This window comes from Corynebacterium kroppenstedtii DSM 44385, from assembly GCF_000023145.1.
In the GTDB taxonomy this organism is placed as follows: Bacteria; Actinomycetota; Actinomycetes; order Mycobacteriales; family Mycobacteriaceae; genus Corynebacterium; species Corynebacterium kroppenstedtii.
Map to the genome: position 1 here is coordinate 2,074,203 of NC_012704.1, position 230,686 is coordinate 2,304,888.

Below are 230,686 nucleotides of genomic sequence, written 5' to 3' on the forward strand. Positions count from 1 at the left end.
GATGCTTCATAAAGCAGCACTGATGGGACTCGACGATGAATCTTGGTGCCCGAACTCATATTCTCTATTCCTTCACATCTGCTGACCCAGTGAGTAATGATAAAACTATGAATTTCCCCTCGTTGCTCCCCGAATCACAGCCCCCTGCTCGTAAACCGTTCGGCGCGCGCAAACAGATCGCCACGCTCTGTTTGGGTGCTGCCCTGGGCACAGTACTCGTCGGCTGTAACTCGAACGATGACGACAACAGCTCATCAACAACGACGTCGACAAGCACGTCGACAAAGACAACTTCTGCTCCATCGAGTACCCGCAGCAGTACTGCTAGTAAGTCGGTGAACCCGACTCTCGACGGTTCGGAGAACAACCAATCCAACCCCGACGTTGAAAGCTCAGACGCTGACTCGGAGGCAGAAGAAAACAACGCGGACACTGAGAATCAAGCTGCCGTTGATGTCCCCTCATGGGTGGTTGGTCGTTGGGAGGGACACCGACGACTCCTCGAAATAAATCCGGATGGCTCTGGAAAGTTAGTAGCCGATCCCCCCACAGGTGTGGGAGCTACTAAGGAAACTCTCCAACTCATAAATTCCTCCGGAGACGGTGGAAAAGGGACCATAACTGCGAAGGTGGTTAGTAGCCAGAATGCCAGCGGGGATACTACCGGAACTATTTACACTTTCGAAGTAGAAAACGGTATAGCGAGTGACCGAGGATCTGAACCCTTCTGCAACTCGAAACTGCCTGAATATAAGGCCGAGTACGGGACAATGCCCATGTGTGGTGCTTAACGACTGAAGACGGCACGGCATTTACTCATCCGCCCACGTACCGATAAGGCCCCGAGGCCGTTCGATCAAGCGCCCCTCCCCCTGCTCCCCATTTATGATCGGATTGTGACCTCGAAGAAGCCCCCGCGATGCAATAATTAACACAACATAGTATTCAACGTGCCATGGACATCACCCAGGCTAAACCGATAGCCGTGGCTATGTGGCTGTGTGGTGTCTTGTCCCATCTCCGCTAGGTCTTCCAAGGAGGACACAGATCCATGCCCACCGCCCATCGCCACGTATCAGGGTTCAAACGTTTTGCTGTCATCGGCGTCGTCGCTGCCGCTGGTTTCAGCCTGGCAGCATGTTCAGATGACAGGTCTTCGTCCACTGACTCCAGTTCTGTCTCATCGTCGAGTAGCTCGTCGTCATCATCGACGGCGACGTCGACAAGTGCCGAGCCAACGCCCGACGACCGGGCCGACAATCCGCAAAGACAGGAACCTCCTGTTGCGAATGAGGCGGGAGGCGACGCGGGCGGAGCAGCTGCTGCTACCGGCCAAGGGATCGGATGGGCTGTTGGCAGTTGGGTTGGGCATGGTCGAACCCTAAAGATTCAGCCGGATGGCACTGGCCAATTTATCGGTCGCGACGGGGCTGTCGCGAAGGATTTCGACGCAACAGTGACCGTGAATTCGGCGACAGGTGATCCGTCAAACGGCACCATCACTGCCACAGTGGAGCGCAGTGAACCTCAAGGAACCCGATACGACGACATGCTCAAGCCGGGGACGCCGATAACGTTCACCGTGAAGGACGGCGTTGCGACAGACTCAGTCATCCAGACGACAGTCTGCAACTACGGCTCGCCCGCGTACACGTCCACACACAGTGATCAAAGTGAATGCGGAGCGTAGGCGAACGTACTTCTGACGGCTGATGTGCGCGTTCAGTCGTGCGCTCAGCCCTCGTCCCGATCTCATTCTGCCCGACCTCATTGCACCCGGTCTCATTGTGATCGGATTGTGACCCTGGAACCCCCTCCACGATGTCATAATTGACGCGGGGCAGTACTGAACTCCAATGGCATCGCCGAAAAGCGGGCCAGATAACCCTGGCTATCACGCCTATGTGGTGCCCTATCCCATCACTGCTATTCCTACCAAGGGGGACACTTTTTCATGCACAATACTCATCGCCGTCGTTCAGGCTTCACGCGTTGTGCCACCATCGGCGTCATCGCTGCCGCGGGCTTTAGCCTGGCAGCATGTTCGAGCAACGGGTCTTCATCCGCTGACTCCAGCTCAGCAACATCGACGACGTCAACCAGCGCCGATCCCACTTCCGACGACAAAGCCGCAACTCCGAGCGAACAGGATTCCCAGGCCGCGGATAAGGCGGCCGCCGGACCCGCCGGATGGGCTGCCGGCGATTGGTCTGGACATGGCCGTAGCCTGAAGATTCAGCCTGATGGGACGGGGAAGTTCGTCGGTTACTACGGGGCGATGGGTAAGGATTACGACGCAACGGTCACGGTGGACTCGGTAAACGGCGACGCGTCCAACGGGACGATCATGACGACGGTGAAGAGCATCGAGCCCCAAGGCAATAAATACGATGACATGTTGAAGCCAGGGACGCCGATAACGTTCACCGTCGAGGACGGCGTGGCAACCGATTCAGTGATCAAGACGGCGGTCTGTGACTATGACTCGCCCGCATATAAGGCAACACACAGTGATCGGACTGAATGTGGAGCGTAGCCGCAGGTAAGTGTAGCGAACGTAAATAACGCGGGCCCAATCTTCCGTAATACTAGACCGTCAGTAAAGAATATAAAGAATAGGAGAATAATAATTCGCCGTTAATACTCGACGACTGATGTGTGGATATCCGGCGCTGTCCGGAGTGAGGAGACTGCACAATGCCCCGGTATGTCCCGACAGACTCGATGTCCCGCACGTCAACTCATGCTAGGCATGCGTCCCACACAGCAGACGTTGATAACGGGGCGAACCACCGGCACTCCGTGCAACAACCCCGTCGCAAATACCAGTCCAACTATGACTGGAAGAGTAAACCTCGGCCCCACGCCCATAGTCCACTTCAGAATATCCATGGCCCGACGGTCGCGGCCTGGGCGTTTTGCCTGGTAACAGTACTGTGGCGGAGTTTTATCAAGCCATTCAATACGCCGGACCGAGTGGACGACTTCTCTAACCTCCATAGAGCGTTAGTTAACTTCGTCCACGGGCAGCCGGTGTACATCGAAGATTTATCGACACGGGACCCTCATTACTTGTATTCTCCTGGCGCCACGGTTCTTCTTTCGCCCGTGGGGTTGATATCGAGTGATGTAGAAACATCCCGCTGGTGGTTTATTCTGGCAAACTCCGCCGCCATCATCGTCGGAATAGCTCTTCTTTTCCGTGTTGCGGAACACACATTAGGTGATTTTCTGTTTCCAGCAGCGGTGACGGCGGCATACTTCACTGAAAACGTTACGAATACTCTGACATTTTCCAACGTTAACGGGATCTGTTTTCTTCTTCTTACTGTCACCCTAAGTGGCCTTATTAAAGAAAAACAGTTCGCACAGGTCTTGCTATCGGATTCCTCGGTTTGATCAAACCATTTTTCTTTGTCCTACTCCTCCTTGTGGTCGTGCAACGAATGTGGAAGTCGCTCGGAATCGCAGCGGCGGTGCCCATAGTCTTTAATATTCTCGGCTATATCCTTGTTAAAGACGCTGACGTTTACCGCACGACATTGATGCCGTATATAGGAACGCCCCGGGAGTATGCAAACTTATCTATCGTGGGCGTAGGTTTAGCTCAGCACTGGTCAGGGATCGCGGTGTTTCTCCTTCGCGCGATAGTTGTCATTGCGGCGCTTCTCGCCGTTTATCTAGCTCGGAAGTATTACGCATCTAAGCCCCAGGTGTTTGTGCCGATAGCATCAACCGCGCTACTCCTCGCTACTATCTTGGCCGGAAGTTTAGGACAGCAGTATTACACCCTATTCTTTGTTCCTGTTTTAGCGACGATCAAGTATTGGGGTTGGGTTGATGGCGCAGTTCTTGGCGCAGGTTTTGCATCAATTCTTCCCATGAATCCCTTTATTTCTTCACCTAGTCATGTGGTGGAAGTGATTCTCTTTTCGTGGACTATGCTCTCGTGGCTCGTCTTGCTTATCGGCACCGTATTAATTGGTGGCAAGAATTATTGGTCGACGGCCGACGACAAAGATAGGTCGGCAGGGAGCAATGGAAACGGAAAATCCAGAACACCACGCCACAATGGACGCCGCAGATCGAAAGCAACCGGCACGGCACCATCCGCAACAATAGGCTGAGTTCGACCCGCCACAGTAGTCCACGAACCAAGACACCCTAGATATAGCAAAATGACCTGCGTGGAATCGTATCCATGCAGGTCACTGCTGTGTAAAGCGCTGTATTAGACTCACCGCAAACACGTCGCGGCGAGCTCTTTGCGCGTTTTACTCCGCCTCGGAAGCTGCTTCTTCTTCAGCTTTCTTGGAAGCTGCAGCGCGGGTTGCGCGGCTGGCTTCGCTGGAGGCGAGTTCCTCGGTCACCAGGGAGATCTGCGACATGGGGGCGTTGTCACCCTTGCGGTTCTCCAGCTTGATGATGCGGGTGTAGCCACCGCTGCGGTCGGCAACCTTCGGCGCGATGTCGTCGAAAAGTACGGAGATGATCTCTTTATTCGGGATCAACTTCGCGACGTTGCGACGATCAGCGAGAGTGCCGGACTTCGCCTTCGTGATGAGCTTCTCGGCGTAGGGTCGCAGCAACTTAGCTTTGGCGTCTGTTGTGCGGATAGCGCCGTGTTCGAAAAGTTGGGCTGCCAGGTTGGAGAGGATCTTCCGCTGGTGGGATGGGGATCCTCCGAGCCGGGCTCCCTTCTTAGGGGTAGGCATGGAATATTCTCCTCGTGACGATAAATTGTGAGCGACTTTTCTACTCGTCCGCCTCAGGCAAAAGTCCTTCCGGGACTAACCCGGGATCAGGCGACTTTGCCAATGCTGCGGAGGTCAGAGTAGGCGATACCGCTAGTTACTCGGCGATGTCTTCGCCTTCGGTGTCTATCCACTCGCCTGTTTCGGCGTCATAGCCTTCGATTTCCGACACATCGTAGCCTTCGGGCGCATCCTTCAGCGCGAGGCCCAGGCCAGCAAGTTTGACCTTGACTTCGTTGATGGATTTCTGTCCGAAGTTGCGGATGTCCAGAAGATCGGACTCGGTGCGCGATGCCAGTTCACCGACCGTGTGGATCTCTTCGCGCTTCAAGCAGTTGTAGCTGCGCACGGAGAAGTTCAGGTCCTCAATGGGCATGCCGTAGGCCTGGATGTGCTCGCTCTCCTGCGGGGAGGGGCCAATCTCGATGCCTTCAGCAGCGGTGTTCAGTTCGCGGGCGAGTCCGAAGAGCTCAACCAGGGTTCCGCCAGCGGATGCCATCGCATCACGGGCGGTGATGGAATTCTTGGTCTCGACGTCGATAACCAGGCGGTCGAAGTCGGTGCGCTGTTCAACACGCGTTGCTTCAACCTTGTAGCTCACCTTGAGAACAGGTGAGTAAATCTGGTCGACGGGAATACGCCCGATCTCGCCGGTCGCCTGGGCAGCGGGAACGTATCCGCGCCCACGCTCAACAACGAGCTCGATGTCGAGTTTGCCCTGCTCATTCAGCGTGGCGATGTGCATGTCCGGGTTGTGGATCTCCACACCGGCCGGAGGCATGATGTCACCCGCGGTGACCTCGCCCGGTCCTTCTTTGCGAATGTACATGGTTACGGGGTCGTCGGAATCCGACGAGAGAACCAAACCTTTGATGTTCAGGATGATGTCGGAGACATCTTCGGTCACGCCGGGAACCGTCGTGAATTCGTGAAGGACGCCCTCGATGCGGACGCTTGTGACCGCTGCACCCGGGATGGATGACAGCAGCGTACGACGCAGCGAGTTGCCAAGGGTGTAACCAAAACCTGGCTCGAGCGGCTCGATGACGAACCGTGAGCGCGAGGAGTCAATGTATTCCTCGGTCAACTGTGGACGCTGTGAAATGAGCATGGATGTAATTCCTCCTGGTGGCGACCGCTATATGACGCCTGGAAGGGACAAGTGGAATAAACCGTGGCGACGATGAACGCTGTAACCAATACAGGCCACAGCGACATAGCCGACAGCGGCGATGCTGTTACTTCGAGTAGAACTCGACGATCAGCTGTTCCTGGATCGGAACCTCGATCTGAGCGCGCTCGGGCAGCTGGTGCACGAGGATGCGCAGGGTTGACGGAACAACCTGAAGCCATGCGGGCACAACGGCGTCGGCAAGAGCTTCTTGTGCTTCGTCGAACCAGACCATCTTCCGGGACTTCTCACGCACGTCGATGATGTCGTACTGGGAAACCTGGAAGGACGGAACGTTGACCTTCTTGCCGTTAACGGTGAAGTGACCGTGGGAAACCAACTGGCGTGCCTGGCGACGCGTGCGGGCAAGACCAGCACGGTAGACGACGTTGTCCAAGCGGGACTCCAGGAGGACCATCAGGTTGTCACCGGTTTTGCCGGGGCGACGGTGCGCTTCGGCGTAGTAACGGCGGAACTGCTTTTCCATGATGCCGTAGGTGAAGCGTGCTTTCTGCTTCTCCTGCAGCTGGAGCAGGTATTCGGATTCTTTGATCCGGGCGCGGCCAGCCTGTCCCGGAGGGTAGGGGCGGCGCTCGAAGTTGGCGTCTCCACCGACGAGGTCGACGCGGAGACGGCGGGATTTACGTGTTGCGGGACCGGTATAACGGGCCATTGTTTATCTCTCCTCTTCCCTTAAACGCGGCGACGCTTCGGCGGACGGCAGCCGTTGTGCGGCTGAGGCGTGACGTCGGAGATGGAATTGACTTCCAAGCCGGCTGCTTGCAGGGAACGGATGGCGGTCTCGCGACCTGACCCCGGGCCCTTGACGAAAACTTCAACCTTCTTCAGGCCGTGCTCCTGAGCCTTGCGAGCTGCGGATTCTGCGGCCATCTGTGCGGCGAAGGGGGTGGACTTACGGGATCCTTTGAACCCGACGTGTCCGGAGGAAGCCCAAGAGATAACAGCACCGTTGGGGTCCGTGATGGACACGATGGTGTTGTTGAAAGTGGACTTGATGTAGGCGTGGCCGTTGGCCACATTCTTCTTGACGACGCGACGGCCAGAACGGCGTGCGCCGGAACGAGTCTTCGGAGGCATAAATTACTTCTTCTTTCCTGCGATCGTCTTCTTCGGGCCTTTACGGGTACGAGCGTTCGTCTTGGTGCGCTGACCGCGAACGGGCAGGCCACGACGGTGGCGGAGACCCTGGTAGCTGCCGATTTCGATCTTCCGACGGATGTCAGCTTGAACCTGGCGGCGGAGGTCACCTTCGACGGTGTACTCGGCCTCGATAGCGTCACGAAGCTTCGCGACCTGATCGTCGGTCAGAGCGTCGGTGCGCAGGTCAGGAGAGATTTCTGTCTTCTCAAGAAGCTGCTTAGCACTGGTTGGTCCAATGCCATAGATATAAGTAAGAGCGACTTCCATGCGCTTGTTGCGCGGGAGGTCAACTCCTGCAAGGCGTGCCATATGGCAAAATCCTTCCGGTTGTCACGGTGGTTTTCTCCCCATTCGTCCTTGACGATTGGTCAATGGTGCTCGGTCGGCGCCGAGTAGCGCATTGAAGCTTGTGACAAGGCTCCGGCCACCGTGGCCAGAGGCTGTTTCGTGGGGCGGAAACAAGCTGGTTAAACACGCTGTTAACCAGGCAATTGTCTTTCGAACTGTGCGGTGGCCGCTGAATTGCGGGCCGCGGAAGCTCTACCGCCCTACGGAGATGAGGAGGCTGATAGGTCTAAATCTGCTTACTTGTAGCGGTAGACGATACGTCCACGGGACAGGTCATAGGGAGACAGCTCCACCACGACGCGGTCCTCGGGAAGAATACGGATGTAGTGTTGCCGCATTTTGCCGGAAATGTGAGCGAGCACCTTGTGCCCGTTGTCCAGCTCTACACGGAACATCGCGTTGGGCAAAGGCTCGACAATGCGGCCTTCGACCTCGATGGCGCCTTCCTTCTTGGCCATATCCTCCACGTTTCCCGATGCTTCGGCAAGCATCTGGTTGACTACGTTTATGCAGGTAAAACCGCCTTGTCAGGCCTTTTTAAACCGACTGACGAGGCAGATTTCAGCGTCTCTCATGTCGTTGAAAGACACCGTTCAGAAATAATACACATCACCTGCGAAAACGTCTAGTTCAGGGGACGTTCGTCATGATCTCTCCCCCAAGTCCCGCCGAGGAGCCCGCCATCAAACGGAGATACTGCTCAAGCAAAACAAAGAGGGTAATTTTTGTGTTCTACAACACAATGCTTGTGACAATGTGAGGCGTGTGGCACTCTAGAGGCATAGATCCACAGGATTGTTACCCCAGGGGATATTGGGGGCAAGACCTGAGACGTATGCAACGTCGACGCGTTGTAGCCCGTCTCGGGTCTTTTTTCATGCGCGAAAGAAGAAGCACCTTACAGAAGGAAACACCATGCGGAAGGACAATCATGGTCACAAAAACTGATTTTGTGCCTCTAGCCGAGCACGTTATTCCAGCACTCGGCGGACCCGGCAACATCCGAAGCGTCACCCACTGTGCGACACGGCTCCGCTTCAAGATCCGCGATGCCGAGAAAGTAGACAAGCGCGCCGTCGAAGCCGCACCTGGTGTCGTGACATTGGTTGTTGCCGGCGGTCAGCATCAGGTCGTCGTCGGCAATGAAGTTCCACTTGCGTACCAAGCAGTAATTGCACAACCCAACATGCAGGCAAAAGGCGTCAAGGGAGATACTGACCCGAGTGACACCGACGGCTCCGCCGCAGAGATCGATGACGATGACTCCGGAAAGAAAAACCCGGTCAACGCCTTCATGGATCTCATCTCTGCGTTGTTTAGCCCCATCGTCTGGTGCCTAGCAGGGTTGGGTCTTGGCAAGGCCTTTTTGACCTTGTTTACAACCTTGGATGTGCTCTCGGAGAGCTCCGACACGTATCGCGTGTTCAACGCTGCATTCGACGGCTTCTTCTACTTCCTCCCCTTATTCCTGGCTGTCACCGCAGCCCGAAAGTTCAAGGCCGACATATTCATCGCGATGGCTACGGTTGCCCCGTTGGTGTATCCGGCCATTGTCGAAATCGGGACCCGGGACGACGTGCACTTCTTGGGCATTCCACTAAAAACGGCGACGTACACGTCGTCTGTTTTGGCCCCCATCGTTGCGGTATGGATAGCGGCCTATCTTCAGCACTGGTTGGAGAGGACTCTCCCCGGCGCGATCCGCAACTTCTTTACCCCACTCCTTGTTGTGGCTGTCATGGTGCCATTGACGCTGCTCACCATCGGTCCCGCGATGGCGTGGTTGTCGGAAATCATCGCCCAGGGCGTGAATGGTGTTTTCCAGACCGTTCCATGGGTTGGCGGGGCCATTATGGGCGCATTTTGGCAGGTCCTGGTTATTTTCGGGTTGCATTGGGCTTTCCAGCCGATTTTCCTCAATGAGCTTGCGGTCGATGGTCGGATAATAATGGGTGCACCACTCATGGCAGCAGTACTCGCCCAAGCAGCTGCAGCGGCCGCAGTCTGGATTCGCTCTAAAAACTCCGCGCGTAAAAAAGTAGCAGGGGCCGGAACAATTTCGGGTTTCCTTGCGGGGGTCACTGAGCCAATCATCTACGGCGTGAACTTGCCGTTGAAATACCCCTTCTATGCAGGTTGTGTCGGTGGCGCAATCGGTGGAGCCATCATCGCGCAGGGAAAGAATGCATTGAGCACCTATGTGTTCCCCTCCTTGTTGGCTTTACCCGCTACTACGAGCATCGGTTCATTTACGGCGCAGTTCATCGGTTCCGGAACAGCAATCACGATTGCTTTCATCACGAGCTGGCTCCTTATTCCGTACGCTGAGAAAAAATTCGAGCAGACCAGCGCTGTCCCCGGAAATGAACCACAGCCGGTCGCGCAGGGATCTACTGCACAACCAACTCACTCGGATAAGCACGAAACAGATCCGACGGAGCACCCGGGCTCCACAGTTTCTCCTACAGCTTCCGCAGAGTCCTCCACTACCGACGTTGGAGCGTCGGCAGCAGTGGTCTCCCCCATAGAAGGAACTGTCATTGACCTCAAAGATGTTCCGGACAAAGTGTTCGCCTCGGGCGCGATGGGAACAGGCGTTGGCATCAAGCCGTCGTCCGGCGTCATTACTTCTCCGATGGAGGGGACCGTGATTGCTGCTCCGCGTTCAGGTCACGCATACGGGATCCGGTCGGCCTCGGGCGTCGAGGTTCTTATTCACGTCGGCGTCGATACGGTAAAAATGAACGGTGAAGGTTTCACGACATCCGTGTCGAGGGGGGACCATGTGACAACCGGGCAGCCTTTGGGAACGGCAGATCTCGGGGCCATCACCGAATCCGGCTACGACGACACGACGGTGGTTGTGGTCACTAATTCACGAAAGCTTGCCGACGTTTCACTCGACGTTTCCGCTGGTCGTTCCGTGAGCCACGATGTGTTGTTTACCGTCACGCCGTAGGCCGACGGCGGAATGACCGCAGCAGTAAAAACAAAACACGCACACCTTTGAGACCCAGCATCGAAAGGAAAACACATGTCTCTATCCCACGAAAACCAATCCGCTTTTCCCAAAGATTTCCTATGGGGAGGGGCCACGGCTGCTAACCAAATTGAAGGCGCATATAACGAAGGTGGCAAAGGACTATCCATTCAAGATGTCCTGCCGCAGGGCTTGCTGGCGCCTCCTACCAAGGAACCTACCGACGATAATCTCAAACTCAATGCGATTGATTTTTATCATCGTTATGTCGACGATATTGCTCTGTTCGCCGAAATGGGGTTTAAAGTCTTTCGTTTCTCTATCGCATGGTCTCGCATTTTTCCTAACGGCGATGACGATACGCCAAACGAAGAAGGGCTCGCTTTCTACGACAAGGTCCTCGACGAATTAGAAAAGCACGGCATCGAGCCTTTAATCACTCTTTCCCATTACGAAACGCCCCTCAACCTGGCGCGCTCCTATGGTGGATGGAAGAACCGCCAGCTCATTGACTTCTATGAAAAGTATGCGCGGACTGTTTTCAACCGATACAAGGGCCGCGTAAAGTACTGGCTCACTTTCAATGAGGTCAATTCCATCCTGCACCAGCCATTCATCGGTGGAGCCATCGAAGCCTCCCGCGAGGATGTCCCCGATACCGATATCTACCAGGCCGTTCACAACATTTTGGTGGCCTCCGCGCGGGCCACGAAGGCCGGGCATGAGATCGATCCGAATAACCAGATCGGCTGCATGGTGCTCAGCATTCCCCGCTACCCGCTGACCCCCAAGCCTGCCGACGCCTTAAAAGCCCAGTACGAGACGCAACTCGACGCGTGCTTCGGCGATATCCACGTCTTCGGCGAATACCCGCACACACTTAAGCGCCTGTTTAGGGAAAACAACATCACGCTGAACACCACCGACGACGATTTCGACGTCATGAAGAACAACACGGTCGATTTCGTGTCCTTCTCTTATTACATGTCAGTGGCGGAAAGCGCTGACCCCAACGCTGAACGCGGCGAAGGCAACATCATGGGTGGCGTCGTCAATCCTGAGCTGGAAGTCAGCGAATGGGGCTGGGCTATCGACCCCGAAGGCCTGCGTTACGCGCTGAACTCAATGTGGGACCGCTGGCACAAACCGCTGTTCATTGTGGAAAACGGCCTCGGTGCCGTCGATAAACTAGTCGATGATCCTTCCGCTCCTGATGGAAAAACGGTTCATGATCAGTACCGCATCGACTACATGAACGACCACCTCGTCCAGGTCGAGGAAGCGATTAAAGATGACATTCCCGTCATGGGATATACGTCTTGGGGTTGTATTGATCTGATTTCTGCGTCCACTGCCGAGATTCGCAAACGGTATGGATTTATTTATGTCGATCTCAATTCCGACGGTTCGGGCTCATTACAGCGGTACCGCAAAGATTCCTTTGATTGGTATAAGAACGTCATTGCAACCAATGGTGAGAGCCTCAAACAATAAAACGACAGCACCGCTAAGGAGACAGGTCCACTGAGGAAATAAAGCACGCCAGGTGCAGGAGCTACCGTGAAAATCGTAAGGGTACTGAACAACAACGTCGTGCTGGCCACGCGCGACGACGGCGGGGAGGTTGTTCTCACCGGGTGGGGTCTGGGGTTCGGGAAGAAAGCCGGGCAGCCCGTCGATAAGTCGAATGTGAAGCAAGTTTTTGTCCCCGAACACGGCCGCAACGTCGATAACATGGGTAGTCTGCTGGCGTCGCTGAACCTGGACTACGTGGACCTCGCCACCAATCTGGTCGATGGGGTGGCGGGTTCCCTCGTTCCGCATCCGGAATCAGCCACGGTCATTGCCCTGGCGGATCACATTCAGATGTCGGTCACAAGGCAGGGGCTAGCCGACGCACACGCGAATGACGGCCACCCGTTGGAAGCCGAAGTTCGGCATTTATACCCCGACGAATACCGCGTCGCCGAGCGAATGCTCGCTGAAACTAACGCGTGGTTAGCTCGTCGGCGCCAACCTCCACTCCCCCATGCCGAGGCCACCGCAATCACCCTGCATCTGGTTAACGCAGCTTTCCATACCGATGACCTCAGCGATACCTACACCATGACCGGGCTGTTCTCTCAGCTTTTCGACATCGTGGACTCTTCGCTGGGGATAACGATGGATCGAAAGTCCGTCAACGCAGCCCGGTTCATCACCCACATGCGTTATTTCTTCGTCCGCGTCCGCAATGGCAATCAGCTCAACGAGGGAATGTCAGTTCTTCGCGACAGCCTTGGACAGTCACACCCCGACGCGGTGTTATGCGCGGACCGGCTGGCCAGCGTCCTGGAATTGCGGCTGGACACAGAGCTTACCGACGATGAACGAGCGTACCTCGCACTCCATGTCGCTCGGCTCAGCGTGGAAATTGGCCACGCTCATCCCTGAATTCCCCATGCCCCCATGACCGAGTGGCAATGCTGAGCGATATACCCGGCTACACTGGCCTCCACTAGTGCGGAAACAGCCACACGAAAACCCGCGCTCACAAAACATATCCACGCACAACGACGAGGTGAGAGCCCATGACAACCAACCGCGAAAAGATGATCGCCGGGCAGGATTATGACGCCAGCGACCCTGAACTCGTCCAGGCCCACTTCGACTGTTTGCGCAAACTCGCCGAAATAAATGACCAAAGTCTGCTCGACATCAAGCAGCGCCACGGCCTCTACAGCAACCTGTTCAAAAGCTTCGGGAAGTCATTTATCCAGCACCCGTTTTGGTGCGATTACGGCTTCAACATCACCATCGGCGATGGGTGCTTCATCAACTTTGACGCCGTGTTCCTGGACCCCGCCCCCATCACGCTGGGTGATCACGTTCAAATCGGCCCGCGTTGTCAATTGCTCACTCCGCTTCACCCCATGGAGGATCACGACGCGCGCAAAGCCGGCGTCGAAAGTGCTGGTCCGATCACCATCGGCGACAACGTGTGGCTCGGTGGCGGCGTCATCGTCTGTCCCAATGTCACCATCGGCGACAATGTCGTCATCGGCGCGGGTTCCGTCGTCACACGAGATATCCCCTCGCACACGTTCGCTGCAGGGAACCCAGCTCGCGTCAAACGCGAAATATAACCGTCTAGTACTCCACGGGGTCACGCAGAATTGGGCAGGTCATGCAATGTCCTCCGCCTCGCCCTCTGCCGAGCTCCGCGGAATTGATCGTCAGCACTTCGACGCCGGCTTCGCGCAGGAGGGCGTTGGTGTGCACGTTCCTGTCGTATCCCATTACAACCCCCGGCTCCAGGGCCACCACGTTATTGCCGTCGTCCCACTGCTCGCGCTCGGCGGCGAAAGCCTCGCCACCCGTCGGCACGATGCGAAGCTCATCCAGCCCCAAAGCGCTGGTCACGGTGTCAATAAATGACCGCTCCTCGCGGTAAATCTGGAAACCCCGTGGCTTATCCGACGGCAGCAGGGTGAATGGCCGAATCGCCTCCACCACATTCATAAACGCCGTCGCGACATCCCGGTCACAGAAAGTAAAGACCGTATCCAAGTGCATACTGGCGCGGGCTGGGGCCATCTCCGCCACGATGATCCGCTCCGCCGCACCCTGGAGGAACAAACTCCGCGCGAGCTGCGAAATCGCCTGCCACGACGACCGCTCCCCCATGCCGATGAGCACAATGCCCGACCCCAACGGCATAATGTCGCCGCCCTCAAGAGTGGCCAGCGCGTTCTTCTCGTCGGGATTGCCGTACCACACAGTGAAATCCCGCGACACAAAGCGCGGATGGAAACGATAAATCGCGGTCAGGAGGATCGTCTCGCGCTCGCGGACCGCCCAATGCATCGGGTTGATCGACACGCCACCATAAATCCAGGCCGTCGTATCCCGCGTGAACTGGGTATTCGGCAGCGGTGGCAGAATAAACTCCAGCTCGCCACGGTGCCCAAACAGCGCGCTGGTCACCGACCTGTTAAATTCCTTCGGCAGGTCCGTAAACGCAAGACCACCGATTAACAGGGTGGCCAGTCTCTCCGAGGGTAACGACGAAAACCACCCGCGGAGTTCCTCGGCCAGCCCCAGGCCCACCGAGTTCGGCGTCAACCAGCGCTCCAGAATCCACTCCCTGGCCTCATCGATCTCCACGGTTTCCCGCAGCAGATCGTGGAGTTCCAAAACAGTGACGCCGCGGTCTTGCATCTGTTGGACAAAGTCGTGGTGGTCGTGGCGGGCACGATCGACCCACAGCATCTCGTCGAAAAGGAGGTCGTGGCAGTTCCTCGGTGTCAGCCGCTGATGGGCAAGGCCCGGCGCGCATACCAGGACCTCACGAAGCGTACCGACTTCCGACCATGCGCCGATTGTTGGTTTTCCGTCCGTAGGTGATGAAAAAAGCGAGGACATAGGGGGTTTCCTCCTCCGCGGGCACAGACTCTGCTCGGCCAAAGGCTGATTCAGACACCAGGTCTGTCAGGGGCTCTCAGCCTTCGGTCCTCTTTCAGTGTGCCCACTTGTATGGGTGCGCCACGGTCAATCACGGGCGCTCTATTCCGCCGGGGGTTATCCCGACGAATCTACTCCGGCCGTGGCGTCAAAATGCGTGGTCCGTCGGCCGTCGCCGCCACTGTGTGTTCCCAGTGCGAAGACCACGTTCCGTCGGTAGTGATCACTGTCCAGTCGTCGTCGAGAACGGCAGTGTCGTAGGTGCCTAAGATCAGCATCGGCTCGATCGCCAGCACGGATCCCTCTTGGATCAGCGGCCCGCGGCCTGCCGGCCCCTCATTCGCCAAGTAGGGGTCCTCGTGCATTTCGTGGCCAATTCCGTGCCCGCCATAGCCGTCGACAATTCCCAATTGCACGCCGTATTTCTTTTCAGCGTCGCGCGTGGCTATTTCCAGAGCATGGGATACGTCGGTCAGCCGGGCTCCCGGGACCATGGCGCGAATACCCGCGGCAAGCACGTCCTGGGTCGCTTTATCCAGGGAACGGAGCGAGCCGCCCGCGGGGGATTCGGGGTCGTCGGGCAACTCGTCGCCTTGCAACGCACCGTCTTTACCAATGCCGAATGACCAGGCGCTGTCGCCGACCCAGCCGTTCAACGTCGCACCGCAGTCGATAGAGATGTAGTCCCCTTCTTCCAGTACCTCGTCGGAAGTGGGGATTCCGTGGACAACGACATCGTTGCGCGACGCACAGATGGACGCGGGGAATCCCCCATAACCCAAGAAGGTGGGGATGGCACCTGCGTCACGGATAACGCTTTCGGCGACCGCGTTGAGCTCAAGCAAACTCACTCCCGGTTTGGCCGCGTTCTTCACGGCGACGAGAGCATTGCCGACGATTGCGCCGGCGCGTTCCATCTGGTCGAGCTCATCCGGTGTTTTGGCTGGGATTTTCTTCTTCCGACGGCGGAATGACATGAGCTCCACTGTAATACTCGAGTGAATACGTGCGTCACACCGCGGCGGATAAGCGCCACGGGGGCAACACCGGGACAACACCGGGACGGCACGATGAGCGCCTAATTGTCGACGAATCCCTCTGCGTCGGCCCCGTCGGCGGCGTCGTCCCCGTCGGCAAGCATCGTCGGGTCCACCCACGGGGAAACCACAGGACAACCGGCGTGGTCAAGCACCGTTGCACCCACTCCATACACGTCGGTAATCATCCCGCGGGTAATGACTCGTGGCGGTTCACCCTGGCTGTGCGGCAAGCCGTCCTTGAGGGCGACAATGTGGTCGCAGTAGCGGGCCGCCAAGTTGAGATCGTGGATGGCAACGAGCACGAGGCAGTCCGTACTTGCCGCATAATCCCGCACCACTTTGAGCAGCGAAATCTGGTGGCGAAGATCCAGAGCACTCGTCGGCTCATCCAAGAGAAGAACACGCGGGCGACGCACCAAAGCCTGAGCGACCGCGACCAGCTGCCGCTGACCACCAGAAAGCTCAGCCAAGTTCTGGTGCGCAAGGTGATCAACACCCAACCGGCGCATGGCCTCCACGGCCGATTCCATCACATCGTGGCCAGAGAGAAGCGTCTTCGACCCTCGCGCCGAGACCACGACAGATTCGAAAGCCGACAGAGTAGCACTCGTCGGCAAGTCCTGCGGAACATAGCCGACGGAACCTCTCTTGACCTCATCACCATCAACTTTGACGGAGATATTGGCCACCTTGCGCATGATCGATTTAATCAGCGTGGATTTACCACAACCATTGGGCCCGAGGAGCCCCACCACATAGGTTTCGGGGGCCGTCTGAAGTTCCAGGTGCATGCCGTCGATAACAACATGTTTGCCATAGGCGACGTGGAGGTCGTCGATCTGGAGCTGTACTGCCATTAGAGAGCTCGCCTCCGTCCCAGGATGATGGCCAGGAAGAAGGGCACGCCGATCAGCGAGGTCACAATGCCGATCGGGATTGCTATGCCGGGATTGACGATCTGCGAGCCGACGTGGGCGGCGACCATCACCAGGCCACCGACCGCCATTGACGCCGGCAGGAAGTAGCGCTGATCTTCCCCGACAATCAGGCGAGCAATGTGGGGGCCGACCAGGCCGACGAACCCGATGATGCCGCTGAATGCAACGGCGGTGGCAGCCAGAACCGAGACCACGAGCATGGTGGTGATCCTCAGGCGGGGGACATTAATCCCCATCGCCTCGGCCCGCGCTTCACCCAGCCGGAGAGCTGTCAGCTTCCACCCGTTGATGACGAAGAACGGGATGCACAGCACAACGACGGCAGCCAGAATGCCGTTACCGATCCACGTCGCGCGCGTCATCGAGCCCATGGTCCAGAACACAATCTGTTGGAGGGCCTCCACCGTGGCCATGTACTGCATCAACGCGAGCATGGCCTGAAATAGGAAAACCAGAGCAATGCCCAGCAGAATCATCGTCTGGTTACTACCGCCGCGGACGGTAGCCACACCAGCAATAATTAACGACGCCAGAACCGCGCAGATCCAGGCGATGAACGCCAAGTTGAACTGAGCCTGAGGAATGACGGTCCACCCCAACACAATGCTGGCAGCACCACCAAAGGCCGCCGCGGCGGAAATGCCCAGGGTGAAAGGCTCGGCCAGCGGGTTATCCAAGATGGTCTGCATTTGCGCGCCGGCCATCGCCAGAGCAACACCGACCAGAAGCGCCATCACCGACATGGGGAGGCGCAAACGCCAGATCACGGTGTGGATCTGGTTATCGACAGCGTCGGGAGTGAAGATGGCCTTCACCACAGTTTCGGCACTGTAGTTAAAGGAACCAACCATGTTGGCCCACACGAAGCAGCAGGCTGTCAGTACGACAAGGGCTCCGATAATGATCCAGTTTCGGAGCGCCCGCCGCTTATAGTCTTTGATGATGTCCATAATTTACGAGGTGAAGAACGTTCCAGAGTAGGAGTAGGGCAGCCAGTCTTCGTGGAACTTCTTGAAGTCGGCCGTCGGGTCAATATCCTTCATCTCATCGGGGTGCATCCACTTGGCAAACTGCTCGATCGCGAAAATGTTCCACGGGCTTGTGTAGAACTGGTGCCAAATGGTGTAGAGGTGACCGTCCTGGCCAGCCTTGAGAGCGTCGAAGCCCGGGGTCTTGAGCAGGCCGTCGCGGGTAGCCTTCGCGGTGTCCTCGTCGGTGCCATATCCAACTTCGGCATTAGGGACCTGGTAGGTCTTACCGGGTTCCTTCGCCCACTCACCACCGGTCGCGATGACAACGTTCGGGTTCAGCTCCAGGACCTTTTCGGGGGCGAGGTCACCACTCTCTTTATCCCCAAGGACTTGCTGGCCCAGGTTCTTTCCACCAGCGGTGGGGATGAACTCACCGAGGTTCCAATTGCCGACGGTTGCGCAGCAGTCCTTCAGACCTGCGGCACGCCAGAGGAACGACGGGGTCTTGTCCTTGCCGCTGACGGCGTCGGTGACCTTCTTTTCCATGCTGTCGTAGAAGTCGTTGTACTCCTTGGCTTTGTCTTCGTAGCCGAAGATCTGGCCGAGGGTGGTCATGGAGGCCTTGGTGTTCTTGGCCGGATCCGAGCGGAAGTCAATGAACGCGTACTTCACGCCGGCTTGGTCGAGTTTGTCGGTGTAGCCGGCGACTTTAGCCCTGGTCTTGACGTCGATCGGCATGATCAAGATGTCGGGGTTGTAAGAGACGATCTTCTCGACGGTGGTATCGCCGGAGAGGATTGAGCCCATGTCAGGGATCTTGTTGATGTCGGGCTTGGCCTCCGTGATCTTCTTCCAGAAGCTCGGGGACTGCTTCTTGGCGTCGCTGGCGATAGCCACGACATTCTCGGTCGGGTTGTCCTTGTTCAAGGTGGCCAGAGCCATCAGCGCGCGGCCTTCACCGAGGACGACGCGCTCGGGCTTGTGGTCGAGCTTCACGGTGCGGCCGTCAACATCTTGAATGGTGACCGCGTCGTTACTTGAGCTGCTGCTGTTGTCGGATGTCGAGCTGCATCCGGTCGCGAGAAGCGCAACGGCAGCGAGAGCTGCGAGTATTTTTCGCATAAATCAAACCTCAAATGAGTCAATGGGATTAGCGCACCCTAAATTAGCATATGAGGTTTTATAAGTAAAAGGAGTAAAGATAAAAGTGAATACCATAGGCAAATTTATGTATGGGGTTCACTTTTTGCCCACGTTTTTGATGAAACCCACGTTCTTAAAGGGTTATACGACGAAATATGTCCGCATGGTGGAAAGGCGGTGCGGACAGAATCCTGGAGGATTTGACCCCGTGGCTAACCGCTAATACACCCCGGAGGAGAAAAAGGCATGAAAAAAGCCCCCTGTGCCGGGGGCGGTAGCGTCGGAAAGGAAACAACGCTAAATAATGTGCACGCCAACGGGCGAGCTTTAGATTTTATGAATCCAACGCCTTGAGCGCTTCCATAGTCCGCTCGTTGATGTCTTCAACGGATCCTTCAGCCACGATGCGGATAATGGAGTCCTTGTAGTACTCCAGCAGCGGCGCGGTTTCGTCGCGGTACACCTTGAGTCGGGTACGGATCACTTCTTCGGTGTCATCCGCACGACCACGGGCCAACATGCGTTCCACAACGACGTCTTCGGACACGTCGAACTGAAGAACCGCGTCGAGCTTGGTCCCCAAGCCGTCAAGGATGTTCTTGAGTTCATCGCCCTGTTCCACGGTCCGGGGGAATCCGTCGAGGAGGAATCCGTCGGCAGCATCGTCCTGGCTGAGCCGATCCTTCACCATGTTGACGGTGACGGACGTCGGCACGAGCTTTCCGGCGTCGATGTAGCTTTTTGCTTCCTGGCCTAATTCGGTGTTGTTACCGATGTTTTCCCGGAACAAGTCGCCGGTGGACACGTGGGGGACGCCGAGTTTGTCGGAAAGAATGGCTGCCTGGGTGCCTTTACCAGCACCGGGAGGGCCAAGTAGAACGAGGCGCATATTACTTCAAGAACCCTTCGTAGTTGCTCTGCATCAATTGTGATTCGATCTGCTGAACTGTTGTCAGGCCGACGCTCACGAGAATCAGGATCGCGGTACCACCGAACGGAAGCGAACCGTGGGTTCCTCCGGACGAGGAAATACCCATGTCGATCAAGATGTTCGGCAACACGGCGATAACACCGAGATAGAGCGAACCGACGAACAGCAGACGATTCATTACATACCCAAGATACTCCGCTGTCGGCCGGCCCGGGCGAACACCAGGAATGAAGCCGCCGTATTTCTTCATGTTGTCCGCCTGCTCGTACGGGTCGTACTGGATGGACACGTAGAAGAAGCTGAAGAAAATGATGAGCGCGAAGTACAGGATGATGTACTGCCAGCTGGCTGGGTTCTGCAGGTACTGGATCACGTCCCGCTGCCACCAGTTGTTCTTCACGTTCGTCTGCGACGAGTTCACGATCTGCGTAATCAGAACCGGCACATAAATCAGTGACGACGCAAAGATGACCGGGATAACACCTGCCTGGTTCACCTTCAACGGCAGGTACGTGGATGTTTCACCATATTGCCGACGCCCGACCATGCGCTTGGCGTACTGCACGGGGATGCGTCGCTGCCCTTGCTCGATGAAGATCACGCCGATGACCAGGATGAGGACACCCACGACGACGAGGGCGAAAGCCAGCCCGCCGGAGCCACGGAGGATGGCGGCACCGTCGGCAGGAAGCCTTGTGGCGATACCGGCGAAAATGAGCAGTGACATGCCGTTGCCGATGCCCTTATCCGTGATGAGTTCACCGAGCCACATAACGAGCACCGCACCGGCCGTCATGACGAGAACCATCATGGTGACGCCGAAGGTGCCGACGTTGGAGTCCAGGACCTGGACGCCTTCACCCAACAGTTGCTGGCGGTCGGCCAGGGCAACGATGCCGGCGGACTGGAGGAGGGCCAACCCTACTGTCAGATAGCGGGTGTATTCGGTCATTTTGGCCTGACCGGACTGGCCTTCCTTCTTCAACTGCTCGAACTTCGGAATCACCACGGTGAGCAACTGAACAATAATCGACGCCGTAATGTACGGCATGATGCCGATGGCGAAGATCGATAGTTGAAGGAGCGCCCCGCCCGAGAACAGGTTGATCATCGAGTATACGGAGCTTTGATCTTGGTTCAGATCATGTAAGCGATCACTAATACTCGAGTAATCGACTCCTGGTGTGGGAATTTGGGAACCGATCCTGTACAAGATGATCATTGTTATGGTGAACAAGATCTTCTTGCGAAGGTCAGGGTCCCGGAATACCGAGAGGAAAGCGGACACATATCCTCCTGAGACAGTAAGGCATAAATTTTTAGGCGCAGGCCAACGACTAACACACTCTAGCAGCACCGGCAGGTGAAGGCCTATCCGTTCGGACTAGGAAAAGGCCTGTTCGAGCGAAAAGGGGCGACCCTTTCACCTACTCAGGTGAAGGCCGCCCTGTTTTTCTATCGGTTCAGGCCTGTCCGGCTGCGTTGACTGTGATTTCCGTTACGACGCCACATGTGGTTTGTCACGAACAGCCACGGGCCGGGGCCCAGCGATGATGGTCGCGTTATTACTTGGTTTCGGTGACGGATCCACCGGCAGCCTCGATCTTCTGCTTGGCAGAAGCCGAGAACTTTGTTGCGGTGATGTTCACCGACGCGGTGATCTCGCCGTCGCCAAGAACCTTGACCGGCTGCTTTGCGCGGACCAGGCCGGCAGAGACGAGGTCGGCGATGGTGACGTTGCCACCGTTTTCGAAATGCTTCTGCAGGTCCGCAACGTTAACCACCTGGTAGGTGACCTTGTTGGGGTTCTTGAAGCCCTTCAACTTAGGCAGACGCATGTGGATTGGCATCTGGCCACCTTCGAACGCAGCAGAGACCTGCTTGCGTGCCTTGGTGCCCTTCGTACCGCGACCAGCGGTCTTACCTTTCGATGCCTCACCGCGGCCGACGCGGGTCTTGGGCTTGTTCGCGCCCTTCGCTGGGCGCAGGTCATGAAGTTTGATGGGTTCGCTCATACTTTCCTACTCCCCCGCCACTTCTTCGACCGTGACCAAGTGGCGAACCACGTTGATCATCCCGCGCACCTGAGGGGTGTCGGGCTGGACGACTGAGTGACGAATGCGCTTGAGGCCGAGGGACCGAAGATTGTCCTTCTGCTTCTTTCTGGTACCGACGGTGCCTTTAACCTGTGTGATTTTCAGTGCCATGAGTTACGCCCCCTGCCCTGCGCGAGCGCGCAGCATACGAGTCGGGGTGACCTCTTCGACAGACTTGCCACGACGGGCGGCGACCTCTTCGGGGCGCACGAGCTGCTTGAGGGCATCCACGGTTGCATGGACAACGTTGATGGCGTTGTCGGAGCCGAGGGACTTCGACAGAACGTCCTGGATTCCCGCGCATTCGAGAACCGGACGGGTGGCGCCACCAGCGATCACACCGGTACCGGGGGCGGCCGGGCGGAGCATCACGATGCCCGCGGCAGCCTCGCCCTGGACCGGGTGGGTGATGGTTCCGGCAATCATGGGCACGCGGAAGAAGTTCTTGCGAGCCTCTTCGGCACCCTTCTGGATTGCGGCGGGAACTTCTTTGGCTTTGCCGTAGCCGACGCCAACCATGCCCTGTCCGTCACCGACGATGACGAGGGCGGTGAAGCTGAAGCGACGACCACCTTTCACAACCTTGGAGACGCGGTTGATGGTGACGACGCGCTCGATGTACTGGTTGCGGTCGTCGTCGCGGCCGCGTCCGCGGCGGTTGTTGCGATCATTGCGGCCGCGGTCGTTGCGGCCCTTGTTGTTGTCGTTCTTGTCGGCGGAGCGTCCGCCGTCACGCCGTTCACGTCCCGGCATTACGCGATCCTTCCGTTGTTGAGTGCGGTGCTATGCGTGGCCATTAGAATTTCAGACCACCTTCACGTGCGGCGTCGGCCAGTGCGGCGACGCGACCGTGGTACTTGTAGCCACCGCGGTCAAACTTGACAGTCTCAATGCCCTTCGCCTTGGCGCGCTCAGCGATCAACTCGCCGACCTTGGCGCCGCGGGCTTTCTTGTCGCCCTCCATGGCGCGGACTTCAGGCTCGATGGACGACGCAGCAGCCAGGGTGTGGCCGATGGTGTCGTCGATAACCTGGACGTGCATGTGCCGTGAGGTCCGGTGCACGACGAGGCGCGGGATCTCAGCGGTGCCACGAAGGTTCTTGCGAATACGGAAGTGGCGAGCCTTACGAGCCACGCGACGGCGAGTGGCAATGTCTTTACCGATAGGGAGACGCTTGTTGTCGTTGCTCATTACTTACCCGTCTTTCCGACCTTGCGGCGGATCTGCTCACCTTCGTAGCGGATACCCTTGCCCTTGTAGGGGTCGTCCTTGCGCAGACGACGGATATTCGCGGCGAGCTGTCCCACCTGCTGTTTGTCGATACCACTGATAGAGAACTTGGTCTGTCCGTCCACGGCGAAGGTGATGCCCTCCGGTGCCTTGATCAGGATCGGGTGGCTGTAGCCGAGGGAGAATTCCAAGTCGCTGCCTTTGGCCAGCACACGGTAGCCAACACCGAAGATTTCCATCTTGATGGTGTAGCCCTCGGTCACGCCGACGACCATGTTGTTGATCAGTGAGCGTGACAGGCCGTGCAAAGAGCGGCTCTTGCGGTGATCGTCCGGACGGGAGACGACGATCTCGTCGCCTTCCTGAGCGATGGTGATGGGCTCCGGAACGTCGATGGCCAGGGTTCCCTTAGGGCCCTTGACCTCAACGTTTTGCCCGTTGATGGTGACGGTGACGTTGGATGGGACCGCCACTGGTGAGTTACCAATACGCGACATGTGTGTTCACTCCTCCCCTACCAGACGTAGGCGAGAACTTCTCCGCCTACGCCCTTCTCAGAAGCCTGACGGTCAGTGAGCAGACCCTGGGACGTGGAAATGATAGCCACGCCCAGGCCACCCAGGACCTGAGGCAGGTTGGTGGACTTTGCATAGACGCGCAGACCAGGGCTGGACACGCGGCGCACACCGGACAGCGAACGCTGGCGGGTGGAGCCGTACTTCAGCTCGATGGTCAGGGTCTTACCGACTTTGGCGTCCTCAACGGTGAAGTCAGCAATGTAGCCTTCTTGCTTCAAGATCTCTGCGATGTGGACCTTGAGGTTCGACGAAGGCATCGAGACAGTGTCGTGGTACGCATTACTTGCGTTGCGCACGCGCGACAGCATGTCGGCGATAGGATCTGTCATGGTCATGGATGTGACCTAGTGCCTTTCTCGCTGCGGTTCCCTTCCACCACGCGTTATCCCCGTTTCGGGCAAGCGACTGATGGGTTACCGCAGAAAATCCCCCGGCAATGTCACTATCTCCTCCCGCGAGCTAGTTGCTCCGCACTGTCGCGCACGTAACTAGCCCATCTAGCTGGGGTTTTGACAGGATTATTGCCGAGGGTTCAGGTGAACCACTCAGGGGCGCCGAACCAGCTCAGTAACTGATCGGCTCGCTGCTTGTCTTCGAGGGACGCTGTGAGGCGGGTGGGCCTACAACAAAGTAGATGTACAAAGACTCAAGCAGTCTAACAACCAGGGTATTTCTTTCAAAATCGCTTGCCGACGGCGGTCAACGCGGTGTTTTCGTCTGCGCGTTGCGCTGTTTTTACGCACCCCAGAAGGGGCTACCTCCCGCGCACGCTCAGAGTTACGATGAGGTCACCAGATCATCAACCGGATAGAAGGAAGAGCCAGGTCATGCCCTTCACACCACATGCTCCATTTGTTCTCAATATTAACGACGAGGCTCCGGCCGCGAAGGAGGGCGATTTCCCCGCCGCACAGCGCTTAGCCACCGCCGACGGGGCGACGATCGTGGCATTCCGCTTCGCACCAGGGCAACGCCTGGATTCGCATCATGCACCGCACCCGATCTCCGTCCAGGTGATCGAAGGGGAGGTCGAGTTCGCCGTCGCCAGGAAGGCGTCTGATCCGTCGGAAGTCGATGACAATGAGTTCACGGCGACCACATTGACGCCGGGGATGGTGCAATATGTTCCGGCGTTCGTGGTCCACCATGTGACGTCGAAGGATGGTGCGATCATGCAGCTCACGCTGCATACCGGCGACCATGAGGGATATCAGGGGCACTCCGGGAAGCCCGAGAAGCTCCCGTTCGAAAAATAGCGCTGGGCCACGCCGGGGAGCGCCACGCGAGGAGCGGCCCCTTATGCGACCTTTCTCCTAGATAGCCTTGTCGAACTGCTCAATCGCCCACGGAATGGTCAGCGGGTTGGGCAAGCTCATCGCCGTTGCGGTGTCCTGAGAAATCTCCCGCATGTTTCCTTCTTTCACAGCTTTAATGTTCTGGAACAGCGGGTTTTTCTTTGCTTCCTCATTACTGCCGGCGTAATCAAGCAGGAAGACGTAGTCGAGTTCGTCGAGCTGAGAGAGGTTCTCAGACGAGAGATACTTATAGAACTGGCCGTTATCTCCCTTATTGAGGTCGTCCGGAATGACGAATCCCAGGTCCTTAATAAACTGTCCGCGGCCATCGCCACTGGTATAGACGGCGAATTGGCCTTGCATGGCAATAACTGTGGCGGCTTTCTTACCTTTTAGATCCGGGTGCGATGACGAAAAATCATCAAATTTCTTCTTAGTGTCGCTGACGAGTTTATCGCCGTCGGATTCCTTGCCTACCGCCTTGGCAATTTCTTTGACCTGAGCGTCCCACGGCACCTGGTAGTCCGCGTACTTATCCGAGTGAACTGTGGTCGGCGCAATATCGTTGAGCCGCTTCTTTTCATCATCTTTCAGGCCGGAGTTCACTGCAATAATTTTCGACGGCTTAGCAGCGGCAATTTTTTCCAGAACGTCGTTGCCGATTTCCTGGGAGGTTGCCGCCATGACGGTGATGTCTTTGCCCTGGACTTTGTAGCTCGCCCAGGGGCCGACGCCGTTGTCTTTCTTCTCATCCATCCCCATCGGGGTCAAGATGAAGGTCGGCGTGATGTTCATCGCCAGGAGCGTGCAGTAGTCACCCCATCCGATAGCGGCGATGCGGTCGTTCTTGCTTGAGTTATCGCTGCTCTTGTCATCATCGTCGTTGCTACATGCGCTGACGACGCCGGCCGTGGTGGCCAATGCAGCAATAGCGAGGGAAGATTTCAAGAAGTTACGACGACTGGTTGGCACGGATACCCCTTTCACTGCGGGATGAGGCGGTCGAAATCCCACGTGGGCCTCATTCACGCATTGTGTTGACCGCATACGTAGGTCTCGTTCAAAGAACACGTATCACTTTAGCTAAGCCTTACAGTGGGAGTCTAGGGATATCCGTCTGTGGTTACACACACTCGTTATTTCATAACCTAGGCATCAGTATGTACGCCGGGCTTATCTTTATATGCCGTACACTTCCGAGCAGACCTAAACGGCGTGTTCGGGGAAAGAACATTATCGACGTGCAACCACTCGCACGACACAGCGTCGGAAGAGACACTCACTGCCATATATCCGTGGTGAATGAAATCTATCCACTTAAACCACGCATTAGTCTTCTGAAGAACGTCGGCAGCGGTGGTAGAAACTTGCCGTGCTGCCTGGTCTAATGCCCGCGATTTCGCGACGGTATCGAAAAGCCCGTTAGCCGTAATAGACGGCGTCACAAACTCCGTGGCAACAACATCTTTCGATGCCCCGGTCCGATACTTTTGAATATCTCGCGGAATATCATTGGCCCACGACGAGTGAATATCTCCCGTCAGGAACACCACGTTTTTCTTAGTGTCAGCGATTAGGTCAATAATCTTTTGCCGTTCGGCCATATAACCATCCCACTGATCCGTATTCAGAGGGATCCCCTGGTCCGGCAGTCCGATTTGGGTGACCAACCAATCGTGTGTGCGCTGGTCAAGACCGTCGGGAAGAGTCATGGGTGCGAACATCACTTCATTGGCAACCATCTGCCACGTGGTCGGTGAGCTGGAGAGCACATTCCCAAACCATTCGAACTGGGTTTGCCCCATCATGGAGCGGCCATCTTTGCCGGCGGCCCGAATAAAATCCGGATCCGTCTTGAGGAACATCTTTTTATTGGTATAAACCAGTTCATAATCGCGGTACGTGCGCAAATCCGGAATGATGAATTCCATCAGGTTTCCGTATTGCAGCTTGCGGTAGAGGTGTGAACCTTGGTTCCCCGCACTCACGCGCACCGGTAGCCATTCAAAATACGCCTGCATCGCGGCAGCTTTGATGGCCTGATAATTGTCATCCGGTTCGGCCGAGCTTCCGGCCGCCCCGTCACGCCAATTGTTGTCGGCAAATTCGTGATCATCCCAAATACAAATGAACGGCTTGGCTGCGTGGCAATCGGCCAGGTCAGGATCTTCGTGGTAGCAGCCCTGGCGGATGCGATAGTCCTGCAAAGTCGTGGTGCGCTCCGCCGGCTGCACCACACGAACTTGCGAATCGTAGGCCCCGTTGTACCCGCCCGTCTCGTATTCGTAGGTGTAATCGCCCAGGTGGAGGACAAATTCGAGGTCGTCCCGCCCAGCAATATCCCGGTAGGAACGGAAGTATCCGGCCTCGTAATTACTGCATGAGACCACACCGAAATTGACCGTCCGCTCGCCGCCGCTACCCAGCGCAGTTCGGGTCCGGCCGACGCGCGAATAGTGCGGTTTCCCGTCGCGCTCGACAGCGAACCGATAGAAGTATTGAGTGTCGGGCTGCAGATCTTTCACATCAACTTTGATCGTGTGATCTTTGCTTGCCGACGAGGTTTCGTAGCCACTCCGAACGATTTTCGTGAAATCCGGCGACGTGGATACCTCCCAGTTGACCCGCGTATCCGCGCCCTTTTCCGACCCCGGGGTGGCCTCAGGCGAGGGCGTCACGCGTGTCCAGATGATCACGCTGTCAGGTTGAGGATCGCCCGACGCGACGGAGTGGCGGAAGAGGTCAGTGTCGACGGAGTCGTTCTGCGGGGCCGCGTTTGATCCCGGCGCGTCACCTGCGTAGGCCCGAGGATACCGCCCGACGAGCGCGCTACCAGCAGCGATGGTTCCGCCAGCCGCTAACGATGAGCGCAAGAAACTGCGACGCGTGTACGAAGGACGTCCGGTCGGCCGCGCGGCTTCGCGGCGAATACCCTCCGCGCTTGTCGATTCGGACGACGTTGCCGCTGGCCGCTGGTTGTTGTTGCGTTCCTTGTTCCTCATAACGATCCTCTCCTCTACCGTGCTTCTGTTTTCGTGCCGTTTTGCCTTCGCGCGGCCATGTCATGAGGTGGTCATCCTCGTCAGCCGCTATCACGCAGATCCTCGCGCGCCCGGTGTCACCCGCGCCTAATTCACATGCACGCTGCCGTCGTCGTTAACGGTCACGTCGGCGTTCATGGCGGCTGCAAGATTGATTCGCTCCCAGGATCCGCGTGACGATTGGTCATCAAGCGGCATCCCGGCGGGACCCGCGGTTTGCTCAATAACTTGGGCGCGCTGCTCATACCTGAGGTTGGGGAAGGCGTTGACCAGGAGATCGGGAGCAGCCTGGGGCACGATCATCGCGGCATTGGGGTCGCTAACCGGCGCGAAGTCGTAGTTCATTCGGTAGGCGTAGTTGCCGAGCGCGTTGTCGTCGTATTCACGGTCCGTGGCAACACAGTTGGCCAGAGTGTCGCCGCACCTCCACTCCAGCTCAGCGCGGATTTCCTGCGCTGCCGCCATGAGGTTGTTCCTCATGCGCGGGTCGTTCCACCGGTCCGCCGCCGCGGCCAGCCCGGTCATCCGGCCACCCATCACGTCGAGCGGATAGTGAACGCCGAGGACCACGCGGTTGTACCCGGCCTCGGATCCGCGGGCGAGCAGCTGATCCGAGAGTTCGGGCAGCATGGCCGCGAGCAGCGTCGTCGTCCATGTTGCTTGGTTCGTGTGCCCAGACGGGAATGCTTTGGAATGCCCGTACAGATCCTCGCCGGGCACCTCGTACTTGTTGATCTGGTCGGGGTGATCGTCATAGGGGCGGGTCTCATTGAAACCAATCTTTTCGACGATGGTACTGCTCGCGAGGCCCCCCGCCCGCGCGGTGATCCCACCGAAGAGCATCACCGTCTTGGGGAGGCGATTCTCGTTGAGGGCCTGCCGGAATTCGTCGCCCAAACGGCCACCGAATGCGTCAGAGAAGAGCTGGAGGACGCCCTCTTTGTCGGCGCGCGCGTCGCTTTGTGCTCGGGAAATCGCGGTCGGGTTCGTCGCGGCGTCGTGATTAATGCGGGTGAGCGTCGCAAGGTTCGTGTCTTGGACCTCGGGGTGGTGGGCTTTGAGGTCCGGGTACGAGCCGACGACATCCGCGTAGATGCCGAACGGGTGTGAGCTGAGGTCAGAGAGGTACCAGTTGTATTCCTCGGGCGGGAACGCCTGGGGCGTGGGAGCCCCCTCGTGCTGAACAGGCGGGTGCAGGTACGGAATGTTGGCGGTGATGTCCGTGGCGGCTGCGGCCCGCGGGGTTGTGGCGGACGGCGCAATTCCGCCGGTGGCGACGGTGGCCCCGAGGACAAGCGAGGCGACGGCGACTCGCGAGAATCGTCGCGAAGTTATTGCGCGTCCGCGTGACGGTTTCTGTCGTGACACTTTCTGCAGCGACGGTTTCTGCAGTGCAGGACGCGATTTCGGGCGGGAGGGGAACAGTTCAGACTGGGGCATCCAGGCGTACCTTTCAAAACGTGTGGTAAGCGCTCGGTGGGCCAATGACGCAGGTCGGGGTCACTGGTAACTGCATCTATGGTGCGGGACCATAGCGACATAGTGTCGACGCTAAGGTGTCGCCCACACGAACACTGTGTGAACTTTGAGTGAACGGGCCCGCCGCCGGGGCCAATTCGTGACCCATTCGTTGCCCAGTCGTGACCCATTCGTGGACACATCACAAGTGCGCAACCAGCACGTAATACGATGGAGTGCGTTGTTGTCGCACAGAAAGGTCACCCTGTAGGTACATCGAGTGAGCACTGATCCGAACTCATCATCCTCGAATCCTTCGCCATCATCGTCCCCTGACCGGGGGCGTTCGTCGTCAGTAGGCAAGGTCGAACGTGTCGACGTCCACTCCGCGGACGCGAACTCCAACGTCCCGAAGAAGAACCAGCTCACCGCTGCCGTTCTGACGTCGCTCGCACTGCTGTCCGCGGCGGGCCCGCTGGGCACGGACATGTACCTGCCCACGTTCATCGACATTGCGAAAGATCTGTCGACGACGGCCTCGTCGGTGCAGCTCACGCTCTCTGCGTTCATGATCGGCCTAGCCGTCGGCCAGTTGTTCGCAGGGCCGATCTCTGACGGCGTGGGGCGGCGTCGGCCTCTGGCGATCGGCTCGTTACTGTTCTTCCTCTTCTCCGCCGGGTGCGCACTCACCCCGTCGATCGGTTTACTGATCGCCTTCCGACTGCTCCAAGGCATCGCGGGCGGGACCACCGTCGTCGTCGCTCGTTCCGTCATTCCCGACGTCGCGCACGGCAGAGCTGCGGCCTCTGCTTTCTCCGCACTGATGGCGATTCAGGGCCTCGCGCCGGCGATTGCCCCGCTGCTGGGTGGTTTTCTCTCTCCGATCATCGGGTGGCGCGGCATTTTCTGGGTGATCGCCGTGTTCAACGTGATCATGGTCGTGGTCTCCCGCTTCGTGGTGCCCGAAAGCCTGCCGGCTGATCGTCGCACTCCGGGCGCCATCCGCAACCTTTTGCCCACGATTTTCCGCTGTTTCGGCCGCCCGGCGTTCATCGGTTACTGCTTCGCCTTCGCGGTCGGGTTCGGCACCTTCTTCTCCTACATCTCGGCCTCACCGTTCGTTCTCCAGGACCAACTGGGCCTACCGACGCACGTCTACTCGATTACCTTCGCTATCAACTCGCTGGCGATCGCGGGGATGTCCGCCCTCAACGGCAAACTCGTGAACCGCTTCGAGGTCCGATCTGTGCTGGTCTTCGGGCTTATTCTCTACGTCGCGACCTCGGTAATTTTGCTTGTCGACGCTCTGCTGGGACCGCGGCTCTGGCCGACGCTGATTTGTCTCTTCGTGATGACGTCGGCGACGGGGTTGCTGCTGGGTAATGCGACTGCGCTGGGTGTTGAAGCTGTGCGTGATATCGGCGCGGGTGCAGGCTCTGGCGCGATGGGCGCTCTGCAGTTCCTCGCAGCCGGGATCGTGTCGCCGCTGGTGGGGATCGGCTCGGACCCGTCGCTGTCCATGGCGTTGTGCATGTTGGTGTGCTCGATCATCGCCATCGTGGGATGTGTCACGCTCACGAGCTCGTCGGATAGGGCATAGCTGGGCAAGGCGGTAGCTGGGCCTACCGTCGCCAAAAATGCTCACGGCACGGTTAGCTTTCCGTGGTTATACTTTTCAATATGCACGTGGGTGGCAGTCGTCTACAAAGTTCGGTCGGCCGAAAAGCCCACGACCTAAAGGTCAACCCGAGAAACCCTCGCGGCCCGAAACCTGCAGGTCAGCCCACACGGTTCACGACACACAAGGCCACAAGCCTTCAGCTGAGCGAGTATTGGAGTACGACACGAGTGCTTTCTTCGACGCGCACACCCCATCGCGCTACCACCGCCGCCACCACAGCTACCACCTCACAAGGAACAGAGCCCACACCGAGCACCACCAGAACCAAACATCCTCGTATGCGTCGGCTCAGCACGTGGGTGGCAGTCACTATGTCCGGCGTCGTTTTCCTGCAGAGTTGCACGATTTCGCATCATGAGGACAAGCAGTCGGAGTCGGAGAAGCAAATAAAAGAGTTCGACAAGCGCAATGCCAAGTATTCCGCGAATGACAATGACGGCTCCGGGCCGAATGATTCCATTCGCTGGGTCGATCACACGAAGACATCTCCCCTCGTCCTCGTAGCTCCGCACGCGACAAACCACCACCGCAAAAGCCGCCCTAAGGTTGCCGATTTATACACCGGCGGCATCACCGAGATGGTGGCCGATAAGCTCAACGCATCCGCGCTCACCACGACGGGCAAAGTGTCGGATTGGCACGACAACTGGAAAACGCGCGAGGACAAGTTCACTCGCGTCCTCAAAGGCCTGCCGGACAACGCCATCGTCGTCGAGCTGCATGGCATGGACGATTCCTCGTCCGAAGAGCCTGTTTCCGTCGGCACGGGTGATCGTCCGTCGCCTATGACAGACGATATTGTCCGTCGTTTATCTGAGACTCTGCACGGGCAGGTGGATATTGATGCCGGGTTTAACGCGCAGGCGTCGTACACGGTGACCGACTTTATGCAGAAGCGGGGGCATTCCGCGATGCAGATTGAGATGAACCACGCGATTCGGGACCCTAAACAGGGCCAAACTCCGTCGACAATTGCCCGATTGTCGACGGCTTTCCGCGAGGCATTAACTGATTTGCCGACGTTGGACACGAAGCCGACGCGTGAACAGGAGGCGCCGGCACCGAATATCGACAAGGTCCGCGAGTCTGAGAAGAAGAAGCCGTCGAGTAAGAAGAATTCGACGAACCTGGAGCCTGAGCCATCGAGCTCGTCGTCGAAGCGGTCGAAATCAAAATCGAAGTCAAAGTCGAAGTCGTCACGACGGTCGTCAACGTCGACGAAGAAGAAGTCGAAGAGTTCGCGCACGTCGGAGCGTGCGAACTCTGATCGGGAGCCTAAGCGACGCTCATCCGACGACAACTAGGGCGGGGCGCTAACGGCTCCTTTACAGGGCCGACGCCCTACGAAGCCGCCCCTCTACAGGAACGCGACGAGGGGCGCGGCCACCAAACTGGTGCCGACCAGCGAAATCCCAATGCCTCCGCCGGTCCGTTTGAACCCGTACTGGATGAGGTCATTGGCAATAATCGCGGGCAGAACGCACAGAACGATGTTCTGCGGCCCGGCAAGCTTCGCACCTTCGATCAGCGAGAATACGTATTCAATCGTGATCGTGACCGCGAAGGACGTGAAGATCAACACCACGAACCGGTCTTTACCGAAGGGCGGCACACGCGCCTCGTACGCGTGGTAGATCAGGTACACGACCGCCACGGACAGGCCGAGGATGAGCAAGTACCAGGTGTTCGCCACGGCCGCCGCCCACAGGAAACCGACGGTCACGTACCCGCCGGTACGCAGTTTAAACGTACGAACGGTTTGTTCCTGAATGATCAGCGCCATCAGCACCGAGGTAGCCGATAGAGCGAACACGAGGGGGAGACGCTCGACGGACGCGTCGAAAAGCTGGTCTGAAATCGAGATGTTCAGCCACTTGACGGTCACGTACGTCAACGTCCACCCGACGGCACCTGCCAGCGGCACCATCCACAGCATGGGCAGGAGGGTCTTCTTGAGCCCTTGCTTGTTCAGGGAGTTCGTGATCATACCGGGGACGATCACGCCGACGAGTGCCAGGCCGTATTGTTCCTTTGTCCTGTAGAACAGGAATTCAGAGAGCCCCAGCCATGCCAGCCCGCAGATCACACCGATGGCCAGGCCGATAGCGAAAATCTGCCGCGGGCGGGGAAGGAAGAGCTTGAGGACGACGAACCTGATGAGCACGAAGGCAAATATGGACACCAGGACCGTGACCAGAGAATTCAATGGCGCATACAAGGATGCGGCCAAATATCCAACGGCCAGCGTTCCACCTATTGATACGCGATACTTGCGGAAGTAAAGATAGCTGACTATCACCCCAATGAGGAAGGTGAGGTGAATGTAGTCGCAGAGGAAACTATATCCCTGAGATTCCAGCAGGTTCACTACGCCATGACCTCTACATGCTCGTCTTCACGTGATACTGCGCCGATTTCGATGTCGATATCAGCGTCTTTGTCGTCAGCCACATCTTTGCCGCGCGCAGCCACGTCCGTGTTGGTCGTCGTCGCAGTCTGTTCAGGTGCGGTCACCTCCACCGAACCTGTCAGCTCTTCCACGGGTGCAAGCGCGTTCTCCGACTTCAGCGTGGAGATGTACTTCTCCATCGACTGAACGTGCTGCGTGTGGATGTTGACCATACCGTACACAGCGACTTCGGTGTCATCGTCGAAGGACTCACGGGCACGCGCCACCAGCGCTTTGCCGTCGGTTTCTTCGATATCGGTGGTGGTCAGGATGTTGCTCGCGGGCACTCCGCCGGCAATCAGCTTTTGATGCATGACGTCTTGGATGTCTCCGTAGAGCACGATCTTGTCGAACTGCCCTTTGAGGGACGTCGACAAACATGGACGCGCGGTCGGTGCGGTCTGCACGATTGTTCATCGCGATGACATGCTTGGTGTCCTCCGGCAGGCGACCGTCGTGAACAGAGCTGTAGACCTTGGTGGTGGATTCCCAGTCGTTGACGGCGAACATGGGTACCCAGTAAAGGGAGTTGTTTTCTTCCTCGAACTTGATGACTTTGGTCGTGCCCGGGTCGGGTTCTGCCTTGAGCATGCCGCGCACAGCAATATCGGTGTCGATATGGAGCTCCTCGGCCAGTGTCAACACAACAGCGACATTCTCCTCGAACTGCTGGTACGCGAACTTGTCGACGAGGCTGCGGGAAAGCTCGCTCTCTTCGGCGACGATCAACCGGGAGCTGCGTGCCTCACAATTCTTCTGGATGACTTTGAGCACACTTTCGTTGCGCTCACCGGTGATCACCAGGCCGTGTTCGGGGACGGTGTTGCACAGCGAGTCTGCGATTTCCTCGACCGTATCGCCCATTTCTTCCTGGTGGTCCAGGCGGACGTTCGTGATCACGGAGATAGGGGAACGCAGAATAACGTTCTGGCACAGGTTCTGGTACTTGGGCTTGACCGCCATGCACTCGACGACGAGGCCGTTGACGGAACCGTCGAGCCACTCTTTCAAGAAGTCGTACTGCTCGTTGATGTTCGCGGGGCCGGTGCGCTGAATGGGGTGTTCGCCCGCTTCCGGGTCGATGACGCACGCGTAGGTACCCGTGGTTTTTGACACGGTGGATACCCCGGCTTCGCGGAGGACACTACCCAACATGCGTGTGATGGTGGATTTACCGCGGATCCCGTTGACGTGGATGTTGTAGTCAAGTTTGGACATGCGCGAGCGGTGCGCATTTTCTTTGCGACGGAACGCGTACATTCCGGCGATCCCAGCCGTTCCTGCAAGCGCGGCAAAGGTAATCATGAAAAAATCACTCCTGGCAGAGCGTGATGAGAGATGAGGGGCATGAATCAGACATAGAAAAAAGGCCCCAGCATGAGAACACCCTGCTGTCTTAGTGGTCTGACAGCACTGACAACTCCCCCACCGCGTACAAAATGGGCACACGTACGCGACGGAATCACGTTGACTTCCCCCGAAAAACTAGAGCCAATCGAGGGGATGTACTCGTTGCTAGAACTCGCAATTCCATTGTCGAAATAACCAATCGTGAAGCTTACAGAGAACTCCAAGGTCTGGCTAGTGGAACTCACACGAAAACAACCCCATAGGGGCTTCATTCTTGCTTTTAGCGGTTGCACCCTATTTCCATCTGCACCCATGTCCGTTTAGCTCCCCCGATCTGCGCCGCGAGCGACGAAGGCGACAACCTTCATCTATGCAGCACAGGTGCCGTTAAGACAATACACACCATATTGTCAGACAACGCTACAATTACCCACTCAATACGCAATCTCGACAGGTTCGTAATATTCAATGTGGTATTTGTCACATCGTCGGCTAATGCGACAGAAGTCGGTGTGGACAGAACCCTGGGGCGCGAAGAACCGACGCACCGAAGAAGGAGCCGGTAGACGGAAAACTGCGGAAAAGCTACACCTGGAGCCCAAAAGTGCGGGCGGATATGCGACCCGAATAAAACTGCGGACACATTTTGTCGTATAACCCTGAATTTCGGGCCATTAACTTCAGGCCATTAAGAAGGCGCGGATGGTTTTAACACCCGCGCCTTCATCTCTCATCACGCCGCTCAAAGTGACCAAGAAAGCTGTGCCCTAGCTTGTGAAGCCCACTTTTCGCGTTGTGACACTTAATTAATCGCAGGATCGCGACAGAGCGTTACACCCTCACTGCTTTTATACCCTATATATCCGAAAAAATTAATAGAGAGGGCGAAATAGGTGACGAGGATTACGCCAGATAATCCGGGAATGACCGCGTTGTACCAATAACCGTCTTGTCATTGTCCCCCTGCAGAGCAGCTTGAACATCCGTCTGCTGAGGCACCTGCGGCTGCTGCTGATCAGAAATCGCGTGCATCAAATCCCCCGGACAGCTGTGCTTTAACCCCAGCAAATGGCCAAACTCATGCGCCATCGTCCCCTGCCGAGCACTCTGCGACATCCCATCGAGGTACGCCGCATTCAGAAGCACCCGGTAGGGCTCATGCCGCGTCCACCCCACCCACTTGGCATCGTCGCGGTGAACATCAAACACCCGCACGGAATTAGTTGTTTTCTTATCAACGACGTCAAACGCGATCTCGCCGCCAGTCGCCTGGGTCCACGAGTCAGCCGCGGCCTGAATCTCGTCGGAGTACCGCTTGCTGTCGTTAAAAATGACGACTTTGCCGTCATGCACAGCCCCGTGGCCTTTTCGGAAGAGCTCCAACTGTGGGAGCGGCTTTCCATTGGCGACGGCATCATGCGCTTCGACGCACTGCGCGGGCGTGTTATCTTGACCGTTCTTGTCGTGTGCCTGCGCGTCTGGTGTTACCCCTAGTGAGAGAATAATCGCTCCAGACGCGATGGCAGACGCGACGACTGCGCCGAGCCGATGCCATTGTCGACGTGGGGGTCGGCGTGGTTGCGTGGTGGGTTGGGATGGTCTTGTCTGAGAGGAAAACTGCATGCGGGCTACTTTCTGTCTCGGTAGTTCACGTGAAGTTCGCTTATTCAGCGGAGTTTTTCTTCCTACACACGTCTGAGTACAAAAATCGCCCCGGTGGGCAGTGTACATGACACAACGCCACCCGAGGTGACTATAAGAAAGCACGCGCGATAACAACGGCTAGTGCGCCACCGTTACCTACGAGTCAGAAACGACGACTTCCACGGCACAGAACCATGGCTTAGATCAACACCAAATTAGGAGAGGTAGACCCTTGTTATCTCGTCGTTATTAAACCTGTTTAGCGATCGACGCAATTGTGCCACTCTTAATGACAAGAATGACGCCCCTGCTGAAGTCGCTGGACTGGTCCTTAAGGCTTTGGGACGTCAGGACTTTCTTATCCCTAATGCCCTTGACTACCGGGTCAGCAAACTGCTTAATGTCAGGGATGCCTTCCACAACCTGTTTCTTGACGTCATCGCCCTTTTCCAAGGTACCGATGAGCTTCGCAAGCTTTTCCGCGTCGCAGCTGCTGAGGTAGACAAACTGCTGAACATTGCGCTTGTTCTCGATGGTGATGGTTTTACCGTCAGGGGTAATGAGGTGATGGAGGGGAGCAGCCATACTCGTTAACGCAGTCTGGCCTTCACAGGTTGGCTTTGCGTTCGCTACAGGCGCAATAGCACCCGAAACAGTCGTTAACCCGCAGGCCAACGCGCCGCTGAGCACAACGGCTCCCATTTTTGTGGTCACTCGCAATGAGTTATCTCCTGTTCATATCGGCCGCAAAGCGACGGATTTCGCGCAACCTCATGACGCATCAATGTTGTGCCACCAGGTTTGCATGAAATTCGCAGCCCGCGGTCAAACTCTGGACTATGCCGTCACCCAATGAGTGGAGCCGGCAATTAAGCTCAACCCCTTAATCAGAACTAAACCAGTTCCCCGCCCCCCTTTACGTCACCGTGACGTCGTAGAGCGGGGCTGTTCTGTCATAGGTCGAGGATGGCTATTGAGTAGCCAATGGGTAGAACCCCGGTGATAGCTCTCCTGAGATTCACCGTGGGTTACCGCAATCTACTTATCCCTCGTGGGAACGGCGGCGGTTCCAGAGGACAACCCCTGCACCTGCACCGATCAGGATCATGGCCAGCAGTGCCAACCAGATCACGTTCGCACCGGTGGAAGCCAAGGCTCCACCGACTCCGTGACTGGAGCTGCTGCCGGATCCGCTACCGTTGCCCGAGCTGGCGGAGCCGTTATCGGATCCACCATTGCTCGATCCGCTAGTTCCGTTGTCGGAACCGTTGGAGTCACCGTGGTTTTCGTCATTGTTAGACGGAGCGGGTGTCTCAGAGGACGAAGTATCAGCCTTGCCTGACTTTCCGGGAACCTCGGACTCGTGCTCATCGGCGGAGTTCGAAGGCTTTTCCGGAGTGGTTTCCTTCGGGGAACTCGGTTTTTCCGGAGCTTCGCTCGGGTGGCCTGGAACAGGCTTACCCGGAGTCTTGCTGCTCTCCGGCTTAGCTGGCTTATCAGCGTCCGGCGTCGTGGACTCGTCACCAGGCGTTGCTGGCTTGGAGGTGCTCGGAGCCGGAGACTCGCTACCAGGCGTCGTTGTACCACTTGTCGGCGGTACGGTCTCGCCTTCAGGTGAGGTCACAAACGTCTGAGCGCTGTCATTGGGGTTCTCGTGCGTGACGGTCTTCCGATCGTCCTTGCTCGGGTTCTTCGGGGTGCCCTCGTTATTGACGGTGGGTTGGTTGTTGTCATCAACAGGGACAGCCTTTTCGAACACAACGTACTGCGTATCCGGCTTCAGATCCGTAATCTTGCCGAAGTCGACGGTTGCGGTGCCCTTGCCACTGTCACCAATGGTTTCGGTCACAGACGCAGGCTTGACACCGGAAACCGGGGTGGCCTTACCGTTTTCAACCTTCATCAACGTACCGGTGAAGGTGTACTTCGTGTCCGGAGCAAAGCCCTCGTAGTCGATGTGATCCTTAACGTTAATGCTCTCATGGAGCTTGGAAGCATCAACCTTAACCGAGTTACCCCCATTGGGAGAAGTCAGACACCCCGAAATACGCACATGCGCTGCAAATCGAGTTTGTAGCTTACGCTAGCATTGCTTCAAAGGTGATTTTTCATATACAGAAGCCCCCCCGTTTAGGAGTCACTGTTAACGAATTGTTATACAAATAATCTTTATAGGTCACACAAAAAGGGGGCGAGGGATGGTTATCAACCACCACTCGCCCCTATATAGAGCCAGTAAAAGGCACTACTTATAGCTCTTTACTTCTTGAAGGGGAAGCCCAGCTCGCGCAGCAGAGCACGGCCCTCTTCGTTATTCGTTGCGGACGTCACGACCGTGATGTTCATGCCGCGGGGACGGTCGATCTTGTCCACATCCAGCTCGTAGAACATGGACTGCTCGGACAGACCGAAGGTGTAGTTACCGTGTCCGTCGAACTGCTTATCCGACAGACCGCGGAAGTCACGAATGCGTGGGAGAGCAACCGTCAGAAGGCGGTCGAGGAATTCCCACATACGGTCGCCACGGAGAGTGACGCGAGCACCGATCGGCATGCCTTCACGCAGCTTGAAGTTAGCGATAGCCTTCTTCGCGCGGCGGATCTGGGGCTTCTGACCGGTGATCAGGGTGAGGTCGTTCAGTGCGCCGTTGATCAACTTGGAGTCACGAGCAGCGTCGCCAACACCCATGTTGACAACGACCTTGGTGACACCCGGAATCTGCATGACATTCGCGTACTCGAACTCTTTATTCAGGGTCTCACGAATCTCGCTGCGGTACCGAGTCTTCAAACGGGGGGTGTAGTTCTCGCTCATGGTTAAATGTCCTTCCCGGTACGTCGGGAGATACGGACCTTCTTGCCGTTCTCGTCGAAACGGTAACCAACACGTGTCGGGTTACCGTCAGCATCGATGATCATCACGTTAGAGACGTGGATGGGAGCTTCCTGGGTGACAATTCCACCCGACTCCGCACCGCGCTCCGGTGCTGAATTAGCGACATGCTTCTTGATACGGTTAACACCCTCAACCAGGACCTTGTCGCGCTTCGGGTAGGCCTCAATAACCTTCCCTTTTGCGCCTTTGTCCGGGCCAGAGATGACGATGACGGTATCGCCCTTATGGATCTTCATTTAGAGCACCTCCGGGGCGAGCGAGACAATCTTCATGAACTTCTTGTCGCGCAACTCGCGGGCAACTGGCCCGAAAATACGCGTACCACGTGGCTCATTGTCGTTACGGATAAGAACGGCAGCGTTCTCGTCGAAACGAATGTAAGAGCCGTCCGGGCGGCGGGTTTCTTTCTTCGCGCGGACAATAACGGCTTTGACGATGTCGCCGGCCTTGACGTTTCCGCCGGGGGTTGCTTCCTTCACGGTGGCAACGATGACATCACCAATACCAGCGAAGCGGCGTGTGGAACCACCGAGCACACGGATGCACAAGATTTCCCGTGCACCCGTGTTATCGGCGACTCGCAAACGCGATTCCTGCTGAATCACTAGAGTCTCCTAGACCTGGGGTTGTTGCTTCGTGCGCCGGATTTCCGACCCGAACGCACCTGGTCTTGTCTGTTTTGAGATGGTTAGCCCGATTCTTCAGCCTCACCATCGCCCACACCGGGGCGACATGAGCACTGAACAGCTGGTGGTAACTGCACCCTGTCACACACAAATTGTGTGCTGACCAGGTGAGAATCACGCCTTCCGCTTGCTATATCGCTAAAAGGGATGGCGACGTTACCACATTCGGGCAGGTTAACCACCTGCCTCAGACAACCCGAACAGTATTGCATACATCGGGGCAATCATCCAACCCTGCGGGCAACAAACCGAATCGGCCCCCATCCGACCGGCTGACGGCTCTCTACTTCGAAGCCGGCGCCGTGTAATGCGCCTCGGACTTCCCGCTCCGTGGGAATCGATGCGCCCGATACCAACATGCGTTGGATGTCCGCCTCATAGTCTTCTTCATCGCCTGAGCCGTCGTCGGCAAGAACTTGGGTTACCACAACGATTAACGACACAGTGTCTTTAAGATTGGCTATAACACCAGGGCCATTTATCGGCCCATTGGAGCCCCACGGATCATGAACAACGGCAACATCGGCTTGGGGGATGTCGAGTTGATCCGGCGTGGCGGACGCGGCGGATGCTGTGTGCGACGCGGTCGTGTGGGAGACCCGGGAGCGTCGGGAATCATTGATCTCCGCCATATTGAGGTCCTCGTGCTCGGGTCGATCCACAATCGTAACCGTGAGGGACGGGTTAGTGCGTGTGAGCTCATCGGCAAGCACGGCCGCACCAGGGCCGAGCGTCAGCGCCGAGGACGCGTCGCCCAGGTCCAAGCCCGCCACCACGGCGGGGGCCACCCACCCCATGCGGAGATTCGCGCCCACTGCTAAGCGGGTTCCCAGCTCCGGCTTGGCGTCTTGCCACTCGGACATCGTGCGGCCGGAGGTGCCCAGCTGGACGGGGTTCCCGGTGCGCAAACCTTGGCCCACGTGGATGAAGGACATCGCGGGCATAGAGCCGAAGCCCGATAGGTAGCCGCCTGCGGGCGAGGTCGGGTCGGCCAACTCCATGCCCACGGGAGTAAGGCCGTATGTCACCGTGGCGTTAGCGGACTGGTCTGCGGAGGATTGATCTGCGCACGCGCTTTCTTCGTGCTCGATGGTGACCAGCTCCAGGGCGGCAAGGTACCGCATGAACCTCACCAAGCGGTCAGACGTAATGCCGGTTTTCTCGGCCAGAGGCTCGGGGGTGGTCAAGCCCGCGTCGATTGCGGTGAAAATGCCAGTCTCGGCGGCGGCGCGGACGGCGAAGGCCGGGGCGATATCGGCCATCTCGGAGAGACGGTTGTAGGCAGCGATGGTGCTGGTAGCCTTGCTGGCGGAGGCGTTGCCGTCCCGCCAATAGCCCACGATCTGGGTGTTCTCGGGCTTGATGCCGCGTTCTTTGACGAGCTTGCGGATCCTGCGGAGTTGGCCGGCCTCGCCGGCGCACCAGACGTACGGGGTGCCCTCGGGCCAGTCCAAGGATTCGAGCGCTTCGCCAAGGTTCTGACCCTGGGACCTCACGACCCAGTGCAGGTCCACGTCGGGGGATGGAATGTTCAACTTCTGAATGCGGTCCGGCGTAGTGACCTCGATAACCGCGACCGCCTTTAACGAGGGGTAGGTCTCTACGCAACGGCCGATGGCGGGCAGCGCGGTCTCGTCCCCGGCCAGGAGCATCCAATCCACCCCCTCGGGGAGGGCCCCGCAATTCTTCGGGCCCGCCATATAGATACTGTCGCCCGGCGCGACGGACTCCGACCATGCCTCAGCCAGGCCGGACCCGTGGCGGGCGAAATCGATATCCACCTCGCAGGCGTCGGCATCCCATCGGCGCACGGTGTACGTGCGGAATAGCTCGTTGATCTCCGCGATCCATTCCAGGCGGCCATCGCCCAACGCCCTGGGGGCTGGCCGCTCCCCTGTCTCCGGGTGGGGGAAAATCAAACGCACATCATCGTCGAAACCTGTGCTGATCATCTCGGGGACGTGCACGTCGCCCTGCTGGTGGGCGTCGAACTGGTCACTGGTGAACGTGATACGCCGCATCCCCGGGGTGATGTCTTCCACGCGGCTCACCGTGATCTCGCGTAAAGAAATCGGGTAAATGTCGTGGTGACGGCTATTGCGTTTCATATGCTCATTCCTTTTAATACGTCGTAAATTTCGGCTGTATAAATTGGCTTTAACGTTCTGCGGGCACCGGCACCCTTCATGTCCCGGTCACGCACGTACGGTACAAGAAAACCCGGGTATGCCACATGACACACCCGGGAAACCCTCATCCGATACGCCACCCCACAGCCACAGGGAAGCGTCGACAATGAAGTAGATAAACAGTCTTACTTATTGGAGTCATCCTTGGAATCGGACTTGTTCTCCGAGACCTTCTTCAGCTCCGGCTTGATTTCCTTCAACGCCCACTCGCGGGACAGGGAGGACGGAACATACAGCGCGGAGGACACAGCCTTATTGTCCTCAACCGTGGCACCGCTCTTGACCTGCTTCAGGTCGTCGTAGCCCGAAACAGCGCGCACCGCGTCCATCCCGTCGGCAGCGAACAGAACCATGAAGTCCGCAGTCAACTTGTCAATGTTCTCCGGGGAAATCATGGCGCGGCCCTGCTGAGTCGGGATCGAACCGTCCGTGTACCCGGCCGGCAGCTTCATTCCCAGGTCACTGAAGAACTGGTTGGCTGGGTTGGCCTCGTCGGTAATCACACCGAAGTTCCCATTGCGGTGCTGAACCACCAGGGCCGACTTACCTTCCAGACCCTTCAAGTCCTTCTTCGCGTTCTCGAAGGCCTCGGTGTCCTTCTTCTCGACGTCCTTGACCTTGTCCTCATCCTGGTAGATCTTGCCCAGGGCCTCCAGCTGCGGCTTCCAACCGATCAGTTGCGGATCCTGGCCCATACCCGGAAGAGTGGGGGCAACTTCCTTGAGCTTGTTGTAGGCGTCCTCGTTGATGCGGTAGAAATCGCCGACAATGAAATCGGGCTTCTCGGCGGCAATCTTCTCTACCGGCAGCTCGCGGGGATCGGCGTCGATCTTCTTGACGTCCTTGAGCTTATCGTTCTTCCACTTAGCGTTCTGAGCATCATCCGGGCTCTGAACAACAACGTCGGGGGTAATGCCCAGGGCGAGGAGGTTATCAACCGAGGTACCCATCGCGACAACCTTCTTCGGCTTCACCGGGTAGGTGTCTTCACCCCAGGCGTGCTTAATCGTGACTTCCTTGGCATCCGACGAATCCTTTGCACCCTCGGACGCGCTCTGGCTGGTTGAATCTGCGGCAGTGGAATCGCTGGAACTATCGTCATCATTCGAGCACGCACCCAGAACCAACGAACCGGCTAACGTCAGAGCGATCAAGGGCATAGGGCGAACAAGTGAACGCTTCACGGAAACTCCAATACAAAAGTATGAACAATGCAGGCCACAGGTCTATGGCAGAGGCTGACTGTCATCTGGTCGGGGGGCAAGATGACCACCAACCCGCGACGCATCTACCATTCAGTATGGCTAGCCTAATTTACTGACACGATAGCGTGCGGAACTTCCCTAGACAACACTTATGAGGGAACGTCCCCCACAATTCACCCCCAAGGAGAACTTACTAGTGGCAATCCCACCCATCGCGCCGTACACCATCCCCGCTCTCACGACAACGCCCACTGTCAGCTGGGCACTTCACGCCGATCGTGCGGCCCTTCTGGTCCATGACATGCAGAACTACTTCATCTCCGCATACACCCCCGACGACGAACCAGCGTCGACAATGGTGGCCAACATTCGGGAACTCATCGCTCTTGCCGACGAGGTGGGCGTCCCCGTGTTCTACACGGCCCAGCCACCGGAGCAAAAGGAGTACCGACGAGGGCTGCTCCGCGAATTGTGGGGGCAAGGTATTCAGACCGACGCGGAGGCGGACATTATCCCGGAGTTGACGCCGCGGAAGCACCACCATGTGATTACGAAATGGAGGTACTCGGCGTTCGCCCGAACAGACCTTCGCGAATCGTTGGCATTTGCGAAGCGCGACCAACTGATTATTACCGGTGTGTACGGCCATATGGGGTGCGGGGTGAGCGCGGTCGACGCGTTTATGAACGACATCCAGCCGTTCCTTGTGCGCGATGCCATTGCCGACTTCACCCGTGACGACCACGCCGCGACCATTAATTGGGTTGCCCGGCGGTGCGGGCGGGTGGTTGATGCTGAGGAGGTGTTGGGGGTGCTGGGGAGCTAGAGAGCGCTTGAGTCAAGCACCCCCCTCTTTGGCTTCCGCAATCAAGATGTGAGGGGAGCGGCTTGCCCTATCAGTCGTTACATTTGTGGTGCTTCGGTGAGCGGAGGAACCAAGCTATCGACAGTAGGCAAGCCCTCTGGAGCAGGAATAGAACACTCCATTTTCAGAGGGCCTCCCTCAAGAGCGGAAGCGACCAGGCTCTGAACCGAGGGCAGCAGCGTCATTCCCAGGTGGGGTACAACGTCATTGGGACACAAGTCTTGGGTGATGACGTTCTGATAATCACCAGGTCCATCCATGAGGTTGATCTGGTACGGCGCTGCATCATATTCCTGCCGCGTTGTGATGTTGACATAGCGGATACCCGGCAAAGCCTCAGTTGGCGTATTCAAGCGGGTAACTTCTTCCCCACCCTCAGCCATTTCGAGGCAAGCGTCGGTGGGGTTCTTTTTAAACCCAGGTGGTACTAGCACATCTGCACTAGCTGGCGGACATTGCTCCTTTTCCAAAGCCTGCGTCTGATACGGCGATCCCTTTATCAATCCGGACAAGGACACGACAGTGCGCACGTCTTTTGCACCGTCAAAGTCCTTCAGCCAATACCGGGTGACGAGGCCACCCTGCGAGTAGGTGACTACGTCGACCTTGTCTGAACCGGTCTCTTTCTTCACCTTTTCGATAAATTCGGGAATTCGTGCTGAATTTCCCTTCACCGTGACATAGGGGCTCGTTTCGGAACGAGTTGGCTCCCACACCATGAAGGGATGGACATCAAATCCTCGTTTGCTCATCATCGAGGCAAACAGGTCAGCAGTCGGCCGGAGTTCATTCGATCCCGAAATATAGACGACCGGTAGTTTTTCTTTGGGGTTGTTATCCTGCGGAGCCTGCACTGGAGCATCTGACACTACTGAAGGTTGAGCATCACCGGCAAAGGCTTGGCCCCCGAGCGGAGAAAGAAGTGTGGCCACGGTAACGCCACAAGCTAAGGCCACGCGGGCAGATAAACGGGAACCCTTTTTCTGAGAAATATCTGAGAGAAGCATAGACAAACCTTAATATAATTAAGGTAGCCACAGGTTTACGATATGTATAAATTCTATTTAACTACCCAAATTAATGGGGTGGGTGGGTTCGGCGTCACCAAAATAGATAAGCGGTTTAGGGGTCGCATGCTCTACCCGTTACTGAAGCATCGTCTCAATCGCGGAATCCCCTCTTGAACACCCCATCCGAAGGCAATTCCCCAGGTGAAATAGGGTGACACCAGGGTAGTGTCATTGGTCTTTCTTGCTCACCTTGCCGACTCCCGTCAATGGAAATTCATCAACGAATTCCACGACATCAGGCACGGCAAAACGCGATAATCCTGACTCGCGGACGAACTTCTTGATCTGCGTAGCCGTCGGTGGTTGGTGGGACGCTTCTGCCGATTGGGAATCCTGTCCGCTCTGGTCTTTCGGTGCATCCGCGCCAGAAGACTTGTAATCATCGCGGAGGATAATGAGCGTACGGATCTTCTCGCCCATCACATCGTCGGGAATACCCACCACTGATACGTCGTGAATAGCGGGGTGCTTCAGTAAGCAATTCTCCACCGCCTCGGGAGCAATCTTCTCCCCGCCACGATTGATCTGGTCTTTAGCGCGGCCGGTCACCGTGATCGCACCGTCGGCAGAGACCGTAACAATATCGCCCGTGATGTAGAACCCGTCGTCGGTGAATGATGACGCGTTCGCCGTTGGATTCCGGTGATACCGGCGGATAGTGTACGGGCCGCGAGTATGCAGGTGGCCGGGCGTGCCGCGATCGACCGGAGTGCCGTGGTCGTCGACGACCCGAACCTCGTCGGCCGGGCTCATAGGAACGCCCTGGGTATTCACGATCTCATCAATGTTGCCACCCAGCTCGGTGTAATTCACGAGGCCCTCGGCCATGCCGAAGACCTGCTGGAGGTTGATGCCCAGTTCGGGGGCGACGCGCTCCGCGGCGGAGGCGCTGAGCTTCGCGCCGCCAACCCACACCGTTTTCATGGTCTCCATTGTGGGGTCGGTGGTCTGGGCCTCGTCGCGACTGTTGAGCAGGCTAATCAGCAGCGGCGGGACCAGTGCCATGTGCGTGCCGCGGTGCGCGTGAATGTAGCGGCGGATGGTCGTGGGCGACGGATCGGGAACGTAGACCACGGTGGCGCCAATGTGGAGGGCCCCCAAGATGCCGGGCGAACTCATCGTGAAATTGTGCGACGCCGGCATGACCACGAGCAACACATCGCCGCGCTGCATATCGCACACCTCGTCGGAGCGACGCACCGAATACAGGTAGTCATCGTGGCTGCGTGGGATCAGCTTCGGTGTGCCCGTCGTTCCCCCGGAGAGTTGGAGGAAGGCGAGGGCTTGCGGGTCGGTTTCGGGTACGGGCCAGGGGGTGGGGTCTGCGTCGGCGTCTGAGTTGGCGTTGACTTCGGTACCATTGACGACGGGGGTGCCCCACGGGTCGTCGGCGCGAGGATCGATCTGAATAGTGGTGAGCTCTGGGCACTCCTCGTGAAGGCCTTTCTCTACCCGCTTGGCGTGTTTATCGCGCGGAGTTGCGGCGATCCGGAGTCCAGTAGGAGCTGTCCGAGCGAAATGGGCGACGTCGTTGGCACCGTGGGCGGGGAGGGCGAAGACGGGAACGGCACCGATGCTCCACACTCCGAAAATCGCTTCCATGTGGACAGCGGCGTTCGGCAGTTGGACGATGACAGCATCGCCCTTTCCGATGCCAAGGTTGCGCAACAGGTTGGCTACCTTGTGGGCCGAGTGGCGGACATCGCTCCAGGTCAGTGAGCGGTAGCGGTCCACCGCGACGGGTGCATCGCCGTAGAGGTCCCGGGCGCGCTCAAATAGCGCCCAGTGCGTGTCGCCGGTGTAGATCCCCAAGTCCCGGTAGCGCTGCACGTCCTCACACCGGCACCCGTTGGCCGCACCCCCCTCACGCTGAGCGTATTCCTTCGCATTCGGCGATGGAATTGTTGCTTGTGTCATAACCCTCATCCTTCGTGCTGCGTTGTTGCTTGGTGTGTTGTTGTGTGGTGTTCGTACTGGTGTGGTGTGGTCCTGCCGTTCACGGTTATTCCAGTTCCTCCCCGATGGCGGGAGCACTCTGCTGCCACCCCACCAAGGAAGCCAGCCCGCCATGATCGAGGGGCAACGAGTACGTACGTAACTCCACCCCGGTGTTTTCCCAGGCCTCTGCCGGATTCCACTGGGCTTGCTGGTTAGGCCTCGGCCGCTCAACTACTCCCGACGTGTTACGCACAATCGGCGCCTTCTCCGCGGTGATAAGAACAACTTTCTTCACGACGCCATGCACAGGGGTGTCGCTGACGTCCCCCATCCATCGCGCGCAGGCACAGACTGAGCACTCTGACCGCTCGCGGAGGGTGTCGTCGGCACGCAGGTCGTGAGCACTGAAACCCGTGATATCGGAGAGAAGGTCCACGTTGAGATCGTCTGGGATCGGAGGCGGAGTCAGCCCGGCGCGAGCTGGATAGGCGTCCAGGACAACCAGGAGATCAACGATGGGGCTGGTGGCGATGTCGCGTTGGTGGTGTAAGCGTGTGCTGACGGCATGGGCGATCGTCGCCCCGAAGGAAAAGCCGACGAAGGTGTACGGCCCCTCCGGCTGGTAATCGCGGATGGCGGACGCGTAGAGATCGACTGCCTTGTTCCAGCTGAGCGGATCAGAGATGTTCGCCGGGAATTGAATGCCGATGATGGGGCGGTCAGTGGTGAGGTATTCGGCGAGGCCCTGGTAGGAGAACACCGAACCGTCAATCGCGTGGAAGCAGAAGAGGGGACGGCCTTCGCCTTCTTTGAGCGTGACCATCCACGGAGGACGGGGACTATTGCCGTGTGTGTCCGTGGGGCTGGTCGGCTGGGACTGAGTGGGCTGGGGTGCCGGTGGCTGAGGTGTTGGGGTCTGGGGTGAATCGCCCTCGATCGCGCGGACAATGCCCCGGGGAGAACCAGCCTCGACGATCGTCTGAATATCCAGCTTGTGGCCACGTTTCCGGAGCTTGCCCATGAGTCGAACAGCCATGAGCGAGTGAACTCCCAAATCCTCAAAGGCAACATCGGGGTCCACCTCCGGGCGGTTGAGCAAACCGGCGATGTCTTCGCAGATATCGCGCAGCAACTGGCTGTCCTGATCGGGGCGTTCATTTTCCGCGTTGGGCTGGTTCGACGTGGTGGGTTCCGACGTTGGAAGGTCCGACGTAGGCTGGTCCTCACGGTCTTGCGCGGAGTGATCGTCCGCGTTCTGCTCTGGCCGGCGTCGGATGTTGTCAAGCACCGGGGCAATCTCGTCACGGACCGCACGCAACGAGTCGGGAGAGTCGACGTCGGCAATAGAGGCACACCGTGACAAAGTGGCACGTAGAGCGTCGGCAAGAGTATTCGCCACGTGCTGCGGAACCACTCCAGGCTGGTAGGCCAGGGCCAGATCAAAGGGGCCTCCCGGCGGGTGGATGACCGTCAACGGGTACTGGGTTTCGCCGCGAGTGGTCAGGCCCGTGATGTGGATACTGCGAGACGCGGGGGCGCGACCGTCGGAATCAGGCAGAGGGCTGGGCTGGGTGTCTGTCTCCGAGAACTCATCGGGGAAGTTGTCGTACACCACCAATGAGTCGAAGAGCGGGCCCGACAGCGGAGCCCCACCGCCAGAATCGCCCACTCGGCGCTCGATGTCGGCCAGGGACGCGGACGTGTGGTCCGCCAGCTCGGCCTGGGCGCGCGCGTGGGAACGCAGGATCGAGGTCAGCGAATCCCCGCGCAGGTCGACGCGCACCGGAAGCGTGTTGATGAAGAGGCCGATCGTGTTGTCGATGCCGTCGAGCTCGCTCGGCCGGCCCGAGGTGACCACACCGAAGACGGCATCGTCATGGCCGGTCAGGGCTGCGACGACACACGCCCACGCGGTCTGAATGAGCGTGTTGGGGGTGACGCCGACAGTCCGAGCGCAGCGGGAGAGATTAGATTTCTGCCGGTCAGAGAGCTGTACGATGCAATGCTCCTCGCCGGATTCGTTGTCGGTGGTCACGGAGTCGTCCGCCGGGGGATCAGGCTCGGCGGTGGGAGCGAGAGCATCCATGACTCGGCTTGCGTGGTCAAGGCCTGCCACGTGATCAATCCAAAGCTCGGTGTCAACCTTCACTCGGGGCTGCATGTCCTCAACAAATTGGCCGTACGGGTATCGCGGGGGCAACTCGGCGATGGCAGATGCGATGGCAGGTGAGAGCGCGGACTCCCCATCACCGTCATTTCCGCTGGCCAGAAGCTCGGCAGCGCGGTTGTACACATGCATCAACTCACGCAAAAGGATCGTCGTGGACCACCCGTCGGTAAGAATATGGTGATTCCCCAACACCAGCTGGCTGCGCCGATCGCCCAACCTCACCAGGGTCGCCGCGACCATATTCCCGCGCGTCACATCGAGCTGCCGGGAAGCCATCCGGTCCAGAACGTCGTCGATAAGCGACGATTGCACGCACGACGGGAGCCCGCGAGCATCGATTACCGACCGCTGCCACCGCGGGGTGCGTGGGATGACGTGCACCGGGCGGTCGAGTGTTTCGTAATCGAACGCCGCCTTGAGCACGTCCTGGCGGTTCATCACGGCCTCGAAGCTGGCGCGCAGGAGCGCCGAGTCCGCCGGGCCCTCGACGGCCATGGACGCGGCGATCACATAATGGTCGCGTTCGCGGGAATCCAGTGCCTGGTACAGCAGACCCTCTTGCAGCGGCGAGAGCCCGTACACGTTCTGGAGCGGGCCGAACCGGCGCTGCCAGCGCTCAATATCCGCGCTGGTCACGGGTGCTAAACAATCCGACGGCGACGCGCTCCCCTCCGCGCTCAGCCCGACAACGGCGAGATCTGTCAGAGCCTTGACGACGCCTTCCGCGAGCTGTTCCGCCTGGCCATCCGTTTCTGCATCGACTGTGATGCTGAGCGATGGTTTATCGGGTTCATTGCCGACGGGTGCTCGGTGGTGGTCGGGTGTGTTCGTGCCCATCCCCGCGCCCGTGATCCACGCCGTGATGTGCGGGACCTCTGGGAAGCCGGGGCGGAGGGTGTGGTGGGTTGGAATGAGTGTGGGGTGCTGTGAGGGGCGGTCCGAGGTGGCGGAATCCGCAACGGTGGAGCCAGGTATGTGGCCTAGCTCGAGTGTGACTGCTGGAGTACTCGCTGATGTATCGGTGGAATTGGTAGTCCGGAAGTTGGCGCGTTGTTCTTTCACGCTGAGCAGGAGCGCCTCAATCTCGGCCCGCGACTCCGACGGCGAAACAGTGACATATCCCGGCGCGGCGAACCGGCCAACAACATCACACGCACCTGTGTTTCCAGAATTCACGGGCTGGGCCGCGGCGGGAACGGAAGGTTGACGTAGCGCGCGGCTCAACACCATCGCGGTGAGAGTTTCGTCGTGATCATCCGCCGGCGCTATCAGAGCAGCTGCGGTCAAAATGTCCTGGTCAGAAAGGCCAAATTTCGTTCCAAGGTTACTGAGTAGCGCCTTCGCGAGTGACGGCTCGATCATTGCGGTGGCCCGGGCACGACTGTGCGCCCACGGGAGCGCCGAAGCGGAGTGTCCACGCCACGAGGCATAGCGATGCTGGCGACCGTCACTATGTCCGTCACCGTGACCCGACCGCTGCACGAGCGCCTCGACAATGCCGATGAGCTGCGCAAACCCGTCGGCATCCACAACCGCATTATGCACGCTCAGGCGCACACCACCGTCGACAGGTTCAAGAGCGAATGGTCGTCCCGCAGCAAGATCGACGGGCGCGCGGAAATCGTCGTCCTCGGCGGGGTTGCGTCGGATAATGAGCTGCTCAGAGCCTGGATTATCTGCGTCCCACGTCGCAATGCTACGAAGAGCCGCGACATCCTCAGCCAGCTTCGTCGCACACGCGCGGCACGCGTCGGCGTCCATGCCCGGGGCACCCGGAATCACGACCGACATAACCGGCTGATTGTCACCAGTGAAAGCTGATCGATCCATTCCCGACGGGGCGTCCACCACACCAAAGTCCGTCAGAATATTCTGTTGTGGCTCTGGATTAATGTGGCCATCTGTGCTGGTCTCGGGGGTCTGGGAGATAGCCGACGACGCACTGGTCGGCTCACCTGACGACGAACGACGCAAGGACGCGGCGATCTCGCCCAGGGAACGCCCGGACAAAATATCTGCCGGGCGGATCTCAACGCCTTGCTGCTGCAACCGACCGGCCACCACCAGCGCGGTAATGGAATCTCCACCCTGATTGATGAAATCCACGTCAAGGTCGGCGGGCTGCCCCATGACGTCCTGGATCACTCGAGAAACAGCAAGCTCACGCGGTGTTTCGGGAGCTCGGAGGTCCGCGTCCGAACCCTGGTGGTCCCCGCTCCCCTGGTGTTCGGGCGCGCGATCATTCAACAGAGACGACTGCTCAATGAGTTCGCGGAGTACCCGTCGGTCAATCTTTTCGGTTGACGTTCGCGGTATCTGGGGAACCGCAACAAGAGTGGACGGGACCATGTAGTCCGGAAGTATTCGCGAGAGGTGCTGACGTAACTCGGAAAGTCGCTGCCTGACGTCATCAGTATTCGGTTGGGGATCACCGGAATCGGCATTGTGCGCGGGAGTATTCCCGGCAACTCCCTCGAGAACAATTCCTGCTCGTATATTCACCGTCGCCGCACTCACATGAGCGTGGCCGGCTCCGGTTGACGCCGAGTTATCCTCTTCCGGACGAGATGCATCGCCGGCGTTACGCACAACCGCAACCGTGCCAGCTGCACGAACGCCCGGAAGGGCAGCGAGCGCGCCGTCGATTTCCTCGAGTTCTACGCGATGCCCCCGCACCTCGATCTGGTTATCCGCGCGACCGATAAACGCCACCCCACGGCCAGGCACCCACCGCACCCGGTCGCCCGTCCGATACGCGGGAACGAGCGCGTCGGCGTCGGAATCGTCGGTTGTTACGTCGGCACGAGGATGGCTGGCGGTCGCGTCGGCACGGAAAAATGCCTGGGCCGTCGCGTCCGGATTATTCCGGTACCCCTGCGCGATCTGCTCCCCCATCAACCACAATTCGCCTTCTTCGCCCGGGGGAACGACCTCGCCCGACGCGTCGCAAATTCGAATTGACATGCCGGGCACCGGCCAGCCCACCGTCACCGTGCCTGGTGTGATTCGTGCGCACAACGCGTCGACGGTCGCTTCCGACGGGCCGTACATGTTCCATCCGATGACGTGCGACGCTGCGGCCACCTGGTCCCACAGCTGCTGCGGCATGGGTTCTCCGCCGAGCAACACGGCCCTTATCTGCGACTTTTGGGCGTCGAGCAGGGGGACTCCCGAGGCGAGGAGCGCGCCGAAGAGCGAGGGGGTGGCGTCGATCATCGTGATGTTGTCACGGCGGAGGCAGCGGTGAAAAACCTCCCCATCGGCCACGGTGGATCGGTTGTAGATCACGACGTGCACGCCGGCGAAGATCCACGAGAGCTGGTCGATGGCGGCATCGAACGCGAACGATGCTGTGTGGGCGAGTGCGGCGGACGCCGGGGGCTGGGTATTCGCGACATGGTCCAGCGTCTCTGGGAATAGCTGCGCACGGTGGCCCGCGATCAAGTGTTCCAGGGCGCGCCTGCTGACGTTCACACCCTTCGGCCGTCCCGTCGTGCCGGAGGTGTAGACGATGTAGGCCAAGTCGTCGGAAGGTGCATCCTCGTCGGGTTCGTGTGGCGGGGTTTGCTCATCGTCCCCGTGCTCTACAGGCTGAACGTCATCGAGCCCCCTCACCACGACTGACGCGGCACTATCTTTCATGATGAACGAACGCCGATCCTGCGGAGCGTCGTCGTCGATGACGACAAACGGGCGATGCGCGCGCAACGAAGCCAGAACCGCAATTGCCTGGGCTGCGCTCTTCGGCATATCGATGGCAACGACGCCACCTGCGGGACAGACCGACGCGATAGAATCCGCCAGCTGATCACACTTTTTTACCAGTTCAGAGCCGGTGTACGTGGTTTCCGTGGAACTGGTGGAAGTTTCCGAGTACTCCGGCGAACCATCGGCCAGCACAACATGATCACCCCACCGCAGTGCGAGCGAATCGATCAGACTATCTAGTGACTCAATCGAACCGCGAGACGGATCGTCGGAGGAGCCCTCGGACGAAGCACCGGCCAACGCTTCCCCATCCCACTCTTCGCGAAGAGCTGCCGGGATCTGTTCAGGACGGATACGTATATCGGACGAAGCGGGCAGAGAACTCTCGACCTCCGACCGCCGATCCAACCCCAGCCCCACATTCACCACAGCCCGAATATCGGATAAGCGCTGGTGAACAACCTGCGGCGGAACGTCGGCAACCGTCTCAAAACTCAGATCCACGCCACCAGACCGGCCCGGCGCGGCAACCAGCACGAGGTTTTCCGGCGGACCACCCGCCACATTCCGGAGGTACCCTCGCGTTTTCCCAAACTTGAGGGCGGCGTCGAAAACCTTCAAGTTGACGCCGATCCCGCGCAGGATCGAGGAATCCCCGTACACCTTCGCCACCTCGGACCCCGGGAACCGCTGGTGCTCGCGCACGGTCCGCATTGTTTCCTCGACGGCGTGCGCGTTTTCGGGGAGCGTCGCGTTGAGGTCGATGGGCAACCGCACGGGCAGCATGTTGACCATCATCGCCGGAGTACGCCGCTGAGCTGCAGTTTCTCGCGCCGCAAACGGCATGGCCACCACAAGTTCGTCGGCCTCGACCCCCTGCACGCGCCGCAAGTACACGCCGTATGCCGTCAACAGGGAGTCTACCCACGTCGTCCCGTGGCGCTGAGACGCCGCTTTCCACGCGTCCAGCTCGTCGGCGTCCACCGTGAGCACCGTTGTTCGGCTGGAACTCTCGGACCCACCGATGAGCTCATCTCGCCACTGCGTGCTGCCCACCCCAGCCAGCGAGTCCTGCCACCACTGCGCATCGCGGTCCCGGTTGTCCGACTCGTGGTACTCGCAATCTTCCTTAACGACGCTGGTCAGGGCGCTAAATTTCGCCGGACGTGCTTTTTTAACGCCCGTGAGCTCGGTGTAATGGGCAGCGGTGCGTCGGGCCAGGATCATGGACGCGTAGCCGTCGACAATGAGGTGGTGATACAGCTGGATGATCCACACGCGACGGTGATCCAAGCGAAGGACCTCGAAATGGCAGAGTGGGCGATCGACGAGGCCCGCCCACGCCTCCGCGCACCGTGCTTTCGCGGCGTCAACATAGGCGTTCGCGGCGGCCTCGGGTGCAGGGTGAGCGCGCAGGTCGTGAATGGGGATCGTGATGTACTCTCCCGCCGCGACGTCGATAACCCTTTGACGTGGGGAACCGTCGGCACGAACAGCGCCAGTGTCCTCCCCCGCGGAGTCATCGGCACGAATATCCGTCGCACCCTTCCCCTGCCGGAACTGAAGACGCAGTGTTTCAGCCTCCGCGATCGTCTGATGCAGCGCCTGAACAACGTCGGCAACCGAAATATCCGGCTGAGAGTCCCTCGGGTCGAGCTCCAGCACCTCGCCCACGACGTAATAGGGCGAACTCGGATCCAGTGACTGCGCGTTCCAAATACCCATCTGCGCTGCGGTGAGAGGGAACCAGTCCGGGGAGGTCGGATTATCAGGGTCACTCGCACGCGCCGAATCAAAGGTCATAACGTTAGGCTACACTGCTCAAAAGACACACAAACGAGCAGCTAGAGAGAAAAAATGAGGAGCCAACCATGAGTGCAGCTAACCCACCGCTGAGTCCCCAAATCTTTGCCGACGAACTTCACACCCGCGTTGCCACGGCGATCGGCATTCCCGCCGACACGCTGGAAACCGACGCGGACCTCACCGACCTGGGGCTAGATTCGGTGCGCATTATCGACATCGTCGAGTGGGCGCGGCGCCAAGGGTGGGATGCCGAGTTTGCCGACCTGATCGAGGACCCCACTCTCGACGCGTGGGTGGACGCTTTCGAAGAGAGCGACGAGTGATGGTGACTATGTCTGAGACTTTCCCTCGCCATTGTGTGGTTACCGGGGCGCTCGGCGGTATCGGCGCTGCCGTCGTCACCGCTGCCAAGAACGCGGGGTATCGCGTGACCGCCGTGGACCAGGCGCCTCACGGAGAGACCGCCGTGGACCAGGCGCCTCACGGAGAGACCGCGGGTGCAGATGGTGACGTGGCCGGCGTCGGCAATAAAACCGCTGACCTGCCCGTCGATTATGCCCTCGACGTTACCGATGCCGAGGCCGCGCGAACCACGAGCGACCGCATCGAGGCCGACCGGGGACCCATCGATGTACTGATTCACACGGCCGGGATCTTGCGTGCCGACGCCGCGCTCGACGGCGACACCGACGCCATGCGCGCGAGTTTCGAGGTCAACATGTTCGGCGCTGCCCACGTGTGCGCTCCCGTTGCCCAGCGCATGTGCGAGAGAAAACGCGGCGCCATTGTTATTGTCTCCTCCAACGCAGGGACGACCCCGCGTGCAGGCATGGGATCCTACGGGGCGTCGAAAGCGGCGATCACCGCGTGGGCCCGCAACCTCGGCCTGGAGTGCGCACCACACGGCGTGCGCGTGAATATCGTCTCCCCCGGTTCCACAGACACACCCATGCTGCGCGGAATGTGGCCAGCCGGGGAGGACCGCTCGGCTGACGTTATCGCTGGCACACCCGACCAGTATCGACTTGGGATCCCCCTGCAGCGACTGGCGCAACCGGAGGACATCGCCGGGGCCTGCCTGTATCTCGTCTCCGACAACGCTCGCCACATTGTCATGCATGACCTTCGTGTCGACGGCGGGGCGACGCTGGATAGTTAGGCGTTTTCTACGCCCCACTGCTATAATGCGCCCCGTCGTGGATGGCCTGCTCTAGCCCGAGTTCGCGCTGTTCACGTGGGCAATGAGCGCCCGCCTATCGATCTTCCCGTGATCATTGTGCGGGAGCTCCGCCATGACGACGAGGACGCTGGGCACCATGTACTCAGGTACCAGCGCGGCCAATTCGGCTTTCACCTGTTGCGGAATAGTTGCGTGACCAGCGTCGTCACGTCCGTCACCGGCGGTTGCGCTCTCTGAAACAACGATCCCACCGACAAGCGTCGCTTCTCCCCCGGCGCGATCCACAGCCACCGCGGCGTCACTCACCACGTCGAGGCGTCGCAAATGAGTTTCGACACCTCCCAGCTCAACGCGGTTGCCGCGAATTTTCACCTGGTCGCCGATGCGGCCCTCAAAACGGAGCATCCCGCGCGCATCGCGCGACATGACGTCGCCCGTGCGGTACATGGTCCCGCCGTCGCGGTCCGGATGCAGGCTGGGCACGAACGCCTCCGCCGTGACCTCCGGATTGTTGAAATACCCCGCGCCCACCTGGGCACCAGCAATGCAGAGCTCACCGGACTGGCCATCGGGGACCTCGTTCAAGTTCTCATCGACGACGTAAAACACGACGTTATCCTCCGGCCAGCCGACCAGAGTTCCGCCCGTGGAGGATTCTTCATTCGTCGGGTTATGCGGCGCGGACTGGTTTGGCCCGGCAAGGGAATTATCGTCGTGTGCGCTTGGGTCCGCCCATGCTTCGGCGGCCGAAAGGACTCGGTTATCGCTGTTGCTTTCGGAGGTAGGCGCCCTGTTAGCGGTCAGCTCGCTGTCGGGAGTGCCCGCACTGTCGGCAGCAGCCCCCGAATACGGACGGGAGAAGTCCACCCACGCCACGTCCATTGCGGTTTCCGAAGGACCGTAGAGCCCTAACAGTCGACTCGGGAGCACCGCCTGCGCACGCTCGACCAAGTCATTCGGAACAGCCTCGCCACCTAACAACACGTGCCGCAGGCTAGCGAACTGGTCGTAGCCCAGGCCGACGTCGTCAAGGACATCGAACACGACTCTGAGCATGCTCGGAACCATCGACAGCGTCGTCACGGAATACGTTTCGATCATGTCCCCCAGGGCGAAGGGATCGCCGGGGAACCAGTCCGGGCCGGGAATGACTATCCGGCCGGCACAGGCCAGCGGACACAGCAGCTCTGCGACGCCGACGTCGAAACCGATCGGCGCTTTGTGCAACATCCGCAATTCGCCAGCGCTTGCCGACGAATCTGCGTCTTGTCCGAGCGTGCGGACCACCCACTGCAAGTGCGAGGCCACCGCGCGGTGAGGATTCACAGCGCCCTTCGGATTACCCGTCGTACCCGACGTATAAATCAAGTAGCACGGATCGTCCGGCAGGAGTTCGCGTGTGCGATCACTCGCGTGAAATTCTTCCCTGTGGCGGGTGCCGTCGGACGAAAAATACTCTTCTGGCCGCTGAAGTTCCCAGGTCTGGGTGTTATTCGTCGGCGCATTATTTGTTGGTGCGTTATTCGTGGGCACGGATACGTCACCGAGCCCGATCACGACGTCGGGCTGGCAATCATTCACGATGTAGCTAATGCGCTCCGCGGGGTAGCTCGCATCAACCGGCACATAAGCGGCCCCTGCGCGGAGAATCCCCACCATAACGCTGGGGAGCCAGGGGCTTCGGCCAGAGAGCACCACAACGCGTTCGCCAGGGCCCACACCGCGATGACGAAGTTCCCACGCCACCGCATCCGCGTGGCGATCGACGTCGTCGTATGTGAAAGTCAGCTCGCTACCGTCGTCGCGGAAACCGTGAACGGCGGGCTGCTCGCGGTGGTGACGAATGGCCTGGTCAATCATCACATCGACCGTCAAGGGGTCGATCTCTACCGACGGACCGAACGCCCAAGGTGAACTAGCCGACATGAATCTCATCCCTCACTTCTCCCCCGGCCTGCTGTGTGCTTCCAGGCTCGCTATCCGCAGGGCCGTTATCGATGTAACACGCGAGAATCCGGTCCGATACCTCACCCAAGCAGCTGAGATTCGCGAACCCCGGCCCTTGAGCCAGGGCGGACAGCGTCGGCAAGAATAGCCACGGACCCTTGTCGACCGCCAATGGCCACTCTGCGGGGATCGTCGCCGGCCGGTCAGGCGTCGGCAAATGGGGTTTGAGCTGCAAGAAAATACCAATGTTGTGCGCGATATCCGCCTCAGGACACGTCGTCACGATCTTTTCTGCATAAAAATCAGAATCCGTATTCGGGAATAGATCCTTGAACCACAACGGGTTACCACCACGAGCATCAATCACCACATCGGCTGTGGACACCGCATTCGAGACACCCTCGTGCGACACGTAAAGATCCAGCGCACCGTCGCAAGGAACGATGTCGACCACGCGGCCCCGCTCATGGGTGATGTGCCCATAATTCTTCACGGTCTGCTGCACACGCTGGGAAAACACGCCGCGGTCGGTCCGGCGGATAAAGTCCTGCCGCTCCTCCATGCTGAGCATGAACCATTTTTCCGGGTCGGTGTAGAGGCTGTTTTCAAACACACTCTCCCCGCGCGAATACACCGTCGGGGAAGGCGAGAAGATCGCGATGGACTCGCAGGGCATGTGCGCCAACTGATCAACGACGCTGGCTGCGGACTCCCCGCCGCCGATGACCGCCACCCGTTTGTGCAGGGGGAACGTACCGTTTTCCACCTGATCCCACAGCTCGGCGATGGAGAGCACACCGGGGACGTCGGCAAGTCGGCGCGTCGACGGCCCCGGGCCGGTGATCATGACCCCGTCGGAACTCAGGACCGTGGATCCGCCGTCGTTGAATTCGACGTCGCATTGCCATTCCCAGTTGTAGTCGTCGTCGGTGGGCCCGTCGTTCTTATCAGCGTCGTTCCTATCGACGGCGCGAATCGCCGTGATCCGGCCAGCCATCACCCGCATATCCACCGCGCGAGCAACCCAGCGCAAATACTCGGCCCACTCCTCATGCGTCGGACACGGGTGCCCGCGGTCGATCCACTGGGCGTACTTGTCCCTGGAGACCAGGTAACTCATCCAGCTAAATTCCATCAGCGCGGCGTCGACACGCGTGTTGTCCTGCGCCGATTCGTTGGCGATCCGCGTCCGATACGGGAATCCGACATCCTTATCCGGCGGAGTTCCCAGCAGATGATGGCCATTCGTCCAGCCGCCGCCGGACACCCAGTTTCCCCCCACCCCCAATGGGTCCACCGTGACAATCTGGGGCACCTCGTACCCCAACGATTTCAGCACGTATGCCTTCGCCGCCACGGCCACAGCTTTCGGCCCTGCACCCAGGATAACCAGCGTTTTCACTGTCGATGATGTTCTTCCTGCTCGAGTACGTTGTGTTACGGTTAGCCTACCTTTTAGTAACGATCGCGCGAAACACTGGAGAACTACCCGACGATGACCAACACTCCCGAAAGCCAACCCAACAGCCCCAGTAACCACACCTCCACTCACACTATCGACGACGTACGCGGAGATTCCGCCGGCCGCGGCCCGTTCAACCTCTCCGAGCAGGAGATTTACGAGCGTCTACATCGGCTGCGTCGCGACGTACCGTCGTCGGCAATTCTCGACGAACCCCCCCGTATCCCTGAACTAACTGGACGGCTAACCCTGCGGCCGGCGGATCCCACGACCGAGGATCCAGAGACGGTGTCGCGGTGGATGAATCGGCCACACCTCGTCGAAACGTGGGAACAACCGTGGCCCGCTGACCGGTGGAAACGGGATTGGGAAGCCAAGCTTTCCGGCACGTATTCGGTGCCGCTGATCATGCTTCTCGACGGGGAGGAGTGCGGCTATATGGAGATTTACCGGCCGCACCGGGATGAGATTGGGCGTGTGTACGATTCACGACCTCATGACCTGGGGTTTCACGTTGCGGTAGGAGACGCGGCGAAGACCGGGCATGGGGTGTTCCCACCGCTCCTGATGAATTTGTGCGATGAGCTGATTGCCGCGAACCCGCCGAGTGACCTTATTGTCGTGGAGCCCGATTATCGCAACGAGCGGCTGCCGCGGATCGCGCTCATGAATGACTGGGTTGATGGTGGCGAGCGGCAACAGCGCGCTGACCGGCGTGTTCATTTGCTGGGGTATGCGAAAACGGATGAGGCTCGAGAGCGGGTGCTGACGGACAAGGAGTAGGGGCGCCGGTAAAGAGCTGGGGAGCCCGCGCCGAGCTCAGAGGCTGGCGCAACCACCACCCGACGGGGCACTATCCCCCGTTTTTGCTCAATTTCTTAAGGGGTTTAATTATTGGGTCGCGTGAACTAGCATTGGCTTAACAGGTGTTACTTCACTAGACAGGCCAACCTATGTCACCATCGCGTTCTCTCCACCCCAGAACAGCCGCACCTGAGGGCACCCAGTCACAGGGCGACTCCTCCGCACATCCCCGCGGCAACGACCTCGCTTTAGACGTGCAGGATCTCCACTGTCACCTCGGCAGCGGGAAAAACAAGAAAGAGATCCTCAAAGGCATCACGCTCTCGATTCCGCGCGGGAAGGTTCTCGCCGTACTGGGAGCCAATGGCACAGGTAAAACCACACTTATCAACGCGCTATCTACCCTCATCCCCATCAGCGGCGGCAGCGCCACGATCAACGGCCACGACGTCACCTCAGACCCCGCCGGGGTGCGGTCCTCCATCTCGCTGACCGGCCAATACGCCGCCGTCGACAATATGCTCACCGGGCACGAAAACCTCACGTTCTTCGGAACGCTCGCCGGGCTTTCCACGCGCGAAGCCAAAGACAGGGCCACCGAGCTTCTCACCCGGTTCGGCCTCGAGCGAGCCGCCGACAGCCGCGTCGCCGACTACTCCGGCGGTATGCGTCGTCGATTAGATATTGCGTCGTCACTGACCGTGCAACCACCGCTGCTCTTCCTCGACGAACCCACCACCGGGCTCGACCCCGCCAGCCGCAACGACGTCTGGGACATGGTCCACCACCTGCAAGCCGACGGAACCTCCATCCTGCTGACAACCCAATATCTCGACGAAGCCGACCATCTGGCCGACCGGATTGTCGTGCTTGGGGGCGGGCGCGTCCTGGACGAAGGCACCTCTGCCGAGCTCAAGTCGCGCTACGGGTCGTCGGCTGTGACCGTGACATTCCGCGATCCCGCGCTGGCCGAACACTTTGCCGGCATTGCCACCGACCACGGATTCACCGCTGCTCAGGAGAACACCATCGTCCGGCTCGACGCACCCGACGGGCACCGGTCGCTCGTGCGCGCGCTATCCCTCTGGGACGGTTCCGAGGACGACATCACCGACGCCGCGTTGATCCCGCCGACGCTCGAGGACGTGTACATGGCCGTCGCGGACTCGGGCGATGTGGCGCGGACGGATGCGCGGGAGGACAAAGCGTCGGTGGACGCCCGGTCGGACGCCCACACTCCGGGAGGTGACCACCAATGAGCAGCGGAAACACGACCCCGTCGATGAGCAGCTCAGCGGCGATCACGTCGGTATGGTCACGCGACTTCAAACGCGTGATCCGAAATAAATCGGTACTCCCCTCAATTTTTGTGATCCCCGCGATCTTCATCGCCATCTTCTACGGCGCATTCTCGCGAGCCACCGACGGCTTCGGCATCAGCTACGCCACATTCCTCCTGCCCACGGGTATCCTCCAAGGGCTCATCTTCACTGCCGGGGGTTCGTCGCTAGCCGTCGCCCAAGACGCGGAAGACGGAATACACGCGCGAATCCGCACCATGCCCGCGCCCAACTGGTCACTTGTCGCCGGCCGGTTGCTTGCCGACCTCACCCGCGGCGCGATCTCCATCCGTCCCCGTCATCGTGCTCACCGTCCTGATCGGCGCACGATTCCACGGAAGTGCCGTCGACCTGCTGCTTCTTATCCTCCTAACGATCGGTGCAGCGGTGTCCATCAGTGCGATTGCCGACGGCCTCTGCCTTCTGGCACACCAACCGGTCAGCACCTCGCTGATGTTCCAGGGGCTAACAATTCCCATCGTGATGCTATCCACCGCGTTTGTGCCGGCAGTGGCCCTGCCGAGCGGGGTCCGCCCGGTCATCGAACATCTACCGCTCTCCACCATGGTCGACACGTCGCGGTTGCTCATCAACGGTGACTCCCCCGGATCCACCGGTATCGAAGCTCTTTGCTGGATCATCGTCTTCTTAGTCGCGGGAATTTACGGTTTTCTCGCAGCAATATCGAGGAAGCCCCATGTCTAACACACCCGCCACCTACTCGCCGGCAACGTCTACCGCACGGCCTACCCCGCGGGCCACGAAGCCGTCCCCGCGACGAGCACACGCCAGCTGGGCCCACACCACGCGCCTATTCCGACGCTTCGTCCGCACCCGCGCATCCCTGCTGAGCACGATCTTCACCCCGATGCTTATGATCGTGTTACAGTGGGCGCTGTTCGGCGACCTCATCGCCAAAGTCCAGGGGCTCGAGAAAATCGACCTGCTGCCCCTGTGCCTCATGCTCATCCTGGGGTCACAGTGGCTCTACATCCCCGCCAATAGCGCAGAGATCGTGCGCGAACGCCAATCCGGAATCGTCGCACGAGTCTCCACCAGCGCCAGCGGGATCCGGCCACTCATCGCCGGCCAGTGGTTATTCAGTTTCTTGCGCACCATCCTCGCCAGCATCCCCGCACTCGTGGCCTCCTTCGTGTTCGGAATGCGGATCCACACCTGGTCAGCGGCCCTCTGGCTCGTCATCGCCGTGATCGGCGGGGCAATATTCACAGCGACGCTTGTCCTCGCCCTCGGATTCTGAGCAGCCAGTCCCGACGCCACCATGATCGTCACCCCACTCTTCATGGTCGCGCTGTTCCTCTCCGCGGGGTTCGTCCCCGCGACCGCGTTCATCTCAGGCCTTCAGTGGTTCGCGCGAAACAACCCGGTGACCCACGTCATCGAGGCCGAAATAGCGCTCAACGGAGGTGCACTGGCCAACAATCTCTCGCTTACCGACGCTACCTCCGCGATGACGATGTCCGGAATATGGTTCATCGGCGTGATGGTGATGGCAGGACTACTCGCCGTATTCGCGACAACCAGGCACTCCCGAAATACCGCGTAACGAGGGGGAATTGCTCACTTAGCGGTGGCGGGTTTGACTCATGAGCGACCGGGCAGCGGCGTTATAGTTCGCGGCCCTAGGTCAACGCAACGCTCCAATTCGGCGCTCTAGTTCGACGCGACGCTAGCAACCGCTTGGTACGCGTCGGCCGCCGCCGCTTCCGGATCTTCATGGTCGAGCGAATCGTTGAAGATCTCCAACGACACCGGCCCGCTATACCCCACGTTGAGAGCCTTAGCCAGACATTCCTTCACGAGCAGATCGCCATGCCCTGGCCACAGGCGATGGTGGCGTGACAGTTCCTTGACCGGCATGTCCAGGCGTGGGGCGTCGGCAAGCTGAACAAAGAAAAGCTTGGAGGGATCCACAGAATCGATCACCGACGAATCCTCGCCCAGAGCCAGCATGTGGAAACTGTCCAGGCAGACGCCAACATTGGGCAAATCCACGTGGCGAACGATGTCGTAGGCGTGGGCGAACGTGGAGACGAACCGGCCCCATGCCAGGGCCTCGAAGGCAACGCGCATACCCTGGCCTGCCGCGAGCTTCCCGATCTGGCGGAGCTGGTCCACGCGGACCTCGTCGCTATCAACCGACGCGGAGTCCGTGTTGGAACAGACCAGGATCGTGTTCGCGCCGAGCTGTTTAGCGTGGGCGAGCGCAGTTTCGCACCGTCGGAGCCCGTGCTGGAACTCCTTGTCTTTGACGCTCAGGAGGTTCTTGACCGGCTGATAAAGGTCACACGAAAGGCCGAATTCCTTCATCAACGACGTGATGTCGTTCGAGTTCATCGGGCTTTCTTCAATATCCGGGACGAAGAGTTCGACGCCGTCGAAGCCGGCTTTGGCGGCGGCGCGAAGTTTGGCGTCGAGGGTTCCGGGAAGGCTAACGGTTGCGATGCTGAAATGCATGAGTTGTTGACTGCTTCTCCTTGTTGATGTGACAGCGTGGTTGAACGAACAGCTTGTCTACGAGTCCATGCTAGGCCGGAAACCGCAGCGGGGTCGCCGTGGAATTGGGCGGCGCGCACGGGGCCGCAGCGGGGTCGCCGTCGAAACCCCAACTGTGCCCAAAACACGAAAAACCGCGCCTGCATAACGCAGACACGGTGATACCCAGGGCAATGTGCCCTTGTGGGAAGACTACTTGGCCTTCTCCAGGATTTCGACGAGACGGAAGTGCTTGTTCGCCGACAGCGGGCGGCACTCTTCGATGCGGACGCGGTCACCCACGCCAGCGGTCTCGTTTTCGTCGTGCACCTTCACCTTGGAGGTGGTGCGGATGGTCTTGCCGTAAAGGGCGTGCTGGTTACGGTCTTCGAGCTCAACCACGATGGTCTTCTGCATTTTGTCAGAGACGACGTAGCCGATGCGGACCTTCTGGATGCCCTTTTTCTTCTTGTCGTTCACGGTTGCCTCACTCATTACGCCTCATCTCCCGGAGCGCTGGACAGGCCCAGTTCGCGTTCGCGGATGACGGTGTGGATGCGCGCGATGTCGCGCTTCACCGTTCCGAGGCGGCGGTTGTTGGTCAGCTGGCCAGTTGCGTTCTGGAAGCGAAGGTTGAACAGTTCTTCCTTCGCCTCGTGGAGGCGCGTGGTGAGTTCTTCAGCAGAAAGCTCACGGAGCTCATGGGCCGGTGTTCCGGTAGCCATTAGAACTGGTCCTCCTTCTTGACGATACGTACCTTGCACGGGAGCTTCGCACCTGCGCGACGGAGCGCCTCAAGGGCAACCTCTTCGCTGGGGTAGCTCATTTCAAACAAGATGCGGCCTGGCTTGACGTTGGCAATCCACTTTTCGACGGGGCCTTTACCGGAACCCATGCGCACACCGAGTGGCTTCTGGGTCAGGGGGCGGTCCGGGAAAATGTTGATCCATACCTTGCCACCACGCTTGACGTGGCGGTTGATAGCGATACGGGCTGCCTCGATCTGGCGGTTGGTGATGTAGGCGGGCTCGAGGGCCTGAACACCGTAATCACCGAAGGTCACGCGGTTGCCACCTTTCGACACACCACGTCGAGTGGGGCGGTGCTGGCGGCGGTACTTAACGCGCTTAGGGATAAGCATGTTTAGCCCTCCTGCTTCTGCTCTGCGGCGCGGCGACGACGTCCGCCACCACGACGCGGGCGGTCGTTGCGGCCACGGCGGCTGCCACGATCGTCGCGAGCGTTGATCAAGCTTTCACGGCGTCCACCGACAACGTCACCCTTGTAGATCCACACCTTGACGCCGATGCGTCCGAAGGTGGTGTGGGCTTCGAAGGTTCCGTAGTCGATCTCGGCGCGCAGGGTGTGCAGCGGAACGCGTCCCTCGTGGTAGCGCTCGGTGCGGCCCATTTCGGCACCACCCAGGCGGCCGGAGCACACAACCTTGATGCCCTTGACCTGCGGCTGGCGCATTGCGCCCTGGATGGCTTTACGCATGGCGCGACGGAACGCGACACGGTTGGACAGCTGCTCAGCGATGGACTGCGCAACCAACTGTGCGGAGGCGTCCACATTCTTGACTTCAAGAATGTTCAGCTGAACCTGCTTGCCGGTGAGCTTTTCCAGCTTCCCGCGGATGCGGTCTGCTTCGGCTCCACGGCGGCCGATCACGATACCGGGGCGCGCTGTATGGATGTCTACACGGACGCGGTCACGGGTGCGCTCGATGACAACATCGGCGATGCCGGCGCGCTCGAGTCCCTTGGACAGGAAATCGCGGATCTTGATGTCTTCAGCGAGGTAATCGGCGTACTGCTTGTCGGCGTACCAGCGTGAGCGCCACTCAGAGGTGATTCCCAGCCGGAGGCCGTAGGGGTGAATTTTCTGTCCCACTACTGAGCACTTCCCTTCTGGCTTTCGACGACCACGGTGATGTGGCTGGTGCGCTTGCGGACATGGAATGCGCGTCCTTGTGCGCGTGGGCGGAAACGCCGCATGGTCGGTCCTTCGTCTGCCCAAGCCTGCGCTATGACGAGGCTGTTCCGGTCCAGGCCGAAGTTGTTTTCCGCGTTCGCTGCGGCGGAGGCCACAACTTTGTACACCGGTTCGGAGGCCGACTGGGGAGCGTACTTGAGGATGTCAAGTGCTTCCTCGACGGACTTTCCGCGTACGGTGTCGATAACGCGGCGAGCCTTCATCGGGGTGACGCGGACGTAGCGGGCGGTGGCGCGTGCTGACGTTACGGTATCAGCCATTGCTTATCGACGTCCCTTCTTATCGTCCTTGACGTGACCCTTGAAGGTCTTGGTTGGGGCGAACTCGCCGAGCTTGTGGCCCACCATGGAGTCGTCGATGAACACCGGCACGTGCTTGCGTCCGTCGTGGACGGCGAAGGTGTGGCCGATGAAATCGGGAAGGATGGTGGAACGGCGAGACCAGGTCTTGATGACTTGCTTGGTGCCCTTGTCGTTCTGTGCGTCCACCTTCGAAAGGAGGTGTTCGTCGACGAAGGGGCCTTTCTTGAGGCTACGTGGCATTCTCAACTACCTCCTTTTAGCGCTTCTTGTTCTTGTTGCTACGGCGGCGGCGCACGATCAGGCCATCGCTCGGGCGGTTTGGCTTGCGGGTACGTCCCTCTGGCTGGCCCCACGGGGAAACCGGGTGGCGTCCACCGGAGGACTTGCCCTCGCCACCACCGTGCGGGTGGTCGACGGGGTTCATGACGACACCGCGGACGGTCGGGCGGACGCCCTTCCAGCGCATACGGCCGGCTTTGCCCCAGCGGATGTTGATCTGGTCAGCGTTTCCGACCTCACCGACGGTGGCACGGCAGCGCGCGTCGACACGACGGATTTCGGTGGACGGCATACGCAGGATGGCGTACTTGCCTTCCTTACCCAGCAGCTGAATGGAGGAACCAGCGGAGCGGGCGAGCTTGGCGCCGCCACCCGGCTTGAGCTCCACAGCGTGGATGGTTGTACCGGTCGGGATGTTGCGCAGCGGCAGGTTGTTACCCACCTTGATGTCAGCGTTGGCGCCGGACTCAACAACGGTGCCCTGCTTCAGGTTGCGAGGCGCGATGATGTAGCGCTTCTCGCCATCGAAGTAGTGCAGCAGCGCGATGTTGGCCGTGCGGTTCGGGTCGTACTCGATGTGAGCGACCTTGGCTGGCACACCGTCTTTGTCGTTACGACGGAAGTCGATCAGACGGTACTGGCGTTTGTGTCCACCGCCCTTGTGGCGTGTGGTGATGTGGCCGTGTACGTTGCGGCCACCGGTCTTGTGCAGCGGGCGCAGCAGAGACTTCTCAGGGGTAGAGCGAGTGAGCTCATCGAACCCGGAGACAGAGCTCTGGCGGCGACCCGGCGTAGTCGGCTTGTATTTACGAATAGCCATGACTTAGTCCTAACTGTCCGCCTTAGGAGGCAGAACCGCCGAAGATGTCGATGGGATCACTACCGGCTGCCAGCGTCACCATTGCGCGCTTGGTTGACTTGCGACGGCCGTAGCCGAAGCGGGTGCGCTTGGTCTTGCCCTCACGGTTGAGGGTGTTGACGCTGGAAACCTTCACGCCGAAGATCTTTTCCACGGCGATCTTGATTTGTGTCTTGTTGGAGTCCGGGCGGACGAGGAAGGTGTAAGTGCCTTGCTCCATCAGGCCGTAGGACTTCTCGGAGACAACCGGTGCGATGATGATGTCGCGGGGGTTATTTAAGTCGCTCACTTGCTCTCCTCCTTCGTCTCGGCGCCGGTAGCGCGCTCAATGAAGGCGTTGAGGGCCTCGACAGAGAACACGAGGTCGTCCGAGTTGAGGACGTCGTAGGTGTTCAGCTGGTCGCTCGGCAGGATGTGAACGTTCGGGAGGTTACGTGCACTCTTGATGGAGTTGACGTCCTCGCGACCGAGCACAACGAGTACCGACTTGCGGTCTGTGAGGCGCCCGATGAAAGTACGAGCGGCTTTCGTTGAGGGGGTCTGTCCTGGGACGAGGTCCTCGACCACGTGAATGCGGTCGTGACGAGCCCGGTCGGACAGAGCGCCGCGCAGTGCGGCTGCCTTCATTTTCTTAGGCGTGCGCTGATCGTAGTCACGCGGCTGCGGACCGTGAACAGTGCCACCGCCGGTGAACTGGGGCGCACGGATGGACCCTTGGCGGGCACGACCCGTTCCCTTCTGACGGTAAGGCTTGCGGCCACCACCGCGGACCTGGCCGCGGGTCTTGGTGGCGTGGGTGCCCTGCCGACGTGCTGCCAACTGTGCGGTGACAACTTGGTGCAGCAGCGGGGTGCTGACCTCGACGTCGAACACGGACGACGGCAGATCAACGGTGCCGTTGGTCGATCCGTCAGCGGTGTGGACATCTAGCGTTAGATTGCTCATGCGTGTGCACCGCCCTTCACTGCGGTCTTGACGGTAACGAGGCCACCACGGATGCCGGGAACTGCACCCTTGATGAGCAGCAGGTTCGAGTCAGCATCCACCTTGAACAGCTTGAGGTTCTGTGTGGTGACGCGGTTATTACCCATGCGGCCAGCCATGCGGGTGCCCTTGAAGACGCGGCCCGGGGTGGCGCAGGCGCCGATGCCGCCGACGCGGCGGTGGGCAGCCTGGTTACCGTGGGCAGCGCCCTGGCCGGCGAAGCCGTGGCGCTTCATTGCGCCGGCGAAGCCGTGGCCACGGGTGGTGCCGGTGACGTCGACAAACTTGACATCGCCGAAAAGCTCGACGGTGACGTCCTGTCCGACTTCGTAGTCGGACAGGACGTCATCCATGCGGATTTCGGTGACGTAGCGACGTGGTGTCACTCCGGCTTTTGCGAAGTGGCCGCTTTGTGGCTTGTTTACTTTACGGGGGTCAATATCGCCATAGGCGATCTGGATGGCACTGTAGCCATCCTTTTCTTCGGTGCGAATCTGGGTCACGACGCACGGCCCTGCTTCGACGACGGTGACCGGCACAACGCGGTTGTCTTCGTCGAAGACCTGGGTCATGCCGAGCTTGGTGCCCAGAATGCCCTTGATCTGATTTTCACTCATTGATTCTTCTCCGCTACGGTCCAGGCTCACTGAATGTTCACGTCGACGCTTGCCGGAAGGTCGATGCGCATAAGTGCGTCAACGGTCTTCGGGGTGGGGTCGATGATGTCGATCAGGCGCTTGTGCGTGCGCATCTCGAAGTGCTCACGCGAGTCCTTATATTTGTGCGGAGAACGAATAACACAGTAAACGTTCTTTTCTGTCGGCAGCGGTATCGGGCCAACTACAGTTGCGCCGGTACGAGTGACCGTCTCCACGATCTTGCGCGCCGAGGCATCAATTGCCTCGTGGTCGTAGGCCTTGAGCCTAATGCGGATTTTTTGTCCCGCCACGCTTGTCCTCATTCCTAGCATCAATCCTTCCTGGTGCAGCATATACTGCGTCATTCCGGATCTGCTTGTCTTTACTTACATTGTCCGTCAGCGCTGACGCCCGCTTGGAAGCCGGCACAGTGCCAGTATGTGCATGTGATGACGATCCCCCCACTGAGCGGTGCGAACGCACGGCTACACGTGGCTCGCTCCGTCGCTTTTCACGCTGACCGACATGTCTCTATGCCGTGACCGCGTGAGGATCAGGATCGGATCAATGCAGGGAAAGAGGCTCCGCTACCCGCTTTTCATCAATATTGTCGACGAATGGGCTGCGGTCTTTTTCCTACTGCCGCTGTGTATTTGCCATGCTCCCGGCTCGGTTCTGTGGAGGGCGTGTCGCCTTCTCATCTAGTCAGCACCGCGGTCTTATCCCGCCGGTTACGCTTCCTCAGATTCTCTGCGACATCACATGTTGTCGTAGTAGCGGGCCATGAGACCCAAGCGAATCCGAGCGCACTACGGAGGAGTTTGACCACCGTGGATCATGCTCACTTCACCAGCGATGCCTTACCGGTCATCGGTAGTTTCCTTCGCTCTGCGCCATGACACACGCTGGCTGACACACGTCGATAGTGAGTATGAACAGGTTATTGCGTGATTATCACTGCAGACGATGGACTTTCCGGTGTTGCGGGGTGCATCGTGTTAAAGCAACCCGAGTATTAAAACACGTTTACGGACCATGCGCAAACTCTCTTTTCCCAGGCGGGGAAAACATAATCACAGGTAGAGCTCTGTGCGGTTAACTGACAATCGACGTCAGAAAAACCGGGCGTGGCGACGCTTTTCACGAGGGCCGCCGTCAGCGGGTTATACGACAAACGGGTTTTACGACAAAAGTGTGTCCGCGTGCCGGAAAACTGTGGGGGTGAATCGGGGTCTCTTGCAGCCATAAGCAATTAGAATTAAACCAGTCCAGCTTTCAGGGGCCAGTTCAAACTGTGGGGGTATATGAGCGAAAAATGGCCGAAAATTGACCATATTCCCCCGCACTTTTATTTTGGGGCGCATATTCCCCCGCACTTTTCGGCTCCAGGTGTTGATTGCCCGCAGTTTTCCGTCTACCGGCTCTTTCTTCCGTGCGTCGGTGCTTCGCGCCAAAATTCCGACCACATCGGCTTCTGTCATATCACCCATGCCACCGCCACCACGCTCCCCTCACGGACGTGAAGCGTCGGCAATAAGAACGCGGCTCAACGTCGGCCATATTCGTCGGCAACCACCCGGCCAACGCCGACCATGTTCGTCGGCTAAAACCACCCAGACCAACGTCGGCAATAGTCCCGCTCCTCCCAGGGAGGGCATTATCAATAAGGGGATCAGCACGGGATCAGCATGGGTACTGCAAAAGTTGGGAAAGAAATTAAATAACGTTCCGATTACAACTGCAGGTTCGAAGCTATTTTGTCGTTCCGCGGGGCCGAACTTCGCTAGAAAATCTACGTTTTGGCTGGACACGGCCCAAAAACATACTTATACTAACAACGTTGAGATGATCTCAATAGGCAAACTAAGGCTTAGTACTTTGTCGGTACTTTTCGGCCGATCATCCCATCTTGTTAGAAGCTAACCATCCTTTAAGGAGATTTTCGTGAGCGACTCGTCCAACAAACAGAACAACGGCAGCAAGGGCTCCAAGGATCTCGCTAAGTCACAGTCCTCATCCGTGGCTCAGAGCGACAACTCCTCCGCCCTCCAGACCGAACACGGTCAGACCGTCGTTGCAGACACTGTTGTCTCCAAGATCGCCGGCATGGCAGCCCGCGAAGTTTCCGGCGTTCACGACCTCGGTGGTGGCACCGCTCGCATGGTCGGCGCACTGCGTGAGCGCATCCCGGGTGGCCGCGTCAACGTCCAGCAGGGTATTTCGGTAGAGGTAGGCGACCGCCAGGCAGCCGTCGACATCTCCATCGTCGCTGAGTACGGTGTTGCCATCCACGAGCTCGCAGAGGCCATCCGCAAGAACATCATCGTTTCCGTCGAAGCCATGACCGGCCTCGAGGTCACCGAAGTCAACGTCACCGTTCACGACGTTCACCTGGACATCGATGACGACGACGAGGACGACGACGAGCAAGAACAGCCCCGCGTCCAGTAGGAATCGCTACTGACCTTTTATGGATGCTCCGGCATAAGTAGCCTTATCCGGCAGCAGCCGTACACGCGCAGGTAAAATAGTGCAGACATAGCAGTGCAGACATAGCAATGGAAAGGATCCTGTGAGCACTTCCCGCTCCTCACAACAAGGCCACCGCACGTCCGCTGGCTCACGCGAGGGCAAGGATTACACGCAGGATCCCGCCTACATATCGCAACGTCGCACACTGATCCGTCGCTATCACCCCGATCGCGGCGGAGATGCACAAGTGTTCATCCGCAAACTCGACGAACTCGACCGCGAATGGGCGGATCGGTACGCTCCCACTCCTCGTCCAACGACGTCGATGGGGGAGAACTGGGATCGAGCACAAGATATCGCCCGTCGACACACCGATGCCGACGGCCATCTTGATGCTGGAGCTGCAGCCGCAGCGGCTGTGGCGGTCTCCGCACCCACCGCTCGACGCGTGGTCAAGCGCATTCGTCGAGTGACTCGACGGACAACACGCGCGGTACGGACTCACTTGCCGAAAGGTATGCCGGGCGCGGTGAGGTACGCCTCCACTAGTACGCGACCCCGGTAACGGCGCGCCGGTAACCCCGGCTGTTCGGTTGCACTGGCCCGGTAGCACTCCACAGAAGGCGCAGATTGCGAGTCCACCCAACCCTCCTATCCTTCATGGAAGGATCTTCACCAGGAAGGTGAAATCATGAAATACGCAACTCCCATTGGTGTCGTCGTCGGCTTCATGCTGGCGCTCGCCATCATGCTCCAGGGATTTTCCGGCTTCCTCCTTGTGCTCGTATTCTGCGCTATCGGAGGCCTAGCCGGAGCACAATATGACGGTCTCATAGACCTGCGTTCGCTGCTTCGTAGTGGCGGACGAGGCAGGGGCTAAATATGCCTCAACCCTCCACAGTTATCTCCGAGAAAGCCGTGGGCCGGATTGTTGAGCAAGCACTAGCATCCGTTCCCGGGTGCATCCATCACGCAAGTGGACTGGACAAAGTCACGGGGCGCGAACTCCCCCGCTGGGAGATCGACCTCGACTCCGAGAACCGCGCCATGTCCATCGTGGCGCAGATCGCCGTTCGGTGGCCGTCGCCGGTCACGGAAGTTGCCGCCTCCGCGCGGCAAGCGCTGCACTCCTGGGTCGAGCGATACACGGACATTCCCGTTATCAAAGCCGACGTGGCCGTCGCAGCGGTTGTTCCGGGTGACGTCGATAACTCCCAGTCGACGCGCGTGACCTCTGAGGACATTGCGGCACGCCAACACGAGCCCAGCATTGAGGCCGTGACGGCGTCGCCACTAGAGACGCGGGAAGTCACGACGAACAGGCAGGTGACGTCGCTTCTCCATCCAAAGCCGTTTGGAGATGTCACTCTCACGCCCGTGCACGTCAATCGGACTGCTACCGAGCTCATCCATCCGCAGCACACGCGGATCGAACCGTTCAAGGACGTCGTTGCGCATCGCACGCCGGTTATGCCGGTGCCGCCGGTGCACACGCGGAAGGAACTGACTCCGATCTCGGTGAACAGCACCGATGTTCAGTCTCCGGTGACACCTGAGCCGATTAGGCCCACTATCTATCCGTCGGTTGATCGCACGCCCGTTGTGCATGTGAATACCTCCGCTAAACCACGGAAGACCGAGCGCATTGTTACGCATTCGCGTCCGGTGGAGCCTCCGCTGACGCCGACGCCGATCACGCCGAGCATCACGCCGACCGCGAAGCGCATTCCGGTCACGCACTTGGTGGGAGAGATCGGGCCTCGACGCACCGACCCCATCGTGGTGGAGTCCATGCCCATCGAGTCGGTTCGCGCGTACCCGCTGAAGCCGTCTCCGGTCACCGTCGATAAGACCGAGGTCACCCACCCGAAGGCCCCCGAAACGCCTGTTGACCAGAACAAGGTTATGCAGGCGTTGGAGGACGACGAGAAGCAGGCTGTTGCCCATGCTCGAGCAGGTTGGCCACAGCCATTCGCGGAGTCCGATGCGACGAAGAAGCGGAAGGCTAAGGAAGCCGAGCGTGCCGCCCGGGCGCAGCGCCGTCGTGAGCGCAACGCGCGGAAGATCCGGACGGTTGTGTCTCCCGGGACGGTGTATCCGTCGACAATCGGTACCCCAGGGGGCAAAACCCCGAGCTCAGACCGCAGCATTCCTGTGTTACGACGCGACGCTGACGGTGGTTCGAGGAAGGGACAGAAGTAATGGCTAAACACCAACTGAAACCCGAACACGAACCGACACCTGGCAACGCTCAGGCCGGAATTGGCCAATCTCGGGCCGACAACCCTGCCGGAAAAGCGGCGAAGGCCGCGAACGGGAAGGGCGCCACGCCCGGTAAGACCGAAACGAAGGGTGACGCGAACAAGGCTGAGGCAACGTCGGCTGGCACGAAGAAGGCAGATACGAACAAGGCCGCTACGACGCCTGACAGCCGCGCACAGAGCGCAACTCCTAGCTGGAAGAAGCTGAGCTTCCGCCCGGCTAAGGAACCTCGGAAGTCGCCGAGGGCGCGTGGCTGGATGTTCATCCTTGGGCTGGTCTTCCTCGCCGGTGGCGCCGTCGGAATCCGCGAACTCCTTCTGGAAACCGACACGATTAGTGGACCGTCGTGGCTACAACCGATCATCGATTGGCTCAGCCATGCTCACTGGGTTCAGATGTTCCTGATCATCGCCGTTATTGCCCTGATCCTGGGCCTCATTATTCTCATTGCTAGCCTTCGTCCGCGGACCAAGACGCACATCTTGATCGACAACGAAGCCTCCTTGTGGATGCGCCCGGTGGACATCGCCCGTGCCTGCAGCGCTCGTGCAAAAGGCCAGCGTGGCGTGCTCAATGCCACCACCGTGGCAACTGCGAAGCGCGTCACCGTCACTGTCACCGGCGACCCGGACGACCCCGGCCTGTCCGACCGCGTGCACAAGGCATGTCGCCCCGTCGTTCAAGCGGTGTCTTCACAGCCGGATCTCAAGGTTCGGCTTGCCCGACCAAGGAGTGATCAATGAGCCACGGAAAGTCAATATTCCTCCGGATCATTATGATCCTGGTCGCCGCCATCCTCATCGCAGGCGGTCTATGGGGCATCGGCCTAGCCTTGCACCTCACACCAGCCGAAAAGCTCGGTGAGTACGCAGACACCAGCTTCTGGGGCACGTTGACCGATAAGTCCTGGTACCCGACGGTCCTCGGTGTGGCGTCGGCAATCCTGATTCTTCTTGGCCTCTGGTTCTGGTGGTTAATCATCGATCGCCGCCGCGTCACCAAGGTGGAAGCAAAAGAATCTGCCGACAACGGACGAGTCACCGTTCGGCTGGACGACATCGCGTCCGCTGTGTCGCAGGATCTCACCCGGTATGACGGTATTGCGGACTGCAAATACCGCTCTGAGGTGGACCGTGGCCAGAAGGTGCTGACGATGACGTTGCGGTGCGACCCGCATGCCGATCTGGATCATGTGCGGGGCGAGTGCCGCCAAGCAGCGTCGGATATCGTTTCTGCGCTCCCCCAGGAAGACGTGGATACGCGATTCCTCATCCACCTGGATAAAGCGAGCTAGCGTCGCCTGAGGTGCTGTGAGAGCTTCTTCGGCCCCGGGCACACGGGTTTTCGACGTAACGCCGGCTGAACCACTTACTTGGTAGGTGGTCAGCCGTTTTTCATGTGTGCGAGTGGATCGACGACGACCACGCGGTACCAGCGTCGGCAATAAATGCGCATTTAATATGTGAGTTATTTCTCTCCCCGCTACCACGGGTTTTCCTCACCACCGTGGAACAATAAAGTCAAGGTCGCCTTCCTTAGCGTGGCCTGAAGCGTGACCTGAGCGTACACAGACAAAACTACGGCCAGCACAAGGAGAAGAAATGCCACGGCTTCCAATGAGTGATCGTCCCGTCGAAAATCAGTCTGGACACTGGCTCCTGGCGCAAGTGGGTAAGAAGGTCCTTCGCCCCGGCGGGCGCGAGTTGACCGAAAAGATGCTCAGCGCGTTGCCCATTCACAACCATGACGTCGTGGAGCTGGCCCCTGGGCTTGGGAAAACTGCGGAAAAGATCGTGGTGGAAGAGCCGTCCTCCTACACGGGAGTCGACGAAGACCCGGATGCGGCTCACCTGGCTGCGGCGGCTGCGCACCAGGCGGCGTCGGGACATATGCCCGCCAACGCTATTCGGATTCTCCAGGGTCGGGCGAACAACACCACCTTGGACGACGAGTCCGTCGACGTGGCCGTTGGCGAAGCGATGCTGACCATGCAGGGGGATAAGGGCAAAGCGGCCATCATTGAGGAGGTCCACCGGATTCTTCGGCCCGGCGGACGGTACGCCATCCACGAACTCGGCCTCCAGCCCAATGACCTCTCGGATGGCACGAAAACCGAAGTGCGGAAGGCGCTGGCCCGGTCGATCAAAGTCAACGCCCGCCCCCTCACCGAGCATGAGTGGCAGGATCTCCTGACCTCGCACGGCTTCGAGGTTGAGACGACGCACTTCGCCCCGATGGCCTTGTTGGAGCCCAAGCGGATCATTAGCGACGAGGGCATCCTGCGCACCCTCAAGATCGCGTTTAACATTGCGACGAAGCCGAACGTGCGCAAGCGCGTGATGGGGATGCGGCAGACGTTCCAGAAATACGAGAACGAGTTGACCGCTATCGCCATCGTCGCCAAGAAGAAGTAGGGGGATTAGCCGGGTGCCGGGTCTGCCCGGCTTTGCTTGGGTGTACCCGGCTTACTCGGGTTTACTGAGCGGCCGGGGCCGGAGGGAGGAACGGCACGACCGCGCTCGGGACCGGAACACTCTCCGGTACGGCGTTGACGATCGGCTGGCCGATGTTTGCTAGAGCCTCGTCGCGCATGGCATTAACCGTCGGCCAGAAGGGCGAAGAATTGCCTATAGGACCAAAGGTGTTCGGAGCATAGCGATCCTGGAAGTCCTTAAAAGCGGCGTTCCTATACGTGTCGAACGCCGATTGGGCAACCGCGCGGGCGGGATATGACGTCAACGCGGCGGGTGCAGATTCGTTGGCTGCAGGGGCGGGGGCTCCGGACGCGGGGATGCCCACACCGTCCAGTGCTAAGGGATTCCACGGCTGGTTGGTGAACGCACCCTGCACATCGTCGGTCAACTGCTGCGACGGCCCGTATGTGCTTGCGGAGACGGAGAAGAACGGGCCGAACGACGCCGACGCGTTCACGGAGCTGCGATCATCGGACCATCCCCACTTGGTGCCCACGCCGGGCAGCGGTGCAGTGCCGTAGTCCTGCGTGTAGCCGTCGGCAGCCACGGGAGATGCCGTCGCTAAAGCAGAGAGGACAGGGCCGAACGGATTCTCGCGCTTCTTTGCCTCCAGATAAGCGACCGAATCCGCCGTTGACGTCGTGCTGTTGCCCCAATGAGGAGCCCCGTGGGTATCCGCCAGGTGGTACTTTCCCGCGCGGTCGTTGATGCTATTCGGGTATTTGGCGTAGAGCTCACTCGCTATATTGTCGTCAGAGAAGCGGAACATCTGAGTGGCCTTGGCCTGGTCTTCGGGCGTGCCGTGCTCGAACACATAATCCGCGATGTACATCTTCACCAGCGACAAACCTGGGCGCGACTCGTGCTCGTTCGCAGTTCCCACGTGGTGACCGGTCAACGTGCTCTGGAAGGAAATCTGAGTACGCCCCGGAGCGGCGATATTTCCATTCTGGTCAACGTTGGACATCGGGGCTGCTGAGGCATTACTTGGCAACGCAAGCGTCGGCGCGAACAACGCCGCAGCTGCAATGACGGCGCCTGAGAGCACACGGATCCGGCGTCTTGGGGATGTGGGGGCACGGTGGCGGCCAGTGTGCAGATATTGCGAAAGGATGGACATGGGGATCCTTCGGGAAATGAGGGAACTATCTAGGTCTACTTTATATATCCCCTGTGCCCTACAAATGCGTTTCTGTCTTGTTGCTGCACAAACGCGAATAGGGTTGAGAGGCTGCTCGCCGGCCAGGCCCCGCGATTTAGGGTTATTCGACAAAAGTGTGTCCGCATGCCGGAAAACTGCGGGGGAATATCAGGGTCGGTGGTGAAAACTGCAGGGGAATATGGTCAAAAATGGCCGAAAAGTGACCAAATGCCCCCGCACTTTTATTCGAGGCACATATCCCCCGCACTTTTCGGCTCCAGAATTCTGTCCGCACCGCCTTTTGCTACTTACCCCTGTTTCCACGACCACTAGAATCCGCCCCGCCCCGTCTGCACATAAAGAAAACCCCGCCGCACGGAGCAGCGGGGGACCTCTCAGCCCTCGGTTAGAAACCGGGGAGAGTTGTCAGAGGTTCTTACTTGTTGATCTTGGTCACACGACCGGCGCCAACGGTGCGGCCACCTTCGCGGATAGCGAAGCGGAGGCCTTCGTCCATAGCGACCGGCTGGATCAAGGTGACGGACATGTCGACGTTGTCGCCAGGCATAACCATCTCGGTGCCCTCCGGGAGCTTCACAACACCGGTAACGTCGGTGGTGCGGAAGTAGAACTGCGGGCGGTAGTTGTCGAAGAACGGGGTGTGACGGCCGCCCTCGTCCTTGGACAGGACGTAGACGGAACCCTCGAACTCGGTGTGAGGGGTGTATGCGCCGGGCTTAGCCACGATCTGGCCACGCTCAACGTCCTCACGCTTGGTACCACGGAGAAGCAGACCACAGTTGTCGCCAGCCTCTGCGTAGTCGAGCTGCTTGCGGAACATCTCGATACCGGTGACGGTGGTGTTCTGGCTCTTCTCCTTGATGCCCAGAATTTCAACATCATCGTTGATGTTCAGCTTGCCGCGCTCCACACGACCGGTGACAACGGTGCCGCGGCCGGTAATGGTGAAGATGTCCTCAATCGGCATGAGGAAGGGCTTGTCGGTTTCACGAACCGGATCCGGGATGGACTCGTCGCAGGCATCCATGAGGTCGAGAATGGACTGCTCCCACTTCTCGTCGCCCTCAAGAGCCTTCAGAGCGGAGATGTGAACGATAGGTGCATCTTCGTCGAAGTCCTGCTCAGCGAGGAGTTCACGAACTTCCATTTCGACGAGCTCGATGAGGTCCTCATCATCAACCATGTCGCACTTGTTCAGAGCAACGAGGATGTAAGGAACGCCAACCTGGCGAGCAAGAAGAACGTGCTCGCGGGTCTGAGGCATCGGGCCGTCGGTAGCAGCGACGACGAGGATCGCGCCGTCCATCTGGGCAGCACCGGTGATCATGTTCTTGATGTAGTCGGCGTGGCCCGGAGCATCCACGTGAGCGTAGTGACGCTTCGGGGTGGAGTACTCGACGTGAGCGATGTTAATGGTAATACCGCGCTCTTTCTCCTCCGGCGCCTTATCGATGGCGTCGAAAGCGAAAGCCTGGTTCTCTTCGGGGTACTTCTCCGACAGAACCTTGGTGATAGCAGCGGTAGTGGTGGTCTTACCGTGGTCAACGTGACCGATGGTACCGATGTTTACGTGCGGCTTGCTCCGATCGAACTTAGCCTTCGCCACTGTTTGTCCTCCTGGACTTCTCGGTGGCTACGACGTTCGCAGCCACGGGTGGTGTTACCTTTCGCAGAAACACTTTCACCTTGTTAACCCTGGTCATCGTCGATCATAAAGTGGTGTCGACACTGGTCAGGGTCAATAGAAGGTGACTCTACGAGAGGTGATTTAAATATTGCCAGTTACAGCATAATAAAGGGGTAAGGCAACGTATTTCAAGCTGCCTCCGACCTTGATTCTATGGTAACGGCCACCACACACTATTCACATCACACACTCCTGTGATGTGCTGCTGTGATTCACTGCGCATTAACAGCAACTTTTCACAGCATTTTGTGGATAGTGCCTGGCTAGCCCTTACCATGCGTTGCCCTTCGTCGACCCTGTAACCCGATCGACGAGGGGCTGTAATGGTGAGGGTGCGCGGATTACTTGTTACCCGTGCGCTCCGCGATGATCTCCTGCGCGACGTTCGTCGGAACTTCCGCGTAGGAATCGAAGATCATGGTGTAGTTTGCACGACCCTGCGTCTTCGAGCGGAGGTCACCAACGTAGCCGAACATGGACGACAGCGGAACCGTGGCCTTGACGACCTTGGCGCCGGAGCGGTCCTCCATGGAGTGGACCTGGCCACGACGTGCGTTGACGTCGCCGATGACCTCGCCCATGTACTCCTCAGGAGTGATGACGTCCACAGCCATCATCGGCTCGAGCAGAACCGGCTTCGCCTTCTGAACGGCTTCCTTGAGCGCCTGAGCACCGGCGATCTTGAAGGCCATTTCAGAGGAGTCGACCTCGTGGTACTGACCGTCGACCAGCGTGGCCTTGATGTTGACCAGCGGGAATCCGGCCAGCGTACCGTACTGCATGGCGTCCTGGATACCGGCGTCGACAGAAGGAATGTATTCCTTCGGCACGCGGCCACCGGTAACGGCGTTCTCGAACTTGTAGGTCGCGGACTCGCCCTCTTCGAGCTCGTCCGGGTTGGGCGCGTAGGGCTCCAGCGAGATGATGACCTTCGCGAACTGACCCGAACCACCGGTCTGCTTCTTGTGGGTGTATTCGTACTTCTCGACGGGCTTGCGGATGGTCTCGCGGTACGCAACCTGCGGGGCACCCACGTTAGCCTCGACCTTGAATTCGCGCTTCATGCGGTCCACAAGGACGTCGAGGTGGAGCTCACCCATACCGCCGATGACGGTCTGGCCGGTCTCTTCGTCGAGCTTGACGGTGAATGTCGGGTCTTCTTCAGCGAGGCGCTGAATAGCGATACCGAGCTTCTCCTGGTCAGCCTTCGACTTCGGCTCGATGGCCACCTCAATAACCGGATCCGGGAAGTCCATGGACTCCAGAATGATCTGGTCATTGGCATCACACAGGGTGTCACCGGTGGTAGTGTCTTTCAGGCCGATGAAAGCGTAGATGTTTCCGGCCTTGGCGACGTCCATCGGGTTCTCTTTGTTGGCGTGCATCTGGAACAGCTTGCCGATGCGCTCCTTGTGGCCCTTGGTCGAGTTCATGACCTGCTGGCCAGGCTCGACGGAACCGGAGTACACGCGAACGAACGTCAGCTTACCGAAGAACGGGTGGGCGGCGATCTTGAACGCCAGAGCGGAGAACGGCGCATCCACGGAGGGGTGGCGTGTCAGCTCGACGGACTCGTCGCCGACCTTGTGGCCGTGGACCTCTCCGACGTCGAGCGGCGTCGGCAGGTACCAGTTGATGGCGTCGAGGAGCGGCTGAACACCCTTGTTCTTGTAGGCGGAACCACAGAACACGGGGAAAATCTCGGAGTTCACAACCATCTTGCGGATGGCCTCGTGGATCTCGTCGGTGGTGAGTTCCTCACCGGCGAAGTACTTCTCCATGAGCTCTTCGTCGGACTCGGCGACGGCCTCGAGCAGCTTCTCGTGGTACTCGTCGGCCTTGTCCTTGAGGTCGTCCGGGATTTCCTCGATGGTGGGCTCTGCTCCGACGTCGACCTTGCCGCGCCAGGTCATGGCGTTCATGTTGATCAGGTCAACGACGCCGTCGAAGTCATCTTCAGCACCGATGGGGAGCTGCATGACCAGCGGCTTTGCGTGGAGGCGGTCGACGATGGTGTCGACGGTGTAGTAGAAGTCCGCGCCCAGCTTGTCCATCTTGTTGACGAAGCAAATGCGTGGGACGTCGTACTTAGCGGCCTGGCGCCACACCTGCTCGGACTGCGGCTCAACACCTTCCTTACCGTCGAACACGGCGACGGCTCCATCGAGGACGCGCAGTGAACGCTCAACCTCGACGGTGAAGTCGACGTGGCCGGGGGTGTCGATGATGTTGATCTGGTTGTCTTTCCAGAAACAGGTGACCGCGGCGGACGTAATCGTGATGCCACGCTCTTTCTCCTGCTCCATCCAGTCAGTGGTGGAAGCACCATCGTGGGTTTCACCGACTTTGCGGTTGATACCCGTGTAGTAGAGGATTCGTTCGGTTACGGTGGTCTTTCCGGCATCGATGTGGGCCATGATGCCGATGTTGCGGACCTTATGAAGGTCAGAAAGCACTTTTTGTGCCACTGTGTACCCCAACTCGTAGTTTGGTGGCCCACTCACCGGAACCAGTCGATCGTGGCGATCCGATGGTGGCGGGCCTGCGTGTAATTCTTGGTCTGGCTACGCCGGAGAGGTGATTACCAGCGGTAGTGCGCGAATGCGCGGTTGGCTTCAGCCATCTTGTGAGTGTCTTCACGACGCTTCACGGATGCGCCGAGGCCGTTGGATGCGTCCAGGATCTCTGCGGCGAGACGCTCGGTCATGGTGTTTTCGCGACGCTGGCGGGTGAACATGACCAGCCAACGCAGTGCCAGGGTGGTTGCACGGCCAGGGCGAACCTCGACCGGGACCTGGTAGGTTGCGCCACCAACGCGGCGTGAACGCACTTCGAGGGTGGGTTTGACGTTGTCAAGAGCCTTCTTCAGGGTGAGAACCGGGTCGGTGCCGGTCTTCTCACGGCAGGATTCGAGAGCTCCGTAGACGATGCGCTCGGCGGTGGACTTCTTGCCATCGACGAGGACCTTGTTGATCAGCTGCGAGACGATGGTATCGCCGTATACCGGGTCTTTCGGAAGCTGACGTGCGGGTGCTGGACCTTTACGTGGCATGAATTACTTCTCCTTCTTCGCGCCGTAGCGAGAACGTGCCTGCTTACGATCCTTAACTCCCTGGGTGTCGAGGGAGCCGCGGATGATGCGGTAGCGGACACCTGGGAGGTCCTTCACACGGCCACCGCGAACAAGCACCATGGAGTGCTCCTGCAGGTTGTGGCCCTCACCGGGGATGTAAGCGGAAACCTCAATACCAGAGGTCAGACGAACACGCGCAACCTTACGGAGGGCGGAGTTCGGCTTCTTCGGGGTCGTGGTGTAGACACGGGTGCACACACCGCGGCGCTGCGGTGATCCCTTGAGGGCCGCGGTCTTCACCTTGGCCTTCTTGTCCTTGCGGCCCTTGCGGACCAGCTGCTGAATAGTAGGCATGTACCGACTTTCTATGTTTCTTTGACGCGTTTGCGGTTCATTCCCGGGGTATTGTTTTCCGATCCTGGCGGAGCCGATCCGGATAGATCTGCCCTCAGATGATCCACGCGAAGTGTGATGGAAATTACAACAAAACCGGGTTTTTCACTCGCTCACTGGCATAGTGCCCGTGCAGGCGGGGTGCTTACTTGCCGCTCGCACCTGCCTTTGCAAGCTCATTCCGTGGTGCTAAAAACTTCTTTCCGACGTTGCGCTAGGCAACTTTTCGGAAGAGATTTTTAACGCCGTGACCAGCGGTTTTTGAGCGTACGTGAACGAGTCAGCCGCTCTCGCTGGCCTACGGTGGACGTTTGTCCCGCCCGCACGTGGCGGACACAGCGCTCCAGTTTAAGCGATAACCTGGATTTTTCCCAAACTTGTGGTGGGAAACCGGTGGGATTTGGGACTGAGTGGCGGGCGTTCGCTAGCCAGGCGCCCGTCGGGCGTCGGCTATTTGGTGGCCGGATGTTCGAGGAACGCGATTAGCCCCAATCCGGTTCCCGCGTGGCCACTCCGTCAAACACGGAAGAAGAAACCGTCTTACCGTTCTGCACAACATTCAAGGTGGATCCGTCGATGTTGATCACGGTTCCACCGCTCTTCATCGAGTACGACCTCCCATCGGAGCCGCGGCTCGTCACATCTCGCTCGAGCGCGCCGCCGTGGTACCAACCGCGGTAGTAGAACCCGTCGGTGTCCCCTACCTGGCAGATGACAACCTTGTCGCCGTCCTCATTAATGCCCGCGTACACCCATTCGTCGTCGGCATTACAGGTTGCAGCGCTGTTATCCGTAAATCCTTGGCGGCCCAACCCTGGGATGTCAGTGCCCGTGTGGTTGCTCGACGTTGTCGTCGTGGTTGTCCGCTCGGTGGTGGTGTCTTCCGTGGTGGTCTCGGTGTCCTCGGGCTCCGTGGTCGTTTCCTCTGTGGGCTCGTTGCTCGGTTCTTCCGGGATTGCCGACGATTCACTGCTCGGAGCGCCACCGTCGTTACTGAGCTTTTCCCACGGCTTCCACATCAGGGCTCCAATCAGCGCGGCGACCACGACAAAGATAAGGATGATAGGAAGCAGGACCTTCCAGATCGACGAGCCCGACTGGTCAGACTCCCCCTGCGATCCGACGGCACTGGAGCCACCCGACTGGCCCTGCCCGTACTGAGCATTTTGGGCGTATTGAGGTTGTTGGTTTTGCTGTCCGTACCGGGGCTGCTGGTTGTACTGCCCCTGTCCGTATTGCCCTTGCTGGCCATATTGACCCGGCTGACCGTTCCAACCGCCCGGGGCGCCTCCATTCCACTGCTGGCCACCCCCGTTGTTCCACCCGGTATTACCGGCGTTGTTCCAGCCGTTTCCCTCACCGTTGCCGGCGTTGTTCCATTGCTGGGAATTACCCCACGGGTCCCCCGACCGAGGAGAGACACTCCCGTCGGGGTTCCGGACTTCACTCCACGCTTGGACTGGCTGCCATTCGCGGGTTTCGAAATCTTCTTCCGACGAGTGACTCCCGGCGGATTGAGCGTCGGACGTTCCTGCCGACGAATCATTGCCTTCCGTGGCTCGGGCACCTTCACCAGCAGCGTCGTTGCCTTGGCTGCCGTCGTGTTGGTTTTCGTTGGCGGTGCCGTCGTCGGCACTTTGATTATGGTTCTGGCGATTTGTGTCGTCGGCCGAATCATCACGCGTAGTGTCGTCCGAGCCGTCACTGCCCCCGCTGCCGTCAGAGCGGTCGTTGCTTGAATGCCTCCAGGAGTTGTCGTCGGGAGTCATGGTGAGCCTTACCTGTTAGGTTGATCGCATTCCGGGTAATTACTCTAATCGACCCTTGCGTACCTCACAGACTCACCGGACCCTTGTTCGATTGCGTTTTACGCGCGACGGCTAATGGCGCATGCGCGCTCCGGTCGATGGAGCGTTCGCGTTCCGATTGATGGAGCATTCGTGTTCCGGGCAACGCGTCGTTTTCGTCGGCACGCTTCGTCGGAAAATTGCCTCCCGAACACTCCGGTTTTAACGAACAGGCACGCCGTTGGCATCGCTTGCGAAACGTGCCGAACCAGCGAGGATCATGATGAATTCGACCAAAACCCAAATGGAGAGGGCGGCGTCGGTAAAGAAACCGACAACAACGAACATCAAAGGAACGCTAATCAACAGGATTGCGAGCTGGGCGCAGGCGACCCCGATATACCCGAGGTAGAAGTTGTGCGCTCCGAAGCCGCCCAGGAAAAACGCGAGCACGGCGGCGACTACTTTGCTCTTCTGCCGACCCTGCGGAACCGAGCCCATGCCGTTGCCGAACTGCGGCGCACCCTGATTCCACTGGTTGGGCTGCGCATACTGACCCTCGGGACTGCCATACTGGCCGCCACCAAATGCCGAATCGACCTGTCCGCTTTCATAGGTGGCCGGCATTCCGCCCTCCCCAGAACCGGGCGCACCGAAACCGGTGGACGATCCCGAGTAAGGGTCGCTGGATCCCTGATATGGGCTGCTCGGGTTGTTGGGGTAAGTCATGACGATTCCTTCGGGGTCTTCGGGACGGTTTTAGTTCGGTGGCCGAGTGCGGTGTCCGTTGCGGATCGTTGTTACGTGAACCGTTCTTGTGCGGACCGGTGTTGTGCGGCTCGTTCTTGGACGGATCGTTTGTCGTTGTTGACGTTCTTATTAGGCTTGTCGACGCTCGCTCTCAGCCTCTATTTGATGTGTTCCGCTGAAGCCCGAAATGTTCCCTGATACGAAGAATTCTCGACGGGGGGGGTGGTGTGTGCGGTGATACGTGGCCATCGAGCCCGCCCATCAATCGCCCTGTCGATCAGCTCCGTGTTTGCTGGTTCGCTTGGTCGTGTTTGAGCTGGTCAGCGAGTTCGTCGGCCGAGGAATATGAACTTTGAGCGCCCTGCTTGGTCGCGGCGCGAGATGCAACGAACGTCGCTAAACCGGCGGAATCGAGCAGATTTCGTCCGGAGGCTATCGATGCGGCGACCGTCCCCATAAAGCAATCCCCGCACCCGGTTGAATCGACTGCATCGACTGGATATCCCTGCACATACACGCCATTAGTAGTGAGGGCGGTGGGGTTGACCCGATCGCTTCGGTCCGCGTCACTCGTCGGATTAACGTCACCGCTTTCAGCTGAATCCTCCGACTCCACGACAAAACAGCCCTCCGGGCCGAGCGTCACGATCAAGCCTCTGAGGCCCATCGCGGCGACTAGCCGCGTCGCCGTCGTGAACAGGCCATTTTCATCCGCACCATCTTCTTTAGCCATGCTGCTTGCGGAGTCGCGAACAGTAGGAGCGTCCTCGGGCTTTGCGCCGACATGTTCGTCGATCTTGGATCCGGCTACGTTAGCCAATCCCCCTCGTCCCTGCGTCGGCAATTGGGCGAATCCATACCGCTCCCCCAAGGCACGCAGCTCAACCTCGTTCACAACCACGATATCGACCCCGATCAACCGCCCCGGGTTAACGTCGATAATTGGAGAATAATTCAAAATAATCTGCGGTGAGCGGCGAGTTCCCCGAGCTTCGCCACCATTATTCCGGTGGTTACGGGGCTGGTTGTTTTGGTCGACGTTCGCGCTTGTTTCAGTATTTGCGTCGGAAGCAGAGCGAGCCACATCGATCGCGGTCGCAACCATACTCGCGGGAGATTCAAAGCCGACCGCGACAACATCCGCAGACTGCAGAACATCCGCAGCCGCCTGCATGTCCGCCCGCGACACACTCCGATTCGCGCCTGCCGAGTACACGATCGTGTTCTCACCAGCCGCATTCACCGTGATCAGCGCGGTCCCGGTGGGCAGATCGCGGGCCACAACCTTCGACGTATCGACCCCCGCATCCTCTAAACTTCGCTGGACGAAGCTCCCGTAAGCATCGTGGCCAACCGCGCCCACCATCGCGACATTCGCGCCACTTTTCGACGCCGCGACCGCCTGATTCGAGGACTTACCGCCGGGCACATACGTCAGGTCAGCGGCTGGGACTGTTTCCCCGGGAGCCGGGAATTCCTCGACACGCGCAGTCAGATCGACGTTGAGCGAGCCGACGACAGTGACTTTTCCCGGCGAAGAGACGACGGACGTGAGGGTTTCTTTGACTTTCGTGAGGTCTAGATTGCTTTTCATAGGTTATTTAGAGATCTGGTGAGGTTAGGTGGGTGGTTGCGTATGAGCGCGGAGCTTACCCGGTACGAGCTGCGAGGCTTACCGCGCATGATGGGCGTGGTCTCTCATGTACGACCGGTATAAATAGCATACGAAACGAACCTTTCCCCCTTTGACGCATTCAATGCACTCAGAAATAGGCCTTCGCTCTCTCCGACGGAAAACTGCGGGGGAATATCGGGTGCCCAACTGAAAAGTGTGGGGTATAAGGGCGAAAAATGGCCGAAAATTGGCCATATACCCCCGCAGTTTTCCTGGAGCCCGGGCAAAGTGAGATATACCAGCGCAGTTTTCGGTGGCAATGTCGACTTGGGCCCGCGCTTCTCCGCGGGCACACGCGTTCGCACTACACAACTCGAATGAGAACCTAAACGCCCTTCCCCACACACCTCTCTCAGCCACGAAAACCTAACAAGAGATGCCAAAATCCAATTAAAATAGAAAATTCCCGGGTGCGAGATAACTCGCACCCGGGAATTTGCCGATAAATCATTTTTGAGAGGCAGCACGCCGGCAGCACGCTGGCCGGCTAACCGGCCCGCCAGCAACGAACCACCCCTCAAAGGCTCACCTAGCTAATGTCGCCGAAGCCTCCATCAAACCCCTGGTCATCCAGACGAACGGCCGCGCCGGTGAATTCGCCGTACGCACCGTCTTCGCCGTAGAAGCCGTCGCCGTAGCTGGTGTTCATGGAGAACGCCTGCGCACGGGCCTCCTCGGTCGGCTCAACCGAGATGTTCCGGTAGCGGGAGATGCCCGTACCAGCCGGAATGAGCTTACCGATGATGACGTTCTCCTTCAGACCGATGAGCTTATCGGACCGCTTGTTGATCGCCGCATCGGTCAGGACACGCGTGGTCTCCTGGAACGACGCCGCCGACAACCAGGATTCCGTGGCCAACGACGCCTTGGTGATACCCATGATCTCCTGACGGAAGGCGGCACCCTCGCCACCATTCGTCGCGACGGCCTTGTTAATAGCTCGCGCTTCGTTCCGATCAATCAGGCTACCCGGCAACAATTCGGTGGATCCCGAATCGACGACAGTCAGGCGTCGCAGCATCTGCCGGACAATGATCTCGATGTGCTTGTCGTGAATCGCCACGCCCTGGTCACGGTAGACCTTCTGCACCTGCTCAATGAGGTGCTTCTGCACACCCGTCACGCCTTCAACGCGAAGCACTTCGTGCGGATCGGGAGCGCCACGTAGCAGTGGCTGGCCTGTGACAACATGGTCGCCGGTACGCAGCTGGTGTTCGAATCCGCCGGGTTCCTGCGTCACTGCCAGACCCTGGCGCTTCGACAGCTTCTCGTACACGACCTCGTCCTCGCCGTTGTCAGGCGTGATGGTCAGCGTGTAGAAGTTGCCGTCGTCTTCGAGCTTGATCGTGCCCTCAGTGGACGCGATCGGCGCCTGGTTCTTCGGCACGCGGGCCTCGAAGAGCTCCTGCACACGGGGCAAACCACCGGTGATATCGCCACCGACACCACCTTGGTGGAACGTACGCATAGTCAGCTGCGTACCAGGCTCACCAATGGACTGTGCGGCGACGATACCGACGGCTTCTCCGATGTCCACCTTCTGGCCGGTGGCCATGGACCGTCCATAGCAGGTCGCACACACGCCGGTGGCGGTTTCACACATCATGACCGTCCGGACAGTAGCGGTCCGTACACCCTCGGCAACCATCTTCTTGGCTTCGGCATCGCCGACGAAGGCGCCACGCTCGTAAATAACGTCGCCATTGTCGTTGACAGCATCCTTGGCCAGGTAACGGCCGATCAGCGCGGTCTCCAAGAACTCAGCGCGGGTGAATTCTCCCGTTTCGTTGCCCTCAGCGTCCAACACCGGCTTCGCGACGTCGACCTCAAGACCCTTCCGAGTCCCACAGTCGTCTTCGCGCACGATAACGTCCTGAGCAACGTCGACAAGACGACGCGTGAGGTAACCGGAGTCTGCGGTACGCAGAGCGGTGTCGGCCAGGCCCTTACGCGAACCGTGCGAGTTGTTGAAGTACTCCAACACCGACAAGCCCTCACGGAAGGACGTCTTGATCGGGCGGGTGATGTAGTCACCACGCGAGTTCGTGACCATGCCCTTCATGCCAGCCAGCGTCCAGATCTGGCGCATGTTACCGGCAGCACCGGACTTCACGATCATCGGGATCGGGTTGTCGTCGGGGTAGATCTTCTCGACGGACTCACCAACGAAGTCGGTGCATTCCTTCCACAGGTCAACGAGGGAGCGGTAGCGCTCTTCGTTGTTGATCTTGCCTCGAGCGAGCTTCTTTTCGATGGTCGCAGCCTGCTTCTCGTACCGCTGCAGGATTTCTTCCTTGTTGGGAAGAACGAGCACGTCGTCCATGGAGATGGTGACGCAGGACCGGGTTGCCCAGTAGAAACCGGCGTCCTTCATCTTGTCGACGGTCTGCGCGACGGTGATCATCGGGTACCGCGCGGCGAGGTCGTTGATGATGACGGCCTGTGCCTTCTTCGCCATGACACCGTTGACGAACGGGTAGTTCCACGGCAGCAGTTCGTTGAACATGATGCGGCCGAGAGTGGTGTGGGCGGTCCACTTCTGGCCACGCTGCCATCCGTCGGGGAACAGTTCTGCCTCGATGTCCTCCGGCGGGCGGAGGTGGCTGATGCGAACCTCGATCGGTGCCTGGAGGCCAAGCACTCCGCGGTCGCGCGCCATGAGGGCCTCGGCGAAGGACGAGTAGGTGCCACGCTTCGGGCCGTTCTCGTCGGCTTCGTGGTAGGCGCCCTCGCCACCGAGCTGATCCTCGCTCTTTTCCAGGGTGAGGAAGTAAAGGCCGGTCACCATGTCCAGACGCGGCATGGCCAGTGGTTTACCGGATGCCGGGGACAGAATGTTGTTGGAGGCGAGCATCAGCACGCGGGCCTCAGCCTGAGCCTCCGCGGACAGCGGCAGGTGGACAGCCATCTGGTCACCGTCGAAGTCAGCGTTGAAGGCCTCACATGCCAAGGGGTGCAGCTGGATAGCTTTGCCCTCGACGAGGACCGGCTCGAACGCCTGAATACCCAGGCGGTGCAGCGTCGGCGCACGGTTGAGCATGACGGGGTGTTCCGCGATGGCTTCTTCGAGGACGTCCCACACTTCGGGACGCTGCCGCTCAACCATCCGCTTCGCAGAGCGAATGTTCTGCGCATAGGACTTCTCCACCAGGCGCTTCATGACGAATGGCTTGAACAGCTCCAACGCCATGAGCTTCGGCAGACCGCACTGGTGCAGTTTCAACTGCGGGCCGACGATAATCACCGAACGGCCGGAGTAGTCGACACGCTTACCCAGCAAGTTCTGACGGAAGCGGCCCTGCTTACCTTTCAGCAGGTCAGAGAGCGACTTCAGCGGACGGTTGCCGGGGCCCGTGACCGGGCGTCCACGACGGCCGTTGTCGAAGAGCGCGTCGACGGATTCCTGAAGCATGCGCTTCTCATTGTTCACGATGATCTCGGGCGCGCCGAGGTCGATCATGCGCTTCAGGCGGTTGTTACGGTTGATGACGCGACGGTACAGGTCGTTGAGGTCCGACGTCGCGAACCGGCCACCGTCGAGCTGAACCATCGGGCGAAGCTCGGGCGGGATCACCGGGATGGCGTCCAGGACCATCGCTGCCGGGTCATTCCCGGAGCGCAGGAAAGCGGCGACAACACGCAGGCGCTTGAGCGCGCGGACCTGCTTTTGTCCCTTGCCGTCGCGGATAACCTCGCTGAGTTTCTCCGCTTCTGCTTCGAGGTCGAAGTTCTTGATCAGCGTCTGGATGGCTTCTGCACCCATGCCGCCGGTGAAGTAGTCCTCGTAGCGGTCGACAAGCTCGGAGTAGATGGTTTCGTCGACGATCATCTGCTTGGGGGCAAGCTTGATGAACGTGTTCCAAATCTCGTCGAGCCGGTCGATTTCACGCTCGGCACGCTCACGGATGTGGCGCATCTCGCGCTCGGCGGCGTTCTGAACCTTGCGCTTGGCGTCGGCTTTCGCACCGTTGGACTCGAGCTCTTTGAGGTCTTCTTCCAGCTTCTGCTGGCGCTCCGCGAGTTCTTCGTCGCGGTCGGCCTCGACCTCTTTCTTCTCCATGAAGATGTCGGCTTCGAGGGTTTCTTGGTCCGTGTGACGGGCCTCCTCGTCCACCGAGGTGATGATGTTCGCGGCGAAGTAGATGATCTTTTCCAGATCTTTCGGCGCGAGGTCCAGCAGGTACCCCAGGCGTGAGGGGACGCCTTTGAAGTACCAGATGTGGGTGACGGGCGCGGCCAGCTCGATGTGGCCCATGCGCTCACGGCGGACCTTGGACTTGGTCACTTCCACGCCACAGCGTTCACAGACGATGCCCTTGTAGCGGACACGCTTGTATTTACCGCAGGCGCATTCCCAGTCGCGGGTTGGCCCGAAGATGCGTTCGCAGAACAGGCCGTCCTTCTCGGGTTTTAGGGTGCGGTAGTTGATGGTCTCGGGCTTCTTGACCTCGCCGTGTGACCAGCGACGGATGTCATCGGCCGTGGCGAGACCGATGCGGAGCTCGTCGAAAAGATTGACGTCGAGCACGTAACGTCCTTTCCCCTCGTTCACGAGGGTTGTTCGGATGATTACTGGTTACTAGTTGGGAGGTCTCTACACCGCGTCAGCGTCGAAGCGCTCGTCGCGGGAGAGGTTAATACCCAAGGATGCGTTGGCTTGGTCGAGGTCGTCATCGTCGGCACCCAGATCAACCGGGGTTCCGTCGGCGGAGAGGACCTCAACGTTAAGGCACAGAGACTGCAGCTCTTTGAGCAACACCTTGAAGGACTCCGGAATTCCCGGGTCGGGGATGTTGTCGCCCTTCACGATGGCTTCGTACACCTTGACACGGCCGACGACGTCGTCGGATTTGATGGTCAGGAGTTCCTGCAGCGTGTAGGCGGCCCCGTAGGCCTGCATGGCCCACACTTCCATCTCACCGAAGCGCTGGCCACCGAACTGTGCTTTACCACCGAGCGGCTGCTGGGTGATCATGGAGTACGGGCCGGTGGAGCGCGCGTGGATCTTCTCGTCGACCAGGTGGTGCAGCTTCAGCATGTACATGTAGCCCACGGAGATCGGCTGCTGGAAGGGCTCGCCCGTCCGGCCGTCGATCAGGGTGGATTTGCCGAATTCGTTAACCATTTGGTCGCCGTCGCGGTTGGGCCGCGAGGAGCGCATCAGTCCGGACAGCTCTTCGTTGGTCGTGCCGTCGAACACCGGGGTGGCAACGCGGGAATCGGCGGGGACGTCGTAGAGGTCCTCCGGCAACGTTTCCAGCATGGCCTTGATCGCGGGGTCCTGGGACTCGGGGTCAACCTTCCACCCGGATTTCGCGAGCATACCAAGGTGAAGTTCCAGCACCTGGCCGATGTTCATACGACGCGGCACACCGTGCGTGTTCAGAATGACGTCAACCGGCGTTCCGTCGGGCAGGAACGGCATGTCCTCGGCAGGCAAGATCTTGCCGACGACACCCTTGTTGCCGTGGCGGCCGGAGAGCTTATCGCCGTCCTGGATCTTGCGCTTCTGTGCGACGTACACGCGGACCATCTGGTTGACACCGGGTGCGAGGTCGTCGTCGTCTTCGCGGGAGAACACGCGAACGCCGATGACCTTGCCTGTTTCACCGTGCGGAACCTTCATGGAGGTGTCGCGAACTTCGCGGGCCTTCTCGCCGAAGATGGCGCGGAGGAGCCGCTCTTCCGGCGTCAACTCGGTTTCACCCTTCGGGGTGACCTTACCGACGAGGATATCGCCGTCGCGAACGTCGGCACCGATGCGGACGATACCGCGTTCATCAAGGTCAGCGAGGATATCTTCGGATGCGTTCGGGATATCGCGGGTGATTTCCTCTGGCCCCAGCTTGGTGTCGCGGGCGTCGATCTCGTGTTCCTCAATGTGAATTGAGGTGAGGACATCTTCCTCGACAATCCGCTGGTTGAGGATGATGGCGTCCTCGTAGTTGTGGCCTTCCCATGGCATGAATGCCACGAGGAGGTTACGGCCGAGAGCCATCTCACCGTTCTCGGTGCCGGGACCGTCGGCGAGGGCTTGTCCCTCTTCGATGCGGTCGCCAGCCTCAACGAGGGGCTTCTGGTTGTAGCAAGTCCCCTGGTTGGTGCGCTCAAACTTGCGCAGCAGGAAGGTGTCGCGCTGGCCGTCATCGCCAAGGGTGGTGATGAAGTCTGCACACACCGTTTCGACGACACCCGAGCGGCGAGCGATCACAACGTCGCCGGCGTCGTGGGCGGCGCGCAGTTCCATACCAGTGCCGACGAAGGGCGCTTCGTTGCGCAGCAGCGGCACAGCCTGGCGCTGCATGTTCGCACCCATTAGGGCACGGTTGGCGTCGTCATGCTCCAGGAACGGAATCATGGCGGTAGCCACGGACACCATCTGGCGCGGGGACACATCCATGTAGTCCACTTCACTTGCGGGGACGACCTCAACGTTTCCGCCTTTCATGCGGACCTCGACGGTGTCCTCAACGAAGCGACCTTCGGAGTCCATCTTCGTGTTTGCCTGCGCGACGATGTGCCGGTCTTCCTCATCAGCGGTGAGGTAGTCAACAACGTCGGTAGCCTGCCCATTTTCGACGCGACGGTACGGCGTCTCGATGAACCCGAACGGGTTAACACGTGCGTAGGACGCGAGGGAGCCGATCAAGCCAATGTTCGGACCCTCAGGCGTCTCGATCGGGCACATGCGGCCGTAGTGCGAGGCGTGGACGTCACGAACATCCAGGCCGGCGCGCTCACGCGACAGACCGCCAGGTCCAAGGGCGGACAGGCGACGCTTGTGAGTCAGGCCAGACAGGGAGTTGTTTTGGTCCATGAACTGCGACAACTGCGACGTTCCGAAGAACTCGCGGATCGCGGCCGACACGGGACGCACGTTGATCAGCGAGGTCGGCGTGATGGATTCCGCGTCCTGCGTGGTCATGCGCTCACGCACAACACGCTCCATACGCGACAGGCCGACGCGAACCTGGTTCTGGACCAGTTCGCCGACGGTGCGGAGGCGTCGGTTACCAAAGTGGTCGATATCGTCCGTGGCGATCATCAGCTCGGTGCCGTCGGGCGATTCCATCGTCCGCTCACCGGCGTGCAGACGCACCAAGTACTCAATGGTGGTCAGGATGTCTTCTTCAGTCAGCGTGTGCTCACCCGTGGTGGAGCCGCCACCCAATCCGAGCTTACGGTTCACCTTGTAGCGACCAACCTTCGCCAGGTCATAGCGCTTCGGGTTGAAGAAGCTGTTGTCCAGCAAAGCCTGAGCGGAGTCGCGCGTGGGTGATTCACCCGGGCGCTGCTTGCGGTAGATCTCCAGGAGAGCTTCGTCGGTATTAGCGACGCCATCGTGCTCAAGGGTGGACATCATGAGTTCGGAGAAACCGAAACGATCCGTGATGTCCTGCGTCGACAAGCCCAAAGCCTTCAACAGCACAGTGACGGGCTGACGACGCTTACGGTCGATGCGGACGCCGACGGTGTCGCGCTTATCGATGTCGAACTCCAACCATGCACCGCGGGAAGGGATGACCTTGACGGAGTGCAGAGGGCGCTCGGTCGACTTGTCGATGGACTCGTCGAAGTACACGCCAGGAGAGCGAACCAACTGGGACACGATGACACGCTCGGTACCGTTGATGATGAACGTGCCTTTGTCCGTCATCATTGGGAAATCGCCAATGAAGACGGTCTGGCTTTTAATTTCGCCAGACATGGCGTTGGTGAATTCCGCCGTCACATAGAGCGGGGCGGAGTAGTTAATGTCCTTATCCTTGGCTTCATCGATCGTGTTCTTGACGTCGTCGAAGCGGGGCTCGGATAGGGTGAGGGACATGTTGCCGGAGTAGTCCTCAATGGGAGACAACTCCTCTAGGATATCCTCCAGGCCGCTGGTAATACGCGCGCCTTCTTCGGACTCAGCCTGCTTCTTAGCGCGCCATTCGGGTGCGCCAATAAGCCACGCGAACGAGTCGCGCTGCAGATCGAGGAGGCCAGGGACCTCGATCGGCTCTTTAATCTTCGCGAACGAGTAGCGTTTCGTCGCGCCGGGGATTCCGGACGTTAAACTGGTCTGGCGGGAGACTGCCAAGATGGGTCCTTCCAGCACCTCACGCGGGGTGACCGTGCTCGCTGTGGTTTGCCTGCGTGAAAAGAGTGAGTGTCTTCTTCCAAAAAGCGGATCATCCGTGGTTGGATATCACTAAAGGACCTTGTCAAATCCTGTTTTTGAAGGAATTGGTACAAGGCCTAAAAAGAAATCTGTGCACGGGGATCAAGCGCAACGGACTATCTTATACTAGTTATGGCACCATGTCTAATGGTTTTTATCACTCTGTGGTGGGGGCGCGGAACTTAGCGTGCAGCTCCGCGGTGGGGCGCGGTGGAACGTCGCGCGAACGGACGGGGCGCCTACACCACTACCCTAGCGCCAATACCCTAGTACATATGACAAAACAGGGGCCTACCATGGTGGGAAGCCCCTGTTTGCGGTATTTACGCTGCACACCGTTCCCGCACCGTATGGGCCGGAATCGGGTGCGCTGCGCGTTGCGCTGAGTTAATCGCGCATATCCCTGTCTTACTTGAGGGAAACCTTTGCGCCAGCCTCTTCGAGCTTGGTCTTGGCAGCCTCGGCGTCATCCTTGGAGGCACCTTCGAGGATAGCCTTCGGAGCGGACTCAACGAGGTCCTTAGCTTCCTTCAGACCCAGGCCGGAGACGACCTCGCGGACGACCTTAATAACGCCGATCTTCTTGGCGCCAGCGTCCTCGAGCACGACGTCGAACTCGTCCTTCTCTTCCTCAGCAGCAGCCTCGCCACCGGCAGCGCCTGCAGCAGCAACAGCAACCGGAGCAGCAGCGGTGACGTCGAAGGTCTCTTCGAAGAGGTTCTTGAACTCGGTGAGCTCAACGAGGGTCATTTCCTTGAAAGCTTCGATGAGCTCTTCGTTGGTGTACTTAGCCATGATATGGCTTCCTTTCTACGCGTCTTCGTGTGGGAGGTTCCGTACCCGCCTGTCGGCGGCGAACCGACAGTGTTTACTTCTTCTCCTCGAGGGCCGCGGCCAGGCGTGCCATCTCGGAATGCGGTGCGCCCAGCAAGGACGCAACGTTTGCCAGAACGCCGTTGAATCCACCGGCGATCTTGGACAGTGTGGTCTCGCGGTTGTCCATGTCCGCGAGCTGCTGGATCTGCTCGGCCGTCAGAGCCGAACCATCCATTGTTCCGCCTTTAACCACGAAAGCGTCGTGGTCTGCGCCGAACTTCTTCATTGCCTTCGCGGCATCGACCGCTTCGCCATTGATGAATGCAATAGCGGTGGGGCCGTTAAGAAGTTCTTCGTCAAGACCTTCGACGCCAGCTTCGCGTGCGGCGAGCTTGATCATGGTGTTCTTGGCGACGGAGTATTCAACCTCAGCGCCAAGTTCCTTTCGCAGCTCTGTCATCTCAGTAACGGACAGACCACGGTATTCCGTCAGGATTGCACTGCTTGCGTTCTGGAAACGCGCAGTGAGCTCCTTGACAGCTGCAGTGTTCTTCGGGTTGGCCATGTACTCTCGCCTCCTTCCTTCGGTAAGTTTCACCGTCGGGGAGACCCAATGAGTAACGCCCCGCACAGGAGGCGGGGCGCGCAATTCCTTCATCACTCGCTATATCGTGTCCGGGTTCCGACGTTCGCGTCGGCTACACCCTGAACTTCGCACTTCCCGGTTGAAGCCTTGTATCCGGTTAGAGCCTGGAGTGTGGTGATGAATACTTTGCGTTCGCGTTGTCTCCTGCGTGGGCCGTCACTCGGATGAGCAACACTTCGCTCAGATTTCCCTGAGGACCGACGGTCTGTGGTGAAACGTGAACTATCCTAAAGTTCCTCGGTGGAGACTACACACCGAGTCCACATTTTCAAAATCGACGACGTTTGGGGGCGACGCAGTTCCGACATTTGGGTCGACGCTCGAACGTCGCAGCCTCATCGTCGGCAATTAGGCCCGCCGTCGGCTTGCCATCAACCCGCAATGCTTCGGTTTGCAAAAAGAAGGATTGTCATACATCTGCGTCTATAGTAGAAAAGCATAATCGGCACAATTTTCCGCGCACGTTTTACCTGCGCAAGATCGGTAGGCATTCCTCGTGCGCGACTGTGCCTACAACACATGACCATACGCGATGCATGTGACCCCGCGTGATGCACATTTGAAGTTTTACCGCCTCATTGAAGGAGTTATCAATGATCGTTCTTCCCCCACCCGCTGATATGTCCAACGTTGACATCGTCGAATCGCACGTTCACAGCGGTTCCAGCACCAGCGAAGCTGCGCTGAAGCAGTGGATCGAGGGTGGCGACTACGTCAAGCCGACGTTCGAGACCCGCGACAACGTGCAGTTCCAGCTCCCCCACGGGGAAACAGCGAGTGCGGGCGACACGGTCGCGAAAGCCACCGACGGCACCTTCTTTGTGAAGCCGCAGCCGAAGGACTTCACCCAGAACCTGATTGACCAGGTCAGCCAGGGGCTGTAAGACTCGGCGAGCAAACGAATTCGGGATCACTGTTAATATCCGACGGTGATCCCGTCGTTTCATGGTTGCGTGATTTCGCGGGCCGAATTTCCGGGCTCGTCGCATTCTCCAACCCCACGAAACAAACGTCGGCACTAAACCCCGATACCCCCGAATACGCAATTCCCATACATATCCCCTCTTCGTACAGGACAATAATTCTTGTAAAAATAGTCCTCGTACGACCCTTGTACACGACAACCAACCGGCAATGAAGGAGCGGTCAGCTTCACTGTGAGTGGCCAAGACAACACCAAATCGCATTCCGCTGGCACCGGCCGCAGCTATAGGAGCAGCAATACGGGGCTCTTCGGTTCTGAGGCCCGTTCGGCAACTGATGTGGCCATGCAGTCGATTGTCGCCTACATCCGGGACAACCACCTTAAAGTCGGCGACCCACTGCCCAGCGAGCTCACGATTGTGGAATCGCTCAAGCTGTCGCGATCGTCGGTCAGGGAAGCGATCCGGACCCTCGTGAGCCTGGATATCCTCGAGGTCCGACGCGGCTTCGGCACATTCGTCGCCGATATGTCTCTGGAGCCCCTGGTCAATGGCCTTACTCTGCGCATTACTCTCGACGACGACCATGCGCGGTCGCGGCTGATCGATGTGGTAGACACGCGACAGGCGTTGGATTTGCAGATCTCGCGCGACGTCATTGAGCATCGCGACGACATCGACGGCGTATTCCTGGGGCGCCTTATTAACCAAATGAAGTCCGCGGTCATGCGGAACGAGCCGTTCATGGAATCTGACTCCATGTTTCACGATCACATTCTGTCCGTGACCAGCAATGGGCTTATCCAGGAGCTATCCAAAGCACTATGGCGGGTGCATATGGTGGCGGTGCCGAAACTACATCTGACCACGAAAGATAACCTGGAACAGACCGTGGACGCGCACCAAAAGATTGTCGACGCCATTGTTGCCGGAGACGAGGACGCCTACCGGCAAGCCGTCGTCGACCATTACGAACCGCTCCGCGAAGCGCTTGGGGTTAAGTAGGTAGCGGCACGCGCTTTCGACGAACTACTTCCTGATTTCGCTGCGGTAGAACCCCGTGAGCCACCGGGGATCGGTGATAGCGGATCCGATAATGACGGCGTTGGCTCCACGCTGGAGCGCATCCTTCACCGCGTCGGGGGAATGATAATGGCCTTCCGCGATCAGCAGCGGCTCCTCCCCCACCTCGTTCCGAACAGTGGAAATGAAGTCCAGGTCAGGGCCATCCAGGTGCTCCGTCGCCGGGGTGTATCCCGACAACGTTGAGGACACGATGTCCGCTCCCGCTTCGTACGCTGCTATCCCGTTGGCCGCGGTGTCACAATCCGCCATGAACAGCGCGCCGGACTCGTGGGCGGCCTTCACCAGGTCTTTGGTTGAGGACCCGTCGGGACGAGGTCGCTCGGTGGCGTCGGCGCAAACCACCGCGGCACCGGCGTCGGCAACAGCCTTAACTGACGCGACCGTCGGCGTGATGTACACGCCGGAGTCACCTTCCTTCGTTAGGCCGAAAATGGGGACATCGACGGCGTCGCCAATGGACGTGATGTCGGCGATTCCTCCATAGCCGCCGCAGCGAATTGCTGGGGTTCCGGCGGCGACGCAGGCCTTCGCGCTCAGCGTTAACGCGTGAGTGTCGCGGAGTGGATGACCATCGGGGGCTTGGGTGGACACGATGATGTCGCCCGCAATAATCGAGCGCAGCTCCTGGCGTTGTTCAGCGGGGGTTGAGGCGGAAAATGAGAAGGGCATTGAGATCTCCTTTGTTCGGTTGGTGTGTGGGGAGGGTGGTTACGAGAGTTTATGCCGTGCCCGAGCGTAAACAGCGGCGGCGACAAGGGGGCCTTCGCGCAGGGCACTATCGCGGATATCGCATGGGCGAACACTGTAGGCCAGATGGCTCCGCACACCTTCGCGAATCCGCCGCGTGATGAGCTCGCCCAGCCCCGACACTCCTCCACCGAGGATGATCGCGTCGAGGTCAAGACCCATCGCGAGCGTTCCCAGCATCTGTCCAAAACCATGCAGGTTCTGATCCAGGACGTCCGTCGCTAATGAGTCCCCTTGTCGTTCTAGGTCTAATAGGTCAGTCACTGTCGACGGGAGTGCAGGGTCAGCCTCGCGCTCCGAGATCGCTTCGTGATACGTCGCAACGAGCCCCGGACCGGACGCTACGTCTTCGCACCGAGCTACACCGCTGCCGTAGTGAGGGCAATAGAGCTCGGAAATCTCACCGGCCGTGCCACGATTGCCGGCAGCGAGATCGTCGTTCGTGACGAACGCTCCACCAACACCCGTACCCAAGCTGGCGTAGAGCAGGCGGGAGTGCGGGTACTCATCGCGCCAACACAGCGTGTACTCGCCGAATGCCCAGACGCGGACGTCGTTGTGCGCGAACACGGGGGCGTCGATGTGGCGGCGGATGCGGGCAGCAATGTCGGTACCCTCCCAGCCAGGCATAGTGGCCCCGGCACGGGTGACCGTCGCGGTGTTCGGGTCGATCACACCGGCAGCAGCCACCCCAACTCGCGCGATCTTATTTTCCCTTGTCGACGACGTTGCCGGGGTTGATGCGACGTCGCCGGCTACTGCTAGCACTGGCGACGCCAGCGCTTCGGTGACGGCGACCTCCAGCTGGTCCGCGGTGGTCCCGCCCGCGGGTTGGCTGGGTATGCGCCCGCGGGCGATGACTGTACGAGGGGTGTCGTCGTCGATAAGCCCCCAGGCGATCTTGGTACCGCCAATGTCTAGTGCGAGTGTGAGTGCCACAGTGGTTCTACCCTTCTGCGCTGTCGCCGGTAATTTTCATGAGACATGGACGTCAGACGTCTTACAACCTATACTAGCAGTAGCAATAGTTGTGGCGGGCGAGCAGTTGCGAGCGATCGTATTCTTCATGGCAGCACTGTCACACGACCATAGTTAGGAGCACGTAAGGCTATGAGCCATCCGGATTTCACGGTGGAGGGACGAATCATTGACACTGCGGGCATCACGGAACATGCGCGCATCGAGGTCACGGGGCCACGCATTTCATCGGTTACTCCATTGGATAGCGGAACTACACATGCGTCGGATGAAGGGTCGGATGAGGCCTCGGGCAAGGCTCCGTCGGATAGCGGTCCGTCGGCAATGTGGAGTGCATCCGATATGCCGACAATCATTCCGGGGTTTGTCGACCTCCATAATCACGGTGGCGATGGCGGAGCATTTCCGACGGGCGACGCGGAAAGCTGCCGCCGGGCCGCGCTGTTCCACCGTCGGCACGGGACGACGACCCTGCTGGCCAGCCTTGTTAGCGCCAATGAGCAGGAGATTGTTCGGCAGCTGGACATCCTGAAGCCGCTGGCGGACGAGGGGCTGATCGCGGGGGTGCACCTGGAGGGGCCGTTCGTGAACGCGCACAAGTGCGGCGCGCAGAACCCTGACCGGATCGTGCCCGCCGACGCCGACATGTTCGCGCGGGCCGCCTCCCGCCACCCCGGCCTGATCCGGCAGATCACGCTGGCTCCCGAGAGCCCGGGTGCCGAGGCCTGCCTGAATGTGTGTGCGCGCGAGGGGGTCATTTTGTCGCTCGGGCACACTGATGCGGATTACGACACCACGATCGATTTCGTCAGCAAAGCTGTGGAGCGGGGCATCATGGTGACCGCCACGCACCTGTTCAACGCGATGCCACCCCTGCATCATCGGGCACCCGGCGCGGCAGCCGCCATGATCACGGCCGCGAAAAAGTTCCCCGGGCGCGTATTTGTCGAGCTCATTGCCGACGGCGTCCACCTCCACAACGGAACCGTCGACATGGTTACGGAGGCGCTCCCCGACTCGGCGTTCTTCATTACTGACGCGATGGAGGCCGCCGGGAAGGCCGACGGGTCCTACGTGCTGGGAGCGTTGGCCGTGACGGTGGCCGATGGTGTGGCTCGATTGACGACGACTGACGGGTCGGTGGGTTCGATCGCCGGCGGGACCTCGACGCTATTCGACCAGTTCGTTCGGGCAGTTCAGCGCGGGTTCGACCCGGTGAATGCGGTGAGGTTCACGAGCGCGACGGCTGGACGCGTGCTCGGGTTTGGGTGTGAGGAGTCTGGTGGTGCTTCCTCTGGTGACGCCAGCAGTGATGCCTCCTCCTCAGCAGCCGGCACCGGGGCTGGCCACTTATCGGTTGGAGCTCCCGCCGACTTTGTCGTCGTGGATCCAAACTTCCAGCTTCGAGAGGTCTACGCCGCTGGACAAGCACTACACGTGCGAGAGAGTGAAACCGAGTCGGCGCACTAGTCCTCCGTGCGAGTTCTCCGCGCAGGAAGCACCTCAACCGGACGTTGGGCGTCGAAGGTCGGCAAGAAAAGCCCAGCGCCAGACGTCGGCAAGAAAATAAAACCAGAAAAACCATTCACATCGTTAAGAAAGACAACCAACACGAAAGGGTTAGCAAAGAGTCATGGAAATTGTCATCCGCAAAACACCCGAACAAGTAAGCCTTCAAGCTGCCGATATCCTCGAGCCGTACGTCTCGGAAGGCGCAACACTCGGGTTGGCCACAGGATCCACGCCACTAGGCACGTACCAAGAATTGATTCGTCGGCATAACGAATCCGGGCTATCTTTTGCTAACAACCAAGCTTTTCTTCTCGACGAATATGTTGGCCTCCCCCGAGACCACGAACAGTCGTACTACCGAACGATTCGTCGGGAATTCACCGAGCATATCGACATCAAAGATGAAGCCGTGTCCTCGCCCGACGGTCTGGCCGACAACATCGACGAAGCCGGGCGCGCCTACGACGAGCGCATTCGCAACGCGGGCGGCGTCGATATTCAAATTCTCGGGATCGGGACCGACGGGCACATCGGATTCAACGAACCCGGCAGTTCGCTTAACTCACCAACGAGGTTGAAAACGCTGCACCCGCAAACCGTGAGCGACAACGCGCGATTCTTTGACAGCGAGGACGACGTGCCGCGGCACGTGCTCACCCAGGGGCTCGGGACGATCCAACACGCGCGCCACCTGCTGCTCCTCGCCACCGGCAAAAACAAAGCCGCCGCCGTTCAAGCGCTGGCGGAGGGGCCGGTGAGTGCGTCGTGCCCCGCTAGTGTTCTGCAGCTTCACCCGCATGCAACCGTCATTATCGACGAAGCGGCCGCGACTTGCCTTGAACACAAGGAGTACTACATCTTCGCGGAGAAGAATAAGCCCGAGTGGCAACGGTACTAGGTACTAGGGGGTGAGTGGGGGCGTGATGCTGGGGCCGATTGGGCGCTGATACTCACGGCCTGGGAAAACCCCCTCACCTTAAGGGGCGCTTGGTATGTGGGACTACCGTGAATGGTTGCTCGGCTACGTGGGGTGTCAGGTGGCCTAATGGATCTCAGGTTGTTTCCGGGCAAATTAGGGCAGATTCGGGATGATCTGGATAAATTCGGGCGTCGACCAGACGTAGGCGGATCCCAAGCGGAGCAGCACGAGTGATAACAAGTGGCCGGGTGTGGGTACTTCGCCGGAAAACAACGAGGGGATATGGGGGCCGCCGAAAATTGCGGGGGTATATGGGCGAAAAATGGCCAAAAATTGACCATATTCCCCCGCACTTTTGCTCCGGGACTGCGATATTCCTCCACACTTTTCTTAGGTAGCGCGGTTGCTCCTTCGAGACAGCCCCCGACCATGCCCTACCATGACAAAACGCCAGTTCACGGGGGCATACCCGGGCAGCAAATAAGCGTCACGCCAGAGACAGTGTGCCGAGTGCGCCCTGCATCTCGGCGCTACACCGGGGCACACAGTGAGCCAGGCACAGCACCCCCACAACGCGAGCATGCCTTACAGCATCCCCACGTCCTTCAGCACTTTTTCGATGGCTTTCACGTTGTCACCCTCAAGCGCCGCGACAGGGTTCGGCATCTGGTTGCTCTCAAACACGCCGAGCAGCTTCATCGCCGTCTTAAACGCCCCGACCCCGGCGCCGAATCCGCTCACCCCGTCGGTCACCATGACGATGCGCATCAAGCGCGCCGCCTCTTCCTGCGCCTCGCGAACACCCTTCCAGTCGTCGTTCTGGAACGCCTTCCATTGCCGCACGTAAACCTCGGGATTAACGTTGGCCAATCCGGGGACTGAGCCGTCGGCACCCGCAAGATAGGCGCCGTCGACAACTACCTCGTGACCCGTAAGCAGCTGGAGGGGGTGCCCGGCGTCTTCGTTGTCTTGAATGAGAAACCGGAAGCTGACGTCGTCGCCCGACGAGTCCTTCACCCCGGCCAACACGCCGTCCTTGCCCAGGCGGACCAGCATGTCGACGGGCAGCTTGGCGTGGACACACACCGGGATGTCGTAGGCGAATAGCGGCAGGTCAACGGCCTCGTGGATGAGGCGAAAGTGCTGCTCGACCTCGGCCATTCCGCCGAGTGCGTAGAACGGGGCAGTGGCGACGATGGCGTCGGCGCCGAGTTTTTGGGCGCGACGGGCGTGCTCGATGACGCGCTCGGTCTCGGTGTCGATGCAGCCGACGAGGACGGGGACGCGGCCGGCGACCTGCTCAATCGCGGCTTTGACAATTTCGTCGCGACGCTCGTCGGTAGAGAAGGCGACCTCGCCGGAAGAGCCGAGGAAGAACAGGCCGTTGACGCCGGCGTCGATGAGGCGCTCGATGTTGCGGTTGAAGCTGGGGCGGTCGAATGTGCGGTCCTCGGCCAGCGGCGTGACGACCGGTGGGATAACTCCGCGGAAGGTCGAACTCATGTGAAAACTCCTTAGAAATGTTTTTGATTCGTTGAATGTTTGGTGGCTGTGATGTGGGGTCGGGGTGCGAGCTATGGCGCGCAAGCCACGTGGCCGAGAAAGCGCCCAAGCCGCACCCGCTTCCCTAGCTAATCGACATGCACACTACCCCCGTGCTTCTGTAGCTCCGGCCCAAACCAGCTGAGCGGAATCTGCGTCAGATACAGCCCCTGCCACTCATTTTCCCAGAGCAACCCGATTTTTCCACTCGGAAGATACGTCATGGATTGATACACGTAATGGCCTGGGTTGAAGGTGCGCGCTATCGGCCATGTCTCGCCCTCGTCCGTCGAAACGCGGAGCACCCCGTTCCCACGGTAAGGCATCAATTGAGAAGCATTGGCGAACACATAAAGCGGCGAACCCGCCTGAGGCGACGCGTCAGCCCCACCACTCCCCGAACCCCCAGCACGACCATCAATCGCGATCGCATTAGGCTGCGAGAAAATCTCCGGGATATCCGGGTGGTAGGTGACCTCTCCCCAGGTTTCCCCACCATCCTCGGATATCGCCGTGCCCACGCGCCCGGACGGGTGCTGGTTCCGCATGAGAACCATGAGCCTTCCGTCCTTGAGCTCCATCAATGTGGACTCGTGCGTGGACGCTTCGTCGTCGGCAAGTGTGCGCGAATCGATCGTCGCCCCTTTGAAAAGCCGACCATCATTCGGGGAAGCGCCGCGGTGCCACGTCTCGCCATGGTCATCGGAGTAGATCACCGCGCAGGAAAAGTGCTTCGGGTTGTCGCCGGAGTAGTACACCGGGATCACGAGCCGGCCAGCATGCTCACCGTGGCGGAGCTGCACGCCGGTTCCGGGCGACGTCCCGAGGAACGCCATCCACTCCTCTTTGACCTGATGGTTGATCAGCTCGGGTGCAGACCACGTTGCACCTTCATCGTCGCTGGTCACATGCACAATGTACGACGTCCGGCGGGTCAGCAGCGTCTGGTTCGGATCCTCGCCATCAGCCAAGTAAATATTCCCCGCTGGTTTCCCGGCGCGGGTTACCCAGCCTTCCTTATCGACGCTGAACTCGGTGGTCTTCCCATCTTCAGTGACGACGGAACCATCGGCATTGAGCACGTACGTCGCGGGTGAAGATGCCGCGGGCGACGATGCTGCGGGCGAGGGCTCCGCGTCCGACGCACCACCAGCGCTGGTGTCGGTCAGAATCAGCCGGCCTTCAGAATCCTGCCCCACGCCGTGAACGTTGTTAGGCTGACCGATCGCGCCCGGGAAGTGGTCTATCAGCAGGTGAACTGTGCCGGTGTCCTCGTCGTACACGGTGCAAGAGTCGATCACGCTCGCCCCGGTGGCACCCGACCCTGGATACGTCAGGATGGTTTGCATATCTTCCCAGTGGTCGCCGCCGTCAAGGGACCTACGAATGACGAAGTTAATGTCATTGGGCGCATCGTTCGCGATGGTCGTCCGCTGATCCGCGCCGGCAATCACCGTGCCACTCGGCAGCGTCAAAAGCGACGGGATCCTGTAGCTCACCGCGCCATGCATTCCACGGTCGAATAATGCCTGCGTGTGGACGGGATCGACATGCGACAGCCGCTTAATCGCCCCGTCGGTGAGCGGAGTGGGGTAAATCGCGGCGCGCGCGACCTCGCCGAATAACCGACGGCCGTGGATATCCTGCCCGATCGTAATGGTGTTGACCGGGCTGGCGTCGGCGAAAAATGCCTGCCCAGGGATCCGGGCTTCCCGGAAGCCGTCGACGTAGAGATCGACGGCGCCTTCCCCCGCGCGGATGACAACGTCATGCCATGTGCCGTCCGCCCAGTGCCCGTCGACGACGAAGGTTCGCCACTCATCTTCACTGGTCAAAACCTCGTAGGTAAGCCCCGTGTCCGAGACCGACAGGCGCAATCTTTCGGCGCTCGAAGAATCCTCACCGTCCGCCTCAACATACCCGGCCGACAGAATCGTTCCGCCCTGGCCGACGCCACGAACGCGAAACCGTGTCAACGTCGTCCCTGCTCCAAGCCGCGCGACCCGGCGCGTGTCGTAGTCAGCCAGGTGGTTAGCCGCGAACTGCACCATGGGTTGGGGTGGCGTCGCGTGCGCAAGGACATCATTATCGGACAACACGGTCCCGGTACAGACGACGTCGGCAACGTCGACGGGGGCATCGGCGATGGTGAGTTCCTCCGCCTGAACGTCGGCAAGAAATGCTGTCGCCGTGCCACAAAAGGCCTGGTACCCGTCGAGATAAAACTTGGTGCCTTCGGGGCCGACAATCAGGGCGATGCTGTGCCATTGGCCATCGGTGATGGTGGTGGCGTCTTCAACGTCGAGGTCCTGCACCCGATCGGGGGTACGCGTTGTGATGTGAGGATGATCATCTTCAATCCTGATCGACAGCTCCCCCGCGGAGGTGTGGGCCCCGATGAGCGGGCCGTCGATGGTGGTTCGAACGCGGGCGAGTATCGAACCTGCAGGATATGGGGTGGTCCGTAGCGTAGACATATGCGCTCCTGTTTGCCATGCGAATTACCATTCGTCCGGAAGCTCGCACGATGCACATGAGATAACCATCAGCCCGGGCTCATCACGGGCCGGACTGAGGGGCAACTTTTGGTAACGGCCCCGATCGTACCACATGTCAGATGTCTGATGTCTGATACGCTGGGAGCACACACGCGGTCCCAACTCCCCCACCCGCGCCCATACCTCAGGCACACGAGGAGGCCACTATGGTCACTAGCACTTCACCCACCAGTCACCCTCCCGCACAACGGTGGTGGACATACCTCAGCAAAGAAGATTGGAAAGCTTTCTTCGCGGCGTGGATCGGTGTCCTCCTCGACGGCTACGATTTCGTCCTCATTGCCTTCGCCCTACCCCTGATAACCAAATCTTTCGACCTCACCTTGGTTGAATCCGCCGCCCTCATTTCCGCGGCCTTCGTCTCGCGGTGGCTCGGCGGGTTGCTTCTCGGCGCGGCCGGCGACAAATGGGGACGCAAACCCGCGATGGTCCTCTCGATCCTCATGTTCGCGTTCGGCTCCATCGCCTGCGCATTCGCACCGGGGTACTGGTTCCTTTTCCTCTTCCGCCTCATCATCGGCTTCGCCATGGCCGGTGAGTACTCGGCCTCCGCGGCCTATGTCATTGAATCGTGGCCGGTCCACATGCGGAACAAAGCGTCCGGCTTCCTCCTTTCCGGCTACGCTTTCGGCGTCCTCCTCGCCGCGCAGGTCGATAAATACCTGGTCAGCTGGGTGGAATCCTGGCACCCGGGGTGGGGTTGGCGTGCGCTGTTCCTCACCGGCATCGTCCCCGTCTTCGTCGCCGTCTATATGCGACGCCGCCTCCCGGAAGCCAGCGACTGGAAAGAAACGCAGAAAGACCAGCATCGCGACGACGACATGCTGGACATTCTCTTCGGCAGCCAGCGTCGCATTCCGAACATCCTCGCCGTCGTGGTCGCCTTCGTCGCCCTGATGGTGATCTTCACCGAAGCGACGTCGAGCGTCGCGCTCCTCATCCTGTGCGGCGTTGCAGCAGCGGCCGTCTTCATCACCTTCATCGTCCAGTTCGATCCGAGCCGCTGGGTGATCGGGATCCTCATCATGATCACGATCTTCGCGTCATTCATGTACACCTGGCCGATTCAAGGTTTATTGCCGACGTACCTCCACGGGATTGGCATGGACCCGGGCGTGGTGGCCAACGTCGTTTCGTTCGCGGCGGTGGGCAACGCGTGCGGTTATATCCTCGCCGGTTTTGCTGGGGACGCGATGGGGATGCGTCGGTGGTACGCGATCAGCATCATCCTCTCGCAGATCATCGTGATCCCGTTGTTTGTGCAGACGAGCGGCATTGTGGTGCTGGTCGCCGCGCTGCTGTTCTTCCAGCAGATGTTCGGCCAGGGCGTATCCGGCCTGCTGCCCAAGTGGGTGTCGTCCTACTTCCCCGTCGAGAAACGAGCCGCTGGCCTGGGCTTTTGCTACAACGTCGGCGCGCTGGGCGGTGCCGTCGGCCCTGTACTGGGTGCGTCCATCGCGGCGAAAACGTCGTTGGGCGTAGCGCTGGCGATCATGTCCGTGGGCTTCGCGCTCATCGTTGTGGTCTCGATTGGGCTGAACCTGCCGAAGGTGCTGCAAAAGGCGGTTAATCCCGACGCTGTTCGACCAGAAGATGGTGACGACGAAACCATCGCGGCCATCGCAGCCGGCGACGAGCACCCGAGCGACGCACCCAACGACTCCACGTCCACCGAGTCCACCCCCAGCGGCTCCACCTCCGGCACCACGAACCCCACCTCTCCCGCACCGAAAACGCAAGGAATGTAACCATGAACACCCCGATAACAACTTCACCTGCAGAAACAGGCTCGTCGGACACGACGCCACCGGACTTCATCGTCGGCGCCTACGCTAGCCTCCCCTTCGACCGCCGCGACCAGGAAACGTACTACTCGCTCCTCGCCGAGCAGGCCTGGATCAATGGGCTAGAAATCCCCTTCCCCGGCGACCTCACCGAAAGCCTCCCGTGGCTCAGCGGCCAGATCGCGGACCACTGGGATGCCAACACCATCACCGCTATTCCGGGCACGATGGTCAACGTCGGCAAGAATCCCGCATTCGGCCTGGCTAGCGCGGATGAGGATGGCCGAGCCGCCGCCCTCGAATTCACAGACCGGATCTGCAAGGCTGTCCAGGAACTGGCTAGTCGGACCGGCCGCAGCGTCATTAAATATGTCCAGTTGCATTCCGCCCCGACGCGCGGCGCACACTCGGATGCCTTCGCCCGTAGTCTCGACGAGATTGCCACGTGGAATTGGTCCAGCGCGCGCATCGTCATTGAGCATTGCGACGCACCCCGCGAGGATCATGAACCCGAAAAGGGGTTCCTCGAGCTAGCCGACGAATGCGCCATCGCCGCTGATCACGGCGTGAAGCTGCACATCAATTGGGGTCGGAGCTGCCTAGAAGATCGCGACGCGACCACTCCTCTGCAGCACATCACGACAGCTCGCGACAAGGGGGTGCTGTCTGGCGTCATGTTCAGCGGTGCGGGCGATAAAGATACTCAGTACGGCTACCCGTGGGTCGACGGGCACCTCCCCGCTTATCCCGACGAGCCGACGTCATGGATGACGCCTGATCGGATCCGCGAGTGCGCCCATGCAGCGCTTGGCACGCCCGAGGTTTATCTGGGTGCCAAAGTTTGTGTACCGAGCGATTCGTCCCTCAACGGCCGCGTCGCGATGCTCAAGAACATTTACGATGCAGCGCTCGGGGAACATGGAGCGCTGAATAGCTAATCGCTGGGGGCTGGGGCCTTCTGGGGAGGCCCCTTCGGGGATTTCATTAGGGCCTGGGGGTTTGTCTGAATCACTTAAACGTGGCGTGGAAATGACGCCACGTGGGGGAACCGGCGGCTTATGAATGCCCTTGTGCAGGGAAGTTCTTTCGCCCGCTCCCCTCTCCGTTGAGAATGCACCGGACCAGAGGTTCTTATTCACTATTCGAGAACCAACCGTCGGCTCAGACTGACTTCCCCGACTGCTATTGAGAGGCTCGTAGCGCCCACCTAGCCCAACCTCAATCCCCCACGCCGGATGCTCGATTGGTGGTTGTAGCTGAAAACACACCTGCCTGACGATCCGCTCGAGATCGCCAGGCAGTGCAATTTCGGCCAAGGTCAACTCGCCAAAGTATCCACCCTGACCTGCAACGAGAACCAAGCCGACCACCAAACAGGACGACCAGCCCTCTACGACAAAGCTATCCCAACCGAATACACACACTCAACTGGCATCGACAAAGGCCAGATCTAACCCCCCGGACGACACACCGAGCAGACACACTTTTGTCGTATAACCCACAAAAATGAAGGGCCCCTCAGGCCCTTCACATCCTCAATTTCCTTCTTGGGTTATCTCCACGTAGCTTGAGACAGTGCCCCACGTACTCAGAGCACCGCTTATCCAGCGTCGTTAAACCTGAGCCACAGACTTCGGTTCAGTGGGATCATCAGTATCGGGAATAACGGAGGCTGCTTCATCCTTCAGCGCTTCGCGCCGGGCGGACTTCCTTTCGTAACTCAAGTCTTTTCCGTGGATCGTCAGCGGCAGGGTCTCGGTACGAGTAGCCTTCGCAACGCCGGCGAGCGGAATGGACAGCACATATCCAGCAACCAGCGTGACGGCAAACGCGACGATGGAAATCATGAACGGTCCCAAGTCCGTTTGGTTCATGAAGTAGCCGGACACCGCTCCCAGAAGAAGCCCGGCCAGCACACCAAACCGGTTCGCTCGCACGGTGAAGATCCCCAGCGCAAAGACCGCAGCAATCGGAATACCAAACAGCCCGGTGAGTGTCAGGAACAGATCCCACAGCTCGCCCTTCTCCGAGGCGATGAGCCACAACGCGACACCCGTCGAAAAGAGTCCGGTAAAGACAATAATCATGCGGCTGAACAGGACTGATGCCTCGCCACGGCCGGGCATGAGGCGGTTACGGATATCAACCGTGATGCACGCGGAGATGGAGTTCAACGAGGAAGAAATGGTCGACTGTGCAGCGGCCAAAATACCACCGATGATCAAACCAGCCACGCCACCCGGAAGCTCGGTCAGAATGTAGTAAGGCACAATCGCCGACGTGTTCACGTCATCCGGGAAACCGCCATTGCCCTGGTAGTAGGTGTACAGGGCGGTGCCCATGCCGTAGAAAATCGGGATCGTAATCAGCGCGAGGCACCCATTCACATACAAGGAGCCCTTCGTGGCCTGGACAGATGGCGTGGTCTGGTAGCGCTGAACCACATCCTGGCTGGCCGTGTAGGACTGCAAATTATTGAGCACACTGCCCAAGAAAATAATCGGGATCGACACCGACAAATCACTAAAAGTGAAGTTCTGGCCAGAATAGAACTTCCCGTTCGACGCGGCCTCAGACAACGTATGGGAAATCGAACCGGGACTATTCACCAACGCAACGACAATTACAATCACCGCACCCGACAGCAGGATGATGCCCTGGATAACGTCGGACCAGATCACGCCCTCCATACCGCCGAGGAATGTGTAAATCACGCACGCAATCCCGACCAGCCCGGCAATGAGATAAGGGTTGATATCGCTGACGGCGGTGAGAGCCAGCGTCGGCAAGTAAATGACGATGGCAATACGTCCGATGTGGAACAGGACGAAGAATAGGGAGCCGAATACGCGAAGAACCACGTCAAAGCGTTCTTCCAGGTATTCGTAGGCCGTCGTGACGTCCAGCTTGCGGAAGAAGGGGACGTAGTAATAGACGAGGATCGGGACGATGGCGAAGATCGCGATGTTTCCCGCGGAGTATGCCCAGTCCGTCAAGTACGCCTTTTCCGGGATGGACATGAAGGTAATGGCGGACAGCGTGGTGGCGTAGATGGAGAAACCCGCGGCCCATGCGGGAATGCGCCCACCAGCTTTGAAGTAATCATCGCTGCTGGCACCGGCCCGTTTCGAGAAATAGATGCCCACTGCCAACATGGCGACGATATAGACCGCAATGGCTAGCCAGTTCAGTGTGCCAAATTGCTGATGCATGGAGGATCGCTCCTAACGTGTTGTCAACAACCCGCTCACTGTGACTCACCGCCGTGCGGGTCGAAACCCACACTACCGACCTGTCAGATGTCCGACAAGCACAGTCAGGGGTGGCTCCTACCCCCGGCGACAACACTCGCGACAAAAACCGTGTGTTGTTGACCCCCTGAGTGAGGTTCGTTACGTGTTATTTGGGGCTTGGCTTCGGTGGTGCTGTCCGACGCTTATGGGTGCTGTCCGCGGTGGCGGGCATGGGCGAACTCACCCAGCCCCGCAGGCAACTGCACCAAAACGTTAATCGAGAAAAGCCCGCTGAACAGCAGAAGCGCCTCAATCAACCCGTCGGACCGGGGCTAGAAATCAGCTCCAGCAACTCACCGAAAAAGAACGACGACTTCGAGATAGCTTCTAAACAGCTCTCTAAGCCGTTGGAACCTCCTGGGGCAGGTATCCCCTCACCCCTGTCAGCAGCTAAGACCAACCTTTTTTAAGGTTACGAGCGATCCGTCGGAGCGATCGCCAACCAGAAGGAGTCAAGACGGCTCCGGCAATAAGTCCACACATAACCCCAAGGTATATGGCAGAGGGCCAAGACCCTTCAACGAAAAAGCGGAACACAAGTAAGGTCACCACAAAACCCAAAAGCGTTACTAGTGGGCGCATGGTCTACCCGCCCATATAGGTAGCGAGAGCGCCACCCGCATCTGGACTACAGCTGATTGCAAGACCTGGACCGACTTTTTTCCCGACGCTTTCAGCTTTATATTGGAATGTTCTTTTAGACAAAGGATTTCCCCCTACCAACTCAATATTTTTATTAAGCTGAGCAAGCTCATCTTTCGAAACGGTTTGTCGCTCGGCAGTGGAGGTAGAAGACCCCCGGTGAGCTGTTACGCAACGTTGTTCTTGTGAAGCAGGAGAAGCGCTAGCCGAGGCACCTGGGATCGAACCTACAGGCATCGAAGCATCCAACGAAAGTGCCAATTTCTTCTCCCAGTGCATAAATATGCCCTTGCGGACAGAAAGAGATAGATAGATCTACCACTTAGAAAAGGGCTATCTCAAACGAAACGGATGATCGCAAGGATCTCGTCCATTAATCCAAATAATTAATCATTTTCCAATGAAAGATAGGGGACAAAGGGCGCGTGTTTGAGAGTTTGGGGGCCAAGTTCACCGGAGACAGCGAAATCGAAAAGTTAGCAGAGAATTTCTAGGGCTTTTCTACGTTTTGGCTCGAGAACTGCGAGGGTATATGCAGCCTGGACAAAAGTGCGGGGGCATATGGGCGAAAAATGGCCAAAAATTGACCATATTCACCCGCAGTTTTCACAACCGCCCCCTATATACCCCCACAGTTTTCCGGCACGCGGGCACGAACCCCGCAAATCCTGAACAAAAGTCACGCAAGAAGATCAGAAGCGCCCGCACATAGACCACACAGAAGCCACGCGCAACCCAGACCTCCCCAAAAACCAACACAAAACAGGGGTAAGCAGCAAAGAGGCAGTCCGGACACTTTTGCTACTTATCCCCTACTTATCCCGGGAATGTGCCAACTATATGCAAAAAGGCAGATCCACAAAATGTGAATCTGCCTATCGTTTGACTAACTCAACCGGGCTACATGCAACCAACCGAGCTAGCCGAGCCAACCGCAGTAATGCGGCTACAGAAAACTACTCAGCCTCGCCGGTGTAGTTCTTCACCACAGTGTTGTCGACGGGCACAGCCGGACCGTTGGTGCAGGACACGGTGACCTTCTTCAGGTAACGGCCCTTCGCGGCGGACGGCTTCACGCGAAGCAGTTCGTCGATCAGTGCACCGTAGTTCTCGGCAAGCTGCTCAGCAGAGAACGAAGCCTTGCCCAGCACAGCGTGCAGGTTGGCGGCCTTGTCCACGCGGAACGAGATTTTACCGCCCTTGATTTCCTTCACAGCCTTGGTGACGTCGGTGGTCACCGTACCGGTCTTCGGGTTAGGCATCAGGCCACGGGGACCCAGGACACGTGCAACGCGACCAACCTTGGCCATCTGGTCCGGCGTCGCGATAGCAGCGTCGAAGTCGGTCCAGCCACCCTGGATCCGCTCAACCAGTTCTGCAGTGCCGACGACATCGGCGCCAGCTTCCTCAGCGGCGGTAGCGTTCGGGCCCTCAGCGAAGACCACAACGCGGACCTCTTTACCCGTGCCGTTCGGCAAGGACACGGTGCCACGAACCAGCTGGTCAGCCTTACGCGGGTCAACACCCAGGCGGATAGCAACGTCCACCGTGGGGTCGTATGAGGAGTATGCGGTCTCCTTGACGGTCTTCATCGCGTCGATAGGAGCGTAGATACGGCCGGCGTCGATCTTCTCCAACGCAGCCTTGTAAGCCTTCGAGTTCTTGCTCATAAAAATCCAATCCTTAAACGTTTGGAGTAGTGGTCGCGGGCCAGCAAGAGGCCCTCCCACTGAAAAGTGAATTACGCGAAACGCGGGCACCAAACCCACACTAAGCGGAACGAGAGTTACGCGGTAGCGCCCTTGACCTCGATGCCCATGGAACGTGCGGTACCAGCGATGATGCGCGCACCCATGTCAAGGTCATTCGCGTTCAGGTCTTCCATCTTGGTCTGTGCAATCTCCTTGCACTGATCCCACGTGACGGACCCGACCTTGTTGGTGTTCGGCTCGCCCGAACCCTTCTGCAGGTTCGCAGCCTTCAGGAGCAGCTTCGCAGCCGGCGGGGTCTTCAGCTTGAACGTGAACGAGCGGTCCTCGTACACGGTGATCTCAACCGGAACGACGTTTCCGCGCTGGTCTTCCGTCGCAGCGTTGTAGGCCTTGCAGAACTCCATGATGTTGACACCATGAGCACCCAACGCAGGACCAACCGGCGGAGCCGGGTTAGCCTGACCAGCCTGAATCTGCAGCTTAATGAAGCCCGAAACCTTCTTCTTCGGAGCCATTGTTACAACCTCTTTCTGTTACCAAACAACGCGACTCTGACCCCCACAGTGAACGTCCACCATGACCATCAGAACCCGCATCATTCGACCGGATGCCTGAATTCCCAGGCCACCGGAAAGATGACAGTGACATTCGTGCGTCCAGCCAGCGACATCCACCGTTGCGGTATTTCACCATCGCGATGTACACCACCAAGGCTCAGACACACACGAAGAACCAAGATACCGGAGCGCGGCACCTTGGCCCAAATCCACCCAGGTAGCTTTAGTTGATCTTCTCCACCTGGTCAAAGTCCAATTCCACAGGGGTCTCGCGCCCGAAGATGGACACCAGAGCCTTCAGCTTGCTGTTCTCGGCATCGATCTCGGAAATCGTCGCGGACACGGATGCAAACGGACCGGATAAGACCGTCACGGCCTCGCCAACCTCGTAGTCCACCTTGACCTTGTCCGCAGAAGGACGCGGAGGTGCAGCCACGCCAGTGCTGGACACATCCACAGCAGCGGGCTCCTCGCCTTCCTGCTCGGCCTTCTGCGTCGCGGTCTCCGGCGGCAATAGGAACTTCGCGACCTCGCGAATCTTCACCGGCGTGGGGTGTCCCTCATTCCCGACGAAGCTCGTGATCCCCGGCGTGTCACGAATGACCGACCAGGATGCGTCGTCAAGCTCAATACGCATCAACACGTACCCCGGAAGCAGCTTGTGCTTGACAACCTTCCGCTTCCCGTCCTTGACCTCGACTTCTTCCTCGATGGGGACGACAACTTCGTGGATCTGCTCGTCGACACCCAGGGTCTGCGAGCGAACCTCCAGGTCCGTCTTCACCTTGTTTTCGTAACCTGAGTAACACTGGACGATGTACCACTCACCCGGCAGCTTCTTCAGCTCACGCATGAACTTGCGCAGACGCACCTTGTAGGCCTGCATCGCGGCCGCCTCGGGGTCCTGCTCCGTCTCGTCCGCAGCGGAGGGCTGATCGCCGGCTCCTTCGCTTGCCGACGCTCCACGTGCCGACGCTGACCCGTCCGCGTCGCTCCCCGTGGTCACAGAGGGCGATGCCGCAGTGTTATCGCTTTCCGCCGCCGTTTCCGTGGCGACGGCACCTTCGGCGTCCATATCACGAGCTTGATCGGCCTCATTGTCCTGTGAGCCAGCAGCGTCGGCCTTATTACCTCCGTCGGACGAGCTCTGCGCTGCGCCCGCGGAGAACTGGGGCTGCTGGGCCTTACGAGCAGCCTCTTGGACATCAGCGGCTGCCTGTGCTGCTAAATCCGCGGCACTCTGCGGCTTGTCGGACTCGGTGGATGAATTCGTTGTGTCACTCATGAATATTTTCAGTCCTTCTCTGCGGTGTTTCCAAAGGAAAATCCCGCCTCCCCTCTCGGGTTGGCGGGACAATATGGGAGCGATTATACACAGCTGACCGGGCTATTCCCAACTATATTTTGCGCTGTTCGGGGCCTCGGCCGACGTGGGCTGTTAATGCGTATTTAGTGAGTGAGAGTCCACTCGACGCCTTTACCGGCGAGGAAGTCGACGCCCGAAACAATGCCGATCACGACGATCAGGAAAAGCAGGACAACGCCGGTGTAGACGCCCATCTGACGCCATGTCGGCCAAATGACTTTCCGCATTTCGGCAATAACACCGCGGAAATAATCGACGATCTGGGTGAAGATATTTCCACGGCCCCCCACGGTCTCTGGGCCCGATTGGGCGCTACGAGCGCGGGATTTTGACACAGTGGAGGATCCTGTGATCTGGCGTTTACCGGACGGACGCAATGCTCCCGTAGAGCTTCGTTCCTCGCTCACGCGCACTCTCCTCAACTGAGATGAAAATGTACACACGCCAGTTCCGCGGAAAACTGGCTTAATACGTTTTTGCAGGGGCGACAGGACTTGAACCTGCAACCTGCGGTTTTGGAGACCGCTGCTCTGCCAATTGAGCCACGCCCCTATGTTTTCCTACCGCTACCTTACAGCAACGGATCCACACCATCGCTGATGTGAACTGATCTCTGTACCTGCACCGGTCAGGCAACACACCAACCATAGCAGAGAAGCCTCACGCCTAAACCAGGCGATAGTGGGCTCCACTTTCGACGGTGGTGCACAGTGGGAGAAAAAGGGCCACCCGTCAGGGCGACCCCTCATCTATCTCCCAGTAGCGATGGAGGGACTCGAACCCTCGACCTCACGATTATGAGTCGTGCGCTCTCACCATCTGAGCTACATCGCCACAGTTACAACACATAATCCCGGTGGACCTACCGGAGCACCGTCAGTCCACCGGGAATTGGTGTAACGGAGCCCCCTGACAGAATCGAACTGTCGACCTTTTCCTTACCATGGAAACGCTCTGCCGACTGAGCTAAGGGGGCAACAATCCGCTGGAATCACGTATAACAGCGCAAACGTGATCTTGCGAAGCCTCACACAATGTAACCGACCAGAATGGAACTCACAAATCACCAGGTCAGACGGTGTGGGGATCGAAACCGAACTGCCCGCTAGAGAAAACTCTCGCAAGACGAGCCCGGGCAGAGATCTCACCGGCAACGACAAAACCCGCCGGGCTGCAAAACTCTGCAACCCTGGCGGGATCATGGGTGCCAGATGATGGATTCGAACCAACGTAGGCAAAGCCGACGGATTTACAATCCGCTCCCTTTGGCCGCTCGGGCAATCTGGCGTGCGCTCAGTTGAACGCGCTGCATACTCTACTACGAATACAGGCCTAGACAGCAAATCATCCCGTCACGCTGGGATTTTGCGGAGGCTAACGACGCGGCTCGCGGGGATTCACACTCCGCGCACCACCCGGCATCAGCACACCCCGTCGTCGCTACCCGACGCGCGCCATCGTGAAGCCCAGCAGTGCGCGCAGAGCATTCGTCGTCGAGTTATCCGGCAGCGCCTCAAGCGCCTTCAAGGCAGCGTCGGCGTGCTCCTCCACTTTCGCAACCGTCCGCGCTCGCGCGTCCGTCGCAGCGATCAAAGCAAGCGCTTCTTCAACGTCGGCATCCGTCGACAAGGGGGAACGCAGCATCTCACGGAGCCGCTGGTTCTCTTTCCTGTCGCCTTCCATCGCGTAGAGCATCGGCAGGGTGTGCACGCCCTCGCGCAAGTCCGTGCCCGGCGTCTTTCCCGATTCACTGGTGTCGGAAAAGATGTCGATCATGTCGTCGACAATTTGGAACACCATGCCCAGGTGCTCCCCGAATGTGGCCAGTGCCTGCTGGATCGGGGCCGGGGTTCCGGCGTGCATCGCCCCAAGAAAACCCGCAGAACGGATAAGGACCGCCGTCTTCTCGTGGATGACGTTTAAGTAGTGTTCAATCTCATCGCCCGAGGTCGCGCCGATAGTTTCGCGCATTTGCCCCGTGACTAAGTCCCCGAAGGCTTCCGAGAAGTGCTTCACCGTCTTCACACCCAGCGACGCCATCAACCGCGATGCGGCCGACAGGATGAAGTCCCCCGCCAAGATGGCTACCGAGTTATTCCACCGAAAGTTCGCGCTATCCGCGCCGCGACGTTTCTCGGCCTCGTCCATCACATCGTCGTGGTAGAGCGTCGCCAAGTGGGTCATCTCGACGACGATGGCGGCCTTGATGACGTCGTCGCACCCCGGCCTCTCGCCGTAACGGGACGCGAGCAGGGCAAACATGGGGCGGACGCGCTTCCCCCCGGCCAGTGCCAAGTGCTTGACCTTGTCGGTCACGAACGATGCGCCCTGATCCAACTCACGGATAAGCAGTTTCTCGCATTTTTCCATCCCGTCGGCCACAAAGGAATTCAATTCGTCGTCGCCGAGGTCAATACTGGACTCCACACTACGGGAATCCAGGCCGGTAACCTCGCCTCTCAGGGCGTCGACGCTGGATTCCACAGCACTGCTCTGTCCGCTGGTCATCGCACGATCCTCGTTCGTTGGGCATGGGTAGATGGTCACGAGCACGCGTCGCGTGTAGGGCCCCGCAATCAGGGACGACGCAGCACGCACGAGCACGATGGTGGCTCGCAGCCGTCTAAAACAACGTGCCTAGCCTATCGCACAAAAACAAACCCACAGATATGGGCCGTCGGCACCTTGGGGTTTCGTCGGGCTTTTATCGCGGTTTCGTCGCGCTGTGGAGGGCCACGATGCCGCCGGTCAAGTTCCTCCAGCCGACCTCTTTCCAGCCCGCAGACTGGATGATCCGCGCTAAAGTCTCCTGGTCAGGCCACGCGCGGATGGACTCTGCCAGATACACGTACGACTCGGGGTCCGAGGACACGATTTTCGCCACCGTCGGCAGCGCGCGCATCAGGTACTCCGTATAGATCGTCGAGAACACGGGGATCACCGGCGTTGAAAACTCACACACCGTTAAACGTCCACCCGGCTTGACGACGCGGGCTATCTCGCGGAGCCCGGCGGCTGTGTCCCCGAAGTTCCTGAGGCCGAAAGAGATGGTGGCAGCGTCGAAAGTGTTATCGGCGAAGGGCAAGTTAAGCCCGTCACCTGCGACTAAAGGGACGTTCCGATGGCGTCCGGCCTTCAACATACCGAGGGAAAAGTCGCACCCCACCACTAGCGCGCCGGACTTGGATAGTTCCGCCGTGGAGACGCCCGTCCCGGCGGCGAGGTCCACGACTTTCTCGCCGGGCTTCGGATCGAGCCGCTTGCGCGTTGCTTTTCGCCACAGCGTGTCGATCCCGCCAGTCAGCACGGTGTTAGTTAGGTCATATTTCTTGCCGACGGCATCGAACATGCGCGCCACTTCACGGGGTTTCTTTTCCAACGTCGCTCTAGCCACGAGGCCCCAGAGTACCCGGTGAGCTCGTCTACGCGTACCGGTACTCGCGCTCCGCGCGCCACCTCTCCAGCAGGGTCGGCCGGATTTCTTGCCCCATCGGAGACTCAATCGCCGCCTCATAGTGGCCCATCAGCTCGTCACCAAGGCACTCCCACGTGCGCTTTTTCACGGAGTTTCGGGCAGCGACACATCGATCGTGATAACCATCCGGTTCGAGCAGGCGATCAACCGCCTCAGGGAGGTCCTGCTCGAAGGATTCCACGGGCAGTAATTCCCCATCGACGCCGTCGTCAATGAGGTCAATGGGCCCACCGGCTTTCGGCCCGATGGTGGGCACCCCCGAGGCTAACGACTCTTGAACAGCCTGGCAGAACGTCTCGTATTCGCCTGGGTGGACGAAGAGGTCCAAGGAGGCATACACCTCCGCTAGATCCTCCCCGTATTTCGCGCCGGTGAAGATCGCGCGTGGCAGCAGCTCGCGCAATTCTTGACTGTCGGGTCCGTCGCCAGTGATCACGAGCTGGATATCGTCGCGGTCTTGCAGAGCAGCCAATCGGTACACGGATTTTTCCGCCGCCAAGCGCCCGACGTAGCCGACGATTTTCTGCCCGTTCGGGGCCCATTTTCGACGCAGCGCGTCCGACCTCTTCGTCGGGGAGAAAAGCTCAATATCGACGCCACGCGCCCAGTGGTGCACGTCTCTGATTTTGTGGTGGCGGAGTTCCTGAATGGTTACCGACGACGGCGCAAGCGTCCGTGAGCAGGCGTTATGGACCGTCCGCGTCCACTGCCACGCCGCCGAGGCCAGTGGTTTCATGTGGTAATTATTCGCAAACCCGGCCACATCCGTCTGGTAGATGGCAACCGTCGGAATCCCCAGTTGAGCTGCACCGAACGCACCCGCAGCACCGAGCACGAACGGGCTAGCTGCATGAACGACATCTGGCTTGTATTTACGTAAGGCTCTCTTCACGGCCGGCGTCGGCACCCCGATGGGGAGTGAGTCAATGAGCGGAACCTGAACGGTGGGAACGCGGGCGATGGGGAAACCCGCATAGTCCGGGCATTCATCTTGAACCTCGCGAGCGCCCGGCGCGATGACTAGTGCGTCGTGGCCGTGGCGGTCGCAGTATTCCAAGACCCGGAGAATTGAGTTAGTGACACCGTTGATGTTTGGAAGAAATGATTCTGCAACAATTGCAATGCGCATACGACTTCTTCTCTTCCTCAATTCCCCGCGATAATGCGGTTATTTTTGCCGATAAGAAATGCTGTTTTATGCTGCCGATCATCTATCTCGGTGGCCATTGTATAAATTTTTCTTCCGTTCGGCGCGTCGGTTAATCAACGCTATTGCTCCCATCGACAGCGCGACCGTCACGATAAATGTTGAAACCGCTGGTAGAAGGGATAATGTCCAGGTTCTTCCTTGAACTCGGACAATGTCGGGGTGGCTGTGGGAATACTCCACCCACACTTTCTGGCCATCGTGCAATCCGCCGGGATATAAAACTCCCGTGTTGGGGGAATGGAATTCTCCGGAGCTATCCCGAAATGAAATTGCTGTGCGCAACAGGCCGACGTGGTTCACCGTGGCGATGGCGGTTTCTTTATCTTTGTGCAGCTTAATGTCGTTATAGACTGGCCCGGCGACGAGCGTGGCGCAGACCAGAGTCATGAGTAACGCGATTAATGCGACGGCCTGGCGGCATCGGCGGGCCACGGTGTCGATCCGCTCCTCATCATCACCGCGAGACAATGTCCGACGGGGGCTCCGCGGCTTGTCGTCGTGAGGTGACTTGTCGGTCTGGGGCGTCTGATCCCCGTTAAGTGACTTGTCACCCGCGTTCATGTCGTGGGTTCTGGTCGCGTTCACTCCGATACTCACCTCCCCGCCGTCGTGCCCTGATCATTATCCGCTTTCGTATGGTCATCGTTGTGCTGTTCTGCTGCCGTGCTTGGCATCGCTGCTGCGTTTGGCGTTACTGCGCTTGACTCCTGTGCAGAACAGCAACGCGTCCTTCCAGGGATTCTACGGTCTGACGCCGATGCGCACGGTCGCATACAGCTTCAATCACCGTAATGCCCTCGTACGGTTCATATTCCTGGCGTGCTTGATCGCGTTGATCCCCACTGCCCGAACTGGTGGCCCCAGCATCATTAAGCGGCATCCCCTCGGCATGGCTTTCCAGCAGGGTAACCAGCTCTTCCGCAGTGTCAGCACTCCGGTACGCCATGCCGAAAGCGTCGCAAATCGACTTAATATCCACCTCGTGGTGAGTCGCCATGACGCGCTCAAAATGGCTGCGGAGCTCCGGCTTCCCCGGCTCCAGGGCCTCGAAAATTCCTCCACCCTGGTCATTTGCCACAACGATCAGCAGGTTCGACGGCCGCGGTTCCGATGCCGCCACGTTCAGGCCGGTCGCGTCGTGAAGGAAAGTCAGGTCTCCGGCCAGCGCCACGGTTCGCGGCGCACTCACGCTGTCGGGCTCGGCGGCTTGCCGTGAGAGCGCGACGCCGATAGCCGTCGATAAGAAACCATCAATTCCCGACGCCCCACGGTTCGAGTACATCTCGACCCCATCAAATGGAGCGCCGACGAACGACAGGTCGCGCACCGGATTCGATGCCCCCACCACGAGCGCATCGCCGACGTGAACAGAATCTGCGACGGCAGCGGCGACCGTCAGCCCGGTCATCCGATGGAGAGTAGCGGGCTGCGAGGGTGCGGAAGACTGCGCATCGGCGGGCGACGTGGAGGAAGGCTCCGCGGAGGATTCCTCCACGGGTTCAGAAACGTCAGAAGGCACAGCGAGGTCGTCCAGGAGAATCACCTCACGAACGGCATCGGCAGCGGCCTGATCCACCGACCGGCAGTGATCCACCCATTGCCGGCTTTGTGGCGCAAGGTCGATCGTCGTCGCGACCTCCCCGGCCATGTGAGCGACATCCGGGTAATCGCCGGGGTTGTCAGCAATGACTGTGATCGGAATATCCGGCCTGGCCAGGAGTTTTGAGACATCCCGATGCAGAGTCGGCCGGCCCGTCACCACCACATGATCGGGCGACAACAGCGACAACGCCAAAGGATGGATCGGAACATCGGGCACTGCAGCAGTGGGCTCGGCGATCGTCGGTACACCGCGGAGCGCGTCAACATGTGGCGCATTATGGCCAGCAATGTGAAGAACTCGCGGCGAGGACACCGTCGCCCGCCCCAGGAAGCGCGTCCAACTCCCTCCATCCGGACGACCCAACCGGTGCGCAGACTGAGCAGCCTCACGGAGCTGGTCGTCGTCCGTCGGCACTAATGGGTTATCGAAGGGCACATCAATATGCACCGGGCCGCGGAAGGGCAGCTCCACAGCATTGGCGGGACGAGCATCCTCAGGAGTGGCAGCCTGCACCTGCATACGCACGCCCGTGGCCGTCGCCGCGACCACCGCTCTATCGACGGCAGCGCGGACCTCACGATGCATCACATGCCAGGCATCGCTGCGCCGAGTAGCAGTGTCAATCCCCTCCGTCCGCACGGCAGTATCCCGGAAGGCCGACCGCTGATCCACCGTCTGGTTCGCGCCCGTCCCCCACAATGACCAGGGGCGATTCGCCGACAACACCATGAGCGGAAGGTGCGACATCTGCGCTTCCACCATCGCGGGCGCACAATGCGCCACCGCACTTCCCGACGTCATCACCACCGGCACAACGTGGTGGCCACCTGGGATACCCGGGCGATTCCGCCGCGGACCGCCCTCGGCCTGCGCCAAGCCCAACGCCAAGAACGCCGCGGTTCGCTCGTCGGTACGCATGTGAAGAGTGATCTCGCCACGTGCCGCGGCCTCGGAAAAGGCCAGCGCCAAAGGTGCCGAACGGGAACCCGGGCACACGACCACGTCCTGCACGCCGCAACGGATCAGCTCGTCGACAATAATCGCCGCCGTCATGATGGAGGCAGGAGCACCACCGGAACTACTCATGGAGAACGATCTTTCCACCTTGTTACTCAGCCTTAACCATCAGCCTTAATCGGCCGCATTTCCCGGCACGTGTTTCCATGCCGCCGCCAGGCGCTCTTTCCACCACTGCACCCTATCTTCCGGGGCGCGATACCTCGCCAGCTCATCCGGATCCGGAGTCCGCGGCTCCACAGCCATCATTCCGTCGACAATGTGCCGCCGATCGCCCACATCACCGGCCATCAGAGCACCCGTCGCCAGACCAGCGGGCTGACTATCCACCGCCGACGCCGCGCACAGGCCCGCATACATTCCCACCACCGAATCAATTGCCGACGACACCGTCACGGCCACACCATGTTTGCGCGCTTCCTCTGCCACCGCGATCACATTGCGCGGACCGCCGAGTGGCGCGGCCTTCACCACGGCAACGTCGATGGCTCCCATGCGTATCGCGCGGTACGGATCCGACGCTTTACGGATGGACTCGTCGGCGGCGATGCGGGCACTCAGACCCTCGTCGGCAAGGATTTTCCGCAGGTCAGCGAGGTCCTCGAGCCGGGGGCACGGCTGCTCCACGTAGTCCACGGGCCCGTCGTGGAGGAATCGACGAACGGCCTCATGGGCCTCAGCCACGGTCCATCCCCCGTTCGCGTCGACGCGGATATTGATGTCAGGGCGGGCCTCGCGAACAGCGCGAACCCGGGCACAGTCGTCGTCGAGAGTCTGCCCCTTTTCTGCCACCTTCACTTTGACCGTCGAAATGCCGGAATATCGATCAAGGACTTCGGGCACGCGGGCGGGGTCGCACGCGGGGATCGTCCCGTTGACCGGCACCCACTCGCGCGACAATGCGGGTGGCCCCACCCAACCCATCTCGAGGGCCGACGCCAACCACATCGCGGACTCCGCCGGACCGTACTCCAGGAAAGCGCCCCACTCGGACCAGCCGTGGGGGGCGTCGATAAGCATGACCTCGCGCTGCATGATTCCGCGGAACCGAATGTTCATCGGCAACTGGACAATATGGGCGCGCTCCCAGACATCGTCGAGCGACGGGAGCGATACACCATCCGGCCACGTCGCGGGCCCAAATGCGGGTCCATTCGCGGCCCCTGACACAGGTCCACGCTGACGGGCAAACTCATGCGACGATGCAGGCCGGGAATCACTATCGGGCAGGTCCATGCGAGACATGACTTCTACCCTAACGGCCGGCCGGACATAACCACCCGTGCGCTGATTGTCAGTATCCTCATCGGTATGTCAGACGAACACTCCGCCACCCATTCCGATACTGACCAGCCCTTCAACCCCGAGCTGTGGAAACCGGTTCCCGGGTTCGAGGACCTCACGGACATTACGTATCACCGCCACGTCGGGACCGAGCGCGCCGACGGCATCGTCCGCATCGCTTTCGACCGGCCGGAAGTACGCAATGCGTTCCGCCCTCACACCGTCGATGAGCTGTACCGGGCGCTGGACCATGCTCGCCGCAGTCCCGACGTCGGCACTGTTTTGTTAACGGGCAATGGTCCGTCGCCGAAGGACGGCGGGTGGGCTTTCTGCTCGGGCGGGGATCAGCGTATTCGCGGCCGTTCCGGGTACCAGTACGCCACCGAGCACAATTCCGATGTCGAGCACGCCGACGCGTCAGGCGTCGATACTGCTCGTGCCAAAGCAGAGGGTGGGCGGCTCCACATTCTTGAGGTTCAGCGGCTGATCCGCACGATGCCGAAGGTGGTGATCGCGCTGGTCAATGGTTGGGCGGCCGGCGGCGGACATTCCCTGCACGTGGTGTGTGACCTCACGTTGGCCTCGCGCGAGCACGGGTTATTCAAGCAAACCGACGCCGACGTGGGGTCCTTTGATGCTGGATACGGGTCTGCATACCTGGCCCAGCAGGTCGGGCAAAAGTTCGCGCGCGAGATCTTCTTCCTCGGACGGACCTACGATGCCGAGACGATGCACCGGATGGGCGCGGTGAACGAGGTCGTCGACCACGCTGAGCTGGAGAATGTTGCCATCGAGTGGGCGCGCGCGATTAATTCCAAGTCTCCGACCGCACAGCGGATGCTGAAGTTTGCCTTCAATCTTGCCGACGATGGCCTCATGGGTCAGCAGGTGTTTGCCGGAGAGGCCACGCGTCTAGCCTATATGACCGACGAGGCGGTGGAAGGCAGGAATTCCTTCCTGGAGAAACGACCTCCGCACTGGGACGAGTTCCCTTACTATTACTAAGTAAACCTCCCCCATTTGCCACCCCCGGAAAGTTAACGGAATCTTAACGGCGCCGCCACAGTTTGGCTGCTACATAGTCCGGGGAGGATACTTTCGCTGTGACCGAACTGATCATCCTCGTCATAGTGATCGCTACCGCGCTCGCGTTCGACTTCACAAATGGTTTTCACGACACCGCAAACGCAATGGCGACGTCCATTGCTACCGGCGCTCTCACACCAAAAGTCGCAGTCACATTGTCGGCGATCCTTAACCTCATCGGCGCATTCCTATCCGTCGAGGTGGCAAAAACTGTCGGTAAAGGGATCGTTAATCTCGATCAGTTCGATCTGAGCAGCGAAACCGACGCGCACAAACTTCTTCTCGTCGTCTTCGCAGGGCTTATCGGCGGCATCGTCTGGAACCTGCTCACCTGGCTCCTCGGGATCCCCTCTAGCTCCTCTCACGCCCTCTTCGGCGGGTTGATCGGCGCCGCGTTCGTCTCCCTGGGAATTGGTGGCGTGGCCTGGACAAACATCCTCGGCAAGATCATCATTCCAGCCTTGGCCGCGCCCTTCGTCGCCGGCGTGGTGTCCGCGTGCGGTACCTGGTTGATCTACCGCATCACCGATAGCGTCGAGGAACACAACAAGAACGACCACTTCCGCATCGGGCAGATCGCTACAGCCTCACTTGTCTCGCTTGCCCACGGCACCGGTGACGCGCAGAAAACGATGGGCGTCATCTTCCTGGCACTCGTCGCATACGGCGAAATCGACGCCGACACCCACATGCCTCTGTGGATCATCGCGGCATGTGCCTCCGCCATCGCGTTGGGCACCTACACCGGTGGGTGGCGCGTGATCCGCACCCTGGGCAAAGGGCTCGTCGAAATCGACTCCCCTCAGGGCATGGCGGCAGAAGCCTCCTCAGCTGCAATTATCCTCACCTCGTCGCACGCCGGTATGGCCTTGTCGACGACGCACGTCGCGACCGGATCGATCCTGGGCACCGGCCTGGGACGTCGAGGCGCGGAAGTGCGCTGGGGAGTTGCCGGCCGCATGGCGACCGCCTGGGTGATCACACTCCCCTGCGCGGCTATCGTCGGTGCCCTGACCTGGTTGGTTGCCCACCTTGTTGGGCTGGCCACCACGGACTTCATCGGCGTTGTGACGGCCTTCGCCATCCTGATGACCTTAGCTGGCTACATCTATTACCAGTCCCGCAAGAACAAAGTGTCCGCCCACAATGTCAACGCAGAGTGGGACGAGCACTCCAACTCCGTTATTCCCGCTGAAGAGCGAAAGGTGGCCCGGTAATGTCTACCCTCCATTCACTCCTCACTGTCCTTGTCGTCGCGCTGGTTTTAGGGGCTGGGCTTCCCACACTGTTCTCCCTCGGTGTTCGCCTTGATGCTGCCGGCTCCGCGGAAGGGCAGCACACCAAGGGAATAAGCCACTTTTTGGCGTGGGTGATCTACGCGCTATGCCTGGCAGTCATCATCGCCGGAGTCCTGTGGATCACTAACGCAACGATCGCTCACTACACAGGTATCAACATTTACGGCACGTCCGGCGGACACTAAAGGACCTAGAGATGAGCACTGGTTCACACCCCACCTCAGAATCCACCCCGAACCGAAGATCCACTACCAACACAGACGCCACTGACAAAGGCACCACCGACAGCGGTGCCACCAAGAAAGACCCCACTCCAACTGGGACTTTTTCAGCGGCAACCCAACGAGCCATCGACGAACAACGAGAGCTGGAACATAAACACTGGCTGCTCCGTTTCATTGAGTGGTTACGCGTTGGATATCCAGCAGCTGTTCCCGACGGTGACGCCGGTGCGATCATGTACGTCCTCAAGCAAGATCTACGCGAAGAGGACATTGACCGGATAGCTGCGACCATCGTCGCTAAGCAGGATGCCCACCGTGACCAGGGAAAACCTATTACCGAGCAGGAAATTCACCGCTATATTGAGACGACAATGTCTCAAACGCCGACGGAGGACGATCTTGCCCGCGTGAGGGCAAAACTCCATGATGGCGGTTTCGACGTCGCTGGTGCGTAAGGCGCGAATCCAGGGACGCATGTGACTGAAGTCCATTTTTGTCTATCACAGTGACAGGATTTCCTACGAAATTTGAGGGTGTAGTCAATGCTTGACTAGCCCAACAATTTCATCTAGAGTGCTTTTTATCTAATTTCACACGTAGGGCACCTTCACCCGACGGTTCCAACCGGAAGTCTTAGCTGACGGCTTCACTTGATACCTTCAAGCGACGTTTTCGGCAGACGCACCAAGCAGCGTTTGGGCCGGTAACGCCGGATAAAGAGGCTCGCGTACCACGCTTTTGGGAACCCGCATACGACCTCGTAAAGGAGGGGAAGAAAATGGCAAGCAGCATCATGCGTTTCATCAACTGGCTTCGCATCAGCGACCAACAATTCACCCCTGTGGACGTCGTTGGCCGTGTACATTCGGAGCATGACGGCCGTTCAGCGGTTGCACTTGCTGAGCCCGTTACCAAGACGAAGACTGCCGACGTAGTTAATCTCCTCGTCACCGAAGGGCACATTCCATCAACGGCTGCAGACGCGGCACAAGCTTTCTACGCTGTTCACCAGCGTAAAGCCACCCGCGAAGAGATTCACACCATCTTCGTCACGCTTGATAGCCTCGGCTTCATCGCCGACTAACACTTCGCCCAGCCACTGGTTCACCCCGGTGGCTGGGTTTTCTCTTACCCCTCACTACACTGCCTCACCGTGAATACTCGGCCACTGGTACCACTGCCCATCCCAGCAAACACCACAGTTGCCGACCTATATCCCCAGCTAGAACAAGCCCTACGCGGTGAGGCGTCGCTGCTGCCCCTCCCTGCTAAGGACCCTGACCGGGCTGCCCTCCTGCACGACGTCATGCGGGCCGGCGAACCTATCGACGCCACCATCGCATTCATTCTGTCCACGTCAGGATCCACCGGTGTTCCCAAAGGAGCCCAACTCAGCGCAGCTGCCCTCGCCGCGTCGGCGTCGGCAACCGAAAAAGTCCTCGGCGGACCCGGCCAATGGCTACTCGCCCTACCCCCCGACCACGTCGCCGGCTTACAAGTCCTCCTACGGTCCCTAGCAGCGGGCTACGAACCGGTGCTCATGGACGTCACCCAACCATTTACGCCGAGCGCTTTTATCGACGCGATCCACCGAATGACCGGGCCACGACGATACTGCTCTCTTGTTCCGACGCAGGTCAGGCGGCTAATTCAGGGGCTCGAGGCTGAAGGCAGCGAGGGCGGAACGAGCAGCGCTGGTGGCACGGGCGGCTACTCCCCGGCGACGATTATTGAAGCGGTGCGGAGTTTGGACGGCATCCTCGTCGGCGGAGCACCCCTGAGTCCCGCGCTGCGGAAAAAGTGCGCGGATGTGGGGTGGACGATAATCACCACCTACGGATCCTCGGAAACCGCTGGTGGAATGGTGTACGACGGGACGCCTCTGCCGGGTACGTCGGTGAAAATCCAGCCTCTTGGGACTGGTGACGAGGGCCGCGTGCTTCTCGGTGGGCTGACCCTGGCCACGGGGTATCGCAATGCCGACGACCTTTTCGGGTCGTCGGCTCAGGCTGAACCATCGGGCGAGCGTGAAGGGAAGACCAATCCATTTGTCGATGGGTGGTTTGTGACCGATGACATCGGAACCATCCGCAATGGAAAGCTCGAGATTCTGGGCCGGTACGACCAAGCCATCAACACGGGAGGGCTGAAAGTCCTGCCGGAGGTCGTTGAATCCGCAGCTCGGCGGGCGGGTTACGCTGACTGCGCCGTGCTGGGCATCCCCTCGGCGGAATGGGGAGAAAGCGTGTGTTTAGTGATCGAACGAGCGCGGGAGAACACGCCGTACTTCCTCGACCGCGAGGAAACGCGACAAATTAGAAAGCAACTTGACCTTCCCTCCTACGCCCTACCAACCTCGATCGCGGTTGTTAAACAGATTCCACTGCGCGGACCAGGGAAAACGGACCGCCACGCACTGCGGGAGATACTTAGCGCCCCGCAACACGGCTGAGCGCCACGGAACACTAACGCGTCATAAAGCGTCAGAACGCACTGGCCTGCTTCAGCGCCGCGATGTCGTCGTCGGTGTACACACGGCTGGCCTGCACATCATTGCCGCCCATCCACACATTGCGAACAACTAAAGCCGCGTTGAACTGCGTCGTCGGGACAACCGCGAAATTCCGCTGCTGGCCGAAAACTTGCCTCACCTTCGTGCCCGACCGGACCGCGCACGCGTGCAGCCAAATGTCGTCAGCCTTCGGCGCGAGGCGTCGGAACGAATCGCCCTGATCCACCACGAACGCCATAAACGGCAGCGGGTAGAGCACTCCAGACACGCCCGTCGCCATATTCGCAATCGACGCCCGGCACGACTTCACCGCAGGCCAACGCGCATACGGAGCCAGAGCTCCCTTCTTCACGCAAACCCGGTGCGCCCGATAAGCGATCACATCATGCGGGCTCACATCCGCGCACTCCAGCAAGCGCTCCAGCCACCATTCCGGGTAAATAATGTCGTCATCGGCCGTGGCGACGCGCAACGTCAGTAAATCCTCGCTGGCCAGATCCGACACGTCCGAATCGCGTGCCGACGTAGCATTATCCGGGTCGTGCGCGACACGCTCCCGTGCCGACGCGACACGCTCGCGGAACAGCGGCCAATACTTCGTATGAGGCCCAAAACTACCGTCTGAACAGCGGATTTGCAGGCCGCGGTCCACCAGCCGCTGAAGCCGCTCCGGCAGGGGCCGCTCGTAGTCTTCCTTATCAAGCCACAACACGATGGGGGCCGACACCGTCCCACGGGCCAGTGACTCCAGGGTGTACCACACCTTGTTCACCCGCGGGCCATGCGTCGTCACGGAAATGGTCACCGGGCCGGATTGCGGAATCGGCTTACCGTCGAACTCGTTGTGGACGCGCAGCGGAATCAGCCGAGCGAGCGTCAGGAAAAAACTGACCACTTGGCCTAAAAAATAACTGACCTGCTGCACGCATAATCCTTCCGTGGTGGAATGAAACGAAAAATTCCCGACACACGAGCCTACCCGGCTCTCCTCCTCAGGCCCGCGATGCGTCACAATAGAACCATGCCCCACACTCCCGAGCAGCCCAGCACACCGGACTCATCGTCCTCCGACAACAGCTCCGAGTTCGACGGCCGCGCGTCCTCGCGACGCACACATCCGCGCACACCTTCACGCACGGTGACCGCCCACGATTGGCTCGAGGCCGCCCGCCCGCACACCTGGGCCAACGGCTTTGCCCCCGTCATCGCAGGTACGGGGGCCGCAGCGCTCACGGGGCAGGCGTCGATAATACGGGCGATCCTTGCTGCGATCGTCGGCTGGTTCCTGGTTATTGGGGTCAATTATGCCAATGACTACTCGGACGGGATCCGGGGTACCGACGACGACCGCTCCGGGCCGTTCCGGTTGACCGCATCGGGCCTGGTGCAGCCCTATGGCGTTAAGCACGCAGCGTTTATGGCGTTCGGCGTGGCAGCGCTGGCGGGCCTGGTGTTGTGCGCGATCAGTGGGCACTGGTGGCTGATCCTGGTGGGCGCTGCCTGCGTGGTGGCCGCATGGTTCTACACCGGCGGCAAGCACCCCTACGGGTACCGCGGATTGGGCGAAGTGGCCGTCTTTGTGTTCTTCGGGCTGGTCGCCGTGCTGGGTACGCAATACACGCAGGCCGACCACGTTAACTGGGCGGGGGTGGCGATCGCGGTAGCTATCGGCTCGGTCTCGGCCGCGGTGAACTTAGCGAATAACCTACGCGACATACCTAGCGACGAAGCCACGGGCAAAATCACCCTCGCGGTGCGTCTGGGAGACCGCGGGAGCCGGACGCTGTGGTGCATCCTCGCGGCCATGCCTGTTGTGGCGTCGATACTTCTGGCCTTTATTGCAACGCCGTGGGCTCTGATCGGGCTGGTAGCAGCGCCGGTTCTGGGGCTGGCTGCGCGACCGATCGTTTCCCACGCCGAGGGGAAAGACCTCATTCCTGTGCTCGGAATGACCGGGCGGGCCATGGTGGTGTGGGCCCTTGTCACCACGCTCGCGCTCTGGTTGGGGTAGGTGCGTTGAGACCTATTCCCTATTCCCGGTCTTCGAGCTGACTCTTGATGTATTCCTTGTGGGCGCGACGTTGCTCATTCCACGAGGCCATTTCCGTGGTCACGCGCCTACGCAGCCCCTTAAACAAGAACATGGACAGCGGCAGCGCCACGATCAGAGCCAGAAGGGCGCTAATCATGAGGGGCATCGGCGCGCCCACCAGGTAAGCGCCGTACGCGATCACCACCGTCAAGACGAAGAACAATAACAGCCGGGCCAGCCCATACAGCAGAATATCCTTCCACGGGCGGGTAGGTTTTTCGGATGGCTGCGTCGTGTCCTCATTCACGTATGCCAGATTAGCGGTTCAGCCCGGCGCGAGGTCAACTGGACTCGTTCCGGCGAGGTTCGTCACGCGGGTCTCGTCGGCAATAAAACGTCGTTTAATCCGCGTCGACGCCGGCTTCGCTGTTCGCTAACGCCCACCCGTTGCGTAATTCATCTTCGAAATGTTTACAGTCCTCCCAGGTGGGGAGCCGGTCGTCAACGTCGGCAAGAAGAGGAGCTATGCGATCCTTCTCTGAAAAAATCGGATCGACCGTGGCAGAGTGCTGATCTGAGGACTCGTCGGAGTTAAGCAGTGCCTGGCAATCGATGCCGAGGGCAGGGTCCGTTATCCGCACACCGAACTCGCGCGACGGGTCGTACGCGGTACTAGTCAGATACGTGGCGACCGTGTTGTCCTGGTGCGCGGCAAACCCGTGCCCGATGCCCACAGGGAGGTACACCACGGCGTGATTGTCCTGGTTGAGAGGGACAACGATGTGCTTGCCGTAGGTGCTGGAGCCCTTGCGCAGGTCCACGATGATGTCGCTGAGCGCCCCCGCGGGACAGGTCACCATCTTCGCCTGACCTGGGGGAACCTCGGCCAGGTGGATGCCGCGTACGACGCCGCGGGCGGACACGCTCATGTTCGCCTGCTCCGGGAAGAACGGGTAGCCGAGGGCCTCGGCGAAGTCATCCGCCTTGTACCACTCATGGAAACTACCCCTCTGATCAGCGTGAACAGTGGGATAGAAGATGAATACTCCCGGGATCGGGGTGGCGACGTACGTTGCATGTTGGTCGGGTTCCTGAACTTCGAGTCGGGACGTCATGCTCACCAGCCTAGTGGGGTGGCGACGTGGGGTGCAGTCCGAAACCCGGCCTACCCGATCTCCCTCTCGGTGAGCGCATACTTTTCCTCAGCAGCCTTGGCCGCAACCTCCCACCACGTGCGATGGCTCCGATACCACTCAATCGTCTCGCGCAGACCGTCGGCAAGAAAATGAGTAGGCTCCCACCCCAGCTCGGTGCGGAGCTGCGTTGGGTCGATCGCGTACCGACGATCATGCCCCGGCCGATCCGTGACATGCACGAAATCGTCGCGGGGCCGGCCAAATGCCTCAAGAAGATCCCCCACGATCTCCAGGTTGGAGCGCTCGCCATCAGCACCGATAAGAAACGTGCGGCCGTACAGCGCTGGATCGCGGCGGGCAGCGTCGATAATGGTCCACACGGCACTGTTGTGATCGTCCACATGGATCCAATCGCGCACATTCTCGCCCGTGCCGTACACGCGCGGCCGCCGCCCGCCAATGAGCCCGATGATCTGCCGCGGGATCAGCTTCTCCGGGTGCTGCCGGGGCCCGTAATTATTCGAACAGTTCGAGATCGTGGCCTTCAGCCCAAAACTGCGCACCCACGCGCGGACTATATGATCCGCCGACGCCTTCGACGCCGAATACGGCGACGACGGGCGATACGGCGAACTCTCCGTGAAGCGCTCATCCGAACCGATCGGGAGATCACCAAACACTTCGTCCGTCGAAATGTGATGCAGCGGAACGTCGTACTTCACGCACGCCGACGCCACCGTCACCGTGCCCTCGATATTGGTCCTGAGGAACGGCGCCGGCTCCCGCAGAGAGTTATCGTTGTGGCTCTCCGCGGCGAAATGCACAACTTGATCGGCCGACTCCACCAACTTGTCGACGAGGGGCTGGTCGCACACATCGCCGACGACCAGTTCGCAAAGGTCGGAGTCAGGCGATGTAGCGGATCCCGCACCTGCGAGGTTGGCGTCGGGCTTTAAGCTCTCCGGATTACCGGCGTAGGTCAACGCGTCGAGGACGACGACTTTCACGTCGGGATAGTGCGCCCGGGTGTAATGAACGAAATTCGAGCCGATGAAACCAGCTCCGCCGGTAACCAAGACAGTGCGCATGGCAAACACCGTACCTCAGCGCCCGGCGCGGCTACTGCATCGCAGCTTCGCGGGCCTCCGCTTCCGCAATCGCGTCCTCATACGTCGGCGTGTCCTCGAGCTCCTTGCGGCTAATGCCCTTATCCCCCACCATGCGGTTGATAATCAGAGCGATGGCACCGTCGCCAGTAACGTTGCACGCCGTGCCAAACGAGTCGATCGCGATATACGCCGCGATCATGATCGCAACCTCAGAATCCGAAAAGCCCAGCATCGACGAGAGCAACCCCGACGCCGCCATGATCGCGCCACCCGGCACGCCCGGCGCGGCGATCATCGTGATGCCCAGCATCAGCACGAAGCCAATCATCTTCGCCGGCGTCGTGTCGATGTCCGCCATCTGCACAATCGCGAACGCGAACAGCGAAATCTTCATCATCGACCCGGCCAGGTGAATCGTCGCACACAACGGCACCGTGAACCCAGCGACCGTCGGATCGACCCCATTCTTCTTCGAGCACTCGTACGTGACCGGGATGGTCGCGGCCGACGAGGACGTCCCCAGCGCGGTGAGGTACGCCGGGATCATGTTCTTGAACGCGCGCCACGGGTTGACCTTCGCGATCCCCCCGGTCACCGAAAACTGCAGCACCAGGAGGATGCCCGTCATGAGGATGGCCAGCACGATGACCTTCGCGAACGACACCAGCGTGTTCGTCAAATTGCCGTTCATGCCCATCGACAAGAACATGCCGAAAATGAACGGCGGCAGGAGCGGGATCACGAACTTACTGATCACGCGCATGATCACGCGCTCGAGGTCCTTCGCGCCCGCGTACAGCGTGTCGCTCTTCACCGCGGTCATGGCCACGCCGATGGTGAACGCCAGCAGAAGGGCCGTCATCACCTCGAACGGCGGCTTCATCTCAATCTCGAAGAACGGCTTGAGCGCGCCGTCGTCGACAGTTTTTGCCTTGAAAAGATCGTCGCCTTTCAGCAACCACGGATACACTATCGACGCCGTACCAAAGGCGATCAGGCCCGAGAAGATGGTCGAGCCGTACGCGACGCCCGTTGTAATTGCTAACCACTTGCCGGCGCCGCGGCCCAGGCCGGAGATTGCCGGCGTGATTAGCGCGAAGATGAGCACCGGGATGAAGAAGCTCAGGAAGTTGCTGAACAGGCTGTTGTACGTGACGAACACGCGGGCGAGCCAATCCGGGAAGAACAGCGAACAGCCGATGCCGGCGATGATGGCGATGATGATCTGCCACAAAAGGTTGCCGCGGATGTGCTGGCCGATGGACTTTTTGGGGTGGGTGGTGGCGTCCTCTGGGGTGCTGGCCTTGGCGGCCGCTGCTTTATCGGTCTTGTTGGTCCCCTTAGTCGCGCTGGTCCCGTTGGTTTCGCTGGTTTCGCCGTGCGGCGCGCCCGTTGTCGCAGATGATTGAGCTGTGTTGGCCGGGCGGGAACTATGTGCCGCCGATCCCTCCATAGGGGGTTCGTTCGCTGGCTGCTCAGGTGGGACCGACTTGGGCATTAGGGATCTTCCTCTTCATGTGACCTTTTATCCCCAATGAGATTATTAGGCGGTCGGTCCCTTTTCCAAAGCCTCGCCCGTGATTTAACCTGCCGGAAATAAACGAAGGTGTTGGTGGGGTGCCCCGGACTGTTTGGAGGTCCGGGGGTCGTTTGGCTCCCGGGCCCGTTTGGCGGACAAGGTTCGTTCGGCGCACAGGGCCCGCGGAAAATGAGGAAGACTAATTCCTGGCGACGCTTACGTCGGTCTATTCCTCGAATTTTGCGGAGGTATATGGGGTCCAGAAAAAACTGTGGGGGTATATGGGCGAAAAATGGCCGAAAATTGACCATATCCGCCCGCACTTTTCGCCACCGGGTCGCGTATCCCCCAGCAGTTTTAATTCAACCCGGCGTACGAGTGCAGCCCCGACACCACGAGGTTGATGAAGAACAGGTTGAACACCATGATCCCGAAGGCAACCACGTTGATCCATGCTGCTCGCTGGTCTTTCCACCCCGTCGTGGCTCGAGCGTGTAGGTAAGCTGCGTACAGAATCCACGTCACGAAAGACATCGTCTCCTTGGGGTCCCAGTTCCAGAACCGACCCCACGCGGATTCGGCCCAGATCGCACCAAAAATCACGCCGAGCCCGAAAATCGGAAACGCCACGACGGCCGTGCGGTATGCCAGCCGGTCGAGCCGCTTAGCACTCGGCAGCGGCCCCGCGATCTTCCCTACGATGCCGTGCTCTTCCCCCACCGGCTGAAACATTCTCACGATGTACGCCAAGCTACACATTCCGGATATCAGCCCGAAACCAGCACCGATGGACACCGTCGACACGTGAATGGGGAACCAGTATGACTGCAGCGCGGGTACCACCGGTGCCGACGCCGCGTACAGTTTCATCCCGCCGTAGAACAGCAGCGCGACCACGGGAGTCAGCACCCAGGGCCACATGATGCGGTTTTCGCGCTTGGTCAGAACCACCGTGGCGACGATCATCGCGACCAGCGACACCAGGGCGACATATTCGTATAGATTGCCCCAGGGGAAGCGATGTGCCGACAGCCCACGCAGAATGACGCACGCCGCGTGGAACAGCAGTCCGAGGAAAACGACACCCTGGCCGAACGTCCCCAAGCGGTCCACGCTGTCTTGACGAGCGTCGAGCTCAGCTTGGCTCATCACCGGGCGATCGTGGGCAACGCGTCCCCACAATGAGCGGGCCCGAGAACCTCCGCGACTCGACGAATCAGCAGAGGTTGTGGAGGCAACATCATCTGTGCCAGTACCTGCACCCACGCTTACCGACGCGACACCGGATTCCGATGCCTCCGACGCAACGCCGGATTTCGTCGCGCTAGCTCCGACCAGCTCTTTGTCCGAGGCGGCCTGGACCTGGGTTCCCTGACCTCCGGACTGGCTTTCCTCACGACGACTAGCGTCCTCATATGCCTCTTGAAGCATCCGCTCGCGCACGTAGTAGGCCAACATCACGATCAGCCCGATGACGTACACGGCGAACGCCACTTTGAACGAAAAGTCCGAAAACGAGGCGAGAGTCTTATTAACCGGCATAGTTCTCCTCTTGATCTGTGCCCAGGCTATTCCACGTCACACTTTGGAGCAATAAACACCCCATACTCCCAGGACGCACGACGACGGCCCGCACGAGCACCCCATCAATCCTCGTCGTCGTCCTCGTATTCATCGTCATCGTCCGGTTCCTGCAGGATTGCCCGCGCGTACTTATTGAACTCGCGGCCCCAGCCGGCCCTATCGGTGCGCGCAAGCCCGGCGGTCTCGACAAGCGCGGTGCCGTCGTCTTGCGGGGTGACGCGCACCCACATGCGTCGCCGCTTAATCGACACGGACCCCACCAACCCGGCAAGCATGATGAGCGTGATCCCCAACAAATACCCCTGCGTCGGATCGTGGCTGACCTGCAGGTTCACGAAGGGCTTCGCGCCGTTGAACGTGATTTCCGTCCCGTCGTTGAGGGTGGTTTTCTCGCCCTTCCGCAGGTTCACGCGATCAATTTTCGACAACAGCCCCTGGTGAATCAGGCTCGTGTCCAGGGTGAAGATGCTCTGGCCCACGCCGGTATCCAGCCCGGCATCGCCACGGAACACGTCGATAGCAACGGCCTCATCGTCCTGGGTGGGAAACCGCGACGCAGACAGCACATTGTTGTTCTCGCCGGTGAACACAGCCGTCGGCGCGTACATACCCTGGATCGCCAGCTGGTTTTTCCGTCGTTCTTGCAGGTCAGGGTACATCCCGGCGGGCGGATCAAACCGCATCGCGCCGGCTGACAGGAAGTTCGTCATGTCGGTCGGCTGCCACTGGATCTCTCCCGTGCGCGTCTCGCCGTCGGGCCACTTGACCGTAAACGAGGGCGCATAACCATGCCCCTGCAGGTACACGCGGTCGCCCGCGATCCGCAGCGGGTGATTGACCTTCAGCGTGTACTTTGTCCACTCTGACGTGGGCTTATCGACGTCGTCCTTCGTCGCATACCGAATGTCGGAGGTGAACATCTTCGCCTGCCCATTGGACAAGTAGTCCGCTTTGAAGTCCTCGATCTGCAGGCAGTACGGGGACAGGCGCGTTCCGTCGACAAGAGCCCCGTGTCGGAACGAGTCAAAATTAGCGACGGCTGAGTTGCAGAACTGCGAGTTTTCGTTGCCGGCGATGACGATGACCTGGCCTTCGTAGTACATCAGGCGACCGGCCGCGATGAAGACCAGCATGACGGTGAGGCCGATGTGAAACACGAGGTTGCAGAATTCGCGGGCGTATCCGCGTTCCGCACTGAACGACCATTGCCCGGCGCGGTCCTCGTTTGCCGACGTTTCACGCGTGTGCCATCTCTTGAACAGCGGGGTGATGTGATCGCGCGCGTAGGTGTCGGTGTCGGAAAAGTCGCTGGCCGGGATGGTGCGGGCGCGGTAGTGGGGCAGCCGGTTGAGGTTCTTGGGCGCTCGCACGGGCTGGGAGCGCATCGCTTTGTAGTGCTCCCATGTGCGGGGGATGATGCAGCCGACTAGCGATATGAACAGCAGGACGTAGATGGCGGTGAACCACGTGGAGGAGAAAACGTCGAAAAGCTGGAGCTTGTCGTAGATCTGTCCGAGCTTGCCGTTGTCGGCGATGTAGGTGTCGACTTTCTCTTGGTTCAGGGAGCGCTGTGGGAGGATGGCCCCTGGGATTGCGCCGAGGGCCAGGAGGAATAGCAAAATCAGCGCGGTCCGCATGCTGGTTAGCCAGCGCCAGGGGATGCGCCACAGTGATGAGAATTGTTTGCGCGCCAAATCGTCTGCCTTTCTTTTGCTATCCGATTATGGTCTATGCGGCAGATCAAGGGTGAAGAGGTCTAGATGGGGGTCACCGTGCTGGTCACTGCCCATTGCCGGATCCACGACACGAATACCGCCCATTGGCCTGTGACCAGGGCAATCCCGACGACGATCAGGGCGACACCACCGGCGATCTGGACCCCGCGACTGTGACGACGCAACCACGATACGCTCGCTAGCGCCCGGGAGGACCCCAACGCCACGATGACGAAGGGCAGCCCCAGCCCCAAGCAGTAGAAGATGATGAGGATGACTCCGCGCAGGGCCGTCGTTCCCTCCGTTCCGGCAGCGATGCTAATGATCCCGGCGAGGGTGGGACCTAAACATGGCGTCCACCCGAGGGCGAACACTGCGCCCAGAAGCGGAGCCCCCATCAACGTGGACCAATGCTTCGGAGCCATGCGACGCTCGTTCTGCAGGAACGGTATGAACCCTAGGAACACCACGCCCATCACAATGGTGACGACGCCGCCGACGCGTTGTAGCAGCTCGTTGTTCATCTGCAGGGCGGAGATGGCGCCAAAGATGGACGCCGTCGCTAAGACGAAGACCAGGGTGAAACCGGCGACGAACAGCAACGCAGCCCCGGCAACGCGACCACGGTGCGAGCGAACTTTTGTCCCCTCAGCTGTGATGTCGCTTTCCGCGCCGACGACACCGGCGAGGTAGGAAATATAGCCGGGCACGAGCGGAATGACGCATGGGCTCGCGAACGAAACAAGGCCTGCGAGTGCGGCAGCGCCTAACGCGAGGAGTAGCGGACCCGACGCCGCGGTGTCCGCAAAAGCGGCACCGATATCAGCGTGAAGCTGGGCGGCATGAACCTGGGCGGGGATCATCATTCCTTCTCCAGGTCGTTCACAACGTCCATGATTTCTTTCGCATTGACCTCACGGAGGAAGACCGCCGCCGGCCGGTGCTGTTTATCGAGGACAATCGTCGTCGGCACGACGGATGCGGGGATTCCGCCTAGAGAGATAGCAGATTTGAAGGAGGGGTCGTAGATGCTCGGGTAGGTGATGTCGTTATCTTTGACGAAATCCTGTGCGGCCTGCTTGTTGAAATCGCGGACGTTGATCCCGAGAACGGTGCCGGCTGGTCCGCCTTTCGATGTGCCGGAATCATCCGAACCGTCCGCGCCATTTCCCGGACCTTTCTGCAGGTCATCCTGGATTTCTTGCAGGTCATCGACCTCGGTGCGGCACGGGGCACACCACTGGCCCCAGGCGTTCAGCACCACGATCTGATTGTCGAAATCCGACAACTTAATCGTCTTATCCGACTCCATTAACGACGGCCCGGACAGGTCTTTGACCGGCTTACGATCCTTCTGGTCGTACTTGATGACCAACTGGCCACCCGGGGACACGAAGCTGAAATTCCCGCCGACGGCGACAGCGTCTTTACCAGCGGTTTCGTCAGAACCGCAGGCGGTCAGTGTGGTAGCACCGACCGCTGCGATGGCGCAGGCCACAAGTGCGGACGCTACAGAGTGACGCACGGACAGCACCCAACCATGACGATGCGTCACTTTGCGCGGACGCGCCGAAGTATCCACCGATGCGCCACCGTGCGCAGCCACCTTTGGACTAGCGGATGTCGTCTTCTTCACCACTCACACCACCTCACACTGAATCCGGCCCGTATCGTCAACTTATACGCCACGTGTCGGACTTAAACGCCTTGCGCTGGCTCGCTATAGACCAGATCGCTCACCTGGGCACGAACGCTCGAGGCCGTATCCGCTGCACGAACATCCGACGCCACACCCGACGCGCCCTTTTGCGCAGGGACGTCCACCGCATCGTCGTCGTCGAAAATGAGGCTGGTCACGCTGGCCAGTGAACACTGGCGAACCGCCGGATTGTGGGCCAACGCCTTGCCCGCGTAATCGCGCTGCACCATCACGATGGGAAGCTGGTGAGACACCAGCACAGCCTCGTGACCACGCGCCTCTTCACGCGCTCGTCCCACTGCAACCCACATACGGTCGCAAATGTCCTGGTAGGGCTCGCCCCAACTGGGCTGCATCGGTTCTGTCAGGTGGTGCCACAGTTTGGGATTCCACAGCTGGGAGCGCCACCCTTTAATCCGATGCCCTTCGAGCTCATTTCCGGCTTCGATGAGGTCATCGTCGATCGCGATGTCCACACCGGTCACTTTCTGGAAGGGCTCGGCGGTTTCCTGGGCGCGCACCAATGGCGATGCTTTCACCACTGTCACATCGTGATCCGTGAAAGCGCGAGCACACATCGACGCCATGACGCGTCCACGGTCGCTCAAGTGATAGCCGGGTAGGCGGCCATACAGAATGCGATCCGGGTTGAAGACCTCGCCATGACGGACGAGGTGGACAATCGTGGACACGTACTTAGCCCTCCTTGGTGGCCGCTGCGGCCGCCTTCGCGGCAGGACGCAATGCAGATTCAATGCGAGAGAAATCTTCGTCGGTCAACGCCGTAGATACAAACCAGGTCTCAAATGGCGACGGCGCCGTGTACACACCGTTGTCCAACAGCTCGTGGAAGAACGGGGCGTAACGGAACGTATCCGCGGCTTGCATATCCGCGAAATTATGCCCCTCACCCTCGGCAAAGCGCACCGACAGGAACGTCGACGCGCGCTGGATGTGGTGGGCAACGCCCTCACGTTCCAGAGCCTCGTGCAGCAGGTTTTCCAACCGGTCGGCATTCGCGCGGATCGTCTCGTAACACTTCTCATCTGTCAGGCGTAACGACGCTAACCCGGCGGCCATCGCCACGGGGTTACCCGAGAGCGTCCCCGCCTGGTACACGGGTCCCTCCGGCGCAAGGTAGGACATGATGTCGCGTCGGCCACCGAATGCGGCAGCCGGCAGACCACCCGACACAACTTTGCCGAAGGTGACGAGGTCGCCCGCCACGCCATCGACGCCGTACCAGCCCTCATGCGAGGTGCGGAAACCCGTCATGACCTCGTCGAGAATAAGAAGAGCGCCATACTCGTGGGCGATGTCCTTGAGCCCGGCGTTGAACCCCTCGTGGGGTGCGACGGTCCCCATATTCCCCGCGGCGGCTTCGGCGATCACACAGGCAATGTCGTCGGGGTGCTTCTCGAACACGTCACGAACCGCGTCGAGATCGTTGTATGGCACCACAATCGTGTCGCTCTGGGTCACACCTGGCGAATCCGGCAAACCGAAGGTCGCCACACCACTGCCCGCCGAAACCAGGAGAGAATCGACGTGCCCGTGGTAGCACCCCGCGAACTTCACGACCGTCGACCGGCCGGTGAAACCGCGTGCCAACCGGACCGCGGACATGGTGGCCTCGGTACCGGAGTTCACCATCCGCACTTCGTCCACCGCGGTGCGACCAATAATCTCCTTGGCCAGGCTGTTTTCCGCAGCAGTGGGCGCTCCGAACGACAGGCCCTTCGTCGCTGCTTCCTGGACGGCCTCCACAATCGCGGGATGGGCGTTGCCGTGCAGCATCGGCCCCCAGGATGACACCAAATCCACGTACTCGTTTCCATCGACATCGCGCAGGTGGCTGCCCTTCGCGGAGTCAATGAACAGCGGCGTGCCCCCCACCGAGCCGAATGCGCGCACCGGGGAATTCACACCACCCGGGATCAATTCACGAGCTTGTGAGAACAAATCACTACTACGAGTCATAGTTTTCATGGTAGGGAACTCCGCTGCTAACTGCCCACACTCGTCCGCGGGCGACGCCGACTCACGCGAATACCCCGGCCCCCGGTTTGGTTCTTGCCGACGCTTATACGCCATTGCTGCCGCATTCGCGCGACTATCAGCAGCCTCGTTGAGCTCATGGCCGGCGTGCCCCTTGACCCACCGGAATGTCACCGCAGCACCGCTCTTCCGACGACGCGTGAGCAGTTCGTCGATCTCCTTGATCTGCTCCACGTTCAGAACGGGTTTCCCGTTCGACTTCTTCCAGCCTTTTTTCTTCCACCCATGGACCCACTTTGTTACCGAGTTAATGACGTATTGGGAGTCGCAGAAAACCTCCAAGTCCTCCAGACGACCATTACTATCGCACACCTGTTCGGTAACGCGCAACAATTGACGGACGGCCTCAAGCTCGCCCTTGTTATTCGTCCCCCGTGACCATCCCCCAGCAGCCCAATGGGCATCGTCAATGTACCAAGCCCACCCCGAAGGACCTGGATTTCCAATCGCTGATCCGTCAACCGCAGCCGTAATTGTCATGACGCTCAGTGTAAACGGCACCTAGGACATGAACCCATAAGTGCCGTTAACCACGGCCAACACGCCGTTACTCACTGCCGACGCCCCACGCGCCAACCCCGCTCTACGCCCGCCGCAACGTCAACGTCCGCATCTCAATCACGGTCGAGCCCAGCAGCATCAACAGCGTCGACACCAAGGGGTTAATGATCGACAACGCGCCGCCCACCAGCGCGAACGTGTTATACGCCCGCGAGAAGTTCATGTTGCCCTTGCCCACGCGCCGGACTTTCGTCGCCAAGTTCACGGCATCAGGCACAGCGCGTACTTCGTCGCGAAGAATAACGACCGACGCATCAACCGTGTCCAGGCAATCGGCAGCACCAACGAGGATTCCGACGTCGGCCACTGCCAGGTACTTCATCAAGTCGCGGTCACCAACGAGGGCGACGCTGTAACCCTCGCGGTGCATGGACCGCACGGCCGCCCCTTTACGCGATGGCGCGATCCCGGCCAGAACCAGGCTCATGCCCAAACTGTCCGCGGACTTCTTGGCCACCGGGTACGTATCGCGGGAGAGCATTCCCGTCTCGATGCCCATATCTTCCAGCTGCTCAATGGCCTCGGCCGCGTCGTCCTTGGTCGCATCGATCACGGTGATCACGCCGCGGTTCTTGTTCTTCCAAGAGACCACCAAGGGGGTCCCGCCGGAGATCGCCGCCATCGCCAGGCGATCATCTTTCAACTCGGACAGATCGCGGGGCCTCCATAGCGCAGCTTTCACGGAACTCATCTCGCCGCGGATCGGAATATCCACGGTGCCAATAAATGACCCGTTGTCGGTGATCTGCTCGCCCGTCACCTCGATCCAGTGGGGGACGCTGCTACCGCCGGCTCCCAGGTCACGCGATTCACGGGCGGCTTTCACCAGCGCACGCGACACACCATGCTCACTCTCCATGGCCAGAGCACCCGCCACGCGGAGGATCAGGTCGGCGTTCTCCCCTTCCGCCGCGGTCACGCTCTCCACTTTCATGTTTCCGGTGGTCAGCGTGCCCACGCGGTTGAAGAGCAGCATGTCGCACTCGCCCAGATCCCACATCACTTGCTCGTCACGGAACAAGATGCCGCGGCTGATCGCGCGCGCCAGCCCCAACCGCGAGGCCAGCGTCGTCGAGATAGCCAGGGACACCGGCCCCACACCGGTGAGCACCGCCAAACTTGCCGCCAGCGCACCGGCCGCGTCCTTCATGATGAGGAACCAGTTCAGGAAGCACATCACGGCCAGCACGATCGCCCACGGCACAAGGAGCGACGCCGACCGGGTCGCCGTGCGCGTCGCCATGTGCTCGGCGTAGTCACATTCCTCAACCCAGCGGTGCATGGCCGCCAGACGCGTCGTGTGCCCGGACCGATCAACACGGATCTTCAAAGTATCCCCCATATTGCGCCCACCAGCGTAAATATGGGAATTCACCTTGACGACGGTCCGGTTACTGTGCCCAGACACCGGCCCCGGACTAATTAACGACGACCCACCGACGACAACTCCATCGACGGGAATGATGTCCCCCGGCGCGACGAGAATGTCCTCGCCAGGGTGGAGTTCCGCGGCGCTGACGGACTGTTTCCGTGGCCCGTCGGCAGTTCGACGAATGACGGTGACCATCATCCCCGAGTCCACGTTATGCGTGGACAGTAGCTCCATGCTGTGCAGGCGGTTGCGTCGTGACAGGAGCCGCCCCAGGAGAACCAGGGTGGTCGCTCCGCAGGCGACGTCGAAAAAGACTTGCGGTTGGTGCTGAAAGACCAGCCATTTGGGTGGCGACGTCCAGTCACCCTGTGGCCGCATAAAAACGACGGTGGCCACGGACCACACGTAGGCCACGGCGACGGCCAGCGAGGTTGCGGAGTCGAGCGCGGCCATTTTGCGACGGAGACCGCCGACAGCTGCCCGATGGAAGGGCCACGCACAGTAGGACACGACGGGCAGGGCCAAGCCAGCCGACACCCACTGCCAGTACGGGAACTGCAGCCGCGGGAACAGGGCGATCGCCACCACGGGAACAGACAACGCCACCGCCACGATGAGCCGCAGCTTCGTGATCAAAGCGCGCGCTGTGAACAACGCCTCCATGTTGTCGGGCTTCTTCACACGGAAAGGGTGCCGGGACAGAAACGACTCGTTGTGCCGACGATGCCGGCGTCGTTTCCGCTCTTTCCTCTCCTGCTCAGCCTCGGATTCGATGACCTGCCGGTACACGGACCCCAGCTTCTTGACGGCACTCACGCCGCTGGCCTGGAGGACCGAAATGATGTGATCCACCGACATCGAGCTCGGTGCCGAGACCCACGCCGTCGACGGTTTCCCATAAACAATGCGTGCGGTCACGCCCTCGACATCGGACAGCATCTTTTCGATATCGCCCGCGTGGACAGCGTCCTCAAGCCCGTCCAACTCCAGGGTGAACGAGTGGTATGACTTTTCTTCGTCCTCATCATTCAGCAGACCGGTGTGGCGACGCTCAACGCCCAGATCGCGGGCAGCATCGACGGCCGCCTTGATAGCGGTTTCAGACTTCTCCAGGGACTCCGGGTCGGCGGGAAGGAGCGAACCATCCGCGGCACGTCGATTATTACGGGGCGAGTACTTCCCCGAGTAGGAACCATAGGGGCGACGGTGCCGTGGGAAATCTGTCGGTGGCTCGCCCGATGCAGGCTTCTTGGGTGAGCTATCTGGCGTGTGGTCGTCGACAGCCGATTTTTTTACTGCCATAGCGAGCGAACTCCGAAATACGATCGTGCGGACGGCTGGACCATACACATCACAGCGATGGCCAGAAGAACAGCAATGAGGGCAAGGACAAACCCGCCGACGTGGATAACGAAAGCCATGATATTAAGAGCAATTCCGCCGGCCGTCAATGCGATCAGAACGACCCGGGCACGTCGGTTACCTGCCGACATGGGGGCGACGGCGAAACCGATGGCGCACCCCAGAAGAACATTGGCAATGCCGACTATCCGCATATTCCGTTCCCACGCGTGAATGAAGTCAGAGTCCTCATGGCCGGTGTAGTGGGCGCTAGCTAAAATCAGGCCGGCCAGAACCATCAGCACCGCAGCGATAACAAACACCCACCGGGCCGTTGTGACCATAGGTGGGCGTGGTTGACCTCCTGAGGGGGAGGTGGGCTCACTATCGGTGCTGGACATCGGCATACTTGTACCTTACGTGCCGACACCGTCTCTGTACTATTTTCGGGCCTTACTTCCGGGCGTTCCTGTCGTTACTTCCGGGCGCTCCTGCCGCCCTAGTTCCCGTCGCCCGAGCTACCGGAGTCGTCCTTGGGGGACGTTCCGCGCAAATAATCGGACGCTGGCGGCCGGGTAGAAAACCAAATCCCCACCGCCGACAACACAGCCGACACAATGCCTAGCGATCCTGTTGCCCATACGAACATATTGGACCCGACGTCCGGCACCGCGAAGGCGCCGCTCACGCCGTTCACAATTAGGTAGGCGGACCCCAGGACCAAGAGGAACCGCGTCCACTTCTTCCCCTTCACGAATTGCTTGATCAGGAGAACCGCGACCAAGCTGGCCACAATGTAGAACACGGCAATCATCACCCCACTGACCGAGGCGATGGCCGAATTGCTGACATCTTCCGTGGACATGCCATACATATCTTTAGCCTGTTTGATGGCGGTATCCAGTATCGACGGGTTCGCAATGACCTCGATCCCGGTCAGCACACCGAGAATCGCCTGCAGGAGTGCGGTCCACATCCACGCTGTCCGCGCATCCTTCACATCTTGAGGCGGCTCGGGCTGCTTTTTCTTGTCGACATTATTGTTCGACGACGGCGACCCGGTCACGGCCTGCGGTGGCATCCCGTACCCACGGTTCGCGTCATCCGGGGTGTATCCGCCGGCCGCGTTATCGGGGCCGTACCCACGGTTGGAGTCTCCTGGGTTTTGTGCTCCTCCCGGGGCCGGGGCACCTCCAGGGAGTGGATCGCCACTGACACCTGGTTCTCCCGGGGCCGGTTCACCTAAGCCCGACGACCCCGACTGGCCGGGTGTCGACGGCGGAGCGGGGTTCGGCTGCCCCGGCGTCGAGCCCGAACCCGGCGTCGGACCCGAACCAGGTGCAGGCCCGGATCCCGGCGCGGGCGACGCGCCAGGGGTGGTTGCCATCCGCAGCGTCGGGGACAGATGTGTGTGCTCAGGTGAAGCCATAAATTCCTCCAATATGGGGCGGCAAACTACCGCAGCGGAGCATGGGGTGACGGTGTGCACGCAAACCGCGTGACTTAGTTGTCCTTCAACCAGTGGGCTACTTCAGTGGCATAGTACGTGAAGATCATGTCCGCGCCGGCCCGTCGGATAGAGGTCAACGATTCCAGCACGATGCGTCGCCTATCAATCCACCCCTTCTGCGCGGCAGCCTCAATCATGGAGTACTCACCGCTGACCTGGTACGCAGCTACGGGAACGGGCGAAAAGTCCGCAACCTCGCGAACCACATCCAAGTACGCCATGGCCGGCTTGACCATCACCATGTCCGCACCTTCGTCGATATCCAGCTGCACCTCAAGCAACGATTCACGCCGGTTCGCGGGATCCTGCTGGTAGGCCTTCCGATCGCCCTGCAACGAGCATCCCACGGCATCGCGGAACGGCCCGAAGAACGCCGACGCATACTTCGCCGAGTACGCCATGATCGACACATCCTCATAACCAGCGTCGTCGAGGCCACGTCGGATTTCCGCGACCTGCCCGTCCATCATTCCGGACGGGCTGACAATGTGCGCCCCCGCCTTGGCCTGCGATACCGCCATTTTCACATAGAGCGGCACGGTCTTGTCATTATTAACGACGACGGTCCCGTGCTTGTCTTCCGTCAGCACACCGCAGTGGCCGTGATCGGTGAATTCGTCCAGGCAGGTATCGGCCATGACCAGGATGCTGTCACCGAATTCCTTACGCACCGCGGCAATCCCGCGGTTGAGGATGCCATTGGGGTTCCAGGCCTCGGACCCTTGGGCGTCTTTCTCCTCCTCGAGGGGGATGCCGAACAGGTCAACGCACCGCACGCCGGCGTCGCGGGCCTCGCGAACGGCGTCGATAAGAGAGGACACGGTGTGCTGATACTGCCCCGGCATGGAGGGGATTTCTTCCGGCTGGTCGATGCCGTGGCGGACAAATAACACCTGGATCAGGTTGGCCGGATCTAAACGAGTCTCTGCAACGAAATCCCGCATCGTCGCCGACGTCCGCAAACGGCGGGGGCGACGTTGGAGACCTAAGCTATCGCGGGATGGGCGGTTCGTGCTCTGAGAGGATTCGTTAGTTTGTGACATGCGCCCCAGGGTACTACGTGGTCCCGACACGCTACTTACGAGGACTTTTTCTTCTTCCGCACTTTCCTAGGAGGCGGCAATTGCCCCGCCGCACGCAAACCTGCCACATGTTCCGCGAGCGCGTCCACGAGTTCGGGAACCCCGGCTTCTTCCGGCACGACGTCAACACGCAAACCACATTCTTTCGCGGTCGCTGCGGCCATCGGGCCTATGCAGGCAATAATCGTGCGCTGGTGGGGTTTCCCGGCAATGCCAACAAGGTTCTTCACTGTCGACGACGACGTGAAGCACACTGCGTCGAACCCGCCTGACTTAATCATGTGGCGGATATCGGCGCTGGGTGGGGCCGCACGAACGGTGCGGTAGGCCACAACATCGTCCACGTCCCAGCCTAAATCAATGAGGCCGTCGACCAGAACGTCGGTGGCGATATCCGCGCGGGGAAGGAAAACCCTGTTCACGGGGTCAATATCGGCATCATAGGGCGGGAAAACATCCACGAGTCCCGACGCGGAACGCGCATTGGCCGGGGGCATGAGCTCAGGATTAATGCCCAGGTCCGTCACAGCCTTGGCCGTTTTCTTTCCGACGGTCGCGATGCTCACGCCGGCGAAAGCGCGGGCGTCCAGGCCGATCGCGGTCAGTTTCTCCCACACGGCTTTCACCGCGTTCACGGAGGTGAAGACGATCCACTGGTAGCGCCCGTCAACCAAGCCTTTGATGGCGCGTTCCATTTGCGCTGGGCTGCGCGGGGGCTCCACAGAGATCGTCGGCACTTCCAACGGGATCGCACCGTGTTGAGCCAAGCGGGTGCTCATCGGCCCTGCCTGCGACTTCGCTCGGGGCACCAGCACCGACCAGCCGTACAGAGCCCGGTTTTCCCACCACGAATATTTGTTGCGCGCACCGACCTCGACGCCAATGGTGACCACCAAATGACCTGGCAGATCGCCCTCGCACGATGTCAACGTGCCCAAGGTGACGTCGTAGGTTTTCTGCAAACGAGTAGTGCCATTCACCGTGACGGTGGCCGGCGTACTTTCGGGCAGACCACGGTCCACCAGCCGGGACTCAATGACAGGGAGGTCCTGGGCCTCCGCCTGGAGAACGAGCGGCTGGGGTGCCTGGGCCAGCCGATCCCACGTCGCGGTGTCGTCGCTACCCGTCACATCCGTTTCGGTAAAACTCGAACCAACGGCGATACCAGCGAAGGACGGAACCGTCGAGGGAACCGACATTCCCGGCACGACCTGGAAATCGGCATCATGAGCAGCAACAGCACTAATTTCCGCCAACACCGAGGTGTTACCCAAAGGGTTGCCCGCGACCAGGCGAATAACGTCGGTCCCCGTGGCAGCCTGAGCCAACATGGCATCGGCCGTCGCCTGCGGGTCACCCTCGGGGCTGCGAATATTCGCCGCCGTCGGGGGAGGAGGGGGCGTTGGCCGTCGGCGAGACCCTTTTGCTTTCGCTTCCTCCACCATCCGAGCAAACTCTTGCTCGGCTTCCTCTATTTTCTCACGCGGGACGGGGACATCGTGCCCCACGAGGCGGCAAATAGATTCACCGACGCCGTCATCCACCCATGCGTCCGCAATAGATGTCAGAACTTCTCGTGCGCGCACCGTTAAGAGGTCAGGGTTACCGGGGCCGGCACCGACGAACAGGATGCGCCCTGGAGTCGAGTTGGTCATGGAGATCCTTTAAAGCGGGGTCGAACCGCGGCTAATTTTGACTAAAAGAGAATAAATCCTACTACGTGCTCAATCCAAAACGACGACACCCTCCGACATCACAGACAGGGGCTAGTACCCGGCCGACGGAGGGCCCCACACCGGTGCACTCACATCAAATCCATCGCATTATGCGCACGTAGATACTCCGCTGCTTGGTGGCCAATGTCCTCGGTTGGTTCGCCTTCGGAACTCCACGTCACACGCTCAGAGCCGTCCACCGCGAATACACCCGCGCGGAACGAATCCTCCGTCGCGTAGGCACCCACGGGGGCGGTACACCCCGCGTTCAATGAGGCCAAAACTGCACGCTCCGCGATAGCCCGACGGTGCGACATCTCGTGATCAAGCACATGAATCGCATACAAGGCTTCCTCGGAACAATTCTCGTGCCCCTCGGCAACGGCTTCCACCGCCAGCGCCCCCTGTGCTGGAGCGGGCAGCACCGTGTCCACATCCAACGTTTCCGTCGCCTCCGCCAGGCGACCGAGGCGTTCTACACCGGCACGCGCCAAAATCACCGCGTCCAGGTCCTTCTCTAACCGCCCGATGCGCGTATCGACGTTGCCGCGGATAGGCACGACGGTACAGTCCGGCCTCAGCGCCCGGACCTGCCCCATGCGCCGCGGGGCACCGGTTCCAATCATCGACCCTGCCGGCAAGTCCGCCAGCGGAATCCGGTCGCGGGAGAACACCACGTCACGGGCGTCGACCCTGGGCGGAACGGCCAAACGAAAACGCGGGTCAGGTGCCGTCGGCAAGTCTTTAAAAGAATGCACAGCCAACGAGCACTCACCCGCGGCAAGTGCCGTGCGAAGTGTTTGCGTGAACACTCCAACACCGATCCGTGCAACAGGAGTACCAGCACCCTGTGACGCGTCCCCCGGTGTATGAACTGTGAATAGTTCAGCTTCTAATCCGGCGGAAATCAGCGCGTCCCGGACGTGCCCAGCTTGGGTTAATGCAAGCGCGGAACCCCTGGTGCCAATACGAATCATGAATGCCCTTTCTTCACATCCGATCCATCATGTCGCAGCCCCATGATCGCGCCCATACTGCGAGGGTCAGCGGGATCAGGCAAGGCCATAGGAACAGCGTAGTTGGTCAATGACGAATCTGGTTGTGGCACAGAGGGCTCTGGCCGTCCTTCGGCCGCCGACGGGTACTCCACATCGTCCAGGCCGAAGAGGTCCCGGATCGCATCCGAATAGGTCATATCGGTGTGGCCAGCCAGTTTCTTGAGCTGAACTGTCGGCGTGTGCATGAGCTTGTCCACCACACGCTTCATGGCGCTGTGGACTTCTTTGCGTTCCTTCTCGCTCAGGTCCGGGGTGCGGGAATCGATCCGGTCCAGCTCACTGCGCAAAATGTCCGCACCACGCCGGCGCAACGCCTTGACCGTCGGAACCACATCTTGGCTACGAATGCGCTCGACATACGACCGCAGTTCCTCAGCGACGATGGACCGTGCCAGTGCAGCTGCATCATCAGAAACGACGCTGGGCTGGGCACTTTCTGGCAACCCCTGGTTGTGCTTGACGACGTCGCTCTCGTTCTCGAGGGCAGCGCGGCGCTCTTTCTGCATCGTGTCAATATTCAGCACGGTCACGCCGGGGCGAGGAGCGCACACGACGTCGCGAGGCAGAGACAAGTCGCAAATGACGAGGTCAGCGGAGGTTTCAGACGAATCGCCGTGGCGCTGTTCCGCGCGAACCGCGAGTGCCTGGTCAACCATCGGAGTATCAACCAACGGGTCCAAGGCTCCAGTAGCGGTGACGACGATATCCGCACGGGACATCTCTGTCACAAGGTCGGACAGATCGGTCGCATCCGCGGATACGCCTACCTCGCGGGCGTGGGACGCCACATTTTGCGCGCGACCCAGTGTGCGGTTAGCAATGGTCATCGACGCGCCGAGGCGGCCAAGATGCGTCGACGCCAACGAGGCCATCGCACCGGCCCCCACCACGAGCGCGTGACGGTCGTCGAGGTTGTCAACCCCCATCGCGTCCAAGGCCTGGCGAACGGCGAAGGACACCATCGACGGCCCTTCGTCGTCAATATCTGTTTCGGCATGAACGCGCTTGCCTGTGCGCAGCGCACGATGTGCCAATTCATGCAACCCGTGCCCGATAGTGCCATCTTCCGTGGCGCTCGCGTAGGCGTCGCGAATCTGGCCAATAATCTGCTGCTCCCCCACAACCATGGAGTCCAGGCCGGCAGCAACGCGGAGCATGTGTTCCACGGCGGACTCAGCGTACCGCACATATAAGTGCGGGAACAGTTCCGACACCGACGCGCCCGAATACCGCGAAATGGTATCGACGATGTGCTCCACCGTCGGGTGGAAACCCTCACACACCACGTAGAACTCTGTGCGGTTGCACGTGGAAACGATCAATGCCTCAGAAATAAACGGCTCGGTTAGAAGGTCCGCCGCCACCTTAGGGCGGTCCTCCGCACTTACCGTAGCCCGCTCCAACAAGGAAACAGGTGCACATCGATACGACATGCCTACGAGCACAATGCTCACGAAAGAACCTCCTCGCAGGGGATCCCCGCTCTTCTCTGTGCGGGTGCCGGACTGTCCACCAGCACAGAAGCCACCGGAAGGGTCGTCATCCTTACGGAACTCTCTGAGCTAGCTGAGCGCCCCCCCTCGGCCCGTTCGACAGGCCAACCAGGGCACCCCGGGAGTCTCCACTAGCAGCTGTAGTAACAGGGGTAACACAGCTGATCCCACATATTCGATTAAACACCGTATCCGCTTTGCCCCTTCCATGACAAAGAAAGCGGTTATTTACGGCGTGTGGGCCACACATGAGGGGGTAAACACTCAGATTTTGGAGGTATTCCACAACAATTCGGGCAACCCCGGTAAGGACAGGCAAAAGTTTCATAAAACCGCTCGGGGTCAGACGGCACTACTCATTGCCGACGGTGGCCATCTGTGGGACACAGTGTTCACACCCGACGGCACCTCTCACGCTTCGAGAGCGGCGATGAGGTCCTCGTCGTCAATCTCCCAACAGGCGATTTCGTCGTCGTCGACAAGGACGACGGGAACACGATCCCCGAATTCCATCGCCAAGCTGGTGTCGGAGTCAACGTCCGTGACCACAAACTCGGCACCCCAGCGTTGACAGATCGGGCGAATCTGCTCCGCAACACGTCGGCACGATCCACATGATTGCCTGATCATCAGTTCAACCTGATGCATATACACGTCCTCAAATACGACAAAAGCCGGCCTCGGAGGCGAAGATCCGTGCAGTCACGGTTCCACCTCATCCGACAGGTCGGCTTTGGCGAGAGCTCCTCACGGAGCCCGGTTTACTTACCGAGCTTCCTACGCTGAACGCGGGTGCGGCGCAGAAGCTTGCGGTGCTTCTTCTTGGACATACGCTTGCGGCGCTTCTTAATGACAGAACCCATGAGGAATCCTTTATCGATAGTGAACAGTTTCTCGCCTACGCACGAGGCAGACACGAATGGCCACCACTCTACCGGCCACGACGTGCTAAAACCAAAAGTGAAACGTAGGGCGTATCTGCCACGCAGTGTCCGTCAGAGACATATTCGCTGGTGGGGGTGAGACTTTTCTAGCCTCACCCCTCGCAACCAACGAGTAGATCGCGTGCGACTAGATCGCTTTGTAGTGCGACTCTTTAAGGTACTCATCCACCGCAGACTCGTGTACCCGGAAGGAACGCCCTACGCGAACAGCCGGAAGCTCACCGGCGTGGACCAGGCGGTACACGGTCATCTTGGAGACTCGCATAATGTCTGCAACTTCAGCGACCGTCAGAAACGATCCGTTTTCTGCATGGCTCATACTCAGTTTTCTACCTTTCGGCACGCCGCGCTGCAGGCTTCCCCTCCCGCAGGGTGACACGCACGTGCTTAGACCAGCTTAGCGTGAATGATGTGTCATAGCGATTATAGGGGGACACAACGTGTTAATTGTGCAGTTAAGAACACCTATGGAACCGATGAGAACCCATGAGCATCATGGGACGAGTGTGAAACAAAGCAACCCAATTGGATTACTTCTGGATTGCTTCACGCCCCTAACTCTCACCGTGCAGTTGTCGTCTTATTTGTCGTGGCTTCCGGAGACTCCTTAGTTGTCGCCCGAATTATCCGATTTCGACGCCGGCTTCCCTAGCTCCTCGGACTTCTTCGCGCATGCTTCCATCGCCCGATAAAAGGCGGTACGCAAGCCGTTCTCGTCGAGGGCACGGGTGGCTGCACTCGTCGTCCCACCTGGCGACGAAACATTCGCGCGAAGCTGTACAGGGTCGGCCCCTTCCTGCGTAGCCATCGTCGACGCGCCCAGTGCTGTTTGCGAAGCCAGCTCCTTAGCTAGTTCACGGGGCAGCCCCAAGTTGACGCCAGCATCCGTCATGGCTTCCAGAACAAGGAAGAAATAGGCCGGGCCCGATCCGGACACAGCGGTCGCCGCATCCATTTGCGATTCTTTAACTTCCGCGGTGTAGCCCAGCAGTCCGAGCAGGTCAGAGACTGTTTCCAGCTGCTCGTCAGAGACGAAGCGGCCCCGCGCGATCACGTTGACGCCCTTGCCCACGAGCATGGGAGTGTTGGGCATCACGCGCACAATAGCCGTCCCCGCGGAGGCGATCCCCTCCAGCGAGGACAAGGTGATTCCTGCGGCCATGGACACCAGGATTGTGTCCGTATCGTTGTGGTCAACGACATCTGCGATGCTTTCCACGACGCCGAGCGTGTCGTAGGGCTTCACGCATAGGAAAGCAATGTCCGCGTTTTCTACCGCAGTGGCATCGTCGTCAACGGCGGTAACTCCATAGCGCTCTTTGAGTTCGTCGCTGCGCTCTGGGCGTCGATTAGCTACGACAATATCCGTCGGATCGTAATCGCCAGACAGTAGGCCCCCAATCAGGGCCTCGCCGATCTTTCCTCCACCAATTACAGCGATTTTAGTCATGCACCCAGGGTGCCAGAGTGAACCATGCACGTCCACCGACACCGACGACGCGGGTTCGCTACATGACGACGAGGTACGGCCCGAAGGTCAGCGCGAGCCCAACTACCGCGGCAAGAAGCATGATGAGCTTGTCTTTTTCACGCAGAAGAGCGTGAACCACCCCGACGAACACAAGAGTCATGACGATGGCCAGCAATGCCGTCAGCGGCACCGAGAACCTGTTCCACAGAATGGTGAACCCTTTGAACACGGCCACGCCAGCAGCCAAGGCGACGATGATCTGGACGATCATCAAGCCAATGTTCATTTTGTCCGAGGACTCGCCTTTGTCCGAGGATGCGCTCTTGCCGCGGGATTCAGCCTTGGCCGCGGCTTCGTCCCGGTCGGAGAACTCATCGTACTCATCGGGGTACTCCGACAAGTGCTCCGAATCCTCGTACTCCTCCTTCAGCAGGATTCCTTCCTGCTCATCGTGCCGATACGCGGCCTCATCGTCGATCTCAGAGTCGCCGTCAGAGGGGTAATTGCCACGCAATAATCCCTGTTCGCCGGCATTATCGTCGGCGGCTGCGAGGTCCTCGTCGGTAATCTGTTGCAGATTGCGAGTCTCTTCCGTCGACGGAGTTGATGTACGCGAGGTCGCCGCCGAAACGGAGCCACGCGACTGATCATCGTCGATCTCGGAGGCGCGGTCCGCTGCTACGCGGTCAGATCCGCCCTGGTACACAACCCGATCCGCAGCCAGATCGTCCTCAGCAATGTCGCTGCTAGCGGCCGAATCGTCAGCATCATCCGCACTCACAGCCCACGTATCTTCATTCCAAACGGTGTCTGCGGCATCCTCAGCTCCGACGTCGGCTGCATCAACGTCACTGTCAACGTCAGCTTCGTCATCAATGACGCGCGCATCGTCGCCGGCACCCTGATCAACCAACTCGGCATCGTCGGCACCCTGCTCGTCATGTGCATCGTTCTGTGCAGCTCGGGCCCAGGTTTCGTCGGACCACGACGAGTCGCTATCCACGGACTCACTATCGACTGAGTCGTTATCCGCCGACTCACTATCCACCGACGCCGAGGTTTCAGCCTCTACCTCATCGGCGTTATCAACATCGACGTCCGTCGGCTCTTCGTACCCGCCGTTTTCGAGGTGTTCGTCGGTAACTTTCGGAATTGATCCCGTCAGTTCTGCGACAGACACGCCCCCCTGTTCAATGTTCCGGTGCCGTCGAGGGGCAACATCGGCATCGTCAGCCGGTTCCCCAGCCACGCCGGCACCCTTCCGGCTCGCGGCGCGGCGAGCAAGAAGTTCTGCCACAGTTATTTGGTCGCCAGCCATACCGTCCTCTCGACCATCAATGGAGAATGGCCCATTGTTCACGGGCCGGACATTAACGCCCTCAACCCTACCCAAGCGCAGGCCAACAATGAACATGTGGCCACATTTTCGGGCCACAAACTAGTTTCACTCTTAGGTGTATAAGCCAAATCCGGCCGACAATCAAACGGTTGCCGACGCCACGGGGCCATAAGCCCGCCTACTGATAATCAGCCACAAAGTCGGGCGAATCGGTGTACCGCATAATGACACCTTCACGCAGAGCCCACGGGCAGATGCTGATCTCTTCCAGATCCAGCGCGCGCATGGCCCCCTCAGCCACCAGCGCACCGGCCACGATCTGCGGCGCGCGATCCGCACTGACTCCCTCGAGCTCCGCGCGGTCCTCCGCCGTCATCCGAGAAATAAACGCAATCAGCTGCCGAACACCCGCGCGAGTCAACGTCCGCTTCACCCTGGGGCCAGCCGAACTGGGAGCGGCGCCCGTCAGTCGGGCCAATGTCCTAAAGGTTTTCGACGTTCCCACGGCAAGATCGGGAACCCCGTGGTTCCTAATCGTCGCTGCTGGGGTGGCCAATTCCGCGTCGATGTAATCGCGCAGCGCTTTAATCTTCTTCTTCGACGGTGGATCTTGGTCCAGCCAGTCGTGGGTCAACCGGTTCGCGCCCAACTGGACGGAGAACGCATCCTCCGGGTCTTCATCTGGCCCGGCGCTGATCTCGAGGGATCCGCCCCCGATGTCGAGGTCAATGATGCGCCCGGCCGACCATCCGTACCACCGTCGGACAGCAAGAAATGTCAGGCGAGCTTCATCCTCGCCGGAGAGAATTTTTAGTTCGACGCCGGTCTGGTCCTTCACTTCCGCCAGGACGTCGTCGGAGTTGGTGGCGGAGCGCACCGCGGACGTGGCGAAGGGGATCATGTCATCGCAACCGAACGTTTCGGCCAGGTCGGAGGCCTCTTTGACCCCTTTGACGAGCTTGTGGCGGCCTTTCGAGTTCAACTCGCCATGCTTATTAATGTGCTCCATGAGCCGCATGGTGGTTTTCCAGTCGCTCATCGCCGACGGTTGACCACCCTGACGGGCATCAACCACCACGAGATGAACGGTGTTGCTTCCTACGTCTAGTACACCGAGTCGCACGGAACACAACTGTATCAGTGCGATAAACGAACCAACGTGGGTGGCGGCGGAGTGACGCAGCCCGCTCGGTTACTTAGTCCTTCTCAGGCAGGCCGCCAGCCCACAGTGCAGCAGCGATCAATCCCGGCTGTCCGAAGAGACGCAGGAGACGTTTGCCGTCGGTATCCAAGTTAAAACCGCCGTTCTTTTCGGCGTACTGCCCCACATTGCCCGGGAAAATAGCAATGTAGAAAGCAGCCAATGCAACCCCCACTTTGCGGCGCTCCTTGGGCAAAGCTAACAGGCTCAGGCCAAGGCCAATTTCTGCCAAACCAGAGCCGACGACGACCGAGTCCTCAGAGAACGGAGCCCAGGACGGGACCTGGTCCTGGAACGTTTTACGGTTCCACGCGAGGTGCGACACACCCGCCATCGTCATAAATCCACCGAGAGCGAGCCGCGTAACCTTCTGGGAAACTGGCTCTTTTTTAGGCGCATGCCCTGCGTATAGCTTCTTTGCGCGGGACAGTCGACGCTGAAGTGATTTCTTAGTCATGATGGCTCCTTCGCTGGGCCAAAAACTCATTGGCCGGTAAACGTTTTACCCATCATACGTCCGTCGAAACACCGCGACAGATCCGCGAAGTGACACGAAACAAAAGAACGAAATATAAGAACCGACCGCAAGGTAATCTGCATAATGTCAGAAATATCTATGGTGAAGGGTGAGCTTAAGCCGATGGGTGACATGACGAGAAGTAGAAAATACGTTTCCCTCCTCAGTGTTATGCCTGTGGTCGGCCTTTGCCTGTCCGGGTGCGACCAGGGCAGTGACGAAACGTTCCAAAGCTCACGATCAGCAGTTTCCCCGTCGGGAACCTCATCGTCGAGTCCCCGCGCCGCATCAAGCAACCACACGAACATTCGGCCTTCTCTCGACTCCCAGGCAGAGGCCGATCGCCATACCGATGGCGACGCCACCGAGAGTGACCGTCGTCGGCAAGAGGACGCACCATCCACATTGAATGGGACGAGCAATTACATCCCCAATCCCAATCAAATCGGCGGATATTGCGGCACAACCTACGACGGGGATGAGATTAAGGCAGAGGCGAAAACATCCTGCGGTTTTGCAGGAGCAATATTCACCTCCGCGATGCAACAGACCTACTCCAAGTGGACTCCTGACCCGACTGTGACTCCCATAATGCGCGCTGACTTCACACAAAAAAGCCCGACGACGGGACAGGAATACACCGTCGTCTGCATTATCAGCACCGCGCAGGACACCCTTTCCTGTCGTGAAAAAATCAGCGCCACCGGGAATGATTACGGCAGTTTCAAGGTTGATTACCACTATGGCCCTGCCGGAACCTTTGGCCCACGAGTCAGTAAGAAATAGGTGCTCCTGGATGAGCAGGAATCACCTGCATATTAAAAAGAAATTCTGGTCTCGAGCAGCAGCTCGAGGCCGTTTTTCGTTTCAAGGAAGAGTTTATCTTCAGTCGTATAACCCCGTATTACGTTTGGGTTCAACCGTCGCTAGATTTTCCGCGTTTTAAGTGATCGCCCGGTCAGCATCTATGCTGAGTGCGCAATGCCCACTCCTAAACCCACCCAGTCCACAGCGCGCACCCATCCCGTGCGCACCGGCTACCCCGAGGGCACCCTCGCGGACCGTTCCATCCGCGCCGGCGTCGAAGTCCCCGCAGACTTCCCCCGCGAATGGCTCTCCTTCCTCAACCCTGACGACGATGATCACCTCATCACCGTCGATCTCACCTGGCTGCTTTCCGGCTATTCTTGCCGGTTCGGCACCGACGCATGCCCGGGGATTGATTCGTCGATGCCCAATGCTGGCTGCTGTGTTCATGGGGCTTTTCTTGCCGACGAAGACGATCACGACGCCCTCACGGATTGCGTGTCCCGTATGCCCGCGAAGTATTGGCAGCTTCGCCCGGAGGGGACGGACGAGTGGCTGAGCACCCGCGATCCGGCGGAGTTGGAGCCCTGGCTGGTGTGGGATGAACTGGATAATGACGACGGCGAACCAGAGCCAGCGCTCAAAACGCCGATTGTGGATGGTGCCTGCATTTTCGCGAACCGACCGGGATGGCCGACGGGCACGGGATGCGCTCTCCACCAGTGGGCCATGGACACTGGCGAACGGCTGGAATACGCCAAGCCTGAGGTGTGCTGGCAGCTACCTTTGCACCGCACGGAGGACTGGGAAACCCGTCCCGATGGCCACGAAATCCTGCACACGACGATTGGCGAATATGAACGCCGCGGGTGGGGCGACGGCGGAGAGGATTTTGACTGGTACTGCAGTGGCGCTCCGGGCTGCCATACGCCCATGCCTTTTCTCCACGGAAAATCCCTGTGGCGCACGCATAAAGATGAGTTGACCGAAATGCTCGGCGAGAGCGCTTACGAGGTCATCGCAGAACATTGTGAAGCGTTAGAGGAACGGGCCCGGATCGTGATGGAGGCCGAGGGAAAGTCCAACGTCACGCAACAAACCGCCGCCACGCAGAATTCACGTCGCCCGGTGTCATTGGGAATGCCGATTGTTGCGATGCATCCAGCAACGGTCGCCGGCACACACCCGGCCAACTAAAAACCGCGCGGCACCACCCCGCTAAAACTCCACATCCTTACTCAAATTTGTATCCCAGCCCGCGGACAGTGATCAGATGGTGCGGGTGCGAGGGGTCATCCTCCACCTTGGACCGCAACCGCTTCACGTGAACATCCAGCGTTTTCGTGTCCCCCACGTAGTCCAGCCCCCACACACGGTCAATCAACTGGCCACGGGTCAGCACGCGCCCCTCATTCCGCATCAGGTATTCCAGCAGGTCAAATTCCTTCAAGGGCATGCTGATCTCTTTGCCGTCCACCCATACCGAGTGGCGTTCAACGTCCATCCGGACGTTCCCGACCTCAAGAATTTCGTCGTCAAACTGATCAGGCCCAGAGGTCCCGCGGCCACGTCGAAGGACCGCCCGAATTCTCGCGATCAGTTCGCGGGCCGAATACGGTTTCGTGACGTAATCGTCGGCACCCAGCTCCAAGCCAACGATTTTGTCCATCTCCGTATCCCGTGCCGTGACCATAATGATCGGCACGGTGGAGCTTTGCCTCAGTTTTTTACAGACTTCAGTGCCGGACATCCCCGGGAGCATGAGGTCGAGGAGAACAATGCTGATCTCGTGCTGGCTGAACTCACGCAGACCCGTGGGCCCGTCCGGGGCGATGATGACATCGAATCCTTCCTTGCGCAGGAGGAATGCAAGCGGCTCGGATAACGTTTCCTGATCTTCGACAATAAGAACACTAGTCATGCGTCGGGAGCTCCAAAGTGAATGTTGATCCGGTTTCCGGCTTACTCCATAGCTTAATGTCGCCGTCGTGGTTTGCTGCCACATGCTTCACGATCGCCAGGCCCAAACCTGTACCCCCAGTTCGTCGGGACCGTGCCTTGTCGACGCGAAAGAACCGCTCGAAAACTCGCTTTTGGTCTTCGGGGGCGATGCCAATTCCGCGGTCTGTCACCCGAACATCCACGACGTCCCGCCCTTTGTCGGGATCAGAGAGCACTTCCCTGGTGACGGTGACCGGCGTTGCTTCCGGCGAGTAGTTAATGGCGTTCATGATTAGGTTGCTTACCGCGGTGACCAGCGAGTTCGTGTCCCCTAGCACGGTGGCTCCGCAGGGAGCGTCGGTGGAAAGTGAGATGTCGTGCGCTTCTGCGGCAAATCGGCATCGTTCAACTGCTTCGTCAACCATATCGTCGATGCTCAGGACTTCGAAGTCAGGTAATGGTTCCGCGCCTTGTAGCTTGGTTAAAGAGATTAGTTCGGTGATCAATTGACCCAGTCTTTGGGTTTCTTTCATTACTTTTCCGCCGAAATATTCGACAGAATCGGGATCATCTTTCGCTTCAAGCAGCGCTTCCACCATCAATGACACTGCTCCGACCGGCGATTTCAATTCATGCGACACATTCGCAACGAAATCCCTCCGCGCAGTTTCCATGCGCACATTTTCTGAATCATCAATCGCATAAATCACGATGAAGCGATTGTCACTGTCAGACAGTAGGCGGACGGCAGCTTTTACCGAAAAAATGGGGCGCTCGCGGGTCTCCCGAGCGGACCGCTCCGGGCGGAACACGATCTCACGCGGCTCACCATCCGCGAAAACCTTCAGCGCTGCTCCCCACGCCGCCCGGTTAATGTGCGTCTTATCCACAATGCCCAGAACTCGGGAGGCATCGTTAGCTAGCACAATGTCTTCATGCTTATCGACGACGACCACCGCGATGGGTGAATTATCGACGGCCACGTTGAGCACGTCGGCGTAGGTCACCAGCTTGCTCGGCGCCTTCGCCTTGGCCTGGCGCGATGGCGAAGCTGATTTCTGAACCCGGGCCGTCGGTTCGCGGCCGGGCGTTTCCCCACCTGGGCGGGGTTTCAGGCGTGGGTGGAGTAACTGCACGCCAGAGAGAACACGGTGCAATTTGGCCACTGTGAACCCAATGGCTCCCCCGACGAACACACTGACTGCGATGATGATGCCGATTGTCGCGGACACATCATTAAGCGTAGTCGGTCACGCGGGGCGGGCTCCCCCATGCCTCACAACCCCACGGCGAAAGGCCCGGTTTTACTTCGAGCCCTGGTTAGCGACGGCTGCAGCTCCAGCGGCAGCAGCCTCCGGATCCAAGTAGGTTCCGCCGGGGTTAACAACGGAGCCGTCCTCGGCGATCTCGTAGACCAGCGGAATACCGGTCGGGATGTTCAGGCCGGCGATGTCGTCGTCGGAAATGTTGTCCAGGTGCTTGACCAGCGCACGCAGGGAATTACCGTGAGCGGCGATCAGGACCGTCTGCCCCTTCTGTGCGCGCGGGAGGATTTCTTCCTTGAAGTACGGGACGAAGCGAGCGACGACGTCCTTCAGGCACTCCGTCTTCGGGACCGAGTCCAGGTTGGCGTAGCGCGGGTCGTCGGACTGCGAGTACTCCGCACCGTCCTCGAGCTCTGGCGGGCGGGTGTCGTAGGAACGACGCCATGCCATGAACTTTTCGTTACCGTATTTTTCCTTGGTATCGGCTTTGTTCAGGCCCTGCAGCGCACCGTAGTGACGCTCGTTCAGGCGCCAGTCGCGGATGACCGGGATCCACAGCCGGTCGGCAGCATTGAGGGCAATATCAGCGGTGCGGATAGCCCGTCGTAACAGGGAGGTGTAGAGCACCTCGGGGTGAAGGCCCTTTTCCTTGATGAGCTCGCCACCGCGCTTGGCTTCTGCCTCGCCCTTTTCAGTGAGATCAACATCGACCCAACCCGTGAACTGGTTGGTGGAATTCCACTGGCTCTGGCCATGACGAAGAAGAATAAGTTTTCCGTTACTCATGCCCTCTATCGTGCCACGAATGGCAACACCTTGCCTAGTGTGCCTGGATTATGCCCAGCGCACGGGCGGCGGCTACTCGTCGGCGACGTAACAGCTACTCGTCGGCTGGCCGGAGGGCCTCGAAGGCTTCCAGGTTTCTGGTGGATTCACCGCGGCTTAACCGCCACGCCCATTCTTTGCGGATGGATTCCTCAAACCCCATCTCAAGCATCCGGTTGAAGTCGTTATCCGCGCGGTCCAGGAGCTGCCCCAAGGCCCGGTCCAGGTTCTGCGGGGTCAGATTCGCTGGCAGGTATCCGGCCAGGTAGATGTCGTTATTCGCGTCGAGCGTGTAAGCAACACCGAATGTTTTGTTGTTCTTCTGCAACAGGAACCGGTACACGTCGGCCTGCTTTTCCTCGACGGCACGGCACACGAAGGCTTCAATGCGAAGGTAATTGTGGCCAGGGATCAGCAGCGCAACGGTTTTCAGCCGCCTGGTACCCGGCAGGATAACGGCCACAAAGTCTTTGCCCTCGGGGGCGTCGTAATCAATATCGTCCTCGTCGAGGAGTGCGATCAGGTCGTTCTTGGTCATACTCCCCATTGTGGCCTCTATGACGCCCCGGCGCGGTCACTTCCGCAACGAACGTGGGGGCCTTTCCGGATTGCGTCCTCATAGATATCGCTCAAGTGGCGCGCTGAGCTGGCCCACGAGAACCTGGAGGCGTGGTCGGTGGCGTTTTCGCCCATCGCGATTCGGCGGTCGTCGTCATCGCACAGGGATTGCAAGGCTGTGGCCCAATCGGCGGGGTCATGCCCGTCGACGAGGATTCCGCTGGTGCCGTCGTCGATAGTAATGGGTAATCCACCGGCGCGCGCTGCGACGACGGGGGTGCCGGATGCTTGGGCTTCGACGGCGACGAGCCCGAACGATTCGTTGTAACTGGGGATGGCGACGATGTCGGCGGCGCGGTAGACGCTGGCGAGGTCCTCTGGCGGGCGGGGTGCGAGGAATCGGACGATGGGGTCGATGCCGAGGTCCCGCGCGAGGTCTTCGAATTCGGTGGGGCGTGCGAGCCCGTTGCCGGATGGTCCGCCGCACATGAGGACGCGTAGTTCCTGGTCGGGGTGCTTTTTCATCATGTTGGCGACGGCCCGCAGGAGAACTTGTGGCCCTTTCAATCGCTGCATGCGCCCGACAAAAGCGATGACCGTGGCGTGCAGGGGGACGCCGAGTTCGCGTCGGCTTCGTTCGGTTGCGCGGTCGGATCCGGGTGAGAATTGTGTGACATCGGCACCGGGGAGGACGACGTCGATGTGCTCGGGGTCGGCGTCGTAGTGGAAGACCAGGTTGTCTTTGCCTGCTTCAGTATTGACGACGAGCCGATCCGCGTTGTCCACGATTTGTTGTTCACAGATGCGGCGTGATTCTGGTTCGGGGCGGTCGCCCGTGGCCAGCGCACTGTTCTTCACCAGCGCGAGGGTGTGCGCGGTGTGAACCTGTGGGACTCGCCATAGATCGCGAAGAAGCCACCCCACCTGTCCGCTCATCCAATAGTGTGAGTGGATGAGCGAGTAAGACACTTTTTCACATTGCGCGAATTCGATGATCCCGCTGGTAAAAGCGACCATTTGTGTGGGCAGTTCCTCTTTGCTGAGCCCCTCGTAGGGCCCGGCAATGATGTTAATGAGCCGCACATTCGGCGCGAGCTGCACGATTTTCCCTTGGCTGGAGCGTGTGGCGCGGGTGAAAATGTCAACCTCGTAGCCCAGTGCGCCGAGTTCTAATGAGGTGGATCGGATGTAGACGTTCATTCCTCCGGCATCACCAACCCCCGGCTGTTCAATGGGGGAGGTGTGCATCGAAATCACGGCGATCCGGCCGCGAGGTGTAGTGCTCATGCTTTTAAGAGTGGATAAGATCGCTACACCGTGCAAGCGTCGCGTGGACGCTCCGGCCTGGTGCATGGACGCTCCGGCCTGGTCTGCGAAACTCTCCCACCCGTGATAGTTTTATCTATAAAAACTTTTATGTGAGCATGGTTAAGGTTAGGGTGAAAACTTACCTGAGTGTCCTCACACGAGATATCGATAACAGAAAGCACAGACATGGGAGCAACTGACGACAAAGCCTGGCTACAGTACTACCCCGATTGGACCGGCCACCAGCTGGATTATGAGGGCATGACACTGTCCACCATTTACCGCGACAACCTGGCTAAATTTGGCAACCGACCAGGCGTTTCCTTCTTCGGTGCCGAACAATCATGGAAAGATGTCGACCAAGAAGTACGACGGGCTGCCGCCGGGCTCTACGCGCTCGGGGTGCGTCGGGGTGACCGCGTCGCAATCCTCATGCCCAACTGCCCCCAGCATGTCCACGCTTTCTTCGCTTGCATCATGTTGGGCGCGGTTCCCGTCGAGCACAACCCGCTCTACACCGCCCCAGAGCTGAAAGGCCCCTTCGCGGATCACGGTGCCCGCATCGCCATCGTGTGGGACAAGTCGGTGGGAATGGTCGAAACTCTCCGCAGGGACCCACACACCGCTCTTGACACCATCGTCTCGGTGGATATGACGAAGGCCATGCCCTTGCACTATCGCATCGCCCTCCGCATCCCGCTCCCGCCGCTGGCCACCATGCGGAACAAGCTCACGACCTCCGTCGACGGAACTGTGCCGTGGGAAACACTGGTGTCCGACGGTTTAGGTGGGGACGGCTCCACCATCGAACCCTATGAGGCGGATCCCGACGACCCCGCGCTGATTCTGTACACATCCGGGACGACTGGGGCGCCGAAGGGTGCTGAGCTCCGCCACCGGAACCTGGTGGCTAATGTCGTCCAAGGCAAGGCGTGGGTGCCCGATCTGCGCCCGGGCAAAGAAACGTTCCTTGTCGCTCTGCCCATGTTCCACGCCTATGGCATCACGATGAATATGCTGTTCGGCCCGTTTATTGGTGGCGCCAAGCTCATCTTGCTGCCCACTCCGGACATGAAACTGATCATGTCGATCATGAAGAAGCAGACGCCGACGTGGCTGCCCGGGGTGCCCACCCTGTATGGGCGCACCGCTCAGGAGGCCGCGGAGAAAGGTATCGACATCCACGGGGTGCGCAATTCGTTCTCGGGAGCGTCGTCGCTGCCCGTGTCCACCGTCGAAAAGTGGGAAGCTCTGACCAAGGGGCACCTGATCGAGGGCTACGGGCTGACGGAGACCTCTCCGATCATTGCCGGAAACCCCATGACCGACGATCGACGCCCCGGGTACGTCGGCATTCCCTTCCCCGACACCATTATTCGGATTGCGGACAAAGATAATTTGGACCGCACCATGCCCGACGGTGAGGCCGGCGAGCTGCTGGTCAAAGGCCCACAGGTTTTCTCTGGCTACATCAATGCCCCCGAGGCCAACGCGAAGAGTTTCCACGACGGCTGGTACATCACCGGTGACGTGGGAATTATGGAGCCCGACGGGTTCATTCGGTTGGTCGCGCGGACCAAGGAGATCATCATCACCGGTGGGTTTAACGTGTACCCGCAAGAGGTGGAGGACGTTCTGAACCAGCACCCCGACGTGGAGGATTCCACCGTAGTCGGCCTCCCGCGCGAGGATGGGTCAGAAACCGTTGTCGCTGCTATCAGCCTTGAGCCCGGCGCGGCCCTGGATCCGGAGGGTCTGAAGGATTACTGCCGGAAGTCTCTGGCCCGGTACAAGGTGCCCCGCACGTTCTACCACTTTGATGATCTGCCGCGGGATCAGATGGGCAAGATCCGCCGACGCGATGTCCGCGATGACATCATTGAGCGCTCGAAGCGGAATTAGCGGACGGGACTAACACCCCGCCGCGGCTTTAAAACCCCACCCACACTGGCTCAGGTTCCAAACTCACGCCGAACACGCCCCGAACGTGATCCTGCACAGCGTGGGCGAGCTCGACGATATCCGCGCTGCTCGCCCCGCCGCGGTTCGTCAAGGCCAGCGTGTGCTTCGTCGACAATGACGCCGGTGCATGCGCGTGAACCTTCCATCCCTTCGTCAGCCCCGACTTATCGATCAACCACGCTGCCGACAGCTTCACACGATCGCCGACGGGGAACGCTGGCATCGACTCCGCGACGTCGTCGTCACACCGCTGACGGACTGCCTCACGGATAAGAGGCAGGGCGTCCGCGTCGATAATGGGATTAGTGAAGAACGAGCCCGCTGACCAGGTGTCATGATCGTTCTCATCAAGGACCATGCCCTTCCCGTGACGCAGCTGGAGGACCGCCTCACGCACTGCGGCGGCTGGTCGTCGAGCACCACCTTCCTGAGCCGATTCTTCCGGGGTCACCCCCAGGCGCCGGGCCAACTCGCCATAGCGAAGCGGAGCCGACACTCCCCCGGGCGTCAATTGGAACTCCACGGCCGTCACCACGGCGCGCCGGGTGAACTTGATGTTCGAGTAACGATAGGCCAGGTCGAGGGCGTCGGGAGTGATCCACTCCTGCGCACCCGGCTCGTGCTCATCATCGCCGCAATAAGTCAACAGCACGCGCTGCAGCACCGAGGACACCTCAACGCCATACGCACCCACATTCTGCACCGGCGTCGCACCGACCGACCCCGGAATCCCCGACAGACACTCCAATCCGCCCAAACCCGATGTCACGGTCGCGGCCACGAGGGCATCCCACTCGACACCGCCGAAACAGCTCACCGTGCCTTCGTGAACGTCCATCATGACGGGCGCCAACTGCGATTCGTCATCGTCGGGATCGTCCAAAATCGGCCGCCGAACCATCAAATGAACGGCAATCAGCTCCTCCACCGACGGGCTCTCCGCGACCACCAAGTTCGATCCACCGCCGACAACGATCCACGGCACCTGAGCATCAACGACGGCTTTCACCACTGTGGCGACGGCGCCGGGGGTTGTTACCTCGACGACAGCGCGCGGAGTACCGCCGATGCGCAACGTCGTTAAGTCCGCGAATGACTTCCCGCGGACGACGGACACACCAACGGTCGCGTCCAGGCGCTCCAGGAGGTCATCGGTAGAATCCTGCTGCGGACTCGTCGGTAAAGAACTCATCTGCTCAGCCTTAGTGTCGGATTGGTGGGCTGCCGTTCAGCCCCGGTTGACTCGTGACAGTACGGCACCTCAGTCTACGATCACTATCGACGAGTGGGTAGTACCACATCCACACCACCGCTAACGACGCTTCGAGCGCACTTCTGCTGAACCGCACCCCGCTATGGACAAACCCTCGACCTCACATGGGAATCGCCACCACCCCGACGCTGGGACGCGGAATCTACGCGCCCATAATGTCCGCACACCGTCGTGGAGCGGGAATGGGCCCGTCGGCACCGTGACACGCGGAACGACGGGGATCAACCGGCTGCGACGATGCGACCGATGGGTTGTGCATAACGCGGACCTGCGCCACGCGCTCCTCCATGCGGATAGGCCCCTGGCCGTGGATGTGGGTTACGGCGCGAGCTGGACGACGACCTGCGAGTGGGCGAGCCGTTTACGCACTATTCGCCCTACTATCGACGTCACCGGCCTGGAGATCGACCCCGAACGCGTCCTCCCCGACCGCGATGGGGTTCATTTCGCGCTCGGCGGGTTTGAGCTGGCCGGGCTGCGGCCGCACCTGGTTCGCGCGTTCAATGTGCTGCGACAATACGATGTCGCGGATGTTCACGCCGCGTGGGAAACGATGCAATCCCGACTCGCGCCGGGCGGGCACATCATCGAGGGGACCTGCGACGAACTCGGCCGCCGGTGCTCGTGGATTCTCCTCGACGCCGACGGACCGCGCACACTGACCCTCGCGTGGGACCCTTTCGACGTTGAGAAGCCCTCTGACCTGGCCGAACGCCTGCCCAAAGTTCTGATTCACCGCAATGTTCCGGGCGATCCCGTCCACGATCTGTTCTCGACGCTCGACGACGCGTGGAACAGGACAGCGCCATTCGATGTGTACGGTCCCCGTGTCCGATGGCGAGAAACACTGACCTACCTGCACCGATCTGAATTTCCTGTCGGCGCTCCGAGGCGACGAATCCGCGACAACGTCATTACCGTTCCGTGGGAGGTTGTTGCGGAAGGGTGACGTACCCCCCGGCTAGCCGTCTGTAGTCTCTGCTCTGCCCAGCCGCTCGAGTTGCATATACGCTGGTAGAAGTCCAAAAATAGGATGGTAACCAATAGCTGTGATCCACTGTCGGATATCGATGCATCCTTCGGCGTTCACAACCTGGCATGCAATGTGTGAACCAGGAAAATGGTTTGCGCAGATCCGGTTCACTGCATCGTTGACCCCTTCAATTAGTGCATCTTCTGCATCTTCTGCATCGTCATCCCTATGCGCGATAGCTACCGTAATGCAGTGCTCGGCAGCAGACCCCGCTACCCGCGAATGCTTCACACCAACCCACGAAACGCCGCGGAGAACACATTCCCGGAGAGCAAGCCGAACCGCAGCAAGCGCAATGGCCTGATCTGTAACGGCATCGCTTCGAGCCCCGAGTACTAATGGCCATAAGCACGGCAACGAGTCCGAGTGAGATGCCCGGCGCGGATTACCTGGAGAAGTTCCGCCCGAACTTGCACTATCCGTCGCTGTACGAGTTTGGGCAGCAACTGGCGTTTCCGAGCGCGCTGTCCCCGCCCTCACTATCTCGACGGGAAAGTCCATCGCTGGATTCACTCCGAGTTCGTCCACTACATCGCAGACATCGTGAATCACGCTGCCCAGCGGAGCAGTAGCGTCAACCTCCATGGTAAGAAGTGGTCGATCTACTGAGTCCCGCATTAATGACACAACATTGGGGTGGACTGCCCACACGGTGGTTGTCGGGCTGGACGTATGTGTTTCTCGATCTGCAGAAATATCGTTGAGCTCAGACATGCCGGTCATTCCAGCCCGGACATCCTCCGACAGTCCCCACGTAGCCAAAGATTCCCACATCACGGTCGGCGTGGCGTGTGTCCCAAGACAGTCAGGATCAGCCAGCAAGCACTCGCGCTGCAACTGGTCAATGGCCTCGGCAGAGCGAAGATAATCACCCCATTGAATACGACGATCAATGAGAGTCCGATCTGGTGTAAACGAACGCGCCTCAATAACACCGCTCTCCGGATCACGATGCACGACGACAGCCTTATGCTCCCTAATGGCCTGTGACTCTACGCTGAACGGAGGGGTGACAGCCTCACTCACAACGGAGGGGAAGCAATCGTCGGGCAGAATTCCTGTGTCCAGCGGAATTCTGTACAGAATGACCGGAGTTTCTTCAGCGTCGGGTTCGTGGACCGTGGAGGGAAAAGAAGAGTGGCGTCGGACATCGTGAAACACCGTTCGACAATCGACGGTACTTCCGAAAGCGGTCGCAAAGGCCTGGGCACGGTCTATGAGCCGCTCCAATACCCGCTCAGTAAAAATTGGATCCTCGGCGTGGACGTGCAAAGTGATGGGAGGGAAGAAAGATGCCGGTTCGATACCAGTCCGATGAGCAACGCTATACGCAAGACGACCGAAGGCCATCGTGCTGCCATCATGGTTCGCGCTACCGGTCTCATAATTCCCCTCACTACAACGGTCCGCGTAGTCACGGGTTAGGTCCCGGATAGTGGAGCCAGGGAAATACTCACGCACGGCCAAGGCGAGAAGCCCCAATGGTTCGGCCAGATTCCAGAGCGGGATGTGCTCTGATAGTACTGAACCAGCTGTGGTTGTACTGATCTCGTGTGCCGTCGCGAGCGATGCGTCCGGGCTGTAATCACGGGGAGCATCACTGAAATCAACGACAGCAAAATCGCCGTTCGTGAGGCCACCGCCCGTTATGTGCAGATCCTGCGGGTAGACATAGCCCAGCGCTGTTTCGTCGAGGGGTGAACCTCCGAGAAGCCACTGAATATGCGTGTATTCTCGTTCGATCGCCTCGAGTGTGTGGGTACATCCTCCGGCACTCTCGATCGAAATATGCCGTGCGGAACTCCCCGGTGTGAGTGCCAGCCCGCGCGAGTGCCGGGGAATAGCCAGCCCGCCGGTCCAGGCAGCAATCGTGATGTTCACGATGGCAGCTCAGCCTAGCTTTTCAAAAAGTGTCTCCCGAGCTGCGGATATGAAATCTCCCGAGAATTAATTCCCCGACTAGGGCTCTTCAACTGGCCGCGAATCAGGCCGTAGATTCGCCGTCTAACGATTGCTTTCCTCGGTCTAGCACATACTGTGGACATGGGAAAAGCTCGCCCAGCTTGACTAGACGAGCTTTAGAACATTTGTCTTATTGAATTGTCCAGAGCTTTTCAAGTCGACGTTCCACGACTAGAAAGTCAGTTTCACTTGTTAGGCTCCTCAAAACGCCAAGGAGCGGTCTCAGAGGAGTAAGTTGTAAGCATCATGTGACACCAAAGACGAGCGGCATTCACTGCCAGCTCCGCATGGCGCTGCTCTAAACCCGACCTTAAACTCCCAGGTCCGTGCCCAGTCCCATAGCTGTTGCGAAGTTCGGCAAGGCCCAAGGCAACATTACCGGCACCTTTGAGTATCTGCCTTACAGCCTGCAGTTTGTCCGGCCCGAGCTGTTGATTCCCGTCCGACAATCCAATGGAGTGCTGGGCTTTTCTCAGTAAAGGTCCAATTTTGAGTTTCGGATCGTATTCAACCTTTCGCTCGTTGAGAATTAACTTTGCGGTGGTTTCAACAAGTTCCTTCGCTTGCCCAATAACCAATTCTGGATCCGAATCACGTAAGGCCCCAGACAGACGTTCTAAGTGGACAAAAATAGCACTCGGATCGGCTAAAGCTTGCAAATCTTCCGGCGAAATCTCAAGACTCTGCGGCAATTGAATCAGCCACTTGTCCGAAACTTCAAGACCCGCAGCTTCAATTTTTCGCGTGAGCTTGTCAAACTCTCTGTCACGGTTAGCCAGGTATTCTTCTGACCATCCATTCCAAACTTCCAACAGAGTTTCTTGAAAAACCCTGAGAGCACGTGCGACCTCTCCATGAGACGTCCAATCGACTTGACGAATATACGCCTCATACAACGACACCCTCTCCCCGCCGATTGGCTCTACCGAAGAAGGCTCAGAAAACCCCTCCGACTCCCACATACTTCGAATTTCACGAAGCACAATGCCACTTGTCATATCACGCACAAAGACACGAATACCTACAGGTACAAGCTCTTTCGGTTCCATTCCACCTCTACCATTCATCACGTCCAAATATCGCTATCGTACCCCGCAGCCTTTGACCTAAAACACGACTTCTGGCTCCATCAAGTTCGATTTGCGGGCCTCTGAAGCCGTGTACCCTCAGCCCAAACTCTGCAGGCAGAATCGGTGATACGAAGACTCTCAGGTACACAATTACGTTCGAGGCGGCACCTTGGCGAGGTCTCGGCCGGTATCTTCACGAACCATCCGGAGTCGTCGTGTCATCGAGTCTTGGCTTGCGGTTTTCCGCTCGAATGACTCTTGAATCGCCAGGTTCGTCGAGGCCACCCACAGAGCGAGCGTGATGTAGAGCATCGGCTCACGCCGCACACCACGCTTGAAAGATTCCATGCCCGTTACGTGCGGGGACTTCATGATAGAAAAACGCTGCTCCGTAATCGCACGGGCTGCCTCATAATACGTTGCGTGCTCCCAGGAGCCAGGAACCAAACCCCACTGGGCACGTCTCCACTGCTCAGGGGTAAACGTGTGCGTAATACTGGATTTTGAACAGCATTTATAGTGATCTGCGCTCCAGCTGGGTGAAATCTCCGGGGCTTCCTCGGATGCGAGCGTCATCGACGCCGGTTTGAGTGGGCATCGCACGCGTCCCTGTACGGCAGGGCATACTAAATCGATTTTCACGGGTCGCTCATCCGAATTTTCTTCCTGCTTACGAGGGCGACCACGGCCCTGACGCGCACGATAAGGCCTCGAATTAGTCCCCATGATCAGTGGGAATAAAGCTTCAAGTCGAGCATCGTGGCGCTCAAAACCGTCATCCTCTCCAAGCAGTTCCATCGTGCGTCGAACGATCTTCCCGTCGCCTGCGATCGCACGCGCAGCAGGACAATAAAACTCCCCCGCGATTTGAAGTGGTCCACTTGCAGGCTCGTCCCCGACTGCGGTGTCAGATGCAAAAACAGTACGCCAAGACTTGGGATAACGCACCACCGGAGCATAGCCTGCGGCCAGCAATTCATCGTTAAAGTGCTGTTTGACGTTGTAGCCCATATCGACGGTCAGCAATGGCACACGTCCACGCTTAATGCGCTGGTCAAACCCATTTTCTTGATGAAAACGAATAGCACGCGCCAAACCCTGCACCGAGCCCGAACTCGGTTTATCAATCGAAATCCCCGTAATCACTGGGGCTACCGAGTAAACCGCTTTTGGTGGTCCGACGCGACAGACCGCAGTAATGCCAACGGCCACGCCACCTTTGGTACTACGCCGGGTACCCAGCTCGGAATGCAGGGAGTGATCTTCGCGATCGCGGATATAGTATGCACCCGAGTACGCGGCACCTCGGCGTTTCGCGTCCCGGCTGCCTAGCCCCATCGACTGGCCCGCCAGGTCGATGTTGGTCTCGTCGGCGATGATATCGCCTCGATATCCTTTGGGGGCTTGCTCATGGATTGAGCCTGCCACCAGCGAGTTTACAACCTGATGAAGTCTCTCAGATGCAACTTCGGAGGCTTGCTCTTGCTCCGGAGAACGCGCGGCCATCATTCGACGATGATCACCATTTTTCACGCGGCGTGCAGGGGCATCTGGCAGTGAATCAAGAGATTCAAGCCGCCCCGTTAGCCACATGGCAAAAGCACGATAGGTCCCCTCGCCACAGGAAAGATCTAAGCCAAGCCGCTCCTGTTGGGCAGGCTCTAGCGTCCACAAGGTGCGCCAAATCTCCGCCATCGAGGACACACGCCGAATCCCGATTAAGGCCAAACCCACGGTAAGCACGCTCAGCATCGAATACTGTGGTCCGGTGGATTTGCGGCCACCCACGCCACGGTCCTGGGAAAAATAGAAATCAATCATCCGGTGCGCACCAGATTTTTCAATCACAGCCGCGCAGCGCTCCACATAGTCCGGAGAGATCATCATCCTCTGCTCCTGCACCGCAACGGTCATCAGCCGTCCACCTCCTCACAGTGCAGCAGGACTTTTGCCTCATCTTCCGGTGTAAACTTCGGCAGGTCTGCTTCCAGATCATGCAAAACCCGCAGGTCAGCAATGCCTGCCATTTTCATCAGCATCGCAGCCGGAACCCCTGGGTCAGAGGCCAGTTTTACCACCCACCGATTCCGCAGCGCCGCCGCATTAAATCCGGGAAAACCCTGCTCAACGAGCTCTTCCGAGACATGACAAATCGCATTTCGAGGCATGGTTTCCCCAACAATAGGAAACACGTAACCCTGGCCGACCTCGCGTGCACGAGTCAAAAGACGATGACCTCGAACGGGACACACCACCGGCACCACGCGAGAGACAATGCCTCTTTTTCTCACAGCGATTTGCACTACCGTGCGTTCTGCCAGCTCAAGAGGGGAAATGTCACTTCCCCGCAGGTGACGGATCTCCTGAGACGACAAGCCCGCCCCAGTAGTGAGATCCAAAATCGTCAGCAGCTGCGCACGCAGCACCGGTCGCAGGCTCGGAGCAATTGCATACAACTCATTCTCCAGTGACGTTTTCGCGGCCGGGACCGCTTTGCGGCGCGGTCCTCGTTGACGATGCGGCTCAGGAAATTCGTGAGGATATAAAACCCGGCCTGCAGCATAGAGGATCGTCCGATAAGTGCGCTGTGACCTGCGAGAAAAGACGTCATCCCGGAACAGCCATTTATCCACTGCAGGTCGTGTCAGCGCTCGTTCCTCGTCAACCGAGCCGAAGACGATCGCCTCATCGTAGAGGTATCGCGCTACAACTCGAACCGCCTTGACATCAGCGACCTCGTCGATAGCTCGGGTGTGTGCTTGGACAAGGGCTGCACGGTCAATGGCGTCGCTCCGCAGTGGTCCCGCTGGACGCTGGATTCCGATCTCCCTCAGTCTCAAATAGCGATCTGTATCAGGCAACGTGCGTCGAGTAAGTCGGCGCACCCTCGACGGCGACGCTTGACCGATCGCCGCGACAGCTGGAGTATCCCAGTGCTTTGCTTTCTCGACGACTGCGGGTGCTGCTGCTAGTGCGGTGAATCTACCCATGGCCGATCACCTGCTCGGTAATCGGGGTGGCAAAAGTGCTGCCGCTATTGCTAATTGATTTTAGGCATGACAAGATAAACACATCTCCGTTTGATTCTCTCGAAGGTTTTGAATGGATTTTTGGCACTAAGCTCCACAAGCTTGTGCATTTACAAAGCGTGATCTGGCAGGATCGCGCTTTGTTTCGTTTTTGATGAAAAGTTCGCTAGCTAGTTTTCCTCCCCAGCACCATGATGCGTATTATCACCAACTAAATGCTCCAGCTCATCGGTTACGACTCGGGCAATGGAAGCACCCCTTGAATTAGCCAAAATGGTTAGCTCTCTGACCATTGGCGCTGGGAGGCGAACCTCCAGCCGGATATGAGAATCCTCAGGCACCCAGCGAACACGACGCCGACCAAAATGCGTGGCAGGAATACAAATGTCTTCAGTTTTATCCACGATCACGCCTTTCCCATCTGATCGCAACTTCTTCGCTGGCAGCACCAGACTAGCCGGTTGCAACCGGCTCCAAAAACGCTTACCCCCACGTCAAACGACGAAAATGGAGGATAATTTTAATTATCCGGCATTTTCGAAACAGTGCTGGTCAACACTTACATTTTGGCTTGCATAAGTTACAGTGAAGCGCATGTATTGCATTCTTCGGTTTTGCCCTCTCCTAGAACTACCCCCGGTCTCGCACCAGAGATAGCTTTCTTCCGCTCATTGCGAAAGCCACTGCGCTAACACCGCAGCCGCAAGACCAACCCTCACTCAGCAGAACAACCATGAAAGTCTTTAAGCTTCTCATCGAGCTATTGTGCAGCGAGAGATGCTCGCCGCCGCTTCCATCCACGTAAATCGGCTCGCCTTATGCTGGTCCCGTTCGGAGACTTATAACTAAAGGCGAGCCCAACGCGGCACCAGAGCTAGAGGCAGAGCACGAAGACGGCCAGGACGCCGAACTCTAACAACGCTCAATAAAACAGGCTTAGTCCTTAGTTGGTGCTATCCCAGAAGTCATCAGGGATAGCCTTCCTATCCAGATCGTCTAAATGCTCTATGGCGTCCGCCTCACTCATGTCTTGACTCATAAGCTCATCAATTCATGTACTGGGTAGCAGTATTTAATTCCTGCTGGGAATTATCCCGCAAGCTCGGCCCCCGCCGCTGACCCTCCCCAGTGGTCGTAGTAGCGGGGGTTGGGGTGGTGTTCGGATAGTCCTGCGAAGTGCTCATAGCACTAAGGCAACCACACCCACGCCCGCTACGAAAGACCAACCACACTCACCCTGTGGACAACCCGCACGGGGCCAGTGTGGCTATCCACAGAAATCCACCTTGTTTGCAGTGTTCGATAGCGTTTAGGCGGGCATGTCGGTCTTTGCGGTCATTGATACCGAAACCACCGGCTTTAACAAGCGCTACGACCGCATCATTGAACTTGCTGCCGTGCGCGCTGACGCATACTTCAATCCCGTCGACTCCTGGCACACATTGCTCAACCCTGACACCAAAGCCGTGTCCACTACTCGGGGGGACACCCCGCCCACCTCGGCACTCAACCCTGCTGTGGGGGTTACTCGTAGCGAAGCGAGCTGAGCATCCCGGTTTCCATGTGATAGGCGTTATGGCAGTGAAATGCCCACTCACCGGGGTTGTCAGCGATCAGGTCGGCGATCATGGTTTCACCGTGGCGGAGAAGGACGGTGTCCTTGCGTAGTCCGCCGCTGCCGGGCAGCGCCCACGTGTGGCCGTGGATGTGCATGGGGTGGGGCATCATGGTCCTGTTGCGCATGACCATCCGCAGGCGCTGGCCCTCCTGCACGGTCGCGGAGGAGGATTGGCCGTCGGTGAGAATGCTCCATTCGTACGGCATCATCTGCCCGCCCAGGTCGATGCTGACTTCTCGGTCTGGTGTGTCCTCGGGTAGGAGTGCACGGTCTGCTGGCTTCAGGGAGGACAGAAGCAGTCCGGTGGACGACACCTCGGGGAAGTCGACATCGGGGTGGGGGGCTTGGCCGCCGGCGGTGCGGATGACGGCGAAGGCGCGGTCGTCCTTACCCACCGCCAAAGCCGTGAGCGGGAAGATGCCGTCGCCGAGGATGACCTCGACGTCGACACGCTCGCCCATCGACAGGTAGATCGATTCGGTCTCCCTGGGCTGGACGGGGAAGCCGTCGGTGTGGGTGACGGTCATGCGGTGACCACCGAGGGCCACCTTGAAGATGGTGTCACCGCCGGAGTTGATAAACCGCAGGCGGGCCTTGTCGCCCGGGCGAGCCTCGAAGGTCCGGTGAGCACGGGGGATACGTCCGTTGATGAGGTAGTGCGGATACATCACATCGCCGGCATCCCCGCCCAGTACCCGGTCCGGGGTGCCGTGCATCATCTGGCCGTGACCTCCCATTCCCTTCTTCCCGTTATGGTCGCCTGAACCCATTCCGGTGAGCTTGTCGAGCTCATCGTCGGGAGTGCCCTGAATGCCATCGACCCAGTCGTCGAGCACGATGGTCCACTCGACGTCCTGGTCCTCAGCGTCTTGCGGGTCACGGACGATCAGTGGGGCGTGGAGGCCGCGATCCAGCTGCAGGCCGGAGTGGGAATGGTAGAAGTAGGTGCCACCGTGGGGGACTTCAAAAACATAGGAGAAGGACTCGCCAGGTTCAATGGGGTCCTGGGTCATGCCGGGCACACCGTCGGCTGCGTTGTGGAGTGCGATGCCATGCCAGTGGATGGAGGTGCTCTCAGGCAGTTCATTGGTGATATCGACCTGGAGGACGTCGCCGGCGGTGGCCTCAATGGCCGCATCCCCGGTGTCAGAGACGTATCCCCACGTCTTGGCTTCGATGCCGCCGATATCCAGAGAGAGGGGCCGGGCGGTCAGTGTCCGGCGCACCGTCGGCTCACCGAGCGCAGTGGGGGTGGGAGTGGGGCGAAGAGAGGAACCTGGTGCCGAGGCAGCGGGTCCAGGGTCGCTGGTGCAGGCGGCCACGGCCCCGGTTCCGGCGAGGACGAGCCCGCCGAGCAGAAACTGTCGTCGGGAAAATCCGTTCATCATGATTTAACCTTCCTTGGTGTTAGATTTCAGTGACACGGGAGACAGGCGCAGGTGAGGACCCTGCTGAGCCATCACGTCAGGTGCAGGTCTGTGACACAGGTGGCACCGTCGTCGGCGGTGGAAAACTCCGCGGTGCCGGTGCGCCCCTGGTAGCTGACCTCAATCAGGCCGGTGGCATCATCGGGAAGCCAGAAGCCAATAAACCCGTTGTCGAAGGTGGTTGTCGCCTCGTCCACCAGCACCTCACCGGTCGCCTCATCGGTGATCGTGACCTGGATATCCTCATTGTCGAGTTCCCCCAGGCAGGTCGTGAGGCTGTGGTAGAAGCAGTCGTGGGTGGAGGTGAGATAGGGTGCGATCGAGACATACGTCTGATTGTCGGGAAGATCGACCACGACTTCCTGGTCATCGCTCGAGAGCAGCAGTTTATCGGCACGTACTGAGGCGTTCAGATCCGTGGGACGCTCAGTGACCTTCTGCCGGTCGAGGTGATCAATGATCTCCACCGCGTCCATGGCGGCCAGGCCATGGGTAGTCAGGAATGTATCCTGGGACACCGTCCCGTCGGCGGTGGGTTCCGGGTCGGCGGCCGAACACCCCGTGAGGGCGAGGGCGGCGGCTGCGATCGCTGCTCGTTTCACGTCAATCTCCTTGGATCGTGGTAAGACCGTGAGAAGACACCGCCTCAAGGTCGATGCCATACCTTTATCTAGCACGGGTGCCTGACGGACTAGAAATCAAAAACCCTGCTCACAGCCTTATAACAGGGCGAAAAGGGGGTGAATTCGGTGGCCTGGGTCACCACCGGGACACCACCCCACAGCCGTGGGCGATGGCCTTCTACCCGCCCCGGGTATGCGGTGCAGGCAGTGAAATTCCTGGTGGCGCCTGCTGAACCGACCAGGGGAGACGATGCCGCCGGCCCGGGGTGGGGCACAGGGGTGACGGCGGTCGAAGGGTGATGTTTGAAGATTTGATGAAGATTTCCCCGCCGGGCACTGAGCCAGGGTGGTATTCCCCCCTGGCCGGAGCGATACTGGGGTCTATGGCTGACCGCATACCGACCACCGCCACGCCCCCGGGGCGGGTGCTGGTCGTCGATGATGAACAACCCCTGGCTCAGATGGTGGCCTCCTACCTCATCCGGGCCGGCTTCGATACCCGCCAGGCGCACACCGGCACCCAGGCCGTGGACGAGGCCCGTCGCTTTTCTCCCGATGTTGTGGTGCTGGATCTGGGGCTGCCCGAACTTGACGGCCTGGAGGTGTGCCGACGCATTCGCACCTTCTCGGACTGCTACATCCTCATGCTCACCGCGCGTGGCAGCGAGGACGACAAGATCTGCGGTTTGACCCTGGGGGCGGATGACTACATCACCAAACCTTTTAGCATCCGGGAACTGGTGACCCGGGTGCATGCGGTGCTGCGCCGCCCGCGCACCAGCACCACCCCACCGCAGGTGACTACCCCCTTGATCGTTGGTGACCTCATCCTTGACCCCGTCGCCCATCAGGTGCGGGTGGGGGAGACGACCGTGGAGCTCACCCGCACGGAGTTCGAGCTGCTGGTTGCCCTGGCCCTGCGCCCCGGCCAGGTGCTGACCCGCCACGACCTGGTCACCGAGGTCTGGGACACCACCTGGGTCGGTGATGAACGCATCGTCGATGTCCACATCGGCAACTTGCGTCGCAAGCTCGGCACCGACACCCGGGGCCGGGGGTTTATCGACACCGTGCGTGGCGTGGGCTACCGGGTGGGGCAGCCATGAATCACGGACCCGGCCTGACCTTCCGCTTCCTGGCCGCCCAGGTGTTGGTCGTGGTGATTAGCCTGCTGGTGGCCGCGGCCGTGGCCACGATGGTGGGCCCGACCCTATTCCATGATCATATGTTGATGACCGGCCGGGAGGACCCCTCGCTGGAGCTGTTCCATGCCGAGCAGGCCTACCGGGGCGCCAACCTGATCACCCTGGCCGTCGCCCTGCCCACCGCCTTAATCAGCGCCCTGCTGGCCAGCCTGTGCTTATCACGTCGTCTGCGCACCCCCCTGCAGGATCTCACCCACGCCGCTACCAGCCTGACGGCCGGCAACTCCCGTATCCGCGTGCCCGCCGGAAAAGCAGGCCCCGAGGTTACCACCCTGGCGCATGCCTTCAACACCATGGCCGATCGGCTGGAACACACCGAACAGGTCCGCCGCCAGATGCTCTCTGACCTGGCCCACGAAATGGGTACCCCCTTATCGGTGCTCACGGTCTACCTCGATGGTCTCCAGGACGGGGTCGTGGACTGGAATAATGCCACCCACACGATCATGGCTGACCAACTCACCCGCCTGACCCGGTTGATGGAAGACATTGACGATGTCTCCCGGGCCCAGGAACGCCGGATCGATTTGGACCTGGCGGAGGAAGGGCTCGGGGATCTGCTCCATACCGCCGCTGCTGCCGCGGGGGAAGCTTATGCTGACAAAGGCGTCGATTTACAGGTCGAGACCATTACGGACACCGCCCGGGTGCTCGTGGACCGGCAACGGTTCGGCCAGGTGATGAGCAATCTGCTGTCGAACGCGCTACGGCACACCCCGGCCGGCGGGCAGGTCCGGATCAGCGTCCACCGACAGGGGGCGTCCACCGCGCTCATCCACGTCGTCGATGATGGCGATGGCATCCCACCTGACCAGCTCAGATACATCTTCGAACGCTTCTACCGGGGGGATGCCGCCCGCAGCCGGGACGACGGCGGGGCCGGTATCGGTCTGACCATCTCGAAGGCATTGATCGAGGCCCACGGCGGCACTCTCACCGCCACCTCCCCCGGACCCGGTCGCGGAGCGGTGTTTGCCCTCCGCCTCCCACTGTCCCCTCCCGACAGTGAGGAGGCTGCTCGATGACCACACCCTGCCCCGCGTGAGAGCCGCGCCCTCCACCCATTGAAAATATACCCCCGGGGGGTATACGCTAGAGTGGCATCACCGCATCCCACCGACTCGTAGGAGCTTTCCCATGATCACCTCCCCGCCCCGCCTCTTGCCGATGGCCTCCCACGGCTGCAGCTGTTGCGGACCTGCCTCACGTGCCGACACCGCCTCCATCCCTGCCGCCAGCGACTCGTCAGCAGGAGGGTCCTCCCCTAGCTACCAGGTCACCGGTCTGACCTGCGGGCACTGCGCGAAAAGCGTGACCCAGGCCCTTCAGGCCCTCCCCCAGGTCGACGACGTCCAGATTGATCTCGCTGCTGGTGGAGTTTCCACCGTCACGGTCACCGGTGTCGTACCTCCGGAGATGGTTCGCCAGGCCATCGAGGAGGCCGGCTACACCGTCTTATCCTGATCAGTTTTACCCATCATCTCGACCCCGACCGGGTTGAGCGAAAGAAACGTCATGAGCACTCCCCACCATTCCGGTGATCACCATGGTGATCACCCCGCTACGGAAACAGACCACACCCACCACCCGGATCATGCCAGCCACGAACACCACGCAGATCCCGACACCCACGGCCAGGCGATGCCCCACGATCACCCGCACTCCGCCCTGGACGAAGACCACCACGTTCATGGTCACGGCGAACACGCCGGACACAGCACCGCAATGTTTCGGGACCGCTTCTGGTGGTCGCTGATTTTGTCCATTCCCGTCGTTATTTTCAGTCCCATGGTCGCCCACCTGCTTGGCTACCACCTCCCGGCATTTCCCGGATCCACCTGGATCCCCCCGGTGCTGGGCACGATCATCTTCGTCTACGGCGGAACGCCTTTCCTCAAGGGTGGATGGAAAGAACTGAAATCCCGCCAACCCGGGATGATGCTCCTGATCGCCATGGCCATCACCGTGGCGTTTGTCGCCTCCTGGGTCACCACTCTGGGGCTGGGCGGTTTCGACCTGGACTTCTGGTGGGAGCTGGCCCTGCTGGTGACCATCATGCTGCTGGGCCACTGGCTGGAGATGCGCGCTCTCGGGGCCGCGTCCTCCGCGCTTGACGCGCTGGCTGCCCTGCTGCCGGATGAGGCCGAGAAAGTCATCGACGGGACCACCCGCACCGTGGCCATCTCCGAGCTGGTCGTCGACGACGTCGTGCTGGTGAGGGCCGGTGCCCGGGTGCCGGCCGACGGAACCATCCTCGACGGAGCCGCCGAATTCGATGAGGCGATGATCACCGGCGAATCCCGTCCCGTCTTCCGCGACACCGGTGACAAGGTGGTCGCCGGTACCGTGGCCACCGACAACACCGTCCGCATCCGGGTGGAGGCTACCGGCGGGGACACCGCCCTGGCCGGGATCCAACGCATGGTTGCCGACGCCCAGGAGTCCTCCTCCCGGGCCCAGGCCCTGGCGGATCGGGCGGCGGCGTTGTTGTTCTGGTTCGCGCTGATCTCCGCTCTGATCACCGCGGTGGTGTGGACCATCATCGGCAGCCCGGACGATGCCGTGGTGCGCACGGTCACGGTGCTGGTCATCGCCTGCCCGCACGCCCTGGGCCTGGCGATTCCGCTGGTCATTGCGATCTCCAGCGAGCGGGCCGCGAAATCCGGGGTGCTCATCAAGGACCGGATGGCGCTCGAGCGGATGCGCACCATCGACGTGGTGCTCTTCGACAAAACCGGCACCCTGACCGAGGGTGCGCACGTGGTCACCGGTGTCGCGGCAGCTGTCGGCGTCACCGAGGGCGAGCTGCTGGCCCTAGCCGCCGCCGCGGAGGCCGACAGCGAGCACCCCGTGGCCCGCGCCATCGTGGCAGCCGCGGCCGCCCATCCCGAGGCCTCCCGTCGGCAAATCCGTGCAACTGGTTTCAGCGCCGCCTCCGGCCGGGGGGTCCGGGCCACTGTCGATGGCGCTGAGATCCTCGTGGGCGGGCCGAACATGCTGCGCGAGTTCAACCTCACCACCCCGGCCGAGCTCACCGACACCACCAGCGCCTGGACCGGGCGTGGGGCCGGTGTGCTCCATATTGTCCGCGACGGTCAGATCATCGGTGCGGTAGCCGTCGAGGACAAGATCCGCCCCGAATCCCGCGCCGCCGTGAAAGCCCTGCAGGACCGCGGGGTGAAGGTCGCGATGATCACCGGCGACGCCCAGCAGGTGGCCCAGGCGGTTGGTCAGGACCTAGGCATTGATGAGGTCTTCGCCGAGGTCCTGCCCCAGGACAAAGACACCAAGGTCACGCAGCTGCAGGACCGGGGTTTGAGCGTGGCCATGGTCGGTGACGGTGTCAATGACGCCCCCGCTCTGACCCGCGCGGACGTCGGTATCGCCATCGGTGCCGGCACGGATGTGGCCATGGAATCTGCCGGGGTGGTCCTAGCCAGTGATGACCCGCGGGCAGTGCTGTCGATGATTGAGCTGTCCCAGGCCAGCTACCGCAAGATGATCCAGAACCTGATCTGGGCCTCTGGCTACAACATCCTCGCCGTGCCGTTGGCCGCCGGAGTGCTCGCCTCGATCGGGTTCGTGCTGTCCCCGGCCGTGGGCGCGATCTTGATGTCTGCCTCGATCATCGTGGTGGCCCTGAACGCCCAGCTGTTGCGCCGCATTGATCTGGATCCGGCTCACCTGGCTCCGACCGAGTCGAAGGAGCAACACACCACGCCTACTCCGGCATCCACCGCCGTCCACTGACCCACCACTTCTCTCCACTGCCCCCATATGACCCTGAAAGGTGCTGTTGCAAAGTTGGGGCAGTAGGAAGAGTGACGTGAAATAGTCACAGTCATGGGTATCTTTTCCGGTCGTCATTTCCCCCGTGACATTATTCTGTGGGCAGTGCGGTGGTATTGCCACTACGGGGTGAGCTACCGCGATTTGGAGGAAATGATGACCGAGCGGGGCGTGCCGGTCGATCACACCACGATCTACCGCTGGGTCCAGAAATACGCCCCTGAGCTGGACAAGCAAACACGGTGGTACCGACAGATACCTGACTGGCAGGCCAGTTCCTGGCGGGTGGACGAGACCTATATCCGGGTCGGCGGCAGGTGGTGCTACCTCTATCGGGCGATCACCGCCGGTGGCCAGACCCTGGACTTTTACCTCTCTCCGAAGCAGAACGTGGCCGCAGCGAAGCGTTTCCTGGCCAAGGCCGTCAGATCAAGACAACAAGCAAGATGACTTGTTGACACCATCGAAAACAAAAGTACGAAAGCCGAGAGCGGGAGTTCGGATGTAAATCCCCACACTTGCAATCCTCGACCGCCAAAGTTCACAAGAACAAAGAAACCGGAGGTCACGAACCCTTTCGAGTTTGTTACCTCCGGTGTCGCAGTTTGTACAACTGCTCCAATCCCCATCCACCGGACATAATCGATAACCTTCATCATTGAAAACCTAGTCTGTAGAAGCACAGAAACCGGTCGATCTGGCACATAATGATGCGTTACTCTGTGAATTTGCTGAATAGTTTTCTACAACATTCCTAAATACGGCATTTTCCCTTGCCGAGGCCCCACGATCTCCGGTTTACTTGTCCGCGTGAATCGCTCTAAGTCTTCTTTGGGAAAAATCATGGTGGTCGTCATCGTATTGGCCATCGTGGTACTCGTGGTCGCCGAATTTGCCGCGCGGGCCTACGTGTCCTCTCATATAAAAAAGGAACTCTCAGAGCACGCGAATGATACGTCCTCCTCCGCACAGATCTCATTCGGCGCACACCCAGTTCTACCTGCAGTAATCACGCGAAAGCTCAGCCATGTGAAGGTCGATATTCCGAATTCACTCGACGTAACCTACCCTGATGGAGCCACATCTACCCCCGATGTCAGTGGATATCCACCGTCGACAATCACGATCGACAATCTCAACATGAAGTCCCACGCTGCGGGCACACTCACGCTGGGTACCACCCTATCCACCGATTACATCGAAGCCGCAGCACAAGGTGGTGTCACGCGAAATAGCAGTTCAAACACCAATTCGCACAATGCTAGAAGCCATTCCTACAGCCAAGCTAATTACTCCGCTGCGGCACAATCCATTGCTGATCGCGCTATCAAAGTCACCGCAGTCAACCCCAACCCATCCAAAGGCACCTTCAGCCTCGAGTTATCTGGTGGCTTGGCCGATCTAGAGATCAAGCCCACTATCGACAGCGGCGACCTCACCATGAAGGTGACCAACGCGAAGTTGCTCGGTATGTCGCTTCCGCAGTCTGTGGCCGACGTTTTAACGTCGCAAATTGAAGATGCCGCCAATGTCAGCAATAAGGAGCTAAGGGCCACTCATGTGGAGGTCACCAGCCGGGGGATGCGCGTGACGGAGGAAGGCCACGACGTCGATCTGAAAGCGCTGTCTGATAGTGCCAATCAGATTCTGGGGACGCACAACGATGGCTCGACCAGTGATTCAGCCGCGGGCCGGGTCGGCGCCCATCAGTAGTATTTGTACTCAGTAGTATTCGCCGTTTTGAATACTCTTGAGCTGCGGGTACACATCAAACCAGTACACGCCGATAGCCACGATGCCGAAGAGCCAGATGAAGCTCCTGGTGAACAGCACGAGGAGCGTCGATACCACTAGGATGCCGAACCACTGCCATTTGGGGCGACGATCCCCGGCCTCAAACGCGTCGGAGCGAGTAGAAGCCACAACGATCGCGCCCACGACCCCCACGACGGTGATGGCTAATTTCATGGCCACCATGACCCAACCGAGGACCATGAAAATTGTCATCATGACATGCATCGCGGACTCTCCCACTACGTAGTTCTCAAAGGTGGCGGACTCACTGCCAGACTACAGGCTCAGCACCAGCTGCGAGAGCGTGTAAATCAGCAGCCCGGCCAAGGATCCCACAATAGTGCCATTAAAGCGAATGTATTGCAGGTCCTTGCCCACCATGAGCTCGATCTTGTCGCTGGCTTCGTCGGCATCCCAGCGCTCCACTGTTTCGGAAATAATACTGGTCACTTCGCCCGAGAAGTTTTGCGCGATATAGCGCGCGGTTCCCGTGACTCGCTCTCCCCATCGCGCGCGGAGCTCCGCGTCCGTCAACAGTCGGGTGGCATATAGAGAGACTTCCTCGGCAATTCTGCGTCGAACATGTGATTGCGGGTCCGACGCCATGCGAACAATTTGTTCTTTCATATTCCGCCAGACGGTTGCAGGCGCAGCCTGCACGGGGGCGGAGGACAACACATCGTGTTTAAACTCCTCGACCCTGTTGATCATCTCCGGATCGTGCTGCAGGTCCGAGGCCCATTGATTGACCACCCGACGCAGCGCCTGGCGGGCCTCATGGTCCGGCTCTGTCTTCACCTTGTACGCGAAGTCGACGATCTCCCTGTACACGCGTTCCCCGACAAGGTCGTTGATGAACCCCGGTGCCCACGAGGGTGCACGCTGGTTGAGCAACCGCGTGATGAGCTCTTCGGAATCGCGGGCGCGATCATATGCCCAGGAAATAATCGTGTCGACAACTGGCTCAGCTTTTCCCTCCGCAATGAATTGTTCCATGAGCGCACCTGCGGGCGGCCCCCAGTCTGGCTCCGCGATACGGTCGATCACCATCGTGCGGATCATCTCGGCGGCTTCCTCATCGTCGATTCCCTCAACGATGGCGATCGTCGCGTTACCAACCTCTTCAGAAACCCGCGCCGCATTGGCCGGCTCTGACGCCCACTGCCCCACTCTAGCGGGAATATCGGCCTTCTGAACTTTGTCGGTAATGAGCTCGGCATTGAGAAAATTGTCCCCCACGAACCCCGATAATGCCTCGCCAACCTGGTCTTTTTTGCGTCGAATGATCGCCGTATGAGGAATGGGCAAGTGCATAGGCCGCCGGAACAGGGCTGTCACGGCGAACCAGTCCGCGAGGGCACCGACCATGCCTGCTTCGGAGGCAGCGCGGACATAACCGATCCAGGCGGCGTCGGAATCCTGCTCCAGCCACCGGCACACAAGATAGATGACCGTAGCGAGGACTAACAGCCCTGTAGCGATGGCTTTATATTTTTTTAATTCTCGACGACGGCCTGCCTCATCACTGACCGGCGGAAGGGTTTCCGACGACGGCGACTGTGCCGACGTAGTGCCGCGTGGTGCAGGCGCCTGGTTAGAGAAGTCCCCACGGTCGTCCACAGCTGCAGGGGCTGCCGAGGCTGCGTCGTGCCTGACTACAGCCGTGTCGGTGGGTGTTCGGCGTGGCAGTTTGTCTCCTGAGGAGGCACGAGTGGGTGAATCGTTGGCGGAGGAATTGTCCGCGGGAAGGGCATGACGGGGTCCAGAATCAGTCACAGTTCTATTGTGCCAGGGTGCTAGGACACGACACGCACGCGCTAACACGTGCTGCATAAACGTTGCGTTCAAGCTTGGGTGATGCTGGATACCCGAGTTTTTTGCACGACGTGGTACAGAAAAGCTGCAGACATAAAACAACGCCACCCCATGAACACGGGGTGGCGTTGCTGGAGGTGCTCAGGATCTGATTTCACCTAAGCGCGATATTGATGCGTTCACGCATGCACAACTTTCGGGGGCCATACTGAACTGCAGGAACAGCACAGCCGTGCACACACGTGGCGCCTTTTAGTGAAGGCGTCCGGTGCGCTTCTTGTACTCGCGGTAGGGGGCGCGGCCAGCGTGGATAAGGCCGAAGCCGAGAGCGAGGCACAGGATCCCGCCAATGAGTCCGCCGACGAGTAGGTAGGTGGACCACCCTTGTCCGCCAAAGATCTCGGTGGACAAACCAAAAATGAAGATGCCGAAGAAGGCGAGTGCGGAGAGGACGAATCCCATCCCCGACCATGTCTTGCTACTGTTCAGCGATGAATGCGGTGACGCGAGGGATACGGGGACATAGCCCTCTATGTAGTGTGGCTCGCCTTCAAATTGAGGCTCAGACGAAGACATAACTTTACCTTTCACGACCTGAATCAGGGTGGGTCACAGAGTGTGACCTTTAGTGTAGCCGCTTATGGGTAAAAGACTACCCATAAGCCGACGCGGGAGTCACCCCTGAACTGCCACCCTGCAAAGTTCGTGCAGGCCAACAGAACGTAGGAGTGACAGGTATGACCTATTTGTCCTTGTTCCGCAGTGCGGAGCGAGTACGCTCCTTCGTCACGGCTGCCACGGCGGTCAACGGGATTCCTGCTGGGCAAACGTCGGCGCATTCACCGTACAACGAGCACGGGCCGAAGGTGGTTTCCAGGTTGTCAACCATCTTGCGGGCACGCTTGCCGCGCTCTTGCTTACCCAGCGGCATGAGCTTCAGATGCTCCAACTTCGCACCGGTGAACAGGTGCGCTGCACCATTCGGGCACGCCGCAACGCAGGCACCACAGCCGATACATGCCGCGAAGTCGAGGGCTTTCTCGGCATCCGCGTGGTTCATGGGCAGGAAATCCGCATCGGGGGCGGTACCGGCCATGACGGAGATAAACCCGCCTTGTTCCAGCACGCGATCCAGTGCGGAGCGGTCTACGACCATATCCTTAACCACGGGGTATGCCGCAGAGCGCAACGGCTCGATCTTGATACTGTCACCGTCTTTGAAGTTGAACAGGCGCTGCTGGCAGGCCGGTTTGTTCTTGTCCGGGCCGTGCGGGCGGCCGTTGATGGTCAAGCCGCAGGTGCCGCAAATACCTTCACGGCAGTCAGAAGCGAAAGCGAAAGGCTCTTTGCCTTGCTCGATGTAGCCTTCGTTGACGTGGTCCAGCAGCTCAAGGATGGACATTTGCTCGACGGCGTCATCGACATCGACAGACTCGAAGTGTCCTTCGGATTCCGGGCCCGCCTGACGCCAGATCTCTAGATGCAGTTTCATTACTTGTAGTTCCTTGTCATCAGAGGGATGCGGTCGAAGTACAGAGGCTCGGCGTGGCGGATGAACTTGCCATCACCGTTGTGTTCCCACGCAGAGACGAAGCACCACTTGGAGTCATCGCGCTCTGCCTCACCATCTTCAGAGAGGTGATCGTCGCGGTAGTGGGCGCCACAGGATTCGTCGCGGTCCATGGCGTCAACGCACATGAGCTCGGCGAGATCCATGTAGTCAGCAACACGGTTAGCGTATTCCAAAACCTGGTTGAGGTTATCGACGTCACCCGGGATGTGCAGGTTCTGCCAGAACTCATCGCGCAGTTCACGGATGTCCTTGATACCCTTTTCCAGGTTTTCAACGTTACGGGACACGCCGCAGGAGAAGTACAGGATGTCTCCCAGCTTGCGGTGGAAGTATTCCGGCCCGTGCGGGTCCTTCGCCTGGATATTCATCAATTTTTCGATGCGCTTCTTGGACCGTTCCAGAGCTTCCTGAGCAGCCGGCGAATCAGCCGGGAGCACCTTGGTGCCCAGCAGTGGTGCCAGGTAGTTCGGAATCGTGAACGGCAAGGTAAACCAACCGTCAATCGACGCTGACAGCAGCGAGTTAGCACCCAAGCGGTTCGCACCGTGATACATCCAGGATGCCTCACCGGCGGCGAAGAGGCCGGGGATGTTCGTCATGTCGTTGAAGTCGGTCCACAGACCACCCATCACGTAGTGGCAGGTCGGAGCGATACGCATTGGTGTTTCGTATGCGGATTCACCAATCGTCTCTTCATACATCTGGATCAAGTTGCCGTAACGCTCCTTGATCACGTCCTTGCCCAGACGCTGAATGGCGTCACGCAGATCCAAGTACACGGAGTTGTGCAATGGACCAACACCGTATCCGCCGTTGATCTGCTGCGAGTTCGCACGAGAAGCGATATCACGAGGGACGAGGTTACCGAATGCCGGATAGCGACGCTCCAAGAAGTAGTCGCGCTCGTCTTCGGGAATGTCGTTGGGGTCGCGGTCGTCGGCCTTCTTCTTCGGCGTCCAGACGCGGGCATCGTTACGCAACGATTCCGACATCAAAATCGTCTTGGACTGCCAGTCCGAGTTCACCGGGATACCCGTCGGGTGGAACTGCACAAACGACGGCGATGCCATGTAGGCGCCTTGGTCATAGGCGCGCATAATGGCCGACGCGTTGGAGTTCTTCGCCAACGTGGACATGTAGTAAACGTTGCCGTAGCCGCCGGTTCCCAGGATCACGGCGTGGCCGGTGTGGGCAGTCAGTTCGCCCGTAATGAGGTTACGGGTGACGATGCCCTGGCAGCGACCATCGTCGATAATGAGATCCATCATCTCGCTGTGAGTGAAGATCTCTACAGAGCCGGCACCAATCTGACGCTGCAACGCCGAGGTTGTCGCCAGCTGTAGCTGCTGACCTGTCTGACCACGGGTGTAGTACGTACGAGAAACCTGAACACCACCGAATGAACGGGTGGCCAGTGTTCCGCCGTACTCGCGGGAGAATGGTGCACCCACGGCATTCATGTGGTCAATGACACGAGGAGACTCTTCTGCCAAACGCCAACAGTCGTTCTCGCGGCAGCGGTAGTCGCCACCTTTCACCGTGTCTTTGGTGTGGTTGTAGGTGGAGTCATTGTCCAGCTTCTTCGAGCGAGACGAGTTCACACCACCCTGCGCGGCAATCGAGTGAGCACGACGGGGAGCGTCGTGATAGGTGAAAACTTTGACGTCGTAGCCCAGCTCTCCCAGTGCTGCTGCGGCAGCTCCACCGGCCAAACCGGTACCGACGACGAGAACGGTGAACTTCTTACGGTTCAGGGGTGAGACCAGCTTGAAGTGTTGCTTAGCGTAATCCCACTCGTCGGCCTGCGATAGCCCCTTCATGTGAGGAGCGTTGTCCTTTAACTTGGAGCCCAGGGTCACTCCGGGAACGCTGGAATCAGGCGCGGTGAAATTCTCTACAGCGGTGTCGTAGTCGAAGTCCGGCCCCTGATTATGGGGGTTCTGAATAACTGCACTCATATTTGTAACCTCCGCCTACAGTGATACCGCGCCGGTCAGGACAGCAACGGGAATTGAAATATTGCCAATCATGATGATGGCCGGAACTATGTAAGCGACAAATAGCATGACTTGACGCCACCGGTGTCCGGTAATTCCAAGATCAGAGATGGCCGTCCAAATACCGTGCGAGAGGTGGATGAACAGAATCACCATGGCAAGGATGTAGAAAATCGCAACCCCAGGACGATCAAAGCTGTGAATGAGGTTGGCATAAGCATGCGCATGACCGGCGGTGTTCTCCTCAAATTCACTCGATCCGATCGGCCGCACGCCCAGCGTCAAGTCCAAAATGTGGAAGATGATGAACAGCAGTAGGACCAGGCCCGTCACAACCATGGACCGTGCTGCGAAGGTGTTCATCCCCGACACAAGCCCTGTCCGGCGGAATTTACCCCGTGACTGCCGTGCACGCCCGTGTAATGCCAAACCGCAGTACACGTGTAAAACCAGGCAGACAAGTAGGACAATACGTGCGATCCACAGAACGCCTTCACGGGGGAACAAGGGTTCGAACATTGTACGCAGGAATTCCGCGTAGTCGTTATAGTGATCCGCACCCATGTAGATCTTTAGGTTACCGATCATATGGACGAGCACGAATAGCCCGAAGATTAGGCCCGTGATCGCCATCGTCATTTTCATAGCCCACGACGGGAACGCCGGCTTGTCGCGGAGCGGATCCGTCGTTATTTTACCGTGAACAATGGCGTCACGGTTCGCGTTTTTTACAGTCATGGCACCTCCAGTGTCAGCCTTACTGTACGACGACGAGGGAGGTCCACTCCACTTACACTGCTACCGCGTGATACACATCACTAGTGGTCAAGACGGATTTTTCGCAACTACGTCTTTGCGTAATTCTTTACCCCCACTGACCACTGAGATAAATAGATGGAATTTTTCGGCCATGACCTGCAATGTTAACGCTGTTTTCTTCGCACGAAGCAGCCCGTTAGCGTAGCCTCAACAGGCCAGTTTAGGTAGAAACACGGACATTTCCTGACAACGCGCTGCCCCCGGTTGGGGGCTGGCGGCGTCAGTCCAGTATGAGCGCGACGTTAGTCGTCGTCGAGGTTGCGCTCACCAGGCAAAGCGATGGTCATCGGCTCGTGAGTCACGACAACTTCGCGGCCACCGACCTCAATGGGGCCGACGTCGTGAAGCCCCTCCTCCACCACGAGTTCGACGGAGTGACGTCGGATAGCGACGCGAATGCGGCAACCGTGAAGGGTGATCCGATAAATGAGCTCTTCCCACTCATCGGGCAGCCGCGGGTTGATGCTGTAGCGGCCCTCATAATCACGGAAACCGCCGAAGCCGTACACGAGCGCGGACCACACACCGCCGGTGGAGGCAATGTGCACACCGTCTTTCGTGTTCCCGTGCAAGTTGCCTAAGTCCACGAACAGGCCACGGAGGAAGAAATCCATCGCCTTGTCTTTGAGGTCCAGCTCTGCCGCGACGATGGACTGAACGACGGCGGACAGGGTCGAATCGCCGGTGGTCAACTCGTCGTAGTAGTTGTAGTCGGCCAGTTTCTCTTCTCGGGTGAACCGGTTACCCCGCAGGAACAGCGCCAACACGACATCGGCCTGCTTGATGATCTGGTAGCGGTAGATGGTGAGCGGGTGGTAGTGCAGCAACAGCGGGCGCTTCGGGCCGACGGCGGGGTCGTCAAGGTTCCAGCGCTCGCGCTCCAAGAACTGGTCATCCTGCGGGTGGATCCCCAACTTCGGGTCCAGCAGGATATGCATGTGCTCGGCTGCTTTATCCCACAGCTCTATTTCTTCCTCATCCAGGCCGTACTGTTTCGCCAGGTCAGCGTAGTCATTGGGCCGGTCTGCCTTCATTTGGCGAACAACATCGGCAGCCACGCGCAGGTTATATTCCGCCATGACGTTCGTGTAGAGGTTGTTATTCACGACGGTGGTGTACTCGTCGGGCCCCGTGACGGAGTGAATATTGAATTCGCCATCACGGTCGAAGAAGCCCAAGGACATCCAGAACCGCGCTGTGCCCACCAAAATGTGGATGCCTTCGCGCAACAGAAAATCCGTATCTCCCGACGCGTACACGTACTTCATGAGGGCGTACGCGATGTCCGCATCGATGTGGTACTGAGCGGTCCCTGCCGCGTAATACGCACTTGATTCGAGGCCGTTAATGGTGCGCCACGGGAACAATGCTCCGTCATGGGAAAGCTCCCGGGCACGCTCCTGAGCAGCGGGAAGCATGAGGAAACGGAAGCGCATCGCATTCCTGGCGAACGACGGGTTCGTGTAGCTCAGGAACGGCATGACATAAATTTCTGTGTCCCAGAAATAGTGCCCGCCATAGCCGGACCCGGTCATTCCTTTCGCGGGAATACCATGTCCGTCAGCCCGCGCCGAGGCCTGCACCAGCTGGAACAGGTTCCACCGAACAGCCTGCTGAATGGTCGGCTGCCCGGTGATTTCCACGTCGGAGCGTTCCCAGAATGCATTGAGCCATTCGCGCTGATTCTGTTGCAAGGCCGGAAATCCCACCTGCACCGCGCGGTTAATCGTGCGTGCACAACGAAAGGCTAGTTCTTCAGCCGCCACATGCCGGGAGGAATGGTAGGACACGAACTTTTCCAGCCGTATCGTCATTCCTTGTTTGCCATTGAGGTGGTGAACGACGCGGGCATTATCGTCACGCACGCGTGCATCCACTTCCACGCCCGCTTCTTCACGGGTATTCAGCGACTCCGCACCCGGCATGTCTACCGTTAATCTGTGGTCCATGCTGCAGGTCACGGTCATGCCGGACTCGGCACACCGGTATCCTAAGGTGGCGCGCTCTGGCGCCGGGTGAGCCCGGAATGTCGGGATGAGGACGCGTGCTTCAATTGTCTCACCCTGGCGGGGGTCCTTCTCCGTGGCACTGTTGGCGCTATCACCATTGCCGCCACCGTGATATTCGTCCTCGCCGTCCTGGCGGTTCAGAATTTGCGACGAAATAACGACGGCCGCGTCGGCGTCGAGAAGCTCAACCTCCAAACTCATGATGGCCAGGTGTTTCTCCTGGAAGGAGATCATTCGCTCGGAGGTCACCCGCACGCGCTTGCCCGACGGGGTGCGCCAGATGAGGTTGCGGCGGAGGATGCCCTCGCGGAAGTCCAGGGTGCGTTCGTAGTCTTCGAGGTCGGCGCTGCCCAAGCGGAGAGGTTCGTCGTCAATATATAGGCGCATCGGCTTGGCATCGGGTGCCGAGACCAGTGTCTGCCCCTTGCGGGCTAAGCCGTAAGCGTCTTCCGCGTGGCGGATGTTCCATGTTTCGTGGAGGCCGTTGATGTAGGTGCCGTGGTAGGCGGAATCGCGCCCCTCGGAGGGGTTCGCGCGCATGCCCATGTACCCGTTGGAGAGGGCGAAGATGGATTCCGATACCCCCAGGTCCATGCGGTTGGGGACGCGCTCGATGAGCCGCCACGGGTCGACGGGATTGTTTTCGCGGTCGATGGTGGACTCTGGGTCAACCCCGTGGTGGTGGCCGTCGGCGCGGGCCAGTAATCCATCCTGGCGGCCGTCATCAATCGAGCCCTTTTGGTCCTTATGTCCATGGCGACGGGCAGCAAGAAAAGCTTCCGACGTCGCTTGCGATGCTTTCGGGCTCATTCACTCTCCTAGGGATCCTTGTGGTGACGTTAACGGCATGAGCTGCTGCAGTCACAGCCTATCGACCAGGCTACCGATCCGTAGGTTGTGGGTTGGCTGGCAGGGGGCCTTTTTTACACCAGCTCGCCGAGGTCGTCAACGACGGCATCGGCCCCGGCCTTCAGCAACGCGTCTTTCCCTGCACCGCGATTGACACCGAGGACGTACCCAAATTCACCGGCACACCCCGCAGCCACACCGCTGGTGGCGTCCTCAACGACAACGGCGTCGGCAGGGGTGAGGCCAAACAATTCGGCGCCATACACATAGGTATCGGGTGCCGGCTTCCCCTTGAGCTTTTTCTCCTCCGCGATGGTCCCGTCGACAACATGGGGGAAATAATCAGTGAGCCCGGCTGATTCCAGGACCCTCGGCGTGTTCTTTGACGACGACACCACGCCCATCTGCACGGCATCCGACGAGTGGGACTCGTTGTGGTCCTTCATCGCGTGGAGCAGCTGCAATGAACCAGGGTACGGATCCATCCCGCGCTTGAGGAGGTCGAGGAAGTCGCGGTTCTTGCGCAGCCCTAACCCTGTGATGGTGTTATCGGTGGGATTGTCGTCGCCATCGAGGCCTGCGTCGGCACGATCATAAGGAAGAGAGATGCCGCGCGATTCCAAGAGCGCTTGAATGGCCTCATCCCGACGACGCCCGTCCAGGTAATCGAAATAGTCCTGGTCGGTGTAGGCGCGTTCGCCGCGCTCTGCCAAGAACGCCTGGAACATCGTCGCCCACGCCTGCTGGTGGAGCGTCGCCGTGGGGGTGAGAACCCCATCAAGGTCGAAGAGCACGACCTTGAATTTCAGAAGATCCTGAAGCGTTGGTGTATCTGCTGACTGCGTCACCACAAGTTACCTTTCTGCTCGACCTTCACCGTCTACGTATGAGGGTACCCATCACCTGTGACAGACGCAGCAGTTACAGCACCAACGCAGCAGGATCCTATGCGATCCCTTCGCGTTCCTTGAATTCGCGACGGCGCTGGTGCAGAATCGGCTCGGTGTAGCCGGAGGGCGAGGTCGTCCCGTCCAAAATCAGGTCCTTCGCCGCCTGCCAACCGATCGACTTGTCATAATCAGCCGACATCGGGCGGTACGCCGGGTCTCCCTCATTTTGCTTATCGACGACTTTCGCCATGCGCTTCAATGCCTCGATCACGTAATCCTTCGTAATGATGCCGTGACGCAGCCAATTGGCCAGCAGCTGCGAGGAAATACGCAGCGTAGCGCGGTCTTCCATGAGGTCAACGTCGTGAATATCCGGAATCTTGGAGCAACCAACGCCCTGCTCCACCCAGCGGATGACGTAGCCCAGGATGGACTGGCAGTTGTTGTCTACCTCTTCCTTAATGTCTTCATCGCTCCACTTTCCGTCCGGCGATACGGGGACGGTGAGGCGGTCGCGGTAGTTATCACGACGCCCAGCAGCGCGGAGTTTCTCGTCGACAGTGAACACGTCCACCTGGTGATAGTGCGTGGCGTGCAGTGTTGCTGCGGTGGGCGACGGAACCCACGCGGTGGTGGCCCCCTGTTCCGGCTGGCTGATCTTCTCGGCCAACATGTCAGCCATGAGCTCGGTCTTTGCCCACATTCCCTTACCGATCTGCGCCTTGCCGGGTAGTCCGTGGGCGATGCCAGCGTCGACATTGTTGTCCTCATAACCCTGCATCCAGGGAGCGGATTTCATTTCGCCCTTGCGGATCATGGGGCCGGCCTCCATGGAGGTGTGGATTTCGTCGCCGGTGCGGTCCAGAAAGCCGGTGTTAATGAAGGCCAGCCGCTTGGACACGGCCTTGATACATGCGTCGAGGTTCAGCGTGGTCCGTCGCTCTTCATCCATCACTCCGACCTTGATGGTGTTCTCCGGGAGACCCAGGAGCTTCTCGGTGGCACCCAGCAGGTCGTTGGTGAATTCCACTTCCTCCGGCCCGTGCTGCTTGGGCTTCACGATGTAGATCGACCCATTGCTGGAGTTGTACATGGGGTTGTTCTTGTCAATCCCCGGGATGCCGCACACGGCGGTCATGACGGTGTCCATGATGCCTTCGAACACCTCGGACCCGTCTTCCAGCAGGATCGCCGGGTTGGTCATGAGGTGGCCCACATTGCGGGTAAACATCAAGGTGCGGCCGTGAACGGTGAAGGATTCGCCGTCCGGACTGGTGTATTCGCGGTCGGGGTTGAGCCGACGGGTGAACGTCTTGTCCCCCTTCGTCACCTCTTCTTCCAGCTCACCGGTGTTCAGCTGGAACCAGTTGCTGTACCCCAGGGTTTTATCGGTCGCATCGACGGCGGCCACGGAGTCTTCAAAGTCGATCAACGTACTGACGGCGGCGTCGAGAATAATGTCCTTGACTCCGGCCTTGTCGGTGGATCCGATGGGGGATTCGGGGTCGATCAAAATGTCGATGTACAGCCCGTTGTGCCGCAACAAAATCGACGTCGGGTTGGACTTGTCCCCGGCGTATCCGGCGTAAACCTCCGGTTCGCGCAGCTCATGCTTCTCATCGTTGACATAGCCGACGAAGGATCCGTCGGAAATGTCGTACTTGGTGACGTCGTGGTGGGATGCGTCGACCAGGGGAACTGCCTTGTCGAGGAAATCACGCGACCAGGCGATGACCTTATCGCCGCGGACTTTGTTGTAGCCGCCGTTACCCTTTTCGGCGCCACCGTCCTCGGGGATGGCGTCGGTGCCGTAGAGGGCGTCATATAACGAACCCCACCGGGCGTTCGCAGCGTTCAGCGCGAAGCGGGCGTTGAGCACGGGAACCACCAGTTGAGGGCCACTGGTTTCCGAGATCTCGGGGTCGATATTGACGGGGTCGATCTGGAAGTCATCGTCATTGTCCACCACGTAGCCGATCTCGTGGAGGAAGGCGTCGTAATCGTCGATGTTTTGCTCGCCGGGGTGCTCGGTGTACCACTCATTGAGCTTGGTTTGCAGTTCCTCGCGGCGCGCTAAGAGTTCCTTATTGCGAGGCGTATAGGTTTTCACGATGTCCGCGAAGCCGGACCAGAAAGCGTCGGGGTCCTGGCCGGTGCGGGGAAGGACCGAGCCGGTAATGAAGTCATAAAGGGTGGTGGCCACCTGAAGGCCAGCGACTTTGGTGCGGGGTGTGTTGTCGGACGTGGCGGTTGTCATAGCTTCTCCTTCGGAACATTCGGAACGACAACTGTTCTCGGTGGTGTTGCTAACACTGGTGTGGCTAACACTAAGGGAGTTCGGTGTGCGGCGAAACACTTTTTAGCTAATCGGTGCCAGATATCCCGTCGGCTCCCCCCGCTCTTTTTTACTGTGACGCACAAAACACGATTGAGTGACGCGAACCACAGCACCCAGTTATCTAGATCATATTTTGCATTAATGCAGCTCATTGCCGGTTGTCGATTTTGTGATCTGAAACATACGGTCGCGTAAGTTTGCAAACTTTGCAAAATCCCCCACTACCCCCGCACAAAGATACGATCTGAAAAGTCATTGACGTGCGTTTTCTCATCGATAAAGGTTAAGACCACGCCAACGAGGCCACCATGGCCACCGGCTACACAAACATTCACCGAAATCGCAATGTCCGGTTTTCTACGGATTTAGCCCGATATGTGGGTGTCAACGTCTCCAGAACTTAGACCTCATAGGAGTGAGCACAATGTCTACGGTTGGACAGGCCCGTACCGCTGAAGAAATCAAGAAGGATTGGGAAACCAACCCTCGCTGGAAGGACATCACCCGCAACTACACGGCGGAGGATGTCGAAGCGCTCCAGGGCACCGTCGTCGAGGAAAACACCCTCGCCCGGCGCGGCGCCGAAATCCTTTTTGACGCCATCCACGAAGAGGGCGACGGCTACATCAACGCCCTCGGCGCTCTCACCGGTAACCAGGCTGTCCAGCAGGTTCGCGCTGGGCTGAAGGCCGTGTACCTGTCCGGTTGGCAGGTTGCGGGCGACGCCAACTTGGCTGCTCAGACCTACCCCGACCAGTCTCTGTACCCCGCTAACTCAGTTCCGCAGATCGTGCGCCGCATCAACAATGCACTTCTTCGTGCCGACGAGGTTGCGCGCATCGAGGGTGATACCGCCGTCGATAACTGGCTGGTGCCCATCGTTGCCGACGCCGAGGCCGGCTTCGGTGGCGCTCTGAACGTCTTCGAGCTACAGAAGGCCATGATTCAGGCCGGTGCGGCCGGTACCCACTGGGAGGACCAGCTGGCCTCGGAGAAGAAGTGTGGTCACCTGGGCGGCAAGGTGCTGATCCCGACGCAGCAGCACATCCGTACGCTGTCATCGGCACGGTTGGCTGCGGACGTTCTGAACACGCCGACCGTGATCGTTGCCCGCACCGACGCCGAGGCCGCGACACTAATTACCTCGGACGTGGACGAGCGCGACCAGAAGTTCATTACGGGCGACCGCACTGCGGAGGGCTACTACCACGTTCAGAACGGGATCGAGCCGTGTATTGCGCGCGCCAAGTCCTACGCCCCTTATGCGGACCTCATCTGGATGGAGACCGGCACGCCTGACCTGGAGTTGGCCAAGAAGTTCGCCGACGGTGTCCACGAAGAGTTCCCCGACCAGCTGCTGGCCTACAACTGCTCGCCGTCGTTCAACTGGTCCTCACACCTGGAGAAGGACGAGATCGCGAAGTTCCAGAACGAGCTGGGCAAGATGGGCTTCAAGTTCCAGTTCATCACCTTGGCTGGTTTCCACTCACTGAACTACTCGATGTTCGACCTGGCCTACGGCTACGCGCGCGAGCAGATGACGGCCTTCGTGGACCTGCAGAACCGCGAGTTCGAGGCCGCCAAGGAGCGAGGATTCACCGCCGTCAAGCACCAGCGCGAGGTCGGTGCCGGTTACTTCGACCGCGTTGCCACTACGGTGGACCCGAACTCCTCCACCGTTGCGCTCAAGGGCTCCACGGAAGAAGGCCAGTTCCACTAGGTCAGTCCGCCCGGCTGGCCCTACCGGCCCGGGCTGAGTCCGCGGGTGCGCGCAGGCCGCGTCGAGGAATCTGCGCAAAACCCCTTTATCGCTCGCGGCGACGCTCTATTGTTGTCGCATGACCACTGGAGCTGAGAAGGAGGGCCCGTCCTCGCGCGTATTCGTCGGGACGCGGCTCAAGCAGCTCCGCAAAGAACGGGAGTTAAGCCAAGCAACCCTTGCGCACGCTCTCGGGCTCTCTGCCAGTTACGTCAACCAAATTGAAAATGACAGTCGCCCGCTGACCTCGTCGGTTCTCCGGAAAATCACCCATGTTTTCGGAATCGACGAGGCTTTCTTTTCGCGCGAAGACGATTCCCGCCTGGTCGCCGAGGTTCACGACGTCACCCTGGACCGCGAGGTGTGCCCCACCAGCATTGATGTGCAAGAGGTGGCGGATCTCGTGCACACTCACCCGGAGCTTGCCCGCGCGCTGGTGGACATTCACCGCCGCTATCGCAACGTTTCGGACAAGTTGTCGCTGGTCACCGAGGAGCGGAACCGGTCGGATGTGGAGGATTCGTCGACGGGGTCCGACGCGCTCACGATGCCTCATGAAGAGGTTCGTGATTTCTTCTATGCGCGCCAAAACTACATTGATTCGCTTGATGTTGCGGCCGAGGAACTCGCCGGGACGCTGGGTCTGGGTGTGCCCAATATCAACCACGTCGAAGATTGCGTCGCAACCCGGCTGACCTCGAAGTATGGTGTCGAGGTTCGCTACATCTCCCACCTGGATAGCGGCGGGAATGAGCACCCGGATACCGCCGAGCACATGGTCCAGCACCGCTTTTTCCCCGACACCGGCGTGCTCACCATCGACGCGCATCTCACGTCGGGGCAGAAGGCTTTCCGCATGGCTACGGAGCTTGCCTATTTAGAGGTGGGCGATCAGCTGCATTCTCTTGTCGACGAGGACCCGCGGTTTACGTCCGACGAATCCCGCCAACTCGCGGTGAGGGGCGCGGCAACGTACTACGCTGCGGCCCTGGTGTTGCCGTACACGAATTTTCACGCTCAGGCAGAGCGCGCCGGATATGACATCGAGTACCTGTCGACGGCCTACGGCATGGGGTATGAGACGATCTGCCACCGCTTATCTACCCTGCAGCGTCCGAAGCTGCGGGGAATACCATGGACCTTTGTCCGCGTGGACCGCGCTGGGAATGTGTCGAAGCGGCAATCGGCGACGGGCTTTCATTTCACACATTCGGGCGGCACGTGCCCGTTGTGGAATGTGTACGAGACGTTCTCCTACCCGGGGAAAGTGATGCGCCAGCTAGCGCAGATGCCGGATGGGCGGACGTATATGTGGGTGGCGAGGACCGTGAAACACTATCGACGACGGTTCGGCCAGCCGGGAAAAGTGTTCGCCATTGGCCTGGGGTGCGAGGCTCGCCATGCGGAACGCACGGTATATGCCGAGGGTTTGGACCTTTCGGACCTGGCGGCGGCAACGCCGATTGGGCCCGGGTGTCGTGTGTGCAGCCGCACCGAGTGTCCCCAACGCGCATTCCCGTCGATCCTTCACGACATACGGATTAATACGCATAGCTCGTCGGTCAACCCGTATTAGCGCGAAGTGTCAGCTAGCCGACGATCTCCACGTCGATGAGTGATATGTCACGTCAGGAATAGTCGGCCATTGTCATGGGTTGGAACCAGGGACGCCACCACGTAATATGTGCGTCGATTATAAATAGACAGACCAGTCTGCACGGGCTCCGGCTTGACCAGCCATGACACCTCCCGCCGTCCCGCACGCAGGTCCCACAGCGAAGGAGACACATGGCCGATTCAGCTGACACGAAACTCGATAACGACGCCGAACGCAACACCCCCGTCGATAAGAAGAAGCTCCTCCCCGGGTGGATGACGGGGTTCGGCGCGCAAGTGATCGCCGGCCTCATTATTGGCCTGATCCTCGGTTTTATCGCGCGCGCTCAAAGCAACGGGCTCGGCGGCGACAAAGAAGGCTGGCTGGGCGGGCTACTCGACGGCGTCGGCACTGCCTATGTGCAGCTTCTAAAAGTGATGATCCCGCCGCTGGTCGTCACCGCAGTCATTACCTCCGTCGCAAACCTCCGGAAAGTGACCAACGCGGCGCGGCTCGCGATCAGCACACTCGTGTGGTTCGCCATTACTGCCTTCTTCTCCGTCCTCACCGGAATCATTGTGGCGCTGGTTATGAAGCCCGGTGAAGGTACCAGCATCGACGCGTCCACGGCCGCGGATCCGTCGCATACCGGCAGCTGGCTGGCCTTCATCGAGGGGATCGTACCGTCGAACATCTTGGGGCTGGGTGCATCAACCGCATCGAGTGGCGATGGCATTGACCTGTCCTTCAATGTGCTGCAACTGCTGGTCATTTCGCTGGCCATCGGCATTGCGGCTGTGAAAACCGGGCACGCGGCGGAGCCCTTCCTGCGGTTTAATGAGTCCGTCCTCAAAATTGTTCAAACGGTGCTGTGGTGGATCATCCGACTGGCGCCGATTGGTACCGCCGCGCTGATCGGGCACGCTGTGTCGAATTACGGGTGGGACGCCCTCGGTTCGCTCGGCAAGTTTGTGCTGGCTATTTACGTTGGTCTGGCGATTGTGCTGGGCATTATTTATCCCACGGTGCTCGCCACCAATGGTCTTTCCGTGTCGGGCTTCTACCGGCGCGTCTGGCCCGTGACCAGCTTGGGCTTCGTCACGCGCTCGTCGATGGGGGTTATGCCCGTCACCCAGCGCGTCACCGAGCAGCGCATGGGTGTGCCGTCGGAGTACGCATCCTTCGCTATCCCGCTGGGTGCGACCACCAAGATGGACGGGTGCGCATCCGTCTACCCCGCGGTGGCCGCGATTTTCGTCGCCCAGTTCTATGGAACTCCCCTGAGCTTCACCGATTACCTGCTCATTATCTTCGTCTCGGTTATCGGTTCCGCGGCGACGGCTGGTACGACCGGTGCGACGGTTATGTTGACATTGACATTATCGACGCTGGGCCTCCCGCTCTCCGGCGTCGGCCTGCTGCTGGCTATCGAGCCGATTATCGACATGGGACGCACCGCTGTGAACGTGACTGGACAGTCCCTGGCCACGACGGTGGTGGCGAAGCGCGCCGGGATTTTGGACACGGCGACGTGGGACGCTGGCGAGCATGACTGGGAGGAAGTCCAGAAGTCCGAAACGGGTGAGGAAGCCCTCGCAGGTTCACACGCCGTATAATTCGGCGTGACTTAAGCTGAGGCTTCGGCTTCGGGCGATGCCGGGCGGTTTTCGGGTGGAGGGAGTGCCCATGACTCAAGCGTTTGTTGTGGGCAGCGGCCCGAATGGACTCGTGGCGGCGGTCACTCTTGCACGCGCTGGGTATGCCGTCACTGTCGTCGAGGCTCAGAGCACCATCGGCGGAGGTGCCCGTTCCGCCGAACTGACCGTGCCCGGGCTCATCCACGATCACTGCGCGGCGATCCACCCGCTCGCACTGGAGAACCCACTCCTTCAGTCTTTGACCAGCGACGATAGTGCGGGCTTGGAGTGGTTATTGCCGCCCGTGCAATGTGCACACCCGCTTCTTCGAACTGCACGGGGTGGCCTTGCCGCCGGTTTCGCTGGGGCTAAATCTGGTGGAGCCGCGCTGTATCGCGGTGTCCACGCCACGGCCCAACAGTTTCCCACTGCGCACGACCGCTTCTGGTGGGAGCGAATTTTCCGCTCTCCGGCCGGCAATTTCACAGAGCTCGCGTCGGATATTCTTCAGCCACCTTTGCGGCTAACCCAGAGTGAAACAACCGGACGCAGATGGGGAAATCTCCTCCGATTCGGCGTGCTCGCAGGCCTCCCAGCCGCGACCACTTCCCGGTTATTGCTGTCTGCGGAAGCTCGAGCACTCTTCGGTGGCGTCGCTGCACACGGGTTTCGGCCGTTGACGGGCCCTGGCTCGTCCGCCATCGGGATGATGCTCACCACCGCCGCACATGCCCGCGGCTGGCCCGTCGCCAAGGGGGGTTCCCAAGCCATCACGAACGCCCTTGTTCACGCGCTAAAACAATCAGGCGGGCAGATTACGACCGGAAGCCCTGTCCGATCCTTGGACAACCTTCCTGCCAGCACCGACGACATCGTCATGCTGGACACAACGCCTCAGGCCGCTCTTCGGATCATTGACGCGAGCCGACGCCCGCCACACGTGCCCGCGCATATTCGTGCTGCTCTCTCGCGGTATAAGTACGGCCCGGGCGTTGCCGTCGTGAACTTCGCCATCGAGGGAGATGTTCCGTGGACGTATGAGCCGGCCCGGCGCGCGGGGACTGTGCATCTGGGTAGCTCGCTGCACGATATTCACACCGCTGAGCGGGGCATCAACCGCGGCCGTCTGCCGGAGCATCCTTTCGTGTTGGTTACCCAACAGTACGTTGCCGATCCGTCGCGGAGCAGAGGAAACCTCCACCCCATCGACGCCTATGCGCACGTACCGGCCGGATACGCGGGTGAACGTTCCGACCAGCGCGACGCGTCCGCGCTGTGTGCCTCCATCGAGAGAGTTATCGAGCAGTACGCGCCAGGGTTCCGCGAGAGGATCGTCGCTAAGAAAACCAGAACTCCCGCGGATGTTGAGCACGACAATGCCAATTTTGTGGGTGGCAACATCACAACAGGGGCGAACACGCTCGCCGGGGTGCTGGGCAGGCCGCGATTGTCGACGAACCCCTACGCGGTCACCGGCCGCGGCGACGGGCTACAGGTGTACCTGTGTTCGGCGGCGACGCCTCCGGGCGCGGGGGCACACGGGCTGTGCGGCCTTTACGCTGCTCAGGCGGCACTTTCGCACTAAAGACGGCGCTGCCCTACGTTCACCCGAAGTTGGCGAAGTCCACGGTCGACCAGACCTCACGCATGTCATGGCGCGGATCGTTCACGGTCGTTTCGCCATCGTCGCCAAAAATGTGTGTTGATCGATCGTCGGCGTAGGGGGTGAAGCCGGGGTTTCCGTCGTGAATAAAGTCCCGCCACCGGCGTTGCATTGCTGCCGTCGTTTCTTTGATGCGGTCCAACCCGCCGAAAGTGAATGCTTTCGATGCCATCCCGGCGTCGTATCGGCCGAAGAGCAGCGGGAGGTCCCAGGTGTGCGTCGCGCCGAGCCCGAGGGCTTTGAAGAATGGTGTGGAGACGTCGATGCGGTACATCCACACGTTGCTGGGCGACCACTGCTCTGCCAGGGCGATGGACGGGCCCCAGAACAGGGCGTCGCCGAAGAGTTCCGCGCACTCGGTGCGTGAGCGACCGTTGCGGTACATGTCCCGGAACACCTCGGCGGCATTCGGGCCGATGGATTCCGCAAAGGTCTGGGCGTGGCGGCGTTGCGTCGTCGTCGAAACTTTCCTGAGCCGCATGAAATAGTATTCGTGGCTCACTGTTCCGATCAGTAGCGGAACTTTTCCGCCGACCCCGGGGGCGTCGGGCGTGATTTCGAGCGGATGGCGCGGGAGGAGGTCGCCGTCGATAACGGGGGCAAAAAGCCCTCCGAACTCCAGGTTTTCCACATTTTCTTGGAGTATGCCCCCGCTGAGTTTCCCGATTGTGCGCGAATCCACTGCCACCGGATTCTGGCATTTATCGAACAGGCGGTTGGCCCACAGCGCGGCTAAGTCCGGGTGGTGGACCATCGCCAGCGGCGGCGAGAGCATGATGACGCCCGCGATGACATTCTCCAGCTGGGGCACAGCGGTGAGGGACGACACCAGTGCCCCGCCCGACGATTGCCCCATCGCGATAATTCGATGCGGATCCCCGCCGAACGCCTCCGCGTTGTCACGGACCCAGGTCAGGGCCGTTATCCCGTCGGAGAGCTGCGTGTTGGTGTCGAAGCGGTCCGCGGGGACGTCGGACTGCGATGTTCCGTAACTCAGCGACATTCCGCCTGCCACCCCGAGCCGGTAGTTCACAGCGACGACGATGGCGTCGAGTGCCGTCGCCAAGTATTGGGCGGAATACAGCCTGTTGGCGGCGGATCCGAATGCGTTGGAGCCGCCGTGGAAGAAGACCACGACGGGGCGACGGGCTGACGCATCGGCAGCTGATCGTGACGATGGGTCGCGGGGGACGACGACGTCGAGCCACAAGCAATCTTCTGATCCGATGACGCCTTGGTCGGCGTTGCGGATTTGGATGCAGGGGCTGCCGGACTGTGTTGCTAAAAGGGGTGTTGACCAGGGCTCTTTGGGCCGGGCGCGGCGAAAGCGAAGCTCGCCGGTGGGTGGTTCGGCGTACGGAATGCCGCGGAAAGCGGCCACACCCGTTTCTGCGTGACCTACCACCGGCCCGGTGGTGGTATTCACGGTCCAGTTATCGCGAAATGACCTTTTAGGTGTTGAAGTTAAATGAGAAGAATCGTTAACAGGAATAGACACATTGACAAATATAGTAAATGCAGCGAACTAACGATTCCTTATTTGGCGAAATTAATTCGTTAGATCAACGTCTGACCAGGCCCGGCGCAGCTCACCCGACGGATCTTCCGCTGTGTGCTCGCCCGCATTAAAAATCTGAGTAGCAAAGCCATCACTAAATGGTGGAAATTCTGGATTACCGGAATGAATAAAATTCTTCCACCGACTTTGCATCACAGCACTGGTGGCCCGCATCTGATTGTGTCCACCCAAATACAGCGCATCAGGGCCTTTGCCGGAATCGTAGCGCTCAAATAAGAGGGGGAGGTCGAGGGCGTGCGTCGCACCCAGCCCGGACAGTCGAAGCGACGGCGTCAACATATCGAGCCGATACATCCAGGCTTTCCCTTGTGGCCACCGGGACGCTAATTGCAGTGACGATGCCAAGAACAAGGCGTCGCCGGCGAATCTGCCACACTCCGCGCGGGTGCGGCCACCGCGGTAGAACTCTGCCAAAATCTCCGGGGCGCTCCCGCCGATGGACTGGGCCAGCCGACGAATGCGCGCGCGTTGGGCGCGGGTGGACATGCGCTCCCACCGCATGACCAGGTATTCATCGGCGTTCGTCCCGATCAGAAGCGGGATGTTCGCCGCCGGGGTGCCGTCGTCAAGAGGTTCTTCTCGACGTTCGTCGCTTCGTTCGTCGGGGGCAGTTGGTTGGGGAACAGCCAGAGGATGCCGAGCCATCAGGTCCCCGTCGACAGTGGGCGCGAAGGGGCCGGAAAACTCGAGGTACTCGTCGTTAATGACGTTCAGCCGTTCGGTCAGGTGCGCGAGTTCCATGGCCGAGATGCCGTTGAGGTCGGGGTTTTCGGCCCGCGCGCGATCTGCCCACCGGGCGGCGGCTGCGGGTGAATGGACCATGGCAACGGGCGGGGATTGCGCGATGGCTCCGGCGATGACCCCGCGGAGTTCCGGTACGGCGGTCAGCGCGGTCACCATGGCGCCGCCCGAGGATTCGCCCATGATGGTGATGCGCGCGGGGTCGCCGCCGAATGCCTCGGCATTGTCATGAACCCATCGCACGGCCATGACGAGATCCGATAAGCCGGGGTTGGAATCTGCCCTGGTCGTGGACTCCGTGCCGACGACACTTGCCTCGTCGGCCGTGTAATTGAGCGACAGCTGCCCCAAGATTCCCACACGATAATTGACCGCGACGACCACCGCGTCCATGGCTTGCGCGAAATACTGCCCGGTCAGCAACGGTTCGTTGGCAGAGCCGTGAACGTTGGACCCACCGTGGAAGTAGAGGACGATCGGACGTCGGGCATCCCGATTAATCATGTGAGACTGGCCTTTGCCCGAGCGCCCTTCGACCGACCGAGCTGCCGTGTTCGGAACAACAACGTTGAGCCACAGGCAGTCTTCAGACCCTACCCACCCCACGGACTTGTTGCGGTATTGAGCGCAATAGTCGCCCGAATGGTCCGCGATCAGCGGTTCCGTCCACGATTCCACCGGTTGAGCGCGCCGAAATCGCAGGTCACCACGCGTCGGTTGCGCGTACGGTATTCCACGGAAAGCAACGACACCTGTCTCGGCATGCCCCTTGATCGGGCCGGTCGTGGTCTCAACAATCCAAGCATCGCGGAAGCTGTGGTTGCGTCGCGACTGGGTGCGGGCGTGTGTGTCAGCGTTCATGGCTCCGGTCATGGTGTGGGCCAGTGTAGAGGAAGTGTGGCCAATGATGTCGAGACTGCTTGCCGACGACGCTACCCACGGGCGACCCCGGGCGCGCTTGCCGCTGCCGCATCCGTTTCCTGCAGCATCAACGGATCGGTCCCCGGCATCGGCGAAATGGTGGTATCCGCACGCATCTCTTGCAGCGGAATGCCCAACATGTGGACGCGCGGATCGATCGTGCCGTCGGGGTGGATGACCCGGCATGTCTCCATGTCAACTTCGGGCGCGCGAGTCGGCGTGGAGTGGCGTTTGGTGCTGCCCTCACCACGTGGTGCACTCTCGTCATGCGGTGTATGCAGGGCAAATGGCCTCATTCTTCCCGACGACACCAGCGCCCGCGTCAGCGGATCTGTGCTCCTATTGACGTTTGGTTTGTGTTGCCACGCGTCGATCAGCGTCGGTGAGTACATCGGGTGCGCACCGGTAGTCGGCGAGGTCAGCACGAACTGCGGTTCGTCGCCGTGGTCGGTGGTGACGCCGACGATCGGATCTGCGCCCGCGAAAACGACCAGGCCAGCGTCGATAAGAGCGATCAGCTCCGCGGTGCGGAACGCGGGCGGTCCGGAACCGACGTTGGCACCGATCCGGACGAACTCGCCGTAGTCCCCTCTGCGCGACTCGGGCGTAAATTTTCCTGGTTCGTCTGCGATGGCGACGGTCTTGCGCGCGGCTCCGATGACCTGCAATCCCGCCTTGACCGCGGATTCCCTGCCCCGGCGCGCTTCGGCCAGGTCATTCTTTAACGCGTCTTTGACCGCCGCGGTGAGCGCGCGGATGGCAGATTCGGCGTCTGCCGTGTCCGGATGTGGAGCCTCCGGCAGCTCGGCCGCGATCCTGGCCATCGGATCGGCATAATAGGGCAGGTCAAAGCGGTCCGCGGGGGCGACCAGTCCGTCGAGCCGAGGATCATTGTGAAACGACCACGGGTCTGTGGCTGGATCATCGATAATGCCGATTACCTGGTGGAGCGCCTCGTCGGAGTCGTGAAGAAGGACGCGATAGTAGGCAGCTTGTGCGTCGCGCAGGATCGCCGGCCAGAGCGTTGTGGAGAAATCGATGCTGCCCGCGGGTGGATCGCTCGGGAGCGCCTGGACCGCGGACTTCAGCCGAGGCATCGGAGCCGCAGGCGGGAGCGAACCAAACACGGGTTTCGGCTGGTAGGGGTACCCGTGGTGGGACGTCACAATGAGCCGTGGTTCCCGGCCAGAGGGCTTGTAGGTCAGGTCGAACGGCGAGGACGACGTGTGCTGGAATTCCCCGCCGCGGTCGATGGTCAGCCTAGCCATGAGGTCAAAGAAACCCATGCCCAGGCCCCGCACGATCACGTCGGGTCGGTGTGGTTGTGGATCATGCCCTGCCGAGTCAGTGGTGTCGTGCCCGTCAGCAACGCTGTCGAGGTCCTGGTCAGCGGGGTGCCCGGGGTGGATCCAGGTCAGGTTCGGGTGCGCGTCAACACTCGCGGCCAGCACCGATTCGGCGGTGTTCGCGGTGGTGTCCGTCCACCCGAGTGCCAAAACGGTGGCGTCTGCGTCGATCGATGTTCCGTCGGAAAGCGTGATGGTGTCCTGAGAACTCTCCTGCGCAGCGTTTTCTTCTTGCTTGCCGACGGGACCATCGGTGTCATCATGCCCATCCGCGCCAGCATCGATAGGCCGAATATCAACAGCACGAGCCTTGTGAATATGCACGGTCACGCCCGGAATTGTCCGAAGTCGGTCCACGGCGATGTCGAATACCCACCGCAGATAATGCCCGTATAACGCGCGCGAAGGATGCGATTCCGGACGAGATTGACGGATTTCCGCCTCGTAATCCGCCGGCATGGTGGGCGGGAATTCGCGGAACAGCTCCGTTTTCTTACGTGCGCGGGAGGAATCGGAATCCGTCGGCCGCGGCTGCAGGTCATCGTCGCGGAGCAATTGCAACCACTCGTAGAGGGTCGGGCCTTCCAGGACGGGGCCACGCACGGTCGATCCCGGCTCAGCGAAGAGTGTCACCGCGTCTGCCAGCGTGTTCATGCATAGCGTGGATGATTGATCAGTCCGCCACACACGGCCCGCGCCGGGTTCGACGTCGTCAATAAGGTGAATAGCGATGGTGCCGGCGGAGGACACGGACTTGTCGTCGGCCGCAGTCTGCTCTGTTGAGTCCGACGAGGCGGATTCCCGCAAGAAACTTCCGAGGCGTTCCAAGACCGAGATCCCGCGTGGTCCGCCGCCAACAATCGCTATCGTTCGCATAATGCCACGGTAGCGTCCGCCTCTCACCAAGAAAAGACAGGGCTGTCTATTCCCCATTCATATACTCAGAGACAACGTCGGCAGCCTGATCAAAGTCATTCACCAGCACACCGTGGCTGTAACCCGGGTACATGTGGAGGTTGCCATCCATCGCGTCGCGCATCTCGGGGGCTCCCGTTCCGGTGACCGCGGTGTCCTTGTCGTAACCGAGGTGAAGCGGCTTCACTTTCAGCTTGTCCCCGGACACCTTCTTGAACGGTGTGTTCGTCGGCCAACCATCGCAGTACGCGCCGCTGGCCAGCATGTTTTCGTTCAAATCAATGATGTCCCCCGGCACAATAAGGGACGTGTAATAGGGGATCAGCTTGGATCGGTCGGGGGCCGTCGCGTTCTCATTACAGGAGACGACGTTGCCCTGAATAGTCATCGCCTGAACAAGTTGTTGCTGAATTTCCAGCTGTTTCTGTTCCTCTGGCGTTGGTTCGCGGCCGTTATCGCTCTCATCCGCGTCCAACAATTCTCCCGCGTTGGCGTTCGCATCCCCCGCCTGCGCTTTCTTCGCGCTCAGGTATTCCGCCAGCTTGGGCCACGATTTTTGGCTATACAGCGTCCCCATCACCATCGAGTTCGGGTCAGCGAATTGATCCGGCGAAATCGCGTCGGTATAGAGCTTTACCGCATCGATCACCCTGCCGGTCCGCCACGCGACAAGGTCAGCCGCGTTCACGAGAGCAACGGCAGCCTGTGCATAATCGTCGGGAATTGCCTCGACATCGCGACGGTCCGCCGATTGCGGGCGAACAGGGGCCGACACCCCGTACTCATCATGAATCACGGCGGCGAAGGATTGATAGACCTCGCGTGGTGTGGTCCCCAAGTGGTACTCGCTGTCCCGCTCAGCGACCCACGAGAAGAATTCATGTATCGCTTCATGGCGAATAGCTTGTCGCTTTTCTGCGAGACGGAAAACAAGGTCATTCGGGGACGCACTCGAATCGAAAATCGCTTTATTAGTATGTTCCGGAAATAAAGTGGCGTATGTACTCATCAGCGGCCCTCCATAGGAAAGCCCATAAAGATTGAGCTGCTTTTCGCCCAAAAGTTTCCGCGCTTCTTCTAAATCACGTGCCGTATTTTCCGTATTTACTGTTTTTGTGTACCCCGGATTATGCGATTCGCACGCATCATAAAGCATTCCCGCCGTCATATATGGCGTCGCGATCTCCGGTTGGCAATTCAATGGAGTACCCCACGTCAGCCCGCGTGGCTCCACCGCGATGAGGTCATAATTCTTGCCGACGCTCTCAGGCAGATGAACCGCCTGCGTCCCTTCGCCTTTATCGCTGTGGTCGCTGAACATGCCCAGCGCGTCGCCACCAGGACCACCCGGGTTACCCGCAATAACACCCTTCTTCTGCCCACTAGCGGGGATTTTGCTCATGGTGAGTTCGATGGTCCCCGCCGACGGATCGTCATAATCTTTCGGAACGGTGAATGTTGCGCACGTCGCACGGGCAGCTACTCCTGATCCTTCAGGGCATGGCCCCCACTTCAGTGGCGATGACGGTTGTTGCGCATCCCCGGCATGTGCTGGAACCGCGGCGGAAAAGATCAACAATGTGCTGGCTAGAAAAGCTGCGCCGTGTTTCTTCATAATTCACCTTTCTGAGTTACCGTTCATGTATATCAATAGATAAAGCGCGCGCATATCAATAACACGCGTGAACAAGGCATCATGGCGAGCATCCGAGAGTATTTTCGCTGCTCATCCGCCCGTTTCAGCTTTTATAGAAAATGTGTTTTACTTTCGGTGAGTGTTTTCTGGAGGTTCACTGAACCGCTCCCTGCTATAGATTTCGCCAAGGAATCACGTGAATAACGGTTGTACATCGTCACCACCCCGCACGTCGTCGCGACGACGGATCCGCGGGGTTTCGTTCGGGCGTCGCTCCCGCCGGGATCCGTCCGAGCACACGCCCCGGCGCGCTCCGCTCTGGCTATTCCTGCTGATAGGAGCGGCTGCACTGATCATCAGCCTTATTGCATCGACAACGTTTGGCTCGGCCCAGTACGACGTCAGCCAAGTATGGTCTGTCATCCGCGCGCATTTCGGGGGCGCAGGAACACCGGACGCGTCGTTGGATTCCGTGGTGTGGGATTTGCGCGCTCCCCGGGGAGTGTTAGCCGCCATCGTCGGTGCCGGCTTGGCGCTGGCGGGCGTCGCTATCCAAACTTTGGTCAGGAATCCGCTGGCCGATCCGTATTTGTTGGGGATTTCGTCGGGTGCCAGCGTGGGGGCAACGTCGGTGATCACCCTCGGGTGGTTTTCGTCGTTCGGGCTTTTCGCGCTCACCGGCGGGGCGTTGGCCGGGGCGATAGCCGCCACCCTCACGGTGTACTTCGTCGCTATGGGGCAAGGCGGGCTGACACCGCTGCGGCTCGTCCTGTCCGGTGTGGTCATCAGCGCCGCGTTCAGCGCGATCGCCAACTTCATGATCTTTAAGTCGCCCTATGGGCAGGCCGCGCAGGGCGTGATGTTTTGGATGCTGGGTTCGGTCGCGGGCGCTACGTGGTCCAAGCTGTGGATCCCGTCGGCTATTGTGGCTGTGACTTTTGCGCTCCTCATGGCGGTATCGTCGCAGCTCGATGCGTTAGCCGCCGGCCCGGACACGGCCGCTGCACTGGGAATCAATGTTGCTGTGCTCCGCCAGTGCCTGTTCTTCCTTCAAGCGATCCTGGTGGGTGCGCTGGTGGCGGTGTCGGGTGGAATTGGTTTTGTCGGCCTGGTGATCCCCCACATTGCGCGGCTCCTTGTTGGCCCTCGCCACCGTCGGCTTGTTCCCGCAGCCATGCTCTGCGGCGCGATTTTCCTGGTGTGGGTGGATGTTCTGGCGCGCGTCGCCGCCATCCCGCAAGAGATCCCGCTGGGTGTCGTGACCGGCATCATCGGCGCCCCGGTGTTCCTGATCCTTATGAGGCGCTCGCACTACAGGTTCGGGGGTCAAGAGTGATGTTTGGGGGCAACCAATGACCACACTCAAAGCGCGCAATGTCTCGTGCTCCATTGCACATTCGGACCGAGTCATCCTCCGGGACGTGTCATTCACCGTTCCATCTGGCGGCATGACGGCCATCGTCGGCATTAATGGCGTCGGTAAAACCACCCTCCTTCGGGTCCTCGCTGGTATTCACCGCCCTCATTCTGGTCGTGTTCTTATCGACGACGGTACCGACGTCCACTCTCTTCGCCCGCGCGACCGGGCGCAACGCATTGCTTTCATCGGCCAAGAGGAAGCGCCGCCGGATGATCTCCTCCTCGGCGAAATGGTGGCCTTGGGGCGGATTCCGCATCTGAAGCCGTGGCAAACCGGTGGGAAGAAGAAACGCGACGTTGTGACCGCGTCGCTGGAGGTCGTCGGCCTCGCGGACAAGATCGATCACCGGTGTGACCAGCTTTCCGGCGGAGAGCGTCGTCGAGCCATGTTGGCCCGCGGATTGGCCCAGGATACGGACCTTGTTCTTCTGGACGAGCCCACTAATCACCTGGATGTCCGATATCAGCTGCTGCTTCTCGACGTGATGCGGGCGTCGGGGCGCACGATTTGCGCCACCATTCACGACCTGGATTTGGCGTTTACGAACTTCGACCACGTCATCGTCCTCGGCGACGGTGGTGTTCTTGCGGCCGGGCCGCCCGAAGAAACGTTAACGGAGAGCACCGTTGCGCACGGCTTTTCCGTGAATTCCACCCACATTTCTACCGCGAACAATTCTCTCCATCTCGTGGTGGAAAGCTTACGAAAGGATACTGCACCGTGAAACAGAACAATCGGTTAAAGCTCATCGACGGTGGCCGACGTCGTCGGTCGGCGAGGACCATTGCGACCTCGGCGCTCATGGCCAGCCTGATTATGGCTCCACTGACAGCGTGCTCCAGCTCGGATAAATCCACCAGCGCTAGCGGCGGAAATGAGGGCGCCAACTCGGGCCCGGTCACCGTCAAGAATTGTGGTAAAGACGCCACGTATCCCTCGACAGCGAAGCACATGTACGTCAATGACGGGAACATGATTGCCACCACGTTGGCGGTAGGCGCGGCGGACAATATCGCGAATGTCAGCAGCCTGCAGGATGACAAGGCAATCCTTGAGGCCAAATATGGCAAGGATGTCGTCGACAAGTTGAAGGTGGATGCGCCGGACTCTCCGTCGCTGGAGCGAATTATCGCGACCAAGCCGGACCTTGTGTTCGCGGGGTGGAACTACGGGTTTTCGGAATCCAAGAATTTGACGCCGGATGCGCTGAAGGATCACGGGATTGAGTCCTATATTCTTTCCGAGTCCTGCCGGCAAGGTGGATCTGACAAGCGCGGGACGATGGATCCGTGGGATGCTGCGAAGACGGACCTCACCAATATCGGGAAATTGACCGGTCATGAGGATAAGGCGAATGACGTGGTCAAAGATGTGGATAAGCGCCTGGACGCGTTGAAACAGGCTCCCGCGGCTGAGGGGGCGGATAACGCTGAGGGGTCCGGTAAGCCGCCGGTGACGTTCGTGTTCGACTCCGCGAAGGACACGATTTTTACCTCCGGCAAATTCGGCGGACCCCAGGCGATTATCGAAGCGGCCGGCGGGAAGAACGCCACCGATGACGTCGATGACACGTGGACCACGGTGGGGTGGGAGAAAATCGCCTCTGCCCAACCGGATGTGATCGCTTTCGTGGACTATCCGTCACAAACTTTCGAGGAGAAAGTGAAAATCCTGGAGTCCAATCCGGCCACGAAGAACTTGGAGGCGGTGAAGCAGAAGCGTTTTGTTAACCTTCCGTACGCCATGTGGACGTCTGGCCCACTGAATATCGACGCCGCCGAGTACATGCGGAAAAGGTATGAGAAGTTTGGGTTGATGCCGAAGAGCGATATTCGCACCGACGTTCAGCTTCCGGATTCTTTGGCCGGGCGGGAATATTTCGTGGAGAAGTAACTGCACGCAGGCGGAGTAACCCACGCGAGCGGACTAATCCCACGAAGGCGGGCACCGGCAACCCCGGCATGCGTGACGTGGCTTAGGACGTGTGCCGGTGCGCCAGGTTCATTTGGCGCATGCGTTCCATGAGTTCGGGGTCCATGCGCACCATTTGCACAAGTTGGCAGTCGGCCGGCCCGCTGGTTCCAGGTTGACACGCGGTGCAGGGCTCGCCGAACCGGATTGGGCAGCGCGCGTCGGGGTGGCTCTTTTTTCGCCGACGCGAATTGCGCGGACGACGGGGACGTTTCCCCTGGTCATCACGCGCACCTTTCCTACTCAGCGTCGCTGAGCGGGGTTCTACGGGGGCACGGGGTTGTCTCTGCGGAGGGGCATCTTCCTGAGTGTCCTGCCGGGACGCGGCAGGCCCGCCTCAGAGGTTGATCATGTGGCCCAGCGTTCCTTCTGCCGCTTCCTTGATGGCCTCAGACAGGGTCGGGTGGGTGTGAACGTTGCGCCCGATTTCCTCAGCGGTCAAGTCGTAGCGGGCCGCGAGGGTCAGTTCCGGCAGCATCTCGGAGACGTTGGAGCCGACCATGTGAGCGCCGAGAATTTCCCCATATTCGCCGTCGGTCACGATCTTGACAAAGCCAGCGGGTTCGCCTAGGCCTTGTGCCTTTCCGTTCGCGGTGAAGGGGAAACTGGCCACCTTGATGTCGCGGTCGGAGAACTTCTCTTTCGCAGCGGCTTCCGTGTAGCCCATCGACGCAACCTGTGGGTTACAGAACGTTGCGCGAGGCATCATCATGTAGTCGCCCAGGGTTTCGGTCTCTGCGCCGGCGATGGTTTCGGCAGCCACGACGCCTTGCGCTTCGGCCACGTGGGCTAGCTGCAGCTTCGCGGTAACGTCGCCAATGGCGTAAATGCCGTCGACGTTGGTGCGCATGAAGTCATCGATGGCGATAGCGCCACGGTCGGTGAGCTCGACGCCGGTCTTGTCCAGGCCGTAGCCCTCGACGCGCGGAGCGAACCCGACCGAGACGAGAACGCGGTCCACTGTCAGCGTCTGCTGCTTCGACCCGTCCTTCTTCTCAATGTCGACCTCGACAGAGTCGCCCTTATCGCGCACAGCTGTGGTCTTGTGCCCGGTCAGCACAGTGACGCCGAGCTTCTTGTACTGCTTGGCGATCTCCTTGGAGACGTCCTTGTCCTCGTTGGGTAGGACGGAGTCCATGAACTCGACGATGGTGACATCCACCCCGTAGTTAGCCAGCACGTACGCAAATTCCATGCCGATAGCGCCCGCACCGACGATGACCATGGACTCAGGGAGTTCGTCGTTAAGGATCTGTTCCTCATAGGAGACGACGTTGCTGCTGAGCTCGATACCCGGGAGCGTCTTCACGACGGAACCCGTCGCAATGATGCAGTTATCGAACGTAAGGGTTTTACCGGCGTCGTCGCCGTCGGACACCTCGATGGTGTGTGCGTCGGTGAAGGTGCCTTGGCCGTGGACTTCGGTGATTTTGTTCTTCTTCATCAGGAAGTGGACGCCCTTCACAATGTTGGAGGACACCTTCCTGGAGCGTTTGTGCGCCGCACCGAAATCGAACGACACGTCGCCCGAAATGCCAAATGTCTTGGCATCGTGCGTGAACGTGTGCGCTAATTCAGCGTTGCGAAGGAGTGCCTTGGATGGGATGCAGCCCACATTCAGGCACACACCGCCCCAATACTTCTTCTCCACAATCGCAACTTTTTTGCCCAACTGAGCGGCGCGAATAGCCGCCACATATCCGCCGGGACCTGCACCAAGGATAACTACGTCATAATGTTCAGCCACGGTTTTTAGGATACGACGCTGCCACCGAGATTTCAGGTAATGGGGGCAATAGCCGTGGGGGTACCTGACGTTCTTGCGCTCTGTGGAGCGCCCATTGCCGCAGGACTACTCCGTCGGTAAATACGTCCGGCGAATGCGTCGGCAATTGCGCAAAGGGTAGCGTATCAGCGTGTGACATTCACTATGTTCGCCTACATCGGTGCCGTGTGCGCCGCGATTGCCTACGGCGGGGCCACGATTCTGCAGGCTATTGCGGTGGGGCGGCTTGCCGCGCTTCCGGCCGGCTCGTCGTGGGGTCACCGTATTCGCACCGGATGGCTATACGGCCTCGGCTTGGTGTGCGACTTCCTCGGCTTCCTCATGTCGGCGCTGGCATTGCACTCTTTGCCTCTTTTTCTTGTCGAGTCAACGGTGGCGTCGTCGGTCGCGGTGACCGCTGTGCTGGCGGTGGTTGTGTTACATCAACGCCTCACCACGCACGAGGTCATCGCCGTTGCTGTGCTGGTCGCGGGCCTGATTGTCCTGGGTGTGACGGCCGAGGAAGGCCCGGCGCGCACTGTTGCGTGGTGGGTCGGGTGGGGCTTGTGCGCCCTCGCGATTCCGCTTGCCGCGGTCGCAGCGGTGTGCGTCGTCGCCTCTCAACCCCGATGGACAATGACGACCGGGATTGTTCTGTCGGTCATCTCGGGGCTGGGCTTCGGTTTCGTCGGCGTCGCTGCCCGTTTGGTGACGGTCCATTCGTCGATACTTGGCTGGCTCGGCGACGCGTTCGTCTGGGCGATGGTGCTGATGGGCGGGCTTGCTGTGGTTGCTTATGGCTATGCGTTAGATCGATTGCCGACGACGACGGTGGCGGCGCTGTCTTTCGCGTGCGAGACCATTGTTCCGTCGGCGATCGGATTGATGTGGCTGGGCGACGAAGTCCGGCCGGGGTTGATGTGGTTGGCGGTGGTCGGCTTCGTGGCGGTGCTGGGGGCGTGCGTGCAGCTCTCGAGCAAGGCGGAAGTGGAAGCGTAAACACGGAAGCGTCGACCCTGCGCGCCTTATTTATGGTGCCGGCTCAGAAAATCCCACACCACGTCGGTGGTCTGAAGCGTGTGGTTATACGGGCCTTCCCCGCTTTCCTTTTGGTAGGGCGATCCCGGCCAATTGTGTCCTCCATCAGCGATGGCGAGGTGTTCGACGTCGACTCCCGGGCGACACCCTCCCCATGTCATGCGGGTGACGCCGGCCGACGACGTCGGCGATGTAGCGGGTTCCGATGCGCATCCCTGTAGCTGCGCGAATGTGCCCGCCAGTTCGGGTGCTGCCACGTAGCGTTCGCCGTGGCTTGTGCCTCCGTCGTAGTGCATGGTTCCGTCTTTGACACCGTGTATTTCCAAGACGGACACGTCGTTGTTTGGCGTTGACCCGGTGGTGCATGATGTGTGCGTCGCGGGATAGTAGGCACCGGCGACGGGCGCCACGGCGGCGAAAGTCTCCGGCATTGTGCAGGCGAGTTTGGCGGCGAATCCCCCGCCGTTGGATTTCCCGGTCGCGTAGATCCGGGTGTGGTCGATCCGGTATTTCCGGTCGAGCTGGGCGAGGATATCGCAAACGAGCTGCGAATCCTTGTCCCCGTCGTTGGTGGTGGTGTAGGGCGCGGATTCCCATGCGCGCTGGGTGCCACTCTTGCCTTTTTCGTCTTGAGGGTAGACGACGAGGGCCGGGAGTCGGTCGAGATCGGTGTATTTCTTCATGAGCGTGGCATTTTGGCTGTGCCCATGGAAGGCGAAGATCACCGGAAGCGGCGCGGCGGTTGCGTCGGTAAGGGGTACGGACAGACGGTATGAGCGGGTGAGACCACCCGACTTGATCGTGATAGCGGAGCTCGATGGTCCATTGAGTTCTTCGTCTTCACTGGGCGACGACGATCGTCGCCGGGTCACGATGACGGCGAAGAGGGCTGCAATAACGAGGCTGATAAGAACAGCGGTGGCTATTGCGCGGCGGTGTGGTGAGTGAATCACCACCCCAAAAGTATGCTTCCCTAAACGTCACGGTCAAGGGTTAGCGGTCAAGGGCCGGTGATCGAGGCTGGCGCACAAGAGCCAACCCGCCGACTACTCCTCAGCCGTCACGTCATCCAGGTTCTTGCGCGACACCATGAACAAAAGAATCAGAGTCAGCGTCGCCTCAATGGCACCGAAAGCCAGCATATCCACGTAGTCGAAATCCCCGGAGAGTTTCGTCAAAATCATGGGGAAGAAGAATCCGACGTACGTCAGCACGTAGAACGCCGAGGTCAAACCGGCAAGATCATCCGGGCCAGCGAGCCGCTGGACCTCCGTCAGTCCAGAGATCAGAACAAGTCCGTACCCGAGGCCCAACAAAGCAGCCACAGAAATGGATCCGACGATGGAGAGCCGCGTCGATACGAAAGCCGCTAATACCATCCCGATGGCAACGAAGATAATGCCCAAGATGGGGCCGCGCGCGCTGTAGTCGGTGTTGATGCGGTCACCAACTTGCTGGATGCCGAACCCGAATGCCAAGCACACCACCGTGAGGAGCGCGGAGTAGGCGACGGGGGCTTTGACGTGGGAGGACATGAGTGCGGGTGTCACCGCGTAGGCAACGCCGGCTGCCCCGAAGACCCAGGGTGCGATCGGCACGGCGACCGTCAAGAACCGTGGGTGCTTCGCGGTGGGAACGGCCAGGTCAGACCAAAAGCTGCCGTGGACTTTCAAGTGCGCGGACTGGCGGGTTTCCGGTATTTTCACCAGGAAAACCAGGGTGGGGATAGACAGAATGATCTGCAAAATGTAGGAAAGCTGCCCTGGGATCGGCCCCCATTGCGCGAGAAGACCAGCAACTCCGGCACCAACTCCGAAGCCACCCGTGAGGGCCATCGCTGCTCGGGCCGCGCCAGCAGATTTTTTCGCGTGCGGGTCAAACGGCGCCTGAGAAAGCTCTTTCACCCAGGACCCACCAACAGTCATGGCGATTCCCACGGCCAGGCCGGCCAGCAGTCGACCGATAAACATGGGGACCTCGGACTTTTCACCGATGGCAATCAAGATCGAGCCGATGATCGCAGCCACCGGCCCCCATAACATCACCGTCTTACGCCCGTAGCGGTCCGAGAGAGGCCCTAAGAAAACCAGACCTGCCATAATCCCGATGGCATATGCACCCAACAGGGAGTCGACAAAGACCGGCGAGAACACGCTTTCACCACGGTAAAAAATAAGGAGTGGTGTGAATTCGTTGCCACCCCAGGCGATCACGAACATCGCCAGTACGACGAAAACCCATGCGTAGCGATCCGAAGCGTTCGCGGTGGTCGGCGTGGCGGCCCGGAGTTCGTGAGGTGTGACGTCGGCAAGCTGATCCTGTTGCGTGCTACTTCGCGCACTCGTCGTTGCGGAAGCGACGCTGCTGTCAGCGGTATGTGGGGCAGGGTCAAGATGTGCGTCTGAGCTGTCGCTCTCAGACGATTTCGGGGAGGACATGGCCTTATCGTAGGAGTGCCCAGTTTTCCAATGAAATAAAATCGCGATTTTAGGCCGAAATTACGCAACTCTCACACGAACGACCAATATGTGGTATGGATCATGTTTTTACGACGTGTCGCCTGAATCGCATAATTCGCCTGAACCGCCGGAAGGGAAGAACAACGATGGCTCACACGAATCCCGACACATCCCATACCAATCGCTCTAGCTCACTGGATGGCAAGAAGGTTGCTTTGGTGACGGGCGCGACGTCGGGTATCGGTCGATCGACCGCGCTCAAGCTGCTCAAGAAGGGTTTTGTGGTTTACGGCGCGGCCCGGCGCGAGGACCGTTTGCGCGAGCTGGCGCGCGACGGGGTGCGCACTCTGCGGATGGATGTGACCGATGAAGACTCCATGAGCGACGGGATCAACACCATTATCGACGACGCTGGCCGTATTGATGTTCTGATCAATTGTGCTGGATATGGCGTTGTGGGCGCTATTGAGGATGTCGATCCGGAGGATGCCCGCCGACAGTTTGAGATTAACGTGTTCGGCCCGATGGCGTTGGTGCGTTTGGTTGCTCCGCATATGCGCGAGCAGGGTGAGGGCCGGATTGTGAATGTGTCGTCGATCGCGGGGAAGGTTCCCGCCCTGCTCGGCGGCTGGTACCACGGGTCGAAATTTGCCCTGGAGGGGCTGAGCGATTGTCTGCGCTTGGAGCTGGGGCCGTGGGGTATCGATGTGTCCGTGGTGGAGCCGGGCCCGGTGAAGACGGAGTGGCCGCATATTGCTCAGGAATCGATGGAGGAAACCAGTGATGGTAGGGCGTATGCGGAGATGGCGCACGCGGTGGCGGAGTCTGTTGAGTTTAAGCACCGTCCGGGGATGGTGTCCCGGCCTGGGACTGTGGCGCATGCTGTTGTGAAGGCCGCGACGACTGAGCGGCCCCGCACGAGGTACGCGGTGGGGCCGTTAGCGAAGCTCACGGTGCTGTTGCGCCGCCTACTCCCCGACCGAGCTATGGATTTCTTTATCCGTAAGAGCTACAAGCTCGGATAGGCGGGATGTGGAGCCGCCTGTCAGAATCGAACTGACGATATTCTCATGACGGGTCTTTGTCGACGCAGTGCGCCTACCAACGCTGCTTACGCTTGCGAGAATTATCTTTCTCGTCCTTCAAGAAGTCGAATCGCGTCCGAGGGTACTTGGCGAAGTACTCCTCCGGGCTCGTCTCAAGGAGCTTGATGCGCTCCGAATAGGTTGCATCGAATGTGATGTTCTTTGGGCTGGTCACTTCGGCTCACCTCCATCACTAGACCGTAACCGAGTGTAACCGAATACCGTCACCGCGACGACGATTCCGCCCACCAGTACTCATCCCCTTATAGTCCCCTCGAAGGCGAACGCCACCGCAAAAGTGTCCGCACCGCCTTTTGTCGTATAACCCCAGGAGGAAGACAATTCCTGGGGCGCGAAGAAGCACCGACGCACGGAAAAGGAGCCGGTACACGGAAAACTGCGAGGAAACTACACCTCGAGCCCACCTAGAGCCCGAAAAGTGTGGGGGAATATGCGCCCCAAAATAAAAGTGCGGAGGTATATGGCCAATTTTCGGCCATTTTTCGCCCATATCCCCACGCAGTTTTCCCAACCGACCCCTATATGCCCCCGCAGTTTTCCGGCATCCGGACACACTTTTGTCGTATAACCCAAAACCACGCACGATGCCTCGCGTCCCCCGGTCCGCGAAAATGCATGAAGCCCCAGGCAGAACAAGAATTGTGCCTGGGGCTAGGTGGAGCCGCCTGTCAGAATCGAACTGACGACCTTCTCATTACGAGTGAGATGCTCTACCGACTGAGCTAAGGCGGCATGAAGTACCTCGACGCATATTACCTGAACCAGTCGCGGGACCAAAACGTAGCCCTCACCTCGAGGTTCGTGCGATAAATTCCCGGCCCCGCCGCGACTTCCCTCGCCCTAATCAACAGGCCCAGTCACGCATATTTGCCGCAACCTGCCCACCATCGCATCAAGCGCTCCTTCTTGCCGGACCCCTGAAGCGAGTAATTCGCGCCCCATCCGAACAGCATCAACACACTGAAGCAGCTGCTCAGGTGTGTTTCGTCGGGCCAGTTCGGCGGCAGTATTCGCGTGGTCGGGGTGGATGGCGGGCACACGTCCGCCACCAGCATTAACGCTCACCATGAGCGCATCGCGATACAGCCCCGCAATATCCATCAGCGAGAGATCCAACAGGTCAATGACCATGCGTGTCCGGCGGTTTTTCTGTTTCGTTTCCAGCTCTTTCATCGCGCCCGCACTCCCCCGCTGAGCTTTCGCCGCGCCACGTCCTTTCGCGCCAACGCCCAGGGCCTCCCGCAACTTCGCCAGCTCGGCCTCATCGCGTTCAGCGGTGGCCGCCTCGGCTTCCTTCTTTGCCGACGCCACCAGCTCGCCGGTATACAGATACGCGTCGCCGTCCTGGTACACCTTTTCCGGGACACGCAGCGCCCGTTGCCGCTGAGTGCGCGCTTGGTCGTCTGACGCTAACCGCTTGGCCCGTCCAACGTGCCCGCCCGACACAGACGCAGCCCAATCAATCTGCTTGTCGGTGAGCCCGAGGGCTGTGTCGTCGGCAAGAATGTGTTTGACCTCGTCTATTGAGGGCGTAGGGATGTAGACGTGTCGGCATCGCGAACGGATCGTGACGTGGACATCATCGGGGTCGGTGGACGGCGCGCAGAGGATAAACACCGTCCGCGGCGGGGGCTCCTCGATGGATTTCAGCAGGGCATTGGCGCCGGCATCGTTGAGCCGGTCGGCGTCTTCAACGATAACAACGCGCCACTGTGCGGTGGTGGGCATGCGCGAGGCCGCCTCGATCATGTCGCGCACCTGCTTCACCGGGATAACGACGCCTTCGGGCACGATCGTGACAATGTCCGTGTGCGTTCCGGCCAGGGCGGTCCGGCAGGCTTCGCATTGTCCGCAACCAGGTGTTTCTTCCTTGCACATTAACGACGCGGCGAATGCTTTCGCGGCGACGGAGCGGCCCGCGCCGGGTGGCCCGGTGAAGAGCCAGGCGTGGGTCATGTGGGCGGATTGGTGCGCCGACGCAGGTAGGCCGGCGAGCGCGGCGTCGTCGGTTGTAGCGCTTCCGCTAGCCACACCGCTCTCACCATCTAGACCACTCCCGCTAGCCACACCACCGTCCCCACGAGCAGCAATCTCGCGGGCAGCATACACAGCGTTGGTGAGTGTTTCGCGCACAGTGGGGGATCCCACCATCTGCCGGAGCAGCGGTGGTTCGGGGCGGTCGGTGGCGCGGGAATTCATGGGAACAGTGTACGTTGCACCCCGGACATACCATGCCGCCGATATGCGCGGCCAAGATACCGCCCGATATACCCGGCCGAGACACCGCCCGTCGCACCGATTGACCAGTTATCCTATTGATTATGACTATTCAGGAGTATCTGCGGTGGCTTCGGGGGACGTCGTGGCCTTTGTATGCGGCATTGGTGCTTCTGGCTAATGTGGTCGGCGCGCTGGCGGTGGGCGCTTTCCTCCGGTTCTTGTTGCCACTGGGAGAGCGCGACGATCTCACGGATTTTTCCAGTTCAGTGGGCGCGCTCTACGCAGCATATTTCGTGGCAGCCGTCGTGGCAGGTATCGGCTGCACTGTTTTCCTCTTTCAGTCGGTACTCAGGTGGCAGCGCCATCCTGACCGCTTCGACCCCATCATGATCCGCCACCTAGTGCTGCGCATCCCCGCTTTCCAAGCGTTCCTGGGCGCGGCTCTGTGGCTCATTGGTGTGGTCATCTTCACGGCTGTGGCCGCTACTCGTTCTGCGAGCCTCGCCGTGTCGGTGTGCGTAACGGCCCTCCTGGGCGGTGCGCTGGTCACGATGCTCACGTATTTCATTGCGGAGCGCCGCGTTCGCCCCATCGCGATCGCAGCCCTGGCGGTGAACGCGGATCGTACTTTCCTGGAGCCGTCGATTAGTGGGCGTATCCGCCAAGTATGGGTAACGACGACGGCCATCCCCGTGGTGGGGATCGTGCTGTTGGCGGTGGGGGCTCGCCAGGGATTTTTCTCCAGCGACGCGGCGAGTTTGATGCCCGCGGTGGTGGCGCTGGCGGTGACGTCGTTAGTGACGGGCTGGGCCGGCGCTGCGCTGCTCTCGATGAGCATCGCGGACCCCATTGATGAGCTTCAGGACGCTATCCTGCGCGTGCGTCGCGGTGAGACGGATACCGACGTCCCGATTTACGACGGCTCGGAGATCGGCGTGCTGCAGGCCGGCTTCAACGAAATGATGCGCGGTTTGCGCGACCGCCAGCGCGTGCGCGATGTGTTCGGCCAGTACGTGGGTATCGAGGTCGCGCGGCAGGCGATGGAGGAGAACCCGGTGTTGGGCGGCGAGGATCGCCTGGTTGCGGTGCTGTTCGTCGACGTGATTGGTTCCACGACGTTCGCGGTGAACCATCCGCCGGAAGAGGTTGTGGAGACGCTCAATCAGTACTTTGATCGCGTCGTGGAGATCGTGCACAAGCACCGCGGGATTATCAACAAGTTCGAGGGCGACGCGGCGCTGGCTGTTTTCGGGGCTCCGCTGCCACTCGACGACATCGCCGGCCACGCGTTGGCGGCGGCGCGCGAACTACGGGCGGAGCTGCGTGGCTTGCGTCTGCAGTCGGGTATTGGTGTGGCCGCCGGGCACGTTGTGGCTGGTCACATTGGTGCCCATGACCGTTTTGAGTACACGGTGATCGGCGACGCGGTGAACCAGGCGGCTCGGCTGACGGATTTGGCTAAGGACACTCCCGGTCGTGTTTTGACTTCTGCCGCGACGTTGCGTCGCGCGAATGAGGCGGAGCAGGCGCGGTGGACTGTGCTGAAGTCCGTAGAGTTGCGGGGGCGCAAGGAGATGACTCAGTTGGCACGGCCTATTCGCCCGACGCTCGCTGACCGTTCAGAGAGGTAGCGGGCAAAACTGAACGCTCTACTCGACGGTGGAGCGCCCAGGAAGCTTCTTCCGGATCACTTTGCCCATGGGGTTGCGGGGGAATTCATCAACGAAGAAGACGTCCCGCGGGCGGTGCCCCTCAGACAATTCATTCACAACGTGCTCGCGGACTTCATCCGCGGTAATCGGATCCGTGCCTTCTTCCCTAATGATGTAGGCACGAATGGCCTGGCCATATTGATCGTCCTCAACACCGTGGACATAGGAATCATGAATCCGCGAGTGCGAAACCAAGGCGTTTTCAATCTCGATGGGGAAGATCTTTTCGGCGAACTGGGTAATGATCAGGTCATCCCCACGGCCGAGCACATGGAGCATATTGCCGTCGGTGATGTAGCCACGGTCGTGCATGCAGATCGCACCGTTGATCGTAGGGATGTCAATGTCCTGGTCCGTGTATCCGGCGAAGAGGTCATACACGGCAACCCAAATGATGCCGATTTCCCCCTCGGGGACCAGGTTGCCGTCCTCATCACGGATGTCGACGATTTCACCGGGGTAGATGCGGCCACTGAGTGCGGTATCTGCAGCGAGCTCTTCAGGACGTGCGACGGCGATCGGACCAGATTCCGAACTCCCGTAGAGGTTACAAAGGACAGGTTTCGCTTCTGGGCCACCGAACTTCTCGTTGGTCTTTTCGATCTCATGGGCAGCTAAGGGGCTACCAGCCGAAACGATAAACCGAAGCCCGTCAACGTGGTCGATTCCTTCGTTATCCATATAGGAGACGATGGAACGCAGGCGCGAGGCAGCCGAGCACATCGCCGTGGCGTTGTAGTGCTGGATGTCGCGCAGTGTTTCTTCCGGAGTGAAGCCCCGCCGCGCAATGATGGTGGATTGCGTAAACAAGGATAAGACGAGGTTGGCCCACCCGTAGTCGTGGAAGAGCACACTCGTCAGAATGACGGTGAGGCCCCGCTTCCACGGAATCCCCGAAACTAATGGTGCCGCACCCTGGGGCGACTTAAATGCACCGCGAATAACGCCCTTGGGCATTCCGGTGGTTCCCGACGTCATCACAACGTGGAAGCCACGTTTCGGCCGGGTGGGTAACGAGTCGGTTACTCGAGCCTGGCTAATGATGCCATCCATGGTCTCATAACGCTCGGCATTATCGGGATTATCGACGTGGCCAAGGATGATGTCGTATTTATCCGCGGCATCATCGGCGAGCATCGGGAGGAATTCATCATCGAGGATGAAAACGTCAATGTGGTTAAACGCCAGAACGTGCTCGAGCTGTTTCGCCGACGTGTTCGCGTTGACCATAAAGATGTTGAAGCCCAGCATGTGGCGGCACGTGAGCGGGAGTATGGCGGCCCTCCCGTTGCGGGCTAGGACGGCGACGTTGGTGCCGGCCTTCACTCCCCGAGCCTGGAGCGCCAGAGCCAGGCGGTTGGTACGCTCCCAGAACTCGGCATAGGTGAGTTCGCCGTCATCGTCAACGAGGCCTAGGCGGACCGGGTTCATCCGCGCGGCCATGGATAACATAGTCGTTTCTAGCGCTCCCCAGCGATAGAAGCTCTTTGCTGCGGCCAGGATGTCTGCGGGCTTCATTGGCTCAAGAACCTCAAGGTCCTTGAGGATACGCAGAAAGTAGCCAAACTGCTGAAGTTTGATTTTCGCAGGTGCTCCATGGTTAATCCGAGGAGTAAGCGTGAAATTTGGCATATACTGATCCCCAAAACGGTTTTTCAACATAAACAAGGTCGATCGAGATATTATATAGTTCAACAGGTACTGAGTACACTTTTCTACGGCGTTAATTAAACAGTCATCCAAGTACCCTCACCGTAGAATATCCACTACAACATATCGTGGGAGAGAGGGCGCCATCGATAAACAAAATCACCTCTAATTTTAAAAATACTCTTCATAGATCAAAATCCTGCACGGAAGGAAATCATGTCGATAAAACGAATCCTTATCGCGGGTGGCGGCACACTCGGAACCCAGTCTGCCCTACAGTTCGCACTAAACGGAAAAAAAGTTACTGTCTACACCCACAGCGCAGAAGCAATTGACCGAACAAAAACACGCCTCGGCCGTTTCGCTGAGGTATATAAGACACAAACTGATTATGAGACATCGGATGTTGATAAAGCACTTGGTAATATCGAATGCGTAGACGATATCGAAACTGCAGTCTCGGATACAGATCTAGTATTCGAATGTCTACCCGAGGATAAGGAAATAAAGCGTGGGTTCTTTACGGGAATACAGAAAGGCCTAAGTCCAGCCACGATTGTGGCAACAAATTCATCTACTTTCCTCCCTAGTTATTTCACGGATTGTTTCAATGATCCGTCTATCTTCGTCGCAGTTCACCTGGCAAATGAGATATGGACCCGTAATGTGGCAGAGATAATGCCTCATGCCGATACATCTGACGATACACTTGCAGAGGTGGAAACTTTCGCTAAAGAAGTAGGCTTAAAACCCATTCGGTTGAACCGTGAACACCCCGGTTATCTATTAAACTCCGTCCTAATTCCTTTCATCCGCTCAGGTCTGGCCTTAGCTGCAGAGGGAGTTGCCAAACCAGAGTCAGTTGACACGGTATGGGAGACAGTTATGAACTCCGAAGGGCCGTTTCATACTATTGACATAATTGGACTTAGAACCGTTTACGCTGTGTTGTCGGCAGAAGCGAAACATGACGTTCCTGGTTCCAAGGAACTAGCAAGCTTCATTTTTAAAAATTACCTCGAGAAAGGTCGTCTCGGGGTCGAGAACGGAAAAGGCTTTTACGACTACAGCTAACCAGCTACCCCCACTATCCTATAGCGAAACTTAGTCGCTCAGTCTTCTTCCCTATCTGATTTTAGCAAGGCCCCAGTATATTTTGCGATCAAAAAGACGTTAAGCCCCCCACGGTTTTGGTATCCGTGGGGGCAAGTTTGAGCTTTAGCCTCTAGGTTCTTAAGCTAATCAGTGTACAGCTCGCCATAGTGAGGAAGTTCACGCTTAATCACTTTCCCAGTCGGAGAATAGGTGAATTCATTAACAAAGACGACATCCCGAGGAACATGAGCTTTCGTTAAATCTTTCTCAACCCACTTACGTATCTGCTCAGCAGTGACGTCAGAGTCAGAGTTCTCATCTCTAACTATGAATGCACGTAAAGCTTGTCCAGTCTTCTTATCTTCCCCCGCGTGGACATGAACATCCGCCACACCGTTCATTTTGATGAGAGATTCCTCAATCTCAATCGGATATATTTTTTCTCCATACTGAGTAATCACGAGGTCATCTGCACGTCCGTATACATAGAGTCGGCCGTCTTTCACCATTCCTCGGTCGTTCATCGGCCAGTAACCATTTAGCTCCGGGATCTCAATAGACGGATCGGTGTATCCAGCAAACAGATCAAAACAGGATATCGCAACAAGTCCTTCCCGTCCTTCAGGAAGCTCGTTACCATCCTCGTCAAAGATTTTGACAACACAGCCGGGGTAAATCTTACCCGTCAATTCTGGATCTTTAACCAGATCAGCAGCAGGTGCGACAGCAACAGCTGAGGTCTCGCTGCTACCGTACATCGAATACAGGACCGGTCCGAATTTTTCGGCTGATTTCTTAATTTCATAGAGGATGAGCGGACTACCTGAATTAGTAATAATTTTAAGACCTTCATAGCGGTCTATTCCGTTTTCATCCATGTAAGCGATAACTTCGCGGATGCGGGTTGCCGCAGATACCCACATTGTAACCCTATATTTTTGGAGGTCGTTTATAACTTGTTCTCCAGAAAAGTGGCGACGGGCTACGACTGTAGATTGAGTAAAGAAGGCGAACCCCATGTACGCCCAGCCATAGGCATGAAAGAGAACGGCGGTTAGGAGTACTGTCATCCCACGTTCAAGCGGCATAGCGTCAGCAACCGATGCGAATCCTTGAGGGGAATTGAGCGGCCGACGAACAACGCCCTTCGGTGTGCCGGTCGTACCAGACGTCATCACGACGTGCATTCCCTTATGCGGTTTGTCGGGGAGCCTATCACCAACAGGCGCAGAATCGATTATTCCTTGCAAGGTTGGAAATTCTTTTTCCCCTTCAGATTCGAGATGCGCGAGAACAATCTGTCGCTTCCTTGCTTCTTCAGTGATGACGTCTAGGAATTCTTCATCGACTATCAAAATGTCAATATCGTGGAACTCCAAATACTCTTCAATTTGTCGGGCTGAGGCATTGGCGTTAATCATGAAGATGTTATAACCAGCCATCTGGCGAGCACTTAACGGAAGAATAGCTCCTCTCCCGTTTAAAGCTAATACCGCGACATTCGCGTTGTCGCCTATCCCGCGTGCGCGAAGCGCCTTGGCAAGTCGTTGAGTCTGGTCATATAGCTCTTTGTAGGTTAATTGGCCGTCATCATCAATCAAGGCCAACCGGTCTGGGACTTGTCTCGCTCCCCGAGCGATGATGAAGCCTTCAAGCCCACCCCAACGCTTCAGATTTTTTATATCTGCTTTGATATCTCCAAAACCTTGAGTTACAGCGAACTTCTTTTCCTTCGACCTCTTTAGCAACAACATGAGCTGCTTAAAGATTTCCTGACGAGAAAGTACGCGGTCAACTCGGGTTTCAAACGTGTATTTGGGCATAGAAGGTCCCCTCATGGATCGAGAAGATTAGATTTGATCAAAAAACTAATCTTCTGGCACAAAATTGGCGCCACCGCCCGATAGGATGTGGCGCCAATTAAGAATAGACGCACTTAACGTCGTCGCACATTATTACCGTTGCGACATAGCTTCCAAGATCGCGGGAGCAGTCGCGTTGTAGGTGTCTA

General features: G+C 59.4%; 197 protein-coding genes, 5 tRNA genes and 5 pseudogenes. 63 read left to right on the forward strand and 144 right to left on the reverse strand.

The features are described 5' to 3' along the window. Positions 1-107: 107 nt before the first annotated feature. The 4 genes and pseudogenes from CKROP_RS08725 to CKROP_RS11760 all read left to right on the forward strand — a co-directional run bounded on the left by CKROP_RS08725 (position 108) and on the right by CKROP_RS11760 (position 4,127). The gene (locus tag CKROP_RS08725) at positions 108-791 is read left to right on the forward strand and encodes a hypothetical protein (RefSeq protein WP_041628909.1); all 684 of its coding nucleotides are present in this window, start codon (positions 108-110) and stop codon (positions 789-791) included. 260 nt (positions 792-1,051) lie between these two features. Next, positions 1,052-1,690 (forward strand): hypothetical protein, encoded by a 639-nt coding sequence (locus tag CKROP_RS08730; protein ID WP_041628910.1) that lies wholly within the window; start codon positions 1,052-1,054, stop codon positions 1,688-1,690. A gap of 264 nt (positions 1,691-1,954) precedes the next feature. Further along, the gene (locus tag CKROP_RS08735; RefSeq protein ID WP_012732379.1) at positions 1,955-2,536 is read left to right on the forward strand and encodes a hypothetical protein; all 582 of its coding nucleotides are present in this window, start codon (positions 1,955-1,957) and stop codon (positions 2,534-2,536) included. Positions 2,537-2,724: 188 nt separating this feature from the next. Next, a pseudogene (locus CKROP_RS11760) lies at positions 2,725-4,127 on the forward strand (glycosyltransferase family 87 protein). 147 nt (positions 4,128-4,274) lie between these two features. Here the strand turns inward: CKROP_RS11760 and rplQ are convergent. The 6 genes from rplQ to infA all read right to left on the reverse strand — a co-directional run bounded on the left by rplQ (position 4,275) and on the right by infA (position 7,892). Further along, on the reverse strand, positions 4,275-4,715 hold the full coding sequence (gene rplQ, locus CKROP_RS08750; protein ID WP_012732382.1) for a 50S ribosomal protein L17: 441 nt from the start codon (positions 4,713-4,715) through the stop codon (positions 4,275-4,277). Positions 4,716-4,851: 136 nt separating this feature from the next. After that, complete coding sequence (locus CKROP_RS08755) at positions 4,852-5,865, reverse strand: DNA-directed RNA polymerase subunit alpha (protein ID WP_012732383.1); 1,014 nt, start codon at positions 5,863-5,865, stop codon at positions 4,852-4,854. Positions 5,866-5,992: 127 nt separating this feature from the next. Beyond that, positions 5,993-6,598 carry a 30S ribosomal protein S4 gene (gene rpsD / locus CKROP_RS08760; RefSeq protein WP_012732384.1) on the reverse strand — a complete coding sequence of 202 codons (606 nt, stop codon included), beginning with the start codon at positions 6,596-6,598 and terminating at the stop codon, positions 5,993-5,995. 20 nt (positions 6,599-6,618) lie between these two features. Beyond that, positions 6,619-7,023 carry a 30S ribosomal protein S11 gene (gene rpsK / locus CKROP_RS08765; protein ID WP_012732385.1) on the reverse strand — a complete coding sequence of 135 codons (405 nt, stop codon included), beginning with the start codon at positions 7,021-7,023 and terminating at the stop codon, positions 6,619-6,621. Positions 7,024-7,026: 3 nt separating this feature from the next. Then, complete coding sequence (rpsM, locus tag CKROP_RS08770; RefSeq protein WP_012732386.1) at positions 7,027-7,395, reverse strand: 30S ribosomal protein S13; 369 nt, start codon at positions 7,393-7,395, stop codon at positions 7,027-7,029. 275 nt (positions 7,396-7,670) lie between these two features. After that, positions 7,671-7,892, reverse strand: a complete 222-nt coding sequence (gene infA / locus CKROP_RS08775; RefSeq protein WP_012732387.1) for a translation initiation factor IF-1 — start codon at positions 7,890-7,892, stop codon at positions 7,671-7,673. Between the two features lie 473 nt (positions 7,893-8,365). Between infA and CKROP_RS08780 the strand changes: the two genes are divergently transcribed. The 4 genes from CKROP_RS08780 to CKROP_RS08795 all read left to right on the forward strand — a co-directional run bounded on the left by CKROP_RS08780 (position 8,366) and on the right by CKROP_RS08795 (position 13,539). Beyond that, a complete protein-coding gene (locus tag CKROP_RS08780; RefSeq protein ID WP_041628913.1) occupies positions 8,366-10,393 on the forward strand; it encodes a beta-glucoside-specific PTS transporter subunit IIABC in 2,028 nt (675 codons plus the stop codon). A 75-nt stretch (positions 10,394-10,468) separates the two neighbouring features. Continuing rightward, positions 10,469-11,908, forward strand: coding sequence for a glycoside hydrolase family 1 protein (locus CKROP_RS08785; protein WP_012732389.1), 1,440 nt, complete (start codon positions 10,469-10,471; stop codon positions 11,906-11,908). Between the two features lie 66 nt (positions 11,909-11,974). Beyond that, a complete protein-coding gene (locus CKROP_RS08790; RefSeq protein ID WP_012732390.1) occupies positions 11,975-12,847 on the forward strand; it encodes a PRD domain-containing protein in 873 nt (290 codons plus the stop codon). 137 nt (positions 12,848-12,984) lie between these two features. Then, the gene (locus CKROP_RS08795) at positions 12,985-13,539 is read left to right on the forward strand and encodes a sugar O-acetyltransferase (RefSeq protein WP_012732391.1); all 555 of its coding nucleotides are present in this window, start codon (positions 12,985-12,987) and stop codon (positions 13,537-13,539) included. Between the two features lie 4 nt (positions 13,540-13,543). Here CKROP_RS08795 and arcA read toward each other — a convergent pair whose 3' ends face one another. From arcA to rpsH, 13 genes are all read right to left on the reverse strand, one after another. After that, complete coding sequence (gene arcA, locus CKROP_RS08800; RefSeq protein ID WP_012732392.1) at positions 13,544-14,818, reverse strand: arginine deiminase; 1,275 nt, start codon at positions 14,816-14,818, stop codon at positions 13,544-13,546. Between the two features lie 170 nt (positions 14,819-14,988). Continuing rightward, entirely contained in the window at positions 14,989-15,834 is an 846-nt protein-coding gene (gene map / locus CKROP_RS08805; protein ID WP_012732393.1) for a type I methionyl aminopeptidase, read from the reverse strand. 101 nt (positions 15,835-15,935) lie between these two features. After that, complete coding sequence (locus CKROP_RS08810; RefSeq protein WP_012732394.1) at positions 15,936-16,754, reverse strand: ABC transporter ATP-binding protein; 819 nt, start codon at positions 16,752-16,754, stop codon at positions 15,936-15,938. Then, the gene (locus tag CKROP_RS11355) at positions 16,754-17,785 is read right to left on the reverse strand and encodes a FecCD family ABC transporter permease (RefSeq protein ID WP_012732395.1); all 1,032 of its coding nucleotides are present in this window, start codon (positions 17,783-17,785) and stop codon (positions 16,754-16,756) included. Before CKROP_RS11355 ends, CKROP_RS08810 begins: the two co-directional genes overlap by 1 nt. Positions 17,786-17,788: 3 nt before the next feature. Beyond that, complete coding sequence (locus CKROP_RS11360) at positions 17,789-18,928, reverse strand: ABC transporter substrate-binding protein (RefSeq protein WP_012732396.1); 1,140 nt, start codon at positions 18,926-18,928, stop codon at positions 17,789-17,791. Positions 18,929-19,283: 355 nt separating this feature from the next. Continuing rightward, positions 19,284-19,838 (reverse strand): adenylate kinase, encoded by a 555-nt coding sequence (locus tag CKROP_RS08825; RefSeq protein ID WP_012732397.1) that lies wholly within the window; start codon positions 19,836-19,838, stop codon positions 19,284-19,286. Position 19,839: 1 nt separating this feature from the next. Continuing rightward, positions 19,840-21,168, reverse strand: coding sequence for a preprotein translocase subunit SecY (gene secY / locus CKROP_RS08830; RefSeq protein ID WP_012732398.1), 1,329 nt, complete (start codon positions 21,166-21,168; stop codon positions 19,840-19,842). Positions 21,169-21,445: 277 nt separating this feature from the next. Continuing rightward, entirely contained in the window at positions 21,446-21,895 is a 450-nt protein-coding gene (gene rplO, locus CKROP_RS08835) for a 50S ribosomal protein L15 (protein WP_012732399.1), read from the reverse strand. Positions 21,896-21,901: 6 nt separating this feature from the next. Further along, positions 21,902-22,087, reverse strand: coding sequence for a 50S ribosomal protein L30 (rpmD, locus tag CKROP_RS08840; protein WP_012732400.1), 186 nt, complete (start codon positions 22,085-22,087; stop codon positions 21,902-21,904). 3 nt (positions 22,088-22,090) lie between these two features. Then, positions 22,091-22,729 carry a 30S ribosomal protein S5 gene (gene rpsE, locus CKROP_RS08845; protein ID WP_012732401.1) on the reverse strand — a complete coding sequence of 213 codons (639 nt, stop codon included), beginning with the start codon at positions 22,727-22,729 and terminating at the stop codon, positions 22,091-22,093. 43 nt (positions 22,730-22,772) lie between these two features. Continuing rightward, positions 22,773-23,168 (reverse strand): 50S ribosomal protein L18, encoded by a 396-nt coding sequence (gene rplR / locus CKROP_RS08850; protein WP_012732402.1) that lies wholly within the window; start codon positions 23,166-23,168, stop codon positions 22,773-22,775. Then, positions 23,168-23,704 carry a 50S ribosomal protein L6 gene (rplF, locus tag CKROP_RS08855; RefSeq protein WP_012732403.1) on the reverse strand — a complete coding sequence of 179 codons (537 nt, stop codon included), beginning with the start codon at positions 23,702-23,704 and terminating at the stop codon, positions 23,168-23,170. The genes rplR and rplF overlap by 1 nt, the downstream gene beginning before the upstream one ends. A gap of 17 nt (positions 23,705-23,721) precedes the next feature. Continuing rightward, complete coding sequence (gene rpsH, locus CKROP_RS08860) at positions 23,722-24,120, reverse strand: 30S ribosomal protein S8 (RefSeq protein ID WP_012732404.1); 399 nt, start codon at positions 24,118-24,120, stop codon at positions 23,722-23,724. 492 nt (positions 24,121-24,612) lie between these two features. Here rpsH and CKROP_RS08865 point away from each other — a divergent pair, with 492 nt between their 5' ends. Next, positions 24,613-25,041, forward strand: coding sequence for a cupin domain-containing protein (locus CKROP_RS08865; RefSeq protein WP_012732405.1), 429 nt, complete (start codon positions 24,613-24,615; stop codon positions 25,039-25,041). A gap of 57 nt (positions 25,042-25,098) precedes the next feature. On the opposite strand, the gene CKROP_RS08870 is transcribed toward CKROP_RS08865, so the two are convergent. The 3 genes from CKROP_RS08870 to CKROP_RS08880 form a co-directional block, all read right to left on the reverse strand. Continuing rightward, complete coding sequence (locus CKROP_RS08870) at positions 25,099-26,052, reverse strand: ABC transporter substrate-binding protein (protein ID WP_012732406.1); 954 nt, start codon at positions 26,050-26,052, stop codon at positions 25,099-25,101. A gap of 176 nt (positions 26,053-26,228) precedes the next feature. Next, positions 26,229-28,082 carry an alkaline phosphatase D family protein gene (locus CKROP_RS08875; protein WP_012732407.1) on the reverse strand — a complete coding sequence of 618 codons (1,854 nt, stop codon included), beginning with the start codon at positions 28,080-28,082 and terminating at the stop codon, positions 26,229-26,231. A 126-nt stretch (positions 28,083-28,208) separates the two neighbouring features. Continuing rightward, the gene (locus tag CKROP_RS08880) at positions 28,209-29,561 is read right to left on the reverse strand and encodes an acid phosphatase (protein WP_012732408.1); all 1,353 of its coding nucleotides are present in this window, start codon (positions 29,559-29,561) and stop codon (positions 28,209-28,211) included. A gap of 298 nt (positions 29,562-29,859) precedes the next feature. Between CKROP_RS08880 and CKROP_RS08885 the strand changes: the two genes are divergently transcribed. Both CKROP_RS08885 and CKROP_RS08890 read left to right on the forward strand, forming a co-directional pair. Next, a complete protein-coding gene (locus CKROP_RS08885; RefSeq protein WP_012732409.1) occupies positions 29,860-31,179 on the forward strand; it encodes a multidrug effflux MFS transporter in 1,320 nt (439 codons plus the stop codon). Positions 31,180-31,571: 392 nt separating this feature from the next. Then, positions 31,572-32,564, forward strand: a complete 993-nt coding sequence (locus CKROP_RS08890) for a hypothetical protein (RefSeq protein ID WP_012732410.1) — start codon at positions 31,572-31,574, stop codon at positions 32,562-32,564. A gap of 53 nt (positions 32,565-32,617) precedes the next feature. Here the strand turns inward: CKROP_RS08890 and CKROP_RS08895 are convergent, their stop codons facing one another. The 11 genes from CKROP_RS08895 to CKROP_RS08940 form a co-directional block, all read right to left on the reverse strand. Beyond that, on the reverse strand, positions 32,618-33,628 hold the full coding sequence (locus CKROP_RS08895; protein WP_012732411.1) for a poly-gamma-glutamate biosynthesis protein PgsC/CapC: 1,011 nt from the start codon (positions 33,626-33,628) through the stop codon (positions 32,618-32,620). Next, complete coding sequence (locus CKROP_RS11765; RefSeq protein WP_501161759.1) at positions 33,628-34,023, reverse strand: hypothetical protein; 396 nt, start codon at positions 34,021-34,023, stop codon at positions 33,628-33,630. Before CKROP_RS11765 ends, CKROP_RS08895 begins: the two co-directional genes overlap by 1 nt. Next, a complete protein-coding gene (gene pgsB, locus CKROP_RS08900; protein ID WP_012732412.1) occupies positions 33,920-35,014 on the reverse strand; it encodes a poly-gamma-glutamate synthase PgsB in 1,095 nt (364 codons plus the stop codon). The genes CKROP_RS11765 and pgsB overlap by 104 nt, the downstream gene beginning before the upstream one ends. Before the next feature lie 948 nt (positions 35,015-35,962). Next, positions 35,963-36,682, reverse strand: coding sequence for a M43 family zinc metalloprotease (locus tag CKROP_RS08905; protein WP_041628916.1), 720 nt, complete (start codon positions 36,680-36,682; stop codon positions 35,963-35,965). A gap of 270 nt (positions 36,683-36,952) precedes the next feature. After that, positions 36,953-37,417, reverse strand: coding sequence for a hypothetical protein (locus CKROP_RS08910; RefSeq protein ID WP_148209680.1), 465 nt, complete (start codon positions 37,415-37,417; stop codon positions 36,953-36,955). 328 nt (positions 37,418-37,745) lie between these two features. Then, entirely contained in the window at positions 37,746-38,756 is a 1,011-nt protein-coding gene (locus tag CKROP_RS08915) for a VaFE repeat-containing surface-anchored protein (protein ID WP_012732415.1), read from the reverse strand. A 206-nt stretch (positions 38,757-38,962) separates the two neighbouring features. After that, the gene (gene rplE / locus CKROP_RS08920) at positions 38,963-39,517 is read right to left on the reverse strand and encodes a 50S ribosomal protein L5 (protein ID WP_012732416.1); all 555 of its coding nucleotides are present in this window, start codon (positions 39,515-39,517) and stop codon (positions 38,963-38,965) included. A 2-nt stretch (positions 39,518-39,519) separates the two neighbouring features. Continuing rightward, complete coding sequence (gene rplX, locus CKROP_RS08925) at positions 39,520-39,834, reverse strand: 50S ribosomal protein L24 (protein WP_012732417.1); 315 nt, start codon at positions 39,832-39,834, stop codon at positions 39,520-39,522. Beyond that, positions 39,835-40,203, reverse strand: a complete 369-nt coding sequence (gene rplN / locus CKROP_RS08930) for a 50S ribosomal protein L14 (RefSeq protein WP_012732418.1) — start codon at positions 40,201-40,203, stop codon at positions 39,835-39,837. Positions 40,204-40,508: 305 nt separating this feature from the next. Continuing rightward, complete coding sequence (locus CKROP_RS08935; protein ID WP_012732419.1) at positions 40,509-42,392, reverse strand: siderophore-interacting protein; 1,884 nt, start codon at positions 42,390-42,392, stop codon at positions 40,509-40,511. Positions 42,393-42,598: 206 nt separating this feature from the next. Further along, positions 42,599-43,657 (reverse strand): ABC transporter substrate-binding protein, encoded by a 1,059-nt coding sequence (locus tag CKROP_RS08940; RefSeq protein ID WP_012732420.1) that lies wholly within the window; start codon positions 43,655-43,657, stop codon positions 42,599-42,601. 217 nt (positions 43,658-43,874) lie between these two features. Between CKROP_RS08940 and CKROP_RS08945 the strand changes: the two genes are divergently transcribed. After that, positions 43,875-44,504 (forward strand): isochorismatase family protein, encoded by a 630-nt coding sequence (locus CKROP_RS08945; protein WP_012732421.1) that lies wholly within the window; start codon positions 43,875-43,877, stop codon positions 44,502-44,504. A 77-nt stretch (positions 44,505-44,581) separates the two neighbouring features. Here the strand turns inward: CKROP_RS08945 and CKROP_RS08950 are convergent, their stop codons facing one another. The 3 genes from CKROP_RS08950 to CKROP_RS08960 form a co-directional block, all read right to left on the reverse strand. Further along, positions 44,582-45,550 carry an esterase/lipase family protein gene (locus CKROP_RS08950; RefSeq protein WP_012732422.1) on the reverse strand — a complete coding sequence of 323 codons (969 nt, stop codon included), beginning with the start codon at positions 45,548-45,550 and terminating at the stop codon, positions 44,582-44,584. A gap of 231 nt (positions 45,551-45,781) precedes the next feature. Next, entirely contained in the window at positions 45,782-47,530 is a 1,749-nt protein-coding gene (locus tag CKROP_RS08955; RefSeq protein ID WP_012732423.1) for a (2,3-dihydroxybenzoyl)adenylate synthase, read from the reverse strand. Between the two features lie 85 nt (positions 47,531-47,615). Continuing rightward, on the reverse strand, positions 47,616-55,232 hold the full coding sequence (locus CKROP_RS08960; protein WP_012732424.1) for a condensation domain-containing protein: 7,617 nt from the start codon (positions 55,230-55,232) through the stop codon (positions 47,616-47,618). 68 nt (positions 55,233-55,300) lie between these two features. On the opposite strand from CKROP_RS08960, the gene CKROP_RS08965 reads away from it, so the two are divergent. Together CKROP_RS08965 and CKROP_RS08970 are read left to right on the forward strand one after the other, a co-directional pair. After that, positions 55,301-55,558 (forward strand): phosphopantetheine-binding protein, encoded by a 258-nt coding sequence (locus CKROP_RS08965; protein ID WP_012732425.1) that lies wholly within the window; start codon positions 55,301-55,303, stop codon positions 55,556-55,558. An 8-nt stretch (positions 55,559-55,566) separates the two neighbouring features. Further along, positions 55,567-56,394: an SDR family oxidoreductase gene (locus tag CKROP_RS08970; protein ID WP_012732426.1), complete on the forward strand. Its 828-nt coding sequence runs from the start codon at positions 55,567-55,569 to the stop codon at positions 56,392-56,394. Positions 56,395-56,445: 51 nt separating this feature from the next. Here the strand turns inward: CKROP_RS08970 and CKROP_RS10875 are convergent, their stop codons facing one another. Further along, positions 56,446-58,341 (reverse strand): amino acid adenylation domain-containing protein, encoded by a 1,896-nt coding sequence (locus CKROP_RS10875; protein ID WP_012732427.1) that lies wholly within the window; start codon positions 58,339-58,341, stop codon positions 56,446-56,448. Continuing rightward, the gene (locus tag CKROP_RS08980) at positions 58,331-59,764 is read right to left on the reverse strand and encodes a SidA/IucD/PvdA family monooxygenase (protein WP_012732428.1); all 1,434 of its coding nucleotides are present in this window, start codon (positions 59,762-59,764) and stop codon (positions 58,331-58,333) included. Before CKROP_RS08980 ends, CKROP_RS10875 begins: the two co-directional genes overlap by 11 nt. A 93-nt stretch (positions 59,765-59,857) precedes the next feature. Between CKROP_RS08980 and CKROP_RS08985 the strand changes: the two genes are divergently transcribed. From CKROP_RS08985 to CKROP_RS09005, 5 genes are all read left to right on the forward strand, one after another. Then, positions 59,858-60,607, forward strand: a complete 750-nt coding sequence (locus CKROP_RS08985) for a GNAT family N-acetyltransferase (protein ID WP_012732429.1) — start codon at positions 59,858-59,860, stop codon at positions 60,605-60,607. Between the two features lie 170 nt (positions 60,608-60,777). After that, on the forward strand, positions 60,778-61,887 hold the full coding sequence (locus CKROP_RS08990; RefSeq protein WP_012732430.1) for an ATP-binding cassette domain-containing protein: 1,110 nt from the start codon (positions 60,778-60,780) through the stop codon (positions 61,885-61,887). A gap of 339 nt (positions 61,888-62,226) precedes the next feature. Further along, positions 62,227-62,673: a hypothetical protein gene (locus CKROP_RS11770; RefSeq protein ID WP_052292417.1), complete on the forward strand. Its 447-nt coding sequence runs from the start codon at positions 62,227-62,229 to the stop codon at positions 62,671-62,673. Then, on the forward strand, positions 62,666-63,229 hold the full coding sequence (locus CKROP_RS09000; RefSeq protein WP_012732432.1) for an ABC transporter permease: 564 nt from the start codon (positions 62,666-62,668) through the stop codon (positions 63,227-63,229). The genes CKROP_RS11770 and CKROP_RS09000 overlap by 8 nt, the downstream gene beginning before the upstream one ends. A 21-nt stretch (positions 63,230-63,250) precedes the next feature. Continuing rightward, a complete protein-coding gene (locus CKROP_RS09005; RefSeq protein ID WP_012732433.1) occupies positions 63,251-63,535 on the forward strand; it encodes a hypothetical protein in 285 nt (94 codons plus the stop codon). Positions 63,536-63,642: 107 nt separating this feature from the next. Here CKROP_RS09005 and CKROP_RS09010 read toward each other — a convergent pair whose 3' ends face one another. The 13 genes from CKROP_RS09010 to CKROP_RS11510 form a co-directional block, all read right to left on the reverse strand. Then, positions 63,643-64,446, reverse strand: a complete 804-nt coding sequence (locus CKROP_RS09010) for a sugar phosphate isomerase/epimerase family protein (RefSeq protein ID WP_012732434.1) — start codon at positions 64,444-64,446, stop codon at positions 63,643-63,645. A 231-nt stretch (positions 64,447-64,677) separates the two neighbouring features. Continuing rightward, a complete protein-coding gene (rpsQ, locus tag CKROP_RS09015) occupies positions 64,678-64,959 on the reverse strand; it encodes a 30S ribosomal protein S17 (RefSeq protein WP_012732435.1) in 282 nt (93 codons plus the stop codon). After that, complete coding sequence (rpmC, locus tag CKROP_RS09020) at positions 64,959-65,189, reverse strand: 50S ribosomal protein L29 (protein WP_012732436.1); 231 nt, start codon at positions 65,187-65,189, stop codon at positions 64,959-64,961. The genes rpsQ and rpmC overlap by 1 nt, the downstream gene beginning before the upstream one ends. Further along, positions 65,189-65,605: a 50S ribosomal protein L16 gene (gene rplP / locus CKROP_RS09025; RefSeq protein WP_012732437.1), complete on the reverse strand. Its 417-nt coding sequence runs from the start codon at positions 65,603-65,605 to the stop codon at positions 65,189-65,191. Before rplP ends, rpmC begins: the two co-directional genes overlap by 1 nt. A 2-nt stretch (positions 65,606-65,607) precedes the next feature. Further along, positions 65,608-66,357, reverse strand: coding sequence for a 30S ribosomal protein S3 (gene rpsC, locus CKROP_RS09030; RefSeq protein ID WP_012732438.1), 750 nt, complete (start codon positions 66,355-66,357; stop codon positions 65,608-65,610). Continuing rightward, positions 66,357-66,719 (reverse strand): 50S ribosomal protein L22, encoded by a 363-nt coding sequence (gene rplV, locus CKROP_RS09035; RefSeq protein ID WP_012732439.1) that lies wholly within the window; start codon positions 66,717-66,719, stop codon positions 66,357-66,359. The genes rpsC and rplV overlap by 1 nt, the downstream gene beginning before the upstream one ends. Positions 66,720-66,722: 3 nt before the next feature. After that, on the reverse strand, positions 66,723-67,001 hold the full coding sequence (rpsS, locus tag CKROP_RS09040) for a 30S ribosomal protein S19 (RefSeq protein WP_012732440.1): 279 nt from the start codon (positions 66,999-67,001) through the stop codon (positions 66,723-66,725). 16 nt (positions 67,002-67,017) lie between these two features. Then, positions 67,018-67,860, reverse strand: a complete 843-nt coding sequence (gene rplB / locus CKROP_RS09045) for a 50S ribosomal protein L2 (protein WP_012732441.1) — start codon at positions 67,858-67,860, stop codon at positions 67,018-67,020. A gap of 22 nt (positions 67,861-67,882) precedes the next feature. After that, positions 67,883-68,188: a 50S ribosomal protein L23 gene (gene rplW, locus CKROP_RS09050; RefSeq protein WP_012732442.1), complete on the reverse strand. Its 306-nt coding sequence runs from the start codon at positions 68,186-68,188 to the stop codon at positions 67,883-67,885. Further along, the gene (gene rplD, locus CKROP_RS09055) at positions 68,185-68,844 is read right to left on the reverse strand and encodes a 50S ribosomal protein L4 (RefSeq protein ID WP_012732443.1); all 660 of its coding nucleotides are present in this window, start codon (positions 68,842-68,844) and stop codon (positions 68,185-68,187) included. The genes rplW and rplD overlap by 4 nt, the downstream gene beginning before the upstream one ends. Further along, on the reverse strand, positions 68,841-69,500 hold the full coding sequence (rplC, locus tag CKROP_RS09060; RefSeq protein ID WP_012732444.1) for a 50S ribosomal protein L3: 660 nt from the start codon (positions 69,498-69,500) through the stop codon (positions 68,841-68,843). Before rplC ends, rplD begins: the two co-directional genes overlap by 4 nt. Positions 69,501-69,526: 26 nt before the next feature. Continuing rightward, complete coding sequence (rpsJ, locus tag CKROP_RS09065; RefSeq protein ID WP_041628918.1) at positions 69,527-69,832, reverse strand: 30S ribosomal protein S10; 306 nt, start codon at positions 69,830-69,832, stop codon at positions 69,527-69,529. 1,200 nt (positions 69,833-71,032) lie between these two features. Next, entirely contained in the window at positions 71,033-71,179 is a 147-nt protein-coding gene (locus CKROP_RS11510) for a hypothetical protein (RefSeq protein ID WP_169302970.1), read from the reverse strand. 361 nt (positions 71,180-71,540) lie between these two features. On the opposite strand from CKROP_RS11510, the gene CKROP_RS09070 reads away from it, so the two are divergent. The 7 genes from CKROP_RS09070 to CKROP_RS09100 all read left to right on the forward strand — a co-directional run bounded on the left by CKROP_RS09070 (position 71,541) and on the right by CKROP_RS09100 (position 76,669). Continuing rightward, complete coding sequence (locus CKROP_RS09070) at positions 71,541-71,972, forward strand: Asp23/Gls24 family envelope stress response protein (RefSeq protein WP_041629601.1); 432 nt, start codon at positions 71,541-71,543, stop codon at positions 71,970-71,972. Positions 71,973-72,093: 121 nt separating this feature from the next. Beyond that, positions 72,094-72,558: a hypothetical protein gene (locus tag CKROP_RS09075; protein WP_012732448.1), complete on the forward strand. Its 465-nt coding sequence runs from the start codon at positions 72,094-72,096 to the stop codon at positions 72,556-72,558. Between the two features lie 126 nt (positions 72,559-72,684). Continuing rightward, positions 72,685-72,873 carry a DUF2273 domain-containing protein gene (locus CKROP_RS09080; protein ID WP_012732449.1) on the forward strand — a complete coding sequence of 63 codons (189 nt, stop codon included), beginning with the start codon at positions 72,685-72,687 and terminating at the stop codon, positions 72,871-72,873. A 2-nt stretch (positions 72,874-72,875) separates the two neighbouring features. Next, positions 72,876-74,195, forward strand: a complete 1,320-nt coding sequence (locus CKROP_RS09085; protein WP_012732450.1) for an Asp23/Gls24 family envelope stress response protein — start codon at positions 72,876-72,878, stop codon at positions 74,193-74,195. Then, on the forward strand, positions 74,195-74,998 hold the full coding sequence (locus CKROP_RS09090; protein ID WP_012732451.1) for a DUF6286 domain-containing protein: 804 nt from the start codon (positions 74,195-74,197) through the stop codon (positions 74,996-74,998). The genes CKROP_RS09085 and CKROP_RS09090 overlap by 1 nt, the downstream gene beginning before the upstream one ends. After that, positions 74,995-75,549: an Asp23/Gls24 family envelope stress response protein gene (locus CKROP_RS09095; protein ID WP_012732452.1), complete on the forward strand. Its 555-nt coding sequence runs from the start codon at positions 74,995-74,997 to the stop codon at positions 75,547-75,549. Before CKROP_RS09090 ends, CKROP_RS09095 begins: the two co-directional genes overlap by 4 nt. Before the next feature lie 307 nt (positions 75,550-75,856). Next, entirely contained in the window at positions 75,857-76,669 is an 813-nt protein-coding gene (locus tag CKROP_RS09100) for a class I SAM-dependent methyltransferase (RefSeq protein WP_012732453.1), read from the forward strand. A gap of 61 nt (positions 76,670-76,730) precedes the next feature. Here CKROP_RS09100 and CKROP_RS09105 read toward each other — a convergent pair whose 3' ends face one another. The 12 genes from CKROP_RS09105 to rplJ all read right to left on the reverse strand — a co-directional run bounded on the left by CKROP_RS09105 (position 76,731) and on the right by rplJ (position 96,801). Then, entirely contained in the window at positions 76,731-77,849 is a 1,119-nt protein-coding gene (locus CKROP_RS09105; protein WP_012732454.1) for a hypothetical protein, read from the reverse strand. A gap of 457 nt (positions 77,850-78,306) precedes the next feature. After that, positions 78,307-79,497 carry an elongation factor Tu gene (gene tuf, locus CKROP_RS09110; protein ID WP_012732455.1) on the reverse strand — a complete coding sequence of 397 codons (1,191 nt, stop codon included), beginning with the start codon at positions 79,495-79,497 and terminating at the stop codon, positions 78,307-78,309. A gap of 422 nt (positions 79,498-79,919) precedes the next feature. After that, entirely contained in the window at positions 79,920-82,046 is a 2,127-nt protein-coding gene (gene fusA, locus CKROP_RS09115) for an elongation factor G (RefSeq protein ID WP_041628919.1), read from the reverse strand. A 113-nt stretch (positions 82,047-82,159) separates the two neighbouring features. After that, positions 82,160-82,630, reverse strand: coding sequence for a 30S ribosomal protein S7 (gene rpsG / locus CKROP_RS09120; protein ID WP_012732457.1), 471 nt, complete (start codon positions 82,628-82,630; stop codon positions 82,160-82,162). Between the two features lie 3 nt (positions 82,631-82,633). Continuing rightward, a complete protein-coding gene (gene rpsL, locus CKROP_RS09125; RefSeq protein WP_012732458.1) occupies positions 82,634-83,005 on the reverse strand; it encodes a 30S ribosomal protein S12 in 372 nt (123 codons plus the stop codon). A 521-nt stretch (positions 83,006-83,526) separates the two neighbouring features. Next, positions 83,527-84,813, reverse strand: a complete 1,287-nt coding sequence (locus CKROP_RS10885; protein WP_012732459.1) for a hypothetical protein — start codon at positions 84,811-84,813, stop codon at positions 83,527-83,529. Positions 84,814-85,053: 240 nt separating this feature from the next. Next, the gene (locus CKROP_RS10890; RefSeq protein WP_012732460.1) at positions 85,054-85,560 is read right to left on the reverse strand and encodes a TM2 domain-containing protein; all 507 of its coding nucleotides are present in this window, start codon (positions 85,558-85,560) and stop codon (positions 85,054-85,056) included. A 298-nt stretch (positions 85,561-85,858) separates the two neighbouring features. Continuing rightward, positions 85,859-87,175 (reverse strand): ribokinase, encoded by a 1,317-nt coding sequence (locus CKROP_RS10895; protein ID WP_012732461.1) that lies wholly within the window; start codon positions 87,173-87,175, stop codon positions 85,859-85,861. 610 nt (positions 87,176-87,785) lie between these two features. Beyond that, positions 87,786-91,784, reverse strand: a complete 3,999-nt coding sequence (locus CKROP_RS09145; RefSeq protein WP_012732462.1) for a DNA-directed RNA polymerase subunit beta' — start codon at positions 91,782-91,784, stop codon at positions 87,786-87,788. 66 nt (positions 91,785-91,850) lie between these two features. Continuing rightward, positions 91,851-95,357: a DNA-directed RNA polymerase subunit beta gene (rpoB, locus tag CKROP_RS09150; RefSeq protein ID WP_012732463.1), complete on the reverse strand. Its 3,507-nt coding sequence runs from the start codon at positions 95,355-95,357 to the stop codon at positions 91,851-91,853. A 471-nt stretch (positions 95,358-95,828) separates the two neighbouring features. Beyond that, the gene (rplL, locus tag CKROP_RS09155; protein WP_012732464.1) at positions 95,829-96,215 is read right to left on the reverse strand and encodes a 50S ribosomal protein L7/L12; all 387 of its coding nucleotides are present in this window, start codon (positions 96,213-96,215) and stop codon (positions 95,829-95,831) included. Positions 96,216-96,288: 73 nt separating this feature from the next. Further along, the gene (gene rplJ / locus CKROP_RS09160) at positions 96,289-96,801 is read right to left on the reverse strand and encodes a 50S ribosomal protein L10 (RefSeq protein ID WP_041628920.1); all 513 of its coding nucleotides are present in this window, start codon (positions 96,799-96,801) and stop codon (positions 96,289-96,291) included. Positions 96,802-97,475: 674 nt separating this feature from the next. Between rplJ and CKROP_RS10900 the strand changes: the two genes are divergently transcribed. Next, positions 97,476-97,766, forward strand: a complete 291-nt coding sequence (locus CKROP_RS10900) for a hypothetical protein (protein ID WP_012732467.1) — start codon at positions 97,476-97,478, stop codon at positions 97,764-97,766. Positions 97,767-98,039: 273 nt separating this feature from the next. Continuing rightward, positions 98,040-98,810, forward strand: a complete 771-nt coding sequence (locus tag CKROP_RS09170; RefSeq protein ID WP_012732468.1) for a FadR/GntR family transcriptional regulator — start codon at positions 98,040-98,042, stop codon at positions 98,808-98,810. A 24-nt stretch (positions 98,811-98,834) separates the two neighbouring features. Here the strand turns inward: CKROP_RS09170 and CKROP_RS09175 are convergent, their stop codons facing one another. Both CKROP_RS09175 and CKROP_RS09180 read right to left on the reverse strand, forming a co-directional pair. After that, complete coding sequence (locus tag CKROP_RS09175; RefSeq protein WP_012732469.1) at positions 98,835-99,560, reverse strand: N-acetylmannosamine-6-phosphate 2-epimerase; 726 nt, start codon at positions 99,558-99,560, stop codon at positions 98,835-98,837. 39 nt (positions 99,561-99,599) lie between these two features. Further along, positions 99,600-100,577, reverse strand: a complete 978-nt coding sequence (locus CKROP_RS09180) for an ROK family protein (protein WP_012732470.1) — start codon at positions 100,575-100,577, stop codon at positions 99,600-99,602. Positions 100,578-100,748: 171 nt separating this feature from the next. On the opposite strand from CKROP_RS09180, the gene CKROP_RS09185 reads away from it, so the two are divergent. Together CKROP_RS09185 and nagB are read left to right on the forward strand one after the other, a co-directional pair. Then, positions 100,749-102,086 (forward strand): N-acetylglucosamine-6-phosphate deacetylase, encoded by a 1,338-nt coding sequence (locus CKROP_RS09185; protein WP_012732471.1) that lies wholly within the window; start codon positions 100,749-100,751, stop codon positions 102,084-102,086. Positions 102,087-102,249: 163 nt separating this feature from the next. Continuing rightward, positions 102,250-103,026 (forward strand): glucosamine-6-phosphate deaminase, encoded by a 777-nt coding sequence (nagB, locus tag CKROP_RS09190; protein ID WP_012732472.1) that lies wholly within the window; start codon positions 102,250-102,252, stop codon positions 103,024-103,026. 174 nt (positions 103,027-103,200) lie between these two features. Here the strand turns inward: nagB and CKROP_RS11515 are convergent, their stop codons facing one another. The 3 genes from CKROP_RS11515 to CKROP_RS09200 all read right to left on the reverse strand — a co-directional run bounded on the left by CKROP_RS11515 (position 103,201) and on the right by CKROP_RS09200 (position 107,066). After that, the gene (locus CKROP_RS11515; protein ID WP_012732473.1) at positions 103,201-103,377 is read right to left on the reverse strand and encodes a hypothetical protein; all 177 of its coding nucleotides are present in this window, start codon (positions 103,375-103,377) and stop codon (positions 103,201-103,203) included. 255 nt (positions 103,378-103,632) lie between these two features. Beyond that, entirely contained in the window at positions 103,633-104,550 is a 918-nt protein-coding gene (locus CKROP_RS09195) for a dihydrodipicolinate synthase family protein (protein ID WP_012732474.1), read from the reverse strand. Positions 104,551-104,678: 128 nt separating this feature from the next. Next, positions 104,679-107,066, reverse strand: a complete 2,388-nt coding sequence (locus CKROP_RS09200) for a sialidase family protein (RefSeq protein ID WP_012732475.1) — start codon at positions 107,064-107,066, stop codon at positions 104,679-104,681. 227 nt (positions 107,067-107,293) lie between these two features. On the opposite strand from CKROP_RS09200, the gene CKROP_RS09205 reads away from it, so the two are divergent. From CKROP_RS09205 to CKROP_RS11210, 3 genes and pseudogenes are all read left to right on the forward strand, one after another. After that, positions 107,294-108,895: an MFS transporter gene (locus tag CKROP_RS09205; protein WP_012732476.1), complete on the forward strand. Its 1,602-nt coding sequence runs from the start codon at positions 107,294-107,296 to the stop codon at positions 108,893-108,895. A 2-nt stretch (positions 108,896-108,897) separates the two neighbouring features. Then, a complete protein-coding gene (locus CKROP_RS09210) occupies positions 108,898-109,869 on the forward strand; it encodes a DUF4862 family protein (RefSeq protein ID WP_012732477.1) in 972 nt (323 codons plus the stop codon). A 291-nt stretch (positions 109,870-110,160) separates the two neighbouring features. Next, positions 110,161-110,385, forward strand: a pseudogene (locus CKROP_RS11210) (IS1249 family transposase); the annotation flags it as partial. A gap of 159 nt (positions 110,386-110,544) precedes the next feature. On the opposite strand, the gene CKROP_RS09215 reads toward CKROP_RS11210, so the two are convergent. After that, complete coding sequence (locus CKROP_RS09215; RefSeq protein WP_012732478.1) at positions 110,545-112,143, reverse strand: sodium:solute symporter family protein; 1,599 nt, start codon at positions 112,141-112,143, stop codon at positions 110,545-110,547. A gap of 170 nt (positions 112,144-112,313) precedes the next feature. Here CKROP_RS09215 and CKROP_RS09220 point away from each other — a divergent pair, with 170 nt between their 5' ends. Beyond that, positions 112,314-112,634, forward strand: a complete 321-nt coding sequence (locus CKROP_RS09220) for a hypothetical protein (RefSeq protein ID WP_012732479.1) — start codon at positions 112,314-112,316, stop codon at positions 112,632-112,634. A 175-nt stretch (positions 112,635-112,809) separates the two neighbouring features. On the opposite strand, the gene CKROP_RS11370 is transcribed toward CKROP_RS09220, so the two are convergent. The 15 genes from CKROP_RS11370 to CKROP_RS09295 all read right to left on the reverse strand — a co-directional run bounded on the left by CKROP_RS11370 (position 112,810) and on the right by CKROP_RS09295 (position 124,976). Further along, positions 112,810-113,145, reverse strand: coding sequence for a hypothetical protein (locus CKROP_RS11370; RefSeq protein ID WP_148209682.1), 336 nt, complete (start codon positions 113,143-113,145; stop codon positions 112,810-112,812). A 677-nt stretch (positions 113,146-113,822) separates the two neighbouring features. After that, positions 113,823-114,536 (reverse strand): 50S ribosomal protein L1, encoded by a 714-nt coding sequence (gene rplA, locus CKROP_RS09225; RefSeq protein ID WP_012732480.1) that lies wholly within the window; start codon positions 114,534-114,536, stop codon positions 113,823-113,825. Positions 114,537-114,652: 116 nt separating this feature from the next. Next, on the reverse strand, positions 114,653-115,093 hold the full coding sequence (gene rplK, locus CKROP_RS09230; RefSeq protein WP_012732481.1) for a 50S ribosomal protein L11: 441 nt from the start codon (positions 115,091-115,093) through the stop codon (positions 114,653-114,655). Positions 115,094-115,358: 265 nt separating this feature from the next. Then, positions 115,359-116,420, reverse strand: coding sequence for a transcription termination/antitermination protein NusG (gene nusG / locus CKROP_RS09235; RefSeq protein ID WP_012732482.1), 1,062 nt, complete (start codon positions 116,418-116,420; stop codon positions 115,359-115,361). 164 nt (positions 116,421-116,584) lie between these two features. Further along, positions 116,585-116,908, reverse strand: a complete 324-nt coding sequence (gene secE / locus CKROP_RS09240; protein WP_012732483.1) for a preprotein translocase subunit SecE — start codon at positions 116,906-116,908, stop codon at positions 116,585-116,587. Between the two features lie 72 nt (positions 116,909-116,980). After that, positions 116,981-117,053 (reverse strand) — tRNA-Trp (locus CKROP_RS09245). Between the two features lie 208 nt (positions 117,054-117,261). After that, a tRNA-Met gene (locus CKROP_RS09250) sits at positions 117,262-117,335 on the reverse strand. A 69-nt stretch (positions 117,336-117,404) separates the two neighbouring features. Further along, positions 117,405-117,477 (reverse strand) — tRNA-Thr (locus CKROP_RS09255). A gap of 229 nt (positions 117,478-117,706) precedes the next feature. Next, positions 117,707-117,788: transfer RNA gene (locus CKROP_RS09260), tRNA-Tyr, on the reverse strand. A 153-nt stretch (positions 117,789-117,941) separates the two neighbouring features. Next, positions 117,942-118,871: a polyprenyl synthetase family protein gene (locus CKROP_RS09265; protein WP_237698480.1), complete on the reverse strand. Its 930-nt coding sequence runs from the start codon at positions 118,869-118,871 to the stop codon at positions 117,942-117,944. A 334-nt stretch (positions 118,872-119,205) separates the two neighbouring features. Further along, positions 119,206-119,895, reverse strand: coding sequence for a demethylmenaquinone methyltransferase (locus CKROP_RS09270; protein ID WP_012732485.1), 690 nt, complete (start codon positions 119,893-119,895; stop codon positions 119,206-119,208). A gap of 28 nt (positions 119,896-119,923) precedes the next feature. Then, a complete protein-coding gene (locus CKROP_RS09275; RefSeq protein WP_012732486.1) occupies positions 119,924-121,105 on the reverse strand; it encodes a glycosyltransferase family 4 protein in 1,182 nt (393 codons plus the stop codon). A gap of 78 nt (positions 121,106-121,183) precedes the next feature. Further along, a complete protein-coding gene (locus tag CKROP_RS09280) occupies positions 121,184-121,771 on the reverse strand; it encodes a DUF3592 domain-containing protein (RefSeq protein WP_052292418.1) in 588 nt (195 codons plus the stop codon). A gap of 106 nt (positions 121,772-121,877) precedes the next feature. Further along, on the reverse strand, positions 121,878-123,875 hold the full coding sequence (menD, locus tag CKROP_RS10905; RefSeq protein ID WP_012732488.1) for a 2-succinyl-5-enolpyruvyl-6-hydroxy-3-cyclohexene-1-carboxylic-acid synthase: 1,998 nt from the start codon (positions 123,873-123,875) through the stop codon (positions 121,878-121,880). 45 nt (positions 123,876-123,920) lie between these two features. Then, positions 123,921-124,976 (reverse strand): o-succinylbenzoate synthase, encoded by a 1,056-nt coding sequence (locus tag CKROP_RS09295; RefSeq protein WP_012732489.1) that lies wholly within the window; start codon positions 124,974-124,976, stop codon positions 123,921-123,923. 141 nt (positions 124,977-125,117) lie between these two features. Here CKROP_RS09295 and CKROP_RS09300 point away from each other — a divergent pair, with 141 nt between their 5' ends. From CKROP_RS09300 to CKROP_RS09325, 6 genes are all read left to right on the forward strand, one after another. After that, complete coding sequence (locus CKROP_RS09300) at positions 125,118-126,095, forward strand: 1,4-dihydroxy-2-naphthoyl-CoA synthase (protein ID WP_012732490.1); 978 nt, start codon at positions 125,118-125,120, stop codon at positions 126,093-126,095. A 98-nt stretch (positions 126,096-126,193) separates the two neighbouring features. Further along, positions 126,194-127,393 (forward strand): inorganic phosphate transporter, encoded by a 1,200-nt coding sequence (locus tag CKROP_RS09305; protein WP_012732491.1) that lies wholly within the window; start codon positions 126,194-126,196, stop codon positions 127,391-127,393. Next, on the forward strand, positions 127,393-127,659 hold the full coding sequence (locus tag CKROP_RS09310) for a hypothetical protein (RefSeq protein WP_012732492.1): 267 nt from the start codon (positions 127,393-127,395) through the stop codon (positions 127,657-127,659). Before CKROP_RS09305 ends, CKROP_RS09310 begins: the two co-directional genes overlap by 1 nt. Before the next feature lie 11 nt (positions 127,660-127,670). Next, complete coding sequence (locus tag CKROP_RS09315; protein ID WP_012732493.1) at positions 127,671-128,153, forward strand: DUF3349 domain-containing protein; 483 nt, start codon at positions 127,671-127,673, stop codon at positions 128,151-128,153. Positions 128,154-128,476: 323 nt separating this feature from the next. Further along, a complete protein-coding gene (locus CKROP_RS09320; protein ID WP_012732494.1) occupies positions 128,477-128,782 on the forward strand; it encodes a hypothetical protein in 306 nt (101 codons plus the stop codon). 69 nt (positions 128,783-128,851) lie between these two features. Next, the gene (locus CKROP_RS09325; RefSeq protein ID WP_012732495.1) at positions 128,852-130,150 is read left to right on the forward strand and encodes an AMP-binding protein; all 1,299 of its coding nucleotides are present in this window, start codon (positions 128,852-128,854) and stop codon (positions 130,148-130,150) included. Positions 130,151-130,181: 31 nt separating this feature from the next. On the opposite strand, the gene CKROP_RS09330 is transcribed toward CKROP_RS09325, so the two are convergent. Next, the gene (locus tag CKROP_RS09330; RefSeq protein ID WP_012732496.1) at positions 130,182-131,135 is read right to left on the reverse strand and encodes a hypothetical protein; all 954 of its coding nucleotides are present in this window, start codon (positions 131,133-131,135) and stop codon (positions 130,182-130,184) included. Positions 131,136-131,231: 96 nt separating this feature from the next. Here CKROP_RS09330 and CKROP_RS09335 point away from each other — a divergent pair, with 96 nt between their 5' ends. Then, on the forward strand, positions 131,232-132,221 hold the full coding sequence (locus CKROP_RS09335) for a 1,4-dihydroxy-2-naphthoate polyprenyltransferase (RefSeq protein ID WP_012732497.1): 990 nt from the start codon (positions 131,232-131,234) through the stop codon (positions 132,219-132,221). Between the two features lie 19 nt (positions 132,222-132,240). Here the strand turns inward: CKROP_RS09335 and CKROP_RS09340 are convergent, their stop codons facing one another. The 25 genes and pseudogenes from CKROP_RS09340 to CKROP_RS09460 all read right to left on the reverse strand — a co-directional run bounded on the left by CKROP_RS09340 (position 132,241) and on the right by CKROP_RS09460 (position 158,606). Further along, the gene (locus tag CKROP_RS09340; protein ID WP_012732498.1) at positions 132,241-132,549 is read right to left on the reverse strand and encodes a DUF4229 domain-containing protein; all 309 of its coding nucleotides are present in this window, start codon (positions 132,547-132,549) and stop codon (positions 132,241-132,243) included. Between the two features lie 94 nt (positions 132,550-132,643). Then, complete coding sequence (locus CKROP_RS09345; RefSeq protein ID WP_012732499.1) at positions 132,644-133,357, reverse strand: dTDP-4-dehydrorhamnose 3,5-epimerase family protein; 714 nt, start codon at positions 133,355-133,357, stop codon at positions 132,644-132,646. 50 nt (positions 133,358-133,407) lie between these two features. After that, positions 133,408-134,466, reverse strand: coding sequence for a dTDP-glucose 4,6-dehydratase (gene rfbB, locus CKROP_RS09350; protein WP_012732500.1), 1,059 nt, complete (start codon positions 134,464-134,466; stop codon positions 133,408-133,410). Between the two features lie 31 nt (positions 134,467-134,497). After that, positions 134,498-135,985: a dicarboxylate/amino acid:cation symporter gene (locus tag CKROP_RS09355; RefSeq protein WP_012732501.1), complete on the reverse strand. Its 1,488-nt coding sequence runs from the start codon at positions 135,983-135,985 to the stop codon at positions 134,498-134,500. Between the two features lie 378 nt (positions 135,986-136,363). Beyond that, positions 136,364-137,548: a c-type cytochrome biogenesis protein CcsB gene (ccsB, locus tag CKROP_RS09360; RefSeq protein WP_012732502.1), complete on the reverse strand. Its 1,185-nt coding sequence runs from the start codon at positions 137,546-137,548 to the stop codon at positions 136,364-136,366. 104 nt (positions 137,549-137,652) lie between these two features. Further along, the gene (locus CKROP_RS09365) at positions 137,653-139,227 is read right to left on the reverse strand and encodes a cytochrome c biogenesis protein ResB (protein WP_012732503.1); all 1,575 of its coding nucleotides are present in this window, start codon (positions 139,225-139,227) and stop codon (positions 137,653-137,655) included. A 119-nt stretch (positions 139,228-139,346) separates the two neighbouring features. Then, positions 139,347-140,171, reverse strand: a complete 825-nt coding sequence (locus CKROP_RS09370) for a cytochrome c biogenesis CcdA family protein (RefSeq protein ID WP_041628922.1) — start codon at positions 140,169-140,171, stop codon at positions 139,347-139,349. Continuing rightward, positions 140,168-140,830 carry a TlpA disulfide reductase family protein gene (locus CKROP_RS09375; RefSeq protein ID WP_148209759.1) on the reverse strand — a complete coding sequence of 221 codons (663 nt, stop codon included), beginning with the start codon at positions 140,828-140,830 and terminating at the stop codon, positions 140,168-140,170. The genes CKROP_RS09370 and CKROP_RS09375 overlap by 4 nt, the downstream gene beginning before the upstream one ends. A gap of 278 nt (positions 140,831-141,108) precedes the next feature. After that, positions 141,109-141,696 (reverse strand): annotated as a pseudogene (locus CKROP_RS09380) (histidine phosphatase family protein); the annotation flags it as partial. A 4-nt stretch (positions 141,697-141,700) separates the two neighbouring features. After that, positions 141,701-142,993 carry a glutamate-1-semialdehyde 2,1-aminomutase gene (gene hemL, locus CKROP_RS09385; protein ID WP_041629624.1) on the reverse strand — a complete coding sequence of 431 codons (1,293 nt, stop codon included), beginning with the start codon at positions 142,991-142,993 and terminating at the stop codon, positions 141,701-141,703. 117 nt (positions 142,994-143,110) lie between these two features. Next, positions 143,111-143,542 (reverse strand): annotated as a pseudogene (locus CKROP_RS11775) (ribonuclease H family protein); the annotation flags it as partial. Positions 143,543-143,645: 103 nt separating this feature from the next. Beyond that, positions 143,646-146,297: a heavy metal translocating P-type ATPase gene (locus CKROP_RS09395; protein WP_012732508.1), complete on the reverse strand. Its 2,652-nt coding sequence runs from the start codon at positions 146,295-146,297 to the stop codon at positions 143,646-143,648. Continuing rightward, on the reverse strand, positions 146,288-146,743 hold the full coding sequence (locus CKROP_RS09400; RefSeq protein ID WP_012732509.1) for a hypothetical protein: 456 nt from the start codon (positions 146,741-146,743) through the stop codon (positions 146,288-146,290). Before CKROP_RS09400 ends, CKROP_RS09395 begins: the two co-directional genes overlap by 10 nt. Positions 146,744-146,835: 92 nt before the next feature. After that, positions 146,836-147,765, reverse strand: a complete 930-nt coding sequence (locus CKROP_RS09410; RefSeq protein ID WP_012732510.1) for an ABC transporter permease — start codon at positions 147,763-147,765, stop codon at positions 146,836-146,838. Positions 147,766-147,839: 74 nt separating this feature from the next. After that, positions 147,840-148,889, reverse strand: a complete 1,050-nt coding sequence (gene hemB, locus CKROP_RS09415) for a porphobilinogen synthase (protein WP_012732511.1) — start codon at positions 148,887-148,889, stop codon at positions 147,840-147,842. A 35-nt stretch (positions 148,890-148,924) separates the two neighbouring features. Then, a complete protein-coding gene (locus tag CKROP_RS09420; RefSeq protein ID WP_012732512.1) occupies positions 148,925-150,583 on the reverse strand; it encodes a bifunctional uroporphyrinogen-III C-methyltransferase/uroporphyrinogen-III synthase in 1,659 nt (552 codons plus the stop codon). Between the two features lie 149 nt (positions 150,584-150,732). After that, complete coding sequence (hemC, locus tag CKROP_RS09425) at positions 150,733-151,620, reverse strand: hydroxymethylbilane synthase (protein ID WP_012732513.1); 888 nt, start codon at positions 151,618-151,620, stop codon at positions 150,733-150,735. After that, entirely contained in the window at positions 151,617-153,155 is a 1,539-nt protein-coding gene (locus CKROP_RS09430) for a glutamyl-tRNA reductase (RefSeq protein WP_012732514.1), read from the reverse strand. The genes hemC and CKROP_RS09430 overlap by 4 nt, the downstream gene beginning before the upstream one ends. Before the next feature lie 450 nt (positions 153,156-153,605). Further along, positions 153,606-153,842: a glutaredoxin family protein gene (locus CKROP_RS09435; RefSeq protein WP_041628925.1), complete on the reverse strand. Its 237-nt coding sequence runs from the start codon at positions 153,840-153,842 to the stop codon at positions 153,606-153,608. A 113-nt stretch (positions 153,843-153,955) separates the two neighbouring features. Further along, positions 153,956-154,057 (reverse strand): 30S ribosomal protein bS22, encoded by a 102-nt coding sequence (locus CKROP_RS11215; protein WP_003402602.1) that lies wholly within the window; start codon positions 154,055-154,057, stop codon positions 153,956-153,958. 208 nt (positions 154,058-154,265) lie between these two features. Next, positions 154,266-154,457, reverse strand: a complete 192-nt coding sequence (locus CKROP_RS09440) for a helix-turn-helix domain-containing protein (RefSeq protein WP_012732517.1) — start codon at positions 154,455-154,457, stop codon at positions 154,266-154,268. A 288-nt stretch (positions 154,458-154,745) separates the two neighbouring features. Next, positions 154,746-155,588, reverse strand: coding sequence for a pyrroline-5-carboxylate reductase (gene proC / locus CKROP_RS09445; protein WP_041628926.1), 843 nt, complete (start codon positions 155,586-155,588; stop codon positions 154,746-154,748). Between the two features lie 58 nt (positions 155,589-155,646). Next, positions 155,647-157,023 (reverse strand): Rv0497 family membrane protein, encoded by a 1,377-nt coding sequence (locus CKROP_RS09450; protein WP_041628927.1) that lies wholly within the window; start codon positions 157,021-157,023, stop codon positions 155,647-155,649. Between the two features lie 103 nt (positions 157,024-157,126). Continuing rightward, positions 157,127-158,071, reverse strand: coding sequence for a Ppx/GppA family phosphatase (locus CKROP_RS09455; RefSeq protein WP_041628928.1), 945 nt, complete (start codon positions 158,069-158,071; stop codon positions 157,127-157,129). A 73-nt stretch (positions 158,072-158,144) separates the two neighbouring features. After that, positions 158,145-158,606: a DoxX family protein gene (locus CKROP_RS09460; RefSeq protein WP_012732521.1), complete on the reverse strand. Its 462-nt coding sequence runs from the start codon at positions 158,604-158,606 to the stop codon at positions 158,145-158,147. Positions 158,607-158,750: 144 nt separating this feature from the next. Between CKROP_RS09460 and CKROP_RS10910 the strand changes: the two genes are divergently transcribed. Further along, complete coding sequence (locus CKROP_RS10910) at positions 158,751-159,452, forward strand: hypothetical protein (RefSeq protein ID WP_148209683.1); 702 nt, start codon at positions 158,751-158,753, stop codon at positions 159,450-159,452. Positions 159,453-159,647: 195 nt separating this feature from the next. Then, entirely contained in the window at positions 159,648-160,670 is a 1,023-nt protein-coding gene (locus tag CKROP_RS09470) for a DUF3109 family protein (protein WP_012732523.1), read from the forward strand. 37 nt (positions 160,671-160,707) lie between these two features. On the opposite strand, the gene CKROP_RS09475 is transcribed toward CKROP_RS09470, so the two are convergent. From CKROP_RS09475 to mshA, 5 genes are all read right to left on the reverse strand, one after another. Beyond that, positions 160,708-161,394 carry a winged helix-turn-helix domain-containing protein gene (locus CKROP_RS09475; RefSeq protein WP_012732524.1) on the reverse strand — a complete coding sequence of 229 codons (687 nt, stop codon included), beginning with the start codon at positions 161,392-161,394 and terminating at the stop codon, positions 160,708-160,710. Further along, a complete protein-coding gene (locus tag CKROP_RS09480; RefSeq protein WP_237698418.1) occupies positions 161,387-162,646 on the reverse strand; it encodes a sensor histidine kinase in 1,260 nt (419 codons plus the stop codon). The genes CKROP_RS09475 and CKROP_RS09480 overlap by 8 nt, the downstream gene beginning before the upstream one ends. A gap of 72 nt (positions 162,647-162,718) precedes the next feature. After that, entirely contained in the window at positions 162,719-163,465 is a 747-nt protein-coding gene (locus tag CKROP_RS09485) for a phosphoglyceromutase (protein WP_012732526.1), read from the reverse strand. A 94-nt stretch (positions 163,466-163,559) separates the two neighbouring features. Continuing rightward, complete coding sequence (locus CKROP_RS09490; protein ID WP_148209684.1) at positions 163,560-164,042, reverse strand: type III secretion system chaperone family protein; 483 nt, start codon at positions 164,040-164,042, stop codon at positions 163,560-163,562. A 17-nt stretch (positions 164,043-164,059) separates the two neighbouring features. After that, a complete protein-coding gene (mshA, locus tag CKROP_RS09495) occupies positions 164,060-165,349 on the reverse strand; it encodes a D-inositol-3-phosphate glycosyltransferase (RefSeq protein WP_041629631.1) in 1,290 nt (429 codons plus the stop codon). A 168-nt stretch (positions 165,350-165,517) separates the two neighbouring features. Between mshA and CKROP_RS09500 the strand changes: the two genes are divergently transcribed. Continuing rightward, the gene (locus CKROP_RS09500) at positions 165,518-167,272 is read left to right on the forward strand and encodes a long-chain-fatty-acid--CoA ligase (RefSeq protein WP_012732529.1); all 1,755 of its coding nucleotides are present in this window, start codon (positions 165,518-165,520) and stop codon (positions 167,270-167,272) included. Between the two features lie 28 nt (positions 167,273-167,300). Here CKROP_RS09500 and CKROP_RS09505 read toward each other — a convergent pair whose 3' ends face one another. Beyond that, positions 167,301-168,524 carry a UDP-N-acetylmuramate dehydrogenase gene (locus CKROP_RS09505; protein WP_012732530.1) on the reverse strand — a complete coding sequence of 408 codons (1,224 nt, stop codon included), beginning with the start codon at positions 168,522-168,524 and terminating at the stop codon, positions 167,301-167,303. Between the two features lie 163 nt (positions 168,525-168,687). Between CKROP_RS09505 and CKROP_RS09510 the strand changes: the two genes are divergently transcribed. Then, positions 168,688-169,554, forward strand: a complete 867-nt coding sequence (locus CKROP_RS09510; protein ID WP_012732531.1) for a class I SAM-dependent methyltransferase — start codon at positions 168,688-168,690, stop codon at positions 169,552-169,554. 12 nt (positions 169,555-169,566) lie between these two features. Here the strand turns inward: CKROP_RS09510 and CKROP_RS09515 are convergent, their stop codons facing one another. The 4 genes from CKROP_RS09515 to CKROP_RS09530 form a co-directional block, all read right to left on the reverse strand. Next, positions 169,567-171,519: a hypothetical protein gene (locus CKROP_RS09515; RefSeq protein ID WP_012732532.1), complete on the reverse strand. Its 1,953-nt coding sequence runs from the start codon at positions 171,517-171,519 to the stop codon at positions 169,567-169,569. A gap of 266 nt (positions 171,520-171,785) precedes the next feature. After that, the gene (locus CKROP_RS10915) at positions 171,786-172,649 is read right to left on the reverse strand and encodes an abortive infection family protein (RefSeq protein ID WP_052292421.1); all 864 of its coding nucleotides are present in this window, start codon (positions 172,647-172,649) and stop codon (positions 171,786-171,788) included. A 171-nt stretch (positions 172,650-172,820) separates the two neighbouring features. Continuing rightward, complete coding sequence (locus tag CKROP_RS09525; protein WP_041628931.1) at positions 172,821-174,584, reverse strand: hypothetical protein; 1,764 nt, start codon at positions 174,582-174,584, stop codon at positions 172,821-172,823. Then, positions 174,584-175,660 (reverse strand): hypothetical protein, encoded by a 1,077-nt coding sequence (locus CKROP_RS09530; protein ID WP_012732535.1) that lies wholly within the window; start codon positions 175,658-175,660, stop codon positions 174,584-174,586. The genes CKROP_RS09525 and CKROP_RS09530 overlap by 1 nt, the downstream gene beginning before the upstream one ends. Before the next feature lie 1,358 nt (positions 175,661-177,018). On the opposite strand from CKROP_RS09530, the gene CKROP_RS09535 reads away from it, so the two are divergent. Continuing rightward, on the forward strand, positions 177,019-177,246 hold the full coding sequence (locus CKROP_RS09535) for a 3'-5' exonuclease (protein WP_052292422.1): 228 nt from the start codon (positions 177,019-177,021) through the stop codon (positions 177,244-177,246). Here CKROP_RS09535 and CKROP_RS09540 read toward each other — a convergent pair. Together CKROP_RS09540 and CKROP_RS09545 are read right to left on the reverse strand one after the other, a co-directional pair. Further along, positions 177,224-178,705 (reverse strand): multicopper oxidase family protein, encoded by a 1,482-nt coding sequence (locus tag CKROP_RS09540; protein WP_012732538.1) that lies wholly within the window; start codon positions 178,703-178,705, stop codon positions 177,224-177,226. The genes CKROP_RS09535 and CKROP_RS09540 overlap by 23 nt on opposite strands. Before the next feature lie 71 nt (positions 178,706-178,776). Next, positions 178,777-179,346 (reverse strand): CueP family metal-binding protein, encoded by a 570-nt coding sequence (locus CKROP_RS09545; RefSeq protein WP_012732539.1) that lies wholly within the window; start codon positions 179,344-179,346, stop codon positions 178,777-178,779. 404 nt (positions 179,347-179,750) lie between these two features. Here CKROP_RS09545 and copR point away from each other — a divergent pair, with 404 nt between their 5' ends. The 6 genes and pseudogenes from copR (at position 179,751) to CKROP_RS09575 (ending at position 186,074) form a co-directional block, all read left to right on the forward strand. After that, the gene (gene copR, locus CKROP_RS09550) at positions 179,751-180,473 is read left to right on the forward strand and encodes a two-component system response regulator CopR (RefSeq protein WP_148209687.1); all 723 of its coding nucleotides are present in this window, start codon (positions 179,751-179,753) and stop codon (positions 180,471-180,473) included. Then, entirely contained in the window at positions 180,470-181,597 is a 1,128-nt protein-coding gene (copS, locus tag CKROP_RS09555) for a two-component system sensor histidine kinase CopS (RefSeq protein ID WP_012732541.1), read from the forward strand. The genes copR and copS overlap by 4 nt, the downstream gene beginning before the upstream one ends. A 112-nt stretch (positions 181,598-181,709) precedes the next feature. After that, on the forward strand, positions 181,710-182,036 hold the full coding sequence (locus CKROP_RS09560) for a heavy-metal-associated domain-containing protein (protein ID WP_012732542.1): 327 nt from the start codon (positions 181,710-181,712) through the stop codon (positions 182,034-182,036). A 51-nt stretch (positions 182,037-182,087) separates the two neighbouring features. Beyond that, positions 182,088-184,322 (forward strand): copper-translocating P-type ATPase, encoded by a 2,235-nt coding sequence (locus CKROP_RS09565; RefSeq protein WP_012732543.1) that lies wholly within the window; start codon positions 182,088-182,090, stop codon positions 184,320-184,322. A 93-nt stretch (positions 184,323-184,415) separates the two neighbouring features. After that, positions 184,416-184,793, forward strand: a pseudogene (locus tag CKROP_RS09570) (IS6 family transposase); the annotation flags it as partial. 378 nt (positions 184,794-185,171) lie between these two features. After that, positions 185,172-186,074: an LmeA family phospholipid-binding protein gene (locus tag CKROP_RS09575; protein ID WP_148209688.1), complete on the forward strand. Its 903-nt coding sequence runs from the start codon at positions 185,172-185,174 to the stop codon at positions 186,072-186,074. 9 nt (positions 186,075-186,083) lie between these two features. Here CKROP_RS09575 and CKROP_RS09580 read toward each other — a convergent pair whose 3' ends face one another. The 9 genes from CKROP_RS09580 to CKROP_RS09620 all read right to left on the reverse strand — a co-directional run bounded on the left by CKROP_RS09580 (position 186,084) and on the right by CKROP_RS09620 (position 198,364). Continuing rightward, positions 186,084-186,371 carry a DUF2516 family protein gene (locus CKROP_RS09580; protein ID WP_041629636.1) on the reverse strand — a complete coding sequence of 96 codons (288 nt, stop codon included), beginning with the start codon at positions 186,369-186,371 and terminating at the stop codon, positions 186,084-186,086. Between the two features lie 60 nt (positions 186,372-186,431). Then, positions 186,432-187,988 carry a DUF445 domain-containing protein gene (locus tag CKROP_RS09585; RefSeq protein ID WP_012732546.1) on the reverse strand — a complete coding sequence of 519 codons (1,557 nt, stop codon included), beginning with the start codon at positions 187,986-187,988 and terminating at the stop codon, positions 186,432-186,434. 234 nt (positions 187,989-188,222) lie between these two features. Next, entirely contained in the window at positions 188,223-188,546 is a 324-nt protein-coding gene (locus tag CKROP_RS09590; protein WP_012732547.1) for a hypothetical protein, read from the reverse strand. 166 nt (positions 188,547-188,712) lie between these two features. Beyond that, on the reverse strand, positions 188,713-189,462 hold the full coding sequence (locus CKROP_RS09595; RefSeq protein ID WP_012732548.1) for a succinate dehydrogenase/fumarate reductase iron-sulfur subunit: 750 nt from the start codon (positions 189,460-189,462) through the stop codon (positions 188,713-188,715). Beyond that, on the reverse strand, positions 189,462-191,501 hold the full coding sequence (locus CKROP_RS09600; protein ID WP_012732549.1) for a fumarate reductase/succinate dehydrogenase flavoprotein subunit: 2,040 nt from the start codon (positions 191,499-191,501) through the stop codon (positions 189,462-189,464). The genes CKROP_RS09595 and CKROP_RS09600 overlap by 1 nt, the downstream gene beginning before the upstream one ends. 15 nt (positions 191,502-191,516) lie before the next feature. Next, entirely contained in the window at positions 191,517-192,278 is a 762-nt protein-coding gene (locus CKROP_RS09605) for a succinate dehydrogenase cytochrome b subunit (RefSeq protein WP_012732550.1), read from the reverse strand. Positions 192,279-192,601: 323 nt separating this feature from the next. Next, positions 192,602-195,178, reverse strand: coding sequence for a glycoside hydrolase family 65 protein (locus CKROP_RS09610; RefSeq protein ID WP_012732551.1), 2,577 nt, complete (start codon positions 195,176-195,178; stop codon positions 192,602-192,604). Positions 195,179-195,291: 113 nt separating this feature from the next. After that, on the reverse strand, positions 195,292-196,065 hold the full coding sequence (locus CKROP_RS09615; protein WP_236881704.1) for an HAD family hydrolase: 774 nt from the start codon (positions 196,063-196,065) through the stop codon (positions 195,292-195,294). Between the two features lie 97 nt (positions 196,066-196,162). Then, the gene (locus CKROP_RS09620) at positions 196,163-198,364 is read right to left on the reverse strand and encodes a malate synthase G (protein ID WP_012732553.1); all 2,202 of its coding nucleotides are present in this window, start codon (positions 198,362-198,364) and stop codon (positions 196,163-196,165) included. Positions 198,365-198,869: 505 nt separating this feature from the next. Between CKROP_RS09620 and aceA the strand changes: the two genes are divergently transcribed. The 4 genes from aceA (at position 198,870) to CKROP_RS09640 (ending at position 205,023) form a co-directional block, all read left to right on the forward strand. Then, complete coding sequence (gene aceA / locus CKROP_RS09625; protein ID WP_012732554.1) at positions 198,870-200,165, forward strand: isocitrate lyase; 1,296 nt, start codon at positions 198,870-198,872, stop codon at positions 200,163-200,165. 118 nt (positions 200,166-200,283) lie between these two features. Next, positions 200,284-201,780, forward strand: coding sequence for an acetate metabolism transcriptional regulator RamB (ramB, locus tag CKROP_RS09630; protein ID WP_012732555.1), 1,497 nt, complete (start codon positions 200,284-200,286; stop codon positions 201,778-201,780). A 296-nt stretch (positions 201,781-202,076) separates the two neighbouring features. Next, entirely contained in the window at positions 202,077-203,417 is a 1,341-nt protein-coding gene (locus CKROP_RS09635) for a dicarboxylate/amino acid:cation symporter (protein ID WP_052292508.1), read from the forward strand. A gap of 70 nt (positions 203,418-203,487) precedes the next feature. Continuing rightward, positions 203,488-205,023, forward strand: a complete 1,536-nt coding sequence (locus CKROP_RS09640) for a phytoene desaturase family protein (protein ID WP_012732557.1) — start codon at positions 203,488-203,490, stop codon at positions 205,021-205,023. 19 nt (positions 205,024-205,042) lie between these two features. Here the strand turns inward: CKROP_RS09640 and CKROP_RS09645 are convergent, their stop codons facing one another. The 4 genes from CKROP_RS09645 to CKROP_RS09660 form a co-directional block, all read right to left on the reverse strand. Continuing rightward, positions 205,043-206,527, reverse strand: a complete 1,485-nt coding sequence (locus CKROP_RS09645; RefSeq protein WP_237698420.1) for a carboxylesterase family protein — start codon at positions 206,525-206,527, stop codon at positions 205,043-205,045. Positions 206,528-206,650: 123 nt separating this feature from the next. Next, positions 206,651-208,294, reverse strand: coding sequence for a carboxylesterase family protein (locus tag CKROP_RS09650; protein WP_237698421.1), 1,644 nt, complete (start codon positions 208,292-208,294; stop codon positions 206,651-206,653). A gap of 59 nt (positions 208,295-208,353) precedes the next feature. Next, the gene (locus CKROP_RS11220) at positions 208,354-210,564 is read right to left on the reverse strand and encodes an FAD/NAD(P)-binding protein (protein ID WP_041628933.1); all 2,211 of its coding nucleotides are present in this window, start codon (positions 210,562-210,564) and stop codon (positions 208,354-208,356) included. Between the two features lie 46 nt (positions 210,565-210,610). Continuing rightward, entirely contained in the window at positions 210,611-212,218 is a 1,608-nt protein-coding gene (locus CKROP_RS09660) for an alpha/beta fold hydrolase (RefSeq protein ID WP_012732560.1), read from the reverse strand. 349 nt (positions 212,219-212,567) lie between these two features. On the opposite strand from CKROP_RS09660, the gene CKROP_RS09665 reads away from it, so the two are divergent. The 3 genes from CKROP_RS09665 to CKROP_RS09675 all read left to right on the forward strand — a co-directional run bounded on the left by CKROP_RS09665 (position 212,568) and on the right by CKROP_RS09675 (position 215,552). Then, complete coding sequence (locus CKROP_RS09665) at positions 212,568-213,575, forward strand: FecCD family ABC transporter permease (protein WP_041629640.1); 1,008 nt, start codon at positions 212,568-212,570, stop codon at positions 213,573-213,575. Between the two features lie 16 nt (positions 213,576-213,591). Then, positions 213,592-214,383, forward strand: coding sequence for an ABC transporter ATP-binding protein (locus tag CKROP_RS09670; protein ID WP_012732562.1), 792 nt, complete (start codon positions 213,592-213,594; stop codon positions 214,381-214,383). A gap of 77 nt (positions 214,384-214,460) precedes the next feature. Next, entirely contained in the window at positions 214,461-215,552 is a 1,092-nt protein-coding gene (locus CKROP_RS09675) for an ABC transporter substrate-binding protein (protein WP_041629641.1), read from the forward strand. Positions 215,553-215,634: 82 nt separating this feature from the next. Here the strand turns inward: CKROP_RS09675 and CKROP_RS11900 are convergent, their stop codons facing one another. Together CKROP_RS11900 and lpdA are read right to left on the reverse strand one after the other, a co-directional pair. Beyond that, positions 215,635-215,877 carry a DUF6767 domain-containing protein gene (locus tag CKROP_RS11900; RefSeq protein WP_369688111.1) on the reverse strand — a complete coding sequence of 81 codons (243 nt, stop codon included), beginning with the start codon at positions 215,875-215,877 and terminating at the stop codon, positions 215,635-215,637. Between the two features lie 90 nt (positions 215,878-215,967). Next, positions 215,968-217,377 (reverse strand): dihydrolipoyl dehydrogenase, encoded by a 1,410-nt coding sequence (gene lpdA / locus CKROP_RS09685; protein ID WP_012732565.1) that lies wholly within the window; start codon positions 217,375-217,377, stop codon positions 215,968-215,970. Positions 217,378-217,548: 171 nt separating this feature from the next. Here lpdA and CKROP_RS09690 point away from each other — a divergent pair, with 171 nt between their 5' ends. Continuing rightward, positions 217,549-218,394, forward strand: coding sequence for a hypothetical protein (locus CKROP_RS09690; protein WP_237698422.1), 846 nt, complete (start codon positions 217,549-217,551; stop codon positions 218,392-218,394). A gap of 26 nt (positions 218,395-218,420) precedes the next feature. On the opposite strand, the gene CKROP_RS10920 is transcribed toward CKROP_RS09690, so the two are convergent. Beyond that, positions 218,421-219,386, reverse strand: a complete 966-nt coding sequence (locus tag CKROP_RS10920) for a CE1 family esterase (RefSeq protein ID WP_169302971.1) — start codon at positions 219,384-219,386, stop codon at positions 218,421-218,423. A 93-nt stretch (positions 219,387-219,479) separates the two neighbouring features. Next, the gene (locus CKROP_RS09700) at positions 219,480-220,871 is read right to left on the reverse strand and encodes an MFS transporter (protein ID WP_012732568.1); all 1,392 of its coding nucleotides are present in this window, start codon (positions 220,869-220,871) and stop codon (positions 219,480-219,482) included. A 167-nt stretch (positions 220,872-221,038) separates the two neighbouring features. Here CKROP_RS09700 and CKROP_RS09705 point away from each other — a divergent pair, with 167 nt between their 5' ends. Further along, positions 221,039-221,917, forward strand: a complete 879-nt coding sequence (locus tag CKROP_RS09705) for an oxidoreductase (RefSeq protein WP_012732569.1) — start codon at positions 221,039-221,041, stop codon at positions 221,915-221,917. A 73-nt stretch (positions 221,918-221,990) separates the two neighbouring features. Here the strand turns inward: CKROP_RS09705 and CKROP_RS11525 are convergent, their stop codons facing one another. From CKROP_RS11525 to CKROP_RS09715, 3 genes are all read right to left on the reverse strand, one after another. Beyond that, positions 221,991-222,152, reverse strand: coding sequence for a hypothetical protein (locus CKROP_RS11525; protein ID WP_012732570.1), 162 nt, complete (start codon positions 222,150-222,152; stop codon positions 221,991-221,993). A 502-nt stretch (positions 222,153-222,654) separates the two neighbouring features. After that, a tRNA-Thr gene (locus CKROP_RS09710) sits at positions 222,655-222,730 on the reverse strand. A 108-nt stretch (positions 222,731-222,838) separates the two neighbouring features. Further along, positions 222,839-224,197 (reverse strand): DNA polymerase III subunit delta', encoded by a 1,359-nt coding sequence (locus tag CKROP_RS09715; RefSeq protein WP_012732571.1) that lies wholly within the window; start codon positions 224,195-224,197, stop codon positions 222,839-222,841. A 119-nt stretch (positions 224,198-224,316) separates the two neighbouring features. Here CKROP_RS09715 and CKROP_RS09720 point away from each other — a divergent pair, with 119 nt between their 5' ends. Continuing rightward, a complete protein-coding gene (locus CKROP_RS09720; RefSeq protein ID WP_420838952.1) occupies positions 224,317-225,849 on the forward strand; it encodes an adenylate/guanylate cyclase domain-containing protein in 1,533 nt (510 codons plus the stop codon). A gap of 18 nt (positions 225,850-225,867) precedes the next feature. On the opposite strand, the gene CKROP_RS09725 is transcribed toward CKROP_RS09720, so the two are convergent. Then, positions 225,868-227,562 (reverse strand): AMP-binding protein, encoded by a 1,695-nt coding sequence (locus tag CKROP_RS09725; RefSeq protein ID WP_012732573.1) that lies wholly within the window; start codon positions 227,560-227,562, stop codon positions 225,868-225,870. Between the two features lie 234 nt (positions 227,563-227,796). Between CKROP_RS09725 and CKROP_RS09730 the strand changes: the two genes are divergently transcribed. Continuing rightward, the gene (locus tag CKROP_RS09730; protein WP_012732574.1) at positions 227,797-228,654 is read left to right on the forward strand and encodes a 3-hydroxyacyl-CoA dehydrogenase; all 858 of its coding nucleotides are present in this window, start codon (positions 227,797-227,799) and stop codon (positions 228,652-228,654) included. Between the two features lie 164 nt (positions 228,655-228,818). On the opposite strand, the gene CKROP_RS09735 is transcribed toward CKROP_RS09730, so the two are convergent. After that, complete coding sequence (locus CKROP_RS09735; protein WP_012732575.1) at positions 228,819-230,498, reverse strand: AMP-binding protein; 1,680 nt, start codon at positions 230,496-230,498, stop codon at positions 228,819-228,821. Between the last annotated feature and the right edge of the window lie 188 nt (positions 230,499-230,686).

What these genes read in the sequence shown, in the direction of transcription:
- CKROP_RS08725 (WP_041628909.1), top strand. Translation starts at nt 108, where the DNA reads ATGAATTTCCCCTCGTTGCTCCCCGAATCACAGCCCCCTGCTCGTAAA.
- CKROP_RS08730 (WP_041628910.1), top strand. Translation starts at nt 1,052, where the DNA reads ATGCCCACCGCCCATCGCCACGTATCAGGGTTCAAACGTTTTGCTGTC.
- CKROP_RS08735 (WP_012732379.1), top strand. Translation starts at nt 1,955, where the DNA reads ATGCACAATACTCATCGCCGTCGTTCAGGCTTCACGCGTTGTGCCACC.
- rplQ (WP_012732382.1), bottom strand. Translation starts at nt 4,715, where the DNA reads ATGCCTACCCCTAAGAAGGGAGCCCGGCTCGGAGGATCCCCATCCCAC.
- CKROP_RS08755 (WP_012732383.1), bottom strand. Translation starts at nt 5,865, where the DNA reads ATGCTCATTTCACAGCGTCCACAGTTGACCGAGGAATACATTGACTCC.
- rpsD (WP_012732384.1), bottom strand. Translation starts at nt 6,598, where the DNA reads ATGGCCCGTTATACCGGTCCCGCAACACGTAAATCCCGCCGTCTCCGC.
- rpsK (WP_012732385.1), bottom strand. Translation starts at nt 7,023, where the DNA reads ATGCCTCCGAAGACTCGTTCCGGCGCACGCCGTTCTGGCCGTCGCGTC.
- rpsM (WP_012732386.1), bottom strand. Translation starts at nt 7,395, where the DNA reads ATGGCACGCCTTGCAGGAGTTGACCTCCCGCGCAACAAGCGCATGGAA.
- infA (WP_012732387.1), bottom strand. Translation starts at nt 7,892, where the DNA reads ATGGCCAAGAAGGAAGGCGCCATCGAGGTCGAAGGCCGCATTGTCGAG.
- CKROP_RS08780 (WP_041628913.1), top strand. Translation starts at nt 8,366, where the DNA reads ATGGTCACAAAAACTGATTTTGTGCCTCTAGCCGAGCACGTTATTCCA.
- CKROP_RS08785 (WP_012732389.1), top strand. Translation starts at nt 10,469, where the DNA reads ATGTCTCTATCCCACGAAAACCAATCCGCTTTTCCCAAAGATTTCCTA.
- CKROP_RS08795 (WP_012732391.1), top strand. Translation starts at nt 12,985, where the DNA reads ATGACAACCAACCGCGAAAAGATGATCGCCGGGCAGGATTATGACGCC.
- arcA (WP_012732392.1), bottom strand. Translation starts at nt 14,818, where the DNA reads ATGTCCTCGCTTTTTTCATCACCTACGGACGGAAAACCAACAATCGGC.
- map (WP_012732393.1), bottom strand. Translation starts at nt 15,834, where the DNA reads ATGTCATTCCGCCGTCGGAAGAAGAAAATCCCAGCCAAAACACCGGAT.
- CKROP_RS08810 (WP_012732394.1), bottom strand. Translation starts at nt 16,754, where the DNA reads ATGGCAGTACAGCTCCAGATCGACGACCTCCACGTCGCCTATGGCAAA.
- CKROP_RS11355 (WP_012732395.1), bottom strand. Translation starts at nt 17,785, where the DNA reads ATGGACATCATCAAAGACTATAAGCGGCGGGCGCTCCGAAACTGGATC.
- CKROP_RS11360 (WP_012732396.1), bottom strand. Translation starts at nt 18,928, where the DNA reads ATGCGAAAAATACTCGCAGCTCTCGCTGCCGTTGCGCTTCTCGCGACC.
- CKROP_RS08825 (WP_012732397.1), bottom strand. Translation starts at nt 19,838, where the DNA reads ATGCGCCTCGTTCTACTTGGCCCTCCCGGTGCTGGTAAAGGCACCCAG.
- rplO (WP_012732399.1), bottom strand. Translation starts at nt 21,895, where the DNA reads ATGAGCGAACCCATCAAACTTCATGACCTGCGCCCAGCGAAGGGCGCG.
- rpmD (WP_012732400.1), bottom strand. Translation starts at nt 22,087, where the DNA reads ATGGCACTGAAAATCACACAGGTTAAAGGCACCGTCGGTACCAGAAAG.
- rpsE (WP_012732401.1), bottom strand. Translation starts at nt 22,729, where the DNA reads ATGCCGGGACGTGAACGGCGTGACGGCGGACGCTCCGCCGACAAGAAC.
- rplR (WP_012732402.1), bottom strand. Translation starts at nt 23,168, where the DNA reads ATGAGCAACGACAACAAGCGTCTCCCTATCGGTAAAGACATTGCCACT.
- rplF (WP_012732403.1), bottom strand. Translation starts at nt 23,704, where the DNA reads ATGTCGCGTATTGGTAACTCACCAGTGGCGGTCCCATCCAACGTCACC.
- rpsH (WP_012732404.1), bottom strand. Translation starts at nt 24,120, where the DNA reads ATGACCATGACAGATCCTATCGCCGACATGCTGTCGCGCGTGCGCAAC.
- CKROP_RS08865 (WP_012732405.1), top strand. Translation starts at nt 24,613, where the DNA reads ATGCCCTTCACACCACATGCTCCATTTGTTCTCAATATTAACGACGAG.
- CKROP_RS08875 (WP_012732407.1), bottom strand. Translation starts at nt 28,082, where the DNA reads ATGAGGAACAAGGAACGCAACAACAACCAGCGGCCAGCGGCAACGTCG.
- CKROP_RS08880 (WP_012732408.1), bottom strand. Translation starts at nt 29,561, where the DNA reads ATGCCCCAGTCTGAACTGTTCCCCTCCCGCCCGAAATCGCGTCCTGCA.
- CKROP_RS08890 (WP_012732410.1), top strand. Translation starts at nt 31,572, where the DNA reads ATGTCCGGCGTCGTTTTCCTGCAGAGTTGCACGATTTCGCATCATGAG.
- CKROP_RS11765 (WP_501161759.1), bottom strand. Translation starts at nt 34,023, where the DNA reads ATGCATCAAAAGCTGATTGCCGGCGGAGTGCCCGCGAGCAACATCCTG.
- pgsB (WP_012732412.1), bottom strand. Translation starts at nt 35,014, where the DNA reads ATGATTACCTTTGCCGCGCTTGCAGGAACGGCTGGGATCGCCGGAATG.
- CKROP_RS08905 (WP_041628916.1), bottom strand. Translation starts at nt 36,682, where the DNA reads ATGCAGTTTTCCTCTCAGACAAGACCATCCCAACCCACCACGCAACCA.
- rplE (WP_012732416.1), bottom strand. Translation starts at nt 39,517, where the DNA reads ATGAGCGAGAACTACACCCCCCGTTTGAAGACTCGGTACCGCAGCGAG.
- rplX (WP_012732417.1), bottom strand. Translation starts at nt 39,834, where the DNA reads ATGAAGATCCATAAGGGCGATACCGTCATCGTCATCTCTGGCCCGGAC.
- CKROP_RS08935 (WP_012732419.1), bottom strand. Translation starts at nt 42,392, where the DNA reads ATGAAACGCAATAGCCGTCACCACGACATTTACCCGATTTCTTTACGC.
- CKROP_RS08950 (WP_012732422.1), bottom strand. Translation starts at nt 45,550, where the DNA reads ATGCTTCTCTCAGATATTTCTCAGAAAAAGGGTTCCCGTTTATCTGCC.
- CKROP_RS08955 (WP_012732423.1), bottom strand. Translation starts at nt 47,530, where the DNA reads ATGACACAAGCAACAATTCCATCGCCGAATGCGAAGGAATACGCTCAG.
- CKROP_RS08960 (WP_012732424.1), bottom strand. Translation starts at nt 55,232, where the DNA reads ATGACCTTTGATTCGGCGCGTGCGAGTGACCCTGATAATCCGACCTCC.
- CKROP_RS08965 (WP_012732425.1), top strand. Translation starts at nt 55,301, where the DNA reads ATGAGTGCAGCTAACCCACCGCTGAGTCCCCAAATCTTTGCCGACGAA.
- CKROP_RS08970 (WP_012732426.1), top strand. Translation starts at nt 55,567, where the DNA reads ATGTCTGAGACTTTCCCTCGCCATTGTGTGGTTACCGGGGCGCTCGGC.
- CKROP_RS10875 (WP_012732427.1), bottom strand. Translation starts at nt 58,341, where the DNA reads ATGTCGGCTAGTTCACCTTGGGCGTTCGGTCCGTCGGTAGAGATCGAC.
- CKROP_RS08985 (WP_012732429.1), top strand. Translation starts at nt 59,858, where the DNA reads ATGACCAACACTCCCGAAAGCCAACCCAACAGCCCCAGTAACCACACC.
- CKROP_RS08990 (WP_012732430.1), top strand. Translation starts at nt 60,778, where the DNA reads ATGTCACCATCGCGTTCTCTCCACCCCAGAACAGCCGCACCTGAGGGC.
- CKROP_RS09000 (WP_012732432.1), top strand. Translation starts at nt 62,666, where the DNA reads ATGTCTAACACACCCGCCACCTACTCGCCGGCAACGTCTACCGCACGG.
- CKROP_RS09005 (WP_012732433.1), top strand. Translation starts at nt 63,251, where the DNA reads ATGATCGTCACCCCACTCTTCATGGTCGCGCTGTTCCTCTCCGCGGGG.
- CKROP_RS09010 (WP_012732434.1), bottom strand. Translation starts at nt 64,446, where the DNA reads ATGCATTTCAGCATCGCAACCGTTAGCCTTCCCGGAACCCTCGACGCC.
- rpsQ (WP_012732435.1), bottom strand. Translation starts at nt 64,959, where the DNA reads ATGAGTGAGGCAACCGTGAACGACAAGAAGAAAAAGGGCATCCAGAAG.
- rpmC (WP_012732436.1), bottom strand. Translation starts at nt 65,189, where the DNA reads ATGGCTACCGGAACACCGGCCCATGAGCTCCGTGAGCTTTCTGCTGAA.
- rplP (WP_012732437.1), bottom strand. Translation starts at nt 65,605, where the DNA reads ATGCTTATCCCTAAGCGCGTTAAGTACCGCCGCCAGCACCGCCCCACT.
- rplV (WP_012732439.1), bottom strand. Translation starts at nt 66,719, where the DNA reads ATGGCTGATACCGTAACGTCAGCACGCGCCACCGCCCGCTACGTCCGC.
- rpsS (WP_012732440.1), bottom strand. Translation starts at nt 67,001, where the DNA reads ATGCCACGTAGCCTCAAGAAAGGCCCCTTCGTCGACGAACACCTCCTT.
- rplB (WP_012732441.1), bottom strand. Translation starts at nt 67,860, where the DNA reads ATGGCTATTCGTAAATACAAGCCGACTACGCCGGGTCGCCGCCAGAGC.
- rplD (WP_012732443.1), bottom strand. Translation starts at nt 68,844, where the DNA reads ATGAGCAATCTAACGCTAGATGTCCACACCGCTGACGGATCGACCAAC.
- rplC (WP_012732444.1), bottom strand. Translation starts at nt 69,500, where the DNA reads ATGAGTGAAAATCAGATCAAGGGCATTCTGGGCACCAAGCTCGGCATG.
- CKROP_RS11510 (WP_169302970.1), bottom strand. Translation starts at nt 71,179, where the DNA reads ATGCCCTCCCTGGGAGGAGCGGGACTATTGCCGACGTTGGTCTGGGTG.
- CKROP_RS09080 (WP_012732449.1), top strand. Translation starts at nt 72,685, where the DNA reads ATGAAATACGCAACTCCCATTGGTGTCGTCGTCGGCTTCATGCTGGCG.
- CKROP_RS09085 (WP_012732450.1), top strand. Translation starts at nt 72,876, where the DNA reads ATGCCTCAACCCTCCACAGTTATCTCCGAGAAAGCCGTGGGCCGGATT.
- CKROP_RS09090 (WP_012732451.1), top strand. Translation starts at nt 74,195, where the DNA reads ATGGCTAAACACCAACTGAAACCCGAACACGAACCGACACCTGGCAAC.
- CKROP_RS09095 (WP_012732452.1), top strand. Translation starts at nt 74,995, where the DNA reads ATGAGCCACGGAAAGTCAATATTCCTCCGGATCATTATGATCCTGGTC.
- CKROP_RS09100 (WP_012732453.1), top strand. Translation starts at nt 75,857, where the DNA reads ATGCCACGGCTTCCAATGAGTGATCGTCCCGTCGAAAATCAGTCTGGA.
- CKROP_RS09105 (WP_012732454.1), bottom strand. Translation starts at nt 77,849, where the DNA reads ATGTCCATCCTTTCGCAATATCTGCACACTGGCCGCCACCGTGCCCCC.
- rpsG (WP_012732457.1), bottom strand. Translation starts at nt 82,630, where the DNA reads ATGCCACGTAAAGGTCCAGCACCCGCACGTCAGCTTCCGAAAGACCCG.
- rpsL (WP_012732458.1), bottom strand. Translation starts at nt 83,005, where the DNA reads ATGCCTACTATTCAGCAGCTGGTCCGCAAGGGCCGCAAGGACAAGAAG.
- CKROP_RS10885 (WP_012732459.1), bottom strand. Translation starts at nt 84,813, where the DNA reads ATGACTCCCGACGACAACTCCTGGAGGCATTCAAGCAACGACCGCTCT.
- CKROP_RS10890 (WP_012732460.1), bottom strand. Translation starts at nt 85,560, where the DNA reads ATGACTTACCCCAACAACCCGAGCAGCCCATATCAGGGATCCAGCGAC.
- CKROP_RS10895 (WP_012732461.1), bottom strand. Translation starts at nt 87,175, where the DNA reads ATGAAAAGCAATCTAGACCTCACGAAAGTCAAAGAAACCCTCACGTCC.
- rplL (WP_012732464.1), bottom strand. Translation starts at nt 96,215, where the DNA reads ATGGCTAAGTACACCAACGAAGAGCTCATCGAAGCTTTCAAGGAAATG.
- rplJ (WP_041628920.1), bottom strand. Translation starts at nt 96,801, where the DNA reads ATGGCCAACCCGAAGAACACTGCAGCTGTCAAGGAGCTCACTGCGCGT.
- CKROP_RS10900 (WP_012732467.1), top strand. Translation starts at nt 97,476, where the DNA reads ATGATCGTTCTTCCCCCACCCGCTGATATGTCCAACGTTGACATCGTC.
- CKROP_RS09175 (WP_012732469.1), bottom strand. Translation starts at nt 99,560, where the DNA reads ATGCCCTTCTCATTTTCCGCCTCAACCCCCGCTGAACAACGCCAGGAG.
- CKROP_RS09185 (WP_012732471.1), top strand. Translation starts at nt 100,749, where the DNA reads ATGAGCCATCCGGATTTCACGGTGGAGGGACGAATCATTGACACTGCG.
- nagB (WP_012732472.1), top strand. Translation starts at nt 102,250, where the DNA reads ATGGAAATTGTCATCCGCAAAACACCCGAACAAGTAAGCCTTCAAGCT.
- CKROP_RS09195 (WP_012732474.1), bottom strand. Translation starts at nt 104,550, where the DNA reads ATGAGTTCGACCTTCCGCGGAGTTATCCCACCGGTCGTCACGCCGCTG.
- CKROP_RS09200 (WP_012732475.1), bottom strand. Translation starts at nt 107,066, where the DNA reads ATGTCTACGCTACGGACCACCCCATATCCTGCAGGTTCGATACTCGCC.
- CKROP_RS09205 (WP_012732476.1), top strand. Translation starts at nt 107,294, where the DNA reads ATGGTCACTAGCACTTCACCCACCAGTCACCCTCCCGCACAACGGTGG.
- CKROP_RS09210 (WP_012732477.1), top strand. Translation starts at nt 108,898, where the DNA reads ATGAACACCCCGATAACAACTTCACCTGCAGAAACAGGCTCGTCGGAC.
- CKROP_RS09215 (WP_012732478.1), bottom strand. Translation starts at nt 112,143, where the DNA reads ATGCATCAGCAATTTGGCACACTGAACTGGCTAGCCATTGCGGTCTAT.
- CKROP_RS11370 (WP_148209682.1), bottom strand. Translation starts at nt 113,145, where the DNA reads ATGCACTGGGAGAAGAAATTGGCACTTTCGTTGGATGCTTCGATGCCT.
- rplA (WP_012732480.1), bottom strand. Translation starts at nt 114,536, where the DNA reads ATGAGCAAGAACTCGAAGGCTTACAAGGCTGCGTTGGAGAAGATCGAC.
- rplK (WP_012732481.1), bottom strand. Translation starts at nt 115,093, where the DNA reads ATGGCTCCGAAGAAGAAGGTTTCGGGCTTCATTAAGCTGCAGATTCAG.
- nusG (WP_012732482.1), bottom strand. Translation starts at nt 116,420, where the DNA reads ATGAGTGACACAACGAATTCATCCACCGAGTCCGACAAGCCGCAGAGT.
- CKROP_RS09265 (WP_237698480.1), bottom strand. Translation starts at nt 118,871, where the DNA reads ATGGAAAAATGCGAGAAACTGCTTATCCGTGAGTTGGATCAGGGCGCA.
- CKROP_RS09275 (WP_012732486.1), bottom strand. Translation starts at nt 121,105, where the DNA reads ATGCGCATTGCAATTGTTGCAGAATCATTTCTTCCAAACATCAACGGT.
- menD (WP_012732488.1), bottom strand. Translation starts at nt 123,875, where the DNA reads ATGAGTAGTTCCGGTGGTGCTCCTGCCTCCATCATGACGGCGGCGATT.
- CKROP_RS09300 (WP_012732490.1), top strand. Translation starts at nt 125,118, where the DNA reads ATGTCAGACGAACACTCCGCCACCCATTCCGATACTGACCAGCCCTTC.
- CKROP_RS09310 (WP_012732492.1), top strand. Translation starts at nt 127,393, where the DNA reads ATGTCTACCCTCCATTCACTCCTCACTGTCCTTGTCGTCGCGCTGGTT.
- CKROP_RS09315 (WP_012732493.1), top strand. Translation starts at nt 127,671, where the DNA reads ATGAGCACTGGTTCACACCCCACCTCAGAATCCACCCCGAACCGAAGA.
- CKROP_RS09320 (WP_012732494.1), top strand. Translation starts at nt 128,477, where the DNA reads ATGGCAAGCAGCATCATGCGTTTCATCAACTGGCTTCGCATCAGCGAC.
- CKROP_RS09335 (WP_012732497.1), top strand. Translation starts at nt 131,232, where the DNA reads ATGCCCCACACTCCCGAGCAGCCCAGCACACCGGACTCATCGTCCTCC.
- CKROP_RS09345 (WP_012732499.1), bottom strand. Translation starts at nt 133,357, where the DNA reads ATGACGTCCCGACTCGAAGTTCAGGAACCCGACCAACATGCAACGTAC.
- rfbB (WP_012732500.1), bottom strand. Translation starts at nt 134,466, where the DNA reads ATGCGCACTGTCTTGGTTACCGGCGGAGCTGGTTTCATCGGCTCGAAT.
- CKROP_RS09355 (WP_012732501.1), bottom strand. Translation starts at nt 135,985, where the DNA reads ATGCCCAAGTCGGTCCCACCTGAGCAGCCAGCGAACGAACCCCCTATG.
- ccsB (WP_012732502.1), bottom strand. Translation starts at nt 137,548, where the DNA reads ATGCCGGTTAATAAGACTCTCGCCTCGTTTTCGGACTTTTCGTTCAAA.
- CKROP_RS09365 (WP_012732503.1), bottom strand. Translation starts at nt 139,227, where the DNA reads ATGCGGACCGCGCTGATTTTGCTATTCCTCCTGGCCCTCGGCGCAATC.
- CKROP_RS09370 (WP_041628922.1), bottom strand. Translation starts at nt 140,171, where the DNA reads ATGATGATCCCCGCCCAGGTTCATGCCGCCCAGCTTCACGCTGATATC.
- hemL (WP_041629624.1), bottom strand. Translation starts at nt 142,993, where the DNA reads ATGAAAACTATGACTCGTAGTAGTGATTTGTTCTCACAAGCTCGTGAA.
- CKROP_RS09395 (WP_012732508.1), bottom strand. Translation starts at nt 146,297, where the DNA reads ATGGCAGTAAAAAAATCGGCTGTCGACGACCACACGCCAGATAGCTCA.
- CKROP_RS09400 (WP_012732509.1), bottom strand. Translation starts at nt 146,743, where the DNA reads ATGCCGATGTCCAGCACCGATAGTGAGCCCACCTCCCCCTCAGGAGGT.
- CKROP_RS09410 (WP_012732510.1), bottom strand. Translation starts at nt 147,765, where the DNA reads ATGGCTTCACCTGAGCACACACATCTGTCCCCGACGCTGCGGATGGCA.
- hemB (WP_012732511.1), bottom strand. Translation starts at nt 148,889, where the DNA reads ATGTCACAAACTAACGAATCCTCTCAGAGCACGAACCGCCCATCCCGC.
- CKROP_RS09420 (WP_012732512.1), bottom strand. Translation starts at nt 150,583, where the DNA reads ATGACCAACTCGACTCCAGGGCGCATCCTGTTCGTCGGTGCCGGCCCC.
- hemC (WP_012732513.1), bottom strand. Translation starts at nt 151,620, where the DNA reads ATGATTCGTATTGGCACCAGGGGTTCCGCGCTTGCATTAACCCAAGCT.
- CKROP_RS09435 (WP_041628925.1), bottom strand. Translation starts at nt 153,842, where the DNA reads ATGCATCAGGTTGAACTGATGATCAGGCAATCATGTGGATCGTGCCGA.
- CKROP_RS11215 (WP_003402602.1), bottom strand. Translation starts at nt 154,057, where the DNA reads ATGGGTTCTGTCATTAAGAAGCGCCGCAAGCGTATGTCCAAGAAGAAG.
- CKROP_RS09440 (WP_012732517.1), bottom strand. Translation starts at nt 154,457, where the DNA reads ATGAGCCATGCAGAAAACGGATCGTTTCTGACGGTCGCTGAAGTTGCA.
- proC (WP_041628926.1), bottom strand. Translation starts at nt 155,588, where the DNA reads ATGACTAAAATCGCTGTAATTGGTGGAGGAAAGATCGGCGAGGCCCTG.
- CKROP_RS09450 (WP_041628927.1), bottom strand. Translation starts at nt 157,023, where the DNA reads ATGTTCATTGTTGGCCTGCGCTTGGGTAGGGTTGAGGGCGTTAATGTC.
- CKROP_RS09460 (WP_012732521.1), bottom strand. Translation starts at nt 158,606, where the DNA reads ATGACTAAGAAATCACTTCAGCGTCGACTGTCCCGCGCAAAGAAGCTA.
- CKROP_RS10910 (WP_148209683.1), top strand. Translation starts at nt 158,751, where the DNA reads ATGTCAGAAATATCTATGGTGAAGGGTGAGCTTAAGCCGATGGGTGAC.
- CKROP_RS09470 (WP_012732523.1), top strand. Translation starts at nt 159,648, where the DNA reads ATGCCCACTCCTAAACCCACCCAGTCCACAGCGCGCACCCATCCCGTG.
- CKROP_RS09475 (WP_012732524.1), bottom strand. Translation starts at nt 161,394, where the DNA reads ATGACTAGTGTTCTTATTGTCGAAGATCAGGAAACGTTATCCGAGCCG.
- CKROP_RS09485 (WP_012732526.1), bottom strand. Translation starts at nt 163,465, where the DNA reads ATGAGTAACGGAAAACTTATTCTTCTTCGTCATGGCCAGAGCCAGTGG.
- CKROP_RS09490 (WP_148209684.1), bottom strand. Translation starts at nt 164,042, where the DNA reads ATGACCAAGAACGACCTGATCGCACTCCTCGACGAGGACGATATTGAT.
- mshA (WP_041629631.1), bottom strand. Translation starts at nt 165,349, where the DNA reads ATGAGCACTACACCTCGCGGCCGGATCGCCGTGATTTCGATGCACACC.
- CKROP_RS09505 (WP_012732530.1), bottom strand. Translation starts at nt 168,524, where the DNA reads ATGAGTTCTTTACCGACGAGTCCGCAGCAGGATTCTACCGATGACCTC.
- CKROP_RS09510 (WP_012732531.1), top strand. Translation starts at nt 168,688, where the DNA reads ATGGACAAACCCTCGACCTCACATGGGAATCGCCACCACCCCGACGCT.
- CKROP_RS10915 (WP_052292421.1), bottom strand. Translation starts at nt 172,649, where the DNA reads ATGGAACCGAAAGAGCTTGTACCTGTAGGTATTCGTGTCTTTGTGCGT.
- CKROP_RS09525 (WP_041628931.1), bottom strand. Translation starts at nt 174,584, where the DNA reads ATGACCGTTGCGGTGCAGGAGCAGAGGATGATGATCTCTCCGGACTAT.
- CKROP_RS09530 (WP_012732535.1), bottom strand. Translation starts at nt 175,660, where the DNA reads ATGGGTAGATTCACCGCACTAGCAGCAGCACCCGCAGTCGTCGAGAAA.
- CKROP_RS09535 (WP_052292422.1), top strand. Translation starts at nt 177,019, where the DNA reads ATGTCGGTCTTTGCGGTCATTGATACCGAAACCACCGGCTTTAACAAG.
- CKROP_RS09540 (WP_012732538.1), bottom strand. Translation starts at nt 178,705, where the DNA reads ATGATGAACGGATTTTCCCGACGACAGTTTCTGCTCGGCGGGCTCGTC.
- copR (WP_148209687.1), top strand. Translation starts at nt 179,751, where the DNA reads ATGGCTGACCGCATACCGACCACCGCCACGCCCCCGGGGCGGGTGCTG.
- copS (WP_012732541.1), top strand. Translation starts at nt 180,470, where the DNA reads ATGAATCACGGACCCGGCCTGACCTTCCGCTTCCTGGCCGCCCAGGTG.
- CKROP_RS09560 (WP_012732542.1), top strand. Translation starts at nt 181,710, where the DNA reads ATGATCACCTCCCCGCCCCGCCTCTTGCCGATGGCCTCCCACGGCTGC.
- CKROP_RS09565 (WP_012732543.1), top strand. Translation starts at nt 182,088, where the DNA reads ATGAGCACTCCCCACCATTCCGGTGATCACCATGGTGATCACCCCGCT.
- CKROP_RS09580 (WP_041629636.1), bottom strand. Translation starts at nt 186,371, where the DNA reads ATGATGACAATTTTCATGGTCCTCGGTTGGGTCATGGTGGCCATGAAA.
- CKROP_RS09585 (WP_012732546.1), bottom strand. Translation starts at nt 187,988, where the DNA reads ATGCAGCACGTGTTAGCGCGTGCGTGTCGTGTCCTAGCACCCTGGCAC.
- CKROP_RS09590 (WP_012732547.1), bottom strand. Translation starts at nt 188,546, where the DNA reads ATGTCTTCGTCTGAGCCTCAATTTGAAGGCGAGCCACACTACATAGAG.
- CKROP_RS09595 (WP_012732548.1), bottom strand. Translation starts at nt 189,462, where the DNA reads ATGAAACTGCATCTAGAGATCTGGCGTCAGGCGGGCCCGGAATCCGAA.
- CKROP_RS09600 (WP_012732549.1), bottom strand. Translation starts at nt 191,501, where the DNA reads ATGAGTGCAGTTATTCAGAACCCCCATAATCAGGGGCCGGACTTCGAC.
- CKROP_RS09605 (WP_012732550.1), bottom strand. Translation starts at nt 192,278, where the DNA reads ATGACTGTAAAAAACGCGAACCGTGACGCCATTGTTCACGGTAAAATA.
- CKROP_RS09610 (WP_012732551.1), bottom strand. Translation starts at nt 195,178, where the DNA reads ATGAGCCCGAAAGCATCGCAAGCGACGTCGGAAGCTTTTCTTGCTGCC.
- CKROP_RS09620 (WP_012732553.1), bottom strand. Translation starts at nt 198,364, where the DNA reads ATGACAACCGCCACGTCCGACAACACACCCCGCACCAAAGTCGCTGGC.
- aceA (WP_012732554.1), top strand. Translation starts at nt 198,870, where the DNA reads ATGTCTACGGTTGGACAGGCCCGTACCGCTGAAGAAATCAAGAAGGAT.
- ramB (WP_012732555.1), top strand. Translation starts at nt 200,284, where the DNA reads ATGACCACTGGAGCTGAGAAGGAGGGCCCGTCCTCGCGCGTATTCGTC.
- CKROP_RS09635 (WP_052292508.1), top strand. Translation starts at nt 202,077, where the DNA reads ATGACGGGGTTCGGCGCGCAAGTGATCGCCGGCCTCATTATTGGCCTG.
- CKROP_RS09640 (WP_012732557.1), top strand. Translation starts at nt 203,488, where the DNA reads ATGACTCAAGCGTTTGTTGTGGGCAGCGGCCCGAATGGACTCGTGGCG.
- CKROP_RS09650 (WP_237698421.1), bottom strand. Translation starts at nt 208,294, where the DNA reads ATGACCGGAGCCATGAACGCTGACACACACGCCCGCACCCAGTCGCGA.
- CKROP_RS11220 (WP_041628933.1), bottom strand. Translation starts at nt 210,564, where the DNA reads ATGCGAACGATAGCGATTGTTGGCGGCGGACCACGCGGGATCTCGGTC.
- CKROP_RS09660 (WP_012732560.1), bottom strand. Translation starts at nt 212,218, where the DNA reads ATGAAGAAACACGGCGCAGCTTTTCTAGCCAGCACATTGTTGATCTTT.
- CKROP_RS09670 (WP_012732562.1), top strand. Translation starts at nt 213,592, where the DNA reads ATGACCACACTCAAAGCGCGCAATGTCTCGTGCTCCATTGCACATTCG.
- CKROP_RS09675 (WP_041629641.1), top strand. Translation starts at nt 214,461, where the DNA reads ATGGCCAGCCTGATTATGGCTCCACTGACAGCGTGCTCCAGCTCGGAT.
- CKROP_RS09700 (WP_012732568.1), bottom strand. Translation starts at nt 220,871, where the DNA reads ATGTCCTCCCCGAAATCGTCTGAGAGCGACAGCTCAGACGCACATCTT.
- CKROP_RS09705 (WP_012732569.1), top strand. Translation starts at nt 221,039, where the DNA reads ATGGCTCACACGAATCCCGACACATCCCATACCAATCGCTCTAGCTCA.
- CKROP_RS09715 (WP_012732571.1), bottom strand. Translation starts at nt 224,197, where the DNA reads ATGAATTCCCGCGCCACCGACCGCCCCGAACCACCGCTGCTCCGGCAG.
- CKROP_RS09725 (WP_012732573.1), bottom strand. Translation starts at nt 227,562, where the DNA reads ATGCCAAATTTCACGCTTACTCCTCGGATTAACCATGGAGCACCTGCG.
- CKROP_RS09730 (WP_012732574.1), top strand. Translation starts at nt 227,797, where the DNA reads ATGTCGATAAAACGAATCCTTATCGCGGGTGGCGGCACACTCGGAACC.
- CKROP_RS09735 (WP_012732575.1), bottom strand. Translation starts at nt 230,498, where the DNA reads ATGCCCAAATACACGTTTGAAACCCGAGTTGACCGCGTACTTTCTCGT.